Source organism: Pseudoalteromonas sp. PB2-1, assembly GCF_045040605.1.
Lineage (GTDB): Bacteria > Pseudomonadota > Gammaproteobacteria > Enterobacterales > Alteromonadaceae > Pseudoalteromonas > Pseudoalteromonas arabiensis.
The window spans coordinates 642,672-847,500 of record NZ_CP090667.1; the positions used below are offsets into that span (position 1 = coordinate 642,672).

Below are 204,829 nucleotides of genomic sequence, written 5' to 3' on the forward strand. Positions count from 1 at the left end.
GCTCGCATAATGAGCATCAAGGTCATCGGGTGCCACCGAATAATGGTATGAACCGTGCCCAAGCCTTAGCATTACTTGGATTAAGCAATGATGCAACTTCGCGTGATATCAAAGTTGCGTATCGAAAGCTCATGGCGCAGCATCACCCAGATAAGCTGGTGTCACAGGGTCTACCAAAACATATGATGGAAGTCGCAATAAAGAAAAGTCAGGATATTCAAGCTGCGTACGAATACTTAAAAAAGGCGGCGTAGAAAGCCGTCTACCTCTTTGAGCAGCCGCTCGTGTTGTTCAGGCTCAGTGGGTAAGCCAAACAGTTCCCTTTGACGATAATCGTACTTTGCATGGCGTTTTACCCAGCGCTTTCGCTCATAAGCACTGTGTACGATATCTTGATTACCCTCACTGTAAAATATATCCAGTAGCGGTGGGCTGATTGTCGATAGTGTTGCGTTAAGGTGCTGGTTTCGCTCACCATTTGGTAAATAACCACTTAGGCTGATAAATGCGTTTACACTGGTATTAGGGAAACTGGCGTAATGTTCAATTAATAGCCCTGCGCTGGCACCTTGTGCAAGGACGATAATAGCGCCTTGTTCATCTAAGGCATTATTATAGAGCGCATTAAAGCGAGTAATTAGTTTGAGCTTATAGTCATTGAGTACAGCATCACTAATTGTTGGAGTTGCAGAGGCGAAGTGAGGAGTTTGCTCTTTTGGCTCTGTTGATGCTGTCGCAGTGTCACTTTGTGTATTGTTTGATTGTGTATCCGTGTCAGCAGGATGCCAATCTATATCAGGCATCGTCATGGCTGAAGTGGCATAACCTAAGTCATTAAGCTGTTTACGTAGAAAGTTTAGGCCAGTATTACTGGTCGGCGGGTGTTGCCAATCTGGAATGATTAAAACCACTCCTCGTTGAGTTGCCGCCATCGATTGACGATAAAGACAGATAAACTCATCATCACCAGCAAGCAAGGTACGCACCTCACCATCAGGAATAAAGCGCTGAATATCGTTACTAACGATACTTGACCAAGGTGTTGGTTGAATGAAGTCGAGTGCACTTACATTGCTTATAAACGCAAAACTAGTGGCGTAAAGTAATGTATTTAATGCTCTTGAAGTCATGCCGATATCCTAACTGAAGTCTAATTAGACTATCGGCACCTCATGCTAAATATTTAGCAATATTATTGTTAAAACTCAGGCGTGGCTTCAAAAACCATTTCTTTACCACTGACAGGGTGAGCCAAACTGAGCATTTCTGCATGCAGTTGCAGTCTTGGCGCCATCGCTAATGCTGCTGGGTGGGCGTACAGTCTATCCCCTAAAATAGGATGGCCTAAAGACAGCATATGAACACGTAATTGATGCGAGCGCCCAGTAATTGGAGTGAGCTCTACACGAGTTGCATTGTCTTCATGCTCAAGCACTTTAAAATGAGTTAATGAAGGTTTGCCATTGTCATGGTCAACCATCTGCTTTGGACGATTAGGCCAATCACAAATAAGAGGTAAATCCACTGAGCCAGTTGGTTGTTCGAGTTTACCAAACACGCGTGCAATATAACGTTTAGCGGTTTTTCTATCTTGAAATTGCATGCTTAAGTTACGATGCGCTTCTTTGTGCATTGCTAAACAAATAATTCCCGAGGTTGCCATATCTAAGCGGTGCACAATTTTTGCTGTTGGAAATACGCGATTAACCCGTGCAATTAGGCAGTCGGCGTGTTTTGGATCTTTCCCTGGTACAGTGAGTAAGCCGCTTGGTTTATTCACAATAAGTAAGTCATTGTCTTGATAAACAATGCTTAAGTAGGGAGTCATTGGGGGATTATAATTGAGTAACACAGCCAGCCTCGATGATTTTCTAGAGCGCTATTTTAAAGGAGCTGAGAGAGTTACACAAATGTTGATGGCAGTGCTTCGAAGGTAACTCCACGCTCATAAAAGCGCGATGTGAAAGCACACCGCGTTTATGATTGTCAGCTTAAAGCTTAGTGCGAAACCACAATCAAACGAATGGCATCCAATTTAACTTGGGCTTTTTCGATATAAGTCGTCAGTTCACTGCGCTGTTTATCAAAAAAGTTAAGCTCTTCATCACGAATATTCGGATTGATTTGCTTAAGAGCGGCTAAGCGCGATTGTTCCTCAGCAAGTGCCGTTTGCATTTTTTCTAACGACGCAGCACGAAGTGCCTCAAGCTTGGTTTGTGCCATGCCTTGTGCGCTGGTGATCATTGGGTGAATAGCGCTTTGTAAAGCACTGGCTAACTTACTTGCTGTTTGACGGCCCACCGCTGATAGTTGCTGATTAAACGCGTCAAAGGCGACATTGTCAGCTAAGTTATTACTGCCTTTGTCTAGCAAAATACGAATAGGTGTAGGCGGTAAAAAACGCCCCACTTGTAGTGCTTTAGGTGCCATAGCTTCAGCAATGAAAATAAGCTCAACAAAGAAGGTACCAGCAGGTAACTTTTTGTTTTTCAGTAGTGCAACAGACGCTGTACCAAAGTCATCATCACAAATCATATCTAAGCTGCCTTGCACCATAGGGTGATCCCAACTGATGAAATGCGCGTCTTCTTGCGAAAGCGACGTACTACGGTCAAATGTCACTGTAATGCCATCATCTTTCAAACATGGGAAAGATGGGTTTAGCATGTGCTCTGTTGGTTTTAAGATAATGGTGTTTTCACCTTTGTCTTCTTGGCTTACGCCGAAGGTGTCGAACACATTAATCATATAGCTTGGCAACGTGAATTGATCATCTAGTTCTTCAATATCAGCAACTAGGCTCTCAGCACGCCCTTGACCACTAGAATGCAGCTCTAATAAGCGGTCACGACCACTTTCCATTTGTTTACGCAGCTGAGCATTTTGCTTAGCTACTTGCTCTAGAAGTGGCTCAAGCTCTTCTTCGTCACAATTATGAGAGCCAACAAACTCAAGTAATTCTTCACCAAACTCTTTATACAGCATTTGGCCTGTTGTTGAGGTTGTTTCAAACGCATCAAGGCCTTCGTTGTACCAACGTAATAGAACTTCTTGTGCAGTGTTTTCGAAATACGGCACATGAATATTTACGTCTTGGGTTTGACCAATACGGTCAAGACGGCCAATACGTTGCTCTAACAAATCAGGATTAAGAGGTAAATCAAATAATACTAAGTGGTGCGAGAACTGGAAGTTACGGCCCTCTGAACCAATTTCAGAACACAGTAGAATTTGCGCGCTGTCGTACTCATCGGCAAAGAATGCTGCCGCACGGTCACGCTCAACGATTGACATTCCTTCGTGGAAAACAGACGCTTTGATTGCTTCACGCTCACGCAAAATTTGTTCAAGGCTAATAGCGGTTTCAGCTTTAGCACAGATAAGTAAGACCTTTTCGTGCTTAAGTGTTTTTAATGTCTCGATTAGCCAATCAACACGTGGATCAAATGCCCCCCAACTGGCATTTTCACCTTCAAACTCTTGGAAAATCTTTTCCGGAAACAGTGCACGCAATGCGGTTAATTCGGCGTTTTGAATACCCCCCATATTGCCCAAAACGGAGATAGCTGTTTTATATTGCTTCGGCATGGCCATAGGGTAGGCATGAAGTTTACGGCTAGGGTAGCCATCGATGCCGCTACGGCTATTTCTAAATAAAATACGTCCCGTGCCGTGACGGTCTAATAGCATAGATAAAATTTCGTTACGGGCAGCTTCATCACCTTGCTCTGCACTTGCAAGTAATTCGCTGATGTCTGTTTCTTTTAAGAGTGCTTTTAACGCGTTACGTGATGCATCAACCAAGCCCTTTTCAGCAAGGAGTTGGTTAGCAGCTTCGGCAACATCTTTGTAGTTACTTTCTTCTTCAACAAACGCATCGTAGTCGTAGAAACGATCAGGATCGAGTAATTGCAAGCGCGCAAAGTGACTGCGATGACCAAGTTGGTCAGGTGTTGCTGTTAGTAGAATAAGCCCCGGAATATCTTGGCTCAACTCTGCCATACGTTGGTATTCAGTGCTTGGTTTACCATTATTAATACTTAGATGATGGGCTTCATCAACGACCAGTAAGTCCCAGTCAGCCAGTGTAGCTTGTTCAAACCAGCGCTTTTTCTTGCTTAAAAACTCAAGGCTAGTAAGTACTAACTGTTCGGTTTCAAATACGTTTGGCGAGTCTGCAAATGCTTCGTCACAGCGTTCTTCATCAAAAATAGAAAAGCGTAGGTTAAAACGACGTAGCATTTCAACAAGCCACTGATGCTGCAAGTTTTCAGGCACGACAATTAACACTCTGCTTGCGCGACCTGTAATGATTTGCTGATGTAAAATCATGCCCGCTTCAATGGTTTTACCAAGGCCAACTTCATCTGAAAGTAATACACGGGGTGCGAAGCGCTTACCGACCTCTTGAGCAATATACAGCTGGTGAGGAATAAGATTGGCACGCTGACCAATTAAGCCCCTTAAGTGGTGATTGTTGGCGCTCAAACTGGTGTTGCCAAGTTTGATAGCGAAGAGTGTAACGATCAAAGCGGTCTACTTGACCGGCAAATAAACGGTCTTGTGGTTTATTAAATTTGATAAAGTGATCTAAAAAGGTTTCTTTTAATTGTGCTTTCTCACCGTTGTCAGTACGAATACCGTGGTAGCACAATAAATCACCTTGTTCTTCAACAGACTCAACTTCAAGTTCCCATTCTTCAACGCTGCGAATAGTATCACCTGGATTGAATGCAACACGAGTAACAGGCGCTTCAGTTAAAGAGTAAACACGGTTTTCTCCACTGGCAGGAAATAAAATGCTGACCTGACGGCCTTCAAGGGCAACAACGGTGCCTAATCCTAAATCTGACTCTGTATCACTGATCCAACGTTGACCTAAGGAAAAATTCATATATGTCTCATCTATGAAGAAAAAAGGCGGCTATGTTACCTGTATCGTCTTGGTACTTCAAGGCAGTAAACTTGCCTTATGCAATTAAATTTAGTCAATTATTTAAAGTTATTTTTTTGGTTGAAATTTGTATGTATTTTAACCGCTTAAATAATTGTAATTTTAGCTGTCATAAAAAAGACTTTTGCTACAAATAGACTAGACTGAGTATATACCTAACAAATAAATAACAGGTTCAATTCCCGCTTGTTTAGTTACTTGGGTATAGCATAAAAATCATAAAACGTAAGGAAAGTGCTATGGAAAAAGCTTCGAACCTTGATAGTAAAATGTATGTGCTCGATACCAATGTATTACTCCACGAACCCCTCGCTTATTTATCTTTCCAAGAACATGATGTTGTTATCCCCATGACAGTATTAGAAGAGCTCGACCACATTAAAGATAGAAAACATGATGTCAGCCGTGATGCTCGTGTTGCTATTCGTGGTTTAGATGAAGTGTTAAAAGATGCCTCTCCAGAGCAAATGTTACAGGGGGTGGCGTTACCCAGTAATAAAAAAGCGAAAGTTCAGTCCCGAGGTCGACTTATTATTGTTAACGACCACTTATTTGCAGACAGTATTTCTGGTTTACCAGGCAACGAAAATGATCACCGTATTATCAATTGTGCGGTGCATCTACAAAAACAGCACAGTGATAGCAAGGTAGTGCTGGTTACGAAAGACATTAATATGCGACTCAAAGCCAAAGGGGCAGGGCTTAAATTTGTTGAAGATTACAGAACAGATCAACTAATTGATGACATTGCCTTACTGACCAGTGGCTATAAAAAAATAGAAGGCGATTTTTGGCAACAGGTAGGAGAATGCGAAACTGAGCAACAAGGCCGGGACACTTATCACCATGTAGCAAAAAATACCATCAGTGACGTATTTTGTAATGAATACATTATTGATAGTAGCGATCACTTTGCTGCGCGAGTAAAAAGTTATGATGATAAACAAATCACGTTAAAAGATATCAGTGTTGAGCGCCTGATGAGCCACACAGCATGGGGAGTAAAGCCAAAAAATGTTTATCAAGGTATGGCGCTCGATGCCTTACTTGACCCAAGTATTGAGTTGGTTATTTTAACTGGCCCCGCAGGCTGTGGTAAAACACTACTTGCGCTTGCCAGTGCCCTTGAAATGATTATTGAAAAAGGCATTTATGATAAAGTTATCGTCACCCGTAACACACCTGAAATTGCCGAATCTATCGGCTTCTTACCTGGGACTGAAGAGGAGAAGATGGCACCTTGGCTGGCTGCTATTACGGACACTTTAGAGGTATTACATAAAGGTGACGAGAATCCTATTTCGAGCCGTAATTACATTATGGAAAAGGCCAACGTGCAATTTAAATCGGTGAACTTTATGCGTGGCCGCAGTATTCAAAATGCCGTGGTGATTTTACAACCCCGAATTGGGGATATTTTAAAGTTTTTACCCCCTTGTTTTTATTGGCCTGTAGAAAAAGTAAAAAGAATTTCCAAAAAAATTGATTACCTTAGCTACTCTGAGCAGTCTCTCAACAATAAACCTTTACTCAAAATTTGTAATTTACAAGAAAAGTACAACACAAAGCCTAGCAACGATTCAATCTTTTGGGAGGCTGCGTAATGAAAAGCTCTATTGATAATCGAAATCCTCGTGTACTAGACACATCTGCATTAGTACATGATCCAAAATCTATTTTTAGCTACAAAGATGATATTTACATCTGTCTAACTGTCCTTGAAGAGCTTGATAACCTGAAAGAAAGAACTAATAAATCGGTAAGTGCCGATGCCCGTATGTGCATTAGAATGCTTGAAGACATTATAAATGGACATACAGCCGAGGAAATGGAAATAGGTATTCCTTTACCATCTACCGAAACAGCCCAGAGAGGAAAGCTTTTCATTGGAATTGACACTCAATTGGATCTGGCTAAGGAGTTAAAGCACGGGATAGGAAGTGATGCTGATAACAGAATAATTAATTATGCTTTATATCTTCAAAAAGAACTCAATAAAGACGTAATAATTGTTAGCCGTGACATTAATATGCGCTTGAAAGCTCGAACCGTAGGGGTCATGGCAGAAGACGTTGCCGTAGATAATCAAATATCAGATATTGATCTTTTATACACAGGGGTACAAGCCTTTAAAGGAGATCTTTTTGATCGAATTAAATCAGACAAAGACTTCAAGGTTTCAGGAGAAGTTTATACTTTCCCAATAAGTCTATTTAATGATGAAGTTCAGCCAAACATGTATTGGTACGATGAAGCTGGACACATTGGGCGAATTTCAGAAGTAACAGATACTGAGGTATTCACAAAGCTATTGCCTCGTAAACAAGAAAAAGTATGGGGCATTTTGCCTAAAAATCAGCGTCAGTCGGTAGCTTTAAGCCAATTAACAGACCCTTACTATGATTTAAATATCATCCTTGGTCCTGCTGGCTCCGGAAAAACTTTTTTGGCAGTTGCTTCGGCGCTGCATCAAGTATTGGAGTTGAAAAAGTACAAAAAAATCGTTGTGGTGCGCTCCAGAGACTTTATGGACGACGATCCGGGATTCTTACCGGGGGATTTAACTGAAAAATCAATGCCTCTTCTGGCAGGTATTACTGACGCATTAATTTCGATGCACTCGGATGATAATCATGAAGGAAATGTCTACGCTACAGTCGAGCATGTGATTGAAAAAGCCAATATAGAATTTACTAGCATGGCTTATTTTCGTGGCCGTTCAATAGACGATGCTGTTTTAATCATTGATGAAGCTCAAAACATGACTAGAGCGCAAATCAAGGGCATGTTAAGCCGTGGTGGGAAAAATTGTCGGACAATCGTATTGGGCAACCTAGCCCAGATTGACGATAAGTTTGTAACACCTGCTTCTTCTGGTGCAAGTGCGGCTGTTAATGTGTTTCGTCATTATGAAAAAGGATCAGTGCTGATTTTTGATGAAGTAGAGCGTAGTAGCTTGGCTGAATTCACTGAAAAGAATATGTAGGCATCAAACTACCATTCACATTTCCTTATAATATTGCGACAATGGCCACTGCTTTTTGCAGTGGCTTTTCAGAGAAGCCCGTTCCCACGAAAACAGGACGAAATGGATTTACTCTGAACTAAAAGATTAAATATTCACATAAAAACTGAGTGACATAGGTGCGTGGCCTAGCGTTGCCGTTTTTTGGTGTATTGATGTCTTTTAAAAAAGAAGACCTGCTAGTAAATATAAAAAGGCAGGCAAAACGATTATCTAAATTATTAACTATTCCCCTTGGACAAGCCCAAGAAGGGGCAGCTATTTGTCTATATGGCTGTGACAGTTACAGCGATTTACTAGTAAAAATAAAAGCTGAATCCTTTGACAACCCAATGATAGCACTGTCTGCACTCTCACCAAACTCGGAAATATTTTTAGTAAAAATATTAGCTAGCCACCTAGATAGCATTATTGGAAATTTTGAAAAAAAATTTCCCGGCTCCAATATAAATGAAGAGATGGTCGTATCCTTGTTTGGGCTTAGCTTTTCAGAGTTCAAACTCAAAATATCTACCTAAAGTTGTACAAATACGTAAGTTGTCATTTTGTTTTTTGGCGATATTATAATAAGAAGGCTGAACGGACAGCCTACGCCTACACATGTTTTTCGCCTTGAAAAACGTGAACAGTGAAGCGGAGCATCCGTAAAAATTTGGTTATTTGAACAATAAATAAAGCAATGTGTTGGTAGGCCATTGTTTATTAGAAAGTTGTTTGGAGAACTAAATGATCTCACTTTATCAATTAAAGAATAAACTCAATAAACAAGCAAAAGAGTTTGCTGAGTTATTAGAGTTTCCTGATCTTTACGCCCAAGGCCTGTGGGCTAGAGGTGTTTATAACTGCCCTCATTTTTCTGATACCCATAATAGCCTCACTGAAGCATTTGAACAGAAAAAACTGGATTCAATTCTAAAGCACGATTCCCTGAAATACTTAATGATCAATGAATACGATGATCAAGAAATTATTGAATCGCTTCATAAAGAAATTGAGTCAATGGCAAACCGTATTGAAAGCCTGATGCTGGTAGATATCGAAACATTAGAGTTAGTTTCAGTGATATACCAAGTATTAGGGTTGCCAGAAGATGCCAAGTTTATTGTAAACACTGGTGCTGACTTTAGGCTGGAGTGGCGACCATATTTCGATGCTTTTGATGATCCGTTGATAGTTCAATATGCAGATTTAAAAGTTCATGGTTGTTATTTCAGGCTCATAGCTTCAAAGTTTCCGGTTGAAAAGCTTTCCTTGAATGACATTAAAAAATACATGTACATCAATCATGTAAACCATGATAGTGAGTTCGAAGGCTGTATTTCTGAAGGAAATACATTTTCTAAGCATGAGCACTGGCTGGTGTTGACACTTGAATTATTCCGTAGCGGCAAAGTAAATAAGGCTCAGTTCAATCCAACAACCTTCAAAATCGAAGGTATGCGCTATTTGGTATATGGCTTCCCACTGATTCCTTCCTTTGTATCTGATTGGCACAAACCTGATTTATGTCTACAGGTTAAAAATCTAGATGGTGATCAAAAGTTCATTGTTCGTATCGATCAGCAAGCTCTTGTTTTCCATGCACGACGTGTCGATACCAATTTTTTTAACACCATCGATTATGAAAAATATATTTCGTTGTATCAGTCTAGCGTTCTGTCACATTTTGATGCTGACAACAATTTACTAAAAGTTAATGGAGTTAAGTACCTTAGTTTTTTCCGCCCGTTTTGCCTAGAAGATAAGAAGGAAGCACAAGCATGAGACCAAGAGTAAAACTAACTAACGCAACACTTATCTCAATTAAATCTGACTTAGAAGATAAGGTTGAACAGGTGCTTTACGCTACTTTTGCTGAGGATAGTAAGAACGGTAAAAAAGGTGAGGCTTTGTTTTCCACGAAAGTCATGGAAGTAAACGGTCTTGAATATAGAACTTTTGGTGCTGACTTTTATATCTTAGATGCAGAACCCCAAAAGTTTGATGTAGATGTATTTGAGTTCAATTTAATGCATGAGTGTATGTACTCTCCAAATGAGCTATTAGAGTTGCGAGAAATGCTCCCTGCTGGCTATTAGTAGGGAGTAACAAATGGACAAAACATATTTAAAGGATGCTTACATACTCTCGGTCTATGACTATAAAGACTTTGAAAAATCATTTCTTGGGGAGTTTTTGTCAGGGGTTGTTATTGACGATGAAACATTCAGATTTCGGCCATTTCAGCAAATCGTGACTTCAAAGATTGTTAGCAAATCTGCTGATGAGGATAAGTTAGAAATATACACACATAGTGGGAGTTGTTATGTGATTGATGCTGACCATAAGTTAATTGATATTTCGTTTGTTGAGCTGGTTGTTATGAGAGCAGGAGCTTATTCGGCAGATCGAGTTTTAGAAATGAGAGAGCAACTTAAGTCTCAAAATAAAAGCCATTGAATAGCGAAGATAAGAAGTCTGATGAGATTATTATTTGTACACTAATTCATATTATTTGTCACTTACCTCTTTGAAAAAATTGACGTTAGTCAAATATTCATAAATGTTTACATGACATCAATTTACTTATTCGAAAATTTGTATTAGCATAGACCATGTATATTTTTATGAGAATTTTATGTCTAAAGCATTTTCAAAAGTCTTAGTAATAACGCTTATGCTGGTTGCCTTTGTAGGGCAAGCATTTGCGTATTCTGCTATGCCTTGCGAAATGTCATCAGGTTCTCACGAATCACACATGAACATGAACATGAACATGAACATGGATCATGGTGATATGAATAAAAGCAGTAATGGTCAATCAGAAGATTGTTGTGACGTTGAATGTATTTGTCCTGCAAATGCTTGCTCATCTACGACAGTCCTAAATTCCAGTGTTGACTCGACAGATATTCAAATATTGCGTGAATCTGTAGCTGCTCTGCAATCTAAACAACCTCATTCAATTTCCACTTCCCTTTATCGTCCACCAATTTTTGCCTAATACAGGATTAGTGCGTCTAAATTTCGCGCACATGTAATTAATTTTTCTGTTAGTCAATATAGCGTCGTAGCGCTATAGATATTTTCCAGCGATGTCTGGGGGCAAAAATGATCAATAAGTATTTAAAAATAGCAGTAGTAATGCTGCTTTCACCTGCGTTTGCAAACGCCAACGAACATAACCATGCACACAATAACGACGTAACACCTTTGGAGTTAATCGTTTATAAAACCCCTACTTGTGGGTGTTGTAAAAAATGGATAACTCATATTGAAGACAAAGGGATCGTTGCGCATTCCAAAGATTTCCGAAACATCGGCAACATCAAAACTAAGTATGGTATCAAACCTAATTACCGTTCATGCCACACGGCAGTGAGTAGAAATGGATTTGCCTTTGAAGGTCATATACCAGCTAAATTTATTCAGCAGTTCTTATCAGAAGAACATCCCAATGCGATTGGGCTTTCAGTTCCAGCAATGCCAGTTGGCTCTCCCGGTATGGAAGTCGATGACCGCTTTATGCCATACAACGTGTTAATTCTATTTAAAGATGGAACGAGCAAAGTCTATGCAAAAGTTAAGACATACGAGGAGCAATTCTAATGAAATTGAACTCTTCAAACCTTACTTCACTTTCAACTTCGCTAATGCTCGGCTTGTCTGTATTCTCAGCTCAAGCTGAGAAAGTAGTGTCACTTGAACAAGCTATCACCTTGGCTCAGCAAAATGATCCTTGGCTTCATGGGAGTCGGTTAAAACAAAGCGCGGTTGAAAATAGAAGTATCGCTTCAGGTACTTTGCCTGACCCCAAAGTATCACTAGGGATAATGAATTTACCAACAGATACTTGGGACTTAGATCAGGAAGGAATGACTCAACTAAAGGTTGGTGTTTCTCAAATGTTTCCTAGAGGTGATAGTTTAAAGATTAAACAAGAGCAATTAAAAATTGAGTCAACGAAATTTCCACTGCTACGAGAGGATCGTAAGGCTAAACTGATAAGCCAAGTATCACAGTTATGGTTAGATGCTTACTTAGCTCAACAAACCATTAAATTGATTGAAGCGGATTGGGCGCTCTTTGAGCAGATGGCGGAAGTTACTAAAGCTAGCTACTCAAATGTTGTTGGTAAAACCAGACAACAAGATGTTATTCGTGCTCAATTGGAAATCGTGCAGTTAGATGACCGATTAACTTCGCAAAAGCAGAAACTAGAAACAACAATCGCTCGCCTTAATGAGTGGCTTCATATCTACGATGCTGCTGGCTTGAATGAATCATTTAACTTTGATACGCAACCATTAGAGTTTAGGGTTTCTAAAAAGTTGCCTGCAATTCATTTGAACAATTCAACAGTCCTAAAAGCATCTAATTACTCAAGAAATCTATTGGCTCAGGAGCTTTCGAATCACCCAGCCATACTTGCAATTGATATAAAACGCAAAGCTTCAGAAAAAGCAGTTGAGTTAGCTAAACAGCAATATGAACCGCAATGGGGTGTTAATGCTAGTTATGCCTATCGGGACAATATGCCCTCTGGTGATAGCCGAGCTGATTTATTTTCTGTTGGAGTAACGTTTGATTTACCCTTGTTCACCGAGAACAGACAAGATAAGCAAGTTGCAGCTTCTATTGCAGATTCAGAGACTATTAAAACCGAGAAACTATTACTGACAAAGCAAATGATCAGTATGGTGGAAAAGGAGCTTAGACAGCTTAAGCGTTTATCTGATAGGCAATCTATCTATCAAGAACAACTCCTTAAACAAACTCATGACCAAGCAGAAGCGTCATTGACAGCTTACACAAATGATGATGGCGATTTTGCCGAAGTTGTTCGAGCAAGAATCGCAGAATTAAATGCCAGAATATCAGCCTTAAGAATTGATGTTGACGCACTTAAAACAGTTGCTCGTATCAACTATTTCTTTGCGCGTTCTCAATCTAACTCAAATGCTGAACATAAGTCGATGCAAACTTCACACAAAACTAATCAGCACTTATCCAATCAGCAATTTGGAGAAAAATAATGTCAACGAATACTAAAACAATTATTGCCATCATCATTGGTGCTGCACTAGGCGCAGGAGTATTGAGCTTATATCAAGGTGCAGGTTCAAACAGTAATAGAGATGAAACAACATCAGCAGAGAAAAAGCCTCTGTATTGGGTTGCACCGATGGATTCTAATTACCGCCGGGACAAGCCCGGTAAGTCGCCTATGGGGATGGATTTAATTCCTGTGTATGAGGAAGAATCATCTGGTGATGATTTTGGTCCCGGAGCAGTAAAAATTGCGCCTCATGTAGTGAATAACCTAGGGGTTCGCACTGCACCTGTTGAGCTGAAAAATATGCATACTGAAATATCAACGGTTGGTTACGTTCAATATGATGAAGATAAGCTAATTCATATCCACCCACGTGTTGATGGTTGGATTGAAAAACTCTATGTCAAAGCGGCAGGTAACCCTGTAGAGAAAGGGCAGCCTCTTTATACACTGTATTCTCCTCAGTTAGTTAACGCGCAAGAAGAACTTTTAATAGCTTTAAAGCGCGACAATAGTTCCTTAATTTCGGCGGCGAAAGATCGCCTTAAAGCGTTACAGCTTTCAGCAGATTTCATTCAAAAGCTAGAAAAGACTAGAAAAGTTCAGCAAACCATCACCTTTTATTCACCACAAGCAGGTGTTGTTGACGGTTTGAAGATTAGAGAAGGCTTTTATGTCAAGCCGGGAAACACCTTATTAAGCATTGGTCAACTAGAGCAAGTTTGGGTTGAAGCAGAAGTGTTTGAACGTGACGCAGCCTTAATTAAAGAAGGACTGCCTGTATCAATCACACTTGACTATTTACCCGGTGAGGACTGGGCTGGTGTCGTTGATTATGTTTATCCAACATTGAATAGTAAAACACGCACACTCAGAGTGAGACTGAAGTTTGACAACCCAGACTATCAATTAAAACCAAACATGTTTGCACAAGTCTCTATTCACGCTAATCAAGCTGATAGCACGATACTCGTACCTAAAGAAGCCGTCATTCGCACAGGTAAACAAGACAGAGTTGTACTTGCCTTGGGGGATGGGCAATTTAAGTCTATCGAAGTGACAATTGGCCGGGTTGATATCGATAGTATCGAAATCTTAGAGGGTCTTAATGAAGATGATGTTGTGGTGACATCTGCTCAATTCTTGATTGATTCTGAATCAAGTAAAAACTCTGATTTTAAACGAATGACTCATGACGAAGTGCCTAGCTCTGTTTGGATGGAAGGCGAAATCAACAGCGTCATGGCGGGACATCGTATGGTTAATATTACTCATGGGCCTGCTGAGGCTTGGGATTGGCCTGAAATGACAATGGACTTCGATGTGGGTGCAAAGGTAGATATTGATTCACTGAAGTCTGGTCAATCTTTGCACTTTGAAGTGAGCAAAACCGAAGACGGTGGATATGAAGTTACTGGAATTCATATCATGAGTGAGCCTGCTGATATGAGTGAAGAAGTATCATCAGCAACAGTATCAGGTTTAATTAATGCGATTGATATTGATACACGGATTCTAAATATTAGTAGAGGCCCAATAGATAAATGGGATAGGCCTGCTGCGACGATGGATTTTATCGTCGCGGACAATATAGAAATGGTTGATTTCAATGTCGGTGATAATCTCACTTTCACCTTTGAGGTAAGAGATGACTTAGTGATAACTGAAATTTCCCTTGAATCTGATGATCAACACGAGCATGAACAAAAAAGTGCTGTTGACCATTCGAATCATTAAGTGGGAGAAAAATAATGATTGAATCAATTATTAGGTGGTCTATCGGCAATCGTTTCTTTGTTTTGTTGATTACCTTAATTATCGCGTTTGGTGGTTTGTATTCATTACAAAAAACGCCAGTAGATGCACTCCCAGATCTTTCTGATGTGCAGGTGATAATTAAGACGAGTTATCCGGGACAGGCACCACAAGTTGTGCAGGATCAAGTGACATTTCCTCTTACTACAGCGATGTTATCAGTGCCGGGGGCGCAAACTGTTCGTGGTTACTCATTCTTTGGTGATTCCTACGTCTACATTATTTTTGATGATGATACTGATTTGTATTGGGCTAGAAGCAGAGTACTTGAATACTTAAGCCAAGTAGCATCAAGCCTGCCTGATTCGGCAAAACCTCAATTAGGACCTGATGCAACAGGTGTGGGTTGGGTATACATTTACGCTTTAACAGATAAGTCTGGAAACCATGATCTAAGCCAATTAAGAAGCATTCAAGACTGGTTCTTAAAGTATGAACTACAAACTGTTCCGGGCGTGTCCGAAGTTGCCGCCGTTGGTGGTATGGTTAAGCAGTATCAAGTGCAAGTAGATCCTGACAAATTGAGAGCTTACGATATTCCTCTAAGTTTAATACAAATAGCCTTACAAAAAGGGAACAAAGAAACTGGCGCATCCGTTGTGGAAATGGCTGAAGCTGAATATATGGTTACCGCAACGGGGTATATTCAATCAGTTAGTGATATAGAGAAAATTCCACTTGGTATTAACGAACAAGGCACGCCGTTGCGTATTGGTGATGTTGCCAACGTTAACCTTGGTCCTCAAATGCGCCGTGGTATCGCAGAACTTAATGGCGAAGGCGAAGTTGTTGGTGGCGTTGTCGTTATGCGCTTTGGTGAAAACGCTCAACAAACCATAAATGGGGTAAAAGAAAAGCTTGAGTCGCTCAAATCTTCTTTACCAGAGGGGGTGGAGGTTGTCCCTGTCTATGACAGATCGAAGTTAATAGATCGTGCTGTTGATAACCTTTGGAGCAAGTTGCTAGAGGAGCTTGCAGTCGTGGCTATTGTCTGTGTTGCTTTCCTATTTCATCTTCGCTCATCAATTGTGGCAGTTGTTACTCTACCATTAGGTATATTGGTGTCATTCATCATCATGTATATGCAAGGCATCAATGCCAATATTATGTCTTTAGGCGGTATCGCTATTGCTATTGGTGCGATGACTGATGGTGCAATAGTGATGATTGAAAATATGCATAAACATATGGAGAAAACACCACTAACAGATGAAAACCGTTGGCAAATTGTAGCTAAGGCTGCGAGTGAGGTAGGCCCTGCATTATTTTTTAGCTTGCTGATCATAACTGTCTCATTCTTACCTGTGTTTATCTTAGAAGCGCAAGAAGGAAGAATGTTTTCACCGCTCGCCTATACAAAAACCTATGCAATGGCTGCATCAGCAGGCTTGGCAATAACATTGGTGCCTGTTTTGATGGGCTACTTTATTCGAGGCAAAGTCGTCTCTGAAAAGAAAAACCCGTTAAACCGATTATTGATTGCTATCTACATGCCTGTTTTAAAGCAAGTCATGAAGTTTCCAAAATCGACAATAGTCGCAGCAGTATTAGTGACTATCGTTGGTTTTTGGCCTGTCGATAAAATTGGTAGTGAATTCATTCCGCCATTGGATGAAGGCGACCTTATGTATATGCCTACTACATATCCCGGCATTTCAATCGGTAAAGCAAGAGAGTTATTGCAGCAAACGGACAAGCTTATTCGCACTGTGCCAGAAGTTGAAAATGTATTCGGTAAAGTAGGACGAGCTGAAACCGCAACTGACCCTGCGCCTCTAACCATGATTGAAACCTTTATTCAATTGAAGCCACGGGAGGAGTGGCGAGAAGGCGTGACAACTGAGTCGTTAAAAGCTGAGTTTGATAAGTTGGTTAAATTTCCGGGCTTAACCAATGCTTGGGTCATGCCAATCAAGACCCGCATTGACATGTTAGCTACAGGTATAAAAACGCCTGTCGGTATTAAAGTCGCCGGACCAGAACTTGATGTAATTCAGGATATCGGCCAACAAATAGAACAACTCTTGCCAGAAGTGACAGGCACAGCGTCAGTTTACTCTGAACGAGTTGCAGGTGGACGATATATCAAGGTTGATATTTCACGAGATAAATCAAGTCGCTTTGGGTTAAATATCGAAGATGTCCAACAAGTAGTTTCTACTGCGATTGGCGGTATGAATGTGACACAAACGATAGAAGGTCAAGAGCGTTACCCTGTTAATCTGCGCTATCCGCAAGATTATCGAGATTCTCCTGAGCAGCTAGCACGATTACCTGTTGTAACACCAAGTGGTCAACGCATTGCACTAGGTGATGTTGCTGATATTCGAATAGAGAATGGCCCACCGGGTATTAAAAGTGAGAATGCCAGAATCAATGGTTGGACTTTCATTGATATTGATAGCGTTGATGTAGGTACTTATGTTGAAAATGCTAAAGAACACTTAGCAAATAACCTGACATTACCAGCAGGCTATTCAATTACTTGGGCTGGACAATACGAATATATGGAAAGAGCGAAAGAAAAGCTCACCTATGTATTGCCTTTAACACTCGCCATTATTGTTATTCTGCTTTACCTGAATTTCAGAGCGTTTAGTGAAGTGGCTATCATTATCGTTACCTTGCCGATGGCAATGATCGGTGGGTTATGGTTGATGTATCTAGAAGGGTTTAATTTCTCAGTAGCTGTTGGTGTGGGCTTTATCGCTCTAGCTGGTGTTGCGGTTGAGATTGGCGTGATAATGCTGGTTTATCTTAATCAAGCACTTGCTGAGCTTAAGGAAAAAGCGGTGGAGCGAGCAGAACTCATCTCAGATGATGCATATCAAGATGCATTATTGCACGGTGCTGGCTTACGAGTTCGTCCAGTAATGATGACGGTAGCTACAATCATTATAGGTTTAATGCCTATTTTATATGGTACTGGTACAGGTTCTGAGGTCATGAGCCGCATTGCTGCTCCTATGGTAGGCGGAATGACAAGTGCTGTGCTGCTCACGCTTATTGTACTCCCTGCAATTTACTCAATCATTAAAAAGCCTGAAGTAAATGCCTTTAACAAAGAGCTTTCTAACGTGGAGCCTGAGAATAATGCTTAGCACGGCTAGAAAATATCACAAATGGCTAATGGCATTTGTCGGAATACAATTCCTCTTCTGGTCTATTACAGGCGTGTATATGGTGACTATGGATATTCACTATATACACGGCGAAACCTTGGCTAAGAGTGAGGAAGCCAAAATAGATTTAGCAAGTATGGATTACTCCATTGTAAAGCTAGCTGCGGATTATCCTAAAGCTAGCCAAGTTACACTTACTCAAAGTATGGGCCGTCCTTTGTATTCTTTTATTAATGGAGAAAATGGAAAAGTAGCAATAGATGCTAAAACTGGAGCTGTTCAGGCCCTTGTAGATGAAACCAAGGCTAAAGAAATCGCACAATACCATTATGCGCTGAATCATCAAATCGACAGCATAAGGTTGATTAAGTCAGCGACAAACTTGCCTGCTGAGTTGTCCCCAAGGCATTTACCTGTTTGGAGAGTGACGTTTGAGCAATTCTCCACACCGACATTTTATATAAGTCAACAAACAGGATCACTTGTTGCCAAGCGTCATGATTACTGGCGATTGTTTGATTGGATGTGGCGGTTCCACATTATGGATTACTATGATGGAGAAAACGTATCAAACTGGTTTTTGTTCTTGGTCGCAACTCTAGGTCTAATGGGAGCAATTACTGGCGCAGTATTGACTTATTACCGAGTGCTTTCCCCAAATAAAAAGAGAGTCATTTGATGCGACTATTTAAGTTAAATACAACGATACACAAGTGGCTTTCTTTATTTGTTGGTTTACAACTGCTTATTTGGTTGGGAACGGGCCTTTACTTCAATTTGATGGATCACAGTAAAGCCAGTGGTAATGAACTTAGAGTTCATTCTCATCATGAAGGTAGCATTACAGGCTTTGACCTATTCCCTATTAAAGACATTACTAGTAATGCTCCGCAGGAAGTAAACCTTATATGGGTTTTACATCAGCCTTACTATCATTTTGTGTTCGATAAGGGGCAGCATAGCTATCAAGAGCGCCACTCAAAGCTATTTGATGCTGTAACAGGAAAGCCATTTAATTTGTCTGAAGAACAAGTACTAACTTTGGCAAAAAACTCCTACTCAGGACAGGGTAAGTTAACTACTCCAGTGTTATCTCAACCTCCGTTTTCTGATCACGTAAGGCAGCAAAATCCTATGTGGCAAGTTGCCGTTGAGGATGAGAACAATACAACTATTTATTTAGATAGTATTACAGGTCAAGTACTTCGCCATGCCAATGATGATTTCAGATTGAAAGATCTGATGATGAAGCTTCACTTTATGGACTATGGCAATTCTGGAGGATTTAACCATTGGTTGATCATTGCATTTGCTTTTGCAACGCTATTCCTTTCAATTACTGGTGTTACTTGGCTGATACAACAGTATAGAAGTGGTTTACTGAAGCTAGGTTGGGGCACTAACAGGCAAAAAGTGGCAGTGACGTTTTCCAATGAAAATACTATTACTGACATCTCAGCAGTTGGTCGCTCAACTGTATTAGAAGGGCTAGCTAGTTCACATGTATACCTTCCTTCAGGTTGCGGTGGTGGCGGTACTTGTGGCAAATGCGTGTTCTTAAGTTCAACTAAATTACCTATCACACTATCTGAACAGGAACATTTATCTCAGGAGCAACTTAAGGAAGGTTATCGGCTTGGATGTCAGCATAGGTTCTCTGAAATTAGTTCGATTGAAGTTAATACTGATCGCAATATTGAAAATCATGAGCTAGTTGTGGTTGCGACTAATTTCATTACTCCTTTTATCAAGGAAGTGAAATTTAAGCTGAAATCAGGCAAACAGTTGGCATTTAAAGCTGGTGCATATATGCAATTTGATGTGCCAGCAGGGATGAATAGCTTACGTCCAGATGATATGCCAGAGTGCTATGAAAAATACTGGGATAGCTACTATCATGGAAAATTTTCTCATAACGGTGTAACTCGCCACTACTCATTAGTTAACTTTGACGAGGAGTCTGATGAGTTAATGTTTAATATCCGTTGGCAGACCGCAAAGAATGGTTTTAAAGCAGGAATAGGTTCAAGTTATTTAGGTTCACTCCAAGTAGGTGAAACGATAACTGCAAGAGGCCCTTTTTCTGATTTTTATGCCACTTCAAATAAAAAAGTTAGTCGCGTGTTTATAGGTGCGGGTTCAGGACTTGCACCACTGAGGTCTATTATTTTTGAACAGTTGAAAAAGCATAAAGATAAAAGTGGTTTGACTCTTATCTATGGTGCGCGAACTGAAGATGACTTGCTATACCATAATGAATTGAAGTCACTGAGTGAGAAGCATAAAAACTTCTCTTATATTCCTACTCTTTCTAATCCTTCAGAAGAATGGCAAGGGCACTCAGGCTATGTTCAAAAAGTACTTCTGCCGTATATGAACCAAAAAGCAGAACTGCATTTGGCTGAGTTTTACTTGTGCGGTCCAGAAGCAATGATGAGTGAAGTGGAAAAAATAATTACAGATGCTGGGATTCCAAGTAATCAAATTTTCAAAGATAAATTTAGTCGTTAATCCATTAAATAAATAGAGGTATATATGAAAACATTAATTAAACTTTTAACCATAATCAGTGTTGTTTTTAGTAGTGCAGTATTTGCACATGTGCATCTTGAAAAAAGCGTGCCTGCTGATAATGCAATGCTAATGAATACTCCAGAAAAATTGACATTGGGATTTAGCAAAGAGGTACGTGTAGTTAAAGTTACGTTGAAAAATAAAAAAGGTGAAAATATTAAATTTGACTTTAAACCATCAAAAGAAGCTTCCAGAGAGTTTTCATGGGAACTACCTAAATTAGCTCCAACAAACTATATCGTTGATGTGACCTATTTAGGTAAAGATGGACATAAAATGAAAGATAGCTTCGGCTTTATGGTTCATTAGTAAGGCTGTGTGATTGATATGGAAATGTATATCTGGAATACAGTCATTGTACTGTCAAAAATTGTATTTTACGTCGGCTTTGCCTGTATTGCCGGCTATACATTTTTCAGACAAATTTTTGAGCATAATGAATCTCATAGTAATGCTGTAATAGCGAATTTAACGTGGACAAGAACTTATATAGTTATGGCTTTGATCGCTAATATTACTTGGTTCTTTGCCAGTACTGGTGCAATGGCAGAAGAGGGAATTCAGGGGGCGATAGACGCTGATATATTGGCTATTATGTGGGACTCCTCTGTCGGCACTGGAGCTTTGCTTCGAGCGCTTGGGCTAGTTACCGCAATAATCGCTTTAGCTTTAAGGTTCAAACTCGCTGTGAACTCGTACTTAAAACAAAGCGCTTTAATGTTGAGTTTATTAATCCTTGCATACTCATTCACGTTACTGGGTCATATTTCTGAGTTAGGCACAATTGAAAAAGGCTTGCTTATTTTGCATGTGCTCGTTATGGCATGGTGGTTTGGGGCGTTATTGCCACTAAAACAGGCTTGCCATCAGCTAAGCTATGCAGAACTTCATTTGCTGATGGAAAGCTTTGGCAAACAAGCAAGTTTTACATTGAGCCTATTGTTGGTAGCAGGCCTCTGGCTCGTGATTCAATTGGTCGGAAGTCTTGATGCACTAATAAGCTCAAGTTACGGACAAACACTGTTGTTTAAATTGGCCCTTGTAGTGTCTATTTTGGCACTTGCTGCTAAACATAAACTAATACTCGTTCCACAACTTAAAAATAGTCAAGGCAGAGAGGCTTTATCTAAATCTATCTCGATAGAAATGGTAGTAGCTTTTGCCATTTTATCTGTAACGGCTGGGCTTACTAGTGTTGTTGGCCCTGCAAATTAAAACCTAAAAGAGAGAATGAAAATGAAAACAATAAATATATTACTCGTTTTATTAATGACGTTTAGTTTCGCAGCAAACGCTCATGGTGATAAGAACAAAGACAAAGGTTTGTTTAAAGGTATAGATACCCCAGCCGCAAAAGTTGTTTTGGCATTTCATCAAGCACTTGAAACTGGCAATCAAAAACAGGCTAGAGCGCAGTTAGCGGATGATGTCACCATTTTCGAGGGAGGCCGCGTTGAAAGGAGCGCTGATGAATATGCTCATCATCATATGTTGTCGGATATGAAGTATTTAGCAGCGATGAAGAGCGACACACTTGAACATCAAGTGACGATACTTGGAAATACCGCTATCTCTGCGTCGCGCAGTCAAACTACAGGTACTCATAAAGGTGTTGAACGCGATTATCAAGGCATGGAAACGATGGTGCTGGAAAAACAAAATGGTGAATGGAAGATTAAGCACATTCATTGGTCACATTAATTTATTGTTCAAACAACGGAGAGTAAAATGAGAAATAACAATCCATTACATCAAGTTTCTACGCCACGTAGACGCTTTGTACAAGGATTAGCTGCTGGCGGTGTATTAGCTGCTTTTCCAAGTGTTCTTCATGCAGCTTCATCTTTGCTTGCTGGAACTTCAACAGGTACTGCGCCCGAACTAAGTGGGGAAGTCATAGATCTGGTGATAGATGAGTCACCAGTAAACTTCACAGGTGTTGTAAGAATGGCTACAACAATCAATGGCTCAATACCAGCTCCTACCTTGCGCCTCAGAGAAGGTGATGACGTTACTATCAGGGTAACGAATAAATTATCAGTGCCGAGTTCAATTCATTGGCATGGGATCATTCTTCCGTATCAAATGGATGGCGTACCGGGTATTAGCTTTAAAGGTATAATGCCGGGTGAAACCTTTGTTTATAAATTTAAGCTGCAACAAAGCGGCACATATTGGTATCACTCACACAGTGGTTTTCAAGAAATGACAGGTATGTACGGCGCATTAATTATTGAGCCAAGAGAAAAGGATATTATTAGTGCTGACAATGAGCATGTCATCCAATTGTCTGATTGGACTGATGATGACCCAATGGATTTGTTTCGCAAGTTAAAAGTACAGAGCGATGTATTTAACTTTAATCAACCTACTGTTCCAGAGTTTTTTGATGACATTTCAAATAGCAGCGTTTCAAATGCGCTACAACGCCGGGAAATGTGGAATAAAATGAGAATGAACCCTACAGATCTTGCAGACTTATCAGCATCTGCAATGACTTTTTTAATGAATGGTTGTGCGCCTTTGACAAATTGGCGTGGAATGTTTAAAGCTGGCGAAAAGGTTAGGCTTAGATTTATTAACGGTTCTAGCAATACGTTTTTTGATGTAAGAATACCTGAGCTGAAGTTAACAGTTGTACAAGCTGATGGACAAAATGTTGAACCTGTGACAGTAGATGAATTTAGATTTGGTCCCGGTGAAACTTATGATGTACTTGTCGAGCCAAAAAATGACGCATATACGATTTTTGCACAAAGCATGGATCGCTCAGGTTATGCTAAAGGTACTTTATCAATGGCACCTAACGTTGATGCACCAGTACCTTCTTTAGACCCCGTTGAGTGGTTAACGATGACAGATATGATGGGCAATATGACCCATGATAGTGTGCATTCTACAATGGCTGATACGGCAGGTATGTGGGGCATGAATTCTAATAAAATGGATCATAGTGCAATGGGTCATGGAGCGATGGCAATGGATCATAGTAAACATGGAATGACTAAAAACCCATTAGCTGTTGCTAGCACTAAAGTGCGTCATGCAAAAACAGAGTATGGAGCTTCTGTTGATATGCGTGTTGATATGCCTAGAACAAACCTTGATGATCCCGGTATAGGTTTACGTAAAAATGGACGCCGTGTTTTAACACTTGCAGATTTACATTCTCTTGAGGGAATTACAAGCCAGCAAGAGCCTGAGGCTGAAATTGAATTACATTTAACTGGAAACATGGAGCGTTATAGCTGGTCATTTGATGGCTTGGAATTTGGAAAAAGCACGCCAGTTCACATGAAGCATAATCAACGTTTAAGAGTTATTTTACAAAACGATACAATGATGACACATCCAATGCACCTGCATGGTATGTGGAGCGATTTGGAGAATGAAAAAGGTGATGTACAGGTTCGTCGCCATACTATCCCTGTACAACCAGCGCAAAGAATTAGTTTTTTAACAACACCTCATGACGTAGGTCGCTGGGCATGGCATTGCCATTTATTATTCCACATGGATGCAGGTATGTTTAGAGAGGTAGTTGTATCATGAGAAAATTAATACTAACCAATACGTTAAAACTATTATTAATAGGTTTGCCCCTTATAAGTGTATCTGTATCTGCAAAAGATGAGATGACTGAGATGGGTGATTCTAAAATGCAAGCACAAGGTGGAGATGCACCTAAAGATGCTAGAGACCCTCATGCTTATGCCGCAGGTACAACATTGACTGAAGGTCCTTATGCACTCAATAGCGACAAACGACTGACTTTGGCAGATGAGCATTCATTTTACGCGCTACTAGGGGATCGTCTTGAATATAATGAGCAAACAAACGCAGGTGTTTTTGACTTTCAGGCATGGTATGGCACTACTTTTGATAGATTAGTCATCAAAACTGAAGGAGATTTTAGCGAAGGTAATTTAGAGGAGAACCAAACAGATTTTCTATGGGGCCACGCAATATCTGCTTATTGGGATACACAAGTCGGTATTCGACTTGATTACAATAACGAAGGTGAAAACCGCAAATGGCTAGCTTTTGGTTTACAAGGTCTAGCCCCCTACTGGTTTGAAATTGATATGACTGCGTATTTAGGAGAGCAAGGTAATAGTGCATTTTCGATCGAAGCTGAGTATGAGCTATTACTTACTCAAAAGTTAATTGTTCAACCACGAGCAGAGTTGACGCTTTACGGTAAGGATGACGTCCAAAATAACCTTGGTAGTGGCTTGTCTAGCAGTGCTATTGGTTTTCGGGTTCGTTATGAGTTTACCCGCCAGTTTGCTCCCTATGTTGGCGTTGAGTGGACAAATAAATTTGGTAATACAGCCGACTTTGCGAAGTTAAATGGGCAAAGTACTCGTGATACTGCTTTTGTTGCAGGTATCAAGTTCTGGCTCTGATGTGAAGAAATACTATATTGACTTGATGAGAGCTACCGCAACTATATTGATGGTAGCTTTCGTTTTTTGGGATTTAAACCATTTTAGTTATGTTAGGAAAGGCCTAGCTAATAGTTTTTTTGGAAAGAACTAAGAGCAGTAATAGTAAGCTACTTCTTGTTTTCAGTCGGTGCCAGTCTGGTGTATACCTATCAAGGTGGAATATCAGCTAAGAAGTAAAGTTGGCGAATGGTTAAGGTTAAAGAGTCAAGGCAAAAAACATCGCCATTGAAAGACCTACAATAGGCCATTTTATCACTTTTGATGAACGGGAATTGGATGTGCCCGGGATAGAACCGATTGTTGCAAAGTACAGCGCTTAAAGCTGAACAATTGGAAAAATGATCCCTTACTCAATACCTAATTATGAGCGTAGGGTTTTTATTTCTTTTAATGGTGCTCATGCTTGGCTTCAATCTCATGAGTATAAATTAGACACCCCTTTTATACTTGTGAAGTTTAAGCTGTTTAAAAAAGTAAAAAGTAAAAAGTAAAAAGTAAAAAGTAAAAAGTTTAGGTTTTAGTTCAAAGGTTGATCAAGATCATAAAATTATTTTTATAAAGTGGCTAATATTGTAGGTGCTAAAGAAGGAATGATAATGTTTGGACTTTTCAGGTGGTTTAAAATAGTAATAATAACTGTGTTGCTTACGCAGCATGGCTTTGCTATTGCTAAACCAATGAATTGTGAAGAGCATCATAATGGCTCATCCGACACGCATATTATACAACCAAGCAAAAATATGCATCATCAATCAATGATTGACAATAGTCACTATCACACTGAAAATTCGCAAGATTCTAAAAACCGTCATGGTGATGAAGACTGTGAAAAATGTAAAGCTGGTGATTGTGTTTGTTGTGAAGGCGGTTTTTGTACAAGCTTTCATTTAAATGCCTATCTTGTGGAAGCGCAAGACGAAGGTATTTGCAATATTCATTCTGAGCTAATTCTACAGCGTACACCCCTACCAAAATCTGGTATCCATCTCTTACTTTATCGTCCACCAATTATTGGCTAATCACAGGATCAGTGCGTCTTTTTTTCGCCACTCCCATCAAAAATAGAATGACTTATTCATTGATTTAAATAATCAATTGTTTTGAACGATTAGTACGATATTTGGAAAGGCATTATGAAAATGCTCAAGTTATTGCCATTTACAGTAATTAATACTGTCGATTTTGGCCGAGATTCCTCTTTTTACCAAAAATTAGTTTTTAGCTTTTGCATTATTAATCACGAATAATCACTTGACCTGTGTCTTAGACACAGGTCTAAGCTGTAGGTGAGATTACAAACTTAGGTGAAGAACTAAGGAGTGAACATGAAAGTTGCAGAGCTGGCAAAAAGCCTTGGAACGACTGCTGATACGGTGCGCTATTACTCGCGATTGGGATTGTTAAAACCTGCTAAGTCAGTGAACGGCTACAAGTCATACTCGAATAAAGAAGTATCGAGACTTAAATTCATTTTAAGTGCCAGAAACCTTGGTTTTTCTGTTGCAGATATCAAGCAAATTCTTAATGAATCTGAAGATGGTAAAAGTGCGTGCCCATTAGTCAGAAGCCTGATCAAAGAGAGGCTTGAAGAAACAGAAAAACAGTTTCAAGCAATGTTGGCACTTCGAGGAAAAATGTCTTCAGCTCTTTCTCAATGGGAAGAAATGGAAGACAAAGCGCCGACTGCAAACATGGTTTGTCATCTCATCGAAAACTTTGAGCAAATTAAAAAGGCATAGGAGGAAAAATGGTGACTACTAATACAAATATAGAAACCGAATCAGGCTGTTGCTGTCAGGCAAAAGCTCAATCCTCTTCGTGTAAAAGTAAGGAGAATACGTTGGAGAAAGTATCACATAACCAACAGCTCATCATTGAAGGAGCTGGGTGTGCTAGCTGTGTAGGCAAAATTGAAGGGGCGTTAAAGGCAACTCTTGGTGTAGTCAGTGCGGAAATGAATTTTGCTGATAGGACTGTAACAGTTTCTGGGACAGCTAAGACAGAAGAATTGATCAAAGCTGTTGAGTCTGTGGGGTATAACGCGAAGCCAATTGATGATAGCTCGGCAGCAGATGCGCTTGACGAGAAAGAAGCGGCTGATTGGGCATATTATAAAAAACTAATGCGCGATACGTTTATTGCCCTTTCACTCGGTGTTCCTTTGATGATCTACAGCATTGTGGTTGGAGAAATGACGGTTGAAACAAACCTTGAACGCATGTCTTGGCTGGTTGTAGGCATTTTAACTTTTGGTGTTATGTATTTTTCAGGTAAGCATTTTTATGTTGGCGCTTGGAAAAGCTTTAAAAACCACTCCGCTAATATGGACACTTTAATAGCTTTAGGAACAGGTACAGCTTGGGTGTATTCGATGGTTGTCGTGTTTGCACCTGACGCCGTTCCATTAATGGCACGGCATGTTTATTTTGAAGCTACCGCCATGATCATTGGCTTAATTGATTTAGGTCTGGCATTAGAAATAAAAGCCAGAGGTAAAACCTCTGAGGCCATTAAGCGTCTTATCGGCTTGCAGGCCAAAACGGCAACCGTAGTTCGTGATAGCAAAGAAGTTCAGATTGGTATTGAGCAGGTTTTACTTAACGATATTGTAAAGGTAAAACCGGGCGAAAAAATTCCCGTCGATGGTGTGGTATTGGAAGGGCACACCTCTATTGATGAGTCCATGCTGACAGGCGAGCCTATGCCTGTTGAAAAAGCCGAAGAAGATGAGGTTGTCGCTGGTACTTTGAACAAATCAGGCATGATTATGTTTAAAGCCACACGTGTTGGAAAAGACACGGCGCTTGCGCAAATCATCAATATGGTGAAACGAGCACAAAATTCTAAACCGCCGATTGGCCGCTTGGCTGATGTTATTTCAGCTTTTTTCGTTCCTGTTGTCATGATCATCTCTGTGTTAAGTGCGCTAGCATGGCTTAACTTTGGACCTGAGCCAGCAATTGCTTTTGCCATCGTATCAGCAACTACTGTACTCATTATTGCCTGCCCATGTGCTTTGGGCTTGGCAACGCCCATGTCTGTCATGGTCGGAGTAGGAAAGGCCGCAGAAGCAGGCGTGCTAATTCGCAACGGTGAAGCACTGCAAACCGCCTCTAAAATCACTGCCATGATTTTAGATAAAACGGGCACTATTACTGAAGGGGCACCTAAGGTAACCGATATTGTTTTAGCAAAAGCTACGGACGAAAAAGACGTACTACAGCTTGCTGCAAGTTTAGAGAGCGGCTCAGAGCACCCTTTAGCGCAAGCGATTGTTGAAAGTGCGTTAGATAAGGATATTGAGTTACTAAAAATTGAAGCGTTTAACGCCATTACGGGTTTTGGTGTAGAAGCAAACTGCAACAATAAAGCCCTGCTTTTCGGAAACGATAAACTAATGAAGTTAAAAGGCATAGACCTCACAGGCTTTGTTGAACAAGCGCAGTCTTTAGCCAAAGAAGCCAAAACACCTATGTACTTTGCTGTAGATGGTGAACTTGCAGCAATCATTGCTGTTGCAGATCCTATCAAGTCAGACTCAATCTCTGCTATCAAACGACTTCAGGCTAATGGTATACGCGTCATCATGTTAACGGGTGATAACAAGGAAACCGCTGCTGCTGTTGCCAAAAAAGCGGGTATTAGTGAGTTTCTTGCTGAAGTGCTGCCAGAAGATAAAGCCAACAAGGTGAAAGAGCTACAAGAAGGCGGCGAAATTGTTGGTATGACAGGAGATGGCATCAACGATGCTCCTGCGCTAGCGTTAGCCGATGTTGGCTTCGCCATAGGCACAGGGACTGATGTAGCTATCGAAAGTGCTGACATTACCCTAATGCGTGGTTCACTTCATGGCCTAGCTGATGCCATAGCGGTAAGCAAAGCTACTTTACGAAATATAAAACAAAACTTGTTTGGCGCGTTTGTCTATAACGTAGCCGGGATTCCTTTTGCTGCGGGGGTTCTATATCCCTTCTTTGGCATTCTGCTTAGCCCTGTAATTGCAGGTGCTGCAATGGCGTTTTCGTCATTGACTGTAGTGTCAAATGCAAATCGACTTCGCTTGTTTAAAGCAAAAGAGCATTAAGGAGAAACACGATGATGTTAATTAACTTATTAGGCTTAGTGTTAATCGCACTGATTGTTTGGTGGTTTTGGCTATACAAACCCAATAAAACAATTGTTCAAGGTAATGAAGTACTCATTGAAGTGAGGGATGGCGTGTATTCACCATCCTCAATCCAAGTGTCTGCTAGTCAACCTGTCACTCTGAAGTTTATGCGCAAAGATCAATCACCCTGCGCTGAAACAATGCTTATTCCATCATTGGAGGTAAGCGAGCAGCTTAAATTAAATGAAATTACTCAAATTACCTTATTGAACTTATCACCGGGAGAGCATGAGTTTCATTGTCAGATGCAAATGTATCGCGGTGTCTTAAAGGTTGTTTAGGAGGATGAAAAAAGTGACCGCCATTTTCGATGAAATGGTGTTAACACGAGTAGAAGAGGCACTACTTTCACATGGCTATAAAGGCTTTACCATTCATAAAGCAACGGGCAGAGGTGCATATGCTGATACTTACAACAGAAATCACTAATCAGCACATATAGTTATGACAATTTATGTTGCTTTTGATGATGCAGAACATGTTGCTAAAGTTTTGCTTGATGCAGCGTATACCAACGTTGAAGGAGAAGGACTAGTTAGTATCTCCCCTGTGGATAATCTCTTCTGGATAAATTCTAAGTCTGAAGCTTCAGCGGAAAATTTAAGGTCAATAGGAGGCCAATATGAAAAATGAGCACCCTAAATTTTGGTCAACACCCACGGGTTGGGCTGCATTGGTGCTTATTGCCGCAGCCACCTATTTTTTAATCTTTGAACATGGACAGCATGTACTGCAATTTCTTCCTTATTTGATTTTATTGCTATGCCCGTTGATGCACGTATTTATGCATGGCAGTCATGGCAAACATGGCCACGATCATTCACATGCGCCTGATGAGAAAAAGGAAGAGAGCTTTCAAGAACTCACGGATAAAAATGCTGCCTATCGTGACGGCTACATACAAGGTTTAGAAGAAGGACGTAAGGAATCACATAAAAAGGAGAACAGTGATGAATGAGACATATGATTATGGCTTATGGTCAATGGTGATACTGAACTCAGCAATTTTTATCTTTTTTGCCTTTAGTTTTGTCAAACCAAAAACATCTACTGATTGGCGAAGCCTTGGAGCGTTCTCCGCCTTTATTGTTGCCCTATTTACTGAAATGTATGGCTTTCCTTTAACTATCTATTTTCTGTCGGGGTGGCTGACGGAGACCTATCCAGAAGTAAATTTCTTTGCGCATGAGAATGGGCATTTATTACATACTTTCTTTGGATTTCAAGGTGATGCCCATTGGGACCCATTTCATATAGTGAGTATGGTGTTTATTGTTGCAGGTTTCTTTATGTTGTCTTCAGCATGGAATGTATTGCATCACGCGCAAAAGCATCATCAATTGGCTACAACTGGATGGTATGCAAGGTGTCGCCACCCACAGTATGTAGCTTTCATTCTAATCATGTTCGGCTTTTTATTGCAGTGGCCGACAATCCCAACACTTGCGATGTTTCCGATCTTAGTCGTTGTTTACGTCAAGCTAGCGAAACGCGAAGAAGCACAGGCGATTGCTGAATTTGGTTCGGAGTACCACAGGTATATGGAATCGACACCAAGTTGGATCCCAAGTTTTAATAAAAGTGTAGAAGGTAAAAATCATGAAAACGTTAACTAAATCAATTTTATTTATTGGTTCACTACTGATAACCACTAGCTCATTTGCCCAAAACAATGAGCATAAACATGAAGGTGCGAACAAAGCTGGTATGCATCAAGGCATGACAATACCACATGAGAACATGGGAGAAATGCATAAAAAGATGATGGAAATGAAAAAGGAAGTCCATGCCATTAAAACTGAAAAAGATCCTGACAAGCAACAGCAGATGATGGTTGAACATCACCGTTCAATGATGAAGATGATGCAATCCATGCACAAAAACATGGAAGAAATGCCAATGCATCAACAAATCAAGATGACTGAACATCATTTAGAAATGATGGAGAACATGATGCCGCAGATGAACCGGAAAATGGAAGAAATGAAAGATAGCAATCAACAGCATTCACACAAACATTAGGAGAAAAATTATGAGCGATTTAGATCATAGAGTTGGCGTTAGAGAGCAAAATTTAGTTGTTCGAAATCTAAAGCTTAGCAATGTCACAGAAGAAAGCTGTGACGAGTTAGTAAAAGAAATAGATCAGCTTTTTGGTATAGATGAAGTTAGTTACAACATCAAAGAAGGTGAAATACACCTTGCCTATGATGCCGCAAACGTAAGCCTTGATGGGATTGAGGAGGTAATCCGTAAGTATGGCGCAGATGTTCATGATGATTGGTGGACACATACTAAAGAAAGTTACTATAAATTTGTTGATCAGAACATCAAAGATAACTCTGTTCATAAGCCTTGGAGTTGTCATCAAGCACCTTCGGGGGCTGGCCGGAAAAACAAATGAATTCATAAAAAAGTGTATAGATAATTAGTTAGTCAAATGAGGTAACAGTGATGAAAACACCCTATATAAAAGCTCTTTTATTGCTTACATTCGGTTTATATTTAGTGGGTTGTTCCAATACCACTTTTTATCATAAATACATGATGAGAGGTCAGGTAGTAGAAAGTTCTGATAATCGAACTCTAATCTGTATTGGTGCTAAGCATGGCGCAGAGGTTGGGCAAAAATACAGTGTTATTAGATTCCATGAAAGAATAGTATTGAGTGAAGGTGAAGATCCCTACACTATCGAAAAGGTAGGAACGGTACAAATTACTAAAATTGTGAATGATCATTTCGCAACTGTAAAGCTAGTGTCTGGTGACATTGCAGCGAAAGATATGGTGGAACTTGAAAACTAATAAAGTGGTGGCGAAAGCCACCACAAGAGCATAACAATAAAACTTAATGAAAAAGCTTTAGTGTTATTTTGTACAACCTTTGAGATTGTTTGCTCAGTTCTGGTTATCTTGATGCCAGTACGACAGAAAAAATGTTACATATGGATTAGAAAGGTGTGGGCTGGCATCCTAGGTCTAATCTTAACAGTTAAGGGGCCGCCGAATAGAGCTATACCTTTACATCAGCAGCATAATCAATGCTCCCGCGATCATAAATAAGTTTTCAGATAGCGATACAAATCCAAGTGGCACACTGCTATCGCCGCCTACACAGGCACACTTTAACTGGCGTTTGTCAATGTAAACGGCTTTGAAAACTGAAATTGCTCCAACTGTGCCGATAAACAATGAAAATGGTGCCACTGCGAGAGGCTGTAGTTGGGCAACCATACCAATACCTGCATATGCTTCAATGAAGGGATAAATATAACCATATCTTATCCATCTCATCGCTAGTAAATCATAAGTAATAAACGAATTTGTGAAACTGTATAGGTCTTTCAGTTTTTGCACCGCTAAGAGCGTCATTGAAAAAGCTATAAATAGCATCAGTGTTCTGATGGAGATAAATGAGCCGGAAGCAAAATGTTGAGATGCGACAGCAAGAAGTGCAGCTATCGAGAAAATGGCTACAACTGGCGTGTAGGTTGTGCCAGTTTGACCTGCTTCATCTTTACCAAAATACTCTCTTAAGTCATCGTATCCTCCGACACGCTTTCCTTCAATAAAGGTTTGTGGCGTAGTTTTGACATCATGCTTATCTTTGAAGTCATCAGCTTGTTGTCTTGACGTGAGCTTATGATCTTCTACATCATACCCTTGCCTCTCCAGCAAATCTTTCGACCTTAAACCATAGGGGCAGATATGTTCGTCAGTGACCATTCTGTACAGGGTAGCTGTCTTAGTCATCTTAGTCTCCTTTGTTCAGTGTGCCTTCAAACTTTGGGAGCGGTCGTTGCTCAGCCTGAGCTTGTGAGCTGACCTTTCCATTTTCAGAAATATCCTTAATCAGCCATTCCATTTCTTTTATTTCTTTTCGTTGGGCTTTAATAATACCATTTGCCAATTCACGCACGCGTACATCCTCCAAAGTTGAATGCTCACTAGTAAGAATAGCAATGGAGTGATGAGGAATCATCGCTTTCATGTAGGCAGTGTCAGAAATTGTGCTTTGAGAGCGAACAAGATAAAGACATATGGCGAACAGTATTGTCGCCAATAGAAAAATAGCCATGTTGAGCTTCTTGTTACTGTACATGCCAAGCATAAAGGCCAGCATGATCATTGCCATACCTGCTCCCATATACAACGCCATATAGATACGCGTTTCACTAAACCATATATGTGATACTGCGTAAGTGTTGAGATACATCATGACAAACATAGCAATGGTTGAGGTGATGATCATTGCAGCAAATCTTGAGTATTTCATAAGTAATCCTTACATTGATAGTGTAAATATTTCCCACTGTTAGCCTATTATTCTCTACATGTGGTCATGTTCTCGAAAAATTGCAAGTAATGAGCCAGTATCAATAAGAGTATTTGTAATACGATTGACTCAATTTCAGCGCAAGTATTGTGAATCAGTACTAATCTACACATTTCGGTGTAAGAGTTTATGGGCAAAAAATCTTCTTTGAAGGAGATCAAATCAGCTTATATTTAGAGTTTGAGTTTTGAACTTGTGATAGACACAGGCGGAATTGGCTTTAGTTAACAATCTAATGTGGGAACTCAAAGTACTACAAGCTGAGCTTCAACAAATGTAAGCTCGTGTACAAGTGAAGACACAGTTAAAGCATGTGGAAGAATTAATCTTGATAGTTAGAGTTGTCATTTATTTCACTTTTTAAATGAACGAATATTGATCTTTTATCTCGTTCATGTTCGAAAGCTAAAAGTTTCCTACACATGAAAGTGGTTTTGCAAGAGTATCTACTAGAGAACAAGATTTGAATGCTCAACTGTTCAGTTGGGCTATTATGGTTGTAAAAAAATATTATAAGGCAATGTGTCTGGTACTTCGGTTAGAAATGAAAAAAGTTAAAGAAGCTAATCGATTTCATCAGGTAGGGTGATGAGGTAATAGTTACTCGCCTTGATCGGCTAGGCCGATCATTAAAGTCTATTCTTGAGGACATTGAAAGTACTCACAAACGGGGCGATTGTTCAAAGATTATTAATGGTTCTGTCAGTACAAAAAATGATAATCCGTTTACCAGTTTCATTCATAATCTGCGCAATTAGCAATAATGACGTGCGTTCATAACGGTCATAAAGAGCAATCCCCCTGCGCTGAAATAATGCTTATTCCTTCATTGGATATAAGCGAACAGCTTAAGTTAAATGAAATTACTCAAATTACCTTATTAAACTTGTCACAGGGAGAGCATGAGTTTCATTGTCAGATACAAATGTATCGCGGCGTCTTAAAAGTAATTTAGTTTTAAATAGGTCTTTTTACACACCTGAACGAGCAAAAGTAACTTAACAAAAGGCTTCTCGAAAACATTACGAGAAGCCTCTAAATTAAAGTTAAGATTTGTATTTACTGTAAACAATTCTATATAGAACAGGCAAAACAACTAAAGTAAGTAAAGTAGAGGAAATAATCCCTCCAATTACCACCGTTGCTAATGGCCTCTGAACTTCAGCCCCAGTTCCGACGTTTAATGCCATAGGAATGAAACCTAAGCTAGCAACCAAAGCGGTCATTAATACAGGGCGAAGCCTGATAGTTGCACCTTCGATAATTGAGTTTATTAGCTCTCCTGTTTCAAGTAATCGCTGTTTAATGAATGACAGCATCACCAGTCCATTTAATACAGCTATCCCTGAAAGAGCGATAAATCCAACAGCAGCAGAAATTGAAAGAGGCATGTCTCTTAACCACAAAGCCAATACGCCGCCTGTAAGTGCTAAAGGCACACCACTAAATATGATCAGGGCATCTTTTATTGAACTAAATGCTATGACAAGCAGTGTCAAAATTACAAACAATGTGGCAGGTACTACGATGGATAATCTTTGCGTTGCACTCTCAAGTTGCTCAAATGTTCCGCCGTACTCAAGCCAATAACCAGCAGGCAATTCAACATTTTGTTGAATTTTTTGCTGTGCCTCTTGTACGAATGAGCCTAGATCTCGGTTTCTAACATTTGCTGTAATTACAATTCGTCGCTTACCATTTTCTCGGCTTATTTGACTTGGAACTGTCGTATAATTTAACTCTGCAACTTCGCTTACAGGTACAAACTCACCACTTTCTGTCGCGATTGGCAAATTACCTAGCTGATCAAGGTTGGCTCTCAACAGCTCAGGATATCTAACTACAATTTCAAATCGACGATCACCTTCGAATATTAACCCTGCGCCTTCACCTGACACGACTGTTTTTAACCAAGACTGTAAGTCGCTTGCATCCAACCCGTATAGCGCTAATGCTTCAGGCTTGGGGTTAACGGTAAAGATAGGCACGTCATCAACTTGTTCGAGCCGCGCATCAGCAACACCTGAAATTGTATTGAGTGTAGCCAAAACTTCTTGTGCAGAAATGACAAGTTGGGATAGATCATCACCGTAGAGCTTAATCCCTAAATCAGCTCTTACTCCGCTAATTAATTCGTTAAATCGCATCTGAATTGGTTGAGTAAACTCATAATTATTGCCGGGAATAGAGCTGAGATCTTTTTCCAGCCTTTCAACAAAATCCTCTTTCGTTAAATTAGGGTCGGGCCATTGCTCTCTCGGCTTTAATATCAGAAAAGTATCAGTCACATTTGGCGGCATCGCGTCTGTCGCAACTTCTGCTGTGCCCGTTTTTGAAAACACCGTAACAACTTCATCATATTTCATAATTTGTTGTTCAAGTACCTTCTGCATTTCTACAGCTTGGTCAATACCCGTGCCCGGAATACGCATCGCGTGCAGTGCAATGTCACCTTCATTAAGTTGAGGAACAAATTCAGATCCTAATTTACTACCAAGTAATATGCTAAATGTCACAAGTAAAGCAGCGCCGCAAACAACTAGCCAACGTAGTTTTAAAGCCCACTTCAAAACAGGACTATAAACTGACTTAGCGCCGACAATTACTGGACTTTCTTTTTCGCTGATTTTGCCTTTCAAGAATAAAGCAACCGCAGCGGGGACTAGCGTGAAGGTAAATACCATTGCAGACAATAGAGCGATTATCACCGTTGCGGCCATCGGATGAAACATTTTGCCCTCGACACCCGATAAGGTAAACAAAGGTAAATAGACAATCGTTATGATCAATACGCCAAAAACACTAGGTCGTATAACCTCATTGGTAGCAGAATAAACAATGTCTAGGCGTTCTTTCAGGGAAATGACAGAACTATTTCGTTTTTGGCTTTCTGCTAACCGCCTAATGCAGTTCTCAACGATTATTACCGCGCCATCGACAATCAATCCAAAATCTAAGGCTCCCAGACTCATTAAATTCGCAGAGACTTTGCTTTGAACCATGCCCGTGATTGTTGCCAACATTGCCAAAGGAATTACTGCGGCGGTAATCAAAGCGGCGCGTATGTTACCCAGTAATAGGAACAATACGAAGATAACCAGTAATGCACCTTCAATAAGATTTTTCTGTACGGTGCTAATTGCTTTATCAACCAGAGTTGTCCTGTCATATAAGGGAACTATGGACACGCCTTGAGGTAAACTGTTTTGGATTTCACTAAGCTTGTCACCAACAGCCAATGCCACCGAGCGTGAATTTTCTCCTACCAGCATCATTGCGGTGCCAATCACACTTTCCTTGCCTTCCAGTGATGCAGCTCCTGTCCTTAGCTCTTTTCCTATCGCAACTTCGGCGACATCTTTAACTTTTACAAGTGTGCCGTCGTCGCTTTTTATAATGACGTTTTGGATGTCTTGAATAGATTGCAACTGAGCTTGTGAACGAACAAGAATTTGCTGTCCGCTTCTTTCGATGAATCCAGCCCCTTGATTTGCATTATTTCGCATTATTGCATTTGATAGTGCTTCACTGGTAATACCGAAGTGCAACATCCTTAACGGATCGGGATTGATATGGTATTGCTTTTTATAGCCACCAATTGCATTGATTTCCGTAATCCCTTTAACCAATGCAAGTTGTGGTTTCACTACCCAGTCATGGATCTCCCTTAACGCCATCGCATCATAGGGTAAGCCATTATTCTGCTTTGCACTTTCGTCGGCAGTTATACTGTACATGTATATTTCACCGAGGCCCGTAGCAATTGGTCCCATTTCTGGTTCAATGCCAAACGGTAGTTGCTCCTTAATTGCGCTAAGTCGCTCATTGATTAGGTTTCTGGCAAAATACAAATCTGTGCCTTCTTCAAACACAACAGTCACTTGCGACAGGCCATATCGAGAAAGTGAACGGGTATAATCCAGCTTAGGTAAACCTGCCAAGCCCGTTTCGACGATAAACGTAATCCGTTGCTCTGTTTCCAAAGGTGAATAACCTTGAGCCTGCGTGTTTATTTGTACCTGTACATTGGTTATATCTGGCACAGCGTCAATAGGTAGCTTCTGATAGTTCCATATTCCTAAAGCGATGATAAACAAGGCCATAAGCAACATAGTACCACGTCTACGGATAGATAATTCTAGTATCCAAGCGATCATATTTTCACCTCGATAATACTGAAGCCAATATGTAGAGGACAAAAAGGTCGGAGATTAGTGTTCATGTCCAGCCTCCGATTTTTTTAGATCAGCAACTAGCAGATAACTGTTCTTTACAACCACACTTTCGCCGACGTTCAAACCGTCGATGATAGCAATATTGATAGCGTCTGAAGCGCCAGTTTTTACGGCGCTAGGGTGGTATTCATTGCCTTCTTTAATAAAAACAACATCTTTGCCTTCAAACTCTTGAATGGCTCCTTTTGGCACAACAACTGGAGCAGAGTGTTGACTGGTCGTAACCGCACCTTTAATTACAGTGCCAAGCGGCCACTTGTTGGTTTTGTTATCCAATTTTACAAATGCCAATGAGTATGGCTTGTCGTTTAGTGATGGTGTTAAATAGCTAATTTGCGCACTTTGATTAAATTCAGTGCTATGAATTAGCACCTGCTGGTTAGCGTTAACCTTACTTAGCTGAGTAGGAAACACTGATAGTTGTGCCCAAACCACGTCAAAATTGGCTATTGTCAGCAAGTTTTCACCATTTGTAAGCTCGCCAATATTGGCTTGCCTAGCGACTATACGCCCAGACATTGGTGCTTTTATCGAATATTGATTTAAGCTCTCATTGGATTCAATCACTACCAACGTTTCACCTTTTTTGACCTCTTCGCCGAGATTGACTTTTACTTCCTTAATAACACCATCGAATCTAGCGTTAACGTGCGCAAGTGAGGCAGGATCGGCAACGATTTTTCCATATACAACTTCTTCGTTATGAATAACACCGCTAGTTGCTGCTACTGTTTCAATGCTGTTTTGTTTAGCCATCTCAACAGACATAGAGACTATTTCATCTTTGTGTTCTTCACTGGCTGAGGTCGTGATGGAGGTGAAACCAATTACAGCAACAAGCATTAATTTGAAAAGGCTGATTGGTGAATTTAATATATTTTTCTTTTTCATGATTAATTCTCAATAAAGCTTGAAAGTTGGCTTTCTGTATTGCCGGAAGAAATTAATGGAATGCCTGATAAGGACTCAATGGAGGCGCTTTGTTTGTGAACCTCACTTGCGGCAAAAATAAGCGCATATTGCATCTCAATAAGCTCTTTTTGAACTGAAACTAGCTCTAAATAACTAAAGCGCCCGTCCGAATAGGCTTTTTGCACTAATGACAAAGCACTTTCTTGAGGCGGAATAATACTGGTTTGTAAGGTTTCAACCGTAAGGCGAGCCTCTTCCTGAGCCGCATAAAATGTCGCTAATTGGCTGTAAATTGCTCGCTCACTGGCTTTCCGTTGCTGCTCAACTTCATCGAGTTTTGCTTTTTGAGATTGATAGCTGCCTCTATTTCTATCACTCGTAAACAGAGGGACGCTAATTCCTGCAACCAACGCAGTCTCATTGCTACCTTCAAGTCTTTTCACACCTGCGCTCCACGTTATATTAGCGTGGCTTTGTGCGTTGATTGATTGTAATTGAGCTTGCTGAATTCTCGATTGCTCTGCATAAGCTAATATATGAGGACTTTGAGAAAGTTGAGCCATGATGTATTCGAGTGATATTGTTTTGGGAAGTGCAAATAAATCGCCTGATACACGAGAGAATTGCGGTGATTGTTCTCCCCACATAATAGCTAACTTACGAACACTGGCCTCTAACTGCTTGGAAATGGTTAGCGTCTTTAGTCGAGCTGTTGCTAAAGCTGCATCAGCTCGTTTTTGCTCTGATGACGGTGCCGAACCAACACGAACTTTTTTGGAGACAGTTTGATAGGTTTCTCGTGCTAGCTTTTCTGCATTTTCATTGACGAGCATGATTTGCTGTAACGTCAAAACATCGATATAGCGAGCTGCTACTTCACCCAAAATATCGAGTGTTTGTATTCTTTTTTCAACAGCTATTGCTTGCTGTTGGGCATTAACATAAAGCTTTCTGCTATTTACCTTATCTCCCAATTCCACCACGGAAGATATTGATAAGGTAAGTTCAGCGTCGCTGAATCCAGATACATCACCTGTACCTGCAAAGTTTTCCAATTCAGCGCTGACGTTATATTCAGGTTTTAACCCTGCGGTAGCTAACTCGCCGTCTAAACGCTTTTGTTTGTATTTAAAAGCTGTTAGCTGTGGGTTGTTTGCAAGTGTTCGTTGTATTGCCTCTGACAATGAAACTGAATCAACAGTTAAGTCATTTGCAAATACATTATTAGTTGTCACTAAAAACGACAACAGAAGCAACCGTTTTACTTTCTTCCAAGCAAGTACGGGGGCCTTAAAATAAGACATATTCATATTTTGTCCTGTTTATTTTATGAAACGAGCGTTGGCTTCACCGCCTAACGCGCCAATTAAATAAAAGGACTAACTTTTGGGAGGTCGAAGTAATCTGGAAGGGGGAGCTTCAATGACTACTTTTAAATAATCAAATACCTGACTTGATTTGAAATCAATGTCTCTACTGATGTAAACATGCGTAGCAAACTGTACATGCGAGCCATTGCAGTGTCCGCAATGATGACAATCAGCGGGGTTGTGTTGGTCATTATCTGCTGATGATTGTATTAATTTTTCAGAAGAAATGTGGTCATCTAAAGCATGAACATGCTCGGTTTTTATATGCTCGGAATCAACAATATGAACATCAGCAACTTTTGCCACAGCAGAAAATGACTGAAGTAATATCAGCACTATCATGATGTATGCAGGGAATTGTTTAATATTCATTTCGTTTCAACTATCTCTTAGTTATGCCAATGTTAACACTATCGTTTAGCTTGCGTCACGACATTGCTCGTCTATGAACTCTATTTCAATTGTTGTATGAGCAAAATCAAACTCTTTAAGCTCCTGTCGCAACTCTAGCTTGTACGATTTCAGCTCTTCGTTAGATATTTCAGTGTTTAAAACAATATGGGCGGTTAAAACGTTGTGTTCACCATCAAGTGACCAGATGTGTAAGTGATGTACTTCACCCACAATGGCTTTAGAAACTATTTTCGATTTAATATTTTCAATAAGATCAATATCTGGTGTCGCTTGCAAGAAGAGCATAAGTGTCGTTTTCAGTGTTCTTACAACATTAAATAAAATAAAAAGGGTAAACCCAATTGATAAAATAGGATCGAGTATGGGCCATTCAACAAACATCAATACGATTGATACAATAAATATAGCTATCCAACCTAAAACGTCTTCAAGCAAGTGCCAGTTTAAAACTCGTTCATTTAAGGTCTTTCCATGACTTAGCTTATAGGCAGCGTAACCGTTTACCACCATGCCAAAAATAGCTAATAAAAGCATTCCTTCGACTTGAGGCATTTCGGGGTTAGCTAATCTTGGTATGGCCTCAATTAGTATAAAAACAGAACCAACAGTTAATACCAAACCGTTAATCAATGCGCCAAGCAATGAAAAGCGCTTGTAACCATATGAAAACTGGCTAGAGGCAGGCTTGTTACTGAGCTTATTTAATCCCCATGCGGTGCCTATGGAGATGCTATCTCCTAAATCATGGATAGCATCTGCCATGATTGCCGTACTATTGGTTAACCAACCTCCGATAAATTCGATGATGGTAAACGTGAGGTTTAGAAAAAAAGCCCAGCCAATGCGTCTCGAAGCGTCCTCATCATTGTGAGGGTGATCATGACCGTGAGAGTGGTTATGCATGTTGAGCCTCGGCGGTTACATTTTTTCTTCTAAGCCTTTGTACATTCCAATTAATGATATGACGGATAAAGTTTTGGTACGCCCAACGTTTAATACCCGTTAGATTGGTTCCCTGCTCAGCATAGAATTCATCGGGTGAGTCATAAAAGCCAAAGTCGTCGTGTATGCCTTCTTTTTGAATATAAGTATCTTTACCAACCCAGTTCGTCTCTGGGTTACTTATGCAGGTAGTAGCTATTCCATAACCACAAAAATTATCTTTAGCTTGACTGAATTTGGATTGAATTGAACTTAGGTAAGCTTCGTCGAGAATGAAGCCTTCTAAATTGATCCACTTACCTTCATAGAGCACTTCTACCCAGCTATGGATAATGGATTTTGGGGCAAGCCAAAATACATAAGAAGGAATAGCGCCTTTCTGAAGCTGTTGGTCAATCGTGAAACCATGAAATCGGCACTGAATACCAAGCGCTCGGAATAGAGCCATTAACAAGTTTCCCTTGGTATTGCACTGTCCATAGCCATCCGCTAAAACTTCACTCGCAGATATATCATCGCTGCGGTTGTAACCAAACTGAATCTCATCTTTAACAAAGGTGTAAGCAGCTCCTATTGTGTTGTATTCATCCATTGTATTCCAATTCCGATCTGCTATTAGAGATTGGATGCTGTGATCATCTAAGTCTAATATTTGTGTTTTCTCTAAATAATTAGCACTCATTATCCATCTCCTTTAAGAACATGATTTTGATTTACTTCCACTACAGCTATTGTTTTCGCTTGTTAACTCTGCGTTGCTCAGCTCTTTCTTCGCATCAGTAATAATCAGGTAAGCCCCTCTTAAAATTAGGGTTGCAATCACACTACCAATCACAATGTCAGGCCAGCGAGAATCAAGTAGCATCACTAAAACACCAGCAGCAATGACCCCCAAGTTTGCGATCACATCGTTGGCTGAAAATATCCAGCTTGCACGCATATGGACTTCACCATTGCTTTGCATTCTGATTAAAACTAAACAAATGACGTTTGCTATTAATGCTACAAAACCAAAGCCGATCATGAACCAAGAGTGAGGCTCACCTTCTCCGAGTCTTCTTACTATGTCAAAGATTACCAGTATTCCGAGTGTCAGCTGAAAGTAACCGCTGATAAGGGCTGCATTGGCTTTATGCTTTAAAGATCGGCTCACGGCATATAGAGCAATACCATAGACAATTGCGTCAGCCAGCATATCCATTGAATCTGCTATCAAAGCCGTTGAGTTTGCATATAGGCCCACAGTAATCTCAACGCAGAACATAACCGCATTAATACCTAGCAACCAATACAGCACATGTTTTTGTTTCGCATCTTTTAGTTCGACTTCGCAACCACAACCACTCATTGCACGGCCTTAGTTATTTGCTTGATAACTTAACTATAAAGTCTATAGTGACTATAGAGTCAAGATTTAGGACTAAAGTTTTATGAAGATAGGTGAACTTTCAAAAACGACAGGGTGTTCGATACAAACAATTCGGTATTACGAGAAAGAAGGGTTGCTTTCAACTCCTGAACGTACTGAAGGGAATTACAGGTTATACGGTGAACGGGCTTTAAAAGAATTAGAGTTTATAAAGCATTGCCGAAGTTTGGATATCCCTCTAACAGATGTTAAACGCCTTATGGAACTGAAAAATAAGCCAGAAGAAAGCTGTGCAAGTGTTAATAAGCTCATTGCTCAACAATTGGCCTTAGTTAACAATCGAATGAGAGAACTCAAAGCACTAAAAGCTGAGCTTCAACAAATGGCAAGTTTGTGTACAACTGAAAACACCATTGAAGCGTGTGGAATAATTAAGTCACTTGATAGTTAGAATTGTCATTCATTTTCTATCCGTGTTGTGTACGAATAACTATATTTTATTACGTTCATGTACGAAATTTATTTAATGTACTTTCGTTCACTTGATTGTTAAGATGTACGAAAGTTACAGGTTTCGTACATATGAAAGTTGGTTTTGCAAGAGTCTCAACTAAAGAGCAAGATTTAAATATTCAACTGTCCAAGTTGGACGCTCATGGCTGTGAAAAAATATTTCAAGGAAAACAGTCAGGTGCTTCCATTAGAAATGAAGAAAAGCTAAAGGAACTCATCGATTTTATCAGGGAGGGTGATGAGGTAATTGTTACTCGCCTTGATCGGCTAGGCCGATCATTAAAGTCTATTCTTGAGGCTATTGAAAGTATCCACAAAAAGGGGGCTTGTTTAAATATTATCGACGGCTCTCTCAATACTAAAAATGATAATCCGTTTGCCACCGCCATGATCAACCTATGTGGAGTATTCGCTCAACTTGAGCGGGATCTTATAAAAGCCAGAACCGCAGAAGGTCGCGAAGAAGCGAAGGCTAAAGGCAAACATATGGGTAGGTTGCCTGCTTTATCAGACAAACAAGCGAAAGAATTATATAAAGATAAATTAAATGGTGAATCGATCTCTGCATTAGCGAAGAAATATTCTGTTAGCCGCCCGACGGTTCATCGAACTATTGAAAGAATGGAACAAAAAAATAATAAATAAAAGGAGATGTTATGTGGTCTGATAAAGAGTCAAAAATTGACTTCTTAAACTTTAATGAAACGGCTGAGTCGATTAAAGATCTTATCACTGAAAAGGAATTAATGCCTATTAGTATAGGTGTCTTTGGTGATTGGGGCGCTGGAAAATCCACGATTCTTGAACTTACCAAAGCATCTTTGGAAACTGATGAACAAGAATATATACAAGTGCATTTCGATGCATGGACTTTCCAAGGATACGATGACGCTAAAGCAGCGCTATTAGAAACAATTGCATCTACTTTAGTAAAAAAAGCAGCAGACGATAAAAATCTAAGTGCAAAAGCAATAGAGTTTGCTGGACGAATAGATAAGATCAGACTGATGGGACTGCTAATGGATGGTGGTGCAGCATTAGCTGGTATACCGACTATGGGTGGTATACAGAAGATCATGGGACTATTCAGTGGTGGTGACGATGGTGAACTTGATGTTGATGATGTAAAAGGTGCTGTCGATGGCGCTAAGGATGTTGCGAAGAAAAACAAAGGTTTGATCAAAGATAAGAAATCATTCTCACCTCCTAAAGAAATTAAAGAATTCCGAAAAGCATATTCTGATCTGTTAAAGGAGTTTGATAAGCCACTTATTGTCTATGTCGATAATTTAGATCGCTGCTCTCCATTTAATGCCATTTCAACACTTGAGGCGATCAGATTATTTCTATTTTTACCAAATACCGCATTTGTCATTGCCGCCGATGAAGACATGATCCGTTTGGCAGTACCTGAATATCACAAAGGTGCATCTCAACGACATCAAACTGATTATTTAGACAAGCTTATTCAAATTCCTGTGCATGTACCAAGGCCCGGTGTTCTTGAGATAAGGGCATATTTAATGATGCTCACCGCTCAAGACCACGGAGTGACAGATGCTCAGTTAGAAGCGATAAGATGTGCCCTTGAAGAATCATTAAGGCTTTCTTGGAAACAACCACAAATTACCGTTGATGAGCTTCTTCAGGATCACGATATCGAAAAGCATTCAGGACTCAGAAGCAAATTTGTAGTTGCTGAACAGTTAGCTCCACTATTAGCTGAATCCACAAACATTAACGGTAACCCTCGCATAGTTAAGCGATTACTCAATCAAGTTAAGATGAGAAAGAAAACGGCTCACCGTCGAGGAATGCAGCTTGACGAGAAAACTATCACTAAGCTGGTAATTTTTGAGAGGTGCTTAGGCACTCAGGCTACTAACAAGCTTTATGAATTAATTGATAAGGAAAACGGATATCCAAAAGTTTTAGCGGATCTCGAAAATTCAGAAGTTGAATTTGATGAAATAAAGTTACCTGAAGAGTGGAAACTCGACCTAGCTTTTATTGATAAATGGTCAAAATTACCTCCAATGTTTACTGAGATGGATTTGACTCCAGCGGCGTATCTGAGTCGAGAAAGCATTCCAATGGGCGCTGTTAATGCGGTAATGTCAGGAGCCGCTCAAAAACTTGTAGAAGACTTAATGAAGCAAAAGGTAAGGGTCAGTGGCGTTAACTCTACTGCGATTACCACAACTCCTAAGGAAGAATACATGTCAGTCATGGATGGTTTGATTGAAAACTTTAAGTTGATTGGTGATTGGACTGAAAGACCTACAGGCATTTATGGAGCAGTGCTACTTGCCAAGCAGGATGATAAATGTTGTTTAAGTCTTCTTACATTCTTAAAAAGCTTGCCCCGACAAAGGTGGCTTAATCCAATTTTAAAAGAACTAGAGGGAACTAAGTAAAATGGGTACGTCCGCATCGTCAACAGGACCGAATAACAAGAGTCCGCTAATTCCATCGTGGGCAGAGCAAGGAGACCCCGTCACGATAGAACCTGCATCAGGTACTGATGGGGATGATCAAACAGGCTTTGACAGTGGTCAAGCAGATGATCAGAATGACAATAGTAACGATATTGACAATGACAAGGTTCAACAAGAAATCGGCGGTTCACCAACAGCAACACCGCCTCCAAATAGGTTTGCTAGTGCAAGAAGAGCATTTGGTAAGTACGCTCAAACAGGTGGATCAACTTCGGATCTAAGGCGTTCATTAAAAAGTTACTCTAGAAAAGGCTCTGGTGGAGGTAAGAGTACTAGCCGGAGACTAGCAAGCGGCATAACTGCTGGTTCTGGATTGCTTGGTTTCATGCGTGGCGACACAGTAACGGTTAATAATCAAAGCTTATCATTAGGTGATCTAACTGGGCTATCGACTGACCAAGCAATTGACAAAATTGCTAGCCATTTAGCGCCTCATAATGCCGATTCGGATGCTGTAAGAGTTGCGTTGGATTACGCACTAGAGGAAGCATTACCCGATACTGAAGAGTTTGATCCTAACAGTTTTACCGACGAAGTTATCCAAGAAGCCATAGGTTGTTATTTAACAGATCTTATATTTCAGGATGTGGTTGAAGGCATGGGCAGAGCTTGGTTTCATGTAGAGCCAGCAAGCAAGCATCATCAAATGGAAGTTGAATTAAGGGAATTAATAAAAGTGATCACACAAGAACAGTTAGACAAAGTAACTAATGGCAACCCCAGTACTATCAGTAAGGAAAATATTACTAAAATTCAAGCCGATGCTATTGCCATGACAGTTGATGAGTGGGAGAGCTTTGATGACTAATTTTTATTTTAATCATGACCCAGCTAACTTGCCTGATTTTTCTAATGATTGTCATCCTGTCCAGATGTTCCATACGCATCAAAATGACATCACTAAGCACAGCTTAGTGTCAAAACAACTACTACAAACAGTTCGTGATTTGGGATTGAATGTAGATGCTGATGCAATAGATCTGATAACAATTGCAACCGCTGTTACCGCCGCTGATACATTTGAATTGAGGGATAATGCAGAAAATGCATGGGCTAGAAAAATGCATTTACATGTTCCTGTTACCGATGAGGATATGTGGAATACTGTTGAGCCTGAACTAAGTTCTTTGCTCAACTTTCTAACGGGCGATCAATGGCAGTTTACTTTTGAAAAAACAACTATGCCGATGCCGACTCCTAAAACAAGTGAGCAAGCGAAAGCAAAAGCAAAATCATTAATTGGACTCAACTCAGTCTGCCTTTTTTCAGGAGGTCTTGATAGCGCAGTTGGTGCAATTGACATTTTAAACGGAGAGTCAGCCTTAAAACCGCTTTTGGTTAGTCACGCTTATCGTGGTGATGGCGCAAAACAGGAAGATATTAAGCATTTATTGTCCCCGCCATTCGGCGAATTGTCCTATTCAATGTCTCCTCATATTATCAAGCAGTTAGAAGGTAAAACTGACATTAGCATGAGGGGAAGAAGCTTCAACTTCCTAGCTATGGCGGTACTTGGTATATCAGCCTTAAGAAATGCTAATTGCGATAGCAGTATTGAAACTATTGTCGTCCCTGAGAATGGCTATATTTCTATAAATCCACCGCTTACCAGAAGACGGATTGGTAGCCATAGTACTAGAACTACTCATCCTAATTTTCTAAGCAGGCTTGAATCTTTGCTTAGAGACACTGGGTTTCATGTCAAATTTGTAAACCCCTATCAATTCAAAACTAAAGGTGAAATGTTAGCGGAATGTGTTGATCAAGACGCAATTAGAAAAGCAGTTCCTCTGAGTGTTTCTTGTAGTCATTGGCACAGAGAGCATAAACAGTGTGGGCATTGTGTACCTTGCCTTATTCGAAGAGCGTCAGTTTTTCATGCTGGTTTTACACAAGATGCGCCATACAAGACAAAGCGGTTGAGAGGTCTTATTAAAGAAAAAGATACTCGCGATGATCTCCAAGCGGTTCAAACTGCCATTATTAGATTGAAACAATCCGATAACTATCGTTCTTGGCTTCGAAAGTCAGGACCAATACCACAAGAAAAAGATATACGAGAAAAATTAGAATCAACTATTAAGCGAGGATTGGCAGAGGTTGAATTATTTCTCCAAGCGGATAAATCATCATGATGGATCTTCATTGCCATGTTGATTTATATCCAGATTATCAAGAGGTATTGAACGACATAAAAAGCAGTAATTATTACGTGCTATCAGTAACTACGGTGCCGTCAGCTTTTGAAGGTACTGTCCAGTTAACAAGTGACATAAAACACTGTAAAACGGCTTTGGGTCTGCACCCTCAACTTGCTCATTTAAGGAAAAATGAACTACCTCTATTCGATAAGCTAGTTGATAGAACTAGATATATTGGAGAAATTGGGCTGGATGGCTCAAAAGGTTATGCTGATTACTTTGATGATCAATTAGAGGTTTTTACGCATATTTTGAAAAAATGTGAAGGCTTTGATAACAAAATATTAACTATCCATAGTCTTAATGCGACAGGTGAAGTACTTGAACAACTTAAGTTATACCCCGATGCTGGTACTTCTATTCTTCATTGGTTTTTAGGTACTAAGAAGCAAGTTCTAGAAGCCGTCGAGCTAGGCTGTTTCTTTTCTATTGGGCCAGCCATGCTTACTTCAGCCAGAGCTAAAAAAGTAATATCGTGGATACCTCAAGATAGGATTTTACTCGAAACTGATGGCCCTTTCGCCAAAGTGGCGGGGAATATTCTGTTTCCTTCAAGTGTTGGCACTGTTACTGAATATCTGGCTGAAATTTGGTGTAAAAATAAGGCTTCGATAATTGAGCAACTGTCAGCAAACCTTAGGTGTTTAACATCAGTCAAGTAACTAATTATACGTCACGTAATCTTATAACAATTTTATTCAGGTTTAATCGATTTGTTTGAAGTATTTGTATTAGCTATAGCACTCAGTATGGACGTGTTTGCAGTATCCATAGGCTTAGGTTCTAAAAAAGTAGCAAATGCTGAAAAACTCTTTATTAAAGCCGTTGCTTATTTTGGATTTTTCCAAGGCTTTATACCTCTTTTAGGCTATTACAGCGGTAAAGGATGATCATCTTGGATTGAAGATTATGCACCTTGGATAGCTTTTATTTTGCTATTATTTATCGGTGGCAAAAATGATTTATGAGTCCCAATCTGAAGGAATTGAAGAAGATATTGCTAATGTTACTCATCGTGTGCTATTTGTTCTTGCTATTGCCGCCAGTATTGATGCAATGGCGGCAGGTTATGCAATCACATTGCTTGAGGTAGATATAGCCGTAGCTTGCTTGATAATAGGCGTCACGACGTTTGCCTTTAGCTAGATTGGTGTGAATATCGGCGAAAGAAGTGGCGTATGGCTGGAGTCTAAAGCTGAACTATTTGGTGGTTTAGTGTTAATCGCAATCGCATTTAAGATATTACTTGGTTGGCACAGAACCACCGAATACTAGGCTACTTACCTGAGCAACATGCATTGCCTTCTTGAATAGGAGGACACTTAACTGTTCCATAAGAGCAGTAAACGCAACAATCACCTTTGAACGGTTTAAGTAGTGCTTTACAGCTTTCGCATTCGTAATACCATTGGCAAGCGTTTGTAGGCATGGTTTCAACTTTGCTAAATCCACATTCAGGGCAAGTTATCTTAGATTTTAATTCTATACCTTGCATACTGGTTCCTTAATGGGCTTAACAATATCTAAAATAGACATTACGACCATCCAAATGATCCCAAAGTAAAATAAGTAAGTGCTCCAGTCGTATTGCCATAAAGGATAAAGGGTCAGCAATACTGCAATTGGGCCAATGACACTTAAAATGCCTCTTAATGACTCTCGATGTTGATACCAATTATAGAAATTAACTAACAACGCTAGTGAAGCAAATAATGGCAATAAGGTGTTCACCGCTATCCCTTCAAAATGTGAAAGAAAACCTAACCCAAGAGCAGATGCCAATGAGCCGAGCGCAGGAAAACATGCTGTGCAACTAAGGGCGGCTAGCCAAACGCCACCAGAACCTACTTTATCTAGAATTTTATTGATCATAACTATCTACCTCAATTTTTAAGGTAGTATAAACTCCGTACATAAGTACGGGGTCAATAGCTATTTAAGTGAATTTATTACCGGGCAGGATTGAGGGTCTTGATTGGCCTTGCAAGAATCTGTCATATCTTGAATTACTTTCTCTAACCGCTGTAAATCAGCAATTTTATTACGGATGAGATTAAGTTTTTGCAATCCCATCGATTCTATATCAGCGCAACTGCTACTTAGTGACATCAGTGATTCAATTTCTTTCAGCGTAAACCCTAATGCTTTAGCTTTCAGAATAAATTTGAGTTGATTAGCGTGTGTCTCGTCATACTTTCGATAACCTGATTCGGGTTTTGGAGGCTGCTCTATTAAACCTTGGCGCTCATAAAAGCGGATCGTTTCAACATTGATATCTAAATCTTTTGCCAGTTTTCCAATGGTTCTCATAAACATACTCTTTAGAAGCAGAGACATCATTATACAATTAATGCGGATTGCCTAAACTCAATTTTATTGCATGAACGGGGTCGCTAAGCGTCCGCTTTGTAGAATTAAGTTCACATATCCAGATCACTCTGACCGTCTCTTGTTCGCTCTTGCTGCCTGTCAGGTGAAGTCTAAACCTAATCAACAAAACTGTAAGATGAGATATGAGCTACTACATCTAATCTACTACTACATCTAATCTATTGTTTCGTTGAAACTAATTCAATAATTTCACCAGTAGACGTATCCACTCTTATTTCTGTATGTTGCCCTGAGTGCTGAAGTTGATTTTTTAAATCAGCATTAATCAGTTTGAGCTTATCTATTTCAGCGTACATTTCTTGTAATCGCACCAGTAGCTTTTCAAAATCCTTATCGATTTCCTTAGGGTCAATCTCGTTTTTTTGCTTTTCTTTAGCAAGCTTGCTTTTTAGTTCGGCTACCTTTGTTCTGAGTTGTTTTATTAAATTATCTTTATTTTTTTCTTCCCAAGTTAATTGAGCTTTTTCAATATTTTCTCGTAACTTTACCCATTTTTCTTCTTCTTTAGATAGATTTGCAATATTTCTTTTAGCTCTCGTTGCTACTGCATTTTTGGTTATCTTGCTGCCATCAGATTTCATCTCTTCAAAAGCACGTTTTATATCATCGTATGCGCTACTCATGCTTGTTCTCCTTGGTTTGTATGCGCTTTGCCTTCATCTAATACATAGTCAGCTGCTGCTATATTATTTTTCCAGTGAATAGCAAATAGCTCGTAATCTTCTTGCTCTTCTTTGGTTAATGCCGCATATGCCTCTAGTTTCTGCGTTGCTTCTTTTTTTATTATTTGCCAATTGACCTTGTGGCGTTTGGTAATGATTTTACTACCACAATACACACAGCCACTAGGGATTCCTGCTCCTTTTATCTTGCAAGCTTCTCCCGCAGTGCAGTACCCCGTAGGTAAGCCACGTATGTTTTTAATATTTTTGACGAGAAATTTTTTCAGTTCTTCAATTGAACTGAAATGGATCTGCTTAATCACAGTCGAATCTTTACTTTGACTATCAGTAATACCTATTATCAGATCTTTAGATGTTTTATTAATTTGCTCACCAGCACCACCTTTAAGTGATTGTGACTCGGCTTCATCTATTAACTCTTCTGCAACACGGTCAATTAAAATCTCATTAAACTCTTCAGTAGTTTTAATTAAAGTTGTTGAGGCCAAAAATGCTCTTCGAGTATAAACAAACGTCATTAGGCTAGTTAAATGTTTAAATTGATATCTAATATCATCAAGCTCACCTAATTTATTGGCAATGACAAAGTAGGCCAACGTATGTCGAAACATGTGAGCGGTTAATCTAAACGTATCGCCTTCTTCGTATGGGACACCTCTATTCTCTCCTCTAACCTCTTTGTAGTTAGATTCAAGGCGTTCAAGCTCTGCTATATCATCATCGTCTAGAGTTAAGTCAAAAAGCTCAATGTTTTCACTGTTTTTAACCTCAAATTTTGTGAATCGCCCAGCATCGCTAAAACTAACACTACAGCTACTATGTGAAACCCCGAAAAGACGGTTTCTTTCTAACCCTTCTTTCAAATTGTGTGCTTGACTACTTGTTATATTGGCTCTGCATGAAGAAAGTACAGCTTTTGCCCTTTCTTGCATACCGATCACATATTTTTCGTAAATACCAACACACTCATGTACTTCAGCGTTTGAAAACCATTCCATCTCAACCTTACTGTTGTCGGTTTTGGTCATAATTGCCGTAATGTAATAAATATCATCTTTGTAATTGGCACAGCCAACCTTGCATGTAAGTACTTCGTTATATCTCATACCTGTATAGGCCAAGATATTAATGTATGTGGCTAATTTTAAATCTTCTAATTCTTCGGATAATTGAATGAATTCCTCTTCATTGGGTAAGTTTCTTACATGTTTTGCTATTAGCTCACCTGTATTCATTTTGGGCGGTGGTTCAATGGAGCCTTCATGTAAACTATCTATTAAGCGTGCATTTAATTCTAGCCATCGTTCTATCTTATCCTTAGAGTTTTCAACTATTTTTTCTGCAAACTTCAGAATTTTTTTCATTACTTTAGTAGGAATGACAGGGTGCGAATAAGTGACTGGTCTCGGATGGTGTAACTCGTTTAGTTGGTTAAGCACATTAATAAAAACACTACACACCTTAGGGCCAAAAAGACGAAAGCTTCGTTGCACGTCAAATAGTTTAGTAAATGAGTGTGATTGTCTGTAAATAGCTATTTTCCCGACTTCATATAAATAGTCTTTTATGAGATTCCTAATAACTAAGTCAGATTTGAACTCCAACTCATGAAATGAGTGATAACCTCTTTGTCTTAAGAAGGCTGCAATTAAATTTAGATACGTTACATCATTTTGAAGTGTAGAGATTTTTAGAGGTTTACCGCCTACAACATCACCATGTGTGAGTTTAATTAGTGAATAAATTCGAATTTGATATGCTAATTCATCAACACCTTTAAAATTCACATTTCTTTGCGTTTCTTCATAGCTTATCCAAGTGTCATCGCCAAAGTGAATAGTGCCATGTTTAGCAATATTCAATGCTCTGTTTTCCCACAAAGCAATCGAATTAAAAGCGCTAGTATCATCAACTTTAAAATCTTCTAACACCTGAACCAAAGGTTTTATAGTGATTTGACCTGTATGTGTTTTTACAACAGCGATATCAAGTAGTTTTGTTTTAGTTATCTCTTTGGTCATAGCAAACCTGTGTTTTTCCAATGAGGATGAATACCCTCTGTTCTCAATAATTCTTTTCCATCAATCACAGCTTGAGCATTAAGCTTGGCAATATCAGTTAATATTTCGTTAACTCTATTTTTCAACTGCTCTATGTTTTCCAGTTGCTCTGTTACAGAGTCAAATGTTGCGGCTGAGTTTTCCATATCAGCAACAACAAAATCCCGGTATGACAAAAGTTTCCAAACATGCAATGCGTCAGCAACACAGCGATAGAACGGACACCACAAGCATGCGTTAAAGTCGGCACATGCATGCTCGTTTGTATCTCGCTGGTCTAATAATTTCCTGTTTTGAGATTCGAATGCCACTACTGCGGATTTATCTTTTGAGTTAATGCATGTGCCATTCGGGACTTTTTTACCGTCTTCTGGTGGAGTCTGCAAAATGATTACTTTGTCGGTAACATCGCGAACAAAATAGTCTGCCATTGTTTTTGTCGCTCTGTTGATTGTCATTGCAACATCTTTGTTATCTTGCATTAAATAATGACGCAAGAACGTTTCATAAGAGTGCTTGCCAGCTTTTTGATACCACTTAAATTCTTTGGCAACTTTTCGGTAAATGTAGTTAAGCCCTGATTTTCTGATCTTTTGCGAATTAAATACGATATCACACCCAAGCTCAGTCAATATCCTATCTATAGTGGTCTTGAAACGTGATGCTGTTAATAATTGAATCTTTACTTCTCCAATACTATTTACTTTGGGAAAAACAAAAATTCTTTTTGATAGGTTCTCAATAGAAGGGCGGTAAATAGACGTAAGTCTAGTCGCAGCCTTAATATCAAATATTACTGGTTCGACAACGTCGCCGTATAAGACGCCTTCTTTTTCTAGATCTTCGGCTTTAATTTCAAATTTATGCCATTGAGTTTGATAATTAGCTCGGCGTTTAAATAAACGAAGAGCAGGAGTTTTACTTGAATGTAATGGCGTGTTAAAGAAAAATAAGTCGTCAGTATCAAGCTCTAGCGTAGGAGTTGAATTCCAACCAGTTTTCAATATGACTTTTGCTGCATAAAGTGTAACTTTGTCTTTAATTGTGAGTAAGGTCTCAGAAAGCCCTTTTTCTATGTAATATGCTAATTCTACTACTTCTCTATATGAGTAGAGTTTATCTTGATTCTGAGATAGTTGCTCTTGATGTTGTGCAGTTAATTCGGTGTTGACCGGAAAGCTTTTAATAGTATCTAGACCATAAAACGATAGTAATTTGTCGATAGCGCTCTGATATTGATTACCAACAAAAACCGACAAATCGCCTTGTTTTGATTTTAGTTGAATTGCCTCTCTTATAGCCTTTAGTATCTCACAGTTATTTTCAACAAAAGCATGAACCCCATGACTGGCAATAAGCTTCATTTGTTCATCTGTTAATGATGATGCATTTTCTTTCAATGCTCTAGCCATACTACCTATGTAACCTTTGAGAGTGACGATACCTATGCTCTCGCCATCAATTCGCTTTGTAAAAACTTTATGGTATTCGACTAGGTTTTGATAAAATTTATAGGCATTGTCATATACCCACTCATGCTTCTGCCATTCGGTAGTGTCACTTTCTTTAAGGTAATAGCCCAATGAGTAGGGTAATAAACTTTCCTTTGCGATTTTTTCACCCGTAACAAAGTGGTAAAGGTCCAATGCAGCGTTTAGTAGCAGTAAAAACTGCTGGTTATTTTGAGTTTCTTCTTGGTAATGCTTATAAAGGTATTTAAATCCCTGAAGGCCATTTTCTGCAAACCCTTGAATTCCACGCTCACTAAGCAGCTTAATTATTGGTGATGCTACGCTACCAGCACTATTCAACCACCTTGGAAATGATAAAGTTGAGGATCTAACTCTTGTTGTATTAGCTTCCGAAGCGCTTGCTATCTGATTTTTCAAAAAAGCATCAACTTCATTGCCAAATTTGGATGATATGCTTTGTGCATACCCTATTACTTCGGCTTCAGTTTTAAATTGATTGACTCTAGCTTTACCCCACACATCGGGTAGTATAAATTTTAAAAAAGTACGGAAGTTGTGATTGCATATAAATGATGAAACGAATTCCCTATCCTGTAATGTTGCCAATAATGGCAGTTTGACGCGTTCAGTATTCTTAAAAGTATCATGTAGACAAAGATTTATAATAGCTGTCGCAGTTTTGAGGATATTGTCCCCAATAGAAGAATCTTTGAGGCTTAATTCTGGAAGGACGAGATAGTCCAGATATTTATTTAGTAATTTACGAATCTCTTTTACTTGATGGAATTCAAGTTCGAATAATTTAGTTATGTCGATTGAAGTAGCCCCATTTACTAGCCTAAAAGGAGCGTTGATAGCGTTATCATAAAAATGAAACTTAGCTAAGTTTTCTAAGGCTTCTTCTATACGAGTAGCATAACTAGGTAGCTTGACATCATTTATTTCATTAATGCAAAAGTATTCCAGTTCTTGCCAAATTTCAAAGTCTGATAGAGCATTTAATCCCGAAGTTTGAATTGATGTCGCAGTATCTGTACTAACCTTATTAAGGGCTAGAGGAAGAGTGTGTTGTAAACTGACACAAGCATTCCGCAAGCGACTCATTGAAATAGCAGTGTCGTCATCTGCGCTAATATTGTTTTCTTTGTCATATGCCCTGTTAAATAAAACGTCTAACTGTTTGGCTAGAACAATTGAATGAGGTTTAAATCTAGCAGGAATACGATTGGACTTCCGCGTTTTAACTTGCTGCTGCATCTTCAGCCTCACGCATCAGTAATTCGTCAACATCACCGTAGATATCTTTCACCCACTCTGACATTGCTCCGTATGCATCCACTGCTACACTTTTGGCAAAGTCGATGTAACGTTTGGTTGTTTTAAAACTTTCGTGACTCATCAAGGTCATTAGTGTCTGTCTGATGGAACTCTCCGATTCACCTTTGTCAATTAGGTATTTAGCGACATAAGTAGCAAAGGTAGCGCGTAAGTCATGGAATGTGCGTAATAGTATTTCTAATCCCTGCTTCCTTTGTTCTTTTCTAACTATGGAAATAGTATTCCCCGGTGTATCTTCGCTTATCCGCGATCCTGAACTATTCATAAACAAAGGAAGCGGATGTTCACTATTGTCCATACCATGATTAGTCTCATGTTTGGTACGTCGCTTCATATTTTGAATTGTCAAAGTGTGATTGTACAAAAGCTTCATTAGAACTCGCGCTATTGTTAATCTCACTGGCTTATGTCCTTTTCGTACAATGTTCAATTTTGGAATACGTTTCTCGTTTTCTTTTTCATCAGGATCAAAAAGGTCTTTCTGGTCGATGGCTGAAATCTCAAAAGAACGAAGTCCACCTAGCAAAGCACATTGCAAATAAAGCTTATAAGTCTCTTTTTGAGCCGTATCCGTCTCCAGCAACTGTTTAAGTTCTTTTGGAGAATATGGTTGTAGATCTTTTTCGGGTGAGTCTTCCTTTTGTTTCAATGTATTTGGAATGCTCAAATTACTAACCCACTTCCATAAGCCTCCAGAACGTGTGTTGCTAGTAGGTAATTGAAACAATGAACTTACACTTGATTTAGCTTTCGATTTAATACGTACCTGTTTGTATTCAAGTGAGAAGGGGAGGCTATCTATAGCCCCGCGCTTATGGCTCCATATATAGAATGCTTTAACAGCTCTAATTCGTTCTTGAGCGCTGTTAAAGCTTATGCGTTTAGACTTATCTTTGGTTTCGACTCTTTCACATAAATGTTTGTGATATCTCCACACAGGTAACCTAGAAATATCATCATCTACAGATTGTTTTGAAAGTGGTGCAGTTATTACTTCAAAATAGGATGCATCATCTTTATCCAACCAATCTAAGAAAGCTTTTAAGTGCTTAGCTATACTGCAAACAGACTTAACATCTAATGGCTTTCCCGGTTGGCTGGCATGATAAGCGTCACTAAAAGCCTCATTGTCTATTTGATTCTTTTTGAGACTGAAATGACCTTCAAAGCGGTGCATTAAAAATAAGTTCATTTCTTGGCATTCGGTGAAGCGAGTCGGGTGATATAGCACTGGAAAATTAGGTTCTATTTTATCGTGCCTATATGAGTGAGTTCTGATGCCTTTTTCAGTCTTAATAGGTTGCCCTGATTTATCGAGGTGAAAAGACATTCCTTTTCCAAAGTTGACTGATGCTTTAATTATTTTAGTTTTTGTTGTATTTCGAAGTATCATTTTCGTTCACCTTTGATTCTTAGCTAGAGTATGTGTGTAAAAACTTTTTTGTTCAAGTTTATTAAGGGTATGATAGTATTATATCAATTCGGGGGTGATTTTAGATGAAAGCCAAAACTTAACAGCTTCACAATTAAAGACCATTATTACGCGTTGCGGTGAAGGGACCAAGCTTATATGTTCAGGTAATTTGGCACAAATTGATAGTAACTACCTGACCCCAGTTACCTCAGGCTTAACTTACATTGTTGAACGCTTTAAAGACTTTGAGGGAAGTGCTACCGTCAACTTAAACGGCGTTGTCCGTAGTCGCTTGGCAAGCTTTGCCGAAGAAAATTTATAACTTGCCAGCAGATCCTTGCCTCGTTAATCTAGAAAGTTCCGAGGCAAGGTACTTTGAAGCTAGTGAACTTTTTACCACTTAAACGTTATTACCGCTCTATCACTGTCGCACTGATTGTGCCATTGTTAGTGGCGTTTTTTTTATGCTTGCATTTGTACGACTTAAAACTTGAGCGTGCAATTGAGAATCGCCACAGCAGCTTTAATAATATTTCAGCTCAACTGAGCCATGCAATGAGCGCCGCCGATGGGCTGATTGATACTATGTTTACATTGTACGAGCAGCCTTTATCATATGATTTTGACCCAAGCTGGACTAAAAATGTCAACCAATTTGAGCATTACTATTATCAGCCAGTTGGTGATGAAATTGGCGAAATAGTTGGACAGGGTAAGTTTGCTTCCACTTCTTATGCACTTGAACAGTGGCGGCAGGTTATTGCATTAGGGCCCTCTTTTAATACCACACTCTCACTTATCCAATCTTTACAAGCGGTTGCTTATGTTAATGAGCAAGGTTTTGCCTACATCAAGCGGCGTTCTACCGCAGACAGCACGTTACTAACGACAATACTCGATAATAAACTCAAACCACAGCAATTAAACGACAACACACTTTCGTCAAGCCAAGTCGTTACTGTGAATAATCATGCTTATTTTGCAATTGGTAAAAAGCGTACAGCCACAAGCCATGACTACATCATTTTAATTTATGATTTAGAAGCCATTTCAAATTGGTTGCAGAAAATAGCGCCCCCGCAGGGGGAGTATATTTTTATAAATCAACATAACCAAGTTATAGCCAGCTCTGACGTGCGCTTAAATAGTGCAGTGGGTGCAGGTGATTACTGGCCTGAGCCAATGATTATTGACATTAAGCGGCCCGCAAAAAAGTCACATAGCTACTTGGTTCAAACCTCAGATAATTTGCCCATTCATACCCAGTTTTATGAATCTAAACAGGCGCTTAGTGAGCCAATTAGTTATGATATTCTTATAGAGTTTATATTTTTGTGCGTCTTTTTAATAATGATGTTCAGTGGGGTATTTTGGTTGAGCCAACGTATATTTGTTAAGCCCATGACACACTTGATCTGCTATTTAGATCAGCATAATGAGAATAGCAGCCCGCTTTTACATTACCGTATACCGACCGATTGGCAACCGTGGTTTAGTAGAGTTAAACAGGTCTTTAAGCGTAATGAAGAGCTAGTTACATCTTTACAAGAAGCCAACAAGGCACTTGATTCACAAGTTCAAGTAAAATCAGAGCAATTACGACGTAGTATTGATGCCAAAGAACGTCATTTAGCCTTGTTAAACACCATGCTTAACAATGTGCCTGATCTCATTTATTTTAAAAATACTTACGGTGTTTTTTTAGGTTGCAATAAAGCTTACGAAAGTTACGTAGGCATGCCACAAGAAGAACTCGTTGGTGAAAAGTTTACTAACACAAATCAAGACAATATTGAGCTGAGTTTATTAGAAGAGAACGTGTTAACTGAGCGTCAAGTCTATCAAAAACGCTTAGTTACAAATAATAAAACATACAACCTCAGTATTGCGCCATTTTATAATGAGCATCAACAACTGTTAGGTACGATGACCATAGGTAGAGATATAACAGAGCAACACGAAGCGCTTAATGCGTTGCAAAGCTCAGAAGCAAAGCTCAAAAGTGCCATGGAGTATGCAGCGAACGGGGTTATTTTATTATCTCTAGATTACCAAGTGTTACAAGCTAACAAAGCTGCCCGCCAGATATTTTCAATGCAAAAAAGCCACAATATACCCAGTCAGTATATGTTGGCTGATTTATTCGTTGCGCAATCACTAGAAAAATTAACGCAAACACTTAAGCAGCTGCATAGTGAGAAGAAAAATGTTTATCACTTTAGCTTACCTCAACAAGAGCAAAAGCGTTGGTTGCAAATAAGTGTCTCCTTGGTATGGGATAACGAACAAACCCCTGATTATTATGTTTTGCACGTGCAAGATGTCACAGATTTAATTCAGGCAAAGAATGATGCGGAGAGAGCGACATTAGCTAAAAGTCGTTTTATTGCGAATTTAAGTCATGAAATACGTACGCCCCTTAATGCAGTGTTAGGTTTAATAGATGTAATCGCTTTACAAGGTTTATCGCCAGAGCAGCGAGGCTACGCATCGCAAGCTAAGTCGGCAGCAAATAGTTTGTTGTCACTACTTAATCGTATGCTTGATTTTGCTCGTGTTGAAAGTGCGCAAGTGCAATTAAACAAGGCACCATTTAGCGTGGCTGACTTAATTGATTACTGTGAAGGGATTGCAACGCCTCTTTGCAGTAAAAAAGGTTTAGAGTTTAGCGTCGAATTTGATGACACCATTAATGCAAATTTATTGGGTGATCAAATTTGTTTACAGCAAGTGCTCGCAAACTTATTAACCAATGCGGCTAAATTTACAGAACATGGCAGTGTAAAACTGAGTCTTACTTTAGTTGAACAGTCCGATGAGCAGCAACTTATTTGCTTTGTAGTTAAGGATACGGGGATTGGTATTAGCGACGCTGATCAAAGTCGATTATTTGATGCTTTTACGCAAGGAGACGAGTCGCTTACTCGTTCTCATCAAGGTGTAGGACTTGGTCTAGCAATTGTTAAATATGAAGTCGCATTGATGGGGGGGGAAGTTAAACTCACAAGTGAAAAGGGGAAAGGCAGTGAATTTAGCTTTTGTTTACAGCTTGATAAAACCACACAGACCGCCAAAAAAAACAGCCCGTTACTCCCATCAAGTACAGATTTATCAGGTCTATTAGTGCTTGCAGTGGATGATAATCCACTTAATTTAAGTATTATTAAAAGTATTCTGAAGCAGGCTAACATTACTGTTATTTGTGCTGATAGTGGTGCAAAAGCAATTGAGTTATCAGCAAGCTTAACCCCAGATCTGATTTTTATGGATATTCAAATGCCAGAGATGGATGGCTGTCAGGCGACACGAATTATTAGGCAATCATTCACAAAAGAGCAGATGCCTATTTATGCTTTAACCGCTCATAGCGAAGCTGCTGATATTGAACAATCTGTCGCTGCAGGTATGAATAAGCATTTAACAAAGCCAATTGTTGCAAATAAGCTCTTTTTAGCAATGAGTGAACTTGATAAACCAATTGAACCATTTTTTGATCATTCTTTTGTTTTAACTCAGTTTGCAAATGATAGTGATTTGGTATTAACTATGTTGTCAAAGTTTGCCACTATGGCCGCACAGCAATTATTAGAAATTTCTACCTTAAGTACTACTGAAGAACTGGTTAGAGTTGTGCATAATGTCAAAGGGTCTGCTGGTAATTTAGGTTTTAAGCGATTGTCAGCATGTGCTAAACAGTGTGAGGCTGAACTTAAAACGCAAGGCAAGCTTCCTGAGCTATTAAACGATGAGCTGCAGCAACACATAAAGCAAGTTATTGCATTTATCATCGAACAAGGATCTACAAATGTTGAAAAAAGCCAAGGTACTGATTGTTGATGACGATCCGTTAAATCGCTTGGTCTTAGAAAAAACATTGCGACAAGATTACGATGTTTTTTGTGTTGAAAGTGGTGAAAAAGCACTTACATTTTTAAAAACACAACCCGTTGATTTATTAATCTTAGATATTGTTATGCCGGGTATCGATGGCTATGAAGTGCTGGCACAAATAAAAGAAAATACAACAACAAATATGTTGCCTGTTATTTTTATATCCGCAAATACCAGCCATGATGATGAGGCCAAGGGCCTTGAATTAGGGGCAATGGATTATATAACTAAGCCCTTTAGCGCTGCGATTGTTCGTGCCCGTGTTCGCAATCAGTTAATGATCAAACAAAAAAATGATCTACTCGAAATGTTGGCATCGATTGATGGCTTAACTGAAATTCCTAATAGACGTTATCTTGATGAAAACTTATCTAGGGAATGGCGGCGCTCAAGACGAGATCATACCCCTTTGTCGGTTTTATTGATGGATGTTGATCATTTCAAGCGTTACAACGACTGTTACGGTCATCGTGCGGGTGATGATTGCCTTAAAAAAATAGCACATGCACTTGTTGGCTCATGCGAGCGAGGGAGTGATTTTGTTGCCCGTTACGGCGGGGAAGAATTCGCAGCTGTGTTGCCCAGCACTCCTGCTAAAGAGGCGGTTGCTTTCGCTAATAAGTTACGCAATGCAGTTAATAAGTTAAATATTCCGCATAAGGCCTCTTTAAATTCAGAGTATGTAACAATTAGTATTGGTATTGCCACCACAGAGTCAGGGCAAGTTTATGCTGAGCAAACATTACTGGAAGAAGCCGATTTAGGATTATACCAAGCTAAAGAGGCAGGGCGCGACCAAGTGGTATCGCGATTAGTATCTGCGACATTGCAGGAGTAGGTTATTTGTCTACCCCTGCATAAAGTAATTAGCCATTACTGAGTGATTTATAAATAGTGTCGCCCACACCAATTAATTTATCGTTTTTAAAGACCAAAGGGGTGCACTCATCTTTGGTCGTTTTGCTGTCTGAGTGGATGCTATGAGTGGCATAAAAGAGTACTTGGTATACGCCGTCATCCTGTTTTAGTAACTCTGTAAAGTTAGGAGTGCTTAGTTTATTGAGCACCGTTTGGTAAGGCGTATCAAGTGCTAAGTTTGCAATGACTTCACGATTATTTTTGTGGTGTTTTTGCCAGCTTGTTGACGAGTCGCCTGCCCAGTGAGTTTCGGCTTCACCGTCTGATACGGCAATGACACAACCGGTTAAAAAAGGTGCAGTTAGCGCGGCAATAAGAAGTGCTTTTTTCATTGTTATATCCCTTGTTTTATCGTTTCGTTTTTTCATATATAGCAATCCATTTGCCAACATTTTATTTCTTTTATAATCAAAGTATTAGCTTGTTGTTGCGAGCTAGCTAAGTAATGTGGAACTCATTACTTAGCTTATTTGGCTAAAAAATTGTTTTTTAGACCAGTCTATTTCGTGCCTCACCTTGGCTGAAGGCGTTGATGTTAAGTGCTATTTCAGCCACAAGTCGAGCAATTGATTCTTGACTCGCCCAAGCGATATGAGGTGTTAGTAATAAGTTATCACCTTGATATATGGCAAGTGGGTTATTTTCTTCTGCTGGCTCTTTGCTCAACACATCCACACCGGCACCCGCAATCACATTATTAGCAAGGGCGTGGGCTAAGTCAGCTTCATTGATAATTCCCCCTCGTGCTGTATTTATTAGGATTGTTGTTGATTTCATCATATTAAGCTCTTTAGCCGCTATTTGGTTGCGAGTTTCATCAGTCAGTGGGCAATGAACACTGATAATATCCGCTGTTTTAATCGCCTCTTCAAAGCTAACACGTCCTTCGCGAGGAGCATGCCCTTTACGTTCACTTATTATTACATTAACACCAAAAGCACGGCCTACATCAGCAACCGCTTTACCAAGTGAACCATAACCAATAATCGCAAGTGTTTTGCCTGACATATCATTAAAACGGTAATCTAAACGACAGAACATCGGGCTTTGCTGCCATTTTGCAGATTGGCAATCTTGAATATAACGGTGGGTATTACCCAGTAAGTTAGTGATGAGTGCGAATGTATGCTGTACCACAGAAGGGGTGGAGTAGCCTGCCACATTGGTGACGGCAATATTGTGCGTTTTGGCTGCATCTAAATCAATGTTGTTGGTGCCTGTTGCTGCAACACAAATTAGTTTTAGGTTGCTAAGCTGCAACATCGCTTTTTGATCAATAACGACTTTATTAGTAATGATAATATCGGCATCCTGACAACGAGAAACAACATCTTGTGGGTCTGTTAAATCATAGCAAGAGAGTGTTCCCAAGTTTGCTAATGAATCTAATGAGGTATCTGCTAATGTGGCGGTATCAAGGATGGTAATATTCATGTGCTTTCCTTTTTTAATTTAATGCTTGACCTTAGGGTGTACTCCAAGGTTTATAGTACTTATAAGCTTTTAAATGGAGACGGTGATGAAAATTGGTGAATTTGCCCGCAAGTTGGGAGTTTCAACAGATACATTAAGGTACTACGAAAAACATGGTTTGTTAACGCCTAGTTCGCGCTCACAGTCAGGGTACCGTATTTATACCGATACAGACATTAAACAGATGTCGTTTATCTTACGCGCTAAAAACGTGGGGTTTAGCTTGTCTGAAATTAAAGAGTTGCTGCAAATAAAAATTCATAAAGATCAGCATTCGTGCCATGAAGTTAAAGAAATGACTCTACAAAAACGTGATTTAGTCGCTCAACGTATTGAGGAATTAACACGGTTTTATGATTCATTATCGCTATTAGCAAAGAAGTGTTGCGGCGGCGAAGAGCCTGCTGAAAATTGCTCTATATTAACGACATTGGAGGATATAGATGGACTTACTCACTAATTTTTGGCAGTTATTTTTACTGTCTGCCCCTTGGTTGATGTTGGGGTTATTAATAGCAGGACTATTAAATGTTTACTTGCCTACGGACTTTTTGCATCGCCATCTTGGTAAAGAGGGACTTTGGACCACAATTAAAGCTGCTCTTATTGGTGCCCCAATGCCATTGTGCTCATGTGGTGTGATCCCTGCCGCTATAGGACTTAGGCGAGCTGGCGCTTCAAAAAGTGCGACGACGGCTTTTTTAGTATCGACCCCTGAAACGGGCGTTGACTCTGTTTCTGTTTCTTATGTTTTATTAGGCCCTTTTATGGCTGTGATCAGGCCGATTGCAGCCGTATGTAGTGCGATTGCTGCTGGTGTGTTAGTTGGTAAAGAGAGTGAGTTTAATAATGAGCGTACTAAAACCTCGCATAACCTTGAAACAGTAACAAGTAGTTGTTGTAGCACTAAGCAAGCAACCGCTAAAGAGCCTACATCAAGTTGTTGTAGTACAAAGCAAGCTCCCACTGTTGAGAAAACAAGCTGCTGCGCAAGTAAAAAGGAAGTCGTTAAAATTGAAGGAGGGGTTGCAAAGCTTAAACGCGCAATAAGTTTTAGCTGTAATAAGTTGCTTGAAGATACCATGGTATGGTTGGTTATCGGTCTATTTTTTGCCGCACTGGTCCAAACCTATGTGCCTGAGTCGTACTTGAGTCAGTGGGGAAGTGGTATTTTTGCAATGCTGGTGGTGATCTTAATTAGCATTCCTATGTATATTTGTGCGACGGCATCAACCCCGATTGCAGCCGGTTTATTGCTCAGTGGTGTATCACCAGGCGCCGTGTTGGTATTTATGTTGGCAGGCCCTGCCACAAATGTTGCAACATTGGGTGTGGTGGGTAAAGAGTTGGGTAAACGCGCTGTAGTTGCTTATTTAATCGGTGTCATAGGCGTTGCATTACTATTCGGTTTTTTAACGGATTACCTAGTTTCTGAGTTTGGTTTTGTGGTGGCACCCATGATGGGGGAAGAACATCAAGTATTACCGCACTGGTTGAGCTTAGTGTGTGGCGTATTATTGGTCGCTTTAATGTTGAGGTTAGCGTTAAAAATACTCTTAAAGAAGTCAACACAGACTGGTAAGAGCATTAGCTAATTGATTGTTATAAAATATATTTTTATAACTATTAAGAGAAGATATAGGTTAACTATCGCGTCTCGGTTCGCATTTAAAATTGCCTGAGTTATAATCCGCCAATTCTTTAAACGGTACGCTAAGCGTGCCGTTTTTTAACTTAAGTAGTTTTTATGAGTGAATGTGTGGATAAATACGCAGATATAAGACCTTACAATGATGATGAAGTTGCAGACTCAGTGGCGCGTTTAATTGCTGATAATGCCTTTGTGGATGTTATCGCTAAGTATAATCTACCACGCTTTTTATCTTATTTTCCGTTTATAACACGCCCATTAGTACGTCAGCAGTTAAGAAAAAAGTGGGGTAAAACCAACTCAGTTGAACAAGTTCAGCATGAAGTTGCTGATTATCTGAATAAGCTAATTACTCGTACTACGTCGGAAGTCACGTTTTCAGGTATCGATAAACTTGATCCGAAGCAAGCTTATTTATTTATCTCTAATCACCGTGACATTGTTCTTGACCCTGCTCTGGTTAACTGGGGCTTGTTTAAACACAATATGCCGACTGTTCGCATCGCAATTGGTGATAACCTGCTGCAAATTCCATATATTACTGAGTTAATGCGCTTGAATAAGAGTTTTATTGTTAAGCGCTCCGCGAAAGCACCAAAAGAGATGTTAAAAGCGCTCTCGCAACTTTCTGCTTATATTTATGATTCACTGGCTGAAGGCCACTCTATTTGGATAGCGCAAAAAGAAGGTCGTGCGAAGGATGGTTTTGACCAAACTGATCCTGCACTACTTAAAATGTTGCAATTACAAGGTCGTAAACAGAAAAAAGAATTTGCAGATTATGTGCGTGAGCTAAAAATAGTACCTGTTTCTATTTCCTATCAGTATGAACCATGTGCAATTGCAAAAGCAAAAGAGTTGTATCATAAGCAACAACATGGCCAGTATGTGAAGCAGCAAGGTGAAGATATAGCCAGCATTGTTGAAGGTTTCAGTACAGCCAAAGGGCATGTTCACTTAGCGTTTGGTCAGCCAATCGAGTCAGGTTGTGAATCACCAGAGGAGTTGGCAAAAACGATTGATCAGCAAATTGTTGATTCGTTTTTCTTACATCCTGGTAATTATATTGCTGGTGGCTGTAAACAAGCAGTAATAGATAAAAAAGACGCTGAAGCATTTGATGCGCGTTTAAGCCAAGTTCCTGAAGAATTAAAGCCTTTGGTCTTAGCTATGTATGCAAAACCATTTCATCGCAAGGCAGAGCTTGCAACGAGCGAATCTTAATCAGAGTAACGCATTTTAAAAGCTACTTTTTAAGTGGCTTTTTTTATGACTAAATTTCAGGCTATACTTTCAGTACCTTTAATTTACTGGCAAATTGTGATGCAACAAATTGAAATATTTGAAATCCCAAGCCCTTGCAAAGGAATTTGTCAGGTTAATAACCGTGGTTACTGTAAAGGGTGTTATCGCAGCCGTGATGAGCGCTTTCATTGGAATAAATTCAGTAATGCGGAAAAAAGAAAAGTGATTATTTTATGTCAGCAGCGTTATAAACGCTTCCTTCAGAAAAAGCTCAATGCGGCTGCACACATACAATCTAGCCCTGAGCAAGGTGGTTTCGATTTTTAGAAGTCGGTAAGGTTATATTTATTTTTTAAAAATCGCACTGTTCCTTGTTCATCTAACTTTTTTAATGCAGCTGTCAGCTTAGGGATTAATGTCGCGTGACGCTTATGCACAAAGTGAAAGCTCTGCATAGACATTAGTACTTCTTTGTGAAATTGGCTCTGATCAAAGTTAGGGTGTTTTGTTGATAGTAAAAAGTCGAGTAAGAGGGCCCCTTCAACACGTTTTTGTGTCAGTAAATTTAGCTGAGCAGTGATATTTCTAACAGTGATAACATCGCCATGAAATGGCTGTTTATCTAAAAAACTTTGTGCTGCAGGGTAGCTAGACTGGATTGCTAATGATTTTAAGTCGCTATAAAGACACGTCTGACAGTTTTTTAGTAATAGCAAATTAAAATTAAATAGCGGGAAATCAACCTTTAATAGGTTAGGGTAATCTTGTGTTACGTCAGCGATGCGGCCTAATTGCCCATCAAGAACCCCTTCGTTTGCAGCAGCTAAAGAACTTTGATGATTAAAATCAATGATATGTAATTCGTAACCAATCTCTTTATAAGCCATACGAAGTAAATCTATGACATAACGTGCTTGCGGTGTATCAGCAGGGCGGTTGAATATTAATAAACTAGCGTGAGTCGAAAAAGCAAAGCAAAGCAAAACAAATGCGAAAAAATAAATGATAAACTTTGGCATTGTGCTTTCCTAGCGGGCGTAAATTCGTCGTTAATTTACTTTCATGTGTGGCTAAAATCAAGGTTGGCAGGTCGTTAATATGCTAATTTTTTCTTTACTTTGTTATACTGGAAAAATAGTCACTTTATTCCTGAGATAGTATGAGTTTTAATTTATGTAAGTTGCCGAGAGAGCAAAAGTACCAAATTCAACTAGATTATGAAGCGTCTTTTTGGGCCTACCAGATTAAGCGTGGTAAAAACACACGAGAAGGCGTGTACACAAGCATAAATAGCAGACCCATGTCTGAGCAAGCATTTTTAAAGCAGCAATTTGAGCATTACCTGTCGTTAATGAGCTAGTAATGCCCAAGCTAAAATTTTGCTTGCTTGATCCTATAAAAACACCGCTAGTTAATAAGTTTTATAATAAACACAGTGCGCGTGGAAGAGCGACGAAAGCTGATCAAGTGTGGGTTGCTTACCATGAGATAGATATTGTTGGTGCCTGTCGTGTACAAAATCAACATGGCTATTTATTTTTATCAACTTTATATGTTGATGCCCAGTGGCGTGGTAAAAAAATAGCCTCTCAGTTACTTGAAACTTTACTCGCAGAGCAAAAAAGCAGCGTTTTTACTTTCGCTTATCAAAATCTAATTGATTTCTATCTACAAAATGGGTTTAACTATACATTAACATTACCCTGTTCTTTGCAATCGTTGTTTGAGGTGTATGCACATCGAGATATTGTCCCAATGCACTTTACATGTGACGCCGTGCCAAGTATGTAATTTGGAACGTTAATGACTAAGTTTTCAACCAGAATTATCTTCTGTGCTATTCTAATAACCTGCTTTTCTAGTCAAATCAGCTTTGCACAGGTCAAACGCTTATCAACAAGTGAAGGCTTATCGCAAAGTTATGTCAACACCATGCTCATCGATAACAGCGGTTACTTATGGCTTTCAACGGAAGGTGGACTTAATCGTTATGATGGTTATGAAGTTGTTAATATTAAAGGTCCCAATGGTGAGCTTGAAGACGCAATTATCGATCGTATTTATCAAGACCCACAAGGGTATATCTGGATAGCCTCAATACAAGCAGGGTTATTTCGTTATGACCCTAGCGAAGATTCGTATGAACAATTTATCCCCAAACCGACTACCGAAGAGCAAATATTCATTGAATCGGTATTCAGCATGGTTGCGGTAGATGATAAAACGCTTTGGCTAGGGCGTGGTCAAGATTTTGCTAAGCTTGATTTAGAAACCAAGCAAGTAACCTCATTATTTAAAATTCCAGAGCGAATAAAAAGCAGTGTCATTCGCGAGCTATACCCTTATAAAGGCTATATTTTCATGGGCACAAGTAACGGAGCATATGTGTACCAAATCGCTTCGGGAAAAGTGAGAAAACTTGAGCATTTGCAAGATAAGCCAGCTCATATATATCAAAACTATGTAAAGTCTTTCGCTGTCGTCAATGACCAAACCTTATTAGTGGGTGCTGTGAAAGGCTTGTATAAGGTCGATATCAGCCAGCTTGATAAGATGTTTACCACACCAGAAATTGCCTTTAGTAATGAAGAGTTAGTGCGTGATTTAAATATCTGGAAGATTATTAAACAAGCATCAAAGGTAACTTTAGGAACAGATAAGGGGTTATTTGATTATACCCTAGCAACGAGAGAGCTGATAAAAAATACCCGCTTGAAAGAGAGCGGCTATACACTTGCAGATACTAGTATTATTGATGTCGTTAAAGACAGATCTGGCGGTATGTGGCTGGCGACTAAAAATGATGGCGCATTTTACTTATCCTACGATAACTATAACTTCATTAATGTTGTTGCCAGCTCAATTAAAGGCGATGGATTGTCACACCACTCTATTTGGGGGCTGACTGAGTATCAAGGTCGTCTTTGGCTTGCCACTCATAATGGCTTAACTGCTGTCGATTTAGATACCTATGAAAGTGAAGTATTTCTAAAAAACTATCAAGTTGATCTGATCACAACAGAGTTTAGTGTTTATCAAATTATGCCTTATAAAGGCAAACTGTGGTTGCATACTAATCGTGGTATTTTTAGTTTTGACCCGACAACAGGGCAGGCTAGTCCAGTTAAAACAGCTGATCCTGAACAGCAAGTTTTAATTAACGATTGGGTGCATGGTGTGTTACTGATGCCAACGGGTAATTTACTCTATGTACACCCGGATTATGGCATGTTCGCCTATAATATCGATAGCCAAAAAGTGACCCGTTTAGGCGGCAAGTTTGATGAGTTTGAACCTTTTTTAGCTTATGGTTTTTTGCCTGCTTTATCGAGTAAACCGGACGCCCCCCTTTTTTATAATGCGGGAATTTTGTATCAAGTTGACCCACAGACCTATGATTTAAAAACTATTTATACTGTTCCTGAACAACATGAAAACGTCGCTGTTAATGTTATGTCCTACATTATTGATAATAACAATGTACTGTGGTTATCTTTATCTAATTTCGGCTTAATAGGTCTTGATGCAACGACCTATGAACATATATACACTATTGATTTAGAAAAGAATAAGCTCGGCACCTTGCTTTATGACATGGTGCTAGATGAAGCCGGTATGATTTGGATGAGTTCCCACAAGGGGTTGTGGCGTTTGAACCCCGAAAACTTACATTTCCAGCAATTTACAGGGTCTGAAGGGCTACTTTCAACAGAGTTTAACAGTGGTGCATTCACACAACTAGCATCAGGACAAATAGTCTATGGTACGCTTAAAGGGTTTACTTATTTTTACCCTATGGATAATCACTATCAACAACCTTTAATCGACCATGTCAATATTACGAACCTTGATTTAATGTCACGTGATTTACCGGCAGAGCTCAAACAGCCCATTGATAGCGTTGTTCTTGAACACGACGATATCGGTCTTGAAGTGGCCTTTTCGGCTATGGCATTTAACTATCAAGAGCGAATTCTTTACGAGTATCAATTAGGTGATGGTCAAAAAACTTATACTCGAAACAATAATCGTGTTCTTTTTCCTAAATTAAGTGCTGGTAAATATCATTTAAAAGTTTGGGCAAGAGACCCTTTAACAGGTGAGCTGACGCCGCCTGCGATTTTGAATATTGAAGTTAAATACCCCCTTTGGCGAGCTCCTCATTTTATTTTCTTATATATATTGCTGATTGCACTATTGGCCGCAACGTGGGTTTACAGACGCAATCGTACGCAACAAATACTCCTTGCTGCTCACAAAGAAAGTAAAGAAAGTGAAGCCCGTCTTAAGCTTGCATTAGAAGGAAGCCACTCAGGGATGTGGGATTGGTCATCAAAAAGCCTCATTATTTATCAACCAAGGCTAAAGAATGAGCTCGGCTATGACGTTGATGGTGTTAACTTGGATGATTACTTAGCAAAGATACACCCTCACGATAAACAAACATTCCGCCTTGAATGGTTAGAGTTTTTATCAACTGAAAAAGGTTACTTTAATTGTACTTATCGACTTCGTCATGCGGATGGTCAATGGCGTTGGTATAAAGATTTCGGTAAGGTCGTTGAATGGCATGGGAATGTTCCTGAGAAAGTAGCAGGGACTTATACGAATATGACCCGTGAGCTGGTATTTGAGGAAAACGCGCGCTTGTTTGGTGCTGCCTTTGAACAAACGCGCGATTGGGTTTTTATTTTAGATAAAAATTTACGTATTCGAGCGACTAATAAATCATTTCAAGATGCCTTTGCTTTCCCCGCGGATCCCCGTTCAAGCCGCTCTTTAACATTAGGCTTATCTATACCTGCTCGTATTCATTACTTACGAATTATGCAAAAACTGCAATCAGGTGAACATTTCTCTGCAGAGGATGTTGTTGAGGTTGCCAGTGGTGAAAAGCGTCAAGTGCTGATTAAGATAAGTGCAGTCGCGGGTAGTAATCGTCAATTAGATTGCTATGTGATTATTGTTACCGATATTAGCGCACAAAAGTTGGCTGAGAATGAACTTCATCTGCTGGCTAATTATGACACTTTAACTGGCTTGCCTAACAAAACCTTATTTAGTGATCGTGTTAATCACGCCATTGAGCAAGCAGATTATCATCATACAAAAGTGGCTTTATTGAATGTAGATATAAAGCGTTTTAAAAATTTTAATGATTCGTTAGGGCATGAAGAATCTGACGAGCTTATAAAGCGGGTTGCGAGACGTTTAAAGCAGGTACTACGTCCACAAGATAGTCTTGCTCGGTTTGACGGCAATGAGTTTATGATTCTTGCAGAGGACTTTAAGCGTATAGATGAGTTACTCGCATTGTGCGCAAGTGTGATGGAGAGTGTTGAAAGCCACATTGAGCTTAGCTTGCAAGCAGTTAAAGTTAATTTAAGTGTTGGCGTTGCAATTTACCCTGATGATGCCAACAACACCAAAGCATTGCTCAAAGCTGCAAATGTAGCGCTTTACCATGCCAAAGGGCATGTTGAAGGAGGCTATCAGTTTTATAAGCAGGAGATGAACTTGCAAGTTCAACGTACTTTGCATTTAGAATCTCAATTAAGCAAAGCATATCAAGAACATGAGTTTTGTAATTATTATCAGCCAATTATTAGTGCAGAAACGAAGCAAGTTGCAGGTCTTGAAGTATTACTACGTTGGCCAAGTAATGATAATTACCAACCAGAAGATTTCGCAAACGCCGCTGAAAGCTCGGGCTTAATCACAAAAATTATGCTGCAGACTTTATCTCGAGCACTGATTGAGCTTCGTCAGTGGCGTATAACACACCCTGAGTTATATGTTTCAATTAACCTATCGGCGCTTGATTTTGAAAGTGCTCATCTTGTTGAGAATATTCATCAGGCACTGGATGTATCAGAAGTTCCGCCAAGCGCTGTGGTTTTTGAGATCACAGAGTCCGTGATGATGCATGATTCAAATAAAGCACAGCAGAGTATGGAAGAACTCAAAGCGTTAGGTTGTCGAATTTATATCGATGATTTTGGAACTGGCTACGCGTCACTAACCTATTTAAAACGCTTTCCTGTCGATGTGTTGAAAATAGATAAGAGCTTTGTACATGATATTGGCATTGATAAAGATGATGAAGCGATTATTAATTCGACACTGACCCTTGCTCGCAGCTTAGGGAAGGAATGTGTCGCCGAGGGCGTCGAAAATAAAACACAACTTCGCTTTTTACGCCAATTAGGGTGCGAATATTTTCAAGGCTATTTATTTAGTAAGCCAGTACCTGGCGACTCGGTTAGCCCGTTATTAAACGCCCATTGGCAAGATGAGTTTAACGAATAAAAACCCTAATGCGCGATACTTAAATTGCTAGTCTTGGCGTTTGCCACAGTGGCGGCAATAAAGGCTACGGTTACGGTTTTTTAATTCATTATGGATCGCTTTATTCGCTTCTTGCTGGCTTAGCCCAAGTTTATAGCGCAAGTTCTCTAAGTGCTCTTGCTCAACGGGGGTTAGGTGACCGTCCTCAATCGCTTCGTGGACTGCATCAGTAAATAGTTGCCTACGTTTACGTAATTGCTCAGAGAAGCTTGACGCCAGTAAACCTGTCGGAATTGCGACCATGCCCATACTCACTAAGGTGATTGCACCACCAAAGAGCCGCCCGAGTGGAGTTATTGGCACAACGTCGCCATAACCAACCGTTGTCAGTGTAACCATTGCCCACCACATTGCTGCAGGTATGGAGCCAAATTTATCCGGTTGTACATCATGCTCTATTAAGTAAATACCGCATGAGGCAATGATTAATACCACTGCCATGATAAAGAATGCTGCGAGTAAGGAGCTGCTTTCTTCACGAAATGAATTAAGAAGCAGCTGCATGGCACGTGAGTAACGGGTGAGTTTAAAAATACGCATCAACCTCAGAACACGTAAGAAGCGTAAATCAACACTCACAAATACCATTAACAGAGTGGGCAAAATAGCAATCAGATCAATTAAGGCTAATGGGGTAAAGAAGTACTTTATGCGAATTTTAGAGTTCGTTAAGGGGCTTTCTTTATGCACGCTTTTATCCACGCAAGACCAAAGCCTTAATATGTATTCTAAGGTGAAAATGGCGACCGATACCAACTCTAACGTTAAAAACTCCTGATGATATTGCTTTGCCAAAGGGCCAACCGACTCTAATACAATAGCAACAACATTGATCATGATAAGTGACATCAAGAATACATCGAGTGCTCGACCTACTCTGCGATATTTACCATTCCCTTCAAAAACACGGGCAGTATAATTTCTTAAACGATGCAAAATAATGATCCGTTTTTTAGTTTAACTGTAGCACCATATTAATGCTGCCTTCTTCAAAGTCGCGAGTGATTTTAAAACCAAGTTTACGGGCAAGCTCTATCATGCCTGTATTTTCCGGTAATGTTATACCAGCAATTTGTTTAACTCCTTGGTTTTTGCAGTGCTCAATGGCAGCATTCATTAATATGGTGCCGAGCCCCAAACCTTGGCAGTCTGAGCGTACCACAATCGCGAATTCTGCCTCTTGCTTGTCAGGGTCCATTAATACCCGAGAAACGCCAAGAGTGCACGCTGAACCATTTTGTTCTTGGCTTACAATAAACGCCATTTCTCGGTCATAATCAATTTGCGTCATTTTTGCGAGTTGATCGTGATTAAATTGTGGCAGCTCACCAAAAAAGCGCTTGTATCTATCCTCTTTAGTTAAAGATTGATCAAACTCTAAATGTGCTTGTTCATCTTCTGGCTTTATTGGCCGCAATTGAGCTTGGGTATTGTTTTTAAGCGTTACATCTTTTACCAATTCAATAGGGTAAGGACGAATACATAGACGTTTACGGTTTGCCTTGGCCTTATAACGACTGAGTCCTATGGTGGCATCAAGCACTAAAAACTGACCGTTACTAGCTAAAATAGGGTTGAGCTCAACACTGGTTATATCAGGCTGGTCGATTACTAATTGAGAAATTCGTGTTAGTAGGGCGCATAAACGGTACTTATCGACTTTTTCAGGGAGTACTCTATCTTTTAGCACGCCTTTATCGTGTGCCGCAGCAATTAAGTATTTTGCCAGATTCATATTCAAAGGAGGGAGCGCTACAGCAGCTTGCCCAAACTCAAGCCCAGTGCCTGCTTCACCCAGCAATATAACGGGACCAAAGTTGGGTTCTGTTTTAATTGCAATGCGCAGTTCATTGGCGCCAGCACGCGGTGCCATTTTTTGTAGCGAAAACCCTTCAATATGAGCATCAGGGTAGGTGTTTTTGATACGCAGTAGCATCGCAAAGGCAGTTTGTTCGACCTCTTGTGCATCATTTAGGTTAAGTACCACACCGCCAACTTCTGACTTTGATGGAATGCTCGGGCTAATTAACTTTAATGCCACTGGAAAGCCAAGTTCGATAGCGTGCTCTTTTGCTTCCGTTGGCGTGTAAGCCACTTCGGTTTGAATACAGTCAATGCCATAGTGAGTTAGAATTTGACTTGCTTCATGGGTTGATAAATAGCTTTGTTCTTCCGCTAAAAACTCATTTACCACAGCGCGCGCAGCTTCTTTATTTATTTTGGCATCATCGGTATTTGATTCAGGGGTTTGCGTTAAGTGCTTTTGATTTCGGCGATAACTGACTAGGTGCATAAACGCACCAACCGCCCCTTCAGGGGTACGGTAAGTTGGAATCGCATTGTTAGCACAGACTTTGCGTGCTGCATATGCGGCGTCTTCACCCATAAAGTTAGTCATGACATAAGGGCGAGCCATTTTTGGGATTTTTTGTAAGGTTTCGACAATGATCTCTGCGTAATCTTCACTCGGAGCAAGCGCGGACGGAGTATGAATAATGAGTAAGTTTTTAACCTCTTTTGCTTGCAGTAAGATTTCGAGTGCTTGTTGATAACGCCTCGGAGCAGAGTCACCAAAAATATCCACTGGGTTTGAGGTCATCTCTGATTGCGGGATCACTCTATTTAGTGCTGAGCGTGTTTCATCACTTAGCTCCGCGAGTTTACCAGAGCTTTGCAATAATGTGTCCACAGCCATGACCCCAGGGCCACCCCCATTGGTTAAAATGGTGAGCTGCTCAACTTTTAGAAGTTTAGGGTGCATTGCTAGAGTTTGTGTTGCAGCAAATAGCTCTCTAAGGTCATTTACCCTTAGCATACCTGCGCGTTGAAAAAGTGCATCGTACACTGCATCTGAGCTTTGTTTACCCCCTGTGTGAATCTCTGCAGCAAGTGCCCCTGCACTGGTTTTTCCGGTTTTAATCGCAATGACAGGTTTGCTGAATGCGGCTGCCCGTGCTGCGGAAATAAAGCTGCGGATATCTTCAATGTTATCAATGTATAAAAGAATAGCTTTGGTTTTGGCATCTCGACCTAAAAAGTCGAGTAGTTCATCAAAATTAATATCAATGCAGTCACCTACAGAGACAAAATACGAGAAGCCAATTTCTTTATTTTTAGCCCAATCAAGAATTGTAGAGCAAACTGCGGCTGATTGAGAAACAAAGGCAAGTTTGCCAGAGCTTGCAACCGTGTGCGAAAAGCTCGCATTTAAGCCAATGTGAGGAATTAACAACCCTAAACAGTTAGGCCCAAGCAACGACACATTTGCTGCCTGTGCAGCGTCTTTTAAATGCTGCTTTTGATCAGGGTTAAGACCTGCTGCAATGATAACAGCATGTTTACAGCCAAGCTCTCCTAATTCTTTGATTATGTCTTTTAACGTGTTTTTATTGGTACAAATAACGGCAAGGTCTGGCACTTTGGGTAAGCTGGCGATACTCGGGTAAGCGAGCACACCATGTACTGCACTGTGATTTAAACTCACCGGCATAATTGGGCCTTTGAATCCGCCCTGTAGCAAATTACGCATAACCACAAAACCAGCACGATTAGGTGAGTTCGACGCGCCAATGACAGCGACTGAAGATGGATTAAAAAATTGGCTAATACGTTTAACGCTCATGCTATTTCCTTCGCTTGCGCTTAGTTGTAAACATTTCAGGGTCTGTTAAGTTTATATACATAAGATAACCCTTTTATATAAGATAACCTGTTTACTACGACTTTTCGAGTCAAAAACAGTGACCTACATCAAGGAGATAAGCATGAATAAAGCGCAGCCGTTTAATGTCATAATTGCCGCGATTGCATTAACGATTGGTTTATTGGGGCTGGGCTTTATTTTAAAAAGTGCTGCGCTTGATGTAAAAGCCATGGAGCGTACTGTACAAGTTAAAGGCTTGGCTGAAATGGAAGTTGCCGCAGACACCGTTATTTGGCCGTTACAGTTTTCTGATGCCGATAATAACCTTGAAAAGTTAGTCGGGCGTGTTGAAAATAAAAACGATGCGGTCGTTGCGTTTTTGAAGTTAAATGGCTTTAGCGATGAAGAAATTAGCACGGGAAGCCAGTCAATAATTGACAAGCAAGCACGCGAATATGGTGGAGAAAATCAGCAATTTCGTTATATCGCTCGTTCCAATGTTATCGTCTATTCTAATGATATTGAAAAAGTTCAGCACGCACTGAGTCAGGTTAATCAGTTGGCAAAGCAAGGAATTGCTATAGTGCAAGACAATTACGAAACACGCATTCAATATTTATTTAATGGCCTTAATGAGATAAAGCCTGCCATGGTTCAGCAAGCGACAGAAAAAGCCCGCGAAGTGGCGATGAAATTTGCTAAAGACTCACAGTCTAAACTTGGTAAAATCAAAACGGCTCGCCAAGGTCAGTTTTCGATTTCAGATAGAGATTCTAATACACCACAGCTTAAAAAGGTGCGAGTCGTTACTAGCGTTGAATATTACTTATCTGACTAAGCCAAGTACTACAGAGAAAGGTAGCCGCATGCGAGTACAGACAATAACCGTGCGGCTAAGTGCGCCAAGCACAAAGCCACCACTAAATGCCACCGCCACACCCATTAAGCCAAACTGATCTTTTAAAAGTACTGCCATCAATACCGTGACACTGGTTGCGCCAAGTAATACGTATAAGTTGATAAGCGGGTTACCTTTTAACTTAATCATACTACTGGCTAAGATTCTTGCAGGTAATAATAGCTGCCCTAGCAATAACAGTATTAAAATCCAAAACCCTTCTTGTAATTGGCTTTCACCATATAAATGCAGAAGGGGCTTTGCAAGCAAGGCAAGTAGCAAGATAGCGGCAAAGTTAAAACGCCACACCACTTTCATTAGCTCGCCAAGTTGCTGCTCGGTATTCTCATCAGCCATTAAAATAGGTTTTAAATATTGGCTCGCTGCATTACCTAAAATAGTCAGTAATCCAGCAATAACAACCGCGGGAAAGAAAATGCTTACACCTTGTGCACCAAACCAGTGATGCACCAGCAACACGTCAAGTTTTGCCACTAACACGGTTCCTGCACCACTTGCGAGCATGATTAAAGAGTCTTTACACCATTGCTTGGTTTGGTAGCGAGCAGCGCTTGCGACAATCATTTTTTTGATTAACCAGTATTGATAACTCGCTACACACAAGATGCTACAGAACAACAAGATACAAATCTCGACTAAAGATAAATCACCACGTATCAAGTACACAAAAAAGCAAAACCCAGCCGTTAACAATTCAAAAATACATTGCTGCGTTATCAGGCCAATTTTAGGTTTGTTTAAAGCGACTAAAAAAGCCGATTGACTTTGCATAATGGCGCCAATTGGCACCAGTAACAGTAAATAAACGACATGTTCTTTGGCACTTTGGTGGGGGGATATAGCCTGAAAGCTAATGACTACTGCAGCTACAAAAATTACACCGAATAAACAAGATGCAGCCAAGTAAACATGTTTTAAGCCACGTAGTAAATCATGTTGTTGGGCTTTATAAAGTGGATAGCTTATTCGCATTAATGACGATGCAAACCCCATGCTTGCTGGCAATAAGAGTATTTCACAAAGCGCGAGTAACGCGGCGAAAGTGCCAAATTCATCATCGCTTAATAACCTCGCAAGGCACAAGGTGAGAACAATACGACTAGCATGATTCAGAGCAGTAAAACTACTGAGCGAGAGAAATCCTTTGACGACATCCTTGTACATTGAGCTATTAATTTAATGTATGGAGTAACTGGGTCGTTGACACTTGTAAATACGTAGCACAAAGCAACACTTTGCTGTCGGTAATATTTGGTATATCCCTATTGTAAAATTGCTTAAGCTTATTAACTAGGGCTGTGACGGTGGTTTGGTTGTGGTTTTGATCTACTTCCATCATTGCCAGTAAAGCAGAGAACTCATGTTTTGCTGGCATCTGTGTGTTGTTATTACAAGCAATGTAACATCCTATCGGGGTTAATCCTTGTTGGTTTTGCGCTTTTAGTGCGACAGCTAAGCTTTCATTGCTTTCAAATAACATCAAAGAGCGTAAGTAATTAAAGGGCAGTTTATTTGCTTGGCAATGGCTAAACAGGTGATGTAATAGGTTGTTACCCTGTTGATCTGTAATATTAAAAGCATTTTGAAATTTGAGCCCTGGGGTGAAAAAACTGAGTTTGTCGATATCATCAATAAAGCCGACAGCTTCGCTCGGAAGTGGGCTTGCTTCGAGCAAATGTGCAGCGACATTTTGTAAAAATAGGTATTTTACTTCGCTGCTATTTGCTAATTGATATAGATGTTGTAACTGCGCTGCTTGCAATACGCTCGACAAACCTTGGTAATCAGTGAGTAACTCTTTTAACTGATGATGTTGGAGTCGGCTGTTAAGTTGTTCAATAGCGCTTAGCATGAAGTCTCTCAATTATTATTCTTTGGGGTAGGTATAGCTATTTATAGCGTGTTTATCAGTAATAAAAAAGGCCGCAAAGCGGCCTTTTAATCAATTATGTTTTTAAGCGGCTTGTTTTTTAGCAACCCACTGATCAACAAATTGCTCTAAAACGTTAAGTGGTACAGCACCATTTTTAAGTACAACATCATGGAACTCACGAATATCGAACTTTTCACCAAGCTTTTCTTTTGCTGCTTCACGCAACTCTAAAATCTTTAGCATACCCACTTTGTAAGCGGTTGCTTGAGAAGGCATTACGATGTGACGCTCAACCATTTTAACGGCATCAGAGGTCGCATTTGGCGTATTATTAACGTAATAATCGATGCCTTCTTGACGAGTCCACTTCATTGCATGGATACCCGTATCTACAACTAAGCGACAAGCTCGCCATAACTCCATAGAAAGGCGGCCAAAATCAGAATATGGGTCTTCATATAAGCCCATTTCTTTTGGTACTAGCTCAGAGTACAAACCCCAGCCTTCAATGTAGGCCGTGTAGCCACCAAACTTGCGGAATTTAGGTACACCGTCAAGCTCTTGTGCGATGGCAATCTGCATGTGGTGGCCTGGAATACCTTCATGATAAGCAAGTGCTTCCATTTGGTATGTTGGCATCGCTTCCATATCGTACAGGTTTGCGTAGTAAATACCTGGGCGTGAGCCGTCTGGTGCAGGTTGTTGATAGAAGGCTTTACCCGCTGCTTTTTCGCGGAACGCTTCAACAGCTTTCACTTTCAGACCTGCTTTAGGTTTAACAATGAATAACTCATCTAAGCGTGTCTTCATGTTATCGATAAGGGCTGTTGCTTCGTCAAGGTAACGTTGTTTACCTTCTGCTGTATTCGGGTAGTAGAACTGCTTATCTGTTTTCATGAATTGCATGAATGCTTGAAGGTCGCCTTCAAAGCCTACTTTATCTTTGATAGCGCGCATCTCATCATGAATACGTGCAACCTCAGCTAAGCCAATCGAGTGGATTTCTTTTGCTGTTAGCTCAGTGGTTGTAGTACGTGCTAATGCGTTGTTATAGAAGGTTTCGCCATCAGGAAACTTCCATGCTCCATCACGCTCATCGGCACGTTTTTCTAGCTGAGCTAAGAAGTTGATTAACTTAGTGTAAGAGGGCTTCACAGCTGCTTTTAGGGCTTTTTCAGCATCGCTGATAAGCGCTGATCTCTCACTGTCGGCAATATCCAGTGCTGCCACTTTACGTTTAAAGTCAGCAAGAAGTGTTGAGTCATCACCAGAATCAAATGGTGCGCCATGTAAAATGTTTTTACTTGAATCAACAACATGTGGGAACACAAACTTAGGTGCAATAATGCCCTTATCTGCACGTACTTCAAGGTCTTTGATTAGTTGATCAATAACCGTTGTGACACCGTTTAAACGCGAGATATATGCTTTTGCATCAGAGACATCAGTAATTTGATGTTGGTTGATTAGAAAAGCAGGGATCATTGAGTGAACCCCAAACATTTGGTTCACAGGGTAGTTGTAATAACGCCATTTGAAATCAGCGATGTCATTTTCAAGATCTTGTTTCTTTAAGTCGTAACTAACTTTTGTGGCGTCATCAAGTAAGTCGCGGTTAATTGCATTCAGTGCGACTAGGTCTGCTTTTTTTTGTTCAAAATCAGCTAAAGCACGCTCTTCGCTACCATCATCCCATTTGCCGTAATCTTTTTTAATACCCATATAGGTTTGAGATACAGGGCTGTTCATTATATCGCGATTAAAAGTGTCTTCGAAAAACGCATTGGCTTTATCTATTTCACTTTGTACAGGCTGGCTTTGTACACTTGGCGCTGATGTCGGTTGCTCTTGCATTTGTTGGCAACCACCAAGTAATGCAACACTTACCGCAGCTGCGATGAAGGTTAGTTTACGCATTTTAGTTCCTTTGTCGTTGTTAGAAATTTAATTTTTGTTGTTAAACGAATAATTCTAGCAGGTCATTTAAATAACGATGGCCTTTTTGGCTCACCTGCCAAGTTTCTGAGTTATCTATTAGTAGTCCTTTTGCGATGGCTGTATTTAAGGCTCGCTGCTGACTTTGCTGCGATAAACCTGTCAGTGACGATAAGTCTTCTTTAGGGCATGACTCGACAAGGCGAAAGCGGTTCATAAAAAACTCAAACGCTAAATCGTCTTCCTCTACGCGCCATTGCTTATATAAATAAGGCTTTGCTAAGTCCATATAACCGCGAGGATGCTTGACTTTTTCAGTGCGAGTGATGACCCCAGTTTTTATGTTGGTGACTTTACCATGCGCGCCACAGCCAATACCGAGATAATCGCCAAATCGCCAATAATTTAAGTTATGCTGACATTGGTAGCCAGGTTTTGCATAGCCAGAAATTTCGTATTGCTCATAACCTGCTTCGGCTAGCAATGCTTGCCCTTGCTCTTGGATATCCCACAATATATCGTCTTGGGGTAAAGTCGGTGGTTTTGAGGCAAATTGTGTATTGGGTTCTATGGTTAATTGGTACCAAGAAATATGTGGCGGATTTAATGCAATAATTTTTTTAAGGTCGCTCAGTGCATCCTCAAGAGATTGCCCTGGAAGCCCATGCATTAAATCTAGGTTGAAACTGTTTAGTCCAGCTTGGTGAGCTTGTTCAGCCGCATAGTTTGCTTCATCGGCACCATGAATGCGACCAAGCGCTTTGAGTTTATCGTTTTGCATGCTTTGCACGCCAATCGAAATACGATTGATACCAGCACCAACATACTCTTTAAAACGGCCTGTTTCGACAGTGCCTGGGTTTGCTTCTAGGGTTATTTCACAGTCATCGCTTAGGCCAATTAATCTGTCGACTTCGCTAAGTAGGCGAGTATAAGCATCACCCGTTAATAAGCTCGGGGTGCCGCCGCCAATAAAGATGCTGTGGATTTTACGCCCTTGCACTAAATGTAGATCGGCTTTGAGATCATCAATTAGGTGCTGAACATATTCTTTTTCGGGGATCGTGCCTTTTTGGCCATGACTATTAAAATCACAGTAAGGGCACTTTTGCACGCACCAAGGTACGTGCACATATAGACTTAAAGGCGGTAAGTTCACAGGCCGCCTTTTTGCTGCAATTGCGCAAGGAGTTGTTTAAGAGCTTGACCTCGGTGACTCAGTGCATTCTTTTGCTCTTTAGTTAGTTGTGCGCTGGTGCACTGCTCAGAAGGCACATAAAACACCGGATCATAGCCAAAACCACCTTGACCGTCTTGGCTCTGGGTGATTTCGCCATCCCAGCTTGCACTACAAATAAGTGGCGTTGGGTCATCTGCATGGCGCATTAGTACCAATACACACCAAAAGCGTGCGCTACGTATAGGGTTATCAGCAAGTTCTTTTAATAGTTTGTCGATATTATCTTGATCGCTAGCACCTTCTTTAGCAAAGCGTGCTGAGTAAACGCCAGGTGCACCATTTAGGCCGTCTACTTCAAGTCCTGAGTCATCGGCAATGGCTGGCATACCCGTGATCTTCGCCGCATGACGCGCTTTAATGATGGCGTTTTCAACAAATGTGGTGCCTGTTTCTGGCACCTCTGGTACTTGAAAATCGCTTTGTGGAACCACGTTAATATTAAGCGGGCTGAGCATGCTTGCCAGCTCTTTTACTTTGCCAGGGTTACCCGTGGCTAAAACTAAGGTGTTGTTCATATGAGAGTTAGTCTACGTAAAATTTTTGCTGAAACTTCAGTGTTTGTATTTGGCCGTTTTTATTGATTTCGATGTTAAAACGGTAAATCTCTTCGTTGCTGTAGTCGATTTGCGCTAAGTAATAAATCGCATCGCCTTCAATAACTTCTTTAAACTCGAGCTGTTTACTATTGCCAAGTAAGTTGCGAGCGGTGCCTGTTAAGGTCGCTGTTTGTGCTGTTTTGTCGCTGTTTTTTAATACCGAAATATTGATAACCCCTTTGCTCGGGCTACGGTCTAAATCGTAATTTTTGGCGATATTAGGCTGAATAAAGGTGGATGGAAAGGCAATATAGTGAACCTCCCAAGGGCCAAGCTTTTTAAATTGAGCGCCTGTTTGTTCATCCGCCTTAGCAAAGTTTAAAAATAAACTTAGGCAGAGGAAGGTAATAAGAATAATTTGCTTCATGGAATATCTCACTTAACAAAAGAGGCCTAGCGGCCTCTTAATTCACAAATGGCGTTAGCCTATAAAATCCATTAACAGGATTTGTAAAAACTGCAAACCGATGATGAGTACCAGAATCGATAAGTCTAAGCCCCCTAATGGTGGAATAACTTTACGAATCGGACGCAGCATAGGTTCGGTTAGTTGATGGAAAACAGCTTCAATAGGGTTATAGCCCTGACTTACCCAGCTTAGTAACGCACGGATAATTAAAACCCAAAACAACAGGTTTAAGCCTTCTTTTATCACCGTCATAAATGCCGAAACAAAGACAGGTGCTGCTGACCAGCCGCCATAAAACATCAACATAATGACACTTATTTTTGCTACCGCCACTAAATAAGCAAGTAGTAAAGAAGCCATGTCAAAGCCACCAAACCCAGGGATGATTTTACGTAATGGGTTAACAGCAAATGAAGTGGCTTTTACCACAAACTGGCTCATAGGATTATAAAAGTCAGCTTTTGCCGCTTGTAACCAAAAGCGTAAAAGGACCACCATTAAAAAGAGATCAAAAATAATCTCAACTAAAAATTGCATGGCTTGCATAGTTTTACCTTCAAAAAGTAAGCTTAGAGTTCTTTTTCCATTTCTTCTGCACGAGCAATACAGGCATCCATTGCATCTGCAACAGTACCTACAAGACCTTGGCTTTTCAGGTGCTCAACAGCTGCATGGGTTGTTCCGCCTTTTGATGTAACATTGGCACGTAGCTGAGAAATACTAATGTCTTGCTGTGAAAGCGCCATTTCGGCTGCGCCTAGCGCGGTTTGTTGTACTAAACGGCGTGCATCGTCATCGCTAAAACCAAGTGCTTTGGCTTTTTCTTCAATCGCTTCCATAAATAAGAAGAAGTAAGCTGGAGATGAGCCTGTTACCGCAATGATATCGTTGATTTGCGACTCGTTTTCTACCCACACAACAATACCTGTACATTCAAAAACTTGTTGTACAAATTCATGCTCTTGCACGGTTTCGCCTGCGCCATATAGACCAGACACACCACGACCAAGTAATGACGGTGTGTTAGGCATACAACGGACCATTTTAACGTCTTGACCTAACATTTCGCGTAGACGTCGTACAGTTAAACCTGCGGCCACAGAAATAAATAGTTTATCGCTAAAATCAATGCCTGAATCTTGGAACGATTGGCATAAATCACCCATCATTTGTGGTTTAACAGACAATACAATCACATCTGCATCGCGAAGTGCCGCGTTGTTGTCCGCGGTTGTTTGCACCCCGAAATCAGCAGCAACCTTCGCTAATTTTTCTTGGTTGCGATTGGTTGCAATGATGTTTTTAGCTGCAAAACCGTTCTTTACCATGCCGCCAATAATGGCGTAGCTCATGTTACCCGTGCCTATAAATGCGATTTTTTTATCTGACATATGTCTGTTATCACCTTTTAATTTCGTTGGCCAAATATATCCGTGCCAATGCGTACCATAGTTGAACCTGCGGCAATCGCAGCTTCAACATCATTACTCATACCCATCGACAAGGTGTCTACTTGGGGATATTGGGCCTTTAGTTTATCAAAGCAAGCGCTTAATTGCTCAAAATATTGTAATTGTAGCTGGCTATCGTCGGTTTTTGCAGGGATAGCCATGACACCACGTAGACATAAATTGTCGCACTGACTAATAAATTCAGCCAGCGTCATTAGCTCGTCTGGGTGGCAGCCTGACTTTGCCTCTTCTAAACTAATATTAACTTGAATTAATACGTTGAGCGGCGCTTTATCGGCTGGTCGTTGTTCATTCAGGCGTTTCGCTATTTTTGTTCGGTCAACACTTTGTACCCAATCAAAGTTAGCAGCGACAAGTGCGCTTTTATTTGATTGAATAGGACCGATAAAATGCCAGACTATCTCGTTGTAGTCTTGCAGTGCAGCTACCTTTTCAACGGCCTCTTGCACATAGGACTCACCAAATAGGCGTTGTCCATGTTGATAGGCTGAGATGATATCAGCGACAGGCTTGGTTTTTGAAACAGCGAGTAAGCTAATCGTTTGCTCATCACGGTGATTATTTTTTGCCGCTTGAGTTATTCTTGCGTAGGCGGATGTAAGTCGTTCTGCTATTGTAACCATATAATTATCAGTTGGTTGTGGAGTCATAAATGGATATTACCGAATTATTGGCCTTTAGTGTGCAACATAAGGCCTCGGATTTACACTTATCATCGGGTGTATCACCTATGATACGCGTCGATGGCGATGTTCGTCGTATTAATATTCCAGCATTAGAACAAAAAGATGTAAACAGTCTGGTTTACGATATTATGAACGATAATCAGCGTAAGGACTATGAGCAAAATCTCGAAGTGGATTTTTCTTTTGAAGTACCTAATCTTGCTCGTTTTCGTGTTAACGCGTTTAATTCAAACCGAGGACCCGCAGCTGTATTTCGTACAATCCCCAGTGATGTGTTAACACTTGATGATTTAGGTGCACCGGAAATATTTAAGACCATTGCTGATAACCCACGCGGTTTGGTTTTAGTCACTGGGCCAACAGGTTCAGGTAAATCAACCACCTTAGCAGCGATGGTTGATTACATTAATCAGACCAAGCACCATCATATTTTAACGATTGAAGATCCAATCGAATTTGTTCACGACAATAAGCTGAGCCTTATTAACCAACGCGAAGTTCATCGTGATACTCACAGCTTCTCTAATGCTCTACGAAGTGCGTTACGTGAAGATCCTGATGTTATTTTAGTGGGTGAGCTTCGTGATTTAGAAACTATTCGCTTAGCCATGACGGCCGCAGAAACAGGCCATTTAGTGTTCGGTACTTTGCATACCACATCTGCACCAAAGACCATTGACCGTATTATCGACGTATTCCCAGGAGAAGAAAAAGACATGGTGCGCTCAATGCTTTCAGAATCGTTGCGTGCTGTTATTTCGCAAACATTACTTAAAAAAGTAGGAGGTGGGCGAGTGGCAGCGCATGAGATTATGATAGGGATCCCTGCTATTCGAAATCTTATTCGTGAGGATAAAATTGCACAGATGTATTCATCGATTCAAACTGGCGCATCACATGGTATGCAAACAATGGATCAATGTTTAGGTAATTTAGTGAACTACGGCATTGTTACTACAGCAGATGCTAGAGCTAAAGCGCAAGATAAAACTCAGTTTGGTGGCTAACGGAGCACTTAATTATGACAATACCTTTAAATCGCTTTTTACAGGTGATGATCGATAAGAATGGTTCAGATTTATTTGTGTCTAGTGGCTTACCTGTTAGTGCCAAAATTAACGGTGAATTGCAACCGCTGACCGACGATAAGTTATCTGATGAGCAGGCACTGGCTATGGTTGAGTCTGCGATGAACGAAAAGCAACGTAATGAGTTTCACGCAACAAAAGAATGTAACTTTGCCATTGCAACAGAAGAAGGGCGGTTTCGTGTTTCTGCATTTTGGCAGCGAGACCAAGCGGGTATGGTTATTCGCCGAATTGTGACGCAAATTCCTGATGTAAACGATTTAGGATTACCGTCTATTCTTACCGATGTGATAATGGCAAAACGTGGCTTAGTGCTGTTTGTGGGGGGGACCGGTACCGGTAAGTCAACCTCGCTTGCTGCGCTTTTAGGTTATCGAAATCGTAATCAACGTGGGCATATTCTTACCATTGAAGATCCAATCGAGTTTGTGCATGAGCACCAAAAAAGTATTATTACTCAACGCGAAGTAGGTCTTGATACTGAAAGCTTTGAGTCAGCGTTAAAAAGCTCATTACGCCAAGCGCCTGATGTTATTTTAATTGGTGAAATCCGTTCACAAGAAACCATGGAATATGCATTAAGTTTTGCTGAAACAGGGCATTTATGTGTCGCAACGTTGCACGCTAATAATGCCAACCAAGCCATTGACCGTATTATGCACTTAGTACCAAAAGAAAAGCACGATAAGCTAAAATACGACTTAGCACTGAACCTACGCGCAATTGTTGCACAGCAACTGGTGCCAACAGCAGATGGGGAAGGCCGTGTGGCTGCTATCGAGATCTTGCTTAATTCTCCTATGGTCGCTGAACTGATAAAGCGCGGTGATATTGGTTCAATAAAAGAAACTATGGCGAAATCAAAAGAAATGGGTATGCAGACTTTTGACCAAGCCTTGTTTGAGCTTTATAAACACCAGCGTATTAATTATGCCGATGCCTTGCATCATGCTGACTCGCCAAACGATTTACGCTTGATGATCAAGTTACAAAATAACGAGCAAAAAGGGGCTGGCTTTTTACAAGGTGTGACTATTGATGGCCTTGATGAAAAGGGTAATAGCTAATGTTGAAGGGGATAAAAATAGCATGCATTATTTTTATTTTGAGTGCTTTTCCTGCAAAAGCAAACGAATTAAATGACATCGTTATTTTTATCCGTGACGATGTGTATGACGATTATACTCGCTTCTTAAATGGTCGTCAGCCCAGTGAAGTGAAAGACTTTACTGGGGCATATATCCGCCGTGATGTGGTGGATATGATTATCGCACAACAAGCCTTGATGTTGGGTGGCTTCACTAAGTCGTTTAGCTACCATACAGGGAATGTGAATTTTCGTAAGACTAAGTTACTTGAAGACGGTAAGTTACTGATTAGTTTTGATAGTGTTTGGTCCCTTGACGCTGAGCAGCTCGCTAAAGATGTGTATATTTCTGATGCGGTTATTCGTAAGGGAGAGTACTATGCCGGTGTATTTACTGCACCGTCGAATCACCGTGTATTAAAACTACAAAAACGTGAAGACTTCAAATCGTTGACAGCTGTATCTACGCCTAAATGGCTAACAGACTGGCACACCTTGTCTGCGTTGCCATTAAAAGAGCTACTGAGAGAAGACGAGTGGTTGAGTCAAGTTCGTATGGTGTCTATGAAGTGGGTTGACTTTGTGATGATGCCACTGATGCCAAGCCTCAAAAATCAATATCATTTGGAAGACATTCGTTTAGTCGCGGTGCCAAATATAGTCTTACAGCTCAACGATAGCCGTCATTTTATTATTTCTAAGCATCACCCTGATGCAAGCCAAGCGTATGCTGCGCTGCAAGCAGGGCTCAAGCAGTTACGCAAACAAGGGGCAATAGAAAAAGCCTACAAAGAGGCAGGCTTCATTCCTAACTTAAACGATTACACCGTGATTAACAGTACCGATTAATCACCGTAAAATTGTTCAAAAAAGCTTTCAAGAATAATCACAGCAGACATATTATCCACATTCCCTTTGCCTAAGTTGCGATAGCCACCTTGTTCAAACAAGCGTGCTTTAGCGTCTGCGGTGGTTAAGCGTTCATCCTGAGTTTCAACAGGAATAGCAAAATGATTATGTAGGCGGTTCGCAAATTTCTTCGCTTTGAACGTCACTTCTTGTGAGGTGCCATCCATATTAAGCGGCAAGCCAACAACCATAAGATCAGGTTGCCATTCATCCACTTGTTTTTTAATTTGTTGCCAGTCCGGAATCCCCTCTTTGGCTTTGACGGCTTGTAGGCTTGACGCCGTACCTGTTAACTCTTGGCCGATGGCAATACCGATACTTTTGGTACCAAAGTCAAAGCCCATAACGGTTCGCTCGCCTACAGGCTTAAACGTTCTTTTTGTCATAATGAATCAATTAAAATAAGACGGTAAAAATTAGGCATGACCAGCTTCAGAACTTAACTGACTGACGTCAAAGCCCAGCATTGAGACTGCTTTTTCCCAGCGCTTTTCTACTGGGGTGTTAAAGATGATCTCAGGATCTGCTTTGATGATCAGCCACGAATTTTCAAGTAGTTCTTGTTCAAGCTGACCTTGATCCCAACCGGCATAACCCAGTGTAATAATAAATTGCTCGGGTGCTTCTGCTGTCGTTAAGCTTGCCAGTACATCTTTTGATGTGGTGATCATAATATCACTACTAAGCTTTTGGCTTGCAGCATAGCCGGGCTTTGGGGAGTGCAGTACAAAACCTCGGTCTGTTTTTACAGGGCCACCAGCATAGACAGCAAGGCTTGCCGCATCTTGGCTTTTATCGTTATCGATCTCAATTTTATCGAGTAACTCACCCACTGTGATGTTGATGGGTTGGTTAATCACCAAACCCATTGCACCATCTTGATTATGCTCACAAATATACGTTACAGCATGCTTAAAGAAAGGGTCTTGCATGCTAGGCATTGCAATTAAGAAATGATTCTCTAATGACTGCATAGGTCGCCCCTTTTGTTGTTTAAATTAAGTATGGCTCAGTTTTCTTTCAATGGCATCAAATAAGTAGCCAGTGATTGAAATGTCATAAGCTGCTTCAATCTCTTTTACACAGGTTGGTGCTGTTACATTAATTTCGGTTAAGCGGTCACCAATGATATCCAGTCCCACAAAAATGAGACCTTTTGCTTTAAGTGTTGGTGCGACGGCTTCTGCGATTTTACGATCTGAGTCGCTTATTGGGCGAGCTTCACCACGGCCACCTGCGGCTAAATTACCACGTGTTTCACCGTTTTGTGGTATACGTGCAAGACAGTATGGCATGACTTCACCATCGACGACCAAGACGCGTTTATCGCCTTGTTTAATCTCTGGGATATAATTTTGTGCCATGGCAAAACGGCTACCATGCTCGGTTAATGTTTCGCAAATTACACCGATATTGGCATCGTCTTCTTTAACACGAAAGATTGACGCGCCCCCCATACCATCTAGCGGTTTTAAAATGATATCTTTATGTTCAGCTAAAAATGCACGAATGTCTGCTTGGCTGCGGGTTACCAAGGTATCTGGCGTGTGCTCGCTAAACCATGCTGTAAATAACTTTTCGTTTGCATCGCGAAGGCTTTGTGGCTTATTAATAATGAGTGCTCCAGCTTGCTCTGCGCGCTCTAAAATATAGGTTGCGTAAATATATTCAGTATCAAAAGGCGGATCTTTACGCATTAAAATAACATCTAAATCGGCAAGGGCAATTGTTGATTTTTCTTCAAGCTCGTACCAGTGATTAACATCATCGAAAACACGTGCCTTTGATGCGGTTGCATAACCTTGACCTTGACGTAGCGATAGGTCGTCCATTTCCATGTAGTAAAGTTCGTAACCACGTTTTTGTGCTTCCATCATCATTGCGAAGCCTGTGTCTTTTTTAATATTAAAGCCACTAATTGGATCAGAGATTATGCCTAACTTAATTGCCATGTTTTTGCCTTAGAATAGAATGACTACACTGTGTCGGTTACTTTAATATATGGGTGTTTTTATGGTTTTCAATTCGCTAAATCGCCAAACTGCAGTTGCAGTGCGCTGAGTACTGTTAGCGCAGCGGTTTCAGTACGCAGTACACGGGGGCCTAAGCGAATATCGACAAAAGCTTGTTGCTTAGCAATATTAATTTCTTCATCGGTAAATCCCCCTTCAGGGCCAACTAAAAAGCGCACCCCCTCGCTTGGGACTTGAATGGTTTTTATACTGTGTTCAGCGCGTGGGTGTAGAGTCAGTTTTAGAGCATCGCTGGTTTGCTCTAACCACTCTTTTATATCGATAGGTGGGTGTACGACAGGCACAAAGTTACGACCAGATTGCTCTGCGGCAGCAATCGCTATTTTTTGCCATTGTTGATGTTTTTTAGCAAGGCGATCACCGCTTAGCTTGACACCACAGCGTTGACTAAAAATAGGGGTGATCTCAGTAATTCCCAGCTCTACAGATTTCTGAATGGTAAAGTCCATTTTATCGCCACGTGAAATACCTTGGCCTAAGTGAATTTTAAGCGGTGACTCTACATCATGATTGATAAACTCTTGCGGCTCTACAATCACGCTCTTTTTACTTACTTCAATAATTTCACTTAAGTACTCTCCGCCTTCGCCATTGAAGATAGAGACTTTTTCTCCAGCTTTCATGCGAAGTACTCGACCAATATGACCAGCAGCATCATCATCAAGTGCTACTTGGGTGTTTAAAGAAATTGCTGATGGTTGGTAAATATGAGGAATTCGCATTGGATGTCGCTTATTAAATAATTTAGCAATATGGTAAGTATACAGCGCGATGGGTGCAATTATTTATTTAAATCTTCACTTAAGGTGAGAATGTCGGCTGTCGTTTGAGCGATGTCTGTTTGGCAAGATAAATGGTTTATATGAGCGGCGTCTGGGCAAGGTATAAAATTAAATCCTTGCTCATTTTGGTGTATTAAAAAGCGTACTTTGTGCAGCGAATTGTAAATAAATTTTTGAGCGTCATCGGCAAGTTGGTAGTCAGTATGGTTAATTAACACGCCTTTTATGTCATGGTGCTCATGCAGGTAACTTGCCAATTCGGAAACACTTATTTCATTACTAAAGTCGCAGTAACAATAATCTTTTATTAGCTCGTCGAACATCAGTTTAACCATGTGCCGGCTATTCGCTCCTGCAACAACTAACGTTGAGCCGCCTTTACCTGCAAAATAATGATGCGTAAAAGCATGACTAAACTCATTGTCGACATCAACTAACAAATAATTATTAACTTTAAAGGGCATACTGCCTCACTTATTATGTATTTCCATATTAAATCGAAAACATACTAATTAGTAGATAGCCTATCGCGCCGTAAACGGCAAACTCGATACAGGCAATACCTATGTTATCTTGATGATCCACTTCTAACGATGTATTAATATTCGGTAATGAAATATATTTAATGATATAACTCAAAACATATAACAATACCCACATAGCACCGCAATGAGAGACTAGCGTAAATAGGTTTTCTACCATCTTACCACTAATAAATGATGCACTGGCAAGACCAGCATACCCTGCTAAGGCAAGACCAATCGATTTACCCGCATAACGAATACCAATAGAGGTATTTTCAAGGTTAAAATTGCTCTGTAAAGAAGCCCCTTGGTTAGCCTTGGCAAAACGGTACTCGCGAATTTTACTATCCAGAGCAAACATGCCCTGTAGTACAAAAAAGCTAACAGTGGCTATTAGTAAGCTGCTGTAACCTTGAGTATGACACCAATTATAAAGGCCTAAACTAATAATACAGTTTGCGATTAACATACCTGAGTCAACCAAAGCCGCACAAACATTTTGTTTTAAAATAGCGGCTTCTTCGTTAAAGCGATATAAAATCCATTTCCGATGAATGAGATGACCCACTTTAATGAAGGAGAACAACAAGGCGATTAAAACGACCACCTTAAGTGGGTTTGATTGAGCTGCACTTAAACTGATTTCATCAAAAATATAAGCAATGGTCGCAATCACGACGAGAATTTCACTGGCAAAGCTAATCCCCATTGCAAAATTATCATGTTGTGCGAGCTCTTCTTTAAGCGCTTGTTTTGCTTTAATTTGCGTTAAGATACGTAGAAGTACTATGGTTATGCAAATTACAGCAAAACTAATGGCAATCGCGACTAAACTAGTGTTAGATAATGATAAATAATGCATGCAGATCCCTGCTAAATAATTCTTTGATAATCATTCTAGTACGGTTATTGATAAGTTAAAAGAGAGTATTTAATGAGTAATTCACAACCGCTTCCTGACGCGCTTTATCAATTAGGGCAAACTCGTTTTAACGGTTTGTACCCTGAGCAGCCTGTAGACCCGTTGATTGCTAAATTACTGTCTTTGAGTGACTTCGCTTGGAGTTGCTTACAATCTCAACCCGACTTGAAAGATTGGTTGCTAGATGAAAGCACATTGGCTTGCCGTAACCCGCAACCGCCACTTACTGATGATGACTTTACTGAGTTAGATGATGCCGCAGCAATGGCCAAGTTGCGATTATACCGAGAGAAATATTGGCTTAAGGTTGCGTTCTTAGATGTCTGTTGTCATAACCCAATTGAAGACAGTATCGCTTATATTTCTGCACTTGCTGAGCAGTTAATTGATTGTGCGAATCAATGGGCATTTGCACAAGTTGCAAAAGTCAGTGGCATGCCAACAGATGCGTTTGGAAATGCTATTCCAATGCTTGTACTAGGCATGGGAAAACTTGGGGGAGGGGAGTTAAATTACTCCTCAGACATTGATCTCATTTTTTCTTACCCAATAGATGTGGCTACTCAAGGTGGACGCCGCTCTATTGAAGCGCAAGTTTTTTATACTAAGGTTGCGCAAAAATTAATTATGGCACTCAACCAAACCACCGTTAATGGCCAAGTTTTCCGTGTAGATATGCGCTTGAGGCCTTTTGGTGAAAGTGGTCCTTTGGTGATGAGCTTTAATGCAATGGAAGATTACTACCAAGAGCAAGGTCGAGAGTGGGAACGTTATGCCATGCTAAAAGGGCGTTTAATAGGCGCCGAAAATAGCTATTGGGGTGAGTTCTATGAGTTATTAAGGCCATTTGTTTATCGTCGATATATTGATTTTTCGGTGATCGAATCTTTACGAAAAATGAAACAGATGATTGCTCAAGAAGTGCGCCGAAAGCGTTTAACTAACAATATAAAGCTGGGCGCCGGGGGGATTCGCGAAGTTGAATTTGTGGTGCAAGCATTGCAAATGGTGCGTGGTGGCCGCGAGGCAAACTTACAGACACAATCACTTTTATCAGCCTTACAAGAGCTTACCAATAATCAGGTTATTGACGCTAAAGAAGCATCACTGCTTAAGCAGAATTACCTCACGCTGCGTCGTATTGAGCAATACTTACAAATATTTGATGATAAGCAAACTCAAACATTGCCCGATGATGAGCAAGACCAGCAACGCTTATGTGTGCTGCTTAATAAACCCAACTTTGATGAGTGCCTAAAAGCGATCAATGAAACAATGGCCTCAATACACAGTGAGTTTGAGCAAGTAATTGGTTTTGAAAGTGACAATGTTGATCCATGTGAAAGTGCCTTTATTAGTGCGTGGGAAATGGCCGATGTTTGCTTGATAGACGATGCTAATTTAGCTTGGCAACAGGCACTTGATGACTTTAAAACACGTTTAACAAAAGCAAAAGTTGGTAGCCGTGGGCGAGATATTCTTGATAAGTTAATGCCTTTACTGCTTAAGCAATTGACAGTGAGTAAAGCCAGCGGTGATGCATTCACTATGATTTGCCAAGTGCTGAATAAAATCATCTCTCGTACAGCTTATTTAGAACTCTTATATGAAAACCCTGGCGCGTTAAATCAACTGGTCGCTTTGTGCTGTCACAGTAAATGGATAGGTGAGCACATCTCCCGTTACCCAATTTTGCTTGATGAGTTGATTGATCCTCAAGTACTTTATAAACCCACTCCGTTATCAGCGTATAAAGACGAAATAAGACAGTACTTCCTTCGAATAGAATACGATGATTTAGAGCTGCAAATGGAAGCCTTACGCCAATTTAAACAAACACACCAACTGCGTATTGCCGCAGCGGATGCGACAGGCGTTCTTGATGTAATGAAGGTGAGCGACCACTTAACGGCGTTGGCAGAGGCGATTGTTGAGCAGGCTGTGAACATCGCGTGGCATGCATGTGTTGCACGCTTTGGGCAACCAGCCAATACCACAGAACAAGAAAAAGGCTTCGCGGTTATTGCTTACGGTAAAACAGGCGGCTTTGAAGTAGGCTATGACTCTGATTTAGACTTAGTGTTTGTGCATAATCATGATGGTAGTAGTTATACCGATGGCGATAAGGCGATTGATTCAAGACAGTTCTATTTAAAATTAGCACAGCGTTTAATGCATCTATTTAATACACGCACTGCATCTGGCATTTTGTACGAGCTTGATACACGCTTGAGGCCTGAAGGAGCGTCAGGGCTGTTGGCAATAAACCTAGAAAGCTTTTATCACTATCAACAAACCCAAGCATGGACTTGGGAGCATCAAGCCTTAGTTCGCTCGAGAATGATTTATGGGCAGGTATCGCTTCATTCTCGATTTGATGAGATCAGAGCAATTATTTTGTGCCAAGCACGTGATGATGAAAAATTGAAAAAAGATGTCATAGAAATGCGTGAAAAAATGCGCAATCACTTAGCTAAAGGTAATAGTGAATTATTTGACTTAAAACAAGACCAAGGTGGAATGACTGATATTGAGTTTATTACACAATATTTAGTCCTAAAATATGCCCCGCAGTATCAAGAGTTAACGACTTGGCCTGATAATGTTCGTATTTTAGAGGATGCAGCTAAGCTTGGCTGTATTGATTCTGAAATGCAACATCAGCTAGTGGCTGCTTACATTGAATACCGTTCTCGTTATCATGTCATGAGCTTAAACCAGCAAGGTCGATGTGCGCCGCGCACTGAGCTCAAAGAGCATATAAGTTTGGTGCAAAGTGCGTGGCAGCAAGTGTTAGCTTCTTAAGCGGCGGCAGTTTTCGCGTATGTAAGGAGAGGGCAGCTCTGTAATAACAGCCGCTCTTTGCTTGAAACAAAAGAAGGTATAAACCTCATTTTCAAAGTCGTCGTTGATAGCACGTCCCACTTGATATAAAGCGGACACAAAGTTGCTATCAACACGAAAGTGATCTTTAACGACATAATCTTTACTGAGGTACCAGTAAAGCTCAATTTCTTCATTTCGAGCGTAGTCTGATAACACGTCTTTTAATGTTGTTCCGCTTTCAAAACGACGTGGTAATACATCACCAGTCCAGTTTGGAGATGAAGGTTCGACTACCTTACCCCGTTCAAACAGAGCCATATCGAGGCTTGTTTCAGGCTCTTTTAACTTAAGAACGTATTTATCACGCTCGTTATTTTTACTGTTAACTTGATTTCTTAGCGACGAATAAAAACGAGAAAGTCCCTGTGCGGCGGCATTTTGAGTATTTTTAATATCGATAACAGGCCCTTTACCGAATAAAAAATAAAGAGCTGCTGCAATTAAAATAATAGCTAATGATAAATGCTTAACCCAAAACCACATTTCTAATACTCTTGTTGTTGCTTAGATTTATAAAACCACACAATTTAACAAATGTCACTCACTTATAATAAGAAGGGGCATTCTTATCAGGGCGTGTTTTAAAACGTCGATGTAACCACATATATTGTTCAGGTGCTCTATTAACCGCTTGCTCCATGCGTTGATTGACACGTGTTACGTCATTAAGATTATCACCACTTGGAAAGTTTTCCATAATCGGGAGCACTTCTAAGTGGTAGCGACCTTGTTCATCGCGGCGGCTAGTAAGACTAACCGTTTCACAGTGTTTACTGTTCGCAAAAAGTAGTGTGCCCGTTGTTGTTGCAGCATCTTTTACCGCGTAAAATGGCGCGAACTCACAGCGGGTACGTCCGTAATCTTGATCGGGTAAGTAGTAACAAATCTTTTTATTTTTTAGTGCTTTTAGCAACCCTTTAACATCACGCTTTCCAACTAAGAATTCATTAGAACGTAAACGGCCATTGGTCGTAAAATATTCCATCAATGGATTATTGTGTGGGCGATAAAAACCAATACCTTGATATTTCAACCCCATCACTCGGCTCGCCATCTCTAAATGAAGAATGTGCGGCACGAGCATTAAAACGCCTTTGCCTGATTGCTGAATTTGTTCAAAGTATTCAAGGCCCTTGATTGACCCGTAGCACTTTCTTACTCGCCACTCGGGCCACCACCACGCCATGCCTGTTTCCATCATAGCGATACCGGTGTTTTCCATATTCTTAAGTACTAATTCTTTTTGTTCTTGCTCCGGCATATCTGGGAAACATAGACGGATATTGACCTCTGCTATGTGGCGACGGCGTTTCATAAAGCGATGAACTAATCTACCTAACCATTTACCAAGGAATAATTGAAACTTATGTGGCAACCAAGAGATCAGAAATAAGAAGAAAACGCCAACCCATGTAAGCCAATAACGAGGACCCAAAAAGGATGCTTTGAAAGGAGATGAACTAACCACTGAAAAGTCTCTAAAAAAATAAAAAGCTAGTTTAACCGTAAGTCTTTAAAAATACAAAAGCCAGCATTTAGCTGGCTTTTCTATCAGTTTAGTAGAGTAATTAAATCTCTTTTAAACCTTGGTTAATTGCCGCAAGATCTTCAGCTGTTAATGTGCCAGCCGCTTGTTTTAAACGCAGCGTTGAAACAACATAGCGGTAACGCACGTTAGCAAGGTTGCTTTTGGCGTTATAAAGGTTTTGTGTGCTGATTAATACATCAACAATTGTACGTGTACCCACCTCAAAGCCTGCCTCAGTTGCTTTCAGCGCACTTTCTGCTGAAACAACCGCTTGTTGTAGCGCTTTATAAGTTGCGATATCTGACACAACTTGGTTATAAGAAGTAATCACAGAGCGTGTCACTGCACGCAGACTTGCTTCTAAATCTTCACTGGCCGCCACATAAAATGCACGTGCTTGTTCTGTTGCTGCGACAGTTGCACCACCAGAATAAATAGGTAGGCTAAAGTTAACCCCCACTCTTGCACTATCTGTGCGAGGCTCATGTGAGTTGTTATTTAAGTCTTCTAGGCTATCACCGTACGATGCATTTAGAGTCAGCTTAGGGTAGTGACCAGCTTTTGCTAAGTCGATTTGATCTTTTGCAATATCAACGGTTACTTTTGACACTTGTAGGTTTAAGTTTTTCTCTTCTGCGATTTTTATGTAGTCGGTTGACTGTTTGTTAGGCGCAACAGTTGAAAACGTGTCAGTATTTAACATGTCTAATTTTGCATGGTATTTACCGGTGATTTCACGAAGCTGTTCGCGGGCCGTTTCAACGCTGTTTTTCGCAACAATTTCTTTTGCTACAGAGTTGTCGTACTGTGCTTGTGCTTCATGTACGTCGGTAATCGCCGTCAAACCAACTGCGTAACGTTCTTTTGTTTGTTGTAATTGACGTTCAATTGCACGTTTTTCAGCTTGTACAAACTCTAAGTTGTCAATTGCGCTAAGTACATTGAAATAACCCTCAGCAACACGAACAATGAGGTCTTGTCTGGCAAAGTCGTACTGTGCATTTGCTTGCAAAGCTTGTTTATCAGCAATGCCTAATGAATTCCACGCACCCAAGTCAAACAAGGTTTGGCTCAGACTAATACCGCGGCTAAATACATCTGTATCACGGTCAAATTCAATGTAACCGGTTGTATCGTTGCCTTCGTATAGTGTTGCGTCGGTTTTTTCGTACCCTAAACTTAAACCTAATTGTGGCAATAGCGCACTTAACGCGCGATCGCTCTCATAAGCTTGCGCATCTGCTTGGGCTTTTGCTTTAAGTACGGTAGGATCATTGGCTGTAGCAATCTCGTATACTTGAAGTAAATCTTCAGCGTAAGTGGCAGTAGCAGTCAAAGCGCTTGAAAAACCGATCAGCGCGGCGAGTAGTGTTTTTTTCATTATTCGTTCAGTCCTTAGACAATTTTCGTACTGTCACCATGGTACTCTTTTTTAGTGAATAACCAAAAAAAAAATGCGTAAATCTACATGTCCAAGTGTAACAGAATATAATTGAGTGAATTTTTAGCGCAAAACCTAAAGGAATTAGTGTAATGAAAGTAACAGCAATCTCACAGTTTAATCATGATGATATTGATCTAAAACCTGTTGAACGTGCATATGATGGCTTTTTTAAAGTTAATTTATATCGCTTTCGCCATGCATTATTTTCAGGAGGTGAATCAGTAGAGATTAAACGTGAAATTTTAGAGCGTGGTCATGCTGTTGCGGTGCTTCCATATGACCCTGCAACCGATCAGATTTTGCTTGTTGAGCAAGTGCGTATCGGCGCACTTGCATCTAAGCAGTCTCCTTGGTTACTTGAGTGTATCGCAGGCATGGCTGATGGCAGCACAGACTATGAGCAAGTTGCCAAACGCGAGGCATGGGAAGAAGCGGGCATTGAGCTTGGTGAGCTTGAGTTTATGATGTCTTATCTTTCAAGTCCAGGTGGTACAACAGAGCGTTTATACTTGTATTTAGCACGCGCCGACTTATCTCAATACCAAGAGGGGATTTTTGGTCTTGATAATGAAGATGAAGATATTAAAACACATGTAATGTCATACACAGAAGCCATGCTCCGCTTAGAGCAAGGAGAGATAGACAATGCTGCAACAGTTATCTCGTTACAGTGGTTAGCACTGAATAAGCAACGTATACTGTCTGATTGGCAAACTGCTTAACTTACATTTTTATAATGAGGAATTATTTTGACGTACGTAACAGCTGAACAACGTTACATTCAAAGCTTACCTAAGTATTTAACTTTGTGTGAGCATAATTACGTGCGTGCGCTCAAATTGCTTCCCAACGAACGTCAAATAGGCCATGTACGTAAAGTGCAACTCGGTAATAGCACGTTTGTAGTTAAAATAGATGATACAGCAAAGTACACCATGGATATTTCTATCTCGCAAGAGACAGGAAACTTACATGTTGTTACCCCACTTTATCTAACTGTGCGTATGTATCATGATGCAAAAGTGGCTGAGATTGTTCATCACGATTTTCATCAACGAATAAAGCCATCTTACGCATACCCGAATCCGAATATGCATCAAAAAGACGAAAAGTATCAACTAAATGCTTTTTTGTATGACTGGCTTGTTGCGTGTGTAGAAAACGGTCGTGCAGCGCTACACTGGGATGTAAACAATGGCTTGGTTTAGTGATGCTTATCATTTTGACAAAACAACATTAAAAATTGCACACATTACAGATTGTCATTTATCAAAAGACAGACAAGGTGAGTATTTTAATGTAAATACCGCTGAGTATTTTTCGCGTTGCTTAGAAGCCATGGCAAACTTACAACTTGATTGCGTGATCTTTGGGGGGGATTTAACACAAGATCACAGCAGTAAATCGTATCAACTATTTGCTGAACTTATTGGTGATTCGGCACTGTCTTGTCCTGTGTTTTGGCTACCGGGTAATCACGATGAGCTTGCTGAATATAAAGCGCTTTCAAACTCGCAAATTTTAAGCTGTAAACGTATTACCTTTTTAACTGGACAACTGCTTTTAGTAAACTCGAAAGGCCCGACTCCAGCAGGTTGGGTAACACAAACACACTTAAGCGAATTAAGCGAAGCGATAGGGCAAATCCCGAGTGTGGTGCTTTGTCATCATAACCCGCTACCTATTCAAGCTTACTTAGATAAACATATGCTTGAAAATGGCCCGCAGTTTTTAAACGTTTGCGTTAATAGTGAGCAATGTATTGGCGTATTTCATGGTCACGTACACCATGAGTACACGCAAAATTACCGTGATCTAAAGGTGTTTGCGACACCTGCCAGCTCGATACAATTTACTAAACATACTATGGCGTGGCAGCAAGAGGATTTAGGGCCAGCGTTTCGTGTGATTAACTTAAATATTGATAAACAACAAAGCTTGCAGCTAACAACGGATGTAGTATGGCTAAACGGGTAATTTATATTCATGGTTTCAATAGCTCTGAGCAATCCTATAAAGCCGTGCGTTTTGGTGAGCATATGGCTCAGTTTGATGTTGATTATAAAGTGCCGCGATTAACCCATGAGCCATTACATGCAATTTTACAATTAGAACAACTGTTAAATGATGATACTGTATTACTCGGTAGTTCATTAGGCGGTTTTTATGCGACCTATTTGTCGCAACGTTATTCGATACCCGCGGTGGTAATTAATCCTGCGGTGCGCCCATTTGAGTTACTTGATAACTATTTAGGGCCAAACTATAACCCGTATCAAGACACCCATTACGAACTTGATACTCGTCACATGGATGCATTGCGCAGGTTATATTTGTCGCAATTAGACACCCCTTCATTGATTTATTTGCTACAGCAAACAGGCGATGAAGTACTGCCTTTTCAGCAGGCGGTTAACTATTATTCTCAGTGTAAGCAACACGTTGAATTTGGAGGCGATCATAGTTTTATCGGCTTCGAACAAACCTTTGCAAGTATTGTAGATTTTCTTAAAATCACGTAAAACATAGCTAAGCGCATAAAAGATATAAAAACTATGAGTCAGCAAAATTATAACGCCGAAGCAATTGAAGTCTTAAATGGGTTAGAGCCCGTTAAACGCCGCCCAGGTATGTACACCGACACGGTTCGCCCTAATCACTTAGGCCAAGAGGTTATCGATAACAGCGTCGATGAAGCAATGGCAGGTCATGCAACAAAAATAGATGTCATTCTTCATGAAGATAACTCGCTTGAAGTTATTGATGATGGCCGTGGTATGCCGATAGATATTCACCCTGAAGAAGGCATTCCCGGAGTGGAGCTCATTTTTACCAAGCTGCATGCTGGTGGTAAGTTCTCTAATAAAAACTATCAGTTTTCAGGTGGTTTACACGGTGTAGGTATTTCGGTTGTAAATGCCCTGTCAACGCGTGTTGAAGTTACCGTACGTCGTGATGCGCAGCAGTTTCGTATGGCCTTTGAAAACGGCGACAAAGTTGAAGACTTAAACGTGATTGGCACTGTGGGTAAGCGTAACACAGGGACTACCGTGCGTTTTTGGCCAGATGCCAGTTATTTTGACTCTGCTAATTTCTCGATTACCAAGCTTAATCATTTATTAAAAGCCAAAGCAGTACTCTGCCCAGGCCTGCGCATTAAGTTTACTAATAAGCAAACCAAGGAAAGCCAAGAGTGGTATTACGAAACGGGCTTAAAAGATTACCTAGTTGAAGCGGTGAAGGGTTTTGAGGTATTACCAAAAGAACCATTTATTGGTGATTTTTCAAGCTCAACTGAAGGCGCTGACTGGGCTGTTGTGTGGTTACCTGAGGGCGGTGAATCCATCGCTGAAAGCTATGTAAACTTAATTCCTACCGCACAAGGCGGTACCCACGTCAACGGTTTACGCCAAGGTCTACTCGAAGCGATGCGTGAATTTTGTGAATTCAGAAACTTATTGCCTCGCGGTGTAAAGTTAACGCCAGATGATATTTGGGAGCGATGCAGCTATGTATTGTCGGTGAAAATGCAAGACCCACAATTTGCTGGCCAAACCAAAGAAAAGCTGTCTTCACGCTCATGTGCTGCATTTGTATCGGGTGTGGTGAAAGACTCATTTAGCTTATGGTTAAACGAACACACCGAGACCGCTGAATTATTAGCTGAGCTATGTATCTCAAATGCACAGCGTCGTTTACGCGCGGCTAAAAAAGTCGTGCGTAAGCGCATTACTTCAGGCCCTGCGTTACCGGGTAAATTAACCGATTGTAGTGCCCAAGATAATGACCGTACTGAATTATTCTTAGTAGAGGGTGACTCTGCGGGTGGCTCAGCTAAACAAGCCCGTGACCGTGAATTTCAAGCAATTATGCCACTGCGCGGTAAAATTCTTAATACATGGGAAGTCGAATCAGGACAGATTTTAGCATCACAAGAGGTGCATGATATTTCAGTGGCCCTAGGTATCGACCCTGATTCAAGTGATTTATCGGGTCTGCGTTATAACAAGATTTGTATTTTGGCTGATGCTGACTCGGATGGGTTACACATTGCCACACTATTATGCGCACTGTTTGTTCGTCATTTCCCAGCGCTTATTAAAGAAGGTCATGTATTTGTCGCCATGCCACCGCTGTTTCGTATTGATATCGGTAAAGAGGTGTATTACGCCCTCGATGAAGATGAGAAGAATGGTATTTTAGCGCGCATCGAAGCTGAGAAAAAACGCGGTAAAGTGAATGTTCAACGCTTCAAAGGGTTGGGTGAAATGAACCCGCTGCAGCTAAGAGAAACAACGATGGATCCAAATACCCGTCGTTTGGTGCAATTAACACTCGATGAAGAAGAGCAAACCATGGAAATGATGGATATGTTACTTGCGAAGAAACGTTCATCAGATCGCCGTCAATGGTTAGAAGATCACGGTAATCGCGCGCAAGTTTAATACAGGTACATTTGCAGCCTAAGGGTTGTTAAACGAATTAAAGGGCAAGAAAAATGAAAAAACTACTGACCTCATTTTTATCGCTGAGCTTACTATCAGCGCCAGCAATGGCTGAAGATATTCTTGATAAACTAACTGTTGCTGAAGGCTTCAAAGTAAGCTTATTCGCCGATGATGTTGAAAATGCACGCCAAATTGCCGTATCAAAAAAAGGCATTGTGTATGCAGGTTCGCGTAAAGCAGGCAATGTATATGCATTGATTGATCATAACAGCGATGGTGTAGCCGATAAGAAAATTGTTATTGCCAAAGGATTAGAAATGCCATCAGGCTTGGCAATAAAAGAGGGTGATTTATATGTTGCTGAAGTGTCACGTATTATTCGCTTTAAAGACATTGATAAACACCTCAAAGCCCCTAAGTTTGAGGTGGTGTATGATAAATTCCCAACAGACCGCCACCATGGTTGGAAATTTATTAGCTTTGCCCCAACAGGTGAGTTAATTGTACCTGTCGGGGTGCCATGTAATATTTGTGCTGAAGACGACAAATACGGTCGTATTTTTTCACTTAATGTTGATACCAAAGAAATCAAAACCATTGCTCAGGGCGTTCGTAACTCAGTGGGTTTTGACTATCACCCAACAACAAATGCGTTTTGGTTCAGTGATAACGGTCGTGACATGATGGGCGATGATATCCCGCCTTGCGAAATCAATCGAGTTGGTGAAGGTGAGGAGGGAGCGCATTATGGTTTCCCTTATGTTCACGCAGGGGCGATTTTAGATCCTGAGTTTGGTAAAGGTAAAAATATTGCTGATTACAAATCGCCTGCGCTCGCACTGGGTGCGCATGTTGCGCCATTAGGCATTCATTTTTATAACGGCAAGCAGTTCCCAGCTAAATACAAAGAGCAGTTATTTGTTGCTGAGCATGGTTCTTGGAATCGTAGTAAAAAGTCGGGTTACAGAGTCATGCTAGCGAATGTTGAGCAAGGTCGTATCACTAAATACACCCCATTCATCACAGGCTTTATGCAAAACGAAGAAACATTTGGTCGCCCAGTTGCATTTGCAGAGCTTGCAGATGGCAGCTTATTGATCTCAGACGACTTTGCTAACGTGATCTATCGTGTTAGTGCTAAGAAAAAATAGGTAAGCGTTAATGAGTGATACAAATACCTTGCTGATGCAAGGCATAGAACAACAAACGATGGGGCGTTTTACTGAAGACGCCTACTTAAACTACTCAATGTACGTCATCATGGACCGCGCTTTACCGCATGTTGGCGACGGACTTAAACCTGTACAGCGTCGTATCATTTATGCAATGAGCGAACTGGGGTTATCGGCGCAAGCAAAATATAAAAAATCAGCGCGTACCGTGGGTGATGTACTAGGTAAATACCACCCACATGGTGATAGTGCCTGTTACGAAGCCATGGTATTAATGGCGCAACCATTTTCTTATCGCTATCCGCTGGTGGATGGTCAAGGTAACTGGGGGGCTGCTGATGATCCTAAGTCATTTGCAGCGATGCGTTACACTGAAGCCCGTTTATCAAAGTTCTCGGAAGTACTACTAAAAGAGCTTGGTCAAGGCACGGTTGATTGGACCGCCAACTTCGATGGTACACTTGATGAACCAATGGTACTGCCTGCGCGTTTACCGCACATTTTACTCAATGGTGTGACCGGTATTGCGGTGGGTATGGCAACCGATATTCCACCACATAATGTGCGTGAGGTGGCCAGTGCCTGTTGCTTATTACTTGATAAGCCAAAAACTGAAATCGAAGAGCTGCTTGAGTTAGTGCATGCGCCTGACTACCCAACAGAAGCTGAGATCATCACCCCCAAAGACGATATCCGTAAGATTTATCAAACAGGGCGTGGCTCTATTAAGATGCGTGCAATTTACACTGAAGAGCAGGGCGATATTGTTATCACAGCATTACCGCACCAGTGTTCAGGAGCAAAGGTTTTAGAGCAAATTGCAGCACAAATGAATGCTAAAAAGCTACCGATGGTGGCTGACTTACGTGATGAATCTGATCACGAAAACCCAACCCGTATTGTGATAGTGCCACGTTCAAACCGCATTAAAGCTGAGCCGTTAATGGCGCACTTATTTGCCACCACAGATTTAGAAAAGAACTACCGCGTAAACTTAAACATGCTTGGCCTAGATGGTCGTCCGCAAGTGAAAGATTTACGAAGTATTTTAACTGAGTGGCTGACGTTTCGCCGCGAAACAGTCAGACGCCGCTTACAGTATCGCTTAGATAAAGTACTAGCACGCTTACATATTTTAGAAGGTTTATTAACGGCCTTTTTAAATATCGACGAAGTCATTGAGATTATTCGTACGGAAGATAAGCCAAAACCTGTATTAATGGAACGCTTTGGTATTACGGATATTCAAGCCGAAGCGATTTTAGAGTTAAAACTACGTCACTTAGCTAAACTTGAAGAATTCAAGATCAAAGGTGAGCAAGATGAACTTGCCCTTGAGCGTGACAAATTAGAGCAAATTCTGGGCTCTGAACGTCGTATGTCGACGTTGATGAAAAAAGAAATCCAAGAAGCCGCTGACATGTATGGTGATGATAGACGCTCACCCGTTGTTGAACGTTTGGAAGCAAAAGCACTGAGCGAAAAAGATTTAATCCCTTCTGAATCAGTGACGGTTGTGTTATCTGAAAAAGGCTGGGCACGTGTTGGTAAGGGTCATGACTTAGATGTAGAAGGTTTAAGTTATAAGTCAGGCGACAGCTATAAGGCCTCTGCGCGTGGTAAGAGTAATCAGCCAGCGGTATTCCTTGATTCAAATGGCCGTGCTTTTGCGACTGATGCGCATAGTTTACCTTCTGCACGTAGCCAAGGTGAGCCTATGACGGGTCGCTTTAATTTAAGTTCGGGTGCTAACTTTGAGCATGTTGTGATGGCCGAAGATAATCAAGAACTCTTGATGGCATCAGATGCGGGTTATGGTTTCATCAGTGACTTTAAAGATCTCGTGAGTAAAAATAAAAATGGTAAAGCATTGGTCAGTGTTCCGAAAGGGGGTGAACTACTTGCGCCAATTCGTATTACCGATATTGCCACTGACTATTGTATGGCTATTTCAAACGAAGGCCGTATGTTGTTATTCCCACTACGTGATTTGCCTAAACTAGGTAAAGGTAAAGGCAATAAAATTATTTCTATTCCAAGTGCGAAAGTACAGGCGAGGGAAGAGTTTGTAAAAGTGTTGGCCGTAGTGCCCGAGGGGAGCAGTGTTACGCTTCATGCTGGTAAGCGCAAATTAACCTTAAAGCCAAGTGACCTTGAGCATTATCATGGCGAGCGTGGACGAAGAGGGAACAAGTTACCACGTGGCTTACAGCGAGTAGATGAAGCTGTAATAGAAATAACACAGACCGATGACATAACGGAGCCATCGGTTGATGATATAACAGAATAATACAAGGCCTGCTTAGCAGGCCTTTTTTATTGGGGTAGATTATTGTTCTAATATTATACCAATCCGCAATAATACTTAATCATTTTGAGGGATTAAACCTGTCGCTATCTGCGTTAAAAATTTCTGATTTAGAGCAACTAAATAACGAAATTTTTGCCTTGCTATCAACGAGGTTTTATTGCCTCAAAATAGACCACTTAATTAAGCGAATTGGTATAAAAAGATATATTTTTAGCGCACACATGTAAGCTAAAAGCTATTGCAGAGGCACTTTTCACGTTATAATGCGCGCTGATTTACCCGAGGAGAATCCGTTTGTTAGCTGTTTTTCGTATTATTATCATGGCTTTATTTATCGTGTTTAGCTGCCTTTTTGGCTTAGTCTTATGCATCATTAAGCCATTTCATACCAATAACGTACATATTATTTCTGGCTGGTTTAGCAAAATGGCTAACTTACTGGGAGTAAAACTTGAATTACGTTACCATGCGGATGCAAAAACAGTTGGCCCTGCAGTGTATGTGGCTAATCATCAGAATAACTACGATTTATTTACCTTGCCTGCAATGGTGCCTGAAAATTGTGTGAGTCTTGGAAAGAAAAGCCTGAAATGGATCCCATTCTTTGGGCAGCTATATTGGTTATCAGGTAATATTTTAATTGATCGCGCTAATCGTTCAAAAGCCGCAGGCACGATTTCAAAATCAGCCGAAAAAATTAAGCAAAAAGGTTTGTCGGTTTGGATGTTCCCTGAGGGCACGCGAAGCTATGGGCGTGGCTTGTTACCTTTTAAAACAGGGGCTTTTCATACAGCAATGAGTGCTGATGTACCTGTTGTGCCAGTTTGCATGAGCACAACGCATAAAACTATTAAGCTAAATCGCTGGGATAATGGTACAATTTACCTCGAAATGTTAGCGCCAATTTATCTTGATAAAGACGTATCTGCTCGTGATCATGCATCGCATGTTCATCAGATTATGGCTGCTAAAATAACTGAATTAGATGCTCAAGTGAGAAATAAATAATGGAAAATTGGCGCGAAATTACTGAAGACATCGTTACTTCATTACTTGAAGATGGCTCAGATCCTGAAGTACTGTACGAAGTAGAACACCACTTTGTTAGCGAAAATTTTGAACAGTTAGAGCAAGCCGCTTTAGCTGCTTTTAAACTCGGTTACGATGTTGAAGAGCCTGCTGAACTTGAGCTAGAGGATGGCGAAAAAGTATGGAGCTTTGATGTAGTCGTTGAGTGTGAGCTTGACGTCGAAGCCATTATGGAAGATGTCGATAAGCTTGAAGCGCTCGCTCAACAATCGAACGTTGAATACGATGGTTGGGGAACTTACTTTCAAGAGTAATTTTGTAGGCGTGAAATTTATTTTGTGCGCGATTTAAAGTCGCGCCTATGATCTGAAGCCTTTTTGTCTCACACTAATTTCGTATTTACCCTCCTTGCTATAGACATTTTTAACCAATTGGCGATAATAAAAAACTCGATGTTTTTATAAACTAAGCTCACATATGCTTGTAACCTTACCCATTGCCGAACTAGTACCAGGGATGTTTGTTGACAGTGTCAGTAAGCAGCACGAGCACATTAATAGCGTTAAAATTAAAACCCGTGGATTAGTTAGAGATAGAAGTATTATTCAACGTCTGGTGTCTGAAGGTGTTGAAGAACTCCTCATTGACTTCACTCAAAGTGATGTTGCGCTTCCGGCTAAATACCAGCCCAAACCCGTAGAAAAACCCAAGCCAAAAAAAGAAAAAAAAGTTGCTGAAAAAGGCATATCGGTCGAACAAGAGTTCGTGAAAGCGAGTGTTAACTACGAACAGCATAGTCGTAAGTTGCAAGTTTTATATTCAGATATCACATCAGGTTTGAAAATGAATATGACACTGCTTGATGAAGTCGTGGTTGATATCGTTAGTTCTGTATTTCGTAATCACAACGCCATGACGATTCTTACTCGTCTTAGAGACAAGCATATTTATAACTGGCGACATATGATCAATACGGCCATTCTGGTGAGTGTATTCGCTAAATATCTTGGGTATAAAGAGCAAACTGTTAAAGAATTGGCAATGGGGGCGCTACTGCACGATATTGGGCAAGCTAAAATGCCACAGGGCGTGCTGTCTAAGCCAAGTCAGCTTAATGACAATGAAATGCAGGTTGTGAAAAAACACGTTGCACAGAGTCTAGGCTTAGTTAAAGGTGAAAAGGGCATTACACCGTTAATGCTTGATATGATTGTTAATCATCATGAACGATTAGACGGAAGTGGTTACCCTAGGGGCATTACAGCCGAAAAGCTAAGTCGTCCTGCCAGAATAATGGCAATTGTCGATGTTTATGATGCAATAACTGCTGACAGACCTCACCAAATGGGAGAGGAGCCAATTTCGGCACTGCGTTATTTATTAGCGAATAAACAGTTATTTGACTCAGAACTCGTACAGCGATTTATAAAGTGTTTGGGTGTGCATCCTGTCGGATCAATTGTGAAGTTAAACAATGAACGCTTAGCGTTAGTCATGGAAGGCAATCAGGACAACCCGATAAAGCCAAAAGTGAAAATCTTTTATAATGCGAAGCACAAACACCACATTACAGCGAAAGATGTTCACTTAAGTGAAGAGCATGAGCTAAAAATAATATCGAGTATTAAGCCCCTTGATTATCAACTTAATTTGGCTCGTTTGTTAAAAGAGCATCTTCTTGTTTAGACTTTACACAGCGCTTTTTAGCGTTTCGTTTTGCAGAAATAAATGCACCACTAAAACAACTCGTCATTAATACTAGCCACAGTAATGTGCCTTTCTCTACGTGCAGTGCCACACAGCATAACACCAACGATAATACTGAGCTGAACATGGCACCTAACCAGTAGTGGTTAACAGGGTTATCACAGTCACCAGCCTTAGTGCATGCGCAATAATTTGCCTTACAGAAATAGTGCACGCTTAAACCACATAGAATTAATGCTGCGATTATCAATGCAATAACCATCACTTTTGCCCAAATAATTTCAATTGCGTTTAGTTTAAGGGGCATAAAATAACATGTCAATCTAAATGATAATTACTATCGTTTGGTGTTTTTGTAACTAGACATCGGACGAGTTTTAAAAAGTTGTTATCTTGTTGTTAAAATGTGGTTTTTTTACCTCTTTCTAACGAAAAGTTACAGTTTTTTGATCTTAATTAAGGTAATGTTCGAAAGTTTGTAATTATTAGAATAATACATCTAATACCAACGCACAGCATTGACCTTTATGCTTAAATTATAGGTTGCCTCTGTGTTTGTTGGGTTAGCTAACATACAAGTTTGCAAGAGGACACAGATTATGAAATTCACTAGAACATTGATTGCAGCATCACTTGCTGTTGTTTCTGCTGACAGCTTTGCTGCAGCTTTCCAATTAGCAGAACAAAACGTATCAGGCTTAGGCCGTGCCTATGCTGGTGAAGCAGCGGTTGCTGATGATGCGTCAGTAGTAGCGCGTAACCCTGCACTTATGTCTTTATTTAAAACTAAGCAAATCTCAGTTGCGGGTATTGCTGTTATTCCTGATGTAAGTTTAGAAGGTGAATCTGCTGCATATGGTTTAGATGAGAATGTACTTGATGATAGTAGCATTGCTCCTTCTGCATTTATCCCAGCAGGTTACTTCACAATGCCATTAAACGACAAAGTATCGTTAGGTTTTGGTGCATTTTCTAACTTCGGTCTTTCAACTGAATTTAATGATAACTACGCGGCAGGCTCAATTGCTGGTGAAACTGAAATCGTTACAGTTAACATGAATGCAAGTGCATCATATAAGTTTAACGAACAGTTCAGCTTAGGTCTTGGCTTAAACTATGTATATGCTGATGCGAAAGTAGTGCGTAATGCAGGTGTTAATCCACTTGGTGTACCAGTAGAGACTGAAATTGTTCACCTTGAAGGCGATGATTACGGCTTTGGTTGGAACATTGGTGCCATGTATCAGTTAGACGAAAACAACCGTTTTGGTTTTAACTACCGTAGCGAAACAGACATCGACTTTGAAGGTGAGTACGCAAATGGCTTACCTGCTGCATTTGGTGGCACTGCGGGCGTTAAAGTACCAGGCGCACTTGAGTTAACGCTTCCAGCTATTGCTGAGTTTTCTGGTTCACACCAGTTAGATAAAAAACTAGGCGTACACTACAGCATTCAATGGACGGGTTGGGATAGCTTCCAAAAATTAGAAGCCTATGTACCAGGTAACGAAGCACCAGTATTTAGAAAAGAAGAGAATTTCTCTGATGCAATGCGTTACTCTATCGGTACTGACTATCAGTACAGCGATGCATTACTTCTTCGTGCCGGTATTGCTTACGATGAGTCACCAGTTGATCAATCTCACTTATCAATCTCTATTCCTGATACAGATCGTTTCTGGTTCTCATTTGGTGGTAACTACGCATTTAGTGAAAACTCAAACGTTGACTTAGGTGTGAGTATCCTTCGCGGTAAAACACAGAACTTTACAGAAGAAGATAGCTTTGCAAAAGCATTAGGCCAAGAAGTATCATGGGACTTTGAATCGAAAGGTCATGCAGTGCTCATTGGTGCTCAGTATAACTACACGTTTTAATAGTGACGCGACGTAAAGTCGCTGCTACAGAGCATTAAAAAGCCGCGCTATAACATTGTTATAGCGCGGCTTTTTTGTAAGCGCGAATAAATCGCGCTTTATATATACTTTTATAGACTTTCGATTTTCGCTTTTTGCGCTAATAGTTTGTCTTTTGCATCTGTAAACTCAGCCAGTTTAGCATGCTCTTTAGCAAGCACAGCTTCTGGTGCGTTGTTTACAAACTTCTCGTTAGCCAACTTGTTTTGAACCTGTGCTAAGCCTTTTTCTGCTTTTTCAAGCTGTTTCGCGATACGAGCTAATTCAGCTTCAACATCGATTAAGCCTGCCATTGGGATCATGATCTCAAGGTTACCAACATACGATGTTGCACACGCTGGCGCATCGTCTTTGTTATCAAGTAAGGTAAATTCTTCAAGCTTAGCAAGCGACGCTAAGAAGGCTTCGTTTTCAGTTAAACGTCGCTTGTCCTCATCAGACGCATTTGCAAGTAACACAGATAGTGGCTTACTTGGGCTGATATCCATTTCACCACGGATGTTACGGATCGCAAGAATGAATTGTTTAACCCATTCAAGGTCGTCCATCGCTTGACTATCAACATTTGCTTCATCGTATACAGGGAAGCCTTGTACCATGATGCTGGTGTTGGCTGTTTCGATGCCCGCAAGCGGTGCAACACGTTGCCAAATCGTTTCTGTGATATAAGGCATCATTGGGTGCATTAAGCGTAGTAAGCTTTCTAGTACTGTGATCAAGGTATGACGCGTACCACGTTGCTGTGCTTCGTTACCTTTAAACAATACTGGTTTAGTAAGTTCTAAGTACCAGTCACAAAATTGGTTCCAAGTGAACTCATAAATGGTGTTTGCTGCTAGGTCAAAACGGTAGTTTTCTAGATGCTCAGTATAGGTTTTAACGGTTGCTTCAAATTGGCCTAAAATCCAACGATCAGCGAGTGAGTACTGTTTTTCAGCATCTGTATTGAAGCCACAATCTTGTTCTTCTGTGTTCATTAATACGTAACGGCTGGCGTTCCATAGTTTGTTACAGAAGTTACGGTAACCTTCAAGGCGGTTCATATCCCAGTTGATATCACGACCCGTTGACGCCATTGCCGCAAGGGTGAAACGCAGTGCATCTGTACCGTGTGCTTCGATGCCGTTTTCGAATGTTTTACGCGTGTTCTTCTCAATCTTCTTCGCTAGTTGTGGCTGCATCATGTTACCAGTGCGCTTTTCAACTAGGCTCTCAAGGTCGATACCGTCAATCATGTCGATAGGATCAAGTACGTTACCTTTCGATTTAGACATCTTATCGCCGTTTTCATCGCGGATAAGGCCAGTTACGTAAACGGTTTTGAATGGTACCTGTGGCTTGCCGTTATCATCTTTGATGAAGTGCATAGTCATCATGATCATACGTGCAACCCAGAAGAAGATGATGTCGAAACCTGTTACCAATACATCAGACGGGTGGAAAGTTTTTAAATCATCAGTGTTTGCAGGCCAGCCTTGCGTTGAGAAAGTCCAAAGCGCAGATGAGAACCAGGTATCTAAAACGTCTTCGTCTTGCTTAAGTGCAACATCATCAGCAAGGTTATTATCGCGGCGTACTTCAGCTTCGTCACGACCAACGTATACGTTACCTTCGTTGTCGTACCAAGCAGGGATGCGGTGACCCCACCAAAGCTGACGTGAAATACACCAATCTTGTACGTCGTTCATCCACGAGAAGTACATGTTCTCGTATTGTTGAGGTACAAATTTAATGTCGCCATTTTTAACCGCTTCTTTCGCAGGTTCTGCTAGAGGTGCTACGCGCACGTACCACTGATCAGTAAGAAGAGGCTCAATCACTACGCCAGAACGGTCACCGTAAGGTACAGTTAGGCTGTGATCTTCGATTTTTTCTAGTAGGCCAAGTTCTTCAAATTCGCTCACAATCGCTTTACGTGCATCAAAGCGGTCAAGGCCGTGTAGACGCTCAGGAATTGGCGCATCTAATTTAAGCTCTTTACCGTCGAATGTGTAGCTTTCACCTTCGCTTAATACCGCAGCATCTTTGTTGAAGATGTTGATCATTGGTAGTTGGTGACGTTTACCTACTTCGTTATCGTTAAAGTCGTGGGCAGGCGTGATTTTCACACAACCTGTGCCTTTTTCCATGTCTGCATGTTCATCAGCAACAATTGGAATGCGACGGTTAACGATAGGCAGTAAAATGTCTTTACCGATCAGGTCTTGGTAACGTTCATCATCAGGGTTAACTGCAACACCTGTATCACCGAGCATTGTTTCAGGACGTGTTGTGGCAACAATGATGTAGTCTTTGCCCTCTTTGGTTTTTACGCCATCAGCAAGTGGGTAACGTAAGTTCCACATGTGACCTTGTTTGTCTTTGTTTTCAACTTCAAGATCAGAAATCGCCGTGTGAAGTTTAGGGTCCCAGTTAACTAGGCGCTTACCACGGTAGATTAAGTCTTCTTTGTGAAGACGTACGAATACTTCTTTAACCGCTTCAGAAAGACCTTCGTCCATAGTGAAACGCTCACGGTCCCAATCTACTGACGCACCTAAGCGACGTAATTGTTTGGTGATAGTGCCACCAGAGTGGTTTTTCCACTCCCAGATTTTTTCGATAAATGCATCACGGCCTAAGTCGTGACGTGTTTTACCTTCTTCAGCTGCAAGCTTACGCTCAACAAGCATTTGCGTTGCGATACCCGCGTGATCAGTACCTACTTGCCATAAAGTGTTATTGCCTTGCATACGCTTTAAGCGTGTTAGCGTATCCATAATGGTATCTTGGAACGCATGGCCCATGTGTAAGCTACCTGTGACGTTTGGTGGCGGAATCATGATTGAGTAAGCGTCACCTTGGCCAGACGGTTTAAAGTAGCCTTTTTCTTCCCAGTCTTGATATAAAGACTGTTCAATATCTTGCGGATTGTAGGTTTTATCCATTACACAGAACCTTAAATAAATGCTTAAATGTCAATTTCTTGCGTTGCAATATGGGCGCCCAGTTGGCGTAGCTTTTTAAACCGCTCACGGGCAGCTTGTTTAGCGTTAGGCTCAACGGGGACAAAATCAAAAACCTGCTGAAAACGGCGAATAAAATCCGGTAGGTGTTCAGCTAAGTTGATTAATATTTTTCTGTTGCCGACAGGTGGAGTCATACCAATTTCAACCGGAGCGCCCCCTTTGGGGCCTTCACCTTGTAGGTTGTGTGGTATAAAGCTATCTGGCTCAAATGACCAGATGATGTCGTCGATTGTGTGGGCCGTGTCAGTGTTATCGGCGTAAATAAATACGCGATGACCAAGACGATACTGATCTGCTGCTATTTTTGCGGCAAGATCAAAACATGCTTTATCAGCTTGCTGGCTGTTACCATCTTGTTTTAGAACGTAAAATTGTGCGTTCATGCTCATTGTGACTTTCGTCCCCACAGATACACAGATCAAAGCAGAGATTTTGACATAGAACGCGTGTTGCTTCAATTAATAAGGCGCCATTTGGCGCCTTATTTAGGGTTAGTTTTAAGCTTGCGATAAGGCTTAATCGTGACTCGCTTCGCTCACACCTGCGCGGTTTAGTAAATACTGAGTTAACATTGGGACAGGACGACCCGTTGCACCTTTGTTTTTACCACCACTGCGCCATGCTGTACCAGCGATATCTAAATGCGCCCAATTGTATTTTTTGGTGAATTTAGATAAGAAGCATGCTGCCGTAATTGTTCCTGCTGCGCGGCCACCTAAGTTGGTGAAATCTGCAAATGGGCTTTCAAGTTGCTCTTGATAGTCATCCCAAAGCGGTAGCTGCCATGCACGATCGCCACTTTGCTCAGACGCTTTAAGTAGGTCATGAGCAAGTGGGTTATGGTTTGAGAGTAAACCCGTTGCATGTGAACCCAGCGCAATAATACACGCGCCGGTTAGTGTTGCTACGTCAACTACGGTATCTGGTTCAAAGCGCTCAACATAAGTGAGCGCATCACACAGTACTAAACGACCTTCGGCATCGGTATTTAACACTTCAACAGTTTGACCCGACATGGTTGTTAAAATATCACCTGGGCGATAAGCGTTTGAGCCTGGCATATTTTCACACCCCGCTAAAACACCGACAACGTTAATAGGTAACTGCATTTGCACTAATGCGCGCATCGTACCAATAACACCCGCTGCACCACCCATATCGTATTTCATTTCATCCATGGCTTCGCCTGGCTTGATTGAAATACCGCCTGAGTCAAAGGTTAAGCCCTTACCCACTAACACGATTGGCGCTTGATCTTTGTCGCCACCTTGATAGTTGATCACCGACATAACCGATTCATTCGCGCTGCCACGGCCAACTGCTAGGTATGAATTCATGCCCAGCTCTGCCATTTTTTCTTCGCCGATAATATCAACCGTTACATTATCGAAGTTATCAGCAATTTCCTGTGCTTGTTCACCTAAATACGCTGGATTACAGATATTTGGTGGCATATTGGCAACGTCTTTACATAATTTGCTACCCGCAGCGATGGCTAGGCCATGCTCAATGGCACTTTCGCCAATCGTTAACTCGCGACGTGTTGGTACGTTAAAAACGATTTTACGTAGTGGGCGACGAGGGTCGCTTTTTTTACTTTTCAGTTGATTGAAGGTGTATAAGCAGTCTTGCGTTGTCTCAACTGCTTGGCGCACTTTCCAATAGGTGTCACGACTTTTAACATGTTGCTCTGTTAAAAAGCATACCGCTTCCATCGAACCGGTTTCGTTTAGTGTATTAATTGTTTTAGAGATGATCTGTTTATATTGCTTGTCATCTAACTCACGTTCTTTACCACAGCCAACCAGCAATACACGCTCGCTCAGTACATTAGGTACATGATGTAGTAATAATACTTGCCCTGGCTTTCCTTCAAGATCACCGCGGCGAAGTAAGTTAGAGATATAACCATCGCTAATTTTATCTAGCTGCTCACCAATGGGGGATAAACGACGTGGCTCATAAACGCCAACTACAATACATGCGCTACGTTGCTTTTCTGGACTACCACTTTTTACGCTAAATTCCATTGTCACTCCTAGTGTTGAGTCATTTAACCTTAAAAAATAAGGGCAAGAAATTCATTTTTTAGTCCTTTCTTACATTTTTTAGTTTATTAATACTAATATTAGCTCATAAACTATGACTCTATTTACGTGTTTTTGAACTTTATCTTATTGTGAATATCAATATCACATAATTGAGGCCATCTGTACCATTTATGCAAGATTATATGTTCTTGCTAGGTATGATATTTCACTATGATGGCATATAATAAAGTGAGTAAAATAACTAGTTTACTCAAAATTTCTTACTATTCCAGTGAAACACGATGTTTAACAGGGGCGAGCATTGCTAATTTTTCGTTATTTGACCACTGAAGTCTTAAAGTCGCAGGTCGCCGTATTTCTAACTTTGATGACCATTTTTGTGTCACAAAAGTTTGTTGTTATTTTAGGGGATGCCTCCGAAGGGGGACTTCCTGCAAAACTTGTACTATCCATGATCGCGCTAAAGCTCCCTCAGCTTGCCTCGCTTATTCTACCTCTTAGTATTTTCTTGGGGATTATATTAGCCTATAGCCGCATTTATGCTGACAGTGAAATGACCGTGCTTAAGGCGTGTGGAGTGAGTGAGTGGTATGTGGTACGTGTAACACTTATTTCAAGCGTGGTTCTTGCCATATTAGCGGGTGTACTAACCTTATATGTCGCTCCGTGGGCAAGCGAACAAGAATACCAGTTAAAAGAGCAGGCAAAAGCGGATGCCGGTTTATCAGCTCTAAGGGCTGGACGTTTTCAACAAACGGGTAACGAAAAAGCAGTCGTGTTTATTCATAATATTGAAAACAGCGGGAAAGAGTTACATAAAGTGTTTGTTGCCCAGCTGCCTGAGCGTGAAAAAGGTGATTTAGCACGTTTAGTTTATGCAGAGCGTGGTGTTGTTATTGAGCAAGAAAATGGTGAACAACAGCTGGTACTTAATGATGGTAAGCGCTATGAAACAGATGGCGAGTCAGCTGCTTTAAACCTAACAGAGTTTGATGGTTACAGTGTGCAAATTCAAGATCAAGAAATTGAGCACCAACGTCGTAAGCTAGAAGCGGTTCCTACTTTTGATTTATTTAAAATGAAAACCTCCGAGGCAATAGCGCAATGGCAATGGCGCCTAGCGATCCCTCTTTCGATCCCATTGTTAACCCTATTGGCAGTGCCTTTAAGTGTTGTTAATCCGCGCCAAGGTAAATTTGCTAAACTAGTGCCTGCGATCAGCTTATATTTGGGTTACTTCATTTTATTAAATGCGGCTAAGTTTGCAGTTGAAGATGGCAAAATCCCTCCTTCAATAGGTCTTTGGTGGATTCATTTATCAGCATTATTCATAGGTGGATTATTGATTATTAAAGGTCGCCCGCTAGGCGCTTGGTTAAAGGCTGTTGTGACTAAGCGGGAGTTAAGCGCATGATGAAAACACTCGATTGGTACTTGGGCCGCAGCATTATTCAAACAACAGGTTTTGCATTAATGGTGCTGGTTGGTATCAGTACGTTAATAAAGTTTATTGAGCAGCTTAAATCGGTTGGTCGTGGTAGTTACGATATTGCGACTGCACTTATCTACACCTTGTATAGCATGCCGGGTGATTTAGTTATATTTTTTCCAATGGCTGCGCTCATTGGTGGTTTAACAGGACTGGGTGCACTGGCATCAAATAGTGAGTTAGTTGTTATGCAGGCCGCGGGAATGTCGCGCTTGCAAATTATTGCTTCTGTAATGAAAACCGCAATGTTCATGGCTATTTGTATGATGGCCCTAGGTGAGTGGGGTGCGCCAGAAGCGCAGTTAAAAGCCAAAGAGATACGTAACCATGCTATTTACGGTGGTGATGTATTTAGTGCTCAGCAAGGTGTATGGGCAAAAGATGGTAGCAATTTTATTAATATAGAAGACGTTGATCAGCAAGGTATTTTACGTGGTGTTCATATGTATCACTTCGATAAATCTTTGCAATTAACGCAAATCACTAAAGCTGAAGAAGCCGTTAACCGTCAAGATGGTTGGCTACTTCGCGATGTAAATAAAGTGAAGATCACGCCAGAAAAAATCACCACAGAACAGCAAGATGAAGAGTTTTATGACTCACAGCTGACGGCCGAAAAGTTGGGGGTAGTATCTGTAAAACCAGAGTCACTTTCATTTACAGGGCTTTGGTCTTATTTAAGTTATTTACAACAAAATGAGCAAGACACAAGTACATATGAGCTTGCGTTGTGGCGTAAGTTTATGCAGCCGATATCTATCGCAGTGATGTTATTAGTGGCTTTATCGTTTATTTTTGGCCCGTTACGCACAGTAACTATGGGCGCACGCATCATCATGGGTGTTATAACGGGGATTACTTTTCACCTAACAAACGAAATTTTTGGCCCTGTTGTCATGGTTTATCAAATACCTGCCGTAATAGGCGCTGTGTTGCCAAGTATCTTGTTTATTGGTTTTGCAACCTATTTATTGAACAAACGAGTGTAACACTCAGCACAAAAAAAGCGTGGTTTTGAAGCCACGCTTTTTTGTGCTTGTATGTAGCTTAATCTAATGAGCGATAAATGCGCTTGTTTTCTTCTTTTGTAAGCGTGATCACTTCTGTTTTAGCTACATAATCTTGCAGTGCCCGCTTATTTTTAAAATCAATTAATACCACTAAATTACCCAACCCCAGTAATGCGCTAATTGCTCTAAGAGCGCCTTGTGGCCAGCTTATTAGATTACCATCGAGTGTTTGTACTTTTAAACGCCATGCGCGCATACCAATCGTTTGACCACTTTTAGCCCAAAAATAGCTAAAGAAAGCGACGCTCACTAATACCAATAAAGCGCTGCGAATCCCATAAAGAAGCGGTGAGTTTTGAATATAAGCTGAGACATCTTCTGCATCTCCAATAGTTAATATGTCTAGCGAAATTAAAGCTTGAATAGCAAGTAGATAAAGCACAGTTGTCAGCATCGCAAAAGCAATGACAACTAATGTATCGTAGATTAAAGAAGCAAAACGGCGCCAAAAACCGGCACGTGGAAACTCAGCTGACATAGACAATCTCATCCAATTAAATTGCGCAGTAGTTTAGCAAAGTACTCACAAAACAAGAAATACTTAGCGATTGTTTAGTAATTCGACAAGCAGGTCTGACCTGCTATAGTTGAGAAAATAATAAAAAGAGCACACACAATGTCTATTTCAAAAAGTGAAACTCATCATGTTTTTAATCAGCCTCAACCATTAGAAAACTATAATATTTATCAAGCCGATGATGTTTTGAAATATTGGCAAAAGCAATTTTCAGGTCAGTGGGGCACTGCGCATTTAACGGCATTTGGGGAGCAAGTGGGTGGTGCACTACTGCAAGCTGGATTCTTAGCAAACAAGCACTTACCTGAATTAACGACTCACAGTCGGTTTGGCGAACGCATAGATCAAGTTGATTATCACCCGAGTTACCACCAATTAATGCAGCATGCTATTGAACAAGGGCATTGCGCTTTACCTTGGCAACAAAAAAAGCCTGGCAGTCATGTAGTAAGAGCTGTAATGGCGGTGCTGCACAATCATGCAGATCCAGGCTCAGGTTGCCCCCTCACCATGACATTTGCCAGTGTGCCAGCAATTGCCAGCCAAGCCAATGTGGCACAAAAGTGGCTGCCAAAAATACTTTCAAAGCACTACGATGGCGGCAATAAACCTTGGTTTGAAAAACAAGGTGTTACTATTGGTATGGCAATGACCGAAAAACAAGGTGGTTCTGATGTGCGTGCAAATACTACAAAAGCTGCGCCATTAACGACTGCAGGAGCAGGTGAGCTTTATAGCTTAGAGGGGCATAAGTGGTTTTGCTCAGCGCCTATGAGTGACGCATTCTTAGTGCTTGCAAATACGGATGAAAAACAACTCTCATGCTTTTTAGTACCTAGGTGGCTCGAAAATGGCGAAAAAAATGCCATGTATATTCAGCGCTTAAAAAATAAGTTAGGTAATCAATCGAACGCCAGTTCAGAAATAGAGTTCAGGGGGGCGCATGGTTGGCTTTTAGGTGAACCAGGACGAGGTATTGCTACTATTATTCAAATGGTGGCACTCACTCGTTACGATTGTATGTTAGGCTCGAGCTCGTTAATGCTTCAAGCTGTAAAAGAAGCGATATGGCATACTGCAGGGCGAAGTGTATTTGGTAAAAATTTACACCAACAACCTCTCATGTTAAATGTACTGGCTGATTTAGCAATCGAGGCTGAAGCTGCTTTGGCAATCTCTATGCGTATAGCTCATGCCCTTGATAATCAAAATGATAACAGCGAAGTGTTATTGGTTCGAAGTGCCACCGCGATTGGCAAATACTGGATTTGTAAGCGTGCAATTCAGCATACCTATGAGGCGATGGAGTGTATTGGTGGCGTGGGTTATGTGCAGGATAATGTCACTAGTCGTCTTTATAAAGAAGCACCGGTTAACTCTATTTGGGAAGGTTCAGGTAATGTACAGTGCTTAGACTTATTACGTGTTTTTAAGCGTGAACCTGAGTCGTTAAAAGCACTTATAAATGAGCTGGAGAAAGCGCGAACACTTAACCAAGAGTTTGCGATTAAACTTGATGAATTAAAGCTTATGCTCAATGAAGCTAAACATCTGGAAATGCATGCTCGGCGTATAATGGAGCACCTAGCGCAGCTTTGGCAAGCCGCAACCTTGCTACAGTTTGGCGAGCCAATTATCGCTGATGCGTTTGTTAAAAGTCGCTTAAAAGGAACAGGGTTTTCGCAGTATGGTTGTTTGAGCCATGAGATTGATTGTGAGGCTATCGTCCTGCGAATGATGCCAAAACATCAAAGTTAATAATTTGTATATTAATTGTTCGGTTGAAAGGGCGAGATGAATAAAACGCTTGCTGCCATACCCATTCTTTGTATAATGCTTGGCATAGAGACAAAGGCAGTTAATAAGTTTTTGCTCTAAAGTGGTTTTTCTTTATCTTCTCGTGTTTAGAAGGTGAAAGAAAAATGAAGCCAGTATGATGGAATTGGTAGACATGACGGATTCAAAATCCGTTGCCTTCGGGCGTGGCGGTTCAAGTCCGCCTACTGGTACCACTTTTATGACCTCAGCAGTTTTGCTGGGGTTTTTTTATGCCTGAAAAAGTAGCTTGCGGACTCAAGCGCCACGCGGGGCGAGGCACTAAAGCAAGTAAAAGTCCGCCTACTGGTACCACTTTTGAACCCTAGCCAATTGGTTAGGGTTTTTTTATGCCTGAAAGAGTAGTTTGCGGACTTAAGCGCCACACGGGGCGAGGCACTAAAGCAAGTAAAAGTCCGCCTACTGGTACCACTTTTGAAGCCTAGCCAATTGGTTAGGGTTTTTATGCCTGAAAGAGTAGTTTGCGGACTTGAGCGCCACGCGGGGCGAGGCACTAAAGCAAGTAAAAGTCCGCCTACTGGTACCACTTTTGAACCCTAGCCAACTGGTTAGGGTTTTTTTATGCTAGTAAGAAACTACAGTGCAAGCCTATTTGTGCCTTTCGATAGCTTCAGAGCCTACCAGCTAATTATTTGAGCTCCTTTTGTTCTATTTATAAACGAATAAATGTAAACGGTGCTTGGTATTTAAATAACCTTAAAATAAGTGTGCTTATTTGTATGCAAAGTAATCGTTTTAGACTAGGGTAGCATGGCGTTTTTACTCATCTTATAATACAATTTGCAGCCTGAAGTTTAAGTGAAGTCAATCACTTAGTGCACAAAGTCGATAGGGTGGCAAAGCGTGGGAGCATACGATTTAAAACGTATCGTAGAAAGTATATCTAACCTTAAAAGTGAGAACTTTTATAATGCAATATGCCTGTCACTGTCGGAAGTACTTGGTGCATCTCATGTTTTTTTAGCCCAAGTTGATGAATCGACAATGCATGCATCAACAATTGCACTGGCTGCGTATGACGAAATAGTGGATAACATTAGCTATGATATTCGCTGTACTCCATGTAATGATGTTATGTGTGGCGGCATCTCAAGCTACAGCTCAGGTGTGCAAGCACTGTTTCCAGATGATCGCCTACTCGTAGACATGGGAATTGAAGCCTATGTTGGTGTGCCATTACAAAGTCTATCAGGTAAAACTGACACGATTTTAGTGGCTCTTTTTCAGCATGAGATAGGTGATGCGCTTCAGGTTGAGTCCTTTTTCTCTTTATTCACAGGTTTAATTCAACGTGAAATAGATAAAGATCGCTTTATTGCTAAGTTAGATTTTGCAAATCAACTTATAGAACAAAGCCATGAAGCAATCTTTATTTGCAATAAAAATGTCGAGATCACTTACGTAAATACTGCCTTTACAAAAATGACAGGGTATCCCCCTGACGAAGTACTAGGGCACAACCCGAAAATATTAAGCTCTAACCAACATGATCAGCATTTTTATCGCGCTATGTGGCATCAAATAGATAAAAAAGGTAAGTGGTCAGGGGAGATAACAAACAAAACGAAGCAGGGCACTCTTTACACTCAGTTTTTATCAATCACTCAAATGCAAACGAATGGTGAAATTTGTTATGTCGCGTTTATTCTCGATATTACCGAGAAGAAAGAAGCAGAACAAAAAATCTATTTTCATGCTAACCATGATCAATTAACCGGCCTAACAAATCGCTTCTATTTCAAAGAGCGTATATCCGAGTTAGTTTCTTCGCTGTCTTATCAAGATGAAGAGAGTACTAATTTAGCGGTTATTTATTTTGATGTAGATAAGTTTCAAGATATTAATACGGTTTATGGCTTGAGCTTTGGTGATAAGGTGTTGTGCCAGCTAGCCGAGCGATTGGAAAGCAGCTTTAAAGAATGTGCTTTTTCACGTATTGATGGTGATAGTTTTGCCGTACTACAAACTTATCAGCAAGTAAGTGAGTTAGAGCTTGTATGCAAGCAGGTTTCAGCCTTGTTAGTGGAGCCTTTTTTAATCGGTGGGATTAGCCAACAAGTTTCGGTGACGCTGGGAGTGAGTACGTATCAGCAAGCAAGATCAATATCATCACAAGACAGAGTTGAAAAAATCGCTCGCCGGTTAGTGAGGCAGGCAGAGTTGGCCACGTTAAACGCCAAGCAAGTTGGTGCGCCGTTCTTGCACTTTTGCAAGGAAATGGATGATAAAGTAAAAAAGCACAACTTACTGGTTGAGCAATTAACTCAAGCTGTTAAGAATGATGAGTTAGAAGTCCACTTTCAACCTATTATCGATGTTCAAAGTAACACGGTTGCAAAGTTTGAAAGTCTAGTTCGCTGGCGCAATCATGGGCAGTGGGTATCACCCGCCGTGTTTATCCCATTAGCTGAAGAGTCTCGTGTGATCATTGAGTTAGGTGAGCTTGTTCTTCGAAAAACGTGCCAACAAATAAAATATCTAGAAGCACAAGGCTATAATCAATTTGTATTCAATGTAAATCGCTCGTTGTTTGAGTTTACTGAGTTTAATCCGCACCGTAACGCATGGCTTGAGATCATTACTGAACAGAACGTCAATCCGTCACAAATTTCTTTTGAATTAACTGAAAGCGTGCTTGCTCCAGAAAATACTAACCACCTTGAAGTATTAACTCAGCTTAAATCTGCTGGCTGTTTAATCTCTTTGGATGACTTTGGGACTGGTTACTCGTCGTTGAGTTATTTACGTCGTTTTCCTGTTGATGTGTTAAAGCTTGATAAATCATTCATTGACGAAATACATACTAACTCAGGTGATGAAGCATTGGTTAAGTCGATAATACAAATGAGCCAAGTACTTGGTATTAAAGTGGTTGCTGAAGGTGTTGAATTGCAACAACAGTTGGCAGTTTTGAAAGAGGCAGGGTGTGACTTTATTCAAGGTTATTATTTTTCAAAGCCTCTTCCAGGCGATGAAATACAAGCATTTTTAACACAATTAGCTAGAGAGCATTGATGATTCGCGGTATGATTTTGCCATTACGAAAAGAGCACATTGATGTATGTCAAAATTAACCGCAAAGCAAAATATTCAAGCGATTGTTGCTGCTATAAAAGTTGAAGAGCAGCAACTTAGAGCACGGTATCCAGTGTTGCAAAAACAAAATGGCATTGCGCTAGGTATTTTATTTTTATCATTATCTGCTCTAGTTGGTGTTGCGCAACTTTATTATTACGCATTCATCCCCGCTTGGTTATGCATTATTTTAGCCGCTTTTATCACCTCAATATCCCATGAACTTGAGCACGATCTCATTCACAAGCAATACTTTAGCAAACAGCCGCTTATACATAATTTTATGATGTTAACAGTGTGGCTAATGCGCCCAAATACAGTAAATCCTTGGTATCGGCGTAAAATTCACTTACACCATCACAAAGTTTCAGGAACCGAGCAAGATTTAGAAGAGCGTCTTGTTGGCAATGGTATCAAAAACCCCTTTTTAAGAGCGGTTGTGATCAGTGACGGGCTACTTGGTTTGCTAATTAATAGTCAACGCTTTAGTAAAGAAATTAGAGGCTTTAAGTTTTTTCGAGTATTTAATGCTGGGTTTCCGATCGCGACAGCATACTTTGCTATTTTATATGGTTTGGTTGGTTATTATGGTGTGCAGTTTTTTAGCCCTTTTGCCTTACCAACATGGGGCGCTCACTTGCTTGCTGGTGCTGAATTTCTCATGGTTGTTCTTATATTGCCAAATATCATTCGCTCAATATCACTTAACCTTGTTACCTCTTCTATGCATTACTATGGTGGAGTTAATAATGTACTTGAGCAAACACATGTTATAAGTAGCCGTTGGTTTTTACCATTTCAATTGTTTTGCTTTGACTTTGGGCGCACTCACACTATTCATCATTTTGTGCCTAATCAACCCTTTTATATTCGCCAGTTAATTAGTAAAAAAATACGTCCTGTTATGAAACAGTACGGAGTGCGTTTTAATGATTTAAATAGCATCAAGCTGGCTAATCGATATCCAGTAAATAAAGAGGGAGTTTAATATGCACATAACCGGTCGTTGTCATTGCGGTGAAGTTACATACCGTGCTGAAGTTGATGAAAATAAAGTGATAAACTGTCACTGCACTGACTGTCAAATTATCTCGGGTGCGCCTTTTCGTACTGTGGTTGTCTCTAAACCTGATGCGGTGACTTTCACAGCAGCTGCACCAAAAGAATATATAAAAATTGCTGAAAGTGGCAATCAGCGAGCACAAGGGTTTTGTGCTAACTGTGGTACGGCCTTGTACGCTACTTCCGTGGGCGAAGGCGAACGTGTTTATGGCTTACGACTCGGTGCAGTAGAGCAAGCTGATGAGCTTATTCCAAAAGCCCATATTTGGTATCGCTCACACAAGCCTTGGCTAGATAACCTAAATAATATGAGCGCCTTTGAAACCACACCTAAATAGCTGCGATTTTATTTTTACTGTTGGCCGATAGTGATATTTCGGCCACTTAAGTAACCAAACAAAGCACACAGCAGGCTTGATGCAATACATAGCCAAAGTGCGCCGGCCCAACTATTAAAGTAGCTATGTAATGCGCCTGCAACAATAGGCCCTGTTGCTGCTAATAAATAACCGATACATTGTGCCATCCCAGAGAGTGCCGCTGCTTGTAGTGCATTATGTGTACGCAAGCTGACAAACGATAAACCCAAAATAAAACAGGCACCTGAACAAAAGCCTAAAGTAATAGACCAAAGTAAGGCAAAGCTAGGTGCAGTGAGCAACCCGAATGAGCAAAGTGCGCCTAATAGGGCAAGGCTTAGCGTAAGAATGCGTTGATCTTTTAACTTTGCAAGTAATGGAATAAGTACAACACCTGGCAGCGCAGAAGCGGCTTGGAAAGCCCCTTGTAGTGCGCCTGCATGTTGCGCACTATGGCCACCTTCAACCAAAATACTCGGTAACCAGCCAAGCATGATATAAGTGAAAAACGAGTTAAAGCCAAGTAAAAGCGTTATTTGCCATGCCAATGACGAATGCCAGACTCTATTTTGTGTCGCGTTCGATATTGATGTTTCTTTGGGCATGGTGTGCTGTCTAAGTTGCGGTAACCAAGCTACCACAGCAAGTAGAACTAACAGCGCGTAACTTGCCAGTGCTATCTGCCAGCCTAGTTCTTTATACTCTGCAAGTGGAATGATAAGTGTTGAGTAGCTGCCCCCAAATATGCCCATTGCCAACACGTAGCTTGATGTCATCACTGCAACTTTATGCGGAAAGTCACGTTTAATCAGGCTTGGCAACAAAACATTACCAATTGCAATACCGACCCCAATGACTGCGGTGCCTATAAACAAAATATTGGCAGAATCTACGATGCGTGACATCACGCCTGCGCCTATCAAGAGCAGGGCAATAAACAACGACAGCTCAAGGCCACATTTTTTTGCAAGCCCAGCAGCCATCGGAGAAGCAATCGCAAAGGCGATGAGTGGTAATGTAGTCAGCATACCCGCTTGAGAAGCCGTAAAGTGAAACTGCTCAATTATTTGTTCGAGTACGGGAGCAATGCCAGTAATCGGCGCGCGTAGGCAAGCCGCAATCAGAAAAATGCCTAGTACTAATAGCGCTTTGTTAATTAGGTTTTGAGAGGATGACACGCTGTTCAGTCGATTAGGTAAAAGTTATTACTATCATACCTAATTACTAAACAGCGTGTGCCAACTATGAGACAGCTAACAAAATAATGCGGTTACTTAAAACTGGTAACTTGCTGATAACATTGCATTGCGTGGCCGACCTGGAAAGTAACGGTCGCCGCTAAAGGTTGTGTAGTCAGCGCGCTCTGCATAATGCTCATCAGTAAGGTTATTAATTCGCGCAGTCACCGTAAGCTTAGGAGTGAGTTGCCATGCGGCTCTTAAATTAACAAGAGAGTGGCCTTCATAGCTGTGCTGGTTTTCGGGGTCTGTAAAGTAGCTGCTAGTGGTGTGCAGCTCAAGCCCAATACGTGTCATGTCGTTTGCTTGCCAAAGTAGCTGCAAGTTTGCGATGTTACGTGGTGCGGTATCGATGAGGTTGCCATTGATATTAATCCCGCCGAGCACTTGATTGTAACTGTAAGTATGCTTGGCATGGCTCGCGGCAAACTGCATCGATAGGCTTGATGTGATGGCATAGGCAAGCTCAAGCTCAATTCCACGATGTTGAGTTTGACCATCATTGACATAATAAAAATCACTGTCGCGGAAAATTGTGTTCTTTTTGTTCATAGCGTAAATGCTAAATACATAATGCAGCTTTGCTTGTTGGCCTTTTAAACCAAGCTCTAAGTTTTTAGCTATTTCAGACTTAAGATCTGCCACATTTTGTTCGCGTTGCAACTGATAAAGCTCTGCCGCTTGCGGGGCTCGGTAACCTTCAGATGCATTGGCGTAGAAAAACTGGTTATCAGCATATTGATAGCTTAAGCCAAGCTTCGGCGAAAAGTTAGTAAAGCGATTAACACCACTTGCAGGGCGAGAGTAGCGACACCCGCCCATTGTGCACTTTGTTCCGTCTTCTTTAGTGCGTCCAGCGAGCATGTGATTTTGATAATCATAGCGCATACGTTCGTATCTACCGCCAAGGCTAATGAGTAAGTCATTCAATTGCCAGTCAAGGTTAATGAAGGGCGCCAATAAGGTACTTGTTACTTGATAATCGTAATGTTTTCCTTGAGGGACTGTAGCAACTAAGAATGCTGAGCCTTCAGTTGGGCTATCTTGATATTGTAAAAAATCAGCATCAGTAAGCTCACCATCAAAACCCATAGTTAAATGACTTGAATCACTTAACTTATGTTGCCAACTTGATTGCAAACCAACACCTTGCTGGGCATTTTCTTCAAGCGGTGTACCTGGTAAAAAGTGTTTAAAAAAGATCATGCTTTGGTCACGAATATAAGGTGTAAACGTAAAGGTATTATTCTCATCCCTAGACCAATTTATTTTTGACCATATACGTAAAGAACGTGCTTTACGAAAGGCATCAGGGTTTGGGTTTGATTGCGCAATATTCTCATCCTTATAGCTTTCAAAGCCCTCAATATAACCTGCTGTGTGTTGATCTAAGTGGGTGTACGTCAAGCCACTATTAACTGTTAAGTTTGCACCATCGAAACGGTGGCGTAATGATATTTTTTCTTGGTCAACCCCTTCGTCATCTCGATAGCCGGTATCGCGAGTAATACTGGCATTGATGCCAACACCTTGTTGACCAAAATCATGGCCAGAACCTAGTTTATAACGAGTGTAGCCAAACGAGCCGTAATCAAAACCAAATCGGTTATGATCGTAGGTCGAATCAGGGGTGATCACGTTGATCACCCCATGCACTGCATTTGAGCCATAAAGTGCAGAACCTGGGCCTTTTAATACCTCAATACGCTCGGCCATTTCTGTGTGTGCTTCGAATAACTCGTTAATGTTACAAAAGCCTGCAGCACGCAGCGGTATGCCATCTTCAGCCGTAAGTAAGCCACCGCATGCACCGGCACCAGAAAAAACAGGCGAACGTAAAGCGGGTAAATACTCTTGGCCATTGCCGTGTTGAAGATTTGCACCAGCAACTTGCTTAAGGGCTTGTTCAATATGGGTTGGCGCAATGAGTGCTAATTGCTGTTTTGAAATATTACTCACGACAACGGGCAGAGGATCGGCAAGCACTTCTGTGCGAGAGGCAGTTGTCGTAATATACTCAAGTTCAGTTGTCGCTGCATATGACTGTAAACTTAAAAGTTGTAAGCCAGTGAGTGCTGGGAGGAATAATAATTTCATGAACGCCTTTAGGTTAATTACAACAAAAAATAGAGGGTAACTGCTTTTTGAAGTAGGTAAAAGTATTCGAGGTCAATGGCTTTACTTAAGTAATCTTCCTGCGATTACCATGAAAGAGGTATTTGATTCAAAAAGAGCAATAATAAGTATCAGAGCGCACTTTAAGTTTAAAGAAGTGTAAATGTTGGTTTTCTAACTTGTTGATATGTAAGGAATAAGGTTTTTTAATTGTAATCCTTCATCTATGATTCAGTCGCAAACGTTAGGCTTTTGTAACAAGAGCAAACGTAGAGGGTCTCTATTATGAACAAAATAATTACTATCTCTTTAGCTGTGTTAGGTTTGAGTTTAATACCTGCAGAAGCAAGTGCTAGGCATGATCGTGATCATGATAGATATGAGCACAAACACGAACGTAAAAAGCATCATAAACATAAAAAACACTATAAATATAAAAAACATCATAAGCATCATGAACATTACGATAAATATGATCGCTATAGTTATCGTGACTTACCGCCTGGTCTTTATAAGAAAGTAGGGCATGGTGGTCGTTTACCGCCGGGTTGGTATAAACGCTACCATCATGGTGATATTTTAGACCGTGATATTTATCGTCATGGGCGAGTAATCAAACGCCGTAATAGAAATGGCATCATTGCGATAGAAATTGACGATCGCCTTATTCATCTTGTTCACGATACGCGTGAAATTCTATCCATTGTTTCGCGCTACCGTTAATCATGTTTAAAGCCGCTCACTTCACTCATGCGGCTTTATTTATGAAATTTCACTGCGTGTTCAGCATTCATTGCTAGGCTTAAAAAGGTTTACTAAAAGGAGCATTCATATGAGAACGCTATTAATGGTTTTTGCTGTGGGCTTAGCTGTTATCGCCACTGGTGTGCAGGCTAAAGACAAGAATAAAGAGAAAAATAAGGGAAAGAGCTTACCACCAGGCTTGGAAAAGAAAGTTGCTAGCGGTGGAGAACTCCCACCAGGCTGGCAGAAAAAATACCGTAAAGGAGATATCCTAGATCGTGATATTTATCGCCATGGTAAGGTCATTAAGTCTCGCGACAGAGATGGTCTTATTTCTATCCAAGTGGATGGGACAGTGGTACGCTTAGTTGAAGATACGCGAGAAATCATTTCTATTTTGAGCAGATAACTAAACGTGGGAGCAATATGATTTATGTTTTAACCGGTGAATTGACGCTATTACTTATCATCACCTTATTACCTATGTCATATTGCCAGCATTATTTGGTGCGTAGCTGTGACTTTGTTAGGTTACAAGTGTTTTACTTGGCAGGATTTTGTTGTGCGGTTTCAAGCTACCTTGCTGTATCCCAATGGTCGTTTCTAACACTTAGCTGTGTCATTTTAAGTATTATTATTTTATTACTGCAAGGAAAGTGGATTTACCCTTATACACCATTTGCTAAGCAAGAGGTGTTAGCCAGTTCCAAGGATGCTGAACACAGCATTCGTATTATGTCGGCTAATGTACTGATGTCGAATGATCGCTATGAAGCGCTCATTTCATTAGTTAATAAGCACCAACCCGATCTATTTATCACGCTCGAATCTGACATCACTTGGCAGCAGCAGTTAAAAGGACTTGAGGGCGATTACCCACACCGAATATATTGTCCTAAAGATAATCGCTACGGAATGCATCTATACAGTAAGTATAAAATAAAACGTTATCAAATTTGTGAGTTGATTGAAGATGATATTCCTTCAATTCATATTTTATTTGAAGACGCTGATGGTGTTGAAATGCAAGGGCACTTTATTCATCCTGCACCACCTAGTCCAACTGAAGAAGACAGCTCTCGCACGCGCGATACGGAACTTATTATTCTTGCTAAAGCACTGAAAAAGTTACGCCGTCCTTGCATTGTCGCCGGTGATTTAAATGATGTGGCATGGTCTCGTACAACACGATTATTTATGAAGATTTCTGGCTTTTTAGACCCACGTAAAGGTCGCGGTTTCTTTAATACTTTTCATGCTGAGTATTTCTTTATGCGCTGGCCGCTCGACCATTTATTTCACAGTAATGACTTTACGGTAAAACGCATTGAGCGGTTGGCTAAGTATGGCTCAGATCACTTTGCTTTACTTACTGAGCTGGTTTATAAGCCCAATGCGTGTAATCAAAAACAAACCGAGCAAATAGATGAAGATGTGGCAGTTGAGGAATTAAAAATGCCCAGTGCATCGAAGCACCAAGTTCCCATGTTCGATGATTAAAGCAATACTAATAGTAAGTAAAAGAAAAGGGCTCAATTGAGCCCTTGTTGTTATTCATTGACCATAACTGTTTTTATATTCACAAATTCGCGTAATCCAAAACCGCCATGCTCACGGCCATAACCGCTATCTTTTACGCCTCCGAAAGGCAGATTTGGTTGCGCCAAGCCATAGCCATTGATATTGACCATGCCTGTATCAAAGTGGTGTTTGGCAAGCTCAATAGCCTGCTTTTCATTTTTCGAGAAAATACCACCGCCTAGACCGTAGCGGGAGTCGTTTGCAATGCGCATAGCATCGTCGTTATCTTTGGCTTTGATAAGAGATGCAACAGGGCCAAACAGTTCGTCATCATACGCTGGCATGCCAGGTTTAATATTTTCAAGTAAGGTTGCAGGGTAATAAAAACCTTCACGTTCGGGGATTTCGCCTCCCACCACAGCCTCTGCACCTGCTTCAATAGACTCTTTGACTTGCTGATGTAGCTTGTCGCGTAAGTCTTCACGAGCCATTGGACCTAAATCGCTATCTTTCTCATTAGGGTCACCCATTTTTGTATTTTCAAATTGCTTTTTGATCATTGCTTTAAAATCACTATAAAGCGCATCGACAACCACAAAGCGTTTTGCAGACACACAGGTTTGCCCATTATTTATCAAACGACCTTGCGTACATGCGCTAATGGCAGTTTCAAGGTCAGCATCATCCAGTACAACGTAGGCATCGTTACTACCAAGTTCGAGGACGGTTTTCTTCACATATTTTCCTGCACGTTCAGCAACCTTTTTACCAGTGCCATCACTGCCTGTGAACGTAACGCCACGAATCGCTTTATGCTCGATTAATTCGCTGGCCGTTTTGCCATCTATTAAAAGGTTTTTAAAGCAATAGTCAGGGAAGTCAGCGTGTGCAAAGAGCTGCTCTATCTTTTCAGCCATGCCAAATACATTGCCAGCATGCTTTAATACAGTCGTATTACCCGCCATAATATTTGCACAGGCATAACGAATAACTTGGTAAAGCGGGAAGTTCCAAGGTTGAATACCCAAAATAACCCCTATTGGCTGATAGGTAACGATTGCATGGCCGCCTTGCATGTCACGTTTTTCATCCGCTAGTACTTTTGGGCCCTGTTCAGCAGTATAGCGACAGATAGCAGCGCATAGCTCAACTTCTTGTAAACCTTGCTGATAAAGCTTGCCCATTTCATCTGTCATAAGCTGTGCAATATCTTGCTTATTTGATTCGATAACACTTGCGAGCTTATTGAGATGCTCAGCCCGTTTGGTTAATGATGTTTTGCGCCAGCTCTCAAAGGCTTCATGGCATTTGTCTACTTCTGCTTGCGCCTTCTCTAAAGACAAGAGAGTATATGTTTCGAGCGCTTGCTCTGTAGTCGGATTGATTGTGGTTACAGTGTCAGTCATCATTATCTCCTTACAAAAAATGTAAAGGGTAACGTGCAAGGTGAACACCACTTTTATATTTATTTATCTGTTTGTTTTTTATAGCTAATTTTTATCTTTATTTGAATGCTCATGAGCAGGTTATGTAAAAACTGCAAACAGATGCAAAACTTACAAGGAGAGGCAATGAAAAAATCATATTTCGATACAGAGTTGGCGATTATTCAAGCCCCTATGGCTGGAGTGCAAAATGCAAAGTTAGCAGAGGCAGTGTGTCGAGCAGGTGGGCTAGGGTCTTTACCTTGTGCAATGCTATCAAAAGAGCAATTAATAAGTGAGCTTGAGTATTTAAGTAATGCCACTGACAAGCCTTATAATTTAAACTTTTTTTGCCACCATACACCAGCTTATACGAAACAGCAGCAAGCTGCTTGGCATACCTTACTTTCTCCTTACCTAGAGGAATTTAATGTTGATGTATCAGCACTTTCGACAGTGGCTTCACGTCAGCCAATTAATCAAGAGGTTATTGATGTAATAGCACCTTATAAGCCGCCTGTGATCAGCTTTCATTTTGGCTTACCTGAAGCGGCAATCATTTCGCAAATTAAAGAATGGGGTGGCACGGTGCTTTCATCAGCAACTACACTCGCAGAAGCCAAGTGGTTGGTTGCAAACGGTGCCGATGCTGTAATAGCTCAAGGACTACAAGCTGGTGGCCATCGAGGTCACTTTTTATCGATGGATTTATCATTACAGCTGACTACTCAAGAGTTGGTTGGTGCGTGTGTCGAACTTGATATTCCAACAATTGCAGCGGGGGGCATTGCAACACCAGAGGATGTGAGTTTGTATCAAAAGTTAGGCGTGATTGCAGTGCAAGTGGGGAGTGCTTATTTATTGACTGAAGAGGCGACAACAAGCTCGTTACACCGCCAAGCATTAATCTCTCAGCAAGCAGGCAGTACTGAACTTACGACCTTATTCTCAGGCCGTGCAGCACGAGGGATAACGAATAGAGTGATGAAAGAGTTAGGCGCGACTCCTCAACATGTGCCTCCTTTTCCTTATGCATCTATCGCAATTACGGCATTACGAACTCATGCAGAAGCAAACAATGATAGTGGTTTTTCGCCCCTTTGGTGCGGAGAAAAATTTATTAACCGTGATGGGCTGAGCGCAGCAAAGATCACTCAGTTGCTAATGCAAGGATGGCAAGATTGACGGAAACGCAGTTACTTGAACTAGGGGATAGCTACCAGCAACTTGCAGAGCAATTAAAGCACCAATTAGCGGGGAGCTATCCAACAAAACGTTATGCGCGTGATGACGTGCTTTTAAGGCAAGGAGCGCTGCAAACTCATGGCTATCTTATTTTATCGGGTGTACTCGGGGCACTCCACGCCAGTGAAAATGGTGGGCAAAAGTGCAAAGAGTTTTACTTTCAAGACGAATTTGCATTGCTTTATGGTAATTGGTTAACACACACGCCAGCTCTTTATCAGCTTAAAGTCATTCGTGACGCTAAAGTAATAAAAGTACCGCTAGCATTACTTGAGCAGCCTTTGAATCAAATGATGAAGCAGCAACTTGTTACCCAGCAGTTGTTATTCAAAGAAGCAAAAGAAGCCTTTTTATTACTCAATTCCCCACAGCAGCGTTATGAATACTTACTTGCTAAAAAGCCCCATTGGTTGGCTCAGTTGAGCCTAACAGAAGTGGCAATGTATATTGGTATTTCAGCTATTTCATTATCACGAATTCGTAAGCGTCTTAACTTAAGTTAAGGCGCGATAGAGTGCGGCGCATTACACTGCTGTTTTTTCAGGAGTCGTCATGTTTATTTTGTCGCAATGTTTGGTTGCTGTTGCTACTTTGCTCGATTTAGCCTCGTTCCAGTTTAAATCTCGGCAAATTATTTTAATGTGTTTGTTTAGCTCGGTTTTGCTAACGTCGATACATTTTTTGTTACTCAATAATTTAAGTGCATCGGCACTGATGCTGATAGCTGCTCTACGCTACGGCTACTGCATTTTTGCTCGAAAGCAGTGGGTAATGTACGGCTTTATGGCTTTAAGTGTTTTTGCAGTGCTTATTACATGGCAAAGTTGGTTCAGTTTTATTGCACTGACTGCGACTCTAGTTCAAACATATGCCTCATTTCAGAGCAAAGATCTATTACTTCGTTGCTTGATGGTGTTGGGTACTCTTTGTTGGATCACGCACAACTTACTTATTTTTTCGCCTGTTGCGGTGGTCATGGAAACCGTTTTCCTGTTGAGTAATCTTCTGGGTTTATGGCGTTTTTATGTTAATCCAAGAACAGTAACGCCATAATTTAATGGGATTATTTTTATATAGTTTTAGCGATGAGTTTAAGTAGAAAAGTTTCTCGCTGAATCGACAAACCTTGCTTCTCGCTCATTGCCATTGTGGTTTCGTTGTGAGCAATTGCATCGTGGAGATTTACCCATTTGGGTTGCATGCCATTTTGTATTTCGTAGTGCTCCATTTTTGGCAGAGCCAACTGCTCATCGATATCGCAATAGTAGCAGTAGGATTTAATGTGTATACACTCAAAGTCATCTTTATACCAAGGCCTTAATTCTTCATAGAGACCAAGTGGCTTTTTTATCTTAATATTTTGTGCTCCTGTTTCTTCTTGTAGTTCGCGTATTAATCCTTCTTCAATACTTTCACCTGTGTCAATTCCGCCACCAGGTAAGCTATAGTCATCATAGCGAGCTGTGTAAAGCAGGAGGATTTTTTCACCTTTTAAAACGATCGCACGGGCGGTTTCACGGGTGAACTGACTTTTGTTTTCGTCATTAATACTAGGGTGGGTAACTTTTCTTAATAGTTTCATAGTATACAGCTTGGCTTAATCTATAGAACTGCATCATACAGGGTTATAAAAGTTTAATTAAACTTACCCTAAAGTGGTACTTGTAGGGTAATATAGTTTAAAAGTATTGGTTTGTAGTTCGACGCAGGTAGTTTTCATTTTCAAATAATTGCGTAGAATGGTTGAAAAAGCTTAGGGAATTAATATGTTAAACGTACTTTTAGTTGATGATGATAGCGAGTTTAGTGAAGTTGTATGTCACATTGTAGAGTTCCTAGGTCATAATATAAACACAGCCGCAAATCTTACAGAAGCAGAGCAGTGGTTTGAGAACAATACATTTGATCATGTCTTTTTAGACTTTATGCTACCAGATGGCAGCGGCTTACACTTGCTTGAGCACTTGAAACTAATTGGTCAATCGCCTCGTGTTACTTTAATTTCGGGTCATCCGTCAGTGAAAGGTAAGCTCGCAGAAATGTGTGAGCCCAATGTAGGGCACCTTGTAAAACCACTGCAACGTGAAGATATAGAACGGGTTTTAAATCCTAAAAAAGCCAGTGGTAAGAAAAAAGCAACACCAAGTATTAAGCGTCATTTTGGCACCCTAATTGGTGAGTCAGAGGTTATGCAAAAGCTTTATACGATGATTGAGCGGGTTGCGGCAACATCGGCTAACGTTATGCTAATGGGTGAAAGTGGGGCTGGTAAGGAAGTGGTTGCACAAGCAATTCACAACGCCACGCAGTGCGATGGTCCTTTGGTTGCGACTAACTGTGGTGCATTCTCGAAAGAACTGATTGGTAGTGAATTATTCGGTCACGAAAAAGGCGCATTTACGGGAGCTGTAGCTCGTAAAGAAGGGGTGTTTGAGCAAGCGGCAGGGGGCACGTTATTTTTAGATGAAGTAACAGAAATGCCTATTGATATGCAGCCAAACTTATTACGTGTACTTGAAAGCAAAAGAGTCACACGTGTTGGTGGTACCAAAGAGCAGGCTGTAAATTGTCGTGTTATTTCAGCAACCAATAGAACGTTAACCGACCTTGCACAAAATAACGTGATCCGCGAAGATATTTATTTTCGTTTGGCGGTTTTTCCAATTGATATTCCCCCACTGCGCGAGCGAAAAGAAGATATTCCATTGCTCGCAGAGGCATTTTTAGATCAACTAAATGACGAAAATGGAACCAGCTTTAAATGGCAAGCAAGTCAGATAAAGGTACTTGAAGGGCATGACTGGCCTGGTAATGTACGCGAATTGCGCCATGCTATCCACCGTGCATTTATTATGAGTGATCCAAAAGGAAGCACTATTACCTTGCCTGACTCACTAGAGTCACCATTTTCACGGGTAAATAAAAAAGCCGAAGCAAACAATCAAGTGCTGGCAGGGCAAACGATTGAAGAAGTTGAAAAAGAGTTGATCCATGCGACTTTAGATAAAGTACAAGGTAACAAGACAATTGCGGCCCAAATGTTAGGGATCAGCACAAAAACACTGTATAACCGTTTGAATGCTTATGGAGGCATTGGCGAATATAAATAACAAAGGAATACTATGAATAATAACGAGTCTTTACGTCAGTTGGTGCACGATGCGCGTGCTCCCTTAAACCGTATTTCGATGAATGCAGAGTTAGTTAAGCTCGTATTAGAAAATGATATGCCGAAAGATAAAGCACTTGCAGCCCTTGATAAAATAATTATTAATTGCCAGCAATGTAGCGAGCAACTACAAAAAATAAGTGACACTCATTCCGGTGAGTAAGCAGCATAGAAACTAGGAAAAAAATGCATAAGCAAAAGGGTAAAATAACAGTTAGCTGGGCAGGGTTTATCAGTGTTGTTTTGTGTATCGTTGTGGCGAATGCATTCTTAGCAATTAATAGCATACGCTCTTTGAGCGACACACAGAGTAGCCTTGATAACACAAATTCATTAAACACAGCTATTGAGCAATTACACTTGTCAGTTGTACAGGCTGAGTCTGGGCAGCGGGGCTATTTGCTGACAGACCGTGAGGACTATTTAGTACCATACACGGATGCAATGGCTACGATGCAAGCGCAAATTATGCTTGTTAAGAGCTTACACTCAGAAATACCTGGGCAGGCTGATCGTATTGCACGCCTTATCCATTTAGTAAACGACAAAGTGGCAGTTATGGCTAAAACAACCGATTTTGCCCTCGAAAATAAAGACGTGAAAGCGCGTCGGTTATTACTTACAGATAAAGGCCGTGATCTGTATAAAGCCATTCGTGCCGCGGTTAATGAAATTCAAATGCGCGAACTTAATTTTAAAATAGAAAAGTTTGCTATCCTTTCTGAGATTAAAAATGAAGCTAAGATCACTTTTGCTATCACGGCAGTGACCAGCTCTTTACTGTTAATCGGTATGTTTATTTTAGCGCGAACGAACCTACAAAATGCTGCTAAATACCGCTTAGAATTAGAAAAACAAAATGAAAGCTTAGCCGCTAAAGTTGATGAACGTACTCAAGAACTGACGATTTATGCTGATGAGCTTAGCCGCTCTAACAGAGAGCTTGAAGAGTTTGCTTTTGTAGCCAGCCATGATTTGCAAGAGCCGCTTCGAAAAATTCAAGCATTTAGCGATCGCCTTGAGAGTATGTTTAAGAATGAACTTGGTGAAAAAGGCATTGATTATATCAGCCGAATGAAAAATGCCGCTCAGCGTATGTCTAACCTTATAAATGATTTACTTGAGTTCTCACGCGTGACTACGCGGGGTAAAGATTTCACAGACACAGACTTAAATAGTATTGTCGATGAAGTGCTGGATGATTTAGAAATCGCTATTAAAGAAGCTGGCGCTGAAGTCAATGTAATGACTCTGCCGCATATTCAGGCTGACCCAAGTCAAATGATACAGCTATTCTTAAATATTTTGTCCAATGCAGTGAAGTTTAGACGTGAAAATGTCTCCCCGCTTATTAGCATTGATTATGAGCGTATTGAAGAGTTTAGTCCGAACCACAATAGTAATGTTGAATGGGAAGTTATCACCATATCAGATAACGGTATTGGCTTTTCGGAAGAATATCTCGAAAAAATATTTGTACCATTTCAGCGATTACATGGCCGCTCGCAATACAAAGGCACAGGTATCGGCTTGTCTGTGTGTCGCCGTATTGTTGAGCGTCATGGTGGAGAAATTATAGCGAGTAGTCGCGTTGGTGAAGGGGCAACCTTCATTCTTAAATTACCCGTGGAAGCTTCGCTTTTCACATTACAAGGAGAGGCTTAGATGCCACTTAACAAAGTTAAACCTATTACCATTTTAATGGCTGATGACGATGAAGACGATCGTTTATTAACTCAAGATGCGCTTGCAGAAAGCCGCGTTCTTAATGAGTTATTTTTTGTCGAAGATGGTGTTGAATTACTTGAATACTTAGAGCGAAAGGGGAAGTTTAGTGATAAGCAGAACTCTCCTCGGCCTGGGCTTATTCTGCTTGATTTAAATATGCCGCGGATGGATGGGCGAGAGGCATTAGAAGCGATTAAATCAAACCCTAACTTAAAAGGTATTCCAGTTGTTATTTTAACTACGTCAAAGCAAGAAGAAGATATGGTTAAAGGTTACGACTTAGGCGCCGCTTCTTACATCACAAAGCCTGTGACCTTCGATGGTTTGGTCGATTTGATGAAAACACTCGGTAAGTATTGGGTTGAGTTTGTTGAATTACCCACCCCTCTAAACGACTAAAAAGGACAACAAATGTTAGATAAGGTAACCCGACTACTCTTAGTTGAAGATGATGAAGATGATTATATTCTAACTTGTGATTACTTAGAGCAATTGGGTTCCCATACATTCGATGTTGAATGGCTTAGCTGCCCTGAAGAAGCCGTTAACGTGTTGAGTGAAAATAAACACGATATTTGTTTATTGGATTATAGACTTGGTGCTTCTGATGGACTTGAAGTATTAAAAAGTGCGGTTGCTAATGGGTTCCGTGGCCCTATCATTATGCTCACGGGTCAATCGGATGACACCTTAGACTCTGCTGCACTTGATGCAGGCGCTGTTGACTACTTAGTTAAGAACGAAATGAGTTCAAGTCGGTTTGCCCGTGCAATTCGTTATGCATTAGCCAGACGGGATGTAGAAGATGAGCGTGTTGAACGTTTGAAAGCTGAAGCTGAAAATCGCTCGAAAGATCGCTTCTTAGCGCATTTAAGTCATGAGTTACGCACGCCTTTATCGTCAATATTAGGTTATACCGAACTGTTGATGCAAAGCGAAAAAAACCAGCACGCGCATAATGAACTTGGGGTCATTTACCGAAATGGTAAGCACCTATTGAGCTTACTTAATGATGTACTCGATTTATCGAAAATTGCGGCAGATAAGTTAGAGCTCAACTGCTGTGATGTAAACCTCGATAGCTTAATGGCTGACGTATATACTTTAATGCGAGTGTCAGCTGTAGATAAGGGCTTATCGCTTAGGTTTGAGTCACAACAGGCACTGCCTTTAATTATTAATTCTGATGCTACTCGTCTTCGCCAAATCCTCATTAATATTATTAATAATGCAATTAAGTTCACTAACCAAGGTGAGATCGTTGTGCGTGCATGGACTGCATGGGTTAATGAGCGCGAAATGCTGTTCTTCAGTATCAAAGATACAGGGCTTGGCATTGCACCCGAAAAGCAGGCTCTGATTTTTAAGCCATTCGAACAAATTGCTGATGTTGAATCACGTGATGTTGGTGGTGCAGGACTAGGCCTTGCTATTTGCTCTGAATTGCTCACACGTATGCAAGGTTCAATAGAGCTTGAGTCCACTCAAGGGGTCGGCTCTGAATTTACTTTATCTATTTATCCTGGCAACATTCGTGATGTTGAGCGTCAATTGCTGACGTTTGACTCTAACCCCGACTGCCATCAAAAGTTAACAACACTTTCAACCAGTGGGCGCGTACTTGTCGTCGATGACCTTAAAGATTTGCGTATTTTGGTAGGACACATGATCGCAAGCACTGGGGCTGATGTTGAATACGCTGAAAATGGTAAACATGCGATTGAAAAGGTTGCTGCTGCTGAACAAGCTGGTAAAGCTTTCGATATTATATTTATCGACCTTCACATGCCTGTTATGGGTGGTAAAGAGGCGACAATTGAGCTTCGTAAAATGGGGTATAAAGAACCAATTATTGCACTGACAGCTGCAACCATGAAAGGGGTTAAAAGTGAGCTGTCGGCGCTTGGTTTTAATGACATGATCGCCAAGCCAGTGGATTCAGGGCTGCTTTATCAGGTGCTGAATCATTATATTTGCCAAGGTAAAACAGAGCCTGTCATTGAGCATGATGACAGTCCGGCGATGACTCAAAAAAGTACCCGTTATTTATTAGTTGAAGATGACACAGATGCAGCGCAAATCACTCAGCTTTTATTAGAAAGCCTTGGGGTTGAAACGGTAATCGCTGCCAGCTGTGAAGCGTGTTTAAATACGCTAAGTGAAGACGCTGAGTTTGATAAAGTGCTGCTTGATATGCACCTGCCTGACGGCAGCGGTTTGGATTTAGCAAAACAGCTCAAACAACTATACCCCAACTTAACCTTAGTTATTGTCAGTGGGGCAGAACCTGAGCCAGAGAAAATAGAACCGCTAGATATTGAACAAGTTCTGTTAAAGCCAATTAACCTAGGTCTACTGACAGATCTTATTGAGGGCAGTGCCTAATTGATTGTCGAGCAACAAGGCTTGGCTCAAACATAGTTTGCAGAGGCTCAGTTTGCTTTTGATAAACGTGCTTAAGAATCCAGTTTGCAGCCATTTGCCCCATCTCATTGATTGGATAGTTAATTGTACTTAGGGGCGGATAAATGTGGCGAGTAAAAAATACATTATCATAGCCCATCACTGATAGCTGCTCTGGAAGCGCTAAGCCAAGTTCTCTGGCGCTGGCGATGGCGCCAGTCGCCATTTCATCATTGGCACAAATAACTGCACTAAATGACAACCCTTGTTGATAGATTGTTTTTAATCCCTCAAAGCCACTGGTTTCCATAAAGTCACCTTGATAAAGCAGTTGTTCATTAAATGATAAATTAAATTCAGCAAGTGCTTGTTTGTGACCAGCTAGACGATCTTGAGCATCTTTTTTCCAAAGTGGGCCACTGATATAGGCTATATTCTTGTGGCCTTGTTCTAAAACATGTTTGGCTGCAAGGTAGCCACCTTTGATGTTATTTAAAATAATACAACGGTCGCTTAATTCTGGAATAAAACGGTTAATGAGTACAAATGGTACACGGCCCTTACTCAGCTTGATTAAGTAATCGTCGCTGACAGCTTCAACATGCAAAATAAGGCCATCACAGTTACGGCTTATTAGGAACTCAATGCCTTGCTTTTCTCGCTCTTCGTCGCTGTGGCCGGCAGCAATGATTACATGTTTACCTTGGTTTCTAAAAATATTCTCAATACCACTCATCATAGGGCCATAAAACGGGCCTTGTAATTCAGACACAAGTAGACCAACACTGTTCGAGCAATTCGACGCTAATGACTGCGCAATAGAGTTTGGTCTGTAGCCAAGCTCACTCATTGCCGCAGTGACTTTTTTACGAGTAGCATCACTGACATTCGCATTGTTATTCATTACTCGCGAAACAGTTGCCAAAGACACTCCAGCTAGTTTCGACACCTCGTAAATGGTGGCCATATTATTCCTTTTTAAAACCCAATTATGGATGACGTTTTAATGATAAGTCGGCACTGATTTGCTCAACGGTTTGATTATCAAGAATATACCTCTTCATGATTAAAGCGACAAGCACGCTGCCAATTGCTGGATAAAGCGTAAATGAAATTAAAATGCCTGACAGCGTATGCTCACTGAGCTCAGTATTCGCTTCGTAACCGTAAAATGCGAGTAACCAACCAGCGATAGCACCACCAAGGGCAAGGCCGAGCTTAATAAAAAATACTACGCTCGCGTAGACAAGCCCTGTTAGTCGTTCGCCGGTTTTCCACTGACCATAATCAATCGTGTCGGCCATTTTAGCCCACAGTAGTGGGGTCGCCATTTGTGTGAAAAAACACCATAAAAAGTACACAATAAAAGCAAGAATCAGTTGTTCGCTTGGTAACCAAAATGCCACACAGCTAATTGCCGCAGAGATATATTGCAAAAAAATATAAGCAGTTTTCTTATCAACACGTTTACTTAACGGGTTTGCACACGCACAGCCTAGAATATTACCTATCATACCGAGAGTGACAAAGTAAGTGACTAGCTCTGCTTCACCAAGTACGTATTTTACATAGTAAATTGCAAGCGTTGTGCGCAATACCATACTAGTTAACAGCATAAGTGCAGCTAAGCACAGCACCTTAAATGGGCCATTTTGCCAAAGCGTGTCGATGCGGTTTTTCCAACTCAATGATGAGCTGTTATGGGTTGTAACGCGCTCTTTAGTGAAGCGAAAACAAATCAAGAATAAGATGACGCCTAAGCCACTCATCAAGGCCATAGTGAGTTGATAGCCTGTGGCGTTATCACCTTTTCCTAACCAGTTTACTAACGGTAAGGTACAGGCACTAACTATTAGGCCGCCCAGCATGCCGAACACAAAACGATAAGATTGAATCGATACGCGCTCTTTAGGATCGCCACTTAACACTCCCCCCAATGCTGAATAAGGAATATTAATGGCGGTGTAAACCAGCATTAGCAAAGTATAAGTGATAAAGGCGTAAATTACTTTACCAGATTCAGGTAACTCTGGCGTGGTGAAGGTGATCATACTGATCACCCCAAATGGTAGGGCTAGCCAGAGTAAATATGGGCGATAACTTCCCCATTTAGTCCGTGTTGCATCGGTTAATGCGCCCATTAATGGGTCGGTAATTGCATCAACAATCCTCACCATCAAAAACAAGGTGCCGACAATAGCAGGTGAAATGCCAAAGATATCCGTATAGAAAAAAGTTAAAAATAACATCACTGTTTGAAAGATAATGTTACTTGCGGTATCACCTAATCCGTAGGCTACTTTCTCTTTTGTTGTCAGCATGTGTGTTCTCGTTTATTGTTATTTTTTTCGCTGTTTTAGCAGCGCACGGTATTGTTTTGCGCTTTCTTTTAAAATGCGCTGCTGGCTTTGGTAATCAATGTAAACTAATCCAAAGCGTTTTTCATAGCCATATGCCCATTCAAAGTTGTCCATTAAACTCCACGCAAAGTAGCCTTGAATGTCGACGCCTTGTCGAATGGCATCACAGACCGCATTTAAGTGGGTGTGATAATAATCAACGCGTTCAATGTCTTTAACTTCACCGTTTTCTAGGGTATCGGCCATGGCTGCGCCGTTTTCAGTGATATACATCTTTGGCAAATCATATTGCTGATCTAGTGATACAAGCAATTCAGTTAAACCTTGTGGGTAAACTTCCCAGCCCATATCGGTAACACGAATATTGGTAAGGCTTGCTTCTTCAAACCAGCCATCAACGGTATTTTTGTAGTGTATGCGGGTATAGTAGTTAACGCCAATAAAGTCGACGGCTTGACTAATAATGGTCATATCGTCAGCAAGGATAGTCGGTTTAACCTTTGCAGCCAACTCATCAAATAAAGAAGGGTATGTGCCTTCTAAAACCGCTTTGATATACCATTGGTTATGGTATTCATCGGCAAGTTCTGCGGCTTTTTTATCATCCGCTGTTAAAGGGTAAGCAGGGCTGAAGTTTAACACGATACCTGCTTCTGTTTCTGGGCAGTTTTTACGTAATACTTGCATGGCAAGGCCATGGGCAAGTAGTAAATGGTGAGCCGCCTGTCGGCCTGCTTGTTGCGATTTTATCCCCGGTGCATGCACACCCACCTCATAACCTAAGTAGGCACTACAGAAGGGTTCATTCAAGGTTGCAAAGGAGTCGACTAAGTGGCCAAGATGTTGAGTAACAAGTTCGGCATATTCTTTGAATTTATAGGCTGTATCGCGATTTAACCAACCTCCGTTATCTTCAAGGTATTGTGGTAAATCCCAGTGGTATAGGGTGACGTAGGTTTTAATATTACGCGCTTTTAACGCCGTTAATAACTGAACATAAAACGCCATACCTTGTTTGTTTATCGTGCCATCTTGATTCACGACCCGTGGCCAAGAAATTGATAAACGGTAAGCATCTACGGCTAAGTCAGCAATCATGTCTACATCTTGTTGCCAACGCGCAACATGGTCACATGCTACATCGCCATGACTTTGATCGGCAATTGCATCAGGCTTTTCACAAAACGTATCCCAGATACAATCGAGACGCTGTTCACGTGCGCCTTCAATTTGAAACGACGCAGTCGCAACACCAAAAGTAAATTCAGGTTTGAGTAAAAATGAGTCTGGCAAAAGAGAAATTGATTTATACACAGTTATGAGTCGTCCTTCGCATTGTTTTTGTAAGACAAACCAAAGTGCAGAGTTACAATTTGTGAAAGCGCTTACAATTTTATTGCAAATAAATTGCTATATATGATTAATATGTTATAAATGTAAGCGCTTACATTTTATGTTGCAATAGTTTTTTGCTTTTTTATTCTTCATGACTTAGCACTATAACTAATGTAACAAACTGAAAAATATAAATAACTAGAGAATAAAATTATGGCCCATGTTTCAACGCCTGTTTCAGGTAACGCGAGTCAAGGGGCAATGCCAAAGCAACACTTTGCACTGGCATCCTTGACCACATTATTTTTTATGTGGGGGTTTATTACTTGTTTGAATGACATTTTGATCCCTTACCTAAAAGGAATGTTTTCGCTTAATTATACGCAAGCCATGCTTATACAGTTTTGCTTTTTTGGTGCGTATTTTGTGATGTCGATCCCTGCTGGCAAGTTGGTAAGTCGTATTGGTTATCAGTTTGGTATTGTCGTTGGGTTAGTGGTAGCAGCAATCGGTTGTGCGCTGTTTTATCCCGCCGCTGTTGCCCATGTGTACGAATTATTTTTACTGGCTTTGTTTGTACTAGCCTCTGGTATCACTATTTTACAAGTATCAGCAAATCCCTATGTGAGTGTACTTGGCCCGCAAAAAACAGCCTCGTCACGTTTGACTATGACACAAGCATTTAACTCATTAGGCACCACAGTCGCGCCGATTTTTGGCGGTTGGTTAATTTTAACTGAAGTAAGTCAAGCCACAGCGGAGCAAGTAAAATTTCCCTATTTAATGTTATCTGCCAGCTTATTAGTACTTGCTGTAATTTTTGCATTTCTAAAGCTGCCTAAATTAGGTAAAGAAAGCGATAGTGAAGCAGCACAACAAGATTTAGAAGACTTTGTTGATTTAGGCAGCGTTTGGCGTTATCGCCACCTGATTTTAGGTGCCATCGGTATCTTTGTATATGTGGGCGCAGAAGTGGCGATTGGTAGCTTTTTGGTGGGCTTTCTGACCTTAGATAACATTGCTGGTCTCGCTGAAAAAGAAGCGGCTCATTATATTAGTTATTACTTCGCAGGCGCCATGGTGGGTCGCTTTATTGGTGCTGCTGTGATGCAAAAATTTAATGCTGGTAAGGTGTTGGCATGTCATGGCTTACTTGCCGTACTACTTGTTGCTATTGCTATGACTGGTGAGGGAAGCCTTGCTATGTGGGCTATTTTACTGGTTGGCTTATGTAACTCGATTATGTTCCCAACAATTTTCAGCCTAGCATTACATGGCCTTGGCAAATACACCTCAAAAGGCTCAGGTATTTTATGCTTAGCAATTGTAGGAGGCGCAATTATTCCATTACTGCAAGGCGTATTAGCCGATTCTGTTGGCGTGCAAATGGCGTTGTTTTTACCTATCGCCTGTTACTTATATATAACTTACTTTGCGTTAGTTGGCTCAAAAGTATCAACTCAGACTTCATAGGTGCAAAAATGAAATTGAAAGAAACAGTCACTCTTTGTTCGTTAGTGATGGCAAGCGTCAGCATGCTAGGTTGTACTGGGCAAGATAAGGTGGCAAACGTGAGCACTGAGCAAGAAATTTGGCCAAATATCGAAACAGGCATTGCTGCAAACCCAGAGATGGAAGCAAAAATAGCAAAAATGCTGGCAAATATGACCCTTGAGCAAAAAATTGCGCAAATGATCCAGCCAGAAATTCGTGATATTAGCGTTGAAGATATGCGTAAATACGGTTTTGGCTCTTACCTCAATGGCGGTGGTGCATTCCCAAATAATGATAAACACGCCAGTGCCGCAGATTGGATTGAGCTTGCTGAAAAAATGTACCAAGCCTCAATTGATGACTCCCTTGATGGCAGCTCAATCCCGACTATGTGGGGCACCGATGCCGTGCATGGCCACAACAACGTGGTTGGTGCGACGTTATTTCCACATAACATTGGTTTGGGTGCAACAAACAACCCTGAGTTAATTGAAAAAATTGCAGCCGCTACCGCGCAAGAAGTAATGGTAACAGGTATTGACTGGGTGTTCGCGCCAACAGTCGCAGTTGTTCGTGACGACCGTTGGGGTCGTACTTATGAAGGCTATTCTGAAGACCCTGAAATTGTGAAAGCATACTCGGCAGCTATTGTTAAAGGCTTGCAAGGTGCGGTTGATGATGACTTCTTATCAGATAAGCGTGTGATCAGTACGGTTAAACACTTTTTAGGTGATGGCGGTACCGAAGGCGGTGATGACCAAGGCAATAACACGGCATCTGAGCAAGAATTATTTGATATTCATGCGCAAGGTTATGTTGGCGGTTTAGGTGCGGGTGCACAAACCGTAATGGCGTCATTCAACAGCTGGAATGGTGAAAAAATTCACGGTAGTAAATACCTACTTACCGACGTACTAAAAGGCAAAATGGGTTTTGATGGTTTTGTTGTTGGTGACTGGAACGGCCACGGTCAAATTCCGAGTTGTACTAATGGCAACTGTGCGCAAGCAGCAAATGCCGGTCTTGATGTGTACATGGTACCGACAGATGCATGGAAACCACTTTACGAAAACCTTATCAAGCAAGTTAAAAGTGGCGAAATTGCACAAAGCCGCATCGATGATGCAGTAACGCGTATCTTACGTGTAAAAATGCGCGCAGGTTTGTTTGATAAGCCAAGCCCTGCAAAGCGTCCGCTTTCTGGTAAAACAGAGATCATTGGCAGTGCAGAACATCGTGCAGTTGCAAAACAAGCGGTCCGTGAATCACTGGTTCTTCTGAAAAATAAACAGCAGTTGCTACCGCTATCAGCAAATGCAAATGTATTAGTTGCCGGTCAAGGCGCTGATAACATTGGCATGCAGTCAGGTGGTTGGACAATCACATGGCAGGGTACAGGTAATGAGAATAGCGACTTCCCAGGCGGGACTTCTATTTTGGATGGGATCAAACAAACGGTTGAGCATGCGGGCGGGCAAGTTAGTTATGACTTAAACGGTGAGTTTGATTCCCGTCCAGATGTTGCCATTGTGGTGTTTGGCGAGCAACCATACGCAGAAGGCAATGGTGATTTAGATAACCTTGAATACCAACGCGGTAATAAAACTGATTTAGCCCTGCTTAAAAAGCTAAAAGATGCCGGCATTCCTGTGGTGTCGCTATTTATTAGTGGTCGTCCAATGTGGGTGAATGCTGAGCTTAATGCCAGCGATGCATTTGTCGCAACTTGGTTACCAGGGAGTGAAGGTGATGCAATCAGCGATGTTATTTTTAAAAAACAAGATGGCACTATTAATCATGACTTTAAAGGTAAGTTATCGTTCTCATGGCCAAATAACCCGGTAGGTAACGAAAACCGTGGCGATAAAGATTACGCGCCACTATTGCCTTATGGGTTTGGCTTAACGTATCAAGATAAAAATACATTAGCGGATGACCTAAGCGAAAAATCACAAGTTTCTGCTAAATTAGAAGACTTAGTATTATTTGAACGTGCCGTAAAAGCACCGTGGTCACTGCAACTACAAAGTGGCTCTGAGCGACAAGCCATGACCAGTAGTCGTGCAGCACTTAACGCTGTTAGCGTAAAAACTTTTGATAAAGACGTACAAGAAGATGCGCGCGCAATCAGCTTTAATGGTAAAGAAGCGGCTGCGGTTCGTTTAATGGCGGCGTTCCCATCGGATTTACGCTCATACGTTGAAAAAGCGGGTCAACTGCAAATGCAAATTAAGGTAGACCAAGCTGCTGATGCGCCGCTAATGCTAGGTATGCAATGTGGTGAAAACTGTAGCGGTCAATTTGATATTAGCAAACACCTTAAAGCAGCACATGATTGGCAAACGCTAACTGTAGATTTGAGCTGCTTTGCTGAGCAAGGTGTGCAGCTTGGGCAAGTATTCTCGCCTTGGCAATTAGCCACTGAAGGTGCATGGCAAGTCTCAATTGCTAAACTATCAGTAACGAGCGCACACACTGAGGATGCAACGCTCTCATGTCAGTAAAATCGTATGCTGTTATTTTGCTAACAGGTGCGCTTAGTGCCTGTCAGCAAACCCCTGCGCCTGTTAAAGCCAGCCTAGGAGAAGGCTGGCAGTTAGTTTGGCAAGATGAATTTTCGCAAAATGATCTCGACCTAACTAAGTGGCAACACGAAGTAAATTGTCGAGGTGGCGGTAATGATGAGCAGCAATGTTATACCGCGCGTAGCGAAAACAGTTTTGTTAAAGATGGCATATTGCATATTGTTGCTCGCCAAGAGCAATACACTGGGCCTTTACATAATAGCGATGAAGTGAGCAGCGATGCTGAGCGAGAAAAACAAGCAACTCAGCCGTTTACTTCTGCACGCTTACGCACAAAAAACTTAGCAGATTGGCGATACGGCCGGTTTGAAATTCGCGCTAAATTGCCAGCAGGGCAAGGTGCGTGGCCAGCAATTTGGATGTTACCGACAGACTGGCATTATGGTCGCTGGGCATCATCAGGCGAAATAGACATCATGGAAGCAGTTAATTTAAAGACGCTTACTGATGACAAAACAGCGCCAGCAGGCAGCCTTGAGACACGCGTACACGGCACCTTGCATTACGGTGGTCCTGCACCCAAAAATGTTTACAGTGGTACGCCGTACCGCTTCAGTGAAGCAGATAACCCAGCTGATAACTTTCATGTTTATGCCCTTGAATGGCAGCAAGATGAAATTCGTTGGTATGTTGATGATGTTCACTATGCAACGTTTCGTCACGACCAGTGGTATTCAACATCACAACAACAAGACGGCTCGTTTATAGAAAATACCGGCTTTGCTCCGTTTGATCAGCGTTTTCATTTACTTCTTAACTTTGCAGTAGGCGGAAACTGGCCAGCCAATGTGAATGACAAAGGCGTTGATTCTACAGGTTACCCTAAGCAAATGCTGGTGGATTACGTACGTGTTTTTCAATGTAGTAAAAATAGTGAAACAGGTATTGGCTGCGCAACAACACAGCCATCAGCAGTACAAATAAAGGGTAATACCATTGCGCAATAACAGAGCACTTAATTAAGCGGATTGGTATAAGTGAATTATGAACCAAGAGCCTGCAGATGCTTCGCCGAACTCGTTGCATCCGCTGGCTTTTGGTTCATTCTATCGGTTGAGCTTTTGTAGTAATAGCTGTCTTATTCTTCTGGCCGTTAGTTCGTCGATATCCGCTAATATCCCTTGCGCAGGCTCAGCAACGTGGCTTGCTAAATCCACACCATCAGCAAACACATAATGATTAAATAGTTGCTGCCATTTCTGCTTATGCTCGTTTGGTAAGTCTTTAATTGCCAGCATACTGTGCAGCATGGCATCAAATGGATTTGCTAAATACTCTGGGGCTTGTCGCCACCAATAGTTTACTAATACATTAAACGGACTGGTTGCGCTCACCTGATGCCACCAAAGTGCTGGAATATAAATAGCATCGCCAGGGCCAAGGGTGGCTGATTGCGCCTTTGCTACAGCCTCTTTAAAGCGCGGAAAGCGGCTGAAATCAGGATTATTAAAATCAACCAAGCTAATCGCTTGCCCAGCGGGTGTAAATTCGAGTGGGCCAACGTAAAGGTTATTGACCTGATCAGTTGGCAATAGAGTAAACGTACGCTCACCCGCAGCAACACAGGCTAGGTTATCAGCATTGTCATAGTGAGCCGCAATCTGGCTATGATTTCCCACCCAGAGACTTGTTAGGCAGTTATAATCGGTCACTGTTAATGGGTTCTTAAGGCTAAAGCTAGGAGCACAATACTCCACAGCAGTAGAGCCCATATATAGAGAATCACAGTCGGTTTGCGACAGTTTTAGTGCTAATTTTTGTAGCACAGAAAGTAGATTATCGGCCTGCTGTGAAAAATTAAGCCCCGAGAAATCAGTGTTATAAAAATAACGACCTTGATGAATAGCGTCGCTGCTAAAACTACGTACTGGGGCGTGATTGGCAAGGCCTAAAAGGTAGTCCAAGGCGTTTTTAGAGCCTTGTTTAGCCGCGATGACTTGTGGCCAATCAGCACAGAGATCTCTTATTACCAGTGGCTCAGTTTGCTCAGCTAAAAACAGTTTAAGATCAGCAATGCTGGAAGCATGGCATTCTTTTATTGGCGCAGCCACAAACATTACTGCTTAGCCCACTTTTTATCAAGCAAATGAGGAATTTGCTCCATTGATGCCAGCACCATATAAATAGCCTGCAAGTCACCTTGTTGTTGTAACTGCTTGAGTTGTTCTGCAGTTAAGTTATTTAGTGCCTGCTGGTTAATGGTATAGAAACCAGTTACAGTGACCTTTTCACCATTTTTTTGAGCATATTCAATGCTAAACGCTTCGAGTAAATCAACGCTTAGTAAACGTTCAAAAAACTGATTAATTGTTTGGTGTTCTTGATGTAACGCGTTAAGTACTTGAGCAATATGATTTAAGTAATCGCTATTCCCACCATGTTCAAGGAAAATGGCTTCACCATCGCGTGTGCTTATACGTGGGCTGTCTAAATCAATATGTACCACCAGTGATTGCTCAGGAATGCCATTGTTATACTGGGTTTGTTGACCAATTAAAAATGGCTGGCGCTGCATACTCAGTGGTAAGTAACTCAGTTGTAATTCGGCTTGTTCGTTAAGCAACAAGTTCTCGCCATTTTCAAAACCAAATAAAGCGAGGGCTTCAAATTGGCCTGTTTGAGGGTGCTTACGAAATACGATGGGTTGATTTGCTTGAACTTTAGCAAACTCGCTTGGGAATACGGTAGCGCAGCTAATATTATCGCCCCAGTTAGCACCGCGTGTGGTGATCACTTTTAGGTCTTTATGGCTGATGTTATCAAGTAATACATGATTGGCCATTGGGCCTCCTAATGCTGAGATTAAATAGGTTGTATGCCAAATTGCTGAATATGATTTAACAGCTCGCGGTTCGTTGGTAGTTGTTGTAATCCGCGTTTGGCTTGTTGTTGGTTAGCACTAAAGTGTTCAACAATCGCTGAAGGCATTGTTAGAGCTGGAAATTGCGGTAGTTGTTTCATGCCATAAAGTACATACTGGTAACTAGCCGCAGAGAAAACTTCTTGAGCGCGGTCAAAGTCGTTTAGCCATGGACTTTGATATTGCCACAGTGCTAAATTTTCTTGTAGCTGCTCTGGGATTGAGTTTGCTTCTTTATGGGCTTGCCAATAGGGGCTAGTGCGTTTTGACAACACGTAATGCAGCTTTAAAAATTCAATAATACGCTGCCAGCGATAATGGCACTGCTCATCAAAACGCTTGGCTAGTGTCGGCATTGCAGCACGATGTGTTGGGAAATTAGCAAGTAAGTTATTCAGGCCAAGCTCCACCATGACTAACGCTGAGGCTTCAAGTGGCTCAATAAAGCCTGCAGACATACCAATAGCTAAACAGTTTTTATACCAAAAACGGCGTCTAAAGCCCGGGGTAAAGCTGATTTCACGAAAGGTTAGTTCACTTTGGTTTGTATCGGGTTGGGATTTTGCAATGTATTGGCTAAGCGCTTGTTTAGCATCTTCACTGCTGGCAAAGCGGCTTGAGTATACCATACCCAGACCACGGCGGCTTTGTAAGCCGATATCCCAAATCCAACCAGCATCTTGCGCAGTGGCTTTGGTGTAAGACAGGATCTCTTGCTGGGGGTTTAAATAAGGCACCTGTACGGCCACAGCACGATCGTTAAATAGTACATCTTGTTGCTCGATTAGTTCGATACCGTAATGTTGATGTAACAGCTTTGCGTGGGTGCCTGAACAATCAATAAATAAATCACCCGTAATAGCGCCATGATCGCGGGTTTGCAATGAACTAATATAGCCATCTTCATCACTATTAATGCGTTCAACATGACTGACAATATGCTCAACGTTTAGTTTTGTTGTGCAGTGCTGTTGTAGCTGCATGGCAAACTTACCGGCATCTAAATGATAGCCATAGTTTGCCTCACCTTGATAGGCGCTATGTAAGTGGTTTTTCGGTGCTTTATGGTGATCGCACAAGTAGGTTTGGCTTGCTACTGCGTGGCTGAAACTCACCGCATCTTTGTTGGCAAACCAGTAAGGTGCAATATTTAATTGCTGATACGCAACAGGCAAGCTGAACGGGTGGTAATAATGTGTGTTACCTTCATCTTCGCACCAGCCATCAAAGCGTGAACCTTGTTTAAAAGACGCATCACAGCGTTGAATAAATTCACTTTCGCTAATGCCGATGGTTTTTAAGGTTTGTCGCATAGTCGGCCAAGTACCTTCACCGACACCAATGGTGGCAATATCTGGCGACTCAATCAGGGTGATCTGTGCGTTGTGAGTTAAATGGGGCTGGGCAGCAATTAACCCTGCAGATAACCAACCTGCAGTACCACCACCTAAAATGACGATTTTTTTTACTTCTTTGTGTTGCATATTCAAGGCTACCTCAAATGCTATATAGACAAACTAGCATAATTGTGAAAAAAAAAGCCGCTGTTGAGCGGCTTTTTTGACAACAAAATGCTAGAACGAGTAGCGGAAGCCGATGTTGTAGCGCGCACCGTATTGGTTTGCACGTAACAGCTGCTCAGAGTAACGAACGTAGGTACGCTGCGTTTCATCTGTTAGGTTTAGACCTTCAACAAACACAGTTAGGTTCTCGTTTACTGCATAGTTCACGTTGATATCCCACTGGCCATAAGACTCAGTGAAGATTGGTGAAGCATGTTGGTCAAAGCCTGTTAAGAATTCATCACGCCAGTTATAAGAAACACGAGCTGATAAACCGTCTAAATCATAAATAGCAGAGAAGTTAGCTGAATCACTTAAGCCAGGCAGAGCAAATTGATAGCCGATCGCATCTCGGTCTGCTTCAACATCACCGAATACGAAAGTCGCGTTGGCGGCAATACCAAAGCCCGAATCACCAAACATATGTTGTGCTGCCAGCTCCCAACCCCAAAGGTTACCTGTTTCCACATTGGTGTCGCGAGACACATCAAAGATTGTTAGTGGATCAGTGCCAATGCCTGTAATACCTGTTCCTTGCTCAGTTCCTTGATTTTCATTGATTTTATCGTGAATAGCTTGGTCAGAAGGTGTTATTCCTTCTGCTGCTAAGTCTTCACGCGCTTGATCAGCACGCTCGCCAAGGAATGGGTCACGAATATCTCCCATGGTCTCTTGGGTTGTAATGTTAACAATGAAATTCTCAACTTGTTTACGATAGTAACCTGCAGATAGGTAGCTGCCTTCGCCATAATAATATTCAAGTGATAAATCTATGTTGTCAGCGACGAATGGTTTCAAGTCAGGGTTACCCACAGCCACTTTACGTTGACCTACTTTTGGGTTACCTAAGAATGAGGTTGTTGAACGCAGTGAATCAACCGGAGGGCGAGCGAGTGTTCGGCTATACGAAAAGCGAGCCATTACATCTTCTGTCACTTCAACATTAATATCTAAGTTTGGTAAAAATTCACTGGTGCTACCTTCACCACTTGCGAAAGCCTGCTCACCAAAGTTATATGACCACTCATTACCATTAACCCAGGTAATACCTGTTGCAGGTTTTTCTAGGCTTTGCGAACTAACATCTGTTTTTTCATAGCGTAAACCGACCGCCATGGTGACATACATATTGTTAAACTCAGTTTCAAAGTTTGCTTGAGTGTAGAATGATAGGGTCTTTTCGCTTACTCGATGATCATTATCAATCGGCCCAGCTTGCACCATACCATTTAATTCAGCAGGCCAGCTACATGCGCCAATGCCGCCATCTGGGTGGTCACAGTCAATGCTTTGGGCAATCGCGACTATCTCATCAAAGTCAGCATCGTAGTAGTAGTTTAATAGCTTATCGTTACCGCCGCCTGAGAAGCCGTCTAATAAACCTGAACTATCAACACGAGTAAACAGGTCATCATTGTACCAATCAGCTGAGTTTAACCACCAACCAGCAGCAAGTTGCTCTGAATAAGCTTGTGTGGTTCTAAAGTCAATTTTGGTATGTGAAACACCAAAATTGATACTTGTAAGGGCGCTATTATTTTCGTTTAACCAAGTCCCTTTTAACTGGTACTGATCAAGATCATTTGTGTTCGTATCTTTATTAACCCCAGCAAATAGCGTTCCCATATCACTTGGCAGAAGCTCTGCTTGGCCATTGGTTAATGTCATATCAATTAGCGGTATTTCGCCTTGGCTAAAATCAGCCATTTTTTCATCGATATTAACAGTCGGGTTTTCACACCATGAACATGAGGTATTACCAATGATCATAAAGGCATCATGACCTAAGCCAACCCCCGCGGTTTCTGCTGATGAGTTATGAGCATCAAACTCAATATTTAAAGTATCGGTTACTTGCCAATCAATATTTAAACCAAGTGATTTATTTTCGTTGGTTGTTGCACCCCGGTTGAGGTTCGTTGAGTAATCTCCACCGAACTCGCTAACCTTAGTATACGTCCCATTTTCGTTAATCGTTGCAGAACTAACATTACCCCCGTTGTTAAACCATACACCAAAACTACGGCCGTCTTTTTCAAATTCTAGTTTTGAATAAGTGTAATCAAGGGTTGTCGTTACGCGATCACTCGGTGCGTATTGCAGTACAAGTTGGCCATTGGTACGTTTACGCGAGTTATCGGAGAAAGCGTAGCCCGCATTTTGCGGGTACCAAGTTGTACCGTCTGCACGTTGATTGTTGTCTGTTACACTTAAGTTTGGTGAAGTAGAGAGATCGACATTTGGGATCCAGTTATCAACCGCCATTGATTGCTCGCGGTTATCGCGTTCTTGTACTGAACCTGAGATTAAAATACCAAATTTGTCATCATTAAACGTATTACTGTAAATACCTGATAATTCTGGTGTTATATCATCACCAGTTTCATTTGATGTATCGTGAACGGCTTTTGCACCGATAGAAGCATGTAAACCAGGATTTGAAAGTGGCTTTGCAGTCGTGATATTAACCGTTGCGCCAATGCCGCCGCTTGGGATGTCGGCACGCGCTGTTTTATACACTTCAACACCGCTTACACTTTCTGTTGCGATGTCACCAAAATCGAATGAACGTCCGCCGGTTGTTGGCATTTGGCGATTGTTTAAGGTCACTAGATTAAACTCAGGACCAAAACCACGCACGGTAATTTTGCTACCTTCACCGTTACTTCGGTCGATAGAGACACCGGTGATACGTTGCAGTGACTCGGCTAGGTTCGTGTCTGGGAACTTACCAATGTCTTCTGAAGTGATTGCATCAACAACACCCGTAGATTGGCGTTTGATGTCCATTGATTTTACAAGGCTACCGCGAATCCCCGATACTTGTATAACTTCAATATCACTTGCTTTGTCGGATTGTTCTTCGGCGACAGCTGAGTGAGGAACTAGCGCGCTTAAACCCATTGCCATAGATAGGCTAATGGCAAGCTGCTTTCTCTTGAATTGTGTGTGGTTCATGCAAATCTCCAGATTTGGTTTTATTTTTGTGTTTGTTGTCTAATGTAAGCGCTTACATTTTATTGCAAAAAAAATCGCCGAACCCGATTTTTATAAATGTAACCGCTTACAATAAGTTATTAGAAAGTAAAACAATCGTCAATAAAAATAACTTTTATACTCGCAATTAATATGTATGTTCATGTTATTATGGATATTATTTTAGCCATATTTTTTCATCCTAGTATCAAATGTATCTATTTTTAGCAATAATTGAAAAATTACTCACATAGAAGCAAATCAAGGAGACCAGCATGCAGGCAGTTAAATTTGTAAATGAGTTAGTCACACCAAGTAAAGTGGTTTGTGTTGGCCGAAATTATGCCGCTCATATCGCAGAGCTTAATAATGAAACGCCAACGAGTATGGTGTTATTTATTAAACCCAATAGTGCTTTGTCAGATACGCTTCATGCTACTCATGGTGCTGAACAGTTACATTATGAAACGGAGTTGTGCTTTTTAGTTAAAGATAAACAGCTTGCAGGTGTAGGACTTGGGCTTGACCTAACAAAGCGCCGTTTACAATCCACTTTAAAAGGAAAGGGGCTACCTTGGGAGCGCGCCAAGGCATTTAATGGTGCCGCTCTTTTTAGTGACTTCGTACCATGTAATGATACCAAGCATTATCAGTTTAGTTTACTGATAGATGGTGAGCCTGCTCAGTATGGTGACACACAATTAATGCTCCATAATGCCGAGAAAATCTTATCTGAAATCAGTGAATTTCTGGATCTCGAAGACGGCGATATCATTATGACCGGCACCCCTGAAGGAGTTGGGGAGGTTGAATCTGGTTCAACTTTCCAAGTGGTGCTTATGGACGAACAGAGTGAGGTGTTGTCTCACCAGTGGCTGGCTGTTTGATTGGGTTTAATATCAAGCGCTCATATTGTGACGAAAAATCTGCAAAGTTTTGCTCTAACCATACTCGTTGACTCTGTTGGTAGCGCTCACTGGGTAATACTTTCGTTTTTAATGCATGATTGATTTCAGCGAGTACTTTTTCGGCGTAATTATTTGGAGCACTTGTTGAGCAACCAATCGCGCCAAGCATAATACTTTGCTTTGGATTACTAATGGTTAGCTTTTCTATATATTGTTGATTTTTTTGATTGTAGTAATCAGCAACAAACGGATAATCAATTGTGTAATCAATATAACCATGCTGAAGTTGCGAAAGAATAGCGTAACTCGGATGACTACCTGTGCTACTAAGCGCTGCACTTTCATATAACTTAGTATTTTTAGCTATTTTTTCAAATTTGCTCCCGAATTTACGAGCATCGTTTTGCCCAAACATAAATCTTGAGTCAGTCAGTAATGAAATTAAAGATACGGGATTACCATGAATTTGAGTTATCTTTTTTGCTTGCTCATGAGTACTCAGTATTGTGAAAGGAGGGTAAACCGTGGTGGGGATTGAGTAAGTCGCACGCTTAGTTTTTTGTTCCCGATGAATCATGCAAGAGTAACACGCCATATGACCTTCATCGAGGTACTTCCCAGCTCTTTTTTGCGGTAGTAATACTTTACTGTGATTAATGTTAGGCAGTGCTTCGATGAGCATATCTGTAATTTCATTACACAGACCACCGTATTGGTTTTTGTCGTTTTTTTCTAGATAAAACGGCTTGCTGTCATTTTCCAGCCAAGTAATTGATAAGGTTTCAGAGGCGTGAGTCAACGGAGCTAAAAATAAGCTTAAAACAGTATAAATTTTTAACTTCATATGCTTACTCATTGAGTACCCGTTTTCAAAATTACTTATGTTAACTATACACTAAAGTATTGAAAATATAACGGGTTGTTAAGTAAATTACTGAATAAGTATTAATTTTTAGGTATTAATACTTATTCAGTCAGAAGCTTTAAATATCAGAAAGGTTGCGGGTATTGTTTAAATACATTATTGATATCAGTGATAGCTTGTTCTGATAACTCAATTGAAAAAGCAGCTATATTGTCTTGTAGTTGACTCATCGAGGTTGCCCCAATAATCGTTGAACAGACCCCATCAACTTGATTACACCACGCAAGGGCAAGCTGTGCGGGTGTTACACTGTAGGTTTTTGCAATATCCACATAATTTGCAATCGCTTGCTGTGATTGCACTGTGTCTCTGAATAGTCCATTACGTTGTACCAAGGTCCAACGACTTCCTTCTGGGCGATTACCATTTAAGTATTTACCGCTTAGCATACCGCCACCTAGTGGTGACCAAGGCAGGTAAGCAACATCTTCGTGAATACATTGCTCTATTAAATAAGGCCAATCTTTGGCATGCAGTAGGCTAAACTCATTTTGAATAGAAACCATGCGCGGTAGATTATGCTGCTCACTTAAACGCAGGTATTGGCTGATGCCCCAAGGCGTGTCGTCTGATAAACCACAGTGTTTAATTTTACCGGCTTTTACACAGTCATTCAGACCTTCAAGAATATCGAGCATACCCGCTATATTTTGCTCGGTGTCGGCATCTGAAAAACGGACTATACCAGGCCATTGCTTGCCAAAATGTGGCGAAGTACGATTTGGCCAGTGAAGTTGGTATAAATCGATAACATCAGTTTGTAAGCGTTTCAATGACGCATCAACAGCGTCAATCACAGCTTGACGAGTAATGTCGCCGCCATCACGCACCCAAGATAATCCATTGCCTGCAATCTTAGTTGCGATAACAAGGTTATCACGCTTGTTTTTGTTACGAGCTAGCCAATTACCAATAATTTCTTCTGTTTTTCCGTATGTGTCGGGTGAGGGGGGACGGCATACATTTCTGCTGTATCGATAAAGTTAACCCCTTTATCTAGCGCGTAAGCAATTTGTTCGTCGGCATCAGCTTGGTTATTTTGCATGCCCCATGTCATGCTACCTAGGCAGACACGAGAAACATCAATACCACTTCGGCCAAGTGGACTATAAAGCATATTAGTTCCTTGTTAATCGTGAGAATGGGCTTTGAGTGCAGTTAATAGCTCATCGCTTAACTGGGCTTTTTTACCCGTTTTAAAATTAAACATAACGACTTGTGATGAGCCAATGGTGGTGACAGCGTCTTGGCTTTCACTAAATACAGTGTAATGCATCATAAAACGATCGTGTTCAATGTCACTAATCTTTACGCCAACATGAACTGTGTCAGGGAATGTCACTGGGCGTTTATAGCGGGCGTTGTTTTCGCTGATCACAGGGCCTACACCTGTTACTTGTAAATCTTTAAGAAAACCTAGTTGGGTAAAAAAGTCGATCCGAGCTGTTTCGAAATAACGAAAATAGACCACATTATTGACATGTTGCAGGGCATCCATTTCACCCCAAGCGACATTAATTTTTGTTCTGATAGGATGTTGTTCTATAAACGATTGCATAGTAAATCTTCATTAATTGGAGAAAACTTAGGTTAGCAATATGCTGCTTTTAGCTCAAGGAAATTAGAAATTTCAGCAAATTGTGCTACTTTTAATAGTTCACGCTTACGTAAAGTGTGGCTCATATAGAAGACACAATAAAGGATTTTATTATGCAGCAAACAACAGTGAGGATAATGAAGTGGATAGCCTTGTTCATCGTACTAGCACTTGCTTTACTCTGCTACAGTATGGGCACAATGTCAGGTTTTATCGCTATAATTGTGGTCGGTTTTTTACTTGAAGGCGCATTTTGGTTATTTGGCTATCGATTATTTAACCGTAAAAAAGCGTCTGAGCACTCAAATCAAACCTCATAACTTGCACAATTAGGCAGATTACATAATAATGACTGTATAAATAAACAGTTGTTATATGCCTGATGAAAAAATTCATTCACATTGATATGGATTGCTTTTATGCAGCCGTTGAGATGCGTGATAACCCCGCTTTGGCAAGTGTGCCGTTAGCAATTGGCGGTAATAGTCGTCGTGGGGTGCTTTCTACAGCTAACTATATTGCTCGCCAGTATGGTGTGCGTTCGGCAATGTCTAACTACCATGCCAAACAATTATGCCCTGATCTGGTCATTGTGCCTGGGCGAATGCATGTTTACAAAGAAATCTCCACACAGATACGCGCTATTTTTGCTAAATATACCGACCTAATTGAGCCCTTATCACTTGATGAAGCTTATCTTGATGTAACTGACAGCACCGCTTGTAAAGGCAGTGCTACGCTTATGGCACAGCAAATCCGTCAAGAAATCTATGATACGACAGGCCTGACTGCATCAGCTGGCGTTGCGCCAATTAAGTTTATTGCCAAAATCGCCAGCGATGAAAACAAGCCTAATGGCCAGTTTGTCGTGTTACCTGAGCAAGTCGATGACTTTTTGGCACAATTGCCGCTGGGTAAAATCCCAGGTGTGGGCAAGGTGACTTTAGAAAAGCTGCAACTTAAGGGGCTCTATACTGGGGCTGATGTGTGTGCTAAGGGTGTTAACTGGATGCAGCAGCATGTTGGAAATTTTGGCGTTTCTCTATATCAAAAATGTGCGGGTGAATACATTGGTAAGGTATCCACAGAGCGAGTGCGTAAATCACTGAGTGTTGAGCATACCTATGAGTACAATAAAACTAATTTGGATGAATGTTTAAGCCAATTACCCTCCTTAATGGATGAATTAACGCGCCGCCTTGATAAACAACAATTAAATAACCGTATCAACAAATTATCGGTGAAGGTGAAGTTTGCGAACTTTGTAGTAACCAGTGCTGATCAAAGTCATCACCAATTAGATGAAAGCATATTTTCAGAACTTTTAAGTAAAGCGTATGAGCGAGGCAAAGACCAACCAGTGCGTTTATTGGGAATAGGGGTTGGAATAAAGAGTCAATCTCATGAGCATTTTCAGCTTAGTATATTAGACTAAAGGTTAACACCTTGGTGGTTGAAATTTTGATAGTGTTTGGTGGGGTGCTGAATCTTTCTATACACCTCCTTAAGACAACATTATAACTAAATAAGAGAGATGACTATGCAATCGGTCGTGATCGTGCTGCTCGGAATAATCGGTATGTTGTTCGGATGGTTTTTCTATTCGAAATTCATCGCCGAGAAGATTTTCAAAATGGATGATAATTTTGTCACACCCGCTCATGAACTTGAAGATGGTGTTGACTATGTGCCTACAAACAAGGTTGTGTTGTGGGGCCATCATTTTACTTCAGTGGCAGGTGCTGCGCCGATAGTCGGCCCAGCGATTGCTGTATACTGGGGCTGGGTACCTGCTGTACTTTGGGTTGTATTTGGTACTATTTTCTTCGCTGGTGTGCATGACATGGGCGCTTTGTGGGCCAGTGCCCGCAATAAAGGCAAGTCGATGGGGGCACTGTCTGAGACGGTGATAGGCAAACGCACCCGTGCGTTATTTATGATTGTGGTATTTTTAGTACTGCTAATGGTCAACGCTGTATTTGGCGTTGTTATTGCCAAGTCATTTGTATCACAACCAAATGCTGTTTTTCCTGCTTGGGCTGCCATTGTTGTTGCTTTAGTTATTGGTCAGTTATTAAGACGTAAAGTGTCTTTAATCCCACTTTGCTTTGTTGGTGTGGGGATACTTTATTACACCATTTATCTAGGAAGCGGAATGCCAATTGCTTTACCTGACGAAATGTTTGGTTTAAGCGCAAATGCGAACTGGATTATTATTTTATTCATTTATGCTGCTATCGCTTCACTTCTACCTGTATGGATGCTGCTGCAACCACGCGACTTTATTAATGGTATGCAATTACTGGTTGGTTTAGTCCTGCTATATGGTGCGGTATTTATTTCTATGCCAGATATCACAGCACCTGCTTTTAATACCCAAACTGCGGTGGATACGCCAAGTATTATTCCGTTGCTATTTGTTACTATTGCCTGTGGTGCGGTGTCTGGTTTCCACGGTATCGTGTCATCGGGTACCAGCTCTAAACAGCTAAATAAAGAGACCGATGGCCGTTTTGTTGGTTATTTAGGTGCCGTGGGCGAAGGCATGCTAGCGTTGATTACCCTAGTTGCGGTAAGTGGTGTTGCGCTTGCTGTTTCGCCTGAAGAGTGGCATGAAATTTACAGTCATTTAGGGGCTGGTAGTGTCAGTGCATTTATTAATGGCGGTGCTAACTTAATTGAAAGCGGCTGGGGCTTGTCAAACGAGATAGCTTCAACATTACTTGCCGTGATGGTTGTGTTATTCGCTGGTACAACGATGGATTCGGGTGTGCGTCTGCAGCGTTATATTATCCAAGAATGGGGTGATATTTATAACATCAGTATTATTCGCAATGGTGTGATTGCAACCTTAATTGCTGTGCTGTGTTGCTTACTGCTAGCTTTTGGTGCTGGTGGTGCTGATGGCAGTGGCGGTATGATTATTTGGCCTCTATTTGGTTCTACTAACCAGATCCTTGCAAGCTTAACGTTACTGGTTATTTCTGTGATGTTAATTAAAGCGAACCGTCCTGCAAAATATACATTGATCCCGATGAGCTTTGTGCTAGTGATGGCGTTTTTTGCTGGCGTAATCAAACTGGGTGAATACTATCAGCAAGGTAACTGGCTGTTAGTTACTCTTGATGTTTTAGTGCTTGTAATTAGCGTTTTGGTGATGTTAGAAGCGTGGTCTGTGATCGTTAAGCATCGTAACGATAATAAGCAAGTTACAGAGCAGTAAACTTAGCTTGCCAGCCATAAAGCAGCTTAATTTGCTTGGCTGGCAATAGCTGACCAAATCAATGATAATACGGTCCTATGTTTCTAACAGCAGGACCTTTTTTATGGCATACCCTCATGCAATTTCAGCACCTCAGATTGCTGATGCAGATCACGATGCATTAATTATTATCAGTGATGACTTTTCTTCTTTAGCTGATCAAAATTTAAGTCAAGCAATTACTACACATCAAGCTGTTGATGCACGTATTGGTAAGCAAGTTACGTTACTTGTGATTGATTCTATACGTGTAATTTTAGCACCGACAGGTCCACTTAATCGCGACTATGACGATGTACGTCGTTATTTTGATGCTGCAAAGCAAGGTATATTAGAAGCCAAAGCATCAGGTAGCACTAAACCAGCTTTGTACTTACCACAAGCAAGCCAAGATGGGCGTTATCAACATGCACTTGAAGTGGCTTTTTTAGGTGCATGTCAGGCATTGTGGCAACCGCTTGAAGCGCGAGAATTTCATGGGCAATCCATTGAGCCTATTAGTCAAATTAGTCTTATTGGCGCAAATGAGCAAACAACGAAAGCTGTGAATGCGATTGCAGCGGGTCAATACGCTGCGCGTGATTTATGTGGTACGGAGCCTGAGCGCATGGCACCACCACGTTTTGCAGATTACTGTGTTGAGTTATTTGCAGGCAGCAAGGTATCTGTTGAGGTGATTTCAGATATCAACACTATCGATAAAGATTACCCAATGATGAGCACGGTAGCACGTGCTTCTTACGCTGTTGAGCGCCATCACCCACGCGTTGTGAAACTAGAATATGTACCTGAAGGCGACGTTGAGCGTACCTTGATGTTTGTTGGTAAAGGTTTAGTTTACGATACCGGTGGTGCAGACCTTAAAGTTGGTGGCTTTATGGCAGGTATGAGCCGCGATAAAGGTGGTGCTGCTTCGGTAGCTGGCTTTATGAAGTCAGTGGCAGACTATGCTCCAAAAGGGGTAAAAGTGATTGCTTATTTAGCCGTGGTTCGTAATTCGATTGGTTCTGATTGCTTTGTTCCAGATGAAATCATTACAAGTCGTGAAGGTGTGCGTGTGCGTATTGGCAATACGGATGCAGAGGGGCGTTTAGCAATGGGTGACTTACTAAGTGAAATGAAAGACCGCGCATTAAACGAAGTAAACCCTGAGCTATTCACTGTGGCAACTCTAACTGGTCACGCAGCACGAGCCATGGGTCCTTACAGCGCTTATGTTGAAAATGGCCCCGCACGTCAGGCTAATATTTCACGTAAACTTGCTGATTTAGGCGACTTATGGGCCGATGCTGCAGAGGTTTCTCGTAGCCGCCGTGAAGATTATGACTTTATTAAGCCGCGCACGTTAGCTGATGATGTATTATCAAGTAATAATGCAGCTTCTGCAGTGACTGCACGTGGTCACCAATTTCCAATGGCGTTCTTGGCGATTGTTGGTGGCTTAGATAAGCATGGCACTGAATCAGCGCAACCATTACCGTATGTGCACATGGATATTGCGGGCAGTGGTGTAGAAGGCGGTGACTGGCAACACGGCAAGCCAACCGCTGCAACAGTTAGCAGCTTATTTGCACGTTATTGTTTGTAAGTTATTAGATTAAGAAAAAACCCGCATCATGCGGGTTTTTTTGTCGTTAGTCGAGCTTGAAGCGGTTTACAACATCACTTAATGCTTGGGAGCTTTGCTTTAAGTTTTCACTGTCACTTGATAATCCTTGAGTATTTGATAAGGATTGCTCGGTGGACTGTGAAAGTTCATTGATTCGTAAATTTACCTCATCTGCTGCGCTTGTTTGTTGCTCTGTGGCGCGTGCTATCTGGCTATTCATGTCTTTAATTACACTCACTAAGCGCTCAATTTCTGTCAACGATGCGTTCGCTTCACTCGCTTGTAGTACGGTATCGCTTGAAAGCTGTTGACTTGCTGATACTGCATCAACAGCGGCTTGAGCACCGATTTGTAATTTACTGATCATAGCTTGAATTTCATCAGTGCTCTTGCCGGTGCGGCTAGCAAGGGTGCGCACTTCATCAGCGACAACCGCAAAGCCGCGGCCTTGTTCACCAGCTCGAGCTGCTTCTATAGCTGCGTTCAACGCCAGTAGATTAGTTTGCTCGGCGATACTGCGTATCACATCAAGTACAGAGCCTATATTGTTACTTTCGGCTGCAAGGTCTGCGGTCGCTTGACTGACTTGCTCAATATTATGCGACAGTGTTTCTATAGCTGTGATGGTTTTATTTAGCACTTGCTTGCCATTTTCAGCGTTATGGGATGCTTCATTGGCTGCATGTTCAGCTTGTTCGGCATTTTGACTGACATCGTGGATTTGGTGTGTCATTTGCTCCATTGCTGTAGCCACTTGAGTTGAACTGTCATTTTGAAGTTCTATAAATGACAGGTTGGTTTTACTGGCATCATCGACATTGTGAGCGAATTGGTTCACCTGTTGTGCATTATGTGCAACATGCTTGAGCGATTCACGCATTTTAGCGGTGTAAAGATTGAAGTAGCGCGATAACCGTGACACTTCATCATTGCCATTTTCATCAAGTTGCTGAGTTAAGTCGCCTTCTCCTTGGGAAATATCTTTCATCATGTTAGCGGCAAGCTGCGTTGGTCGTAAAATGCTATTTGCAATGAGATAACTGAGCGCAGTTAGCAGGGCGATAATGATCACGGCAGTGATAATGACGTGGTTTCGCAGTGAAGCAAATGCCTCTTCAATGGTATCGATATAGACACCTGAGCCAACAATCCACTGCCACTTAGCAAAGCCTTTAACATAGGCAATTTTATCGACGGGCTGATCTTTCCCAGGCTTTGGCCACTTGTAAGGGATAAATCCTTCACCTTGCTTTTTGACAATATTGACCATATCGACAAATAACAGTACGCCATCAGGATCTTTACTGCCCGCAAGTGATTTACCATTTAGTTCTGGTTTAAATGGATGCATCACCATGACGGGTTGGTAGTCATTTATCCAAAAATAATTGTTATTGTCGTACCGTAGTGCAGAAATAGTTTGTAAGGCAGCTTGTTTTGCTTGCTCTTCGCTGAGCTTTCCTTCTTTAAAAAGTGCATAGTTATGTTCAATAATACTATGAGCTGATTCAACTAAGTTTTGGGTTTTGATGTATTGTTCTTGTTCTAAAGATTCATATTGTTGCGTTAAGCTTGATATGCTTAAAAAGATAAGACCAATCACTACTACGCTCACCAACATGGCAAGACGTTGTAAAATAGTAAAGCGGCGTAAATAATTCATGTATATTCCTTCGTCATGCTCATAGGAGCAATGTATTAAGCGTAGCTAAAATAGGTCGAAAATCTAGTTAACTAGTAGAATATATTGAGACAAAAAAAAGGCTGATTTTACAATCAGCCTTTAGTCTAAGTTATCGAAATTAAACTAGATTACTCTACGTTAAAGTGTCGGTTGAAGAAACTTGTGATAGTTTGGTGTAAGTGAGTTTGTACGCTCTTGCCACGTAAACTGTGTTTTGAGCCAGGGTAAGTCATCATTTCGAACTGCTTTTCTTGATCTTGCAGTTGTTTGAACAACTTAGTGGCGTGAGTGAATAACACGTTGTCATCAGCCATACCGTGGTAAATCATCAACGGGCCTTTTAAGCCTTCAGCATAGGGGAATACGGCACTTGCTTCGTAGCCTTTTGCGTTGCTAGCAGGGTGACCGACATAACGCTCAGTGTAGTGCGTATCGTACAGTGCCCAATCAGTTACTGGCGCACCAGAAACACCGGCTTTGAAGTAGTCGCCCGCTTTAAACATCGTCATAAGCGCCATGTAACCACCGTAGCTGTGGCCATAAATACCAATACGCTCAGGGTCAACGTAATCAAGAGTACGTAAGAACTCGACACCTTTGATTTGGTCTGCAACTTCAGCAACACCTAAGTGCTTATAAATCACGTCTTCAAACTTTTTACCACGGTTGTATGAACCACGGTTGTCAAGTTGGAAAATAACATAGCCTTGTTGCGCCATATACTGGAAGTACAAGTTTTTGCTGCGCCAGCTATTAGTGACACGTTGCGCGTGAGGACCCCCATATACATTTACAATGACAGGGTGTTTTTTACCATCTTGATAATTTGTTGGCTTGAACAAACGATAATGCATAGTCTGTCCATCTTCAGCCGTTAATGTACCGTATTCTGGGGTGATTAAATCAGCGAGATAAGGCGTTAATGGGTGTGACTTATCTAACTTGTTTTCTTCAAGCCAGGTGATGAAATCACCATTGATTTTACGTAACGCAGCAGAGCCTGGTTTGTTAACTGATGAGCTGTTATCGATAAAAGTTTTGTTATCTTTTGCAATGACCACATTGTGGTATGCACCAAGTTCAGTTACGCGCTTAATTTCGCCTTTTTTGAATAGCGGTACGCTGTAAAGGTGGCTTTCAAGTGCTGTGTCTTTACGGCCAGCAAAATAAACGATGCCTTTTTTCTCATCAATCCCTTTTAAGCTATCAACAACCCAATCACCTTGTGTGATTTGGCGGATCATTTCACCGTTTGTGCGATATAAATATAGGTGTTTAAAGCCATCACGTTCAGATGCCCATACAAAGTGCTTTTTATCATTTAAGAACTCAAGATCAAAGTGTAGGTTTATCCACGTTTTGCTTGTTTCTGTTAATGCGACTTTTTGTTTTTTACTATCGCTATTATAAAAACGCAGCTCTAAATTGTGTTGTGAACGGTCTTGCCACTGATATGACAAAGTTTTGTTGTCTTTTAACCACTTAGCTCGCGCGATGTAGATGTCTTTATCTTCACCTAAATCAATCCAGTCAGTTTTTTGATTGTTGATATTTACTACGCCAAGTTTTATTTCAACATTATCAGTGCCAGTGAACGGATAGCGTTGATTAAAAAGCTTTACTTCATCTGCGTAAATTTCGTTACGAATGGCTTCTTTTACAGGGCTTTCATCAACACGGGTATAGGCAATTTTTGCTTCATCACCTGACCACCAGTAGCCCGTCATACGGCCCATTTCTTCTTGCGCAACAAATTCAGCCATGCCGTTTTTAATTACGCCACCGCCATCGTTACTTAATTGGATTTCTTTACCTGTTTTTAAATTAAGTGCGTAAAGATTTTGCTCACGGATAAAAGATACATAATGCCCTTTTGGTGAGAAACGTGCATCGGTTTCAAATGCGTCAGTGTCCGTTAACTTGCGGCTTTTAGCTGAGGCAAGTTCGTAGTAGTAAAGATCACCATTAAGTGGAAAAAGGAGTGCCTTTCCATCTTTTGACCATTTGTATTCTAAAATGCCTTTACCAAAAATACGCTGACGCTCACGACGTGCTTTTTCTTCATCAGATAAATTTTCTGGGCCTGAAAATAATGCTGCGGAGTCAACCAGTAGACGATTTTTGTTATCTTTTAGATTGTATTCCCATAAATCGTAGCGGTTATAGTCATCTGTTTTACCTTGTAGGTAAGTAACTCGACTTCCATCAGGTGAAAACTTTAACTGTACCGGCGCTTTACCAGCTAGGCTTGGGTCATCAAAAATACGTTCTAGGGTGAGTTGTTCTGCGTTTACACTAAATACCGTTGCAACCATTGGCAGGGCAAGTGAGAGATATTTAATTTTTTTTAGCACAAGGGTACCTTTGCTCGAATAAAAACTGCCACGATGTTAATGGTAAGCTTAGGCAACTGCAACTAAATGCTATAAAGTAGCAGGGGTACAACTTAGATTTAAGGATTTTTTGATGGAAAATACCTACTCGCCGTTTTCGCTGGCCAAAGAACTACAACGCGACTGTATCGAACTTGCTGATTGGCCACTGTGTAAAGTATTGCTGATGAATGACAGCCAATATCCATGGTTTATTTTAGTGCCTAGAGAGGCGGGTGTTAAAGAGATCATTGACCTGTCTGAACAGCAACAAATTATGTTACTTCAAGAATCTGCTAAGTTAAGTAAGCTGCTTCAACAGGTATTTAGTCCTGATAAGCTGAATGTTGCTGCACTGGGTAACATGGTATCGCAATTACATATTCATCATATTGCGCGTTTTAAAAGCGATGCCGCATGGCCCGCACCTGTATGGGGAAAGTTACCTGCTATACCTTATAGCGATGAGCAAATTTCAGCACTTAAAGCGCATTTTTAATATTCGTGCTAGAGTAAAATTTATTTTTCAGAATACTAAAAGGAGGGAGTAAAAAGTGAAAAGGTTAATGCTTTCAGTACTTTTTATTTTTAGCTCCTTTTCGTGTTTTGCTAAAAGTTATTACTTTGTAGGGAGTCATTTCCCCGCAATTTTGGAGCCTAATCCCCAAGGAGATGCTACCGGACTGGGTGCTGATATTGTTCATGAAATATGTCGGCGTTTAGGGCATACCGTAATTATCGATGTGATGCCATTGAAGCGAGCGTTGAAAATGGTTGAGCAAGGGAAGGCTGATGCGATTATTGGACCCTACAAGTCGCTGCTTCGCGAGCAATATATTCTGTACAGTGAACTGCCTTTCTATGAGGATCCTATTGTATTTTATACTAAACCGAGTAACTCAGTTACTTGGCTTGGCAACTTCGCTAGTTTAAAAAAAGACGTAATAGGTGTAATTCGAGGTTGGGATTACGGTCAAGAGTTTAAGCGTTATGAATCGAGTTTGTCACTCTCTGAGGTGGCGAGTGTGCAAGCAAGCTTTTTACAGTTAATGTACGATAGAGTTGATCTGCTTCTGGCTCATCCACGTGCGGCAAAGCCTGTAATAGAAAGATTAGGGATTGCTGAAGACGTTATTATGCTTTCGCCCTTGCTAACTGTTAATCAAGGCTATTTTGGTTTTTCTAAACAACGAGAGTTAGGTCGTTTTATTGATGAGTTTAACCGAGAGTTTCATAACATGTTGATAAGTGGCGATATCGTAAAGTTAAACAACAAGTATGGACTCAGTTTTGTTGCTCATTAATAAGCTTTAAATAATAAAAAACGCTGCCACTGGCAGCGTTTTTTATTTCAAAATAACTGGTTTAGTTTAAACCTAATACGTCTTTACCTTGCTTGAAGGTTACATCAACAGGGATATTTGCTTGGCTTAGCTTTTCTAAATCTTTAGCAAGCTCAGCTTTAATCTCACCATGAGTTGCGATTAACTGATCAACTTTTTGGTAATCACCGTCACCTTGAATCGTTAAGATTAAGCGCGAAAGTTTTTCCATTGCTTGACTCATTTTCTCCATGTTAACGCTGTATAAGCCGTCCGCATTTTTAGAAAACGCACCTTCTTCAGCAAAGAAGTTAAAGCGGATCATATTTGCTTTACCGTGGGCACTTGATGCACCAAAACGCACTGAGCGGAAGATACCAGCCATGAAGGTGATGTAATAATCTTCTAATGTTCCGTCAGTGATTTCGCCTTTTTTAAGTAGCTGTTCAACCATGTAAAGCCCTAGGATATCTGCTTTACCTTCTTCAAGGGCACTGGCATGCTCTTGTAGTGATTGGCGAACAGTCCCTTTACCTGTAAGGGTGTTTTTAATGCCTAAACCATGGGCTACTTCGTGGAACATAGTGTTAGCAAAAAATGCATCAAAGGTGATGTGCTTACGTTGCTCTGGAACGATTAACTGCTCTGAAATTGGCACTAAGATTTTATCGAACTTAGCGCGCATTGCATTTTTCAGCTGTAAGCGACGTGTGCCTTTTTCTAATTGAACTTGCTCGTCATTTGGCAGGTTGATGGCAATTGTTTTACTGCCCGCATTTGAGTGGCCAGCATAGTACACAACATCATAAGCATTTAGGTCTGCATCTGAGCCGGGTACTTCTTGCTTATACTTGTCTGCAACAGGTAAGCCTTTTTGCAACTCAGGTAGGAAAGCAGCAAACTTAGCTAAGCGTTCGCTCCAAGCAAGGTCTTTAATAAGTACATAAGATTCATAGGCGGCGCGATAACCAAATAGCTGATCTTCGTAAGTTTCGATAGGACCTATAACAACATCAATTGGGTTATTTTTCATATCCATCCACGCAAAGTCAGATGGTTGGAAATCATCACTTACTAGCGCATCAGCACGCATACTTAAGTAGTTTGCAAATTCTTTGTCGTCAGCAAGTTTACTTGCTTCACGTAATAAGTTCGCTGCTTTTTCAAGCTCTTGTGCATATTCTACAGAGTATGCAACGCTATAAAGTTTGCCATTTTCATCACGCTTAATTACAGAGTAAAGGCCTGTTTTGTCTTCAACATTTGCGCTATTTAATTCTTCTTTAGTGATATCGCTTGGATAAAAACCTGCGCCAAGTGGCTTTTCTTCGTAGCCAGATAAAAAGACTTTATCGCCATTTAAACGATCCCAAGGGCCGTAGTTGATATCTGCAAATTTCTGAACTTTTTCATCATTTATTTTTGCTAAAAATGCGTCTTTGTTTTCACCAAATGCTTGATGCCAAAATAGTTGATCCATGATTTTTGATGCATCAATTAGCTTACCAACCATTTGTTTTTGATTGTCACTTAAGTGGCTCAAGTCTGATGTAAGTGTAAAGTCTGTATAAATATCTAAACGACTCTTGTCAGCATTGATAAGTTGAGGATTATTTTCTTCAGTAATTTGCTTTGTTTGTTGTGCTGTAGGCTTAGTTTGAGAAGTGGTTGCTTGCTCATTAGAGCATGCGCCAAGAAAAACAGCACCTGATAAGATAAGTGCTTGGCTAATTTTATTTAATGTCATTTTTTTGCCCGTTAGAAAGAGAGAATCATTACGTTTAAAACAGAACGTCTTCGCATTAAAGCAAATCTGACATATATATGGCAAGTTTAGTGCGCTAGAAGCAATATTTATTTATCAGGTAGTGACTTAAAAATAAAAAAATATAATTTCTGTGTTTTTCTTAACTTTAGCGCTAACTTAGATAATACTAAAACTATAATTAATCTAAGAATGTCAGTCATTAGTTTGCGTTATTTGCAAGTGGCTAATTCAAGAGGATGGCACGTATATGTCAACAGAGAATGCTTTACTGACCATTTTGGTCGACAGAATAAATAATGACACGTTAGTGTTACCTACCTTACCGGAAGTTGCTGTCAAAGTGAGACAAGCGGCGGACGATCCGAATGTAAATTTAATGCAGATGGCGGATGTCATTGCACATGATCCTGCTTTATCGGCAAGAATGATTAAAGTGGCCAACAGTGCATTTATGGGACGCTCAGTGAAGGTCACAAATTTACATCAAGCGGTAACTCGTATTGGTTTAAGGCAAATTAAGAATATTGCTACGGCAATGGCCATGGAGCAGCTTTTTGTTTCACATAATGAGTTAATTAAGGGTTATATGGATAAAGCATGGCAAAAGACGCTTAAAGTTGCCTGCCATTCAATTACCTTAATGGATTTCTTTTTACATATGAATAAGCACACTTCATTGAACCGAGATACCATTACACTCGCTTCATTGGTTTATAACATTGGCGTGCTACCCATTCTTACTGAAGCTGAAAAACACCCCGAAGTATTTGCCAATCCTAGTTTTCTTGCCCACGCTATTCAAAAGCTAGGGGGGAAGGTTGGCGGTGCTATCATGCGAGCATGGGGTTTCACTGATGAATTTGTTGAAGTTGCTGAAAGCTGGGCAAATCCTAATTACCGCCCTGAGCATATTTGTTATGTGGATTTTATCCGTATAGGTGCCATTCTGGAGGGAATTTTACAAGTTTCAGATAAGTCGGCCGCGTTGCAAATGTATGTTGATAAAGGGGTCATTGAGTCTCTTGATATGTTCAATACTGATGAGTACCACAATATGCTCAATGAGGTTAAGGCCGTTTTTACTGACTAATACCATACAGGGTATAATCTTTATCTACGCAGTATGAAATAACAAAAAAGTGCGATGTTTATCGCACTTTTTTGTGTCACGCACTGTTATAAATCGTCAGCGTCACCAAGCCCTTGTGTTAGCTCTTCTAACATTTGCTTGATCTCTTCTGATGCGAGGATAAAGTCTGCATCGAGCTTGACTGCCATATCTTCTTTAGGAATGTCAGCGTTTTCTTCTTTTAATGTTTCTGAGTAGTTCATGCGTTTGATTGAACCATCATTTTGCAGCATAAACTTAACGCGCTCTTGCCAATCTAGCGCCAGCTTAGTTACACGCTTGCCATTTTCTAGATGCGATTTTACTTCATCACATGATAGGTCATGACCTTTTAGTTTTACCTGAGCTCCGCTGTCATCAGCTTCTTCAAGCTCGGCATCATTGCCGATAGCAAACCCGTCAGGTGCACTGAACTTAGTGAGCCAATCTGTTAAAAATACATCAAGGTCATAATTCGCAAATGCAGGAACAACAGGCAGTGTGCCAAGTGATTTACGAAGTAGGGCTAGTAGCTCTTCTGCTTTATTAAAGCTTGCGCTGTTTACGATTACCCAGCCATTTTTTTGATCGATAAAGGCAAACTGTAGGCTCGATTTTTTAAATGCTTGAGGAAGTAGCGTATGTAGAATATTTTCTTTTAATTCGTCTTTTTCTTTTTTCTTAACAGGGCGATTTTCTTCGGCTTCAATTTGTTCTACTTTTTCAATTACAAGTTCGTTGATTACGGCCGCCGGTAGTACTTTTTCTTCACGCTTAGCGCACACTAAAATACTGTCTTGAGAAAAATGAGACAGTGTTTGGCCATGTTTGCCAAATGCTTTTGTCCAACCAAACGTTGATAGCTCTTGGCCTGTACATGAACGAAATAGGTCTTGCTCTAGGGCTTTGTCGAAATCTTCTTGGTTATATGAGACGTCTTGTTTAAAGCGGTAACAGATAAGGTTACTAAACCACATAATTAGGCTAATCCTTTCAATAAATTTGCCCAATCATAACAATAAAAAAGTGATGCCGAAATGAATGATTTCGGCATCATGGCGTTTTGCTTACGAGTTGAACATTGAAAGCGGTTTCGGCATGTTTTTTGGAAAGCTTATGTGATAGTGCAAGCCTTTACCAGGTTCACTATTGACTTCAATATCGCCACTAAGCGTTTGTTTCACTAGGTTAAAGGTGATATGTGTCCCTAGGCCACTGCCGCCTTGGTCGCGTTTGGTGGTAAAGAATGGGTCAAAAAGTTTTTCTAACTGCTCTTTGGTAACGCCATTACCGTTATCTTTAAAGTCGATAATCACTTCATCTTCTTCGTCTTTAATAATGATATCAATAAGGCCATTTTCGATGCCCTCGAAGCCGTGGATCAGCGAGTTCATGATAAGGTTGGTGAAAATTTGACTAATAGCGCCAGCCGGTAAGTTAAGGGTTAAATCTTCAGGACAATCAAGGTTAATATGATGCGATGTTTTCTTTAATTTAGGGTGTAACGAGCGAATAACTTCCCCTAAATATTCTTTAAAGTTAATGGTTCGCACCGCTTCGCTTGCTTGGTCTACTGCAATTTGTTTAAAACTTGCAACTAACTCTGAAGCGCGGTCAAGGTTACTGGTGAGTAAGCTTGTGCTTTGTTTGGCATCATTAATAAATTCTTCAAGCGCTTTTGGCGACAGGGTTTTGTCTTTGTAAGCGGCTTCTATTTGGTCCAACCGCTCCTGTAAAAATGAGGTTGCAGTTACACCAATACCAATCGGTGTGTTTACATCATGCGTAATACCCGCGACTAAGCCACCTAGTGCAGCCATTTTCTCTGAGCCGACAAGGCGCTCTTGTGCCATGTTTAGCTCATCAAGGTAACGTTGTAATTCTGTTTGCTTGGTAATTAATTCTTGTTCGGTTTGTTTACGTAAATCGATTTCTTCTGTAAGGGTTAGTTTTTGTTTTTCTAACTCATATTTTTGCTGTTGCAAGTCCATCATAGCTTGGCTGAGGTTGGATGTTTTACGTGCGACTTCTTGCTCTAATTGCAGATTTTGTTGGTCAAGTTTTTCGTTGCTTATGAGCAGTTCTTTTTGGGTATGTTCGAGCTCTTCTCTGTACAACACCACTTTATCTATTAAGCGATTGAATGACTCTTCCATCACTTTTAACTCGTTATGCTCACTCGTTTCGATTTCGATGTGACGACCTTCTAAGTCATTGAGCTCAAGGTCTTCAATTTGTTCGGTGAGTTGTGCAAGTGGCTCGGTAAGTTGTTTTCTAAAGGCTATTAAAAATAAAATGATCAAAAACGTGGTTTTGATCATCGCATTACCAATCAAGAAATAAATTGAAATCATAATACGGCTAAAGACAACTTCGCGGCTTGAAAATAGGGTGACATCACCGACTTGGGTTGCTCTGCCTGAAAACTCAAAAATAAGCGGGAAAGTATAACCAAATAAGCCCGAAGGGGTGTCCTCAATAATGGCTTCTTCTTGCACTAGTTGTTGGCTGTATAATTCGTGTATATCTAGAGAGCGCCCAAGTTGGGATAATATTTCACCGCTATCATCACGAACAATAATACCTTCAATCATTGGAATGGCGAGTAATCCCTCGGCCGTGGTAATTGTTTGTTTGGTGTTTAACTCCCAAATGGCGCGGGTTAAGCTTCGGCTAAATGTTTTTTGCAAGGTGGTTAATTCGTCACGTATATAGTCTTTAGTATTAACGTATTCAGCAATGACCTGCCCACACGTAACTACAAACGTTAATAAAAAGTAGACCGAGAGTACGCTGGTTAATAATTTTTTTGACAGGCTTTTTTGTAGCATGGAATATCCATAGCTCCTTGGTGACAATTGTAATACATTCAGCTAGTTCTAAAGTTAGCTAATAAATGATTAAAAATAAATAAATATATCCTTTTTTGAAGAAACATTTATAAATTGTTACTAAATATTGAAAAAACTTAGCCTTACTGCACTTTAAAAAGTGTGTTATAAATTTACTTCATCTTTTACTTTAGCCTTTTTTAATGTTGTATTTGCTACAGCAAAGATTTTTATCTCATGAATAGTTCTAATTTCACAGTACTTGTCTGCGATGACTCAAACGTTGCTAGGAAACAAGTTGTTAGGTGCTTAGGTGATTGCATCAGTGCTGATATTCATCAAGCCAAGAATGGCAAAGAAGCACTTACTTTTTTACGAGAGCAGAGCTTTGATTTGCTGTGCTTGGATTTAACTATGCCAGAAGTCGATGGCGTAACTGTACTCGAAACCATCAAAGCTGAAAAAATAGAGTGTTTTGTATTAGTTATTTCGGCTGATATTCAAGTTGAAATGAAACAACGAGTTGCAAAACTAGGTGCTATCGACTTTATCGACAAGCCGATAGATATTGCCCGCTTAAAAGCGACCTTGCATAAATTTGGTATTCATTAGTGTTTCTTATAACCTAAATGCATAATTTATCTTCAAGTAAAGGGTTGACAGCCTAGCTAGTAATAGGGCAGTCTAAAGGCTATGAAAACATTTAATCACGCAACGACCATTATTATTACAACCATCATCCTTACGGGATAGTGGCATAGGTCGGTGCAACAAATATAAAGGCCTGTGTTCACTAGAACACAGGCCTTTTTTCGTTTATGGGATGAGGAAACATAAATAATGCGAGTATTAAAATTTGGCGGGTCGTCCTTGGCTGACTTCGCGTGTTTGCAACAGGTAGCTCAGTTAGTCAAAGAAGAATTACGTGATGAAATGTTGTTAGTTCTATCAGCACCAGGTGGTATGACAGATTCTCTGGTAGCGTTAGCAAGTGCAGCAGAACATGGGCAAGATTTTAGTGAGTTATGGCAAGCACTGGTTGAACGCTGTGAACAATTAAAAGTTGCTGTTGAAGCTGATTTTGGTCAGGTAGCAAATTGGCCAGACTTGAACGAGCTTAAGAATAAACTAGATGGTGTTGCACTTTTAAAATGCTGCCCAGACCAAGTACGTGCTTATGTAATCAGTTTTGGTGAGCGCGTTAGTGTTGCCTTGATGGAATGTATGCTTAAAGAGAGCAATGCTCGCTACCTCGAAGCAACGGCGTGTATAGCTTCTGTAGGTGGTTACATTGATGCTGAAGCTGACTTAGCAGCAAGTAAACTACGTTTTCAAGAAGCATTGAAAGCGGCGCCAAGTACTATTTATATCATGCCAGGTTTCACAGCATCTAATGAGCAAGGGGAGCTTACAACACTTGGCCGTAATGGTTCAGATTACTCAGCTGCGATTGCAGCAGCGTGTTTAGAAGCTGATGTGTGTCAAATCTGGACTGATGTAGACGGTGTGTACAATGCTGACCCGCGCTATATCAAAAAAGCCTCTAAGGTTGATTCGCTTTCATATAAAGAAGCGATGGAACTATCGTATTTTGGTGCGAAAGTGTTGCACCCAAAAACGATTTTACCTTGTGCTAAAGCAGGTGTGCCGTGCGAGATTAAAAATACTCATAACCCACGTGCAGAAGGTTCTGTGATCAGCAACGACAGTGTGTCGAGCGATCCTGTTAAAGCGCTATCAAGTTTACAAAATCTCGCTATGTTAACGGTGTCAGGCCCGGGTATGAAAGGCAAAGTGGGCATGGCGTCAAAAGTATTTAATGCACTGGCTCATGACAATGTTTCAATTGTGTTAATCACTCAATCTTCATGTGAATTTAGCATCAGTTTCTGTGTGCATGAGAGTGACCTATCACTTGCCCTTGAAGCATTACAAACAGCTTTCGAATTAGAATCACAAGCTGGTTTAATTGAGCCAGTACAAGTACAGCGTAATCTTGCTATTGTCACTTTAGTGGGTGACAACATGCGTGCTCATAAAGGTTTAGCTGCTAAGTTTTTTGCTTCATTGGCACAAGCGCAGGTTAACATTGTTGCTATTGCACAAGACTCAACAGAAAGCGCCATTTCAGCCGTTATCGATGGTGAGCTATGCAACGACGCAGTAAAAGTGTGCCATGAGAACTTCTTTACGCATATTCCTTCAATCGATGTGTTTCTACTTGGCTGTGGCTTAGTTGGTCAAGAGCTTATTCAGCAGCTAGAGCGCCAACAAGCATGGCTTGAAAAACGCAACATTAAGCTGAACCTATACGGTGTTGCTAACTCAAGACAGCTATATCTAGATAGCGAAGGCATTGCTTTTGATGGCTGGCAAGAAAAACTAGCGAGCTCAGAGCAAGCATTTGATTTAAATCTGGTTGAGCAATTTGTTAAACAAAATCACTTAATCAACCCTGTGATCGTAGATTGTAGCTCAGCCGATAAACTTGCTGCGCAATATGTTGATTTCTTAAATGCAGGCTTCCATGTCGTTGCGGCGAATAAAAAAGCCAATACTAGCTCGTATGCTTACTACCAAGATTTAGTGGCAGCAACACAAAAGAATAATCGTAAGTTTTTATATGAAACAAACGTAGGTGCAGGCCTACCGGTTCTTGATAACCTGAAATCGCTATTTGGTGCGGGTGATGAGCTTATTAAGTTCAGCGGTATCTTATCGGGTTCATTATCGTATATGTTTGGTGCGCTACAAGATGGTTTATCACTTAGCGAAGCAACGTTAAAAGCAAAAGAAAGTGGATTTACAGAGCCAGATCCGCGTGATGATTTATCAGGCACTGATGTTGCCCGAAAACTACTGATCATTGCTCGTGAATCAGGTCTTGAGTTAGAACTAAGCGATATTGAAGTAGAATCTGTTTTACCACAAGGGTTTGCAGAAGATGATTCTGTAGCCGATTTTATGGCAAAACTACCATCAGTTGATGCGCAGTTTAACGACCGCATTCAAAGTGCAGCAAGTGAAGGTAAAGTACTTCGTTATGTGGGCACTATTGAAAACGGTCAATGTAAAGTAGGCATTGAAGCCGTAGATAGTAGCCATGCTTTATACGATATCCGTGACGGTGAAAATGCACTGGCAATCTTAAGTCAATATTATCAACCACGCCCGTTTGTGATACGTGGTTATGGCGCAGGTGCTGAAGTAACGGCCGCAGGCGTATTTGCTGATATCTTAAAAACGTTAACGCGCTAGGAGCAGGTTATGATCCGTGTATATGCACCCGCTTCAATCGGGAATTTTGCTGTTGGCTTTGATGCGCTAGGTGCTGCGCTGGCACCTATCGATGGCACCTTATTAGGTGATGTTGTCGAGGTGAGTGCCGCTGAGCAAGATACCTTTGTCTGCTCTGGCGACTATGCTCATAAATTGCCTGCTAATGCTGAAGAAAACTTGGCTTATCAATGTTTAATTCACTTTAAAGAACACGTTGCGCCGGCTATGCCAGCGGTAAAACTGGAGCTTAAAAAGAACTTACCAATTGGCTCAGGTTTAGGTTCAAGTGCGTGTTCTGTGGTGGCTGCGTTTGCAGCCCTTGATAAGTTTGCCGAAACGAACTTATCACAAGAGCAACTTATCGAGTTGATGGCTGATTTTGAAGCCATTGTTAGTGGCGGCCGTCATTACGATAACATCACGCCATGTTATTTAGGTGGTTTGCAATTAACTGGTGAACTTATTCCGAACAAGTCAATTTCGTTACCTGTTGATAATCAATGGTATTACGTAGCGGCTTTTCCAGGTTTTTCACTGAATACCGCAAAAGCGCGATCAGTACTGCCAAAGCAATTATCAATGCACGACAGTGTTGAGTTTGCACAGCGACTTTCTGCATTTAGTAGCTTATTGCTAACTGGTCGCTTTGATGCAGCGCTATCCATTATGAGTGATGAAATAGCTGAGCCACATCGCGCACCGCTCATTCAAGGCTTTGCAGAAGCTAAAAGTGCTTTACCAGAGCTTGGCGCAGAGATTGTCAGTATTTCGGGGGCGGGTCCAACATTATTTACCGTGTGTAAGAGCCTTGCAGCTGCACAAAAGTGTGCAGCGTGGCTGAATGATAATTACATCAATGAGCAGGGCTTTTGCCACATCTGTCAACTTGATCAGCTTGGCACACGACAGCTTTAAAGAATTTAAGGAATAAACATGCAATTACATAATTTAAAAGATGAAACACAACAGGTGTCGTTTGTTGAAGCGGTAAAAACGGGTTTAGGGCGTAACCAAGGGGTGTTCTTCCCAGAAAGCCTAACGCCAATTCAAGACATTGATGCGTTATTAGATTTGGACTTTGTTAGCCGTAGCAGCAAGATTTTATCGCACCTAATTGGTGATGAATTACCTGCCGATACCGTTGCTCAGATGGTGCAAAATGCGTTTAACTTTGATGTGAAGTTGGTAGAAGTTGAAAAAGACATTTATTGCTTAGAGCTATTTCATGGTCCAACGCTTGCGTTTAAAGACTTTGGTGGCCGTTTTATGGCTGAATGTCTTGCGCAATTTAACCAAGGCGAAAAAGTCACGATTTTAACGGCTACATCAGGCGACACTGGGGCTGCGGTTGCTCATGCATTTTATAATAAGCCTAATATTGATGTCGTGATCTTATACCCGAAAGGGAAAATATCACTGGCGCAGCAAAAGCTATTCACAACGTTAGGTAATAACATTCACTGCTATGCTGTTGATGGTAGCTTTGATGATTGTCAAAGCATGGTAAAACAAGCGTTTTTAGACGATGAAGTTAAACAAAAGCTAGGTCTAAACTCTGCTAACTCAATCAACATCAGTCGTTTAGTTGCACAGGTATGCTATTACTTTGAAGCCATTGCTCAATTACCTAAAGAGCAGCGTAGTAAAGCACATATCTCAGTACCAAGTGGTAACTTTGGTAATGTGTGCGCTGCAATGATTGGAGCAGTGCTTGGTATGCCGGTTGCTAAATTAAGTGCCACAACGAATCAAAACGACACGGTGCCACGTTTTTTACGAAATAAAGAATGGGCACCGAATGACACACTTGAGTCGTTATCGAACGCAATGGATGTGAGTAAACCGAATAACTGGCCACGTGTTCAGTTTATGTTGGATAACAAATGGTTTAGCTATGATGATTTTTACTCAAGCTGTGTAGGTGAAGAAGAAACAAAAGAGGTGATGAAAAAAATTCATCAAACGGGTTACATTGCAGAGCCTCATACTGCAATTGCTTATCAAGGCTTGAAAGAAAATCTAGCAGACGGCAGCGCAGGCATCTTTTTAGCGACTGCACACCCAGCTAAATTTAAAGAAAGTGTTGAAGAAATTTTAGATATCGAATTGCCTATGCCGAAACCACTTGCTGATGCATTAGCAAAGCAATGTTTAGCTGAAGATATCAAGTTTGATTATCAATTGCTTCGCACTGAGCTACTAAGTAAACTCGCGTAATATCCATAAAAAAGAGCGGCTTAGCCGCTCTTTTTTATATTGCTTATTTTAATGAAGTAGTGAATGGCTATGACGGTTTAAAACTCGCATAATGAGAATTACCAAAGAGGCGATACACAGTAACACACTGATAATTGAGATTATTTCGTTTTGTGTCCACTGAATTAAAGTGAACGCTGAAATGAATAAAATAAATGGTTTAAATTCATAGTAATAGTGAGATTTCGTTTGTTTTATTCTTTGGCTTGAGTGATCAGTTCTTCTGGCCTCAGAGCGCATACGCCACACATTAGCGCCCATTAAAAACAGTATTATACCGATTAAAGTTGGCACACTATCCTTGGCTAACGTAATACAACTCACCCCGAGAAAGAAGTACACATAAGGGACAACTTCGTAAATTGGTTTGGCTAACATGTCTCGCTATCATCCATGATACTAACTAATACTATAAGATTAGTTGGTGTTAGTGGAAATACAAGTATCAGCGGGCACTTTTTAATTTAGTGACATTTTAAAAATATATGTAATATTTTAAATTTATAAATTTTTGTTATGTATCAATAAAAAAATATCATTATTAAAACACTGTGAAATAAATTCAATCCCTGTTTAAATATGTTCATCTTTACACGATAGGCAAAAGTGCGTTTTAAGCGTACAATATAGCCTTCAAAAAAACACCATACACGTTGCCTTAGGAGACCCCATGTTAGAACGTAGCATGAATATTTCGGATTTCGATCCAGAGTTATTTGCAGCCATCAATAAAGAGACGGCTCGTCAAGAAGAGCACATCGAACTGATCGCGTCTGAAAACTACTGTAGCCCACGCGTGCTTGAAGCACAGGGCTCTCAGCTAACGAACAAATATGCTGAAGGCTACCCAGGCAAACGTTACTATGGCGGTTGTGAGCACGTTGACGTTGTTGAGCAACTGGCTATTGACCGTGCAAACGAATTATTCGGTACTGACTACGCTAACGTTCAACCTCACGCAGGTTCACAAGCAAACGCAGCTGTTTTCCAAGCGCTTCTTCAGCCGCACGATACAGTACTAGGTATGAGCTTAGCTCATGGTGGCCACTTAACTCACGGCTCACACGTTAACTTTTCTGGTAAAACGTACAATGCAATTCAATACGGCCTAAATGAAGAGACAGGCGAAATTGATTATGCTCAAGTTGAAGCACTTGCATTAGAGCACAAGCCAAAAATGATCATCGCTGGTTTCTCTGCATACTCTGGCGTTGTTGATTGGGCTAAATTCCGTGAAATCGCTGACAAAGTAGGTGCATACTTATTCGTAGATATGGCTCACGTTGCTGGTCTTATCGCAGCGGGTGTATACCCAAGCCCAATCCCTCACGCACACGTTGTTACTACAACAACTCACAAAACATTAGCGGGTCCTCGTGGCGGTCTAATCGTTTCTGCATGTGGTGATGAAGAGATTTACAAAAAGCTAAACAGCGCTGTATTCCCTGGTGGTCAAGGTGGTCCTTTATGTCACATCATCGCTGCTAAAGCGGTTGCGTTTAAAGAAGCATTACAACCAGAGTTTAAAACGTACCAAGCACAAGTTGTTAAGAACGCTCAAGCTATGGTTGAAGTTCTTCAAGAGCGTGGCTACAAAGTTGTTTCTGGTAAAACAGACAACCACTTATTCCTTCTTGACCTAATCGATAAAGATATCACAGGTAAAGATGCTGACGCTGCACTAGGTAATGCAAACATCACAGTTAACAAAAACTCAGTACCAAACGACCCACGTTCACCGTTTGTAACGTCTGGTCTTCGTATTGGTTCTCCGGCTATTACTCGCCGTGGCTTCAAAGAAGCTGAGTCAAAAGAGCTTGCGGGCTGGATCTGTGACGTACTAGACAACATCAACGATGAGTCTGTACAAGCAGAAGTAAAAGAGAAAGTGAAAGCTATCTGTAAAAAATTACCAGTTTACGCTTAATTACTGGTTAAACCGTAATTAAGATAACAATAGCGTTGTTTTTTGCTATTATAAGGGCCGCTTACTAAGCGGCCTTTTTTTGTTTTTTATAAACGGAAGTTGAACCCTATGCATTGCCCTTTTTGCACCGCAAAAGATACCAAAGTAATTGATTCTCGACTTGTTGGCGGTGGTCACCAAGTGAGACGTCGACGTGAATGTAACGAATGCCATGAGCGCTTTACCACCTTTGAAGGCGCTGAGCTTGTGATGCCAAGAGTCATCAAGCAAGACGGTAGCCGCGAACCATTTAATGAAGACAAGTTACTCAATGGCTTGCATCGCGCTTTAGAGAAACGCCCTGTTAGCACTGAGCAGGTCGATGAAGTCGTTAATATCATTAAATCTCAACTTCGTGCCACGGGTGAACGTGAGATCTCTAGCCATTTAATTGGCGAGTGCATCATGGAGTCACTAAAGAAACTCGACAAAGTAGCCTATGTGCGCTTTGCATCGGTTTATCGTTCATTTGAAGATATTCGCGAGTTTGGTGAAGAAATCGCTCGTTTAGGTGATTAATCATGTCGTTTACAGAGCTTGATACAGCTTATATGGCGCGTGCCATTGAGCTTGCTAAACAAGGTCGTTTTACTACGACGCCAAACCCGAATGTTGGCTGTGTTTTGGTTAAAGATGGCGAAATAGTCGGTGAAGGGTTTCATCAATTAGCAGGGCAGGGCCATGCTGAAGTGAATGCCTTGGCTGTAGCTGGCGACAACGCGAAAGGCGCCACTGCTTATGTGACTTTAGAGCCTTGTAGTCATTATGGACGCACTCCACCTTGTGCCGAAGGTTTAAAAGCAGCGGGTGTTAGCAAGGTGATTGCCGCTATGGTCGACCCAAACCCTGCGGTGAGTGGTCGCGGCCTACAAATTTTAGCCGACGCCGGTATTAGCGTTGCATCTGGTTTACTTGAACAGCAAGCGCGCGATTTAAACAAAGGTTTTTTAAAGCGTATGGAATCAGGATTGCCATATGTGACTTGTAAAATGGCATGTAGTTTAGATGGTAAAACTGCGCTAAATAACGGCCAAAGTAAATGGATAACAGGCTCTAAAGCACGCCAAGACGTGCAAGCGTTTCGTGCCCAAAGTTGCGCGATACTCACTGGTGCAGATACGGTTTTGACCGATAATGCAAAACTGAATGTTCGCATTGAAGAGCTTCCATTTACCATGCCAACCTCGCTGCCTTTACGCCAGCCGACCCGAGTCATTATTGATTCACAAAATAGGTTAACGCCTGAGCTTGCGTTATTCAGCATCGAGAGCTCGGTGATTATTTTTACCACGTCGCTTGATAATCAGCATCAATGGCCTCATTTTGTTAAGCACGAAGTGGTGCCAGCAGTTAACAATAAAGTTGATTTATCGGCCCTTTTAAAGCGTCTTACTGAACTACAAGTTAATCATGTTTGGCTCGAAGCAGGTGCGACCCTCGCTGGCGTGTTTGCTGAGCAAGATTTAATTGACGAATACATTGTTTATATTGCTCCTAAGTTAATAGGTGATTTGGGCAAAAGCTTACTAAACTTTGCAGAAGTCACCATGATGAGTGATATCACTGAGCTGACCTTTACTGATACAGTGATGATTGGTGACGACATCCGCATAACCGCGAAAAAAGCAAAGCAAGCCACATATATTGAAAATAAAGAGTAGCACTATGTTTACTGGAATAATTGAAGCAACAGGTAAAATTGTTGAACTAACACAAAAGCAAGGTGATCTAGCTATTCGTATCCAAAGCAATAATTTGGATATGAAAGACGTCAAGCTCGGTGACAGTATTGCCACCAACGGTGTGTGTTTAACGGTTGTCGCTAAATATAGCGATGGTTTTAGTGCTGACTTATCAAACGAAACAATCAGCTTAACTGGATTTGCACATTACAAAAAAGGCCAAACAGTTAATCTCGAAAAAGCCATGCAACCACTTTCTCGCTTAGGTGGGCACTTGGTATCAGGCCATGTTGATGGTATTGCGACGGTAGAAAGTATTAGTCCTAATGCTCGTGCAACAGAGTATTGGCTAAGTACCAACAGCGATTTAATGAAATACATTCCCTACAAAGGTTCGGTATGTATTGATGGTATTAGTTTAACGGTCAACGAAGTCGAGCAAAATCGCTTTAAGTTGACGATTGTTCCACATACCGCTGAGCAAACAACGATTGCAGAATTTCAGGTGGGTACTCAGGTGAACTTAGAAGTTGACCAGATTGCTCGCTATTTAGAGCGCCTAATAAAAGGGGCTGAACAACCTTCCCGTTCAGACATATCAATGAGCTTGCTAGCACAAGCTGGCTTTATTAAATAAGCACGGATAGGTCAAATTAATCATACTCTCATGGGCACATTATGAATTTACACAGCGCGCAAGAAATTATCGATGACATTAAAGCCGGTAAAATGGTTATTTTAATGGACGATGAAGACAGAGAAAATGAAGGCGATTTAATCATCGCAGCAGAACATATTAGTGCTGATGCCATCAACTTTATGGCAACACACGGCCGTGGTTTAATTTGTTTAACCATGACACAAGAGCGTTGTCAGCAGTTAGAATTACCACTTATGGTCAAAAACAACGGTGCTGCCTTTTCAACTAATTTCACTATGTCGATTGAAGCGGCTAAAGGCGTAACAACGGGTATTTCTGCGGCCGACCGCGCACGCACAGTGCAAGCGGCTATCGCTAAAGGTGCCGTGCCGAGCGATATTGTACAACCAGGGCATATTTTTCCAATTATGGCGCAGCCAGGTGGCGTGTTAACACGTGCCGGTCATACTGAAGCGGGTTGTGATTTAGCGCGTTTAGCGGGTCTTGAGCCTTCATCAGTGATTGTTGAAATTTTAAATGCAGATGGCACCATGGCACGTCGCCCAGATCTCGAAGTATTTGCGAAAGAGCATGACTTAAAAATTGGCACCATTGCGGATTTAATCGAGTACAGAAACCTAAACGAAACCACCATTGAGCGCGTTGCTAAATGTAAACTGCCAACCGAGCATGGTGAGTTTGATTTAGTGACCTACAAAGACACTATTGATGGTCAGCTTCATTATGTTTTACAAAAAGGTGACGTATCAAAAGATGAGCCAACGTTAGTACGTGTTCACTTACAAAGTACGTTTAATGATATTTTGCTCTCAGATCGCAATGCAGACCGTAGTTGGGGGTTATCTGATGCAATGGCTTATATTGCTAAACATGATGGTGTGTTAGTAATTTTAGGTAAACAAGAGTCAACCGAAGAGCTTGAAGCAACGGTAAAAGCATTTGCCGCTGAAGATGCGGGTGAAAATGTTAGTCATCGTAAATTCCAAGGTACATCGCGTACCGTGGGGGTCGGCTCTCAGATCCTAGCTGATTTAGGTATTGAAAAGATGCGTTTAATGAGCCGTCCGAAAAAGTACCATGCGTTATCTGGTTTCCACTTAGAGGTGGTTGATTACGTTGAGCCGCAGTCTTAATTAACTAGGCTACTTTTATATTTTTGTGGTATTATGCGCCGTAATTTTTGCGCAATCGCAACCGCTTAAACTTATTTTTTAGGGTTATTAAATGAAAATTATTGAAGGTAACAAATACGCACCAGGCAAAAAATTTGCCATTGTCATTTCTCGCTTTAATGACTTTATTGGTAGCAGCCTATTAGCAGGTGCTGTTGATGAGCTTAAGCGCACAGGTGGCGTATCTGACGACGACATTACCGTTGTTTACGTACCAGGTGCCGTTGAATTACCTTTAGCAGCGAAACGCGTTGCAGCAAAGAAAGAACACGATGCAATCATCGCTTTAGGCGTAGTGATCAGAGGTGGTACGCCACACTTTGATTTAGTCGCTGGCGAATCAAACAAAGGTCTTGCACAAGTATCTCTTGAGTATGATATCCCGGTTGCATTTGGCGTATTAACCACTGAAAGCATTGAGCAAGCAATTGAGCGCGCAGGTACCAAAATGGGTAATAAAGGCGGCGAAGCTGCTTTAGGTGCGCTTGAAATGGTTAATGTGTTAGACAAAATTTAAGTTTAAGGAATCTCTGTGAAACCAGCAGCAAGACGTAAAGCACGTATCTTAGCACTTCAAGCCGTATACTCTTGGCAGTTAAGCGGTAACCCAATTGCTGACATTGAACAGCAAATGTTAATTGAAAATGATGTGACTAAAATCGACGTCGAATATTTCAAAGACCTAGCACGCGGTGTTGTTGTTAACTGTAAGCAATTAGATGAAATCGTTGCACCACATTTAGCACGCCCAGCTGATGAGTTAGACATGGTCGAAAAAGCAATTTTACGTCTGTCTGGCTACGAGCTGAAATTCCGTGAAGACGTACCTTATAAAGTAGCAATCAATGAAGGCATTGAGCTTGCGAAGATGTTTGGTGCTGAAGATAGTCATAAATTTGTTAACGGTGTACTTGATAAAGCAGTGAAAGAGCTGCGCAAGTAATCAACCCCGTAAAGGAGAGCCGGCTTGGGCCGGCTTTTTTGTGTATGAAGGAATTTGAATTAATCAATCGTTACTTTAAAGGTCGCGGCATTATTCGTCGTGATGTAAACCTTGGAATTGGTGACGATTGTGCGTTAGTAACCGTGCCTGAAAACTGCCAACTGGCAGTAACAACAGATACCTTAGTCGCGGGTGTACACTTTTTTGATGATATATCACCGCGTGCCCTAGGACATCGTGCTTTAGCCGTTAATTTAAGTGACTTGGCTGCAATGGGCGCTGAACCTACGTGGGTTTCGGTTGGTTTAACATTGCCAGAAGCTAATATAGAGTGGCTTGAACAGTTCACCGAAGGCATGCATGAGATTGCAGAGTACTTCAATGTGCAGATCATTGGCGGTGACACAACACAAGGGCCTTTAACGATTACCATTTGTGCTAAAGGCATCGTACCTCAAGGTAAAGCGTTGCGTCGTAGTGGTGCCAAAGTGGGCGATTGGATTTATGTAACTGGTCCACTGGGGGATGCTGGTGTAGCAATAGAAGCACGTAAGCAAGGCCTTGATATTGCCCCAGAACATTTAAGCTATTTAAATAATCGCTTCGATTACCCGACGCCTCGAGTGGCTGCAGGGCAAGTTTTACGCGGTGCAGCCTCATCAGCCATTGATATTTCTGATGGTTTACTGGCAGATTTAGGCCATATTTTAGCGCTATCGCAAGTTAGTGCTGTGATTAATGTTGATAAAGTGCCTGTGTCAGATGCCTTAAATTCTTCAATTCCACGTAAAGAGCAGTTTGATTACATTCTAAATTACGGTGACGACTACGAGTTGTTGTTTACTGTGCCTGAAAGTAATAAAAGCATGGTAGATATGAAACTACGCCAGTACGGTGTTGAAGCGAGTTGTGTTGGGCAAATTCAAAGTGGCGAAGGCGAGATTGAGCTATTACTTGATGGTGAAAAATTTAACTATCAAGGTAAGGGCTTTCAGCATTTTACGAAGGAGCCGGTTTGAGCAGTAACCGTTTATTCAATTTAAAACGCCCACACCAGTTTTTTGGTTTGGGTTTTGGTTTAGGTCTTGCGCCTAAAGCACCAGGCACCTTCGGTACATTTGCTGCCTTACCATTTATTTTTATAACTATGTACTTTCCATTGTGGTTACAGGTGGTGTTCGCCATCGTGATCAGTGTGTTTGGTATTTGGGCCTGTGGTAAAACAGCCGATGACTTAGGAGTACATGATCATCCAGCCATTGTTTGGGATGAAGTTGCTGGTTATTATATCACCATGATAGGTGCCGCATTAAGTTGGCAGTCATTATTGGTTGGTTTTTTATTGTTCCGCTTTTTTGATATTGCTAAACCAGGTCCTATCCGAATTTTAGATAGACGTTTACACGGTGGCTTGGGCATCATGGCTGATGATATTTTAGCAGGTATATTTTCATTAATTTGTGTTCAAGCCTTGTTTAAAGCAGGCTATTTACCTTTTTAAACGATGAGTTAGGTGTTACTTGGTGGCAAGTATATGATGCGATTTATAATCCTCTGTTTGTTGATGCTTTGCAGCACGTCTGCATTTGCGTCTATTACCGACTACGTCGTTAAACAGTGGAATATCCAAAATGGCTTGCCCTCACAATCTTTAAAAAGTATTGCTCAAGATGAGCAAGGCTATATGTGGCTAGGCACACAGTTTGGCCTAAGTCGCTTTGATGGAAATACCTTTACTAACTTCAATACACAAAATAGCGATTTTCTACCTAGTAATGGTATTAATAAGCTATTGGTAGATAGCACCGGGTTACTTTGGGTTGGTACCAAAAATGGTTTGGTAACACTTGATCCTAAAACTATGATGTCGCAAACCTTTAACGTAAAAGGGCCTGTTCGCGATATTCTAGAAGACTCAAAAGGCAGTATTTGGATTGCAGCCAATGGCCTTTATTTCGTAGCACGTAATCAGGTTACATTAAATCAAAATTCAGCCTTGGTCGTGCCTGTATCCAATGCCACACCAATTACGCAAATTGTCGGTTCAGTCAGCCAAATGGCGCTATCACCAGAAGGTATATGGTTGGTCAATGAGCGTCACCTGTTGCGTTTAACAAATACCTCATCTGACTTTGCAAAACTACGTTTAGAACTTACCGCAAAAGTGTCATTGCCTGAGCGCCTAGCGCAGACCATTATTCATGATATGGCTTGGCTTGAGGGTAACTTATATTTAGCATCGGAGCTGGGTGCATACTTTCTTGATTTAGATGATGAGCTGCGTCCATTCCCACTCCCTAACGCGAGCAACTCAGCTGTTTATAAGTTTATGAGCGATTCAGATGGTGCGCTGTGGATTTCCACCTATGGTCGTTTATTATTTAGAGATAACTCAGGTGACTGGCAGTGGGTTGAGCCTAGTCAGTTAGATCAGAGCATCTGGTTTGCTGACATCTTTCGTGATAATCAAAATAATATTTGGCTGGCAAGCTTTAGTGAAGGTTTATGGCTTGCCCACGAAGGGCGAATAGAGCGCCATTCTGCTATTTCAAATATGACCGAAGCGGTGATGGCGATTAGCCAAGCGCCTGATGGTAAGTTATGGGTTGCTAACCGTAGTGGTGTTGGTTACTTCGATTACAATAAAAACTTTGTAAATCAAATACCCAGCAATCAATTTGGTCGCGCTGCGGTGCATGACTTACAATTTGATGGCGACCGCCTCTATATTGCCACTGGTCGAGGCGTTTTTTATTATGAAAACCAGCGTTTGTATACGGTACCTGGTAGAGCGCTTCGTGATAACCCCGTATTTGCAATTAGCAGTTCAAACAAAGGCGGTTTCTGGCTTGGCACGGGTCGGGGCATGTATCGGTTAAGTTATGGGGGATTAACGCCATTTGCTTACAACGCCTTTTTGAGCAGTAAATTTATAACCTACGTACTGGATGAGCAAAACTTTGGCTTAATTGGCACGAGTAAAGGTGCTTACTACTTTACCGACCGCGGTATTGAGAAAATTGGCGATCAGACCAGTTTAGAGAGTGCGTATGTGACCAGTATTTTAAATATCGACGGTGTGGGTATTTTAATTGGCTCTTTGAATGATGGCTTATTTTATCGAAGCACACAAGGGCAGTGGCGTCAGCTAGATGCTACAGACGGTTTACCTTATGGATCTATTTTCAGTCTTGTTTACGACAAACAACTAAAACGTATTTGGGTCAGTACCATGAAAGGCGTATACCGTATGCCGGTTGAGCAGTTTAGTACCGACATTGAGAGCTTGAAAGTTGAGCAGGTTATTTCGTCATTTGACCGCCAGCTTGATGGTAAGGCTAGCCAATGTTGTGCGGGTCTTGGTCATGATGCGGTGGCGGACACTGGTAATTCAATTTGGTATCCAAGCTTACAAGGGGTCGTTGAAATACCTAAAAGTGTTGAACTATTTGGTGTTAAAGCGCTTAAGCCACGTATTGAAAACATTACCACACCTCTTCGCCAAATGAGTACGGCTTCGCTTGGCGCTAAACCAGAATTACAAATTGATGAGCGAGATGTCACCATTAAGTACACCGCTATTGATTATTATGCTCCTTCAAGTATTGAGTTCCGTTACCGATTAAGTGGGTTAGATAGTCACTGGCGCTACGCAAACACACGTCGCGAAGCAATCTACACTAACTTACCACCGGGCTCTTTTTTATTTCATCTAGAAGCTAAACGCCGTGGTGAAGATTGGCAGAAAGCGCGCAGAACAGACTATGCGTTTGTTGTCCCACAACGATTTGATGAAACTATTTATTTTAGATTGCTCATTACAAGCAGCTTTATTTTATTATTCTATCTGGTCTTTTGGGTGTTTAGAGCGCAAGAAAAACGCAAGCAGTTAGCCCTTGAAAGCTTAGTAACAGAACGCACCGTAGAGCTACGTGAAGCGAACGATAAGCTCAACCAAGTAAACTCACAGCTTAAGCTAGTTAGTCACTCAGATGAGCTGACGGGGCTTCGTAGTCGTCGCTTCTTATTTGATCAACTCCCTAAGGATATTGAACATTTCCAGCGTAACTCGCAATCACTGCAAGCGCAGGGTAAATGCTTAGTATTGATGATTATTAATTTTGATAATTTTAGCCGTATCAATGACGCCTATGGACCGCTGGCTGGGGATAGTTGCTTACAGCAAATGGCTACACTGTTGAATAGTCGTACCCAAGGCTCTGATTATGTTGCACGTTGGAGCGGTGATGAGTTCTTACTTTTACTACGTGATTTTAAACGTTCTGGTATAGATAGTTATGCAGCTGAACTGTGTGAGGCTATTGCGGGTAATGCATTTAGACTTCCAAATGGAGAGTCAACAACCATTACTGCTTCTCTTGGATGGTCTTTTTATCCGCTTCCTTTGCTAGGTGGGCAAGTTATTGGTTGGGAAACATCAGTGAACCTTGCAGATATCGCGCTACATCAAGTTAAAAAGCGTGGTGGCGACGGGGTTGCTAATATAACGTTTGATGAGCAACTTGACGCATTTGAGTTTGAACAAACTCAAAATGTTGATCAGCAACTCAGTGCTCTTCAGGCTAATGGTCTAGCAGATATTAAAATCTGGATGCGCTAAATAAAAATGCCTTATCTAGGGCTAGATAAGGCATTGGAGGCCAACCAAGGCGCTTGTTACCTAAACGCCTATTGATGGTTTAGTGGTTAAGCCAAGCAGGTAAAATAGCCACCGACTCAGGCGCTGTAAATGAATAGCTAACATCTGCAGCGATATCGCCTCCAGGGCTATTTAAAATATTGTCGAAACGCATTACTAGACCGTTTGATTTCTCAGCCACATAGAGATGGCTGCCTGTGTACATAATATCTACAGGGTTACCAAGCTGACTAGCGGGACCTGCGATGTTAACGCTAACATTGGTTAAACCACTTGCCATTGATGCATTATTTATCACGTAAATTTTACCGTCTGTTGCATCCGCAGCACTGCCTACATCAGAGATAATTAACGAGTCACTGGTTGGGTCGTAGTCTATGCCATGAATGTTGGTTGGCGCCGCAAATGCAGTACCACCCGATGCAGGAGTAATTAAGCGATCTTCACCTGAAATAGTTGTCATGCCAGCTAGCCATTTGCTTTTAACTTCATCGAATACTGCAACCGTGCCATTGGTCAGTGCAACAAACGCTTTATCTGTTACAGGGTCATAGTCAACATCCCAAGGGCGCGTACTAGCACTAGGAGTCAGTGTCATGAGTGGGCTTACATCACCTGTTGCGCAGCTTGAAAATATCAAAACCCCAGGTGTAGTTGGATTGAATTCTGCAACAAATAGCATGCCAGCATCAGATGCTACATCAAGCCCCTTCGGTGAAATAATACCGGTATTTGCGCCAGTAATTAATCTGTCTTGGGCCATTGAAAAGCTTTCGCCATCACGAGAAGTCGCCACTTTAGTTGAAATTGCAACGCCGCCAATTGACGTGCTTGCATTATCAAATGTGGCATAGCTAGTGCCTGATTTGTCGAATGCAACACTCTCAATGGTTCGGCTTGCATTATAAGTCGCAAGCTCAGCTGTTAAAGGAGCATTTAAACGACTAATTTGCCCCGTAGTAGGGCCTACGGCTCCTGGGTTACTGCTGACTGCAACACCAAGTAGCGGCATATTCACCATGATACTATCAGAACTATCTTGCATATTGTTATGCATGATGGTTTCTGTAATTGATTCTGGTTTTGTGGTCGCAGTGACTAAGTCTGGCGAAATATCACCGCTTGGGCCTGCAAATATGTTACTAAATACCAGAACTGCGTCATTTGATTTTTCAGCGACTCTTAAGTCACTCCCTGTGAGGCTTATATCAACTGGGTTACCTAGCATAGACATAGGCCCTGCAATATGACGATCTACCGTGACCATGCCACTGGCTTGTGATGCATCAGAAATAACAAAAATTGCACCATCTGTTGCATCTGATGCACTGCCTACATCAGAGAGTACTAAGGTGTTAGTTTGCATATCAAGCGCGATGCCATGAATGTTGACTGAAACTTTAGCACCGCTGTCATCGCTAGGTGTAATTGTTCGGGCTGGCGTCGCTACAAAGCCACCACTGACGTAATTGTCATAAACTGCTACATCACCATTGGTTAGCGCAACGTATAAACGATCGTTGTCATCATCGTAGGTTAAGTCCCATGGTTTTGCAGCTGTGGTGGTTGTTGCAAGTGGGGCCACATCACCTGCGGCTTCTTTACCGAATACAGTGACTTGCATCGCATTAAAATCAGCAATCAGCACCAAGCCATGCTTATGAGATACATGAATACCTTTGGGATTGACAAGGGTTGTGTTAGTACCGCTTATCATACGATCGATACTGCTGTTATAGCTGCCATCGCCACGACTAAGCACCTGACATACGGTACTTAACGAGCCATTAGCAGAATCTGCTGCTTGCACTAAGTTACCTAAGCTATCGAATGCAACACCTTCATTGGCACCACTATTAAACGTACTTAACTTAGCCGCATTTTGGTCAATCAAGTTGACTGTGCCTGCGTTATCAGCGCCATTGTTAGCTAGAATAAAGGTGGCTGCCGCAAAGCCTGGCGCCCCATTTTGCCCATCCATTCCATCCGAACCATCTTGTCCTGCAACACCTTGTTGACCTGCTGCACCGTCTTTACCATCATCGCCACTACAGCCTGCAATACCAATCGTAACAGCGAGCGCTAAGGCCGAAAATGTTAACTTCATAAGTTTAGACTGAGTGTCAATTTGTTCTACTGCTAGGTTGTTTTTAAACGCTTTCATTTGTTCATACCTTCTTTAATATTCCATCAAATGTGAACAGACATCTGTTTTGCTTAGCACAGCTTAAAAGCATTACTTGCTCACAGGTTAACCTCAGTGAATAAACGAAGAAGGGATAATGTTGGATGCAGAAAAATTAATTATTTTTCAATTTTTTTAGATGTGATTGTTCTATAAATAAAAAAGGAGCTCTATGCTCCTTTTTGTAAATTAATGTCAGGCTATGAATGCGTTGATACTGGTTACTATTCCTTGGGTATCTAATCCCATTTCTGCATGCATCTCTTGCTGAGTGCCATGCTTAATGAATTCATCAGGAATACCTAAGTTCAATATTTTTACACTTGCCTTAGCGGCTGCTAAATACTCATTAACTGCCGAGCCAGCACCACCAGCTATGGCGTTGTCTTCTAATGTCACAAGTACATCGTGCTCTGCGAGTAAGTCATCAATAGCTTGTGTATCAAGCGGCTTAATAAAACGCATATCAAGTAAGCTGGCGTTGAGTTCCTTTGCCGCCAGTTCAGCGTTTTCTAGTAATGTACCAAACGATAAAATCGCCACTTTACTGCCTTTGCGTATAGTGCGTGCACGGCCTATTTCAATTGCGCTCATTTGCGTTTCAACGTCACAATTGCCCGCACTACCACGTGGGTAGCGAACTGCTACTGGTTGATTACATTGGTAACCAGTGTAAAGCATTTGTCGGCACTCATTGGTGTCGCTTGGTGCCATGATGATCATGTTTGGTATGCAGCGCATAAAGCTTAAGTCGTAGGCACCTTGGTGAGTTTCACCGTCTGCGCCAACAATACCTGCACGGTCAATGGCAAATAAAACAGGAAGGTTTTGTAGTGCCACATCATGAATGAGCTGATCATATGCACGTTGTAAAAAGCTTGAGTAAATGGCAACAACTGGTTTTAAGCCTTCGCATGCTAAACCTGCTGCCAGTGTTACTGCATGTTGTTCCGCAATAGCAACGTCAAAGTATTGCTCGGGGTATTCTTTCGAAAAGCGTACCATGCCTGAGCCTTCACGCATTGCTGGGGTAATTGCCATCAGCTTGTCGTCTTGTGCTGCCATATCACAAAGCCAGTCACCAAACACATTAGAGAATGTAGCGGCTCCTGGTTTTGATTTGGGTAGTTTTGACATGCTTGGATCAAATTTTGGTACACCGTGGTAGCCAATAGGGTCCGCTTCAGCAGGTTTATAACCTTTCCCTTTTTGCGTTTTTATGTGCAGTAATTGTGGGCCTTTAAGATTACGCATATTGCGTAAGGTATCAACCAACATGTTTACATCGTGCCCATCAATCGGGCCGATATAATTTAAACCTAGCTCTTCAAAGAAAGTGCCGGGGATGACCATACCTTTTAAGTGCTCTTCCATGCGACTTGCCAGCTCTTTTACTGGAGGCAAACCTGATAGCAGCTTTTTGCTGCCTTCACGGATGTTGGTATAAAAGCTACCTGATAAGATTCGTGCAAAATGGTTGTTTAGTGCACCCACGTTTTCAGAAATCGACATTTCATTATCATTTAAGATAATTAATACGTTAGGGTTTACATCACCCATGTGGTTCATCGCTTCGAATGCCATACCTGCAGTAATCGCACCATCACCAATAACAGCCACTGTTTTTCGATCTTTACCTTCTTTTTCAGCGGCAATGGCCATTCCTAGTGCGGCTGAAATTGATGTACTTGAGTGACCTACACTAAATGTGTCGTACTGGCTTTCTTCGCGAAATGGGAAAGGGTGTAAACCGTCTTTTTGACGAATAGTATGCATTTGGTCACGGCGACCCGTTAAAATTTTATGTGGGTAGGCTTGATGGCCTACATCCCAAACGAGTCGATCAGAGGGCGTGTTATAGACATAATGCAGAGCGACAGTTAATTCAACTGTGCCTAACCCTGAGGCTAAATGACCACTACTTTGCGAGACTGAGTTAAGCAGGTACTCGCGTAACTCTTTACTAAACGCAGGTAATTTATCTTGCGCTAAATCACGCAGCTGTGCTGGCTCGTCAACCAAACTTAATAATGGATACTTGCTACTATCAAGTGTCATGATTTTATATACATCCTTCGCTAACCAGAGTGCATTATAGCTTATTGTGACTCTGATTTTTTAGTTATTTTGTCGTTGTTTTACGCATCAATATTTGCGTTCAACAATATAGTTGGCAAGCCTTGCCAGTTCACTCGTATCGAAATTAATCGCCTCTAAAGCTTGATGTGCCTGTGCGAGTAAATCTTGCGCTTTTTGCTTTGCGCCATCCAGTCCTAAAAGAGCGGGGTAGGTTGCTTTATTCGCTGCAATATCTGACCCTTGTGGTTTGCCAAGTGTTTCTGTATCTGCTTCGACATCTAGGATATCGTCTTGTACCTGAAAAGCCAGACCTATCGCTTGTCCAAACAAATTAAGCTGTTTTAATGTGTACTCGTCACATTGATTGGCACACAATGCACCTAGGGTTATTGCACAATTAAGCAGTGCCCCTGTCTTCAGTTGATGAATACGCTCTAATTGTTCGACACTGATTTCATTATTCGTCGCACTAATGTCAAGCGCTTGACCACCTACCATACCTTCAATACCTGAGGCTTTGCTTAATGAGGCGATCATTTTTATTTGCTGCGCTGGCGGTACAGAAAAAGGATGATTGGCAATTAAGTCAAAGGCAAGTGTTTGTAGTGCATCACCTGCAAGAATAGCGTTTGCTTCACCATACACTATATGGCAAGTAGGGCGGCCACGTCGCAGATCGTCATCATCCATTGCTGGTAAGTCATCATGAACTAGTGAATAGCTATGGATACACTCAATGGCTGCTGCAAGAATATCAAGGTCTTTTTTCTGTGCCCCCATCATCCTACCTGTTGCATAAACAAGGTATGGACGTAATCGTTTGCCGCCATTTAACACGCCATAATGAGTGGCTTCTTTTATTGTTTGTTCGGTATCTAAAGGCTGATCAAAATAGTGATTAAGTGTTGCTTCAACATCATTGCGCGCATCTTGCAGTTGGTCTATTAATTGCACTGAAATTAGTCCAAATTTGAATCGAAATTGCTCAGTGGAGCTTGGCTATCGTTACCCATAAGTATGGCAACTTTTTGTTCTGCTTGTTGTAGTTTACCTGATGAGGCATTAGCTAATGCAATACCACGTTCAAACTGCTTAAGAGATTGCTCTAATGACAAGTCACCCTGTTCCATTTGTACAACAATATTAGATAATTCATCCAAGGCTTCTTCAAAGCTCAAGTTTTCTGGTTTCTTCGCTGCCATAGTGGCCTCACTAGCTGATAGAAAGTGAGGCCAATTTTAGGGGGAATGCTAAACTAGGTCAAAGAATGATGTGTTTTTTTACGCATAAAGCAACGCCAATATGTTATTTTTACGCTTTTAGACACAAGATAAACTTGTAGCTTGAGAAACTTACATTAAAATAAAATTAATTCATTTAATGATTTAAGTATTTCAATTGCTTGCCGATAAGCAGTTAATAATAAAAATTTGATGCCTTAGGGTATCGTGCAATTGTTCCTCTGGAGGGGTATGTGGATTTAGCAACCATAATAGGTATTCTTGGTGCCATAGGCTTAATTGCTATGTCGATGGTGTTAAGTAGTGATGGCCAAGTTGCAATGTTTTATAACACCCCTTCGGTGGTCATTGTATTTGGCGGCTCTATTTTCATTGTGTTGTCAAACTTTACTATGGGTCAGTTTTTGGGCATAGGTAAAGTTGCCGCGAAAGCTTTCATGTTCAAGATAGAATCTCCAGAAGAGCTAATAGAGAAAGCTGTAGAGTTAGCAGACTCAGCCCGTAAAGGTGGTTTTTTAGCACTCGAAGAAGCTGAAATTCCTAATGGCTTTATGCGCAAGGGCGTTGATATGCTCGTCGATGGTCATGACGCCGATGTGGTTCGTGCTACCTTGCAAAAAGATATCGCACTTACTGCCACTCGTCATGAGCATGGCGCGGGACTATTTAAATCGTTAGCCGACATAGCTCCTGCAATGGGTATGATAGGCACGCTAATTGGTCTTGTTGCCATGTTATCAAATATGGATGATCCTAAAGCCATCGGTCCTGCGATGGCCGTTGCACTATTAACGACATTATATGGCGCGTTCTTAGCGAATGTGGTTGCTATTCCAATTCAGGTAAAACTAGAGCTACGTAAAGACGAAGAGGCTCTTAACCAACGCTTAATTCTCGACGCGGTACTGGGTATTCAAGATGGTCAAAACCCGAAAGTAATCGAGGGTATCTTGAAAAACTACTTAGCAGAGTCTAAACGAAAAGTGGATACTGAGGAGTAAGCATGTCTGATCAAGAGTGCAAATGTCCACCTCCGGGTTTACCAGCTTGGATGGGAACCTTCGCAGATTTAATGTCACTGTTAATGTGCTTCTTTGTACTCTTGCTTGCCTTTTCTGAAATGGATGTCCTTAAATTTAAGCAAATTGCTGGCTCAATGAAGTTTGCTTTTGGTGTGCAAAACAAAATTGAAGTAAAAGACATCCCAAAAGGAACTTCAGTAATAGCCATGGAGTTTACGCCAGGTAAACCTGAGCCTACGCCTATCGAAACAATTCAACAACAAACGGTTGAAATGACCCAGCAGATGTTGGAATTCCAAGCCGGTGATGAAAGCTCAGCAGGTGGACGTCAAGAGCAGCGTGGTAATAAGCGTGGCGGTGAGTCTCAAAGTACAGCGCAAGAACAAGCGATGGATCAATCTATTTCCGCTGCGAATCAAGAACAAACCAACGAGCTTGTGAAGAAAATTGCGCAACAACTTGAACAACAGATTATTGATGGGGCGATTGAACTAGAGTCTTTAGGCCAGCAAATTATTATTCGTATTCGGGAAAATGGCTCATTTCCTTCAGGGAGTGCGTTTTTACAGCCTAAATTTAAACCAATTATTCGAGATATTGCAACCTTGTTAAAAGACGTGCCTGGCGAAATAACGGTATCTGGTCACACTGATGATTTTCAGGTTTCCAATGAGCTATATACCAATAATTGGGATTTATCTTCAAAGCGTGCAGTTGCAGTTGCAAGTGAAATGGAAAAAGCCCCAGGTTTCGATAAATCGAGAATGGTCGTAGTGGGCCATGCTGAAACGAGGCCACTTGTTCCCAATGTTACCGATGAAGATAGAAAGCGTAACCGTCGCGTCGAAATCTCAATTATGCAAGGCAAGGCGCAAGAGTCGGATCCTATTGATGTAAGACCCTAAATCAGTTACAGTTACAATTAGTTAAAGAATGTAATGGGTATAAGAATGAAAAAGCTCGATAAATATTGCTACCTGCCAGGTAACGGTGATGGTAACGATGGTAAAACAGAAAACTGATTAAGGTCGTTACTTGTGCCTGATTGGTTCAACTCTTTTATTGTTATATTAAGTAATAGCTGGGTGTTCATTCTGAGCCCAGCTATTTTTGTTTTTTATATCAGAAATGATTGGCTCGCCTTCAGGTTTTCTGTAATAACCGCTAGTTTTTTTCTATATGGCACTCTTATCCATTCAAGCCTGAGTGAGTTTGATGACATCTTTGTTTGGCGTTACGTTGTATGGGCATTTAATGACATAGCATGGATGGCCATCATTGCTTATCTTGGTATAAAAGATAAGGTTTATCTTTGGCAGAGCGTACTAGGGCAGTTAGTTGTTGTAATGGCACCCATATTACAACTATTTCGCGTAATTGATATTCACTTATGGGATTTATCGTATAGCACATATATGTATAAAACCTTACTCCCTGTTATTAATATAGGCACCGTAGTTGTATGTTATTTGCCTATGATTTATTTATTTACCCGTCGCAATAGGCTCGCCGAGACCATTCCTAAGTAAAAAATGCTGTGTTAGACTACTGTTTATAAAAACAGTATTTAGTGTTGCGTTATGAAACTTTACATTGCCGAAAAGCCGTCCCTTGCACGAGCCATTGCTGATGCACTACCAAAACCACAAAAAAAGCAGGAAGGTTATATTGAGCTTGCTAATGGTGATTGTGTTTCTTGGTGTATTGGTCATTTGCTTGAACAAGCTGAGCCTGACGATTACGATGCAAGTTTTAAAAAGTGGCGATTTGAGCACTTACCTATCGTGCCTGAACAATGGCAGTTAAAACCTAAAGCAAAAACACGCAAACAACTCACCGTATTAAAAAAGCTGATTAAGCAAGCGAGTATAATCATCCATGCTGGTGACCCTGACCGTGAAGGCCAGTTATTGGTAGATGAAGTAATTGAACAGGTAAAACTAAGCCAAGCTAAAAAACAGCAAATCCAGCGGCTCTTAATAAGCGACTTAAACTTAAGTGCAGTTAAAAAAGCGCTGAATAATTTAAAGTCGAATCGCGATTTTATTCCCTTGAGCGTATCAGCCTTAGCTCGCTCACGTGCTGATTGGTTATTTGGCATGAATTTAACGCGAGCTTATACGCTTGCTGGGCAAAAAGCAGGGTTTGGTAATGTGTTGTCTGTAGGTCGTGTTCAAACACCTATTTTAGGGCTAGTTGTAAATCGCGATAATGAAATAGCTAACTTTGTAGCAAAACCTTTCTACGAAGTTTTGGCTCATCTCGAAACAGAGCAGCAGCAAACATTTTCTGCTAAGTGGCAACCAAGTAAAGCATGCGAGCCCTATCAAGATGAAGAAGGTAGAGTATTACATAGAGGACTTGCTGAAAATGTTGTGTCACGAATTACTAATCAACCAGCTAAGGTGGTTGAGCTTGAGCAAAAACAAAAAAAACAACAAGCGCCGTTACCTTATAACTTGTCGGCTTTACAAATTGATGCGGCAAAAGCGTTTTCTATGCCAGCACAAAAGGTGCTAGATACCTGTCAAAGCTTGTATGAGCGTCATAAGTTAATTACGTATCCTCGTTCAGATAATCGCTATTTACCAAAAGAGCATCATAAAGATGCAGCGAGTATTATTGCCGCTATCGCCAATAATGAAGGTCAAGCAAGTGAAGCTTGCAAGCAAGCTGATACCAGTAAGCGGAGTAAATGTTTTAATGACAACAAGGTTGCAGCTCACCACGCTATTGTTCCCACCGAAAAGCAGCTACGCTCAGCATCATTAAATAGCGAAGAACAAAAAATCTATCGATTGATCTGTCGTCATTATTTAATTCAGTTTTATCCAGACTATGTGTTTAAAGAAACCAAAGTAACGGTTGATATTGCGGGTGGGCTTTTTAAAGCTGCTGCTAAGCAAGATATTAGCTTAGGCTTTAAAACATTAATGGGCAAAACAGAGTTAAAGGATGAGCAAACCTTACCGCCACTTGAAAAAGGTCAGCCGCTGCATTGCAATCAAGGTGAAGTGGTAGACAAAGTGACCACACCGCCAGCGCACTTTACTGATGCGACCTTATTAAGTGCTATGACAGGCATCAGTCGCTATGTGAAAGACCCTGAAATTAAAAAGATCCTCAAAGATACGGATGGTCTAGGTACTGAGGCTACACGGGCAGGCATTCTTGAGCTTTTATTCAAGCGCCGCTTTCTAGAGCGTCAAGGTAAACACATTTTAGCTACAGTAACAGGTAAAGCTCTCATAAGTACATTACCAGAGCAGCTTGCTAGCCCTGACTTAACAGCTAAGTGGGAAGCATCGTTAGGGAATATAGCTGAGCAACATATGAGTTATCAGCAATTTTTAACGCCATTACTGACTGAGTTACATGCTTTAGTTGAGCAAGCTAAGCAGTGCGACAGCCAAGTCTTTGCCCAGTTACCAAAAACGCCGCAAAAGCGACGTTTTAAAAGAAAAGCTAAGCCCAGAACTAAGTCAGCCTAAACTATTTTTTGTTGAATAGGGCAACCGCGGCATTACTCATCGCTGTAATCCCAGTAGGGAGCGCCTTTTTGTAATCAGGTGCAAACTTACTTGAATGTAAAGAAGGTAATGTTGTGCCAGATTGTATTGCGGCATCATATTGACTAGGCTCAACACCCCCTAACCAAAATAAAGTAATTGGAATATTCTTATCTGTACGTCCGTATAAACCAAAGTCTTCGCCGGCCATGACTGCTTCTGTTTCAAGTACATTGTCTTCACCAATCGCATTAGCAATTGCTGAACGCACTAAGTTGGTTTGCTCAGGGTTATTATAAGTAGATGGAATAGATTCATCTTCATGCACATATACTTCAGGTGCTAAGCTTTCATCAAGTCCTGCACTTAATGCGATACCTTTAGAAATTCGTTTAATCGCCGCGATTTGTTGTAAGCGAACTTCAGGGTTATAACTACGCAATGTAAGTTGTAGTTTTACTTCATCAGAAATGACATTGTGTTTAGAGCCACCATGAATTGAGCCTACCGTGATCACCGATGGCTCTAATGGTGACAATTCACGGCTCGTAATTGTTTGCAGTGCCAACACAATACGTGAAGCAATTACAACAGGGTCTATTGTTGTATGAGGATAAGCACCATGACCACCTTTACCTTTTACAGTAATATCAACAGAGTCAACACTTGCCATTGTGTACTCATTTTTCATGCTGATTTTACCAGCAGGAACACTGGCACTGACATGTAAAGCAATTACGTGGTCAGGCGTAGGGTACTTGGTAAAAAGTCCTTCTTTAAGCATTGCTTTTGCACCACCGCCTACTTCTTCAGCGGGTTGTGCGACCATCATTAATGTACCTTGCCACTGATCTTTGTGTGTCATTAACTGTTGGGCTGTGCCAATAAACGAACTCATGTGAATATCATGACCACAGCCATGCATTACACCGACAGTTGAGCCTTCGTCGTTTGTAACCGTTACTTTTGAAGCGTACGGTTTACCAGTTTGTTCAACAATGGGTAAGCCATCTGTATCGGTACGGATCATCACAGTTGGTCCAGTACCATTTTTGTAAATACCAACTACGCCATAGCCACCTACATTATCAGTAACCTCAAAGCCAAGTTTAGTAAGTCGTTTTGCTAATTTCTTACCTGTTTGTTTTTCATGATAAGAAAGCTCTGGAGATTGATGTAAATCTAAGTAAAGCTTTTCAATCTCTGGCATGGTTTTCTGAAGATTTAAATCTAAGCTTGTTGCTTGTGTTATGGGAGTAAGAAATAATAACGCAGCAGATATAACTGATAATTTCATAATGACCTCGACTGAATGGGCTTGTAATTGTTATGTTTGTCACCATATAAAAACCTAAATACTTATATAGTGCAATTGATCAAATGAATAATATGGTAAATGTTACTCCACAGAATTTACAGCAAGTACTGGGTGAGACCTCAGCCGAAAAATTAGTTTTACTAACTTTCTACTCTGCGCAAAACCCAGAGTGTCATCAGCAAGCTGTTATTTTAGAAAAAATCGCACATGAATACGGTGAGCATTTATTAGTAGCGACATTAGACTGTGACGTTGAGCAAGCTCTTGCAGCGCAACTTGCACAGCAAATTGGTTTGCAAGCATTACCAACGCTTGTGATGTTAAAAGATTCTGCGCCTGTAGATATGTTACCGGGTGCTCAAACAGAACAGCAAATTCGTGATGCGCTAGCAAAGCATTTACCAGCCCAGCACGAGTTATTACTTGAACAAGCTAAGCAAGCGTTAATTAATCAAGATTTAAATAATGCGTTTAATTATGCAAAGCAGGCTTATGAGCTTGATCCGAGCCATACGCGTGTAAAATTAGTATTAGCTGATATTTGTATTCAAATTCATAAATTAGAAGATGCACAAGCATTACTAGATTCAGTGGCAGAGAATGAACGTGATGCGTATTTCACAAATATTCAAGCAAAGTGTGAACAAGCATTAGCTGCAACAGACTCTCCAGAAATAAAAGCACTGCAAGCTAAAGTTGAAAAATACCCAAATGATTTAGAGATAAAAGTAGAGTTAAGCAATGCGCTTAATAATGCGGGTCGCAAAGAAGAAGCGTTAGAGGTGTTATTTAATGTGCTTAAAAAAGATCTTAACTACGCAGATGCAAAACCAAGCTATCTAGAAATCATTGCCTCTTTACCTGATG

180 protein-coding genes, 1 tRNA gene and 4 pseudogenes (2 of these 185 only partly in view) are annotated in these 204,829 nt (G+C 41.0%); 113 read left to right on the plus strand and 72 right to left on the minus strand.

Annotation, left to right across the window (positions count from 1 at the left end; all coding sequences use genetic code 11):
* Nucleotides 1–254: the 3' end of a co-chaperone DjlA gene (gene djlA / locus L0Z67_RS03035; RefSeq protein ID WP_237128167.1), read on the plus strand. 607 nt of this gene lie to the left of the window's left edge; only the last 254 of its 861 coding nucleotides appear in the window; its start codon lies beyond the left edge, outside the window; its stop codon occupies nt 252–254.
* On the opposite strand, the gene L0Z67_RS03040 is transcribed toward djlA, so the two are convergent.
* The 3 genes and pseudogenes from L0Z67_RS03040 to rapA all read right to left on the minus strand — a co-directional run bounded on the left by L0Z67_RS03040 (nt 237) and on the right by rapA (nt 4,894).
* Nucleotides 237–1,130: a DUF3530 family protein gene (locus L0Z67_RS03040; protein WP_083515343.1), complete on the minus strand. Its 894-nt coding sequence runs from the start codon at nt 1,128–1,130 to the stop codon at nt 237–239. The two genes, djlA and L0Z67_RS03040, sit on opposite strands and share 18 nt — an antisense overlap.
* 68 nt (nt 1,131–1,198) lie before the next feature.
* The gene (gene rluA, locus L0Z67_RS03045; protein ID WP_237114824.1) at nt 1,199–1,852 is read right to left on the minus strand and encodes a bifunctional tRNA pseudouridine(32) synthase/23S rRNA pseudouridine(746) synthase RluA; all 654 of its coding nucleotides are present in this window, start codon (nt 1,850–1,852) and stop codon (nt 1,199–1,201) included.
* A gap of 146 nt (nt 1,853–1,998) precedes the next feature.
* Nucleotides 1,999–4,894, minus strand: a pseudogene (gene rapA / locus L0Z67_RS03050) (RNA polymerase-associated protein RapA).
* A 299-nt stretch (nt 4,895–5,193) separates the two neighbouring features.
* Here rapA and L0Z67_RS03055 point away from each other — a divergent pair.
* The 29 genes from L0Z67_RS03055 to L0Z67_RS03195 all read left to right on the plus strand — a co-directional run bounded on the left by L0Z67_RS03055 (nt 5,194) and on the right by L0Z67_RS03195 (nt 31,949).
* The gene (locus L0Z67_RS03055) at nt 5,194–6,558 is read left to right on the plus strand and encodes a PhoH family protein (protein WP_405128443.1); all 1,365 of its coding nucleotides are present in this window, start codon (nt 5,194–5,196) and stop codon (nt 6,556–6,558) included.
* Nucleotides 6,558–7,940, plus strand: a complete 1,383-nt coding sequence (locus L0Z67_RS03060; RefSeq protein WP_062566157.1) for a PhoH family protein — start codon at nt 6,558–6,560, stop codon at nt 7,938–7,940. The genes L0Z67_RS03055 and L0Z67_RS03060 overlap by 1 nt, the downstream gene beginning before the upstream one ends.
* Nucleotides 7,941–8,134: 194 nt before the next feature.
* Nucleotides 8,135–8,497, plus strand: a complete 363-nt coding sequence (locus tag L0Z67_RS03065) for a hypothetical protein (RefSeq protein WP_062566156.1) — start codon at nt 8,135–8,137, stop codon at nt 8,495–8,497.
* 208 nt (nt 8,498–8,705) lie between these two features.
* On the plus strand, nt 8,706–9,743 hold the full coding sequence (locus L0Z67_RS03070) for a hypothetical protein (protein WP_045979611.1): 1,038 nt from the start codon (nt 8,706–8,708) through the stop codon (nt 9,741–9,743).
* Nucleotides 9,740–10,057: a hypothetical protein gene (locus tag L0Z67_RS03075; RefSeq protein WP_045979610.1), complete on the plus strand. Its 318-nt coding sequence runs from the start codon at nt 9,740–9,742 to the stop codon at nt 10,055–10,057. The genes L0Z67_RS03070 and L0Z67_RS03075 overlap by 4 nt, the downstream gene beginning before the upstream one ends.
* 13 nt (nt 10,058–10,070) lie before the next feature.
* Nucleotides 10,071–10,418 (plus strand): hypothetical protein, encoded by a 348-nt coding sequence (locus L0Z67_RS03080; RefSeq protein WP_235366508.1) that lies wholly within the window; start codon nt 10,071–10,073, stop codon nt 10,416–10,418.
* A gap of 178 nt (nt 10,419–10,596) precedes the next feature.
* Complete coding sequence (locus L0Z67_RS03085) at nt 10,597–10,962, plus strand: hypothetical protein (protein WP_405128444.1); 366 nt, start codon at nt 10,597–10,599, stop codon at nt 10,960–10,962.
* Between the two features lie 107 nt (nt 10,963–11,069).
* Complete coding sequence (locus tag L0Z67_RS03090; protein ID WP_004589252.1) at nt 11,070–11,567, plus strand: DUF411 domain-containing protein; 498 nt, start codon at nt 11,070–11,072, stop codon at nt 11,565–11,567.
* Entirely contained in the window at nt 11,567–12,994 is a 1,428-nt protein-coding gene (locus L0Z67_RS03095; protein WP_405128445.1) for a TolC family protein, read from the plus strand. Before L0Z67_RS03090 ends, L0Z67_RS03095 begins: the two co-directional genes overlap by 1 nt.
* Nucleotides 12,994–14,751: an efflux RND transporter periplasmic adaptor subunit gene (locus L0Z67_RS03100; protein ID WP_135923578.1), complete on the plus strand. Its 1,758-nt coding sequence runs from the start codon at nt 12,994–12,996 to the stop codon at nt 14,749–14,751. Before L0Z67_RS03095 ends, L0Z67_RS03100 begins: the two co-directional genes overlap by 1 nt.
* A gap of 14 nt (nt 14,752–14,765) precedes the next feature.
* Entirely contained in the window at nt 14,766–17,930 is a 3,165-nt protein-coding gene (locus tag L0Z67_RS03105) for an efflux RND transporter permease subunit (RefSeq protein WP_135923579.1), read from the plus strand.
* Between the two features lie 88 nt (nt 17,931–18,018).
* Nucleotides 18,019–18,630, plus strand: coding sequence for a PepSY domain-containing protein (locus L0Z67_RS03110; protein WP_226899251.1), 612 nt, complete (start codon nt 18,019–18,021; stop codon nt 18,628–18,630).
* Nucleotides 18,630–20,462, plus strand: coding sequence for a 2Fe-2S iron-sulfur cluster-binding protein (locus tag L0Z67_RS03115; protein WP_045979604.1), 1,833 nt, complete (start codon nt 18,630–18,632; stop codon nt 20,460–20,462). Before L0Z67_RS03110 ends, L0Z67_RS03115 begins: the two co-directional genes overlap by 1 nt.
* A gap of 24 nt (nt 20,463–20,486) precedes the next feature.
* Complete coding sequence (locus L0Z67_RS03120) at nt 20,487–20,834, plus strand: copper resistance CopC family protein (RefSeq protein ID WP_016708251.1); 348 nt, start codon at nt 20,487–20,489, stop codon at nt 20,832–20,834.
* An 18-nt stretch (nt 20,835–20,852) separates the two neighbouring features.
* Nucleotides 20,853–21,740 (plus strand): copper resistance D family protein, encoded by an 888-nt coding sequence (locus L0Z67_RS03125; RefSeq protein WP_045979603.1) that lies wholly within the window; start codon nt 20,853–20,855, stop codon nt 21,738–21,740.
* 15 nt (nt 21,741–21,755) lie between these two features.
* Complete coding sequence (locus L0Z67_RS03130; RefSeq protein WP_008467847.1) at nt 21,756–22,226, plus strand: DUF4440 domain-containing protein; 471 nt, start codon at nt 21,756–21,758, stop codon at nt 22,224–22,226.
* Nucleotides 22,227–22,253: 27 nt separating this feature from the next.
* Complete coding sequence (locus tag L0Z67_RS03135) at nt 22,254–24,077, plus strand: copper resistance system multicopper oxidase (RefSeq protein WP_193522133.1); 1,824 nt, start codon at nt 22,254–22,256, stop codon at nt 24,075–24,077.
* Nucleotides 24,074–24,934, plus strand: a complete 861-nt coding sequence (locus L0Z67_RS03140) for a copper resistance protein B (RefSeq protein WP_016708246.1) — start codon at nt 24,074–24,076, stop codon at nt 24,932–24,934. Before L0Z67_RS03135 ends, L0Z67_RS03140 begins: the two co-directional genes overlap by 4 nt.
* 638 nt (nt 24,935–25,572) lie before the next feature.
* Nucleotides 25,573–25,995, plus strand: a complete 423-nt coding sequence (locus L0Z67_RS03145) for a hypothetical protein (protein ID WP_004589264.1) — start codon at nt 25,573–25,575, stop codon at nt 25,993–25,995.
* Between the two features lie 306 nt (nt 25,996–26,301).
* A complete protein-coding gene (locus L0Z67_RS03150; protein WP_193522134.1) occupies nt 26,302–26,715 on the plus strand; it encodes a MerR family transcriptional regulator in 414 nt (137 codons plus the stop codon).
* Nucleotides 26,716–26,816: 101 nt separating this feature from the next.
* The gene (locus L0Z67_RS03155) at nt 26,817–29,060 is read left to right on the plus strand and encodes a heavy metal translocating P-type ATPase (protein ID WP_193522135.1); all 2,244 of its coding nucleotides are present in this window, start codon (nt 26,817–26,819) and stop codon (nt 29,058–29,060) included.
* A gap of 11 nt (nt 29,061–29,071) precedes the next feature.
* The gene (locus L0Z67_RS03160; protein WP_138627005.1) at nt 29,072–29,425 is read left to right on the plus strand and encodes a cupredoxin domain-containing protein; all 354 of its coding nucleotides are present in this window, start codon (nt 29,072–29,074) and stop codon (nt 29,423–29,425) included.
* Nucleotides 29,426–29,429: 4 nt separating this feature from the next.
* Complete coding sequence (locus L0Z67_RS03165) at nt 29,430–29,573, plus strand: P-II family nitrogen regulator (RefSeq protein ID WP_199524943.1); 144 nt, start codon at nt 29,430–29,432, stop codon at nt 29,571–29,573.
* A gap of 15 nt (nt 29,574–29,588) precedes the next feature.
* A complete protein-coding gene (locus L0Z67_RS03170) occupies nt 29,589–29,777 on the plus strand; it encodes a hypothetical protein (protein ID WP_405128446.1) in 189 nt (62 codons plus the stop codon).
* Nucleotides 29,767–30,102, plus strand: coding sequence for a DUF2933 domain-containing protein (locus L0Z67_RS03175; protein ID WP_063529849.1), 336 nt, complete (start codon nt 29,767–29,769; stop codon nt 30,100–30,102). The genes L0Z67_RS03170 and L0Z67_RS03175 overlap by 11 nt, the downstream gene beginning before the upstream one ends.
* A complete protein-coding gene (locus L0Z67_RS03180) occupies nt 30,095–30,760 on the plus strand; it encodes an isoprenylcysteine carboxylmethyltransferase family protein (RefSeq protein ID WP_193522136.1) in 666 nt (221 codons plus the stop codon). Before L0Z67_RS03175 ends, L0Z67_RS03180 begins: the two co-directional genes overlap by 8 nt.
* Nucleotides 30,744–31,166, plus strand: coding sequence for a hypothetical protein (locus tag L0Z67_RS03185; RefSeq protein ID WP_053910626.1), 423 nt, complete (start codon nt 30,744–30,746; stop codon nt 31,164–31,166). The genes L0Z67_RS03180 and L0Z67_RS03185 overlap by 17 nt, the downstream gene beginning before the upstream one ends.
* Before the next feature lie 10 nt (nt 31,167–31,176).
* Entirely contained in the window at nt 31,177–31,548 is a 372-nt protein-coding gene (locus tag L0Z67_RS03190) for a hypothetical protein (protein ID WP_019677951.1), read from the plus strand.
* 50 nt (nt 31,549–31,598) lie between these two features.
* A complete protein-coding gene (locus tag L0Z67_RS03195) occupies nt 31,599–31,949 on the plus strand; it encodes a hypothetical protein (RefSeq protein ID WP_004589646.1) in 351 nt (116 codons plus the stop codon).
* Between the two features lie 216 nt (nt 31,950–32,165).
* On the opposite strand, the gene L0Z67_RS03200 is transcribed toward L0Z67_RS03195, so the two are convergent.
* Nucleotides 32,166–32,897 carry a MauE/DoxX family redox-associated membrane protein gene (locus tag L0Z67_RS03200; RefSeq protein WP_016708238.1) on the minus strand — a complete coding sequence of 244 codons (732 nt, stop codon included), beginning with the start codon at nt 32,895–32,897 and terminating at the stop codon, nt 32,166–32,168.
* 1 nt (nt 32,898) lies between these two features.
* Nucleotides 32,899–33,420 (minus strand): DUF305 domain-containing protein, encoded by a 522-nt coding sequence (locus L0Z67_RS03205; RefSeq protein ID WP_008109672.1) that lies wholly within the window; start codon nt 33,418–33,420, stop codon nt 32,899–32,901.
* A gap of 698 nt (nt 33,421–34,118) precedes the next feature.
* Between L0Z67_RS03205 and L0Z67_RS03210 the strand changes: the two genes are divergently transcribed.
* Both L0Z67_RS03210 and L0Z67_RS03215 read left to right on the plus strand, forming a co-directional pair.
* A complete protein-coding gene (locus L0Z67_RS03210; RefSeq protein ID WP_353683143.1) occupies nt 34,119–34,238 on the plus strand; it encodes a hypothetical protein in 120 nt (39 codons plus the stop codon).
* A gap of 56 nt (nt 34,239–34,294) precedes the next feature.
* Nucleotides 34,295–34,435, plus strand: a complete 141-nt coding sequence (locus L0Z67_RS03215; protein WP_229677580.1) for a cupredoxin domain-containing protein — start codon at nt 34,295–34,297, stop codon at nt 34,433–34,435.
* A gap of 91 nt (nt 34,436–34,526) precedes the next feature.
* Here L0Z67_RS03215 and L0Z67_RS03220 read toward each other — a convergent pair whose 3' ends face one another.
* The 7 genes from L0Z67_RS03220 to L0Z67_RS03250 form a co-directional block, all read right to left on the minus strand.
* Nucleotides 34,527–37,637, minus strand: coding sequence for an efflux RND transporter permease subunit (locus L0Z67_RS03220; RefSeq protein WP_016708236.1), 3,111 nt, complete (start codon nt 37,635–37,637; stop codon nt 34,527–34,529).
* 54 nt (nt 37,638–37,691) lie between these two features.
* The gene (locus L0Z67_RS03225; RefSeq protein ID WP_016708235.1) at nt 37,692–38,606 is read right to left on the minus strand and encodes an efflux RND transporter periplasmic adaptor subunit; all 915 of its coding nucleotides are present in this window, start codon (nt 38,604–38,606) and stop codon (nt 37,692–37,694) included.
* 2 nt (nt 38,607–38,608) lie between these two features.
* On the minus strand, nt 38,609–39,931 hold the full coding sequence (locus L0Z67_RS03230; RefSeq protein WP_231387283.1) for a TolC family protein: 1,323 nt from the start codon (nt 39,929–39,931) through the stop codon (nt 38,609–38,611).
* A 75-nt stretch (nt 39,932–40,006) separates the two neighbouring features.
* Nucleotides 40,007–40,369 carry a hypothetical protein gene (locus L0Z67_RS03235; RefSeq protein WP_016708233.1) on the minus strand — a complete coding sequence of 121 codons (363 nt, stop codon included), beginning with the start codon at nt 40,367–40,369 and terminating at the stop codon, nt 40,007–40,009.
* Nucleotides 40,370–40,414: 45 nt separating this feature from the next.
* Entirely contained in the window at nt 40,415–41,314 is a 900-nt protein-coding gene (locus L0Z67_RS03240; RefSeq protein WP_016708232.1) for a cation diffusion facilitator family transporter, read from the minus strand.
* Nucleotides 41,307–42,035 (minus strand): transglutaminase family protein, encoded by a 729-nt coding sequence (locus tag L0Z67_RS03245; RefSeq protein ID WP_016708231.1) that lies wholly within the window; start codon nt 42,033–42,035, stop codon nt 41,307–41,309. The genes L0Z67_RS03240 and L0Z67_RS03245 overlap by 8 nt, the downstream gene beginning before the upstream one ends.
* Nucleotides 42,036–42,047: 12 nt before the next feature.
* A complete protein-coding gene (locus L0Z67_RS03250) occupies nt 42,048–42,701 on the minus strand; it encodes a cation transporter (RefSeq protein WP_016708230.1) in 654 nt (217 codons plus the stop codon).
* Between the two features lie 82 nt (nt 42,702–42,783).
* On the opposite strand from L0Z67_RS03250, the gene cadR reads away from it, so the two are divergent.
* From cadR to L0Z67_RS03285, 7 genes and pseudogenes are all read left to right on the plus strand, one after another.
* Complete coding sequence (cadR, locus tag L0Z67_RS03255; protein ID WP_016708229.1) at nt 42,784–43,173, plus strand: Cd(II)/Pb(II)-responsive transcriptional regulator; 390 nt, start codon at nt 42,784–42,786, stop codon at nt 43,171–43,173.
* 131 nt (nt 43,174–43,304) lie between these two features.
* Nucleotides 43,305–43,880, plus strand: a complete 576-nt coding sequence (locus tag L0Z67_RS03260; RefSeq protein WP_062566150.1) for a recombinase family protein — start codon at nt 43,305–43,307, stop codon at nt 43,878–43,880.
* Between the two features lie 11 nt (nt 43,881–43,891).
* A complete protein-coding gene (locus L0Z67_RS03265) occupies nt 43,892–45,652 on the plus strand; it encodes a P-loop NTPase fold protein (RefSeq protein WP_075594017.1) in 1,761 nt (586 codons plus the stop codon).
* A 1-nt stretch (nt 45,653) separates the two neighbouring features.
* Entirely contained in the window at nt 45,654–46,541 is an 888-nt protein-coding gene (locus L0Z67_RS03270; RefSeq protein WP_075594018.1) for a hypothetical protein, read from the plus strand.
* Nucleotides 46,534–47,868 (plus strand): Qat anti-phage system QueC-like protein QatC, encoded by a 1,335-nt coding sequence (qatC, locus tag L0Z67_RS03275; protein ID WP_100912783.1) that lies wholly within the window; start codon nt 46,534–46,536, stop codon nt 47,866–47,868. The genes L0Z67_RS03270 and qatC overlap by 8 nt, the downstream gene beginning before the upstream one ends.
* A complete protein-coding gene (gene qatD / locus L0Z67_RS03280; protein ID WP_062566148.1) occupies nt 47,865–48,596 on the plus strand; it encodes a Qat anti-phage system TatD family nuclease QatD in 732 nt (243 codons plus the stop codon). The genes qatC and qatD overlap by 4 nt, the downstream gene beginning before the upstream one ends.
* A 51-nt stretch (nt 48,597–48,647) precedes the next feature.
* Nucleotides 48,648–49,209, plus strand: a pseudogene (locus L0Z67_RS03285) (manganese efflux pump MntP family protein).
* Between the two features lies 1 nt (nt 49,210).
* On the opposite strand, the gene L0Z67_RS03290 reads toward L0Z67_RS03285, so the two are convergent.
* From L0Z67_RS03290 to L0Z67_RS03320, 7 genes are all read right to left on the minus strand, one after another.
* Nucleotides 49,211–49,429, minus strand: coding sequence for a GDCCVxC domain-containing (seleno)protein (locus tag L0Z67_RS03290; protein WP_062566147.1), 219 nt, complete (start codon nt 49,427–49,429; stop codon nt 49,211–49,213).
* Nucleotides 49,417–49,806, minus strand: coding sequence for an organomercurial transporter MerC (merC, locus tag L0Z67_RS03295; RefSeq protein WP_016708222.1), 390 nt, complete (start codon nt 49,804–49,806; stop codon nt 49,417–49,419). The genes L0Z67_RS03290 and merC overlap by 13 nt, the downstream gene beginning before the upstream one ends.
* A gap of 60 nt (nt 49,807–49,866) precedes the next feature.
* Complete coding sequence (locus L0Z67_RS03300; RefSeq protein ID WP_016708221.1) at nt 49,867–50,244, minus strand: MerR family transcriptional regulator; 378 nt, start codon at nt 50,242–50,244, stop codon at nt 49,867–49,869.
* A 239-nt stretch (nt 50,245–50,483) separates the two neighbouring features.
* Nucleotides 50,484–50,948, minus strand: coding sequence for a hypothetical protein (locus L0Z67_RS03305; protein WP_016708220.1), 465 nt, complete (start codon nt 50,946–50,948; stop codon nt 50,484–50,486).
* On the minus strand, nt 50,945–53,029 hold the full coding sequence (locus tag L0Z67_RS03310) for a hypothetical protein (RefSeq protein WP_045979590.1): 2,085 nt from the start codon (nt 53,027–53,029) through the stop codon (nt 50,945–50,947). Before L0Z67_RS03310 ends, L0Z67_RS03305 begins: the two co-directional genes overlap by 4 nt.
* The gene (locus tag L0Z67_RS03315; RefSeq protein WP_062566146.1) at nt 53,026–55,797 is read right to left on the minus strand and encodes a hypothetical protein; all 2,772 of its coding nucleotides are present in this window, start codon (nt 55,795–55,797) and stop codon (nt 53,026–53,028) included. The genes L0Z67_RS03310 and L0Z67_RS03315 overlap by 4 nt, the downstream gene beginning before the upstream one ends.
* Complete coding sequence (locus L0Z67_RS03320) at nt 55,781–57,271, minus strand: site-specific integrase (protein WP_045979589.1); 1,491 nt, start codon at nt 57,269–57,271, stop codon at nt 55,781–55,783. Before L0Z67_RS03320 ends, L0Z67_RS03315 begins: the two co-directional genes overlap by 17 nt.
* 85 nt (nt 57,272–57,356) lie before the next feature.
* Between L0Z67_RS03320 and L0Z67_RS03325 the strand changes: the two are divergent.
* The 3 genes and pseudogenes from L0Z67_RS03325 to L0Z67_RS03335 form a co-directional block, all read left to right on the plus strand.
* A pseudogene (locus L0Z67_RS03325) lies at nt 57,357–57,614 on the plus strand (PhoH family protein); the annotation flags it as partial.
* 62 nt (nt 57,615–57,676) lie between these two features.
* Nucleotides 57,677–61,129, plus strand: a complete 3,453-nt coding sequence (locus L0Z67_RS03330) for a response regulator (RefSeq protein ID WP_405128447.1) — start codon at nt 57,677–57,679, stop codon at nt 61,127–61,129.
* A complete protein-coding gene (locus L0Z67_RS03335) occupies nt 61,098–62,021 on the plus strand; it encodes a diguanylate cyclase (RefSeq protein WP_062570097.1) in 924 nt (307 codons plus the stop codon). Before L0Z67_RS03330 ends, L0Z67_RS03335 begins: the two co-directional genes overlap by 32 nt.
* A gap of 28 nt (nt 62,022–62,049) precedes the next feature.
* Here the strand turns inward: L0Z67_RS03335 and L0Z67_RS03340 are convergent, their stop codons facing one another.
* On the minus strand, nt 62,050–62,433 hold the full coding sequence (locus L0Z67_RS03340; protein WP_062570098.1) for a DUF3192 domain-containing protein: 384 nt from the start codon (nt 62,431–62,433) through the stop codon (nt 62,050–62,052).
* A 157-nt stretch (nt 62,434–62,590) separates the two neighbouring features.
* Complete coding sequence (locus L0Z67_RS03345; protein ID WP_062570099.1) at nt 62,591–63,535, minus strand: D-2-hydroxyacid dehydrogenase; 945 nt, start codon at nt 63,533–63,535, stop codon at nt 62,591–62,593.
* An 85-nt stretch (nt 63,536–63,620) separates the two neighbouring features.
* Between L0Z67_RS03345 and zntR the strand changes: the two genes are divergently transcribed.
* The 4 genes from zntR to L0Z67_RS03365 all read left to right on the plus strand — a co-directional run bounded on the left by zntR (nt 63,621) and on the right by L0Z67_RS03365 (nt 66,797).
* Nucleotides 63,621–64,034: a Zn(2+)-responsive transcriptional regulator gene (zntR, locus tag L0Z67_RS03350; protein ID WP_083515344.1), complete on the plus strand. Its 414-nt coding sequence runs from the start codon at nt 63,621–63,623 to the stop codon at nt 64,032–64,034.
* On the plus strand, nt 64,018–65,169 hold the full coding sequence (locus tag L0Z67_RS03355; protein WP_062570100.1) for an SO_0444 family Cu/Zn efflux transporter: 1,152 nt from the start codon (nt 64,018–64,020) through the stop codon (nt 65,167–65,169). Before zntR ends, L0Z67_RS03355 begins: the two co-directional genes overlap by 17 nt.
* 152 nt (nt 65,170–65,321) lie before the next feature.
* Nucleotides 65,322–66,449: a 1-acyl-sn-glycerol-3-phosphate acyltransferase gene (locus L0Z67_RS03360; RefSeq protein WP_062570101.1), complete on the plus strand. Its 1,128-nt coding sequence runs from the start codon at nt 65,322–65,324 to the stop codon at nt 66,447–66,449.
* A gap of 99 nt (nt 66,450–66,548) precedes the next feature.
* Nucleotides 66,549–66,797, plus strand: coding sequence for a DUF1289 domain-containing protein (locus tag L0Z67_RS03365; protein WP_062570219.1), 249 nt, complete (start codon nt 66,549–66,551; stop codon nt 66,795–66,797).
* Here the strand turns inward: L0Z67_RS03365 and L0Z67_RS03370 are convergent.
* Nucleotides 66,794–67,489: a transporter substrate-binding domain-containing protein gene (locus tag L0Z67_RS03370; RefSeq protein ID WP_083515345.1), complete on the minus strand. Its 696-nt coding sequence runs from the start codon at nt 67,487–67,489 to the stop codon at nt 66,794–66,796. The two genes, L0Z67_RS03365 and L0Z67_RS03370, sit on opposite strands and share 4 nt — an antisense overlap.
* A 140-nt stretch (nt 67,490–67,629) precedes the next feature.
* On the opposite strand from L0Z67_RS03370, the gene L0Z67_RS03375 reads away from it, so the two are divergent.
* From L0Z67_RS03375 to L0Z67_RS03385, 3 genes are read left to right on the plus strand one after another with little or no spacing between them, the layout of a single operon-like run.
* Nucleotides 67,630–67,830, plus strand: a complete 201-nt coding sequence (locus L0Z67_RS03375) for a DUF3283 family protein (RefSeq protein ID WP_062570102.1) — start codon at nt 67,630–67,632, stop codon at nt 67,828–67,830.
* A gap of 2 nt (nt 67,831–67,832) precedes the next feature.
* Entirely contained in the window at nt 67,833–68,261 is a 429-nt protein-coding gene (locus L0Z67_RS03380) for a GNAT family N-acetyltransferase (protein ID WP_193988344.1), read from the plus strand.
* A 12-nt stretch (nt 68,262–68,273) separates the two neighbouring features.
* The gene (locus L0Z67_RS03385) at nt 68,274–72,779 is read left to right on the plus strand and encodes an EAL domain-containing protein (RefSeq protein ID WP_405128448.1); all 4,506 of its coding nucleotides are present in this window, start codon (nt 68,274–68,276) and stop codon (nt 72,777–72,779) included.
* Between the two features lie 27 nt (nt 72,780–72,806).
* Here L0Z67_RS03385 and L0Z67_RS03390 read toward each other — a convergent pair whose 3' ends face one another.
* Entirely contained in the window at nt 72,807–73,760 is a 954-nt protein-coding gene (locus tag L0Z67_RS03390; RefSeq protein ID WP_157066224.1) for an ion transporter, read from the minus strand.
* 10 nt (nt 73,761–73,770) lie between these two features.
* Nucleotides 73,771–76,440 (minus strand): bifunctional acetate--CoA ligase family protein/GNAT family N-acetyltransferase, encoded by a 2,670-nt coding sequence (locus L0Z67_RS03395; RefSeq protein ID WP_237114831.1) that lies wholly within the window; start codon nt 76,438–76,440, stop codon nt 73,771–73,773.
* A gap of 142 nt (nt 76,441–76,582) precedes the next feature.
* Between L0Z67_RS03395 and L0Z67_RS03400 the strand changes: the two genes are divergently transcribed.
* Complete coding sequence (locus L0Z67_RS03400; protein ID WP_193988347.1) at nt 76,583–77,299, plus strand: SIMPL domain-containing protein; 717 nt, start codon at nt 76,583–76,585, stop codon at nt 77,297–77,299.
* On the opposite strand, the gene L0Z67_RS03405 is transcribed toward L0Z67_RS03400, so the two are convergent.
* The 9 genes from L0Z67_RS03405 to L0Z67_RS03445 form a co-directional block, all read right to left on the minus strand.
* The gene (locus L0Z67_RS03405; protein WP_405128449.1) at nt 77,288–78,544 is read right to left on the minus strand and encodes a lipopolysaccharide biosynthesis protein; all 1,257 of its coding nucleotides are present in this window, start codon (nt 78,542–78,544) and stop codon (nt 77,288–77,290) included. The genes L0Z67_RS03400 and L0Z67_RS03405 overlap by 12 nt on opposite strands.
* A gap of 7 nt (nt 78,545–78,551) precedes the next feature.
* Complete coding sequence (locus tag L0Z67_RS03410) at nt 78,552–79,232, minus strand: hypothetical protein (protein WP_062570109.1); 681 nt, start codon at nt 79,230–79,232, stop codon at nt 78,552–78,554.
* Between the two features lie 102 nt (nt 79,233–79,334).
* The gene (locus tag L0Z67_RS03415) at nt 79,335–81,170 is read right to left on the minus strand and encodes a DUF885 family protein (protein ID WP_062570110.1); all 1,836 of its coding nucleotides are present in this window, start codon (nt 81,168–81,170) and stop codon (nt 79,335–79,337) included.
* 40 nt (nt 81,171–81,210) lie between these two features.
* The gene (gene hemW, locus L0Z67_RS03420) at nt 81,211–82,347 is read right to left on the minus strand and encodes a radical SAM family heme chaperone HemW (RefSeq protein WP_062570111.1); all 1,137 of its coding nucleotides are present in this window, start codon (nt 82,345–82,347) and stop codon (nt 81,211–81,213) included.
* Nucleotides 82,344–82,943, minus strand: coding sequence for an XTP/dITP diphosphatase (locus L0Z67_RS03425; RefSeq protein WP_062570112.1), 600 nt, complete (start codon nt 82,941–82,943; stop codon nt 82,344–82,346). Before L0Z67_RS03425 ends, hemW begins: the two co-directional genes overlap by 4 nt.
* Nucleotides 82,944–82,950: 7 nt before the next feature.
* Entirely contained in the window at nt 82,951–83,391 is a 441-nt protein-coding gene (locus L0Z67_RS03430; protein ID WP_062570113.1) for a DUF4426 domain-containing protein, read from the minus strand.
* Between the two features lie 54 nt (nt 83,392–83,445).
* On the minus strand, nt 83,446–83,979 hold the full coding sequence (locus L0Z67_RS03435; RefSeq protein ID WP_062570114.1) for a YggT family protein: 534 nt from the start codon (nt 83,977–83,979) through the stop codon (nt 83,446–83,448).
* A gap of 23 nt (nt 83,980–84,002) precedes the next feature.
* Nucleotides 84,003–84,824: a pyrroline-5-carboxylate reductase gene (proC, locus tag L0Z67_RS03440; RefSeq protein WP_062570115.1), complete on the minus strand. Its 822-nt coding sequence runs from the start codon at nt 84,822–84,824 to the stop codon at nt 84,003–84,005.
* A gap of 17 nt (nt 84,825–84,841) precedes the next feature.
* The gene (locus tag L0Z67_RS03445; protein ID WP_405128450.1) at nt 84,842–85,555 is read right to left on the minus strand and encodes a YggS family pyridoxal phosphate-dependent enzyme; all 714 of its coding nucleotides are present in this window, start codon (nt 85,553–85,555) and stop codon (nt 84,842–84,844) included.
* Between the two features lie 2 nt (nt 85,556–85,557).
* Here L0Z67_RS03445 and L0Z67_RS03450 point away from each other — a divergent pair, with 2 nt between their 5' ends.
* Genes L0Z67_RS03450 through L0Z67_RS03460 form a run of 3 tightly spaced genes read left to right on the plus strand, consistent with a single transcriptional unit; the run spans nt 85,558 to nt 88,615 of the window.
* Nucleotides 85,558–86,598: a type IV pilus twitching motility protein PilT gene (locus tag L0Z67_RS03450; protein ID WP_062570117.1), complete on the plus strand. Its 1,041-nt coding sequence runs from the start codon at nt 85,558–85,560 to the stop codon at nt 86,596–86,598.
* 14 nt (nt 86,599–86,612) lie between these two features.
* Nucleotides 86,613–87,746, plus strand: a complete 1,134-nt coding sequence (locus L0Z67_RS03455; protein ID WP_062570118.1) for a PilT/PilU family type 4a pilus ATPase — start codon at nt 86,613–86,615, stop codon at nt 87,744–87,746.
* A complete protein-coding gene (locus L0Z67_RS03460; protein ID WP_405128451.1) occupies nt 87,746–88,615 on the plus strand; it encodes a hypothetical protein in 870 nt (289 codons plus the stop codon). Before L0Z67_RS03455 ends, L0Z67_RS03460 begins: the two co-directional genes overlap by 1 nt.
* Here the strand turns inward: L0Z67_RS03460 and ruvX are convergent.
* From ruvX to L0Z67_RS03490, 6 genes are all read right to left on the minus strand, one after another.
* Nucleotides 88,612–89,061: a Holliday junction resolvase RuvX gene (gene ruvX / locus L0Z67_RS03465; protein WP_193988351.1), complete on the minus strand. Its 450-nt coding sequence runs from the start codon at nt 89,059–89,061 to the stop codon at nt 88,612–88,614. The two genes, L0Z67_RS03460 and ruvX, sit on opposite strands and share 4 nt — an antisense overlap.
* 30 nt (nt 89,062–89,091) lie before the next feature.
* On the minus strand, nt 89,092–89,649 hold the full coding sequence (locus L0Z67_RS03470; protein WP_062570121.1) for a YqgE/AlgH family protein: 558 nt from the start codon (nt 89,647–89,649) through the stop codon (nt 89,092–89,094).
* A 24-nt stretch (nt 89,650–89,673) separates the two neighbouring features.
* A complete protein-coding gene (gene gshB, locus L0Z67_RS03475; protein WP_193988352.1) occupies nt 89,674–90,627 on the minus strand; it encodes a glutathione synthase in 954 nt (317 codons plus the stop codon).
* A 68-nt stretch (nt 90,628–90,695) separates the two neighbouring features.
* Entirely contained in the window at nt 90,696–91,430 is a 735-nt protein-coding gene (gene rsmE / locus L0Z67_RS03480) for a 16S rRNA (uracil(1498)-N(3))-methyltransferase (RefSeq protein WP_062570123.1), read from the minus strand.
* Nucleotides 91,431–91,489: 59 nt separating this feature from the next.
* Nucleotides 91,490–91,954 carry a hypothetical protein gene (locus tag L0Z67_RS03485; protein ID WP_062570124.1) on the minus strand — a complete coding sequence of 155 codons (465 nt, stop codon included), beginning with the start codon at nt 91,952–91,954 and terminating at the stop codon, nt 91,490–91,492.
* A 28-nt stretch (nt 91,955–91,982) separates the two neighbouring features.
* Nucleotides 91,983–92,876 (minus strand): hypothetical protein, encoded by an 894-nt coding sequence (locus L0Z67_RS03490; protein ID WP_062570125.1) that lies wholly within the window; start codon nt 92,874–92,876, stop codon nt 91,983–91,985.
* 72 nt (nt 92,877–92,948) lie between these two features.
* Here L0Z67_RS03490 and glnE point away from each other — a divergent pair, with 72 nt between their 5' ends.
* Nucleotides 92,949–95,741, plus strand: coding sequence for a bifunctional [glutamate--ammonia ligase]-adenylyl-L-tyrosine phosphorylase/[glutamate--ammonia-ligase] adenylyltransferase (gene glnE, locus L0Z67_RS03495; protein WP_405128452.1), 2,793 nt, complete (start codon nt 92,949–92,951; stop codon nt 95,739–95,741).
* Here the strand turns inward: glnE and L0Z67_RS03500 are convergent.
* The 3 genes from L0Z67_RS03500 to tolC form a co-directional block, all read right to left on the minus strand.
* Entirely contained in the window at nt 95,730–96,305 is a 576-nt protein-coding gene (locus tag L0Z67_RS03500; RefSeq protein WP_062570127.1) for a TcpQ domain-containing protein, read from the minus strand. The genes glnE and L0Z67_RS03500 overlap by 12 nt on opposite strands.
* A gap of 58 nt (nt 96,306–96,363) precedes the next feature.
* Nucleotides 96,364–97,290 carry an LpxL/LpxP family Kdo(2)-lipid IV(A) lauroyl/palmitoleoyl acyltransferase gene (gene lpxL, locus L0Z67_RS03505; RefSeq protein ID WP_405128453.1) on the minus strand — a complete coding sequence of 309 codons (927 nt, stop codon included), beginning with the start codon at nt 97,288–97,290 and terminating at the stop codon, nt 96,364–96,366.
* 100 nt (nt 97,291–97,390) lie between these two features.
* Nucleotides 97,391–98,731: an outer membrane channel protein TolC gene (gene tolC, locus L0Z67_RS03510; RefSeq protein ID WP_062570129.1), complete on the minus strand. Its 1,341-nt coding sequence runs from the start codon at nt 98,729–98,731 to the stop codon at nt 97,391–97,393.
* Nucleotides 98,732–98,883: 152 nt separating this feature from the next.
* On the opposite strand from tolC, the gene L0Z67_RS03515 reads away from it, so the two are divergent.
* From L0Z67_RS03515 to L0Z67_RS03560, 10 genes are all read left to right on the plus strand, one after another.
* Nucleotides 98,884–99,516 carry an NUDIX domain-containing protein gene (locus L0Z67_RS03515; RefSeq protein WP_062570130.1) on the plus strand — a complete coding sequence of 211 codons (633 nt, stop codon included), beginning with the start codon at nt 98,884–98,886 and terminating at the stop codon, nt 99,514–99,516.
* 27 nt (nt 99,517–99,543) lie between these two features.
* A complete protein-coding gene (locus tag L0Z67_RS03520) occupies nt 99,544–100,002 on the plus strand; it encodes a DUF1249 domain-containing protein (RefSeq protein WP_062570131.1) in 459 nt (152 codons plus the stop codon).
* Nucleotides 99,989–100,771 carry a metallophosphoesterase gene (locus tag L0Z67_RS03525; protein ID WP_237114839.1) on the plus strand — a complete coding sequence of 261 codons (783 nt, stop codon included), beginning with the start codon at nt 99,989–99,991 and terminating at the stop codon, nt 100,769–100,771. Before L0Z67_RS03520 ends, L0Z67_RS03525 begins: the two co-directional genes overlap by 14 nt.
* A complete protein-coding gene (locus L0Z67_RS03530) occupies nt 100,756–101,316 on the plus strand; it encodes a YqiA/YcfP family alpha/beta fold hydrolase (RefSeq protein WP_062570133.1) in 561 nt (186 codons plus the stop codon). Before L0Z67_RS03525 ends, L0Z67_RS03530 begins: the two co-directional genes overlap by 16 nt.
* 33 nt (nt 101,317–101,349) lie before the next feature.
* Nucleotides 101,350–103,239, plus strand: coding sequence for a DNA topoisomerase IV subunit B (gene parE, locus L0Z67_RS03535; protein WP_062570134.1), 1,890 nt, complete (start codon nt 101,350–101,352; stop codon nt 103,237–103,239).
* Nucleotides 103,240–103,292: 53 nt separating this feature from the next.
* Nucleotides 103,293–104,393 carry a sorbosone dehydrogenase family protein gene (locus L0Z67_RS03540; RefSeq protein WP_062570135.1) on the plus strand — a complete coding sequence of 367 codons (1,101 nt, stop codon included), beginning with the start codon at nt 103,293–103,295 and terminating at the stop codon, nt 104,391–104,393.
* Nucleotides 104,394–104,403: 10 nt separating this feature from the next.
* Nucleotides 104,404–106,704, plus strand: a complete 2,301-nt coding sequence (gene parC / locus L0Z67_RS03545) for a DNA topoisomerase IV subunit A (protein ID WP_237114840.1) — start codon at nt 104,404–104,406, stop codon at nt 106,702–106,704.
* Nucleotides 106,705–107,019: 315 nt separating this feature from the next.
* Nucleotides 107,020–107,733 carry a 1-acylglycerol-3-phosphate O-acyltransferase gene (locus tag L0Z67_RS03550; RefSeq protein ID WP_193988357.1) on the plus strand — a complete coding sequence of 238 codons (714 nt, stop codon included), beginning with the start codon at nt 107,020–107,022 and terminating at the stop codon, nt 107,731–107,733.
* A complete protein-coding gene (rraB, locus tag L0Z67_RS03555) occupies nt 107,733–108,068 on the plus strand; it encodes a ribonuclease E inhibitor RraB (protein WP_062570138.1) in 336 nt (111 codons plus the stop codon). The genes L0Z67_RS03550 and rraB overlap by 1 nt, the downstream gene beginning before the upstream one ends.
* A 163-nt stretch (nt 108,069–108,231) precedes the next feature.
* Nucleotides 108,232–109,440 (plus strand): HD-GYP domain-containing protein, encoded by a 1,209-nt coding sequence (locus L0Z67_RS03560; RefSeq protein WP_062570139.1) that lies wholly within the window; start codon nt 108,232–108,234, stop codon nt 109,438–109,440.
* On the opposite strand, the gene L0Z67_RS03565 is transcribed toward L0Z67_RS03560, so the two are convergent.
* Complete coding sequence (locus L0Z67_RS03565; protein WP_062570221.1) at nt 109,400–109,723, minus strand: hypothetical protein; 324 nt, start codon at nt 109,721–109,723, stop codon at nt 109,400–109,402. The genes L0Z67_RS03560 and L0Z67_RS03565 overlap by 41 nt on opposite strands.
* Nucleotides 109,724–110,060: 337 nt before the next feature.
* Between L0Z67_RS03565 and L0Z67_RS03570 the strand changes: the two genes are divergently transcribed.
* Nucleotides 110,061–111,338, plus strand: coding sequence for an outer membrane protein transport protein (locus L0Z67_RS03570; RefSeq protein ID WP_062570140.1), 1,278 nt, complete (start codon nt 110,061–110,063; stop codon nt 111,336–111,338).
* Between the two features lie 110 nt (nt 111,339–111,448).
* Here the strand turns inward: L0Z67_RS03570 and L0Z67_RS03575 are convergent, their stop codons facing one another.
* The 3 genes from L0Z67_RS03575 to pepA form a co-directional block, all read right to left on the minus strand.
* Nucleotides 111,449–114,304, minus strand: a complete 2,856-nt coding sequence (locus L0Z67_RS03575) for a valine--tRNA ligase (RefSeq protein WP_237114841.1) — start codon at nt 114,302–114,304, stop codon at nt 111,449–111,451.
* Between the two features lie 23 nt (nt 114,305–114,327).
* Nucleotides 114,328–114,774, minus strand: coding sequence for a DNA polymerase III subunit chi (locus tag L0Z67_RS03580; protein WP_062570142.1), 447 nt, complete (start codon nt 114,772–114,774; stop codon nt 114,328–114,330).
* 126 nt (nt 114,775–114,900) lie between these two features.
* The gene (pepA, locus tag L0Z67_RS03585) at nt 114,901–116,415 is read right to left on the minus strand and encodes a leucyl aminopeptidase (protein WP_062570143.1); all 1,515 of its coding nucleotides are present in this window, start codon (nt 116,413–116,415) and stop codon (nt 114,901–114,903) included.
* 322 nt (nt 116,416–116,737) lie between these two features.
* Between pepA and lptF the strand changes: the two genes are divergently transcribed.
* Both lptF and lptG read left to right on the plus strand, forming a co-directional pair.
* A complete protein-coding gene (gene lptF / locus L0Z67_RS03590; RefSeq protein ID WP_062570144.1) occupies nt 116,738–117,850 on the plus strand; it encodes an LPS export ABC transporter permease LptF in 1,113 nt (370 codons plus the stop codon).
* The gene (gene lptG, locus L0Z67_RS03595; protein ID WP_062570145.1) at nt 117,847–118,914 is read left to right on the plus strand and encodes an LPS export ABC transporter permease LptG; all 1,068 of its coding nucleotides are present in this window, start codon (nt 117,847–117,849) and stop codon (nt 118,912–118,914) included. Before lptF ends, lptG begins: the two co-directional genes overlap by 4 nt.
* Nucleotides 118,915–118,972: 58 nt before the next feature.
* On the opposite strand, the gene L0Z67_RS03600 is transcribed toward lptG, so the two are convergent.
* Nucleotides 118,973–119,473 carry an RDD family protein gene (locus L0Z67_RS03600; RefSeq protein ID WP_193988359.1) on the minus strand — a complete coding sequence of 167 codons (501 nt, stop codon included), beginning with the start codon at nt 119,471–119,473 and terminating at the stop codon, nt 118,973–118,975.
* A 138-nt stretch (nt 119,474–119,611) separates the two neighbouring features.
* On the opposite strand from L0Z67_RS03600, the gene L0Z67_RS03605 reads away from it, so the two are divergent.
* The 5 genes from L0Z67_RS03605 to L0Z67_RS03625 all read left to right on the plus strand — a co-directional run bounded on the left by L0Z67_RS03605 (nt 119,612) and on the right by L0Z67_RS03625 (nt 125,823).
* Entirely contained in the window at nt 119,612–121,270 is a 1,659-nt protein-coding gene (locus L0Z67_RS03605; RefSeq protein ID WP_405128454.1) for an acyl-CoA dehydrogenase family protein, read from the plus strand.
* 169 nt (nt 121,271–121,439) lie between these two features.
* Nucleotides 121,440–121,524: transfer RNA gene (locus L0Z67_RS03610), tRNA-Leu, on the plus strand.
* Nucleotides 121,525–122,191: 667 nt separating this feature from the next.
* The gene (locus tag L0Z67_RS03615) at nt 122,192–124,363 is read left to right on the plus strand and encodes a putative bifunctional diguanylate cyclase/phosphodiesterase (RefSeq protein ID WP_405128455.1); all 2,172 of its coding nucleotides are present in this window, start codon (nt 122,192–122,194) and stop codon (nt 124,361–124,363) included.
* A 46-nt stretch (nt 124,364–124,409) separates the two neighbouring features.
* Complete coding sequence (locus tag L0Z67_RS03620; protein ID WP_405128456.1) at nt 124,410–125,411, plus strand: fatty acid desaturase; 1,002 nt, start codon at nt 124,410–124,412, stop codon at nt 125,409–125,411.
* A 1-nt stretch (nt 125,412) separates the two neighbouring features.
* The gene (locus L0Z67_RS03625) at nt 125,413–125,823 is read left to right on the plus strand and encodes a GFA family protein (protein WP_193988363.1); all 411 of its coding nucleotides are present in this window, start codon (nt 125,413–125,415) and stop codon (nt 125,821–125,823) included.
* A 14-nt stretch (nt 125,824–125,837) separates the two neighbouring features.
* Here L0Z67_RS03625 and L0Z67_RS03630 read toward each other — a convergent pair whose 3' ends face one another.
* Both L0Z67_RS03630 and L0Z67_RS03635 read right to left on the minus strand, forming a co-directional pair.
* Complete coding sequence (locus L0Z67_RS03630; protein ID WP_405128703.1) at nt 125,838–127,031, minus strand: MFS transporter; 1,194 nt, start codon at nt 127,029–127,031, stop codon at nt 125,838–125,840.
* Nucleotides 127,032–127,118: 87 nt separating this feature from the next.
* Nucleotides 127,119–129,179 carry a TonB-dependent receptor gene (locus L0Z67_RS03635; protein WP_405128457.1) on the minus strand — a complete coding sequence of 687 codons (2,061 nt, stop codon included), beginning with the start codon at nt 129,177–129,179 and terminating at the stop codon, nt 127,119–127,121.
* Nucleotides 129,180–129,482: 303 nt separating this feature from the next.
* On the opposite strand from L0Z67_RS03635, the gene L0Z67_RS03640 reads away from it, so the two are divergent.
* The 3 genes from L0Z67_RS03640 (at nt 129,483) to L0Z67_RS03650 (ending at nt 131,441) form a co-directional block, all read left to right on the plus strand.
* On the plus strand, nt 129,483–129,920 hold the full coding sequence (locus L0Z67_RS03640) for a hypothetical protein (RefSeq protein ID WP_062570153.1): 438 nt from the start codon (nt 129,483–129,485) through the stop codon (nt 129,918–129,920).
* 109 nt (nt 129,921–130,029) lie between these two features.
* The gene (locus tag L0Z67_RS03645) at nt 130,030–130,350 is read left to right on the plus strand and encodes a hypothetical protein (protein WP_062570154.1); all 321 of its coding nucleotides are present in this window, start codon (nt 130,030–130,032) and stop codon (nt 130,348–130,350) included.
* 17 nt (nt 130,351–130,367) lie between these two features.
* The gene (locus L0Z67_RS03650; RefSeq protein ID WP_405128458.1) at nt 130,368–131,441 is read left to right on the plus strand and encodes an endonuclease/exonuclease/phosphatase family protein; all 1,074 of its coding nucleotides are present in this window, start codon (nt 130,368–130,370) and stop codon (nt 131,439–131,441) included.
* A 50-nt stretch (nt 131,442–131,491) separates the two neighbouring features.
* Here the strand turns inward: L0Z67_RS03650 and L0Z67_RS03655 are convergent, their stop codons facing one another.
* Complete coding sequence (locus L0Z67_RS03655) at nt 131,492–132,868, minus strand: NAD-dependent succinate-semialdehyde dehydrogenase (RefSeq protein WP_405128704.1); 1,377 nt, start codon at nt 132,866–132,868, stop codon at nt 131,492–131,494.
* A 165-nt stretch (nt 132,869–133,033) separates the two neighbouring features.
* Here L0Z67_RS03655 and L0Z67_RS03660 point away from each other — a divergent pair, with 165 nt between their 5' ends.
* The 3 genes from L0Z67_RS03660 to L0Z67_RS03670 are packed head-to-tail and all read left to right on the plus strand — an operon-like array spanning nt 133,034 to nt 135,184.
* Nucleotides 133,034–134,071, plus strand: coding sequence for an NAD(P)H-dependent flavin oxidoreductase (locus L0Z67_RS03660; RefSeq protein WP_405128459.1), 1,038 nt, complete (start codon nt 133,034–133,036; stop codon nt 134,069–134,071).
* Nucleotides 134,059–134,634: a Crp/Fnr family transcriptional regulator gene (locus L0Z67_RS03665; protein ID WP_405128460.1), complete on the plus strand. Its 576-nt coding sequence runs from the start codon at nt 134,059–134,061 to the stop codon at nt 134,632–134,634. Before L0Z67_RS03660 ends, L0Z67_RS03665 begins: the two co-directional genes overlap by 13 nt.
* Nucleotides 134,635–134,683: 49 nt before the next feature.
* A complete protein-coding gene (locus L0Z67_RS03670) occupies nt 134,684–135,184 on the plus strand; it encodes a YgjV family protein (protein WP_237114849.1) in 501 nt (166 codons plus the stop codon).
* Between the two features lie 16 nt (nt 135,185–135,200).
* Here L0Z67_RS03670 and L0Z67_RS03675 read toward each other — a convergent pair whose 3' ends face one another.
* Nucleotides 135,201–135,713, minus strand: coding sequence for an NUDIX hydrolase (locus L0Z67_RS03675; protein ID WP_405128461.1), 513 nt, complete (start codon nt 135,711–135,713; stop codon nt 135,201–135,203).
* Nucleotides 135,714–135,897: 184 nt separating this feature from the next.
* On the opposite strand from L0Z67_RS03675, the gene L0Z67_RS03680 reads away from it, so the two are divergent.
* The 5 genes from L0Z67_RS03680 to L0Z67_RS03700 are packed head-to-tail and all read left to right on the plus strand — an operon-like array spanning nt 135,898 to nt 141,413.
* A complete protein-coding gene (locus tag L0Z67_RS03680) occupies nt 135,898–137,241 on the plus strand; it encodes a sigma-54-dependent transcriptional regulator (protein WP_405128462.1) in 1,344 nt (447 codons plus the stop codon).
* 12 nt (nt 137,242–137,253) lie between these two features.
* A complete protein-coding gene (locus L0Z67_RS03685; protein ID WP_062570162.1) occupies nt 137,254–137,463 on the plus strand; it encodes a hypothetical protein in 210 nt (69 codons plus the stop codon).
* 23 nt (nt 137,464–137,486) lie between these two features.
* Nucleotides 137,487–138,965 (plus strand): CHASE3 domain-containing protein, encoded by a 1,479-nt coding sequence (locus tag L0Z67_RS03690; protein WP_405128463.1) that lies wholly within the window; start codon nt 137,487–137,489, stop codon nt 138,963–138,965.
* On the plus strand, nt 138,966–139,427 hold the full coding sequence (locus tag L0Z67_RS03695) for a response regulator (RefSeq protein WP_062570164.1): 462 nt from the start codon (nt 138,966–138,968) through the stop codon (nt 139,425–139,427).
* Nucleotides 139,428–139,439: 12 nt separating this feature from the next.
* Entirely contained in the window at nt 139,440–141,413 is a 1,974-nt protein-coding gene (locus L0Z67_RS03700; RefSeq protein WP_062570165.1) for a response regulator, read from the plus strand.
* Here L0Z67_RS03700 and L0Z67_RS03705 read toward each other — a convergent pair.
* Genes L0Z67_RS03705 through L0Z67_RS03715 form a run of 3 tightly spaced genes read right to left on the minus strand, consistent with a single transcriptional unit; the run spans nt 141,394 to nt 145,105 of the window.
* The gene (locus L0Z67_RS03705; RefSeq protein WP_237128123.1) at nt 141,394–142,398 is read right to left on the minus strand and encodes a LacI family DNA-binding transcriptional regulator; all 1,005 of its coding nucleotides are present in this window, start codon (nt 142,396–142,398) and stop codon (nt 141,394–141,396) included. The two genes, L0Z67_RS03700 and L0Z67_RS03705, sit on opposite strands and share 20 nt — an antisense overlap.
* A gap of 22 nt (nt 142,399–142,420) precedes the next feature.
* On the minus strand, nt 142,421–143,752 hold the full coding sequence (locus tag L0Z67_RS03710; protein WP_405128464.1) for a glycoside-pentoside-hexuronide (GPH):cation symporter: 1,332 nt from the start codon (nt 143,750–143,752) through the stop codon (nt 142,421–142,423).
* 18 nt (nt 143,753–143,770) lie between these two features.
* Nucleotides 143,771–145,105, minus strand: coding sequence for a GH1 family beta-glucosidase (locus tag L0Z67_RS03715; RefSeq protein WP_405128465.1), 1,335 nt, complete (start codon nt 145,103–145,105; stop codon nt 143,771–143,773).
* Between the two features lie 234 nt (nt 145,106–145,339).
* Here L0Z67_RS03715 and L0Z67_RS03720 point away from each other — a divergent pair, with 234 nt between their 5' ends.
* The 3 genes from L0Z67_RS03720 (at nt 145,340) to L0Z67_RS03730 (ending at nt 150,152) form a co-directional block, all read left to right on the plus strand.
* Nucleotides 145,340–146,599, plus strand: a complete 1,260-nt coding sequence (locus L0Z67_RS03720) for a sugar MFS transporter (protein ID WP_062570169.1) — start codon at nt 145,340–145,342, stop codon at nt 146,597–146,599.
* A gap of 62 nt (nt 146,600–146,661) precedes the next feature.
* Nucleotides 146,662–149,124 carry a glycoside hydrolase family 3 protein gene (locus tag L0Z67_RS03725; RefSeq protein ID WP_405128705.1) on the plus strand — a complete coding sequence of 821 codons (2,463 nt, stop codon included), beginning with the start codon at nt 146,662–146,664 and terminating at the stop codon, nt 149,122–149,124.
* Complete coding sequence (locus L0Z67_RS03730; RefSeq protein WP_062570171.1) at nt 149,115–150,152, plus strand: family 16 glycosylhydrolase; 1,038 nt, start codon at nt 149,115–149,117, stop codon at nt 150,150–150,152. The genes L0Z67_RS03725 and L0Z67_RS03730 overlap by 10 nt, the downstream gene beginning before the upstream one ends.
* A 99-nt stretch (nt 150,153–150,251) precedes the next feature.
* Here the strand turns inward: L0Z67_RS03730 and L0Z67_RS03735 are convergent, their stop codons facing one another.
* The 4 genes from L0Z67_RS03735 to L0Z67_RS03750 form a co-directional block, all read right to left on the minus strand.
* On the minus strand, nt 150,252–151,256 hold the full coding sequence (locus L0Z67_RS03735; protein ID WP_167346351.1) for a cupin-like domain-containing protein: 1,005 nt from the start codon (nt 151,254–151,256) through the stop codon (nt 150,252–150,254).
* Between the two features lie 5 nt (nt 151,257–151,261).
* Nucleotides 151,262–151,987: a SapC family protein gene (locus L0Z67_RS03740; protein ID WP_062570173.1), complete on the minus strand. Its 726-nt coding sequence runs from the start codon at nt 151,985–151,987 to the stop codon at nt 151,262–151,264.
* A gap of 20 nt (nt 151,988–152,007) precedes the next feature.
* Nucleotides 152,008–153,549, minus strand: coding sequence for a tryptophan halogenase family protein (locus tag L0Z67_RS03745; protein ID WP_193988377.1), 1,542 nt, complete (start codon nt 153,547–153,549; stop codon nt 152,008–152,010).
* Between the two features lie 90 nt (nt 153,550–153,639).
* Entirely contained in the window at nt 153,640–156,585 is a 2,946-nt protein-coding gene (locus L0Z67_RS03750) for a TonB-dependent receptor (RefSeq protein ID WP_237114856.1), read from the minus strand.
* 293 nt (nt 156,586–156,878) lie between these two features.
* Here L0Z67_RS03750 and L0Z67_RS03755 point away from each other — a divergent pair, with 293 nt between their 5' ends.
* Entirely contained in the window at nt 156,879–157,490 is a 612-nt protein-coding gene (locus L0Z67_RS03755) for a fumarylacetoacetate hydrolase family protein (protein ID WP_193988378.1), read from the plus strand.
* Here the strand turns inward: L0Z67_RS03755 and L0Z67_RS03760 are convergent.
* The 3 genes and pseudogenes from L0Z67_RS03760 to L0Z67_RS03770 all read right to left on the minus strand — a co-directional run bounded on the left by L0Z67_RS03760 (nt 157,441) and on the right by L0Z67_RS03770 (nt 159,994).
* Nucleotides 157,441–158,355, minus strand: coding sequence for an ABC transporter substrate-binding protein (locus L0Z67_RS03760; RefSeq protein ID WP_157066226.1), 915 nt, complete (start codon nt 158,353–158,355; stop codon nt 157,441–157,443). The two genes, L0Z67_RS03755 and L0Z67_RS03760, sit on opposite strands and share 50 nt — an antisense overlap.
* 146 nt (nt 158,356–158,501) lie before the next feature.
* Nucleotides 158,502–159,553 (minus strand): annotated as a pseudogene (locus L0Z67_RS03765) (aldo/keto reductase).
* 12 nt (nt 159,554–159,565) lie between these two features.
* The gene (locus tag L0Z67_RS03770) at nt 159,566–159,994 is read right to left on the minus strand and encodes a thioesterase family protein (RefSeq protein ID WP_062570179.1); all 429 of its coding nucleotides are present in this window, start codon (nt 159,992–159,994) and stop codon (nt 159,566–159,568) included.
* Between the two features lie 152 nt (nt 159,995–160,146).
* Between L0Z67_RS03770 and L0Z67_RS03775 the strand changes: the two genes are divergently transcribed.
* The 4 genes from L0Z67_RS03775 (at nt 160,147) to L0Z67_RS03790 (ending at nt 164,883) form a co-directional block, all read left to right on the plus strand.
* A complete protein-coding gene (locus L0Z67_RS03775; RefSeq protein WP_237114857.1) occupies nt 160,147–160,353 on the plus strand; it encodes a hypothetical protein in 207 nt (68 codons plus the stop codon).
* Between the two features lie 62 nt (nt 160,354–160,415).
* Nucleotides 160,416–161,468 carry a DNA polymerase IV gene (dinB, locus tag L0Z67_RS03780; RefSeq protein ID WP_193988380.1) on the plus strand — a complete coding sequence of 351 codons (1,053 nt, stop codon included), beginning with the start codon at nt 160,416–160,418 and terminating at the stop codon, nt 161,466–161,468.
* Nucleotides 161,469–161,573: 105 nt separating this feature from the next.
* Nucleotides 161,574–163,256, plus strand: coding sequence for a carbon starvation protein A (locus L0Z67_RS03785; protein ID WP_062570182.1), 1,683 nt, complete (start codon nt 161,574–161,576; stop codon nt 163,254–163,256).
* A gap of 103 nt (nt 163,257–163,359) precedes the next feature.
* Nucleotides 163,360–164,883 (plus strand): M17 family metallopeptidase, encoded by a 1,524-nt coding sequence (locus L0Z67_RS03790; RefSeq protein ID WP_405128466.1) that lies wholly within the window; start codon nt 163,360–163,362, stop codon nt 164,881–164,883.
* A gap of 46 nt (nt 164,884–164,929) precedes the next feature.
* Here L0Z67_RS03790 and L0Z67_RS03795 read toward each other — a convergent pair whose 3' ends face one another.
* Nucleotides 164,930–166,567 carry a methyl-accepting chemotaxis protein gene (locus L0Z67_RS03795; RefSeq protein WP_193988381.1) on the minus strand — a complete coding sequence of 546 codons (1,638 nt, stop codon included), beginning with the start codon at nt 166,565–166,567 and terminating at the stop codon, nt 164,930–164,932.
* A 149-nt stretch (nt 166,568–166,716) separates the two neighbouring features.
* Nucleotides 166,717–168,942 (minus strand): S9 family peptidase, encoded by a 2,226-nt coding sequence (locus tag L0Z67_RS03800; protein WP_237114859.1) that lies wholly within the window; start codon nt 168,940–168,942, stop codon nt 166,717–166,719.
* A gap of 112 nt (nt 168,943–169,054) precedes the next feature.
* Here L0Z67_RS03800 and L0Z67_RS03805 point away from each other — a divergent pair, with 112 nt between their 5' ends.
* Both L0Z67_RS03805 and L0Z67_RS03810 read left to right on the plus strand, forming a co-directional pair.
* Nucleotides 169,055–169,459: an HIT domain-containing protein gene (locus tag L0Z67_RS03805; RefSeq protein WP_237114860.1), complete on the plus strand. Its 405-nt coding sequence runs from the start codon at nt 169,055–169,057 to the stop codon at nt 169,457–169,459.
* 55 nt (nt 169,460–169,514) lie between these two features.
* Nucleotides 169,515–170,264: an ABC transporter substrate-binding protein gene (locus L0Z67_RS03810; protein WP_157066227.1), complete on the plus strand. Its 750-nt coding sequence runs from the start codon at nt 169,515–169,517 to the stop codon at nt 170,262–170,264.
* 61 nt (nt 170,265–170,325) lie between these two features.
* Here the strand turns inward: L0Z67_RS03810 and L0Z67_RS03815 are convergent, their stop codons facing one another.
* Nucleotides 170,326–172,029 carry a dipeptidyl-peptidase 3 family protein gene (locus tag L0Z67_RS03815; protein ID WP_193988384.1) on the minus strand — a complete coding sequence of 568 codons (1,704 nt, stop codon included), beginning with the start codon at nt 172,027–172,029 and terminating at the stop codon, nt 170,326–170,328.
* A gap of 268 nt (nt 172,030–172,297) precedes the next feature.
* Between L0Z67_RS03815 and L0Z67_RS03820 the strand changes: the two genes are divergently transcribed.
* A complete protein-coding gene (locus L0Z67_RS03820; RefSeq protein ID WP_062570189.1) occupies nt 172,298–173,140 on the plus strand; it encodes an HDOD domain-containing protein in 843 nt (280 codons plus the stop codon).
* Nucleotides 173,141–173,226: 86 nt separating this feature from the next.
* Here L0Z67_RS03820 and rdgC read toward each other — a convergent pair whose 3' ends face one another.
* Together rdgC and L0Z67_RS03830 are read right to left on the minus strand one after the other, a co-directional pair.
* Nucleotides 173,227–174,135 (minus strand): recombination-associated protein RdgC, encoded by a 909-nt coding sequence (rdgC, locus tag L0Z67_RS03825; protein WP_062570190.1) that lies wholly within the window; start codon nt 174,133–174,135, stop codon nt 173,227–173,229.
* A gap of 90 nt (nt 174,136–174,225) precedes the next feature.
* The gene (locus L0Z67_RS03830) at nt 174,226–175,989 is read right to left on the minus strand and encodes a sensor histidine kinase (protein WP_062570191.1); all 1,764 of its coding nucleotides are present in this window, start codon (nt 175,987–175,989) and stop codon (nt 174,226–174,228) included.
* Nucleotides 175,990–176,226: 237 nt separating this feature from the next.
* On the opposite strand from L0Z67_RS03830, the gene L0Z67_RS03835 reads away from it, so the two are divergent.
* The 4 genes from L0Z67_RS03835 to thrC all read left to right on the plus strand — a co-directional run bounded on the left by L0Z67_RS03835 (nt 176,227) and on the right by thrC (nt 181,485).
* Nucleotides 176,227–176,601: a response regulator gene (locus tag L0Z67_RS03835; RefSeq protein ID WP_062570192.1), complete on the plus strand. Its 375-nt coding sequence runs from the start codon at nt 176,227–176,229 to the stop codon at nt 176,599–176,601.
* Nucleotides 176,602–176,829: 228 nt separating this feature from the next.
* Nucleotides 176,830–179,247, plus strand: a complete 2,418-nt coding sequence (thrA, locus tag L0Z67_RS03840; protein ID WP_237114861.1) for a bifunctional aspartate kinase/homoserine dehydrogenase I — start codon at nt 176,830–176,832, stop codon at nt 179,245–179,247.
* Between the two features lie 9 nt (nt 179,248–179,256).
* On the plus strand, nt 179,257–180,183 hold the full coding sequence (gene thrB / locus L0Z67_RS03845) for a homoserine kinase (RefSeq protein WP_237114862.1): 927 nt from the start codon (nt 179,257–179,259) through the stop codon (nt 180,181–180,183).
* 18 nt (nt 180,184–180,201) lie between these two features.
* Nucleotides 180,202–181,485: a threonine synthase gene (gene thrC / locus L0Z67_RS03850; protein WP_237114863.1), complete on the plus strand. Its 1,284-nt coding sequence runs from the start codon at nt 180,202–180,204 to the stop codon at nt 181,483–181,485.
* Nucleotides 181,486–181,533: 48 nt separating this feature from the next.
* Here the strand turns inward: thrC and L0Z67_RS03855 are convergent, their stop codons facing one another.
* A complete protein-coding gene (locus tag L0Z67_RS03855; protein WP_062570196.1) occupies nt 181,534–181,902 on the minus strand; it encodes a hypothetical protein in 369 nt (122 codons plus the stop codon).
* Between the two features lie 292 nt (nt 181,903–182,194).
* Between L0Z67_RS03855 and glyA the strand changes: the two genes are divergently transcribed.
* The 10 genes from glyA (at nt 182,195) to L0Z67_RS03905 (ending at nt 192,569) form a co-directional block, all read left to right on the plus strand.
* The gene (glyA, locus tag L0Z67_RS03860; protein WP_062570197.1) at nt 182,195–183,451 is read left to right on the plus strand and encodes a serine hydroxymethyltransferase; all 1,257 of its coding nucleotides are present in this window, start codon (nt 182,195–182,197) and stop codon (nt 183,449–183,451) included.
* Between the two features lie 108 nt (nt 183,452–183,559).
* The gene (nrdR, locus tag L0Z67_RS03865) at nt 183,560–184,009 is read left to right on the plus strand and encodes a transcriptional regulator NrdR (protein ID WP_054552576.1); all 450 of its coding nucleotides are present in this window, start codon (nt 183,560–183,562) and stop codon (nt 184,007–184,009) included.
* 2 nt (nt 184,010–184,011) lie between these two features.
* A complete protein-coding gene (ribD, locus tag L0Z67_RS03870) occupies nt 184,012–185,151 on the plus strand; it encodes a bifunctional diaminohydroxyphosphoribosylaminopyrimidine deaminase/5-amino-6-(5-phosphoribosylamino)uracil reductase RibD (RefSeq protein WP_237114864.1) in 1,140 nt (379 codons plus the stop codon).
* 4 nt (nt 185,152–185,155) lie between these two features.
* Nucleotides 185,156–185,809 (plus strand): riboflavin synthase, encoded by a 654-nt coding sequence (locus L0Z67_RS03875; RefSeq protein WP_193988389.1) that lies wholly within the window; start codon nt 185,156–185,158, stop codon nt 185,807–185,809.
* Between the two features lie 41 nt (nt 185,810–185,850).
* The gene (gene ribBA, locus L0Z67_RS03880) at nt 185,851–186,966 is read left to right on the plus strand and encodes a bifunctional 3,4-dihydroxy-2-butanone-4-phosphate synthase/GTP cyclohydrolase II (protein WP_237114865.1); all 1,116 of its coding nucleotides are present in this window, start codon (nt 185,851–185,853) and stop codon (nt 186,964–186,966) included.
* A gap of 91 nt (nt 186,967–187,057) precedes the next feature.
* Entirely contained in the window at nt 187,058–187,522 is a 465-nt protein-coding gene (ribE, locus tag L0Z67_RS03885) for a 6,7-dimethyl-8-ribityllumazine synthase (RefSeq protein ID WP_036966328.1), read from the plus strand.
* 15 nt (nt 187,523–187,537) lie between these two features.
* A complete protein-coding gene (gene nusB / locus L0Z67_RS03890; RefSeq protein WP_054552571.1) occupies nt 187,538–187,948 on the plus strand; it encodes a transcription antitermination factor NusB in 411 nt (136 codons plus the stop codon).
* A 44-nt stretch (nt 187,949–187,992) separates the two neighbouring features.
* On the plus strand, nt 187,993–188,967 hold the full coding sequence (gene thiL, locus L0Z67_RS03895) for a thiamine-phosphate kinase (protein WP_193988390.1): 975 nt from the start codon (nt 187,993–187,995) through the stop codon (nt 188,965–188,967).
* Entirely contained in the window at nt 188,964–189,449 is a 486-nt protein-coding gene (locus tag L0Z67_RS03900) for a phosphatidylglycerophosphatase A (RefSeq protein ID WP_193988391.1), read from the plus strand. Before thiL ends, L0Z67_RS03900 begins: the two co-directional genes overlap by 4 nt.
* 33 nt (nt 189,450–189,482) lie before the next feature.
* Entirely contained in the window at nt 189,483–192,569 is a 3,087-nt protein-coding gene (locus L0Z67_RS03905) for a ligand-binding sensor domain-containing diguanylate cyclase (protein ID WP_062570203.1), read from the plus strand.
* A gap of 79 nt (nt 192,570–192,648) precedes the next feature.
* Here L0Z67_RS03905 and L0Z67_RS03910 read toward each other — a convergent pair whose 3' ends face one another.
* From L0Z67_RS03910 to xseB, 4 genes are all read right to left on the minus strand, one after another.
* Nucleotides 192,649–194,772 carry a hypothetical protein gene (locus L0Z67_RS03910; RefSeq protein WP_237114866.1) on the minus strand — a complete coding sequence of 708 codons (2,124 nt, stop codon included), beginning with the start codon at nt 194,770–194,772 and terminating at the stop codon, nt 192,649–192,651.
* 216 nt (nt 194,773–194,988) lie between these two features.
* Nucleotides 194,989–196,851: a 1-deoxy-D-xylulose-5-phosphate synthase gene (gene dxs, locus L0Z67_RS03915; protein ID WP_193988392.1), complete on the minus strand. Its 1,863-nt coding sequence runs from the start codon at nt 196,849–196,851 to the stop codon at nt 194,989–194,991.
* Between the two features lie 87 nt (nt 196,852–196,938).
* Nucleotides 196,939–197,826 carry a (2E,6E)-farnesyl diphosphate synthase gene (gene ispA, locus L0Z67_RS03920; protein ID WP_062570205.1) on the minus strand — a complete coding sequence of 296 codons (888 nt, stop codon included), beginning with the start codon at nt 197,824–197,826 and terminating at the stop codon, nt 196,939–196,941.
* Between the two features lie 5 nt (nt 197,827–197,831).
* Nucleotides 197,832–198,074 carry an exodeoxyribonuclease VII small subunit gene (xseB, locus tag L0Z67_RS03925; protein WP_062570206.1) on the minus strand — a complete coding sequence of 81 codons (243 nt, stop codon included), beginning with the start codon at nt 198,072–198,074 and terminating at the stop codon, nt 197,832–197,834.
* A 272-nt stretch (nt 198,075–198,346) separates the two neighbouring features.
* Here xseB and pomA point away from each other — a divergent pair, with 272 nt between their 5' ends.
* The 4 genes from pomA to L0Z67_RS03945 all read left to right on the plus strand — a co-directional run bounded on the left by pomA (nt 198,347) and on the right by L0Z67_RS03945 (nt 202,626).
* A complete protein-coding gene (gene pomA / locus L0Z67_RS03930; RefSeq protein WP_062570207.1) occupies nt 198,347–199,114 on the plus strand; it encodes a flagellar motor protein PomA in 768 nt (255 codons plus the stop codon).
* Between the two features lie 2 nt (nt 199,115–199,116).
* Nucleotides 199,117–200,040 (plus strand): flagellar motor protein MotB, encoded by a 924-nt coding sequence (locus L0Z67_RS03935; RefSeq protein WP_130150836.1) that lies wholly within the window; start codon nt 199,117–199,119, stop codon nt 200,038–200,040.
* A 132-nt stretch (nt 200,041–200,172) separates the two neighbouring features.
* On the plus strand, nt 200,173–200,664 hold the full coding sequence (locus L0Z67_RS03940; protein ID WP_062570209.1) for a hypothetical protein: 492 nt from the start codon (nt 200,173–200,175) through the stop codon (nt 200,662–200,664).
* Between the two features lie 51 nt (nt 200,665–200,715).
* Nucleotides 200,716–202,626: a DNA topoisomerase III gene (locus L0Z67_RS03945; protein WP_237114867.1), complete on the plus strand. Its 1,911-nt coding sequence runs from the start codon at nt 200,716–200,718 to the stop codon at nt 202,624–202,626.
* Nucleotide 202,627: 1 nt separating this feature from the next.
* Here L0Z67_RS03945 and L0Z67_RS03950 read toward each other — a convergent pair whose 3' ends face one another.
* Nucleotides 202,628–203,941 (minus strand): M20 family metallopeptidase, encoded by a 1,314-nt coding sequence (locus tag L0Z67_RS03950; RefSeq protein WP_237114868.1) that lies wholly within the window; start codon nt 203,939–203,941, stop codon nt 202,628–202,630.
* Between the two features lie 83 nt (nt 203,942–204,024).
* Here L0Z67_RS03950 and L0Z67_RS03955 point away from each other — a divergent pair, with 83 nt between their 5' ends.
* Nucleotides 204,025–204,829, plus strand: partial view of a tetratricopeptide repeat protein gene (locus tag L0Z67_RS03955; protein ID WP_062570212.1) — the 5' portion only. Its footprint extends 53 nt past the window's final position; the window shows 805 of its 858 coding nt (coding positions 1–805); its start codon is at nt 204,025–204,027; the stop codon falls past the right edge of the window.

Excerpts from the sequence above, each read along its gene's own strand:
- L0Z67_RS03565 (WP_062570221.1), bottom strand. The coding sequence starts at position 109,723 with ATGGTTATTGCATTGATAATCGCAGCATTAATTCTATGTGGTTTAAGC.
- L0Z67_RS03740 (WP_062570173.1), bottom strand. The coding sequence starts at position 151,987 with ATGGCCAATCATGTATTACTTGATAACATCAGCCATAAAGACCTAAAA.
- L0Z67_RS03655 (WP_405128704.1), bottom strand. The coding sequence starts at position 132,868 with ATGACTGACACTGTAACCACAATCAATCCGACTACAGAGCAAGCGCTC.
- L0Z67_RS03225 (WP_016708235.1), bottom strand. The coding sequence starts at position 38,606 with ATGAAAAAGAAAAATATATTAAATTCACCAATCAGCCTTTTCAAATTA.
- L0Z67_RS03320 (WP_045979589.1), bottom strand. The coding sequence starts at position 57,271 with ATGATACTTCGAAATACAACAAAAACTAAAATAATTAAAGCATCAGTC.
- L0Z67_RS03745 (WP_193988377.1), bottom strand. The coding sequence starts at position 153,549 with ATGCAACACAAAGAAGTAAAAAAAATCGTCATTTTAGGTGGTGGTACT.
- L0Z67_RS03645 (WP_062570154.1), top strand. The coding sequence starts at position 130,030 with ATGAGAACGCTATTAATGGTTTTTGCTGTGGGCTTAGCTGTTATCGCC.
- L0Z67_RS03180 (WP_193522136.1), top strand. The coding sequence starts at position 30,095 with ATGAATGAGACATATGATTATGGCTTATGGTCAATGGTGATACTGAAC.
- L0Z67_RS03530 (WP_062570133.1), top strand. The coding sequence starts at position 100,756 with ATGGCTAAACGGGTAATTTATATTCATGGTTTCAATAGCTCTGAGCAA.
- rsmE (WP_062570123.1), bottom strand. The coding sequence starts at position 91,430 with ATGCGAATTCCTCATATTTACCAACCATCAGCAATTTCTTTAAACACC.
- L0Z67_RS03425 (WP_062570112.1), bottom strand. The coding sequence starts at position 82,943 with ATGAACAACACCTTAGTTTTAGCCACGGGTAACCCTGGCAAAGTAAAA.
- L0Z67_RS03195 (WP_004589646.1), top strand. The coding sequence starts at position 31,599 with ATGAAAACACCCTATATAAAAGCTCTTTTATTGCTTACATTCGGTTTA.
- L0Z67_RS03130 (WP_008467847.1), top strand. The coding sequence starts at position 21,756 with ATGAAAATGAAAACAATAAATATATTACTCGTTTTATTAATGACGTTT.
- L0Z67_RS03140 (WP_016708246.1), top strand. The coding sequence starts at position 24,074 with ATGAGAAAATTAATACTAACCAATACGTTAAAACTATTATTAATAGGT.
- L0Z67_RS03455 (WP_062570118.1), top strand. The coding sequence starts at position 86,613 with ATGACAATACCTTTAAATCGCTTTTTACAGGTGATGATCGATAAGAAT.
- L0Z67_RS03345 (WP_062570099.1), bottom strand. The coding sequence starts at position 63,535 with ATGAATATTACCATCCTTGATACCGCCACATTAGCAGATACCTCATTA.
- L0Z67_RS03175 (WP_063529849.1), top strand. The coding sequence starts at position 29,767 with ATGAAAAATGAGCACCCTAAATTTTGGTCAACACCCACGGGTTGGGCT.
- parC (WP_237114840.1), top strand. The coding sequence starts at position 104,404 with ATGAGTGATACAAATACCTTGCTGATGCAAGGCATAGAACAACAAACG.
- L0Z67_RS03075 (WP_045979610.1), top strand. The coding sequence starts at position 9,740 with ATGAGACCAAGAGTAAAACTAACTAACGCAACACTTATCTCAATTAAA.
- L0Z67_RS03220 (WP_016708236.1), bottom strand. The coding sequence starts at position 37,637 with ATGATCGCTTGGATACTAGAATTATCTATCCGTAGACGTGGTACTATG.
- L0Z67_RS03305 (WP_016708220.1), bottom strand. The coding sequence starts at position 50,948 with ATGAGTAGCGCATACGATGATATAAAACGTGCTTTTGAAGAGATGAAA.
- L0Z67_RS03835 (WP_062570192.1), top strand. The coding sequence starts at position 176,227 with ATGAATAGTTCTAATTTCACAGTACTTGTCTGCGATGACTCAAACGTT.
- cadR (WP_016708229.1), top strand. The coding sequence starts at position 42,784 with ATGAAGATAGGTGAACTTTCAAAAACGACAGGGTGTTCGATACAAACA.
- L0Z67_RS03905 (WP_062570203.1), top strand. The coding sequence starts at position 189,483 with ATGATGCGATTTATAATCCTCTGTTTGTTGATGCTTTGCAGCACGTCT.
- L0Z67_RS03720 (WP_062570169.1), top strand. The coding sequence starts at position 145,340 with ATGGCCCATGTTTCAACGCCTGTTTCAGGTAACGCGAGTCAAGGGGCA.
- L0Z67_RS03185 (WP_053910626.1), top strand. The coding sequence starts at position 30,744 with ATGAAAACGTTAACTAAATCAATTTTATTTATTGGTTCACTACTGATA.
- L0Z67_RS03750 (WP_237114856.1), bottom strand. The coding sequence starts at position 156,585 with ATGAACCACACACAATTCAAGAGAAAGCAGCTTGCCATTAGCCTATCT.
- L0Z67_RS03405 (WP_405128449.1), bottom strand. The coding sequence starts at position 78,544 with ATGTACAAGGATGTCGTCAAAGGATTTCTCTCGCTCAGTAGTTTTACT.
- L0Z67_RS03710 (WP_405128464.1), bottom strand. The coding sequence starts at position 143,752 with ATGCTGACAACAAAAGAGAAAGTAGCCTACGGATTAGGTGATACCGCA.
- L0Z67_RS03760 (WP_157066226.1), bottom strand. The coding sequence starts at position 158,355 with ATGAAGTTAAAAATTTATACTGTTTTAAGCTTATTTTTAGCTCCGTTG.
- L0Z67_RS03650 (WP_405128458.1), top strand. The coding sequence starts at position 130,368 with ATGATTTATGTTTTAACCGGTGAATTGACGCTATTACTTATCATCACC.
- L0Z67_RS03205 (WP_008109672.1), bottom strand. The coding sequence starts at position 33,420 with ATGAAATACTCAAGATTTGCTGCAATGATCATCACCTCAACCATTGCT.
- L0Z67_RS03805 (WP_237114860.1), top strand. The coding sequence starts at position 169,055 with ATGGAAAATACCTACTCGCCGTTTTCGCTGGCCAAAGAACTACAACGC.
- L0Z67_RS03360 (WP_062570101.1), top strand. The coding sequence starts at position 65,322 with ATGAGTGAATGTGTGGATAAATACGCAGATATAAGACCTTACAATGAT.
- L0Z67_RS03815 (WP_193988384.1), bottom strand. The coding sequence starts at position 172,029 with ATGACATTAAATAAAATTAGCCAAGCACTTATCTTATCAGGTGCTGTT.
- L0Z67_RS03150 (WP_193522134.1), top strand. The coding sequence starts at position 26,302 with ATGAAAGTTGCAGAGCTGGCAAAAAGCCTTGGAACGACTGCTGATACG.
- L0Z67_RS03820 (WP_062570189.1), top strand. The coding sequence starts at position 172,298 with ATGTCAACAGAGAATGCTTTACTGACCATTTTGGTCGACAGAATAAAT.
- L0Z67_RS03700 (WP_062570165.1), top strand. The coding sequence starts at position 139,440 with ATGTTAGATAAGGTAACCCGACTACTCTTAGTTGAAGATGATGAAGAT.
- L0Z67_RS03245 (WP_016708231.1), bottom strand. The coding sequence starts at position 42,035 with ATGAGTGCTAATTATTTAGAGAAAACACAAATATTAGACTTAGATGAT.
- L0Z67_RS03135 (WP_193522133.1), top strand. The coding sequence starts at position 22,254 with ATGAGAAATAACAATCCATTACATCAAGTTTCTACGCCACGTAGACGC.
- L0Z67_RS03875 (WP_193988389.1), top strand. The coding sequence starts at position 185,156 with ATGTTTACTGGAATAATTGAAGCAACAGGTAAAATTGTTGAACTAACA.
- L0Z67_RS03260 (WP_062566150.1), top strand. The coding sequence starts at position 43,305 with ATGAAAGTTGGTTTTGCAAGAGTCTCAACTAAAGAGCAAGATTTAAAT.
- xseB (WP_062570206.1), bottom strand. The coding sequence starts at position 198,074 with ATGGCAGCGAAGAAACCAGAAAACTTGAGCTTTGAAGAAGCCTTGGAT.
- L0Z67_RS03540 (WP_062570135.1), top strand. The coding sequence starts at position 103,293 with ATGAAAAAACTACTGACCTCATTTTTATCGCTGAGCTTACTATCAGCG.
- L0Z67_RS03570 (WP_062570140.1), top strand. The coding sequence starts at position 110,061 with ATGAAATTCACTAGAACATTGATTGCAGCATCACTTGCTGTTGTTTCT.
- L0Z67_RS03795 (WP_193988381.1), bottom strand. The coding sequence starts at position 166,567 with ATGAATTATTTACGCCGCTTTACTATTTTACAACGTCTTGCCATGTTG.
- L0Z67_RS03950 (WP_237114868.1), bottom strand. The coding sequence starts at position 203,941 with ATGAAATTATCAGTTATATCTGCTGCGTTATTATTTCTTACTCCCATA.
- L0Z67_RS03335 (WP_062570097.1), top strand. The coding sequence starts at position 61,098 with ATGTTGAAAAAAGCCAAGGTACTGATTGTTGATGACGATCCGTTAAAT.
- rdgC (WP_062570190.1), bottom strand. The coding sequence starts at position 174,135 with ATGTGGTTTAGTAACCTTATCTGTTACCGCTTTAAACAAGACGTCTCA.
- L0Z67_RS03470 (WP_062570121.1), bottom strand. The coding sequence starts at position 89,649 with ATGCAGTCATTAGAGAATCATTTCTTAATTGCAATGCCTAGCATGCAA.
- L0Z67_RS03945 (WP_237114867.1), top strand. The coding sequence starts at position 200,716 with ATGAAACTTTACATTGCCGAAAAGCCGTCCCTTGCACGAGCCATTGCT.
- L0Z67_RS03125 (WP_045979603.1), top strand. The coding sequence starts at position 20,853 with ATGGAAATGTATATCTGGAATACAGTCATTGTACTGTCAAAAATTGTA.
- L0Z67_RS03450 (WP_062570117.1), top strand. The coding sequence starts at position 85,558 with ATGGATATTACCGAATTATTGGCCTTTAGTGTGCAACATAAGGCCTCG.
- L0Z67_RS03500 (WP_062570127.1), bottom strand. The coding sequence starts at position 96,305 with ATGTGGTTTTGGGTTAAGCATTTATCATTAGCTATTATTTTAATTGCA.
- L0Z67_RS03395 (WP_237114831.1), bottom strand. The coding sequence starts at position 76,440 with ATGAGCGTTAAACGTATTAGCCAATTTTTTAATCCATCTTCAGTCGCT.
- L0Z67_RS03375 (WP_062570102.1), top strand. The coding sequence starts at position 67,630 with ATGAGTTTTAATTTATGTAAGTTGCCGAGAGAGCAAAAGTACCAAATT.
- L0Z67_RS03310 (WP_045979590.1), bottom strand. The coding sequence starts at position 53,029 with ATGACCAAAGAGATAACTAAAACAAAACTACTTGATATCGCTGTTGTA.
- ribE (WP_036966328.1), top strand. The coding sequence starts at position 187,058 with ATGAAAATTATTGAAGGTAACAAATACGCACCAGGCAAAAAATTTGCC.
- L0Z67_RS03910 (WP_237114866.1), bottom strand. The coding sequence starts at position 194,772 with ATGAAAGCGTTTAAAAACAACCTAGCAGTAGAACAAATTGACACTCAG.
- L0Z67_RS03315 (WP_062566146.1), bottom strand. The coding sequence starts at position 55,797 with ATGCAGCAGCAAGTTAAAACGCGGAAGTCCAATCGTATTCCTGCTAGA.
- L0Z67_RS03120 (WP_016708251.1), top strand. The coding sequence starts at position 20,487 with ATGAAAACATTAATTAAACTTTTAACCATAATCAGTGTTGTTTTTAGT.
- L0Z67_RS03055 (WP_405128443.1), top strand. The coding sequence starts at position 5,194 with ATGGAAAAAGCTTCGAACCTTGATAGTAAAATGTATGTGCTCGATACC.
- L0Z67_RS03730 (WP_062570171.1), top strand. The coding sequence starts at position 149,115 with ATGTCAGTAAAATCGTATGCTGTTATTTTGCTAACAGGTGCGCTTAGT.
- L0Z67_RS03605 (WP_405128454.1), top strand. The coding sequence starts at position 119,612 with ATGTCTATTTCAAAAAGTGAAACTCATCATGTTTTTAATCAGCCTCAA.
- L0Z67_RS03620 (WP_405128456.1), top strand. The coding sequence starts at position 124,410 with ATGTCAAAATTAACCGCAAAGCAAAATATTCAAGCGATTGTTGCTGCT.
- lptG (WP_062570145.1), top strand. The coding sequence starts at position 117,847 with ATGATGAAAACACTCGATTGGTACTTGGGCCGCAGCATTATTCAAACA.
- L0Z67_RS03690 (WP_405128463.1), top strand. The coding sequence starts at position 137,487 with ATGCATAAGCAAAAGGGTAAAATAACAGTTAGCTGGGCAGGGTTTATC.
- L0Z67_RS03695 (WP_062570164.1), top strand. The coding sequence starts at position 138,966 with ATGCCACTTAACAAAGTTAAACCTATTACCATTTTAATGGCTGATGAC.
- L0Z67_RS03785 (WP_062570182.1), top strand. The coding sequence starts at position 161,574 with ATGCAATCGGTCGTGATCGTGCTGCTCGGAATAATCGGTATGTTGTTC.
- merC (WP_016708222.1), bottom strand. The coding sequence starts at position 49,806 with ATGATCAATAAAATTCTAGATAAAGTAGGTTCTGGTGGCGTTTGGCTA.
- L0Z67_RS03770 (WP_062570179.1), bottom strand. The coding sequence starts at position 159,994 with ATGCAATCGTTTATAGAACAACATCCTATCAGAACAAAAATTAATGTC.
- L0Z67_RS03435 (WP_062570114.1), bottom strand. The coding sequence starts at position 83,979 with ATGCAAGCCATGCAATTTTTAGTTGAGATTATTTTTGATCTCTTTTTA.
- L0Z67_RS03410 (WP_062570109.1), bottom strand. The coding sequence starts at position 79,232 with ATGCTAAGCGCTATTGAACAACTTAACAGCCGACTCCAACATCATCAG.
- L0Z67_RS03100 (WP_135923578.1), top strand. The coding sequence starts at position 12,994 with ATGTCAACGAATACTAAAACAATTATTGCCATCATCATTGGTGCTGCA.
- L0Z67_RS03560 (WP_062570139.1), top strand. The coding sequence starts at position 108,232 with ATGCTTGTAACCTTACCCATTGCCGAACTAGTACCAGGGATGTTTGTT.
- thrA (WP_237114861.1), top strand. The coding sequence starts at position 176,830 with ATGCGAGTATTAAAATTTGGCGGGTCGTCCTTGGCTGACTTCGCGTGT.
- proC (WP_062570115.1), bottom strand. The coding sequence starts at position 84,824 with ATGTCAGATAAAAAAATCGCATTTATAGGCACGGGTAACATGAGCTAC.
- L0Z67_RS03265 (WP_075594017.1), top strand. The coding sequence starts at position 43,892 with ATGTGGTCTGATAAAGAGTCAAAAATTGACTTCTTAAACTTTAATGAA.
- L0Z67_RS03145 (WP_004589264.1), top strand. The coding sequence starts at position 25,573 with ATGTTTGGACTTTTCAGGTGGTTTAAAATAGTAATAATAACTGTGTTG.
- L0Z67_RS03445 (WP_405128450.1), bottom strand. The coding sequence starts at position 85,555 with ATGACTCCACAACCAACTGATAATTATATGGTTACAATAGCAGAACGA.
- rraB (WP_062570138.1), top strand. The coding sequence starts at position 107,733 with ATGGAAAATTGGCGCGAAATTACTGAAGACATCGTTACTTCATTACTT.
- L0Z67_RS03415 (WP_062570110.1), bottom strand. The coding sequence starts at position 81,170 with ATGCGTAAACTAACCTTCATCGCAGCTGCGGTAAGTGTTGCATTACTT.
- L0Z67_RS03680 (WP_405128462.1), top strand. The coding sequence starts at position 135,898 with ATGTTAAACGTACTTTTAGTTGATGATGATAGCGAGTTTAGTGAAGTT.
- qatD (WP_062566148.1), top strand. The coding sequence starts at position 47,865 with ATGATGGATCTTCATTGCCATGTTGATTTATATCCAGATTATCAAGAG.
- L0Z67_RS03675 (WP_405128461.1), bottom strand. The coding sequence starts at position 135,713 with ATGAAACTATTAAGAAAAGTTACCCACCCTAGTATTAATGACGAAAAC.
- pepA (WP_062570143.1), bottom strand. The coding sequence starts at position 116,415 with ATGGAATTTAGCGTAAAAAGTGGTAGTCCAGAAAAGCAACGTAGCGCA.
- dxs (WP_193988392.1), bottom strand. The coding sequence starts at position 196,851 with ATGACACTTGATAGTAGCAAGTATCCATTATTAAGTTTGGTTGACGAG.
- L0Z67_RS03160 (WP_138627005.1), top strand. The coding sequence starts at position 29,072 with ATGATGTTAATTAACTTATTAGGCTTAGTGTTAATCGCACTGATTGTT.
- L0Z67_RS03935 (WP_130150836.1), top strand. The coding sequence starts at position 199,117 with ATGTCTGATCAAGAGTGCAAATGTCCACCTCCGGGTTTACCAGCTTGG.
- L0Z67_RS03515 (WP_062570130.1), top strand. The coding sequence starts at position 98,884 with ATGAAAGTAACAGCAATCTCACAGTTTAATCATGATGATATTGATCTA.
- thiL (WP_193988390.1), top strand. The coding sequence starts at position 187,993 with ATGAAGGAATTTGAATTAATCAATCGTTACTTTAAAGGTCGCGGCATT.
- L0Z67_RS03670 (WP_237114849.1), top strand. The coding sequence starts at position 134,684 with ATGTTTATTTTGTCGCAATGTTTGGTTGCTGTTGCTACTTTGCTCGAT.
- L0Z67_RS03660 (WP_405128459.1), top strand. The coding sequence starts at position 133,034 with ATGAAAAAATCATATTTCGATACAGAGTTGGCGATTATTCAAGCCCCT.
- L0Z67_RS03190 (WP_019677951.1), top strand. The coding sequence starts at position 31,177 with ATGAGCGATTTAGATCATAGAGTTGGCGTTAGAGAGCAAAATTTAGTT.
- L0Z67_RS03705 (WP_237128123.1), bottom strand. The coding sequence starts at position 142,398 with ATGGCCACCATTTACGAGGTGTCGAAACTAGCTGGAGTGTCTTTGGCA.
- qatC (WP_100912783.1), top strand. The coding sequence starts at position 46,534 with ATGACTAATTTTTATTTTAATCATGACCCAGCTAACTTGCCTGATTTT.
- L0Z67_RS03400 (WP_193988347.1), top strand. The coding sequence starts at position 76,583 with ATGAATAAAGCGCAGCCGTTTAATGTCATAATTGCCGCGATTGCATTA.
- L0Z67_RS03040 (WP_083515343.1), bottom strand. The coding sequence starts at position 1,130 with ATGACTTCAAGAGCATTAAATACATTACTTTACGCCACTAGTTTTGCG.
- L0Z67_RS03250 (WP_016708230.1), bottom strand. The coding sequence starts at position 42,701 with ATGAGTGGTTGTGGTTGCGAAGTCGAACTAAAAGATGCGAAACAAAAA.
- L0Z67_RS03105 (WP_135923579.1), top strand. The coding sequence starts at position 14,766 with ATGATTGAATCAATTATTAGGTGGTCTATCGGCAATCGTTTCTTTGTT.
- L0Z67_RS03580 (WP_062570142.1), bottom strand. The coding sequence starts at position 114,774 with ATGAGCATGAACGCACAATTTTACGTTCTAAAACAAGATGGTAACAGC.
- parE (WP_062570134.1), top strand. The coding sequence starts at position 101,350 with ATGAGTCAGCAAAATTATAACGCCGAAGCAATTGAAGTCTTAAATGGG.
- L0Z67_RS03340 (WP_062570098.1), bottom strand. The coding sequence starts at position 62,433 with ATGAAAAAAGCACTTCTTATTGCCGCGCTAACTGCACCTTTTTTAACC.
- L0Z67_RS03115 (WP_045979604.1), top strand. The coding sequence starts at position 18,630 with ATGCGACTATTTAAGTTAAATACAACGATACACAAGTGGCTTTCTTTA.
- L0Z67_RS03600 (WP_193988359.1), bottom strand. The coding sequence starts at position 119,473 with ATGTCAGCTGAGTTTCCACGTGCCGGTTTTTGGCGCCGTTTTGCTTCT.
- L0Z67_RS03085 (WP_405128444.1), top strand. The coding sequence starts at position 10,597 with ATGTCTAAAGCATTTTCAAAAGTCTTAGTAATAACGCTTATGCTGGTT.
- L0Z67_RS03060 (WP_062566157.1), top strand. The coding sequence starts at position 6,558 with ATGAAAAGCTCTATTGATAATCGAAATCCTCGTGTACTAGACACATCT.
- L0Z67_RS03235 (WP_016708233.1), bottom strand. The coding sequence starts at position 40,369 with ATGAATATTAAACAATTCCCTGCATACATCATGATAGTGCTGATATTA.
- L0Z67_RS03460 (WP_405128451.1), top strand. The coding sequence starts at position 87,746 with ATGTTGAAGGGGATAAAAATAGCATGCATTATTTTTATTTTGAGTGCT.
- thrC (WP_237114863.1), top strand. The coding sequence starts at position 180,202 with ATGCAATTACATAATTTAAAAGATGAAACACAACAGGTGTCGTTTGTT.
- L0Z67_RS03430 (WP_062570113.1), bottom strand. The coding sequence starts at position 83,391 with ATGAAGCAAATTATTCTTATTACCTTCCTCTGCCTAAGTTTATTTTTA.
- L0Z67_RS03065 (WP_062566156.1), top strand. The coding sequence starts at position 8,135 with ATGTCTTTTAAAAAAGAAGACCTGCTAGTAAATATAAAAAGGCAGGCA.
- L0Z67_RS03215 (WP_229677580.1), top strand. The coding sequence starts at position 34,295 with ATGCTTATTCCTTCATTGGATATAAGCGAACAGCTTAAGTTAAATGAA.
- L0Z67_RS03290 (WP_062566147.1), bottom strand. The coding sequence starts at position 49,429 with ATGCAAGGTATAGAATTAAAATCTAAGATAACTTGCCCTGAATGTGGA.
- ribD (WP_237114864.1), top strand. The coding sequence starts at position 184,012 with ATGTCGTTTACAGAGCTTGATACAGCTTATATGGCGCGTGCCATTGAG.
- L0Z67_RS03525 (WP_237114839.1), top strand. The coding sequence starts at position 99,989 with ATGGCTTGGTTTAGTGATGCTTATCATTTTGACAAAACAACATTAAAA.
- L0Z67_RS03270 (WP_075594018.1), top strand. The coding sequence starts at position 45,654 with ATGGGTACGTCCGCATCGTCAACAGGACCGAATAACAAGAGTCCGCTA.
- tolC (WP_062570129.1), bottom strand. The coding sequence starts at position 98,731 with ATGAAAAAAACACTACTCGCCGCGCTGATCGGTTTTTCAAGCGCTTTG.
- L0Z67_RS03775 (WP_237114857.1), top strand. The coding sequence starts at position 160,147 with ATGCAGCAAACAACAGTGAGGATAATGAAGTGGATAGCCTTGTTCATC.
- L0Z67_RS03095 (WP_405128445.1), top strand. The coding sequence starts at position 11,567 with ATGAAATTGAACTCTTCAAACCTTACTTCACTTTCAACTTCGCTAATG.
- zntR (WP_083515344.1), top strand. The coding sequence starts at position 63,621 with ATGAAAATTGGTGAATTTGCCCGCAAGTTGGGAGTTTCAACAGATACA.
- L0Z67_RS03300 (WP_016708221.1), bottom strand. The coding sequence starts at position 50,244 with ATGAGAACCATTGGAAAACTGGCAAAAGATTTAGATATCAATGTTGAA.
- L0Z67_RS03070 (WP_045979611.1), top strand. The coding sequence starts at position 8,706 with ATGATCTCACTTTATCAATTAAAGAATAAACTCAATAAACAAGCAAAA.
- thrB (WP_237114862.1), top strand. The coding sequence starts at position 179,257 with ATGATCCGTGTATATGCACCCGCTTCAATCGGGAATTTTGCTGTTGGC.
- L0Z67_RS03625 (WP_193988363.1), top strand. The coding sequence starts at position 125,413 with ATGCACATAACCGGTCGTTGTCATTGCGGTGAAGTTACATACCGTGCT.
- L0Z67_RS03165 (WP_199524943.1), top strand. The coding sequence starts at position 29,430 with ATGAAAAAAGTGACCGCCATTTTCGATGAAATGGTGTTAACACGAGTA.
- ruvX (WP_193988351.1), bottom strand. The coding sequence starts at position 89,061 with ATGACAAAAAGAACGTTTAAGCCTGTAGGCGAGCGAACCGTTATGGGC.
- L0Z67_RS03110 (WP_226899251.1), top strand. The coding sequence starts at position 18,019 with ATGGATATTCACTATATACACGGCGAAACCTTGGCTAAGAGTGAGGAA.
- L0Z67_RS03080 (WP_235366508.1), top strand. The coding sequence starts at position 10,071 with ATGGACAAAACATATTTAAAGGATGCTTACATACTCTCGGTCTATGAC.
- gshB (WP_193988352.1), bottom strand. The coding sequence starts at position 90,627 with ATGGCAATTAAGTTAGGCATAATCTCTGATCCAATTAGTGGCTTTAAT.
- L0Z67_RS03355 (WP_062570100.1), top strand. The coding sequence starts at position 64,018 with ATGGACTTACTCACTAATTTTTGGCAGTTATTTTTACTGTCTGCCCCT.
- ribBA (WP_237114865.1), top strand. The coding sequence starts at position 185,851 with ATGAATTTACACAGCGCGCAAGAAATTATCGATGACATTAAAGCCGGT.
- L0Z67_RS03685 (WP_062570162.1), top strand. The coding sequence starts at position 137,254 with ATGAATAATAACGAGTCTTTACGTCAGTTGGTGCACGATGCGCGTGCT.
- L0Z67_RS03755 (WP_193988378.1), top strand. The coding sequence starts at position 156,879 with ATGCAGGCAGTTAAATTTGTAAATGAGTTAGTCACACCAAGTAAAGTG.
- L0Z67_RS03725 (WP_405128705.1), top strand. The coding sequence starts at position 146,662 with ATGCTAGGTTGTACTGGGCAAGATAAGGTGGCAAACGTGAGCACTGAG.
- L0Z67_RS03575 (WP_237114841.1), bottom strand. The coding sequence starts at position 114,304 with ATGGATAAAACCTACAATCCGCAAGATATTGAACAGTCTTTATATCAA.
- L0Z67_RS03370 (WP_083515345.1), bottom strand. The coding sequence starts at position 67,489 with ATGCCAAAGTTTATCATTTATTTTTTCGCATTTGTTTTGCTTTGCTTT.
- L0Z67_RS03665 (WP_405128460.1), top strand. The coding sequence starts at position 134,059 with ATGGCAAGATTGACGGAAACGCAGTTACTTGAACTAGGGGATAGCTAC.
- L0Z67_RS03635 (WP_405128457.1), bottom strand. The coding sequence starts at position 129,179 with ATGAAATTATTATTCCTCCCAGCACTCACTGGCTTACAACTTTTAAGT.
- L0Z67_RS03380 (WP_193988344.1), top strand. The coding sequence starts at position 67,833 with ATGCCCAAGCTAAAATTTTGCTTGCTTGATCCTATAAAAACACCGCTA.
- L0Z67_RS03490 (WP_062570125.1), bottom strand. The coding sequence starts at position 92,876 with ATGCATTATTTATCATTATCTAACACTAGTTTAGTCGCGATTGCCATT.
- L0Z67_RS03790 (WP_405128466.1), top strand. The coding sequence starts at position 163,360 with ATGGCATACCCTCATGCAATTTCAGCACCTCAGATTGCTGATGCAGAT.
- L0Z67_RS03385 (WP_405128448.1), top strand. The coding sequence starts at position 68,274 with ATGACTAAGTTTTCAACCAGAATTATCTTCTGTGCTATTCTAATAACC.
- glnE (WP_405128452.1), top strand. The coding sequence starts at position 92,949 with ATGAGTAATTCACAACCGCTTCCTGACGCGCTTTATCAATTAGGGCAA.
- L0Z67_RS03090 (WP_004589252.1), top strand. The coding sequence starts at position 11,070 with ATGATCAATAAGTATTTAAAAATAGCAGTAGTAATGCTGCTTTCACCT.
- L0Z67_RS03240 (WP_016708232.1), bottom strand. The coding sequence starts at position 41,314 with ATGCATAACCACTCTCACGGTCATGATCACCCTCACAATGATGAGGAC.
- L0Z67_RS03830 (WP_062570191.1), bottom strand. The coding sequence starts at position 175,989 with ATGCTACAAAAAAGCCTGTCAAAAAAATTATTAACCAGCGTACTCTCG.
- L0Z67_RS03200 (WP_016708238.1), bottom strand. The coding sequence starts at position 32,897 with ATGACTAAGACAGCTACCCTGTACAGAATGGTCACTGACGAACATATC.
- nrdR (WP_054552576.1), top strand. The coding sequence starts at position 183,560 with ATGCATTGCCCTTTTTGCACCGCAAAAGATACCAAAGTAATTGATTCT.
- L0Z67_RS03170 (WP_405128446.1), top strand. The coding sequence starts at position 29,589 with ATGACAATTTATGTTGCTTTTGATGATGCAGAACATGTTGCTAAAGTT.
- L0Z67_RS03640 (WP_062570153.1), top strand. The coding sequence starts at position 129,483 with ATGAACAAAATAATTACTATCTCTTTAGCTGTGTTAGGTTTGAGTTTA.
- L0Z67_RS03855 (WP_062570196.1), bottom strand. The coding sequence starts at position 181,902 with ATGTTAGCCAAACCAATTTACGAAGTTGTCCCTTATGTGTACTTCTTT.
- L0Z67_RS03365 (WP_062570219.1), top strand. The coding sequence starts at position 66,549 with ATGCAACAAATTGAAATATTTGAAATCCCAAGCCCTTGCAAAGGAATT.
- glyA (WP_062570197.1), top strand. The coding sequence starts at position 182,195 with ATGTTAGAACGTAGCATGAATATTTCGGATTTCGATCCAGAGTTATTT.
- L0Z67_RS03485 (WP_062570124.1), bottom strand. The coding sequence starts at position 91,954 with ATGCCCTTTAAAGTTAATAATTATTTGTTAGTTGATGTCGACAATGAG.
- dinB (WP_193988380.1), top strand. The coding sequence starts at position 160,416 with ATGAAAAAATTCATTCACATTGATATGGATTGCTTTTATGCAGCCGTT.
- L0Z67_RS03230 (WP_231387283.1), bottom strand. The coding sequence starts at position 39,931 with ATGTCTTATTTTAAGGCCCCCGTACTTGCTTGGAAGAAAGTAAAACGG.